Here is a 230,686-nt window from a genome sequence, read left to right on the forward strand (position 1 = left end):
GATGTTGAGCCTCATGTCACGGATCACCGCACGGGCGAGGGCTCGCTGCTCGACGTCGTAGGAGTCGAGCAGGGCGTCGCTCGCCTGCCGGCGGTGCACGGCGGCGAGCTTCCAGGCCAGGTTGTGCGCGCCGAGCATGCCGACGTTCATCCCGTGGCCGCCGACGGGCGCCCACGCGTGCGCCGCGTCGCCGGCGAGCAGCACCCGCCCGCGTCGGAACTCGGCGGCGATGCGGTCGGAGAAGCGCGCCCGGCTCAGCCAGCCGGACTCCGTCGGGCCGAGTCGCAGCCCTGGGATGCCGGCGGTGTCCGCGACCAGGTCGCGCAGTTCACCCATCGTCGGCGGCTCCGTGCGCTCCGGCTCGGGGTCGTCCCGGATGCAGAAGACCCGATAACCCTGACCGGGGGTGGGGAAGGCGAGCACCGTGCACCGGGAGCCGAGGAAGATGTAGCCCTGGCCCGGCCGGTCGCGCAGCGGCCAGGACGGCACCACGTTGCCCTGGACCACCTGCATGTTCGCGCGGCGCCTTCCGTCGAAGGGGATGCGCAGCCGGGTCCGGACGGTGCTGCCGCTGCCGTCGCAGGCGACAACCCACGGCGACAGCGCCATCTCGGTGACGCCCGTGGGCAGCCGCAGCGTCGTGAGGACGCGGTCGTCCTGGTGGCGCACGTCGGTCACCTCGGTTCGCCATTCGACGTCGACGCCGAGCCCGGTCAACTCCTCGGTGAGCAGCCGTTCGATGTCGTGCTGCTCGATCGTCATCGCGTACGGGTAGTCGGAGTCGAACCGTCCGGTCGTGAAGCAGCCCAGATGCCGCCCGTCGCCGTAGAAGTTCGCGCTCCGCATCTCATAGGCGTGTCGCCGTATCGTCTCGCCGACGCCGAGGGCGCCGAGCGCCTCGCCGGCTCGGGGAAAGACCACGTCGGCCCGCGCCTCCCGATTGGGCCCCGCCGCCCGGTCCACGATCCGCACGCGCAGCAGCAGGCGTCGCAGGGCTATCGCCAGGGTCAGGCCCACCGGTCCCGCACCGACCACCAGCACGTCTGGTTTCTCCTCCATGCCACACCTCCTGTGTCTTCGGCGTTGCGGCCGGGTTCTCCAGCCCGGGAGAGTGCTCGGCCCCGCCGGCGCCTGGACTGTCGGCCAAGGAAGGCGCCGGTCACGAGGGGCCGAGCCCCGCGCGGAACGCGCGGCACAAGCACTGCGTTCAAGCCGGAATGACCTCGAGCACGTTCAACATCGAAGGGGGCCCGATGACACGGGCCAGCTTCAGGCCGGCCTCGGCGAGGAGCCAGGCGTGCTCGGCCTCGGTGCGTTCCCGCCCGCCGTAGACGAACAGCATCGTCAGGTCGAGGAACTTGCTGGGATGCGGCGCGTTCCCGGTGGGCACGATCCAGTCGACGAGCAGCAGCCGGCCGCGCGCGTCCATCGCCCGGCGGCAGTTGGCGAGGATGGCGCGGGCGTCGTCGTCGGACCAGTTGTGCAGGATTCCCTTCATCAGGTACAGATCCGCGCCGGCCGGAACCGAGTCGAGGAAGTCGCCGGGCAGGAAGCCGCAGCGGTCGGCGAGCCCGGTCGCGGCCAACTGTCGCTCGACGTCGTCGGCGAGGTACGGCTGGTCGTAGACCACGCCGGTCAGCTCCGGATTGGCGCGCAGGACCGCGCTGAGGAAGGCGCCGTTCCCACCGCCGACATCGACGATCTGGCGCGCCCGGGAGAAGTCGTAGTAGTGGGCGAGCGTCTCGCCCGTCACGCGACTCTGCTCGGCCATCGCGGCATTGAACAGCGCGCGGTGCTCGGGGTGGCTGCGCAGGTGCTCGAACAGCGGCTCGCCGAAGATTTTCGCGGTGGTGGCCGTGCCCGTCCGGATGCTGTCCGCGGCGTTCGCGTAGACGGTGTTGAGCAACCCCTGGAAGATCACCCAGGATCGCAGCGACTGCGGATGGTCCGTCCGCAGCCGCTCACCCACCGGGGTCAGTCCGAACCATCCGGGCTCGACCTCGACGAACACTCCGACACTGGCGAGCGCGCGAAGCAGGCGGTACAGCGCGTCGGGATGGGCCGGGACCGCGGCGGCGAGATCGGCCGCCCCTCGGGGCTCGCCGGCGAGCAGGTCGGCGACCCCGAGCTCGGCGGCGAGCTGCACGGCGCGAGCCGCCCCGAACCCCTCAGCCAGCTGGATGAGCCGGAAGGCGTGGTCCTCGCGCCGGTCGGTGTCATGCATCGGTACTCCCTCCACAGGTGCCGAGGACGAGGCGCTGGGGGCCGTGGAAGACCATGTCCTCGGCGAATTGAACCGGTTCGTCGGTGAGATGAAGCCCGGGCAGGCACTCGAGGAGCACGGAGATCGCGATCTCCGCCTCCGCTCGTGCCAGCGCGGACCCCAGGCAGCGGTGGACACCGCCGCCGAATCCACAGTGGCGATTCGAGCGCCCGCGCGGCCGCAGCTCGTCGGGGTCCGGGAAGACCAACGGATCGCGGTTGGCCGAACCCAGCACCAGCACGACGGTGTCGCCCTCCCGGATGGCGTGCCCGCGAAGCACGTCGTCCCGGTACGCCCAGCGCGTCACCATCTGAACCGGGCAGTCGTAGCGGACGAGCTCGTCCACAGTGGACGTCAGGAGCTCCGGATCGGCGCGCAACTCGTCGAGCACGGCGGGGTTTCGCAGCAGTGCCAGCATCGCCTTGCCGATCAGGTTCGTCGTCGTCTCGTGCCCGGCGGTGAGCAGGTGCACGCACGTCGCGGTGATCTCGTCCTCCGTCACGGACCCGCACTCGCCGGCCTTGACCAGCGCCGTGATCAGGTCGTCTTCGGGATCGTGCCGCCTGCGCCGCGCCTCCCAGCTGAAGAAGTCGGTGAGCTCGGTCGCCGCGGTCTCCGCCCGCCGGTAGTCGCGGGCGCGCCCGGAACTGGCCTTCTGCAACGCCACGGCCCGTTCCCGGAGCCAGTCCCGGCTGCCCTGGTGGACGCCCAGCAGCTCCGAGATCACCAGGATCGGCAGCGGTGCGGCGAAATCGTCCACCAGGTCGAGAGTGGACCGCTGTCCGGTGTCCGAGATCAGGTCACGCGCGATCTCCGCCACGAGGGGCCGCAGCCGGGCCACCACGCGGGCCGAGAAACTGCCGGCGAGAAGCGACCGCAGCTGGCCGTGCCGCGGTGGATCCATGAACACCAGCCAGTTGCCGACCAGCCGCCACAGGGACTCGCACTCCGGCGGGATGCTGGCGAGCAGCGGGGCGGCGTCGTGTCCGTAGTGCGGGTGCGCCAGCACCCGGGTGACGTCGTCGTAGCGGAAGACGTACCACCTCGCCCGCCCGTCGGAGCTCGAGCGACCCCGGTGGACCGGGTCGTTCTCCCGGTACAGGCGGTAGATCGGGTACGGGTCGGCGATGTCCTCGGGCGGCCAGTCCAGGGGATCGAAGGGGCGCGGAACTTGCTGCGTCATGGCACTCACTCGCCCTTCGTGGTGTGTGGACCGAAGAAGTCGGCCAGGAAGCCCAGCGCCTCGGTCACGTCGACGGGGACCGCGGAACACGTGCGGGCGCCCGCGGCGAGGTGGCTGAAGCGCAGCGCGAAGCCGCGTCGCGCCACATCCGGCCGGGACACGTACCCGGGCACGGACTCCAGTTCGAACGACGGCCCCGCGGTCCGTCCCCGCCGCCCGGACGGCATTGCGGTCAGCAGTTCGCCCAGCGGCCGCATCACGCAGGTCATGACGTCGATCGACCGGTTCATCAACGCGGAACGGCGCAGGCTGGCGTCCGGGGACTCGCCGAAGTGCTGGACCATCAACTGGAGCGCCATGAAGTAGCCCCGGTTGAACAGCCGCATGACCTGCGCGGCGACGGGGTCGGTGACCAGCTCCTTCGCCGCGTCCCCCGCGAGCAGTGTCGGGTTGCGCAGTGCGGGGTAGGCCGGGGTCCACGGCGCCGACCGCCCGGGTGGACCCGCCAGCTGCTCGGCCGTGAGGCACTCGTACATCCGCCGGAAGGTGTCGAAGTGCGACTCCTCCCCGGTGCCGGAGCCGGTCGCGGGGAGCACGTTTCCCTCGCCCTGCTCGGTGACGACGTCGAGCGCGAACAGCGCGCTGGCGAGGTCGTCGACCTCGAGCTGGTAGTCGGGATGGACGTCGTTGACCGACCTGCGCAGGAAGAGGTGGTGTTCGCCGCCGCCCCGGCCCCGGCCCGTCAGGAACAGGTCCGGCACCCGGCGCAGGCCTTCCCGGATGTCGGCGTAGAGCTCGCTCGCCGAGCCGTAGCGTTCGTCCACATCGGACTCGGCCGACGCCGGCCCGCACCGACCGACCTCCTCGACGAGGCGAGCCGGCTGCTCGATGGCGATGAACCTCGCGACGCTGCCGACGCCGAGCGGCTCCAGCGACAGGTCCAGCGGGATCGGCAGCTGGTGGTTGATCGCGCCGAAGTCGATCAGCGGCACGTGGAACGGTTCCCCGATGGCCGTGAGGATGTTGTTGAGGGCGAGGAAGTGGATCATCTCCTCACGGGCCACCGTGAGCAGGCTGCCCCGCATGCCGCCGTCGCGGGTCTGGCCGCCGTCGCCGCAGGCGAGCGCCAGCTGCCGGGGCGACCACCGGCCGTGGCGCACGTGCTCCGTGCCGGCCGCGTGGGTGGGCACCGAGAACGCCGCGTAGAGGTACTGCGCCATCACGGCGAGCTCGATGGTGACGGCGTCGCGCAGCGCGTGGACGAGCTCACCGCGGCTGGTGATCGCCTTCCGCGCCGGCCCGGCCGCCGCGACGAACGCGGGCACGCTCTCGACCGCGCGGCAGGCGCGGAGGAACCGCAGCAGCAGCCGGGCCTTGGGCGCGGACAGGTCGTGCGTCGGCGGCATGTGGTACGTCTTCGTCCTGGTGCCGGGATCACACATCTGCCAGATCAGGTCGGCATACGTGCGCACCGCGAACCGGTCGGCGAGGCTGAACACCTCGGAGCGCATGAACGAGCCCGTCAGCTCGTAGAACGCGAACACCTCCCGGTACACCAGGTCGAACGTCACGTCTTCCTGGGCGATGTCGTCGAGACGCCGGTCGTCGGGGAGCACCCGCACGGCCAGCGAACCCGCACCGGCCCAGTAGCCGAGCAGATCGTCGTTGTCGTAGCAGGTGCGGGCGGATCCCGGCCGGGTGGTGTCGCACGGCGACTCCTCCGCGTGGGCGCAGAGCTGCACCCGCGCCGCCCCGGCCCGAGCGCCTCGGATCGTCAGCCAGCCGCGGCCCTCGTCGTCGGTGCTGACGACGCAGCTGCCGGCGAAGTCTCCCGGTTCGTCCGCTCGTCCGGGACGCAGGCGCACGATCTCGACGTCCCCGGGCAGCGCGTCTCCCGACGTGGCGAGGGGATCCCGGGGGAGTGCCCGGGGATTGAAGAACTGCCGCACGTGGATCGCCTCGACGGCGTGCGGGACGCCATGGACCAGGGACCGGATCTGCACCTCGACATCGCCGCCGCCGTCGCCGGGATGGTCGAGGATGAGGCCGGCGTCGTCGGCCTGTACGTTGGTCTCCCGTTCCAACAGCAGCACCGCACGGGTGCCCGACGGGTCCGTGCCCACCACGCACAGCGCCTGCTCGTCGACGGAGGCCGGCGCCTGAGCGGGGACCGTCAGCACGCCGCTGGTGAGCGCGCAGTCGATGAGGTAGGCCGTGGCCGGCACGTGGGCGACGAGCTGATGGCCGTCGACGGTGCGCAACTCCCAGTCGCCCAGGTCGAGCAGTGCACCGAGCCGGCGGATCGGACCCGGGCCGCCCTCGTCGGCCCGGACGGTCGCCGGCACCGCGTTGATCATGTTCAGCGTGACGTGGTCCGGCGTCACGTCGACGGTCATGTTGCCCAGTTCCGCCCGTCGCGGGACGAGCAGGCGTCCCGCCGGATACGTCCGCGGCTCCGCCGTCCGCCACGGCGCGATCGTTCCGCGCAGCGCCCAGCGGCCGGGCGAGTCCGGCGCCTGCGGCGCGGACATGTCGCTGACCGCGAACTGGACCACCAGCCCGTCGGCCGCGCCGGACGCCACGGCGGCACGCAGGAGGGTGACCACCGGTGAGACCGACGCCTCGTCCAGCCACAGCAGCCCGTCGCCGGACTCGACCACGAACTGGTAGAGGGTGGACAGCTTGAGCTCCTGCGCCAGGCAGTGGTCGCCGACGTCGAGGATGTGGTCGAAGTTGTGCCATCGCGGCGGATGGATCCCGCGCACCTCGCCGGTGAGCATGTAGCCGACGTCGTGGGAACGCCCCGCGCGGCCGAAGCAGAACTGGCCGACCATCAGGCTGGTGGTCCAGTTCGAGGACGGGTCGACGTCGAACACGCGGGCTCGGTTGACGGTCGTGGCCAGATAGGGGTTGTAGTGGCCCCACATGTCGACGCTGCGTCCCACCACCGGGTCCGTGACGTCGACGTCGGCCGGCGCGACCTCGCAGCTGACGATCCGGGCGTCGATGGAGAAGTGGCCGTTGCCACCGAAGTTCCACCCCTTTGCCGCGCTGAACACGCCGTCGTCGCGGAGGCGGCCGGCCGCGTCGAAGTGCGGTCCGAGGCGTTGCAGGTAGTCGTGGTACTCCAGAGCCGGGCGGTGTACCGGAAACGGTCCGTACTCGGTGAGCGCCTCGTTGGTGGCCAGGTCGACCAGGCCGTTGCGGAGCCCGGTGAGCAGCCCCGCCGTCGCCGTGCCCGCGAAGTGCAGGCGCGGCGTGTCGAAAACGCTCATTCGTTCACCACCTTCAGACGCGGAACGCCCATGGGCACGAGACGCCGGGGCTGGTGGAAGTGGATCTCGTACACCGCCCTGACCGCCGATTCGATCGCCCCCTCGATCCACGCCGTGGTCGACGAACAGTGCTCGCCGGCGAAGAACAGGCGGTGTTCGGGACGGCTGGCCCGTCGTCGTTCCCGCTCGCAGGCGTGGGTGTCCTTCCCCCACCGGACGCAGGCGGCCCCCTCGCTCCACCAGTACCGTCCCCAGGCCAGGCTCACGGCGTCCAGAACCATGCCCGGGCGCAGCAGTTCGGGGTGCATCTTGCCCAGTTCCTGGAGGACGACCGCGTGCCGGACGCCGGCGGGCAGGCGGCCGAGCGCGTCGGCGTCGGCGCCGATCGTGTAGCTGGCCAGCAGCGCCGCGCCGCCCGCCGGATCCCCTTCCGCGGGGCAGTAGTAGGTCTGCCTCAGGCTGCCGCCGCAGAACGACGCGCCGCCGGCGATCCCGTCGCTCTCCCAGAAGGGCTCGCGGCAGTGAAAAGCGATCTTCGTGGCCGACCAGTACTTCGCGTCGTGGATCACGGCCATCTTGTCCTCGCTGAGCCCGGTCAGCCGCAGCCTGGCCAGCACGGAGAACGGGATGGTGCACAACACGTAGTCGCAGCGCCGGCCGGCGATGTGGTTGCCGTCCCTGACGGCGACCGTGACGTGGTCGTCGCACGAGTCGATGCCGACCACCTCCTGGCCGCAGCTGATGGGCCCGCGGATCCGCGCCGCCAGCCGTCGGACGATCTGGTCCATTCCCCCGTTGAGGCGGACGAGGTCGGGACCGGTCTCGCTGAGAATGTCGTCCAGGAAACGATTGAGTCGCCCGTTGTGGCTCATCCGGACCTCAGGGTGGACCGCGAAGAAGGCGTGCACGTCGGCCTGGTCGTGGTCGTTGCCGCGCAGGAACGGGCTCAGGTCGAACTGATCTATGAGTTCCAGCAGTTCGAGCCGGAGGTCGCCGCGCAGGCTGTCGCGGAAGTCGGATGGGGCGATGGCGTCACCGATCGCCGTCAGCCACGCGCCGAAACGGATGGTGTCGTCGCTGTACCTGCCGTCGGGCAGGCTCCGTGAGAAGTCCGCGGTCAGCGTTTTCGCGGCATCGCGGACGCGCGTGTAACCGGCGCTGGTCGTGCAGTAGGAATCGGCATCCGAGAACAACGTGCTGAAGGTCCGCACCTTCTCGGCCAGGCCGAGCTTGGTGATGTACTGCATCGTGCGCCGGTGCTTGACGGGAATGCGCATGGCGCCGAGTTCGATGAGTGGCGCGTCCGGCCCCGAACGAAACCGGTGCGTGTAGATCCTGCCGCCGATCCGGTCGCTTCCCTCCAGGATCTCGACAAGATGACCGCGTTTCTCCAGCTCGTACGCGGCCACCAGGCCGGCTACCCCGGCCCCGATGATGATCACTCTCTTTGTTGTCCCGTCGACGGCACCCGTCATGCCGTGCTGCATGTTCGACACCGCGCCCTCCTCGAGGAAACCGCGCTGACAACCGACCATATGAATACCCGCCCGCGAGCACATGAAATGGGCGCGCGTCGACTGTGGGAGTGTTGAGACTGGTAGCCCTCGGCGATTGACGCTCGCTCGCGGTAAACGCCACCGCGCATGCACGCGAGTGGCCGTGATCACCCCCGTTCAAGCGTTACGTCGCTGAACCCTCTCAGTGTAAAACCCCCATCAGCTTCGCCACAATCTTCATGGTCGAATTGATGCTTTTTTGGCCACGGTTCGCCACTGTCGCGAATTGGTCGCGAGAATGAATTCAGTGTCCGGTCTGGCCGGCGATTGGGCCGTTCGTGTCGCAAGAATGATCATGTCGGGCCCGTCCCGCCATTCGGGTGACGGGCGATCGGTGACGGTGGCGCCGCGGATGCCGGCCGGTTGGGGCGAGCCGCGCATGCGGCGCGACGGCGGCAAAACCGTCAGCAGGAAAAACGACAATATCGGGTCACTTGGAAGGGTGAATTGCCTTCAGTGCGCCGGGCGGTGTCGCTAACCTCCATGGAGGTTGATCATTGCTCCAGCCCGGCACAAAGCTTGTTGTTTCAACGAGCTCGATCTCGTTCCGTCCAGACTCGGTCGTCGGACGGTGCGCATCAGGAAGGCCAATGTCCGAAAATCGAATCATCGCCAACGGATTAAGTCGGCGCTCATTACTGCGTACCGCGGTTTCGATGCCGCTGACCTCGCGCGTTCTCGCCGCTGGGGGCAGCTCCACCGCGGTTGTCGGCAGCACCCTGGATCCCAGGACCATCCCGAAGTACGTGACACGACTGGCGGCGCTGCCCGCGATGCCGATGTGGTCGTCGTACGGCGGCGTCGACTACTACGTGATCGGTGTTCGGCAGTTCTCCCAACAGGTTCTGCCGCCCACCCTGCCCAAGACCGTTGTCTGGGGCTACGGATCTCCGCGGAATCCGGCCACGTTCCACAGCCCTGCGTTCACCATCGAGGCGCGGGTGGGTCGCCCCGTCCAGGTGATGTGGGCGAACCAACTCGTCGACGCCAGCGGCCGATTCCTGCCGCACCTGTTCGCGGTCGATCCGACCCTGCACTGGGCCAACCCGCCCGGCGGCCTGCGGGGACGGGACTCCCGTCCGACGTTCGCCTCGACCCCCGGTCCCTACAGCGGCCCGGTGCCCGTCGTGACCCACGTGCATGGCGCGCACGCCACCGAGGAGAGCGACGGCTATCCCGAGGCCTGGTATCTCCCGCCCGCCTGGGACATTCCCGTCGGATACGCGAGGGTGGGGTCCTCGCACGACCGCCATCGCGCCATGGCCGCCGACCGGTTCGGCGCCGAGTGGTCGCCGGGCGCCGCCGTGTACCGGTACGCCAACGACCAGTCCGCGGGAACCCTGTGGTTCCACGACCACACGCTCGGCCTGTCGCGGGTGAACGTGCACGCCGGCCTGGCGGGGTTCTACCTGCTCAGGGGCGGCGCGCGCGACCTGCCCCCGGGCGTGCTCCCCGGCCCCGCGCCGGCTGCCGACGACCGTCCCGGAACCCGGTACCACGAGCTTTCCCTTGTGGTGCAGGACCGTTCCTTCAACCGGGACGGCTCGATCTTCTTCCCCGACAGCCGGTCGTTCGCCGGGGACGTCCCGCCGACCGGCCCGTTCATCCCGGCCAGCGACGTCCCGCCGATCTGGAACCCGGACACGTTCGGCAACACGATGGTCGTCAACGGCCGCACCTGGCCGGTGCTGTCCGTCGAACCGCGGCGCTACCGGTTCCGGTTGCTCAACGCGTGCAACGCGCGCACCCTGCTGCTCAAGGTCGTTGCCAACCCGCTGGCCCCACGGCCCGCGCCGGCGGCGCTGTCGTGCTGGCAGATCGGCGCGGACGGCGGATTCCTGCCCCGTCCGGTGCAGACCGACCAGCTGCTGTGCGCGCCGGCGGAACGCGTCGACGTCATCGTCGACTTCACCTCCCTGCCGGCCGGAACCGAACTCTTCCTCATCAACGAGGGGCCCGACGTGGCGTTCACCGGCGGCTCGCCGGGCAACGGCCTGACCCCGGCCGATCCGGCGACGACCGGGCAGGTGATGAAGTTCGTCGTCACCCGACAGTCCACACGGGACACCAGCGTGCCCCCGGCCCAGCTGTTCCTGCCCCCGCTGCCGCCGCTCGGCCCGTCCCGGCGCACGTGGCGGATCTCCTTGACCGCACGGCAATCCACCGCGAAGCCGGCGGTCGCGGTGTCATACCTGCTCGGCACGGTGGCCGCCGACGGCACGGCGAAACCGCTGACCTGGGCGGACGATGTCACGGAACGGCCCGCACTGCGGACCACCGAGACCTGGGAGTTGGCCAACTTCACCGGGGAGACGCACCCGATCCACCTGCATCAGGTGCAGTTCCGCGTCACCGACCGCCGGCCCCTCACGGGCGGGGGGCCCGGCCGCGCCCCGGAGGCCGGGGAGACCGGGGTCAAGGACACGGTGATCGCCTATCCGAACGAGATCACCAGAATCGACGCGCAGTTCGACATCCCGGGCCGCTACGTCATGCACTGCCACAACCTGGATCACGAGGACGGTGAGATGATGCGACCGATCCAACCGGGCGGGTGATCGATCGACGAACGGGCGGGGAGCCCTGACAGGACCACCGAGGTCAGCCGCCACACTCACCCCGCGGCCGCGGCACCTCCGCCGCGCCGAGCGCGGCCTGCGTGCGGCGCAGGAGCGGGCATTCGCAGGGCGGGACGGGGATGCCCAGTTCGCCGCGGATCTCGGTGGCCTCGTTCAGCAGCTCGGCCGCGCGTGTCCACGCCGACCGGTCGCAGGCGATCGCGGCCAGCGCCTCCAGCACGCTGGCCGTGCGCCACCGGTCGCCCAGTTCCCGGTGCACGGCGAGGCTGCGTTCGAGCAGCGGTTCGGCCTCGGCCGATCCGGTGGCGTGGTAGACGAGGCCGAGCAGGTTGAGTGCCCAGGCGATGCCCTCCCGGCACCCGATCAGCTCGGAGATCGCGCGGGCTTCGAGCAGCAGCCGACACGCCAGCTTGTTGTCGCCGCGGTAGTGCGCCACGGCGGCCAGGTGCCTGAGCGCGCTGGACGTCGACTCGGCGTCGCCCAGCTTCCGGGAGCGTTGCAGGCTCTCGTAGGCCCACCGCCTGGCCGAGTCGAGATCGCCCCGCAGCCATGCCGTGAAGGCATTCAGGTGCAGGGCGTGCGCGATGCCGAACTCGTCGTCGAGGTCCTGGAAGTTCCGCAGCGCCGACCGGTGGTAGTCGAGCGCGCGCGGGTAGTCGCCCTGTTCCCGGCAGATCGAGCCGAGCAGCGACCGGACGAACGCGAGGCCCCGCTGGTTGCCGCCGAGCTCGTACAGGATCAGGCTCTGCTCGGCCAGCAACACCGCGGGGTCGTAGTCGCACTGGAGGAGTGCGACGCCGGCCGCGCCGGCGAACGCCTTGGCGCGCAACGTCGCGGGCGCTCGTCCGCCGTGCTCCAGCGCGGCCGTCAGCCAGTCGCGGCAATCCCGGTGGTGGCCCCGCAGCCGGCAGTAGCGGATCAGCGCCCCGGTCAACCGCAGCGCCAGGGTCGGGTCGGGCTGGGCGAGGGTCCAGGTCACCGCGGCGCGAAAGTTCTCGTGCTCGGCGGCGAGTCGCTCCAGCCACGGCACCGCGCCCGCGCCGAACAGATGCCGCTCCGCCTGCTCGGCCAGCCTCAGGTGGTAGTCGGCGTGCAGACGCCGGGCCTGCGCGCGTTCCTCGGGCGTGAGCTGCTCGGCCGCGAAGTGCCGGATCGTGTCCAGCAGCCGGTACCGCGCGGTGTCGGTCTCCTTGGTGACCAACGACTTCTCGACCAGCCTGCCCAACAGGTCCACCGCGTTGTGGTGCGGCCACAGCGCCTCCACGGCGGGCAGTTCGAAACCTCCGGCGAACACCGCGAGATTCCGGAACAGGGCCTGCTCGTCCGGCGTGAGCAGGTCGTAACTCCACTTGATGGTCGCGTGCAGGGCTCGATGCTGCGGGCGGGCGCCGTGTCCGCCGGAGCACAACGCCAGGAACCGGTCGCGCAGGTGCTCGGCGATGCGGGACACCGGCAGCGCCGCCGTGCGGGCCGCCGCCAGTTCGATGGCCAGTGGCAGGCCGTCCAGACTCGCGCAGATCGTGGCCAGCGCCTGTGCCGTGGCGCGGTCCTTCTCGATGTGGGCGCCGGCCTCCTGGGCCCGGTCGACGAACAACTGGACCGCGTCGTAGGAGGCCAGGTCGTCGAAGGAATGCGTGGCGTCTGGGTCGGGCGTGGGCAGCGGTCGCAGGGTGTGGACCGATTCGCCGGGCACGTGCAGCGGCTCGCGGCTGGTCGCCAGCACACGCAGCGTGGGGCAGACGGACAGCAGAGCGCGGACGAGCTGCGCACAGGCCCTGACGAGGTGTTCGCAGTTGTCCAGGACCAACAGCGTCGTCCGGTCGCGGACGTGGTCGACCACGGTGTCGAGCACGTCGCGGCCGGCGTGCTCGGGCAGCCGGAAGGCATCGGCGACGGACTGCGGCACGAGGGCGGGACCGGTCAGCGAGGTCAGATCGACGAAGCCGAGCTCGTCGGTGTCGTATCCGGCGGCCACCGCGATGGCCAACCGCGTCTTGCCGCATCCGCCCGGACCGGTCAGCGTGACCAGGCGTCGTCGGTCCAACAGCCACTGCGTCCTCGAGATGTCCGCCGCCCGGTCGACGAGCCGGGTCAGCGGCACCGGCACCCGGTGCTGGGAGCGGCCGGCGGTCACCCGGCCGGCGGCCGGCCTGGTCGGCGCCGCCGACAGGTCGAGCGTCGGATCCGCGGCCAGCACGGCGCCTTCCAACTGGCGTAGCTGCCGGCTCGGCTCGATGCCGAGCTCGTCGACCAGGGTGGCGCGCGCACGGTGGAAGGCGGCGAGCGCGTCACCCTGCCGCCCGGATCGGTACAGGGCGAGGATCAGCAGCTCCCACAGGCGTTCCCGAAACGGGTGCTGGGTGACCAGCGACTCCAGTTCGCCGATGGCGGTGACGTGCTCGCCGAGCGCGAGCCGAGCACTGATCAGGTCCTCCGAGGCGGCGAACCGGATCTCGCCGAGCCGGACCGCGACGGCGCGGGCCCATTCGCCCGGCCGGCAGTCGATCAGCGGCTCGCCGCGCCACAGGGTGAGCGCCGCTCGGAGCAGACCCGACGACAGCTCGTTCTTCCCCATGGCCAACGCGTTGCGCCCCGCCGCGGCCAGGTCCTCGAACCGGATGGCGTCGACCGTGTTCGGGCTGGCCAGCAGCACATAACCCGGATCCCGGGTCGCGATGGCGTCGGCGACACCGGCCCGCCGCAGTTGCTGGCGGAGCCGGGCCATGTGGCTGTGCAGGGTCTTGACCGCGGTCGGCGGTGGAGCCTGCGGCCACAGGGCCTTGACGAGCGCGTCCTGGGGCATCGTGGTCCCGGGCTGCGTCGCGAGCCGGGCGATGAGCGTGCGCTGCCCTCTTCCGCGCAAGTCGACCCGACCGCCGGGCCCGGCCACCTCCACCGGTCCCAGGACGCCTATGTCCAACCCCTCGGGCATCGTCCATCCCGTCTTGGCCGCCGAACGCACTGGCTCGAGTGGAGCAACTTACCCGTGCGGCGCCGGGGAAACAGGCTGTCGACACGACGAGACCGCGACGATGACGTACTTCGGCCAGCGGTGCGCCGCTCCACGTCGGGTTGCGCCGCTCACAACCGCGATGCAACCCGATCACAGGTGGCGGGCGTTGTGGTCTGTGCTGTGACGGAATCCGTTGACACGAAGGCCGACCGCATCGAGGCCGACTCGCTCCTCGCGAGGGGTTGAGGAGGTTCCGCCGCAGGGACGGTGGGGCGGGAGTCCGGCCACGCCGGACGCGAGTCGCCGGCACGGTGACGGAAGGAAGAGTCAATGGCAACGCCAACGGAGCCCGGCCGGGAATTCTGGCGCGGCATGCTCCTCGCCGACGGCTCCACCACGATCCCACGCTGGACTCGCACGCCGGCGCCGGGTGTCGCCGAGCATGACTCGACGATCCCCGAGGACGTCCCGACCGCGCTGTGCCGCCTCGCGGACCAGATGGCGGTGCCCGCGAGTGCGGCGCAGCTGGCGGCCCATGCCAAGGTGCTCGCCGCGCTGTGCGGCAAGCGGGAGATCGTGACCGGCTACGTGGCGGCGCCGGGCGGCCCGCCGTTGCCCTGTCGACTGACAACCGAACCGGACACCTGGCGGGCGCTGCTGCGCGACGTCCGGCGCGTCGAGTCGGAGCTGCTGGCGCACAAGGACTTCGCGGTCGAGGAGTTCGCGCGCGAGCTGGGCGTGGCCGAGCAGCCGTTCGAGGTCGTGTTCGATCCGACCGGTGACGGCGATCTCACCGGCCGGACGGCACTGCGGGTGGGCGTCGTCCGCGAGGACGAGCGAGTCGTGCTGCGGCTGCGGTATCGGACCGACGTGCTCGACGCCGACTGCGCCGCCAGGATCGCCGGCTACCATCGCACCGCGCTCATGCTGCTCGCCGTCGATCCGGACGCCGAGCACGGACCGCAGAGTCTGCTGTCCGCCGAGGAGTTCCGCTTCCAACTGGACGAACTCGCCGGTCCGTGCCGGACACTGCCGAACCGCCGGGTCCATGAGCTGTTCGAGGGGCGGGTGCGGATGCATCCCGACGCCGTCGCCGTCGTGCACGGCGACCGGCGGCTGACGTATCGGGAGCTCAATGCCCGGGCCAACCGGCTGGCGCGAGCCCTGCTGGCACGCGGGCTACGACGCGAAGGCGCCGTCGCGGTGGTGACCGAGCGCAACCTGGACTGGGTGGCCGCCGTCATCGCGGTCTTCAAGGCCGGTGGCGTGTACGTGCCGATCGAGCCGCATCTGCCGGCCGACCGCGTCACGGCCATGCTCCGCCGCGCCGACTGCTGGCTCGTGCTGACCGAACTGGGCAGCACCTCCTCGCTCGACCACGACCTCGACACGCTGTCCCGAGTCGAACTGATCTACATCGACGCGGCCTGCGGACAGCCGTACGCCGAGGACGACCTCGACGTGCACGTCGGCCAGGAGCAGCTCGCCTACATCTACTTCACCTCCGGCTCCACCGGTGAGCCCAAGGGCGCGATGTGCGAGCACGCGGGCATGCTCAACCACCTCTACGCCAAGATCGACGATCTGGGGATCGCCGCGGACCAGGCGGTCGCCCAGACCGCGCCCCAGTGCGTCGACGACTCGCTCTGGCAGCTGCTGTCCGCGCTGCTGGTCGGCGGGCGGACCCTGCTGGTCGAGCAGGAGGCGATCCTCGACATCGAGCGGTTCGTGGACGCCATCGTCCGCGGTCGGGTCGCCGTGCTCCAGATCACGCCGTCCCACCTCGAGGTCGTGCTGGCCTCGCTGGAGCACACCCCTCGCCGGCTGCCGGACCTGAGGTTCGTGTCGGTCACCGGCGAGGAGCTGCGCACGGACCTCGCGCGGCGCTGGTTCGCCGCCCAACCCGGGATCGGGCTGGTCAACGCGTACGGGGCGACCGAGACCTCGGACGACACCCACCACGAGGTGATGACCGTGCCGCCGGCGGGGGACCGGGTCCCGCTCGGACGGTGCGTCAACAACATTCGCGCGTACGTGGTCGACGAGCATCTGATGCCGGTGCCGCTCGGCGCCCCCGGCGCGATCGTGTTCTCCGGGGTCTGCGTCGGCCGGGGCTACGTCAACGATCCGGAGCGCACCCGGTCGGCGTTTCTGGCCGATCCGCACCGGGAGGGCGAACGCCTCTACCGGGGCGGCGACTACGGCCGGTGGTCGCCCGAGGGGAAGCTGGAGTTTCTCGGTCGCCGTGACCACCAGGTCAAGATCTGTGGCCGCCGAGTCGAGATCGGCGAGATCGAGACGGTCCTGTCCCGGGTGCCCGGTGTCCGTGCCGGCGTGGTGGTCGTCGCCGGGCGCGCCGGCCTGAGCGACCGTCTGATCGCCTACTACGACGGCCCCGAACCGGTGGATGCCGACGTGGTGCGCGGCCGGCTGGCGGAGGCGCTGCCCAAGCACATGGTTCCCGCCGCCTTCCACTGGCTGCGGAGTCTGCCGCTGACCGCCGACGGCACGGTCGACCGAAGGACGTTGGCGACGCGCGCCGCGGAGCGCGCCGAAGAGCCGGATCGCGACCCGCCGAGCACACCGACCGAGCGGCGCCTGGCGGTCGCGTGGGCGAAGGCGCTCGGCATGCGAGCGGACCAGATCGACCGGCACGACCACTTCTTCGACCGGGGCGGCACGTCGCTGTCGGCGGTGCAGTTGGTGAACGGCCTCGACCGCGCGGTGTCCCTGGGTGACGTCACCCGCAACCCGGTGCTCGCCGACCTGGCCCAGGTGCTGGCTTCCCGATGACCACCAATCCCCGACCCCGGAAGGTGTGAGGCCGATGAGCACCAGTTCCCAGCCCGCCGAGCCAGTCGCGCGCGTCCAGCCCCGTTTCGCCGCCGACACGGCGGAGCGCGGGGCCCCGCCGACTCCTGGACCGTCGGCCGGGGAAGGCATCGGCTTGGACGGTGCCGAGCCGCCCCGCCGGAGGCGGGGACAGGAGCACGGCGATGGCCGACGCGGTGCGGGTGAGCAGCGGACAACCGGGATCCACGCCACCGCGATCGCCGAACCCGCCAGCACGCCGACGTTCGCCGTGATCTCCGGCGCACAGGTGCAGCGGGTGCTGGCGGGGCGCGAGGACCAGGTCGTCGAGGTGATCGACGACGCCTATCGGCTGCACTGCTTCGGCAGCGGCACGGAGAACCCGCGCTCCTGTTTCCTGCGCCTACCCGACCGGCCGTCCTGCCGGATCACCGCGCTGCCCGCGTCGATCGGCGGCCAGGTGGGGGTGGACGGCGTGAAGTGGATCTCCAGTTTCCCCGGCAACGTGGCGGCCGGCCTCCCGCGCGCGTCGGGTGTGCTGATCCTCAACGACCACGACACGGGCTATCCGTTCGCCTGCATGGAGGGCTCGATCATCAGCGCCACCAGGACGGCGGCGCTGGCGGCGCTGGCGGCCGACTGGCTCGGCTGTGCCCGGCCGCGTCCGACGCGGGTCGGGTTCTTCGGGGCGGGCCTGATCGCCCGCTACATCCACACCTATCTGGTCGGCACCGGCTGGTCGTTCGACGAGACCGGCGTGTACGACCTGGCACCGGACAGCGTCGCCGGCTTCCGCGGCTACCTCGAACGGTCCGGCGCCGCCGGACGGATCACCGCGTACCCCGACGCCGAGACTGTGATCCGCGCCAGCGACCTGGTGGTCTTCGCCACCAACGCCGGTCGGCCGCATGTCAGAGACCTGTCGTGGTTCGAGCACAACCCGTTGGTGCTGCACATGTCCCTGCGCGATCTCGCACCGGAGATCGTGCTCGCCTCGGTCAACATCGTCGACGACGTCGAACACTGCCTGACGGCCGACACCTCGATGTCACTGGCCGAGCGCCTGGCGGGCAATCGGGATTTCCTCCACGGCACGCTGGACGACGTGATGGACGGACGGGTGAGCCTGCCGGTGGACCGGCCGCTGGTGTTCTCGCCGTTCGGTCTCGGTGTGCTCGACGTGGTGCTGGGCAAGCACGTCTACGACGAGGTGGTCCGCTCCGGCGAGCTGCACGTCGTCGACGACTTCTTCCACGAGGTGCAGCGGTACGCGTCAGGCGATCGGGTGCTCCACCCCGGATGTCCGACGAGCTGACGGGCGTTCAGTGACCCGGCCGGCGCTCGTTGACCCAGGCGGCGACCTGCGCGCGGGAGGTGAAGCCCAGCTTGGTGAGGATGTGTGCGACGTGGCCCTCGGCGGTGCGCACGGCGATGAACAGGCGGCCGGCGATGTCCTTGTTGGACAGTCCGTCGGCGATGAGCTCGGCCACCTGGAACTCGCGTTTGGTCAACGGTGTCGCCGGCGCCGCGACCGGTGGCTCGGCGGCGGCCTCGATGCTCCGCATCGTGTCACCCAGCGCGTAGGCGATCGCCTCGTCCAGCGTGAGTTCGGCGCCCCGGCGGAAGCCGGCCTCGTACGCCGCGTCCCCGAGCGCGCTCCGGGCGAGCTCCGTGCAGGTGTCATGGTGGGCGTTGAAGTACTTCGAGCCGAAGAGGGAAAGACCGACCGACGACCAGATGGTGCGGGCGGCGCCCTGCAACACCGCCGCTCGGTCCGCCGCACCCGTCAACGCCTCCAGCAGCGCGAGCAGCTCGGTGGGGAGCACGATGCCCACGAGGTCGCGGAAGGTGTGGTTGATGCGCACGCACTCCCGCGCCTGACGGATCGCCTGGCTCAGGTCGCCCCCGGCGTACGCCGCGAAGGCCAACACGTACAGCGCGTAGGAGTAGGCCCACCGCTCGCCGTGCGCCAGGCAGACACGCTGTGTCCGCAGGCAGAGCTCGACCGCCTCGTCGAGGTCGCCGCGGAACGCCGAGGTCATGGCCAGCTCGATCCAGGCCATGATCACATTGCTGTTCAGCTCGCCGAGCGCGGCGTAGCGGCGGATCGCCTCCCCGAACAGAGCCTGGGCCCGGACGTGGTTGCCGGTCAGCAGTTCGATGCAGCCGAGCCGGTGCACCGCGTATGCCGCCGGCAGGTCGCTGCGAAGCACCTTCGCCACCGCCAGGCACGCGCGCAGCATCGGCGTGGCGGCGGCGAAGTCGCCCTGGAGGATGCACACGTAACCGTTGACCCACAGCGCCTTGGCCCGTGCGTGGCTCGGATTGGTGTCCAGGGCCAGGGCCCGGTCCAGCCAGCGGCGCCCCTCGGCCAGGAAGCCGCAGCCGACCCAGTAGAAGCACAGCGTGCCGGCCAGTCCCAGCCCGATCTGGGACTGGCCCGGTGCGGTGAGGCAGAACTCCAGCGCGGCACGGAGGTTGTCCCTTTCCGCGTGTGTGCGGCGGAACGTCTGCTCCTGGTCCTGGCCGAACCAGTCCCGCTCGCACGACCGCGCCACTCGCAGGAACCAGTCGCGGTGCCGGCGGCGCAACGTCGTGCGCTCCTCGTCCTCGGCCAGCCGGTCCGCGCCGAACTGCCGCAACGTCTCCAGCATCCGGTAGCGCACGCCGTCGGGTCCGTGCTGGTAGGTCAGCACCGACTTCTCGACCAGCCCCGCCGCCGCATCGGAGACCTCGTCGGGGAAGATGCCGTCGCCGGAACAGATCACTTCCGCCGCCCGCAGGTCGAAGCTCCCGGCGAAGACGGATGCCCTGGCCCACAGCAGTCGCTCCTGGCGGGTGCACAGGTCGTAGCTCCACTCGACGGTCGCGAGCAGTGCCCGGTGCCGGCACGACCCGCCCCAGCGCCGCGTGATCAGCAACTGGTAGCGGTCCTGCAAGCGGTCCAGGATCTGGCGAAGCCCCAGCGCGCGGACCCGCACCGCCGCCAGTTCGATCGCCAACGGGATCCCGTCGAGCCGGTGGCACAGCGTCGCGACCTGCGCCCAGTTGGCCGAGGTGAGCTCGAAGTCCGGCGTGGCGGCCGCCGCCCGGGTCGCGAACAGCGTCACGGCCGGGTAGCGGTTGTCCGGGTCCGGTCGCAACGGGCGTTCGGGGTTCGGGGTCGTCAGCGGTGGGATGGGCAGGACGTGTTCCCCGGCGGTCCGCAGCGGCTGCCGGCTGGTCACCAGCACGCGTAGTCCCGGCGCGGCGGCCAGCACTGCCTCGACGAGACGGGCGCATGCGTCCACCAGATGCTCGCAGCTGTCCAGCACCAGCAGCAGTCGGCGATGGCGCAGGTGGTCGGCGAGGACCGCGGACACTTCCCGCCCGGTGTTGTCGTGTGCCTTCAGCGTCTCCGCCACCGTGTGCGCCACCAGGCCGCGATCGTCGAGCCCGGCGAGCTGGACGAGCCACACCCCGTCGGTGAAGGACCGCCGCAGCTCGCGGGCGACGCGCAGGGCGACCCTGGTCTTGCCGACGCCGCCCATCCCGGTGAGCGTGACCAGCGGGTGCCGCGACAACAACCGCTTGACCTCGGCGATCTCCCGCTGGCGGCCGACGAAGCTGGTGACCTCGGCCGGCATGTTGCCCGTCCGCCGCCGTGTCGACGAGTCTGCTGGTTTTGTCACGCTGCCCACCAAGGGATCTGCTGGATGACCGGCCGCATCACCCGGGGTCGGCTTCCGCCGTCGCCGGTTTCAGCGGGTCGCCGGCCGCTGCGCGCTGCCTGGTTGTCTCCGGTGAATCATGGCCGAACGCTAGGGGGCAATCCGTGGCCCGTCAACGGGCGCACCTGGCCGGTTCGAGGTTTCGGCGGCCGAATCACGTCATTGGCGCGGCAGCGCCGACAACGCCGAGTGATGCTCGGTCGGGGCGGCGCTCGGCCGGGTTCCCGCGCCATGGCGGAATGTGGCCACGACCGCCCGCCGCGTCGAGGGAAGGCCTGCCACAGTCATTCGGTTGGTGACTCCCGGGAGTGACACGAAGATCCTTGTGGAGGGAGGGAAACCGCGGGCAGGGTGACTCGGGACTCGGGACTCGGGACTCGGGACTCAGGACCCGGGACCCGGGACTCGGGACTCGGGACGCGGAACTCGGGACTCGGGACTCGGGACTCGGGACTCGGGCCCGGCCGCGGCGCACGCCAGTTCATCCTTTGTGGACGTTCGGCCATCTCCGCGACGTGACCGTCCACACCGCCCCGTGACTGCTTCGGGCCGCCGACTCACTCCACCGACGAGGTGGCCACCGGTATGGCCTCTGGGAATGCGCTGCCGACCAGTGGAACCTGGGACGCGCGAAAGGAGGTGTTCGGCTGGCGGCGACACGAGGCATCTCGGGAACAGGAACGAGAATTCGGGCGGCACGGCTGTCCAATGAGTACGGGGCCAGGTGCATGGCCCCCTTTTGCGGGCCGGTCGCCGACAACAGACTGTGGGCGTGGATCTTTATCGTGGCGAGGTCGCGCGTCGAAACACGACCTCGGTTTGCCGGGCAGAGCAACGGATTCGTCTTCTGGGCAGGGTGGCCGCGTGAGCGACATCGCTGTCGTCGGTTTAGCGTGCAGATTTCCGGGCGCAGCCGATGTGGGGCAGTACTGGCGGATGATTCTCAGGGCGGAGCGGCAGTTCGACGCGATTCCGACTGACCGCTGGCGACACGAGACCTTCCACGATCCACGCGATCGCCGCTCCCCGCACACGGCCTACACCGACCAGGTCGCCTTCCTCGACGATGTCGAGCGGTTCGCGACCACGCACTACAAAATCCCGCCCCGGCGGGCCATCGCGATGGACCCGCAGCACCGGCTGTTCATCGATCTCGCGCGGGAGTCGTTGCAGGACGCCGGATGGGAGCGCCGCCCGTTCGACCGCGCGCACACCGGCGTGTTCGTCGGCCTGAACCAGTCCGACTACCAGGATCTGGCGTCGACCCGACTGCGCGCGATGCTGCTCGCCGACGGCTCGCTGCACCGCGGGCAGGACGACGAGGCACTGCTCGCTGCCGTCCAGGACGCGGCGCAGGGGGCGCTCGCACCACTTCAGGCGTACTCGCTGCCCGGCACGATGCCGAACATGGCCGCATGCGCGGTCAGCTCGGTTTTCGACCTCGGCGGTCCCGCATTCGCGGTCGACTCGGCGTGCTCGTCGGCAATGGTCGCGCTGCACGAGGCCGTGCACCATCTGCGGGCCGGCACCTGCACGGTCGCCCTGGTCGGTGGCGTCTTCCTCAATCTCACCCCCGACGCCCTGGTCGGCCTGTGCCGCGTCGGCGCGGTGTCGGCGAACGGGGTGTGCCGTCCCTTCGACGAGCGCGCCGACGGATTGGTGCTCGGCGAGGGCGGTGCCGTGGCGGTGCTGCGGCCGTTGGCGGACGCCGTGCGCGACGGCGACCGGGTCTACGCGGTGATCAAGGGGATCGGCACGTCGAACGACGGCGCGTCCGACGGTCCCGTGACACCCCGGGTCGAGGGACAGCTGACGGCGTTCCGGGCCGCCTACCGCGACGCGGGCGTCAGCGCGAGCACGGTCGAGTTCGTCGAGGCACACGGCACGGGCACCCCCGTGGGCGACCGGGTGGAGCTCGAGGCGCTGCGCGCGCTGCGGACGGAGGAATGCGACCACGGCGCCGCGGAGTGCAAGGTGTCCTCGGTCAAGGCGCTGATCGGGCACACGATGGCCGCGGCCGGCGCCGCCGGGCTGGTCAAGGCCGTGCTGGCGCTGCACAACACCACGATCCCGCCGCAGCCGGAGACGATTCCCGACGCCGCGCTGCTGGACGACGCGAGGCTCACGATCGCCGAGCGGGCGCTGCCCTGGCGCAGCCGACCGCAACACCCGCGACGGGCCGCGGTCAGCGCGTTCGGTTTCGGCGGCACCAACGTCCATGTCGTGCTCGAGGAGGCGCCGCGGCGGCACGCCGCACGCGCCGACCGGCCGGTGCCGTTCCTGCTCACCGCCGACTCACTGGACCTGCTCGCCGAGCATGTGACGGCGGTGCGCGAACAGATCGTGGCCGATCCCGGACTGACGCCGTCCTCCGTCGCGTACACCCTGGCGACTCGCGCGCCGCTGCCGGCCCGCGTGGCATTCGTCGCGACCGGCCGCAGCGAGTTGATCGATCTGCTCGGCGCCGCCGCGGCGGCGCTGCGCGCGGGCCAGATCGGCGATCTCGGCCGGGGCATTCATGCCGCGTCGGCGCCGCTCGCCGAGCAGGAACGCCAGGTGGCGTTCCTCTACCCGGGGCAGGGCGTGCAGCGCGTCGGCATGCTCAGCGACCTCTACCACGGCTTCCACAGCTTCCGCGGCGAGATCGAACGGTTGGACGACCGCGTCCGCGCCTCGACCGGGACGTCGTTCGCGTCCCTGCTGTGGGGCTGGGAATCCGCCCCCGAGATCGCGGAGACGGCTCTCACCGACACCCGTCGCTGCCAGCCGGCCCTCGGCGCGCTGGGCATCGCGACGACCGCGCTGCTCGCCGAGTTCGGCATCCGCCCCGACATCACGGTGGGCCACAGCGTCGGCGAGTTCCCGGCCGCGGTCGCCGCCGGGCTGCTCGACCCGGTCGACGCCATCGACTTCCTGGTGCACCGGGGCGAGGCGATCGCCCAGGGCGGCAGCCTGGGGGCGGGCGGGATGGTCGCCGTGCAGAGCAGCGAGGAACGGTTCGACGAGCTGACCGCCGGGATCGAGGGCGTGTGGCCCGGCTGCTTCAACCATCCGGAGCAGGTCGTCGGCAGCGGCTCGGGGGACGCGGTCGCGATGCTCACCGAGCGCTGCGCCCGCGCCGGGGTGACGGCGGTGCCGCTGCGTGTCTCGCACGCGTTCCACTCGCCGCTGGTGGCCGACGCCGACGAGCTGGTCGCCGAGCGAATCGCCGAGCTGCCGCTGCGCTCCGGCCGGGTGCTCGTCTCCACGGTCAGCGGCCGGGTCTGCACCGACCCTGACGAGTTGCGCGGCTGGTGGCAGCGATCCGCCTCGTCGCCGGTGCGGTTCGCCGCGGCCAGCCAGGCCGTGGCCGACAGCGGCGCCCGCGTCTTCATCCAGGTCTTCGGCGGGAACGGGCTGCTCGCCATGGCCCGGCGGTCGATCGCCGACGCCACCGGCTGCCACTTCGTCGCGCTGGAGGCGGAACCGGATGACGGCCGCGTCTTCCTGTCCGGGCTCGTCCGGCTGGCCGTGCTCGGGCTGCCGGTGGATCTGCTGCCGGTGTTCGGCGACGGCGACCGCCACCTGGCCACGCTGCCGCCCTCGCCGCTGGCCGCCCAGCCGCACACGATCCGGACCGCGTCGCGTCATCGGCCGCCGCGCGGGCGCGCCCACCCGGTCGCCGCGCCGGGCGACACCCGTTCCACCGTCGTCTACCCACCGGAGGACCACCCCGTGAACGACCTGGTCAGCCTGCTCAACGAGGTGCTCGCCGTGCTCCGCACCCTCACCAGGGTCGAGCAGGCGAACGCCTTGGCGCCCGTACCGGAGTCACCACCCGTCCGGGACCAGGTGCTCGCCGCGATCGCCGAGATCAGCGTGTACCCGCCGGAGCACCTGCGGGGCGAGCAGTCGCTCGGCCGTGATCTCGGGTTCGACTCGATCATGCTCGCCGACCTCGGCGCCGTCATCCGCAAGCTGTGGCCCGAGCTGCCGCTGGACGGCAAGCGGCTGTCGGCCGACGTCACCGTGGACGATCTCGTGCGGCTGGTCGACGAGGAGCGCGACCATCGCGAGCCCGAACCGCCGCGGGTCATCGACGTGCCTGCCGCGCCGGTCGAGGAGGCGCCCGAGCCGCCGCTGGAGCACGTCGACCCGGCCGCGTTCCCCGAGATCGTCGAGTCCGCGCAGCGGGTCGCGCTCGTGGACCGCCTGGGCCTGCGCAACCCGTACTTCGTGACGCACGAGGGGATCAACGCCAGCCGCACCCGCGTCGGCGGCACCGACCTGCTCTGCTTCTCCAGCTACAACTACCTCGGGCTGTCCGGGCATCCGACCATCGCCGCCGCGGCGAAGGACGCGATCGACCGCTACGGAACGTCGGTCTCGGCGGCTCGGATGCTGTCCGGTGACCGCCCGCCGCACGAGGAGCTGGACGGCGCGCTCGCCGACCTGCTGGGCACCGAGGCCGCGCTCACGCTGGTGAGCGGCCACGCCACGAACGTCACGGTGATCGGGCACCTGCTCGGGCCCGACGACCTCGTCGTGCACGACGCGCTGGCGCACGACAGCGTGCTCCAGGGCTGCCGGCTGTCCGGCGCCACGCGTCGGCCCTTCCCCCACGGCGACCTGGCCGCACTGGACGAGTTACTCGGCCACGTGCGCCGGAAGTTCCGACGGGTGCTCATCGTCGTCGAGGGCATCTACAGCATGGACGGCGACATCGCCGACCTGCCGGAGCTCATCCAGATCAAGAAGCGGCACGCCGCGATGCTGATGGTCGACGAGGCGCACAGCATCGGCGTGCTGGGCGCCGGCGGCGGGGGAATCGGCGAACACTTCGGCGTGGACCGCACCGGCGTCGACATCTGGATGGGCACGCTGTCCAAGGCGTTCGCGAGCTGCGGCGGATACGTGGCCGGCAGCCGCGCGCTCATCGACCACTTCCGTTACACACTGCCGGGGTTCGTGTACAGCGTGGGCATGACGCCGGCCAACGCGGCCGCCGCGCTCGCCGCGATCCGACAGCTGCGGGCCGAGCCGGACCGGCTGACCGCGCTGCGGCAGCGCTCGACGCTGTTCGCCATGCTCGCGTCGGATGCCGGCATCAACATCGGAGCCAGCAGGGACACCCCGGTGATCCCGTGCATCGTCGGCGCCTCCATGCGCAGCCTCGTGCTGGCCAACGCGTTGTACGACCGCGGCGTCAGCGTGTGCCCGATCGTCCACCCGGCCGTCGAGGAGCAGCAGGCCCGGCTGAGGTTCTTCGTGACGGCCGAGCACACCTCCGAGGAGATCGCCTACACCGTCGGCGTGCTGGCCGACGAGCTCGCACGGCTCGGCTGAGCGAGCGGCCCTCGCCTTGTCCCGACAACGTTCGTGCGCCCGCCGACGCACGGACGTTGTCCCATATCGGGCTCGTTCGCCGCGCCGCCCGAGCGAGCCCTGTTCCGGCCCCGTTCTTCCACACGACAGGTGAATGATGTGACCAACCGCACGAACAAGACCATCCCCCGGCCCGCGGCGACGTCCGTGGGCGGGAGCAGGCTGCTGCGCCTGATTCTCCACCAGCCGAGGGCGGTTGTCGCCGCGGCGGTCCTGTTCACCGTGATCGCCGGTGTGCTCGCCGTGGGCGCCGTCGAGCACCTCAAGGTGGGCGGGTACGACGTCGGGCACTCCGAGTCGATCCGCGGCCGGGAGCTGCTGGCCGAGAAGTTCCCCAACAGCAACCCGAACCTGGTCGTGCTGGTGGACAAGCCCGGCGGCCGCGTCGACGATCCCGACGTGTCGGCGGCCGGCAAGTCGCTGACCCGGCGGTTCGCGCTGGCCGCCGGGGTGATCCTCGTCGGGTCCTATTGGGACACACCCGCGGCCGAGCTGCGCGCCGAGGACGGCCGCGCCGGCCTGATCCTGTTGCGGGTGCTCGGAAACGACGACCAGATGGCCAAGCGGGTCGAGCAACTGCACGACTCACTGGGCGTCACCGGTGGCGTCCGGGTGCGCTTCGGCGGCCTGTTGCAGGCGAACAACGATATGGACGCGCAGGCCAAGGCCGACCTCGCCACGTCGGAGACCGTGGTGATCCCGCTGACGCTCGGTCTGCTGCTGCTCGTGTTCGGCACCGTCGTCGCGGCCGGTGTTCCGCTGCTGATCGGCATCTTCGCCATCGTCGGCACGCTGGCCGTGCTGCGCGTGCTGAGCATGCTCACCGACGTCTCGGTGTTCTCGGTCAACCTGGCCACCGCGCTCGGCCTCGGCCTCGCGGTCGACTACAGCCTGCTGTTCGTCTCGCGCTACCGCGACGAGCGCCGCCGGCGGCCCGACATCGCGGCCGCGCTCGCCGCGACCATGCGCAGCGCCGGCCGGACGATCCTGTTCAGCGCCGCGACGGTGGCCGTCGCGCTGTCCTGTCTGCTGGTGTTCGACCAGTACCTGTTGCGCTCGTTCGCCTACGCCGGCGTCGCGGTGGTCTGCGTGACGGTGCTCGGCGCCACTGTCGTCGTGCCGGCGCTGCTGGTGCTGCTCGGCGACCGCATCGAGAAGTGGCCGCTGCCCGGGCGCCGAATCCGCACCGGTCACGCGGTGGGCCGGTGGGGCCGCCTGGCCGCGGTCGTCATGCGCTATCCCGTCTCGACCGCCATGCCGGTGATCATGTTCCTTCTGGTGCTCGGCGCGCCGTTGCTGCACGTCCGGTTCGGTCTCGCCGACGAGCGGGTGCTGCCGGCGCAGGCGGAGAGCAGGCAGGTCGCCGACCAGTTGCGCGAGCAGTTCCCGGCGACCAGCGACGGTTCGCTGTCCGTCGTGGCGCGGCGGTGGGAGTCGAGCCGCGAGGCGAACGACGACCTGGCCGACTACGCGCAGCGGCTGTCCGGGTTGCCGGGGGTGCGCCGGGTGGACAGCGCCGCCGGTTCCTACGCCCACGGCGCGCCGATCGCGCCCATGGGTGCGGCCGGCACGCGGTTCCAGTACGCCGGCGCGACGTGGTTGTCGGTGCTCACCGACGCCGAGCCGTACTCGGCCCGTGGCGCCGACCTGGCCCGCGCGGTCCGGGCAGTGCCGGTGCCCGCCGGACGCAAGGTGCTGGTGACCGGGCAGTCCGCACAGCTCGTCGACGTCACGGCGGCGGTCGCCGACCGAGTACCACTCGCGTTCGCGCTGATCGCGCTGTCCTCGCTGTTCCTGCTCTTCCTGCTCACCGGCAGCATCGTGCTGCCCTTGCAGGCGCTGGTGCTGAACCTGCTGACGCTCGTCTCCATGTTCGGCGCGATGGTGTGGGTGTTTCAGGACGGCCACCTCCAGACGCTGCTCGGGTTCACCCCGAGCACGCAGTCCGTGGTGTTCCCGATCCTGGTCTTCTGCATCACCTTCGGCCTCTCGATGGACTACGAGGTGTTCGTGCTGGCCAGGATCACCGAGCAGCACAACGCCGGGATGGCACTGGGGGCCGCCGTGATCCAGGGGGTGTCGCACAGCGCGCGGGTGATCAGCGCGGCCGCGGCGGTGTTGTGCGTGTCGTTCCTCGGCCTGCTGACCTCGAAGGTGTCGTTCATCCAGTTCATGGGGCTGGGCGCCGGCCTGGCCGTCCTGCTGGACGCGTACCTCGTGCGGCCGGTCCTGGTGCCGGCCTTCATCGGGCTGACGGGCAGGTGGACCTGGTGGGCGCCGGCGCCGCTGCGCGCACTGCACCGCAGGTACGGGCTGAGCGAGAGTGGCCGACCGTAAACCGGCCGGCGAACGAGAGGGCCTACCGAGACATCAGTCTCGGTAGGCCCCTTGTCGTGACGGCTGTCGGCCGGCGGTCCGGCCGGGTCACCGCGTCGCGGTGGAGAAGGCTGTCAGATTCCGGTGGAGGCGAACAGCGACACCGGGCTGGGCAGACCAGGGGTCCGCGGCGCGATGTGGAAGTCGACAGCGTTGTTGTTGGTGTTGGTGAACCGAACGAGCGCCAGCGGCTGGTCGTTGGTCAGCGGCGAGGCCGGCGCCCCCATCACGAACGGCGAGGACGCGATGGTGGCCACCGAGTCGATCGTGACGTTGGACGGGGACAGCAGAGCCACGCCGACCCGGTCGGTGAGCGGGACGGTGCTGGTGAAGAACTGGTCGACCACGGGGCCGCTGTAGCCCTGCGGGTTGGCGATCACGTACACCCGGCCCGGCTGGAGAATGGTGCCCTGCGGGATCGAGGCCACCTCGAAGATCTGGGACGGGCTGGGCGCGACCGCGATCTTGAAGCCGCTCAGGTCCTGCGGGACCTGGCTGAGGTTCTTGATCTGGATGTACTGGTCGGCCGCGCCGTTCGGGCCGCGGGTGGCGAGCTGGTCGATCACGAAGGTGAAGGACTTCTGCACGCTGGGCACGGTCTGCGGCGCCGCGGACGCGGCAGCGGCGCCGGTGATCAGCGAGAGCGCAGCGATGCCCGCTGCGACGAGGGCCGAGAGAGAACGCCTCATGATTGTGATGTCTCCTTCAGACAAATAGTGGTGAAGCGCTTGGTTTTGTCAGGAGGGTTGCCCAATCCGGTGGGTCGCGGAGAACATCGCGAATTCCCTCCCGAAGGATCTGCTGACACGGGGCCTGCAGACCGTTTTCTGTGCGCTCTTCCTTTGGCGCGTCTGCAAGCCGGCGGACCCTATCGCAAAGCTTGCCGGTGGTGGCGCGCCTCGGTAAGAGGCCAACTATTTGGCCCCCGGCGTGCGGAATGTGTCGCGGTCGTATCCGCGGTTTACCGTGACATCGTACGAGGTCTGGCGCGGTATTGCTCCCGGTTCGGCGCTCCCGTCGACCATGGGAAGCACGTCCGCAACCGATTTCACCGTCCGAAATCTCCTCGAGAACGTCGCCGCGCATTCGAGACGCTCCAGCGGAACCTCGAGGACCACGGTGAGCCAGCGCAGCCAGTGCCGGGTGGGGATGCGCTTGCCGCGTTCCCACCTGGACACCTCGGAGCGGGTCACGGTGTCCTGGCCCGACACGTCGGCCAGGGACATGGCGAGGCCGGTCTGACTCAGGCCGCGCTCCGTCCTGGCGCGCTTGATCAGGTCGGAAATCAACTCAGGTATTGGCCGATCCTCCACTTCCGGTCTCCTGTCGCGATGATCCGATGATGTGCTCGCGGTGCGAGGCCGGGGATCGTGCTCGTGACTTCTTCCATGTGCCGCCGACACGCGGCATGTGCGAAGTGTGGTATTTCGCACGAGGATGCGCCGTCCTGAGCATTCGTCATTCGCGGACAAACGGCCTCGGCGAACGCTGTGCCAGGGTAGCGTGCGGGATGCCGATTCTCGCCTGCCGGCCGTGTGATGGGAGTAGCTAGCCCGGTTGCTCATGATCCCTAGACTGATCGAGCGATCATGGGAATGTGCCCGCGGTCGGCGCGCGGGACGCCAGACTACGACGCTTGCGAACGATTGCCAAGAACCCGGCCGACCGAAGAGCCCCCTTCGGAAATGGCCGTGAGCGTCAGGTCCTGGCCGCCGGCTGCCGCCATACGCGCTCCGACGGCGTGTACCGCACCGCCGACGCCGGGGTCGGCGGCAGCTTCTCCAGTCCGAGCAGCCAGGCGATGCCGTGCTCGACCCGCGGCGCGGCGTAGCCGTCCCCGAACGGATTGGCGGCGGCGCCGCCGCGCTCGGCGGGCTCGTCGAGGATGCGCGCGGCCAGGTCCACGATCACCTGCGGATCGGAGCCCACCAGCCGGGAGTCGCCGGTCTCCAGCGCTTCCATCCGCTCGGTCAGGTCCCGCAGCACCAGCACCGGCACCCCGAACGTGGGCGCTTCCTCCTGCACGCCACCGGAATCCGACAGCACCAGTCGAGCGGTCGCGAGCAGCTGGCAGAACTCGTCGTAGGGCAGCGGCGCGGTGAAGTGCACTCGTTCGACACCGAACAACCCGGTCATGAGTTGCTTGCGCGCGGCGTCGTTGGGGTGGATCGGCAACACGATCTCCACGTCCTGGTAGCGCTCCAGCAGCGTGCGCAGCGCGTTCATGATCCGCGTCAGCGGCGCGCCCAGGGACTCGATGCGGTGCACGGTCACCAGCGCCAGCCGGGTCTGCCCGCTGCGCGCCCGCCATTCCACGGCCGCGAGACGGGGATCGTGGTAGCTGACGGGCCGGCCGGCGACCCGCGTCAGCGCGTCCACGACGGTGTTGCCGACCACCAGCACGCCGGGACCGCCGATACCCTCCGCCTGCAGGTTGGCGGCGGCGCCGGCGGTCGGGGCCAGGTGCAGCGAACTGAGGCGGGCGATCAGGCGCCGGTTGGCCTCTTCCGGGAACGGCGCGCGCAGGTCGTGGGTCCGCAGGCCGGCTTCCAGATGGACGACGCGAATCCCGCGCCAGAATGCGGCGAGCGCGCCGGCCAGCGCGGTCGTGCTGTCGCCCTGGACCACGACCGCCGCGGGCCGGCGACGGGCGAAGTGCTCGTCCAGCAGCCGGGTGAGCGAGCCGAGCAGTTCGGGCCGGCTGCCCCGTGGTTCGACCGGCAGCCGAATGTCCGGCCGCATCGCGAACACTTCCAGCGCCTGGTCGAAAACGAGCTCCTGCTCGCCGCTGGCCACCATCAGGCAGCCCATTCGGCTCCGAGCGCGGATCGCCTCGACGACCGGCGCGAGCTTGACGGCCTCCGCCCGGGTGCCACCGATGAGGTGCACCTCGGGAAGGCAGAGGCCACGGGGCAACAGCGCCGTGCCTGGCGCCCAGCCGTTGGCGGATCCGTGGCTTCGGCTGGACTGGTCCATATGTACTGCCCCCACTGGGTGATCAACGTCGGTCTGAGCCGAATCGGCTTGTCTGTGGACGACTGCGGTCGTGGCGAACGTGCTTCATGCGCCGTCGGTGCACCGCACCGGCGCCTTCGGGGTGGGCCAGGTCGAGCCGCCCGGCGGGGGCGCCCGCCGGGCGGCTCGCGGTGCGCGCGCCTGCCGACCGGTCGGACCGCCCGGGCCAGTCCCGCACCGCCATCACGATGTCGGGGAGCACGCCCAGCACGGCGAGCACCAGCTCGAGCGCGCACATGCAGTGCGCGCTGCAGGCGCATGTCACGGTGCGCCACCATTGGCGGCGCACCAGCGCATCGCCCCGATCACGCTGATCCACGGGGGTAGCGGACGCCCCAGGATGGGACTGGTGGACCAGCGGACCTCGCCGCCGGGCAGCCGCGACGGCGGCAGCGGGACGAACTCGTCGTGCGGCCAGAGGCGGACCTCGGCGCGTCCGATGTCCGCCACCGTCTGCCGGGACAGGTTCTGCGCCGGACCGGTGAGGAACACCCAGTCCGGGAGTTGCTCCGGATCGTCCCTCGGCAGCAGCAGCACGGGGCCCGCGAGCAGGCGGGCGCACAGCAGGCGCTGGGTCTGGAGGCCGAGTTCGCCGCGGACGGCGATGGCGTCCACACCCGCGCTCACGGCGAGCACGAGTTCGCCCGTGTCCGGGGACACGCACACCGGCCAGTCGTAGAGCTGCTGGTATGCCTGCGCCCGTGCCGCCATCTGTTCGGGGGGGCGGTCCGCGGGCACGGCGACGTTCAACATGATCGATCATCACCTTACGTTCTGCCACCGGAATCACGGTGGACGGATGGAGGCGCGGTGGGGCCGAGTGGGGAGGGGCGTACGGTTTCCGGCCCCACCGCGGTGAACCGTGCGACGAGTCGGCGGCCTGCCAGCCACGGGGCGGGCCCTGCGCCGCACGGCGTCTCGAGGGCGCCGGCCGGGTCGGTCCGGCGCCGGTGGGGTGCGGTGAGGACGGGTACGGGGACAACCCGTCCCCACCGCAGCTGAGGGCCGGGTGACGGTGGGCGCCGCGGCGGAGGATTGCCGCACCGCCACCCGGCGGGGTTGGCACCGGGCGGGCGCGACAACGTGTTCCCGGTGCCAGTGCCAGGAGCCGACAGCGCGGACGGTGCGGAGGGCGTGACCGGTAATCCGCGCCGTCGTCCGGTAGCCTCCTCGAGCATCCCGTCCCGCCGTCCGTCGGCTCCTGAAATGATGCCCAGTGAATGAAGACGGTTCACGTTCGGTCATCTCCTGGGCGGTACGTTCTGACTGGCTAGAGCCTGCCGTGTACGTACAGCGCTGTACATCGGCCATCGAGGTTTTCCGGGCGTTGCGCCGAACGGCCTCTCCGCAAGAGAACACTTTCGGCGGACCCCCAAGAGTTCCATCCAGCTTGTGTACTGGCCCCGCTTCAGCCCCATACTCCTGATAAGCGGGAGTCTGTGGGGGTCGTGTCGACAATCTAAGGAGTGTCGATGGCCCTTGACTACAGTCCGACGGTCCGCCGCAGGCGCCTGGCGGCCGAGTTGCAACGACTACGAGAGATTTCAGGGATGAAGCTCGAGGATGTCGCCGCGTACCTCGACTGCCGGCATCCGAAGGTTTCTCGCATCGAGAAGGGACGGGGCGCGGTCAGCGTCGGCGACGTGCGTCTTATGCTTGATTTGTACGGCGTCACCGGGGTCGAGGCCGCCCGCCTGATCCAGCTTGCGAGGGATTCCGGGAAGAAGGGCTGGTGGCATAGTTATAGTGATGTGCTCCCCGACTGGTTGGCCACCTACGTCGGGTTGGAGGCCGAGGCGGCGGAGTGCCGCACATACGAAGGCGAGGTGGTCAACGGACTACTGCAAACACACGACTACGCGACCGCTGTCACACTGGCCACAGTGGACGCGTCGTCTGTCGACGAGGTCGACAGACGAGTGGAGCTTCGGCTGAAGCGGCAACGCCGGCTGCATGACGAGCGGCCGCTTGAGCTGCACGTCGTGCACAGCGAGGCCGCTCTGCGGCGCCCCGTGGGCGGGCGGGCGGTGATGCGCGAGCAGCTGCGACACCTCGTCCAGCTCGCCGAGCTGCCCAACGTCACGGTGCGGGTGCTGCCGATTTCCGCCGGAGCGCATCCGGCCATGCTCGGTCCCTTTATGATGCTCCGGTTTCCGGAGCCGAGCGACCGGGACGTCGTTTATCTCGAGACCCAGGTCGGAAGTCTCTACCTGGAGAAGTTCGATGAGATCGCCGACTACTCGCGAGTGTTCGACCATCTGTGCCGCAAGGCGGTCGACCCGCGGGAAACGATCCGACTCATCCACCGAATCACTGAGGAGCTGTAGTTGCACAACGTTGAACTGGCGGACCTGGTCTGGCGCAAGAGCAGTCGAAGTGTCGGGCAGGGCGCGTGCGTTGAGATGGCGGTACGTGTGGACCGCACCCTGGTGCGCGACTCCAAGAATCCGAGTGGGCCAGTCCTCGCGTTCCCCCAAGGATCGGTGGCGATGTTTCTTCGTGAGCTGAAGCAAGTCTGCCCCGAACGCGAGTGACGGTATGCGGCCACGTCGGTAGTTCGCCGCCAGCCGTATGGTCGACGTCCATCCGAGTGACGTGGCCCCGGTCACGTCCTCGTCGACCTAGTGTGAATTGTGCACGCTGAAAACATTCGTCGCGAGATGGAGTTATTGGTTCCGACACGACTGCGTTACCCCGCCACGATGACCGTGCTGTTGTGCGTCATCATCGTGGCCGGGCTCGGTGCGTCGTTCCATCAGAAGAGTTCGCCCGCCGGCGTGGACCGGTTCGTCGCCCACTGGGTGCACCGGCTCGCCGGACATCACGCCACTCTGATGGAACAGGTGATCAGAATCGGCGATCCGCTGCCCGTCGCCGCCCTCGTCGTCGGCCTGGCGCTGGGGAGCGCCGCGCTGGGGCGTTGGCGGACGGTGCTGTTCGCCGTCGCCGGTCCGACCGCGGCGGTGTTCATCACCGAATTCCTGCTCAAGCCGACGGTCGGGCGGACCCGTTACGGCCAGCTGGCGTTCCCGAGCGGCCACACCACGGGAACGGCCGCCGAGGTCACGGTCGTCCTCGTGCTGTTTCTCGGCAGTGCGTGGCTGACCTCGCCCATGGTCAAGGCGATGCTGACCCTGCTCGGGTTCGGCGTGTCCTTGGCGGTCTCCGTCGCGCTCGTGGGTCGGAACTGGCACTACGCCACGGACACGCTGGGCGGGATCTGTGTCGCCGTGGCGTCGGTCCTCGTCGTCGCGCTCGTGATCGACGAGCTGGGGGGCGGACCCTACGGTCCGCCGGTGCGCGGCGGTCGCGGACTGGACCCCGCAACGGCCGTCCGGCCGTTGCGGGGTCTTGCGCCGCACGAGCGTCACGAGTCCGGTCGGAACGAGAGCGCCCGCGCGGGGTCCGCCGGGACCGGTGAGCCGCCTCGCCGGTGACCGGATGACGCGTCCTCGGGCGGCGGCGGGCGGGCTGCGTTACTTTCTCCGCGCCCGGAGCCGGATGCCGGCCGCGCCGGTTCTCCCTTTTCGGGCTCGGAGTTCCCAGGGCCAGTCGGATGGCCCCTCCCCGTCATGGGGGGTCGTTGTTACGGTGTTGATCGTGATCTCTTGATAGATGCAGACGCGGCGGCGGCGGGCGCGCCGATTATGTCGTTGTCCTTTTCCTGTGCGCGGCCGCGGAGATTCACCAGGGAGTTGATTCCGTTAATGCTCATACTGCCGCGAACTCCACTCGTCGCCGCCGCCTCGCCGTTCCGGCGCGTCGGCGAGCGTGGCAGAAGTTCACGTCGAGCCGGGGTCGAATGCGCGGACGACCCGCCGGAAACGATGAACCGCCGCGGCGCCACGTGGTCGGCTGCGCGCGCCTGAGGACCATGGCGGTGGTCGCCGCTCGATTTCCGCGGTTGCGGTCTCCGCGATTCGCGCGGGCGCCGCCGCTGTCCCGCCGCCCCGCCGCAAACGCAAGAATCTTACGCTGCCGAGGGATAATGCGATTTCCCAAACTGACGCCCGGGACACCGTGGTTCGTCGTTCTGCCGGATGTGCCCACGCGAGCCGAGGCCGTTCTCGCACTGCTTCACCACGCGACCCGCTCGGTGGCCTATCCGTCGGGAAGACCGTGGCTGGTGGGCAGCTGGCCGGACGACCAGATCATGCTCCACGTGGCGGGCCGCTCGCGGGTCGCGCTGATCGGGCACACCGCGGTCTCGGCGGACAACCTGGCCCGGCTGGCGGAACGGACGGGGGACGTGTCCGCGCTCGACACCGCGCTGGCGGACATGGCGGGCAGCTGTCACGTGATCGCGGACCTGGGCGGCCGGCAGCGGGTCCAGGGCACGGCTTCGGGTGTTCGGCGGGTGTTCCACGCCGAGCTGGACGGCCACGTGGTCGCGGCCGACCGCGCCGATGTGCTCGGCTGGCTCATCGGCGCCGAGCTGAACCGGCGCGCGGTCGCGTTGTCGCTGCTCGATCCGATGTGCCCGCACCCGCTGGACGACGTGCCCATGTGGCAGGGCGTCACGGCGCTGCCCGCCGACCGCTTCCTGCTCGTCGAGGCCAGCGGACGCGCCAGCGCCATCCGGTGGTGGCGACCGCCGGACCCGGTGCTGCCGTTGCGTGAGGGCGCCCGGCGCCTGGCGACGGCGTTGTCGGACGCCGTGCGGTGCAGGCTGCCGGGAACGGAGACGGCCAGCTGCGATCTCTCCGGCGGGCTGGACTCCATGGCGGTGACGTTTCTGGCCGCGCGAGGGCAGAGCAAGCTCATCGCCTACACCGCGTGCGCCCTCGACCCGGCGGACGACGACCTGCTCTGGGCCGACCGGGCGATCGTCGAACTGCCGGGCGTGGTGCACGACGTGTTGCCGCGCGACCAACTTCCCCTCCCCTACGACGGCATCGCCGGCGCCGACGACACGTTGGACGAGCCCTCCGCCGGCGTGATCGACAGGGCGAAGCTGCTGACCGGTTACCGGCGGATGGCCGCGCACGGATCGCAGGTGCACCTGACCGGTCACGGTGGCGACGAGGTGCTCGTGGGCGCGCCCAGCCACCTGCACACGATGCTGCGCACCCATCCGCTGCGCGCGGTGGACATGTTCCGTGGATTCCGCGCCCGGACACGCTGGCCCCTGCTGCCGAGCATGGTCACCGCGCTGCGCGCGCAGCCGTACTCCTCCTGGCTGAGCTCCTCGGGCGTCCGGCTGGCCGGCGGCAATTCCCGACTGCGCCTGATCGACCTGGAGTGGGACGTCCCGCCGACGCTGCCGCCGTGGGTGACACCGGACGCCCACGCGCTGATCCGGGAGAGCTTCGCCGCCATCGCGGGCACGGCCGCTCCGCTGGCGAGCACCCGCGGGCGACACACCGACCTGTCGGCGATCCGCGGCCGCGCCAGGCTCGTCCGGTCGCTCGGCCAGCTGGTCGCTCCGAGCGGGACGGCCGTGGCCGCTCCGTTCCTCGACGACCGGGTGATCGAGGCGTGTCAGTCGGTGCGGCCGCACGAACGGGCCAACCCCTGGCGGCACAAGCCGCTGATCAGGGAGGCGATGCGGGGCATCGTCCCGGCGCGGTTGCAGGCCAGGAACGGCAAGGTGGACCGCTCGGCGGACGAGGAGGCCGGGATCCGTGCCAACCGCGGCCACCTGCTCGTGCTGTGCGAGGGCTCGCACCTGGCCGACCTCGGGTTCGTCGACACCGGCCAACTGCGGGCGGCGTTGCGGTATTCGACCTCGCCGGACCGGCTGCACGAGCCGCTGCAGCAGACCGTGGCGTGCGAACTGTGGCTGCGGGCGTCCATGGGGGCCGACGCCCCGCCCGCCGTTCACCCGTGATCGACGTGCGCGGCCCGGGATCGGCCCGTTCGCGCGGCGTGGCCGATTCGCGTCGCCGACCGGAGGACGCCTGGGCGATCGGGGCGCTCAGGCCCTACAGATGGTCTGAGCCGGCGGGTGCCGGGCATCGGTCGGGGATGCCCGGCACCCGCCGGCGAGGGCGGTGCGCGGATGGACCCCGAAGTCGTTGACGCCTTTCGATCGAAGTAGGGAAAGCGGTGTGCGCAACCAGGGACGTGCGACCGGACCGGCGCCTGCCGGCGGCGCAGCCCGGCACGGCGTGGTTCGTCGTGCTGCCCGACACCGAACGCGCCACCGCGGCCACGGCCGCGGTTCCGACCGCCGCCACGCGGATCGACCATTGCTCGGGACGGCCGTGGCTGGTGGGTCGGTGGCCGGACGGCGATTTCCTGCTCGCCGAGGCCGGCCCGACGCGGCTGGCCGTCGTGGGGCACTGTCCGGTCGGCGTCGCCGCGCTGGCGCAGTTGGCCTCGCGGATCCGCGACGTCGCCGACGTCGACGCGGTCGCGGCCTCGCTCCCCGGCAGTTTTCACCTCATCGCGACGGTGGGCGGGCGATTGCGTGTCCAGGGCAGCGTTTCCGGCCTGCGGCGGGTGTTCCACGCCCTGGTCGACGGTGTCACGGTGGCGACGGACCGGGGCGACCTGCTCGCCCGGATGACCGGCGCCGCGGTGGCCCGGAGGCGTCTGGCCGCGCGGTTGCTCGTGCCGACCGCGCCGTACCCGTTGGCGGATGAGCCGCTGTGGCAAGGAATCCTCGCGGTTCCGGGGGACAGCTACCTGTGCGTGTCGGACACCGGCGCCGGCCAGGTGGTGCGCTGGTGGGAGCCGCCGGAACCGAACCTGGGGCTGAAATCGGGGGCGAGCGCGCTGCGGCTGGCCCTGGAGACCGCGGTGTGGGGCCGCGCCTACACGGAGCCGACGCTGAGTTGCGATCTCGCCGGCGGCATCGACTCGGCCGCGATCTGCTATCTGGCCGCCAGCAGCGGCCGGCAGCTCACCGTTCTGATCGCCGCCGGCGACGAGGGTTCGCCCGGCGTGGAGCGCGCGGCGCGGGGGCTCCCGCACGTTCGGCGGTTGGCGGTGTCGCCCTGGGAGGTGCGGCCGCCGTACGCGGATGTGTCCATGCCCGGACCCGCCGGGGACGAACCGCTCACCGGCATCGAGAACCGGGCGAACATGCTTGGCACGGCCCGCCGACTGGCGGAGGCGGGCTGCCGGGCGCACCTGGCCGACAGCGGCGCGTCCGAAGTGCTGCAGGACGGTTGGGCCCACCTCTGCGACCTCGCGCTGACCCGACCGCTCCTCGCGTTGTCCCGTGCCCGCGGCTATCGGGAGGCGCAGCGCTGGTCGCGGAGGTCGATGGCGCAGATCTGGACCGACCGACGCGACTACGGCAGTTGGCTCGTCGACATGGCGGGTGCGCTCACGGCGGGCCTGTCGGCGGGCGACAACGCGCCGACGGGCTGGGGATCCCCCTTCCGGCTTCCCGTGTGGGCGACCGCCGATGCCGCGGACGCGGTGCGTGAGCTGATCGGGGAAGTGGCGGCGGACGTGCGTCCACTGGCCCGGACCCGCGGCCAGCACGACGCGCTGTGGGCGGTCCGGCAGGTGGCCTACCGCGTGCGCGGCATCGCCGGCCTGGTCGCGTCGGCCGGCGTCGCGATCGCGGCTCCGTTCCTCGACGATCGAGTGGTGGAGGCGTGCCTGGCCGTCCGTCCGCACGAGCGGACGGGCCCAGGGCGCGACCGGGCGCTGCTGGTCGAGGCGATGCGAGGCGTCGTCCCGCAGGCGACGCTGCGCCGCCCGCTCGAGCCGGCGCTGTCGGCCCCGGAGCCCGTCGAACCCGACCGGCGCCGCGCCGACCTACTCGCGCTGTGCGAGGACTCCGCGCTGGCGCGGTTGGGGCTCGTCGACGCCGATCGGCTGCGGTCGGCGTGCGACGGGATGCCGGAGTCGGACCTGGAGCGCGTCGCGCTGTCCCGAACGTTGGGCTGTGAACGGTGGCTGCGCGATCTGGCCGAGGCGGATCCGGACAGCGCGGCGAATGCCATCGAACCATCGGAAGCGAAGGAATGACCACATCGTGTTGCACCTGAACCTGCTCGCCCCAACGGACCGGCACCGTGCTGACCGCGGCGACGACGACGAGCGGGAACCGCAGCCGGAGCGCGAGCCGGACGGCGTGGGCGCCCCGACGCCCTCGGCGCGAACCGCCGACCTGGACGAATTCGACGTATTGCTGTCGGCAAACGGCATGGGCAAGGTGGCCTGCCCACGAATTCGCCCGCCGCGGGGCTCACGACGGATCGGCTCCATTCCCGGGCTGAGCTGCGAGAAACGCAACTCGGATCGCATGAGAAATGACGAGCTCTGCTCACTTGGCTACAGAGAGTAGTAAAAGTGGCCGCCGCTGTCCGTCGGGCCGGCCTCGCCGCTCGCCGTTCCGCGAGATTTGGCGCGTGACTACCTGCCGTCACCTTGGGATGTGCAACTTGCGGCACTCGGGTGACGGGGTCCGCGCGACCGGTTGAACGGCGCCGGGCCGCTCGGCGCGACCGGCCGGCCATTGTTATCGGACGGGTGAAGAATACCGTTCTTTGTAGGACGGATAACGAGTTGCGGCCATAATCGACCAGCGGTAGTGAGCTTGATCGTCTTTGGTTGCCCGATCTGGCCATCGTCAACGGTTCCGGCTCGATGTCGAACGCCAGGCGCGTATGACATCGAGGCCGTGCTCGTGCGCGTGGTGATGGTTGTGGATCGCTGCTTTGCCGGCTTGTCCGGTGGTGCCGATCCGATTAGTGAAAGAGGTGCAGAACGGCATGCGACGTGTTCTGGTCCTTGGCGCCGCCGGATTCCTCGGCCGCCATGTCTCTCGGAGGCTCGCCCACGACCGGGACCTCACCGTGATCACCTTGGGCCGGTCGCCGCTGGCCGCGTCGCCCTGGCACATCTCGCTCGACCTCGGCGTGTGCGGTCCGGACGCGATCGGCTCGATGCTCCAGGCGGTGATGCCGGACGTCGTGGTCAACTGCGCCGGTGTCACCAACGGCGATCCGGCGGCGATGGTCGCCGGCAATGTCACGGCCACGTCCTCGCTCGTGGAGGCGTTGCTGGACAGCGACATGCCGATTCGCCTGGTGCACCTGGGCTGCTCGGCCGAGTACGGCATCGCCGACGTGGGAAGGCCGATCAACGAGGACGCGCCGGTCCGCCCGGAAGGGGCCTACGGCGTCACCAAGCTCGCCGCCACCCGACTGGTCATGACGGCGCGGACCGCGGGTCTCGAGGCGACCGTGCTCAGGGTGTTCAGCGCCATCGGGCCGGGGATGTCGGTGGACAGCGTCGTGGGACCGGTCGTGACGGAGATCGGACGGGCGGCCGGGACGGACGGCGATGTCGTGCTCGGACCGCTGGACGTCGTTCGGGACTTCGTCGACGCCCGCGATGTCGCGGGCGCGGTCGAGGCGGCGGTCACGGCGGCCTCGCTGGACTGGCCGGTGGTGAACGTCGGCAGCGGGTGCGGCGTCCCGCTGCGCACGCTCGCCGACACCATGACGCGCATAGTCGGACTCCGAGGCGAGATAAGGGAAAGCGAGGACACACCCGGGCCGGCGCCGGAGATTCCCTGGCAACAGGCGGATGTCACCATCGCGGCGCGGTCGTTGGGCTGGCGCCCCCGTATCGGGCTGGCGACCTCGCTGGCCGATTTATGGTGCTCCACCATGTGATCCGCCACGGGTGACCACTGCCGCCCCACCGGCGACGGGGTCCTCACCCGTCGCCGGTCAGCCGTTGCGCGCGGGCCACCGACTCGATCCTGCGGCGCAGCAGATCCAGCCGCGTGCTCGAACCGAACTCGAGGTGCGACATCATCGCCGCGTCGTCGATCGGGGTGTCCGGCCGCGTCGTGAAGTCCTGAATCCACCGCAGGCGCGTCGCCACCCCGCCGATGCCGATGCAGCACCACCGGACCGACAGCTGCTCGACCGGACCCGGCCCGATTCGCCGGGCGTGCACCGTCCGGCGCGCGGGGCGGCTCAGCTGCTCGAGAATCCAGCTGAGCACCCTGCCGCGGGCGTCGGGCGGTGCGGTGAGCCGGAACCGGGACGCGGCGCCGTCGCGGCGCAGCAGCCGCACCGACGCGTACTCGCCGAACAGGTCCGGCCAGTGCTCGATGTCGTTGGCGAGCCGCCAGGTGAGGTCCACCGGCGCGCCGATGAGGACCTCGTTCTCGATGTGCGCCGCCACCGGTCACACCGCGCCGTTCTGGGCTTCGCGCAGACGGGTCAGGAGCTGGCGCGGGGTCGGGCAGTCCTGCGCCGCCGTCCCGCCCAGGTCGACCCGCCGGCGGTGCTCGAGCTCGCGGACGACCGCGAGCATGCCGACGGAGTCCACCCCGATGTCCGCGAACGTCGTCAGCCGGTGGCTCAACCGGTGGACGTTCACCGTGACGCCGACGTGTTTGAGGATGATCGACGCGAGTTCCTGGTAGGTCAGCTCGGGGATCGAGGACATGGTTCGAATGCCTTAGCAGGTGGTTGCGGGCGCCGCGGGCGGACGCGAATCGGTGGTCGCCGGGCGTCGTCAGTGATCCGGGCGGTGCAAGACGAGTGCGGAGTTCATGCCGCCGTACCCCCGGGCGAGCACGAGCGCGGTGCGCAGCTCGGCTCGGCGCGGGGCGCCGACGACGAAGTCGAGGTCGTCGATCGGCTCGGCGAGCGCCGGGATCGGCGGGATGATCCCGTGATCGAGGCTGAGGACGGCGGCCGCGACGTCGAGCGCGGAGGCGCTGGCGTACGCCCGGCCGAACCCGGCCTTGGGCGCGGTCACCGGGACCTTCGTGCCGAACAGCGACTTGATCACGGTGGCCTCGGCGCGGTCGGCCGTGGGGATGGCGGTCGCGTCGGCGAAGACGACGTCGATGTCCTCCGGCTGGCAGCGGGCCGCCGTGAGGGCCTTGCGGCACGCCATCTCCAGCCCCTCGCCCGACGGGTCGAAGGCGGCGACCGCGCTGAAGGTCGCGCCGTGCCCGGCGATCACGGCCCTGGGCCGACTGCCCCGCTCGGCGGCGTCGGCCGCCGACTCCACCACGAACATCGCGGCTCCCTCGGCCGGCGCGTATCCGCATGCGCCGTGAGAGAACGGGAGATAGGCGGCGTCGGGATCGGCCGACTCGGTGAGCATTCGCGCGAAGTACTGCGGCGCCAGCGCGTAGGGGCACAGTGGCGCCTCGGCCGCGCCCGCGATCATGATCCGGGCGCCGCGTCGGAGGGCGCGTCGGGCGTGCGCCAGCGCGTCGATACCGCCGGCCTCGTCGGTGACGATGACCCCGCACGGCCCCTTCATGGTGTCGCGGACCGACACCTGCCCGGTCGTCGCCGCGTGCAACGGCGCGATCGACTGGTACGGGCTGAGGTGGTGCGGGCCGTCGCGCCACAGCCTGCCGAGCCCACGCTGCCCGGACTCGGCGCCGCCGACACAGCTGCTGGTGATCACGCCGGCGGCGAAGGGATTGAGCGCGGGCGGCGAGAACAACGCGTCGGCCATGGCGAGGTCGGCGGCGGCGAGACCGAACTGGGTGGCCCGGTCGGCCTGCACCACGTAATGGCGCTCGATCAGCTCGTCGGCGTCGAAGCCGACCTCGCCGGCGACGGTGACCGGGGTGCCCTCGGGATCGAACCGGGTGATCGGCGCCAACAGGTTCCGGCCCGCCGAGGTGGCCTGCCAGAACTCCGTCGCGCCGATGCCGCCCGGCGCTATCGGGCCGACCCCGGTGATCACGGCCGTGACGGTCACGGACCTTCCTCGCTGACGCTCGGAGCACGAAGGTCCGCGACCAAGGTCGCAGTGCTGGATGGTTCCCTCGCAAGCTCGGTCACGGACCTTCCTCACTGACGCTCGGAGCACGAAGGTCCGCGACCGAGGTCGCAGTGCTGGATGGTTCCCTCGCAAGCTCGGTCACGGACCTTCCTCACTGACGCTCGGAGCACGAAGGTCCGCGACCGAGGTCGCAGTGCTGGATGGTTCCCTCGCAGGCTCGGTCACGGCCGACTCGTTTCCCCGCGGCCCGAATCGGGGCGGCGCAAGGCCATCACGGACTGGAACCCGCCGAACCCGCTGGCCAGCGACAGCGCGACGCCGACGCGGTGCTCGCGGGCGATGTCGGGAACGTAGTCCAGATCGCACTCGGGATCGGCCACGGTGAGGTTGGCCGTCGGCGGCACCACGCCACGGTCGACGGCCAGTGCGGCCGCGACCAGCTCGATCGCCCCGCTGGCGCCGAGCGCGTGCCCGACCATCGACTTGATCGAGCTCATGGGCGCCGAGTACGCCCACTGCCCGAGAGCCAGCTTGACCGCGTTGGTCTCGTGCCGGTCGTTCTGGCGGGTTCCGGTGCCGTTCGCGCTGATGTAGTCGATCTCCGTGGGGCCCAGGCGCGCCTGGTTGAGCACCTGGGTGATGGCCACCGCGAGCACCCGGCCGTCGGTGGTCAACCCGGTCATGTGGTGCGCGCTGCTCAGCGTGGCGTAGCCGGCGACCTCGCACAGCACGGTCGCGCCTCGCCGGATCGCGTGCCGGAGCTCCTCGAGTACCAGGACGGCGGCTCCCTCACCGAGCACGAAGCCGTCGCGTTCCCGGTCGAACGGCCGGCAGGAGTGCTCGGGATCGTCGTTGCGTGACGACGTCACCCCGATCGCGTCGAAGCGCCCCACGGTCGCGGGGGATATCGGCGCCTCGGCGCCGCCGGTCACCACGACGTCGGCATCGCCGTCCAGGATGAGCTGGGCGGCGTAGCCGATCGCGTCGATCCCGGCCGTGCAGCCGCTCGACACGGTGTGCACCGGGCCGCGGGCGCCGCAGAGCCGGGCGATCTCCGCGCCGAGCATGCTGGGCGTCCACGCCAGACGCAGATGCGGCGAGCCGTACTGGTGGTCCAGTTCCCATTTCGAGCCACCGTCGCTCATCACCACGTAGTTCTGCTCCAGCAAGGCCGCCGAACCCAGCGCGGTGCCCATCACCACGCCGACCCGCCACTCGTCCTCCTCGACCACGTTGAGCCCCGAACCGTGCAGCGCCTCGGTGGTGGCGGTGGCGGCGAACTGGAGGTAGCGGTCCAGCCAGCCGGTGTTCATGCCGTGCGCGGCCTGGTGCAGGTCGCACTCCGCCGCGATGCGTGACCGGAACCCGGTGGCGTCGAACAGGGTGATCGGCCGGGTCATCGGCCGCCCGGAGGTCAGCAGTTCCCAGAACGCGGGAATTCCGACGCCGCCGGGAGCGGTCACCCCCATGCCGGTGATCACTACTCGCCTTGTCACGCCGCATCACCTCGTGCGGTGTCCGTAGCGCGCAGGGTCAACTCGTCGTCCTGACTCATGTCGGCGTCCGGCCGAGCGTTCCAGTGCCTGGACCGGCCGGACGAGTTCTGCTGAGGAAGCGACCGCATCCCGGCCGTGATGGAGCAAGTCTGCATCGGGGCGCCGGCCGACACAGGTGGCCATCTGGGTGGCCCCCGGCCCCGCCGCCGATCATGAGCGATGCTCGCCACCGCGGCTCCCGTCACTGGCCGGGGGAGTCGTGCGGCATCGGCTTCTGGTCGTCGTGCTCGTCCGGTGGTGGGACCAGCCCACGGAAGGAGGCCTGGAGGCCGGCCTGGAAACGGGTGCGAACCCCCAATCGCTCCAGCAGACCGCCGATCCGGCGCTGAAAGGTCCGGTAGGACAGCCCCAGCTGGCGGGCGATGATCCGGTCCGGCAGGCCGGCGGTCAGCAGGGCGACGAGGCGGGCGTCCTCCTGCGGCAGCCCATGGTCCTCGTCGGCGGCCCGGCCGCCGACCGGGGGGAGCGGCAGGGCGGTGCGCCAGAGCGTCTCGAACAGCGCGTCCAGCGCCTCCAGCAGCGCGGACGGGTGCACGACCAGGACCGACTCGATCGCGTGCGGGTCGGACCGCAGCGGCAGCAGCGCGAGCCGCCGATCGGCCAGGATCAGCTTGATGGGCGCCTCCGCCAGCACCCTGGCCTGCTCCCCCTGGGCGATCGCGGGTTCGATCTCGGTCTGGATGTCGCGAGTGGACAGTCCGACCGGATCGTAGAGACCACGGTAGGGAACCCCGCGGCGCAGCATCTCCGCCTCGACGGGAGCCAGCATCTCCGGGGCGATCACGTAGGGCTGCTTGTCGATGAAGCGGACCTCGGTGCTCGTGCTGCGCAGGATCTGCTCGACGCGCTGGGCGACCGCGTGTCGGCCGGAGATCACCTCGATCAGGTCGGCCGGGTTGCGGCCGGCGGCCGCTCGGCGGTACCGCGCGGCCAGTTGCTCCATGAACAACCGGGTGCGCTTGATCCTCTCCTGCTGCTCCAGCAGCAGCACCTCGAGCGCGACGTCGGGGGGAGTCGCGGCGAACACCTGTGAGCCCCCCTCGGTGCGCATGATCAGCCCATTGGCCTCCAACGTGTTCAGCGCGTCGTGGACGCGTGTTCGGTCCAGGGTGGTAGTGCCGCTCACCTCTTCAACCGTCAGCGGTGGGTTGTCGACAAGTGCTTCGTACACCGCCTCGGCGGTGGCATCGAGGCCAACAATCTCGAGCATGCATTGATCCTCGGGGTACGTGTGGCCTGACAGGGCGGTCGTCGGAGGCGTAAAGACGCATCTGTCGTCCTTGCGCCACGGCCTGCTATTCCCAACCGTTGGGTCGTCCGACACAGTGGGGCGCGCACCCCGGTTGGGACGGGTGGCAAGGACACCGTCCAGGCGGGAGTCGACCCGTCCCGTCGACTCCCGCTGGTGGGGTGGTGGCTTCCGGACAGGGCTCGCCCGGTCAGCTCGCGGGTGTCTTCGTCAAGGGGCTGTAAACCATGTCGACCCAAGGCAGGTGGATGTTCAGCATGTTAGCCGTGATCCGGTCGAGGTGCCGCTGGGCGTGCGGACTCGAGTGCTCGGTCGGAGGCTCGGTCCGCAGCTGTTGTTCGAAGTAGGAACCCTTGACGCCCGTCGACGCCGTGATGGCGTACAGCACACAGTCCGCGGCCGCCGCCACGGGCCCGGCCGGCCAGCCGAACGCCCGGCGGTGCAGCTTCGTGTCCGCGGTTCCGGGATCGACGGACACGGCGCTGCACGAGCTGTCGGCCAGGATGTCGGCCAGGCCGGCGGTGTGCAGCGTGAGGGCCAGCTTGGACTGGGCGTAGGCCGTCACCGGGTGGTAGCGGTGCTCCAGCGACATGTCGTGCCAGCGCAGCTTGACGTTGCGTTGCGGACTGCACACCACGTTGACGATTCGGCTGTGCGCGGGGGTGGTGAGCAGCGGGAACAGGCCGGCGGTGAGCATCACCGGGGCGAGATAGTTCACCTGGAGCGTCATCTCGTGCCCGTCGGCGGACAGTGTTCTCGGGTAGATGCCGGCCGTGGCCGCGTTGTTGACGAGGATGTCGAGCCGGTCCAGGCTGCCGCACACTCGATTGATCATGTAGCGGACCTCGGCGAGGCTGGCGAGGTCGGCCTTGAGCGGGATGATCGTCGTCCCCGGGTTGGCGGGCGCGAGCGACGCCGCCAGTTCCATCAGGCTGGTCGGGTACCGACCATGTATCAGGAGGGTGTCGACCAGGCCCGCCAGTCGGTGCGCCACGGCGCAGCCGATGCCGTCGGTGGCGCCCGTGACCAGGGCCGCCGCCCATTTCTTGTTCATGTGTGGATGCCACCTCGGCCTTCCTGCTGGCACCTCCTCGAAGGCGATGTCGCTGATTGAATGATGTGGGCTTCGAGTGTTTTTTTGCTGCTCATGTATCCAACTTCGCCTGTCGTGTTTCGCATGCGCGGGGTTCGCCGCCGCTCGGTGTTTCGCGGGGAGCGGGGTCACCCCCACCGCGACCGATAGAAAGACGGTGCAGCGCCGGTTGGGCTGTGGTCCTTGGCGCGGCGGATCCCGGCTGAAGGGTGATCCGGTCCCGGTGAACGCCAGGCTGCGAGTAGGGGCCAGATGGCGTCATTTGATTGCTCCGTCTGGTCGATCAAATCGCGCCTCGTTCATGTTGACGGCACTGAGGGTGTGTGGCAACGGCCGCGAGGGTGATTGGTCAACTGCTGTTCGGGTCAATAGCCGCGCGAAATCGGCTGGCTTACACGAAGATCCTTCATGTTAATCGTGAGAATTATTCATGTAGGCGTGCAATTATCTCGGCCCGCGATGCATGTGCGGTGCTCCGGGCGTTTCCTTGGGTTTGTCGTCCAGCGGCGGCCGTGTCGGGGTTTACGGCGAGCGGGTGTCCCCCGTGTGGCCGTGAGCGCCGGTTCACCCGCATGGCAGGCGTGTGAAACGAATTTTATCTGCGAGAGTTGCACCCGTTGTGCTTCGTGGGGGAACGAAGGGCGCGGTTGGCCGCGAGGGTATGTCCCCGCCCGCCGAGGTCGGTTGCGGCACGCGTTCTTGTGGAACTGCTCGCGCGGTGGCGCCCGAGTCCTTGTCGGGGCATTCGCCGTTGAAGAGAAGGTTTTTGGATGGATATGCGCTACGAGGCTTTCTGCCTTGAGGATCCGCAGTTCTACGAAACCCCGGCGAACTGGGGGGGTGATCACGACTCGTTCGACGTGCCGGCGCGTTCGTGTCCGCCCGGATGGGAGCGTTCTCAGTTCGGTGTCTGGTCCCTCCTGCGCCCCGCCGAGCACAGCGGGCCCGAGCAGGGATGGAAGGTGCACGTCTCGGCCGTGCCCAAGAACGCGGCACGAGTGCTGGCGACGGTGGCGGACTACTGCCTGCCGCGTGGCGTGCCGTTCAAGTTCATCACCAGCGAGAAGGCCCTGGTGGCGCGGAACTCGAAGTACGCGCCGCGCGAGTCGAGCGGGAAGTTCGTCACCATCTACCCGGTCGACGACAAGGAGTTGGCCCGGATCCTCGTCGATCTCTCCCTGGCGCTCGTCGGGGAACGCGGACCGTACATCCTGTCCGACCTGCGTTACGACGAGGGGCCGCTGTACGTGCGCTACGGAGCCTTCGTCGAGCTCTGGACGTCCGACGAGTCGGGACGGCCGGTGCCGGCGCTGCGCAGGCCCGACGGAGTGCTGGTCCCCGACCGGCGCGAGCCGGTGTTCCAACCCCCGGACTGGGTGTCGCTGCCCGCGATCCTGTTACCCCAGCTCGAAGTGCGCAAGGGAGCGGCCACGGTCGACTACCCGTACCGCGTGGACCAGGCGCTGCACTTCTCCAACGCCGGCGGCGTCTATCTGGCCCGTCCGGCCGACGGCGGCGATGTGGTCGTGCTGAAGGAGGCGCGGCCACTGGCCGCCATGGAGTGGGACGGCACGGACGCGGTGCACCGGCTCTACCACGAGGGGCGGATGCTCGATCGCCTCGCCGGCATCGCCGGTGTGCCGGAGCTGCGTGACCAGCTGGCGATGTGGGAGCACGACTTCCTGGTGATGCAGCACATGCGCGGGCGGAGCCTGGCCCAGTGGCAGGCCGACGAGTACCCGTGCCATCAACGTGAGGCGTCGTCGCACGAGCTGCGCTCGTACACCCGCAGGGCGCTGAACGTGGTGGCCGACGTCGAGAAGCTGCTGTCCGACATCCATGACCGGGGCGTCGTCTTCGCCGATCTGCATCCGGGCAACATTCTGGTCGATGTCGACGACTCCGTCTCGCTGGTGGACTTCGAGCTCGCCTTCGACGTCGGCCTCCGGCGGCGGCGGCCGGCGTTCGGAGCGCCCGGGTTCGGCGCCCCGGCCGACCGCATGGGGTTCGCGGTCGACGACTACGCGCTCGCGGCGTTGCGACTGTGGATGTTCCTGCCGATGACCACCCTGACCGCACTGGCGCCGGCGAAGCTGCGCGCCCATGCCGAGTTCGTCCGGCGACGGTTTCCGCTGCCCGCGGGCTATGTCGAGGACGTGCTCGCCGAACTCGACCCGGGCCAGGCCGCGCTGTTGCCCTCGGGACCGGTCGCGGACGCGTGCGGACCGGACGAACCCGACTGCATGGTGGCCGATGCCGTGCACGGCGGCGGCGCGCTGCCCGAATTCTGCTGGGCGGCGCTGCGCGACTCCGTTGTCGAGGCGATCAGCGCGAGCGCGACGCCGGAGCGACAGGACCGGCTGTTCCCCGGTGACATCGAGCAGTTCTCGCTCGGCGGCACGTGCTTCGCGTACGGCGCGGCCGGGGTTCTGCACACGATTGCGGTCAGCGGCGGCGGCCGTCATCCCGGGTACGAGCAGTGGTTGCTGGACGCGGTGCGCCGCGAACCCGTGCGGCGTCCCGGCTTCTACGACGGGGCGCACGGCGTCGCCTACGTGCTCGACTTCCTCGGCCACCGGACGGAGGCGGCGGCTCTGGTGGAGGCGGCGGCGCCGCTGGTCCGCGCCAGCCGGGACCACCGGCTCGGCGGCGGCCTCGCCGGCATCGGCCTCAACCTGCTGCACCTGGGCCGGACCTGGCGGGACGCGGCGCTGGTCACGGACGCGATGGCCATCGGCGAGCGGCTGGCGGAGCAGCTGGCCGAGACGAGGCCCCGCTCGAACGCCGCCGTCGGGCTGCTGCGCGGCTGGACCGGACCGGCGTTGTTCTTCCTGCGCCTGTACGAGCACACGCTGGACCGGCCCTGGCTGCGACTCGCGGAACTGGCGCTGTGCCGTGACCTCGGCAACTGCGGATACGGATCCGACGGATCGTCGCCCGCGTCGGCGGGCCGGCGCCTGTCGTCGAGCCTCGCCGCCGGCTCGGCCGGGTTCGCGCTCGTCGGCGACATGATCGTCGGCTACCTGCCCGAGGCGGCGTGCGCGCCGGACCTGCCAGTGCTGGAACGGTCGTGCCAGGCCGAGTTCGTGTCCGAGGCCGGATTGTTCTCGGGACGTGCCGGCATGCTCGGCGCGTTGGCGGTTCTGCTGCGCCGTGGCGCGGACGCCGACACCGAGCGGGCCATGCACCGCCATCGGACCCTGCTGGTCTCCCTGCACGCCACCCACTATCTGGGCGCGCTGGCCTTTCCGGGCAGCCATTCGCTGCGCCTGTCGATGGACTTCGCGACGGGCAGCGCGGGAGTGCTGCGCGCGATGACCCTGGCCGGCGGCGGCGAAGGCACGCTGCTGCCCTTCCTCTAGGCGCCCCTGTCGCTCGTCGCAGGCGCCGAACGGCTCGGCGCGGACCGCGCCGGCCCCACTGACCTCCAGCGCGTGACGCTGGCGGATTTCCCATTCAACGAAGGAGAAAACCACATGGAGAACGTGCTCGCGCTTCAGGGGATCAAGTCGGCCCCGGGTTGCTGCGGCGACCCCTGCGACAACGGGTGCGGCCATGGGTGCGACCACATCTGGATCTCGGTGATCCTGGGCGGCGGGGTGTGCCTGTAGCCGAAGGCCTCACCCGAAAGCTGACGCAGTAGGAGTGGAGCGGCGCGCACCGACCGCGTCGCTCCCACCCCATTGATCACCTTCTCCTGGAGGACGACGATGTTGTGCCGACCGCTGCGCGGTCCGCTCGGTTCCCTTGCCCTGTCCGCCCGTGGTGTGCCGCTGATCGTTCGTGTCGGTGACGCGCTCCCGGCCATCGCCGCGGCGGTGTCGCCCGCGATGCTCGTCGGCGGCCTGCACGCCGCGCTCATCGGTCGTGGCGCCGCGTTCGCGATCGTCTCGACGCTGGCCGCGGCCGTGCTGTCGCTGGCCGCGGACGCCGTTCGGGACTTCACGCGGGCACTCCGCGACGGTGGCGGCCTGCCGGGGCGGGGCGACCGCCCGTTTCGCGAGTTGCTCGAACTGGGGGTCGCCGAGCAACGGCGGCTCATGCCGACCGATCCGGTGACCTCGGCGTCGATGGGGCGGACGGGCACCGCGCTGCTGCTGATCGAACTCCTGCTGGCCGTCGCCGCGTCGACGGGCGCCGTGGTCAGGTTGGCTTCCCGCGGCGGGTATCTCGCCCTCATCCTGACCGTGAGCGCGCCGCTGTCGGCGTTGACCGCCGCGACGTTCGTGTCCAGCCCGGGCTATCACGCGAACTCGGTGGTGGTGGCGGGACAACTGGCATCGTGGTTGCTCGACGGCCTGCGCGGGCTGCGGGTCGCCGGCCCGCCGCACCAGGCCTAGCGCCGACGGCGCTCACCCATAACGCTCGACCATCTTCTTGCGGATCCGGTAGAGCGCGGAGTGCGTGCCCTGCGGGGTCGTGCCGAGTTCTTCGGCGATCTCCTTCCGGGTGAATCCGCTCGTCAACATCAGGACCAGTTTCCGGTCCTTCGGAGAGAATGCCTCCAGGCGGGCGGCGAGCCACTGGGCCTCCGCGTTGTCGCACACGACGTCCACAAGATCGTCGGCGCTGTGGGGAATGAGCCGCGGGTGACTCGCCATCTTCTTGACGATCGCATTGTGACGGGCCTCGTCGACGCATAGGCGGGTCACCAGTCTGGTGAGGAACTGGGGAACACGGTCCATGTCCAGTCGATCGAACTCGGCGCCTCGGATGATCGCCTCCTGCACGATGTCTTCGGGTTCGGTGGGTGCGGTGCATCGTCGAGCCGCCACTCGGACCAGTTGTTGTCGTATTCGGACGCATTCCACCCAGTATGCGGAGGACGGAACCTTGTGGGTGGGCGTGATTGTGTCCGCAGGCGCCCTGGGTGCTCCTGGCGCGTCCTCTCCGAGCGGTCGGCTGAGCGTGGGAGTCGTCACGCGAATTAGGCTGCCCGGTTCGCGCTCCACTAACCAGGGGGCCGCCACCCGATTCGAGATAACGTTCGCAGGCTGAATCGATCCTACATGGGTAAATATCGGATCGTCATGGTGAGATCGGCCATTTGTCACTGGAATGGTGTAGTGGTTGGTGTTGGGGCGTCGCCGCGCCCGCTGCGATTATTCATCCGTTCGGCGGCTGGCGGTCCCGGTGGTTCGGAGTGGAAGTAGTCGCGCTGTGATAGATGGCCGACGCATTCTTCGACATTTGGCGCGGAAACGCCAAAATGGCCGGGTGTGGGCCGCTCGGCGGCCAGATTCGTGGCCGACCGCGATCCCTGACCGACCGTTCAGGTGAAGATGTGTGAGAGGCGCTGCCCTCAGGCGAAGAGATGGTGCTCCGGTGCTTCTGGCGTGGATGCCGTGGTGATGATGAACAGGGTTGGGGAGTTACGGCATGGTGTGTCTGTGTCGACTATTGATCGTATCAATCGTGCTCGTGAGTGGAGTCGTGGCGGGGCCGCCGGCGGTTGCGGGTCCGCTCCCGGTCGGACAGAGCTATACGGAGTCCGTGCAGTTGACGGCGGCCACGAGCGTCGGTGGCAAGGAGCGGAGACAGGCGCGCCTGCTCCGGTGTGATCCCGTCGGAGGGGATCATCCGCACGCCCAGGCGGCGTGCCGCGACATAGCGGTGGCGGCGGGAGACTTCGACCGACTTCCCGGCGATCCCGTGAAGGGGGTGTGCGGGGCCGGACTCGACCTGTACGACCCGGTGACCGTCACTGCCGCCGGGGAGTGGGACGGGACGATCGTGGAGTACCGCAAGACGTTCACGAGTGAGTGCAAGCTGCGCCTGGCCACCGGTCTCGTCTTCGATCTGTAATCCCCTCGCGGGTCGGGGACGAGAAACCCCGGGCAGGTGACGGGGTTGCGGACGGGTGGTGCCTGGCAGGGGTGGCACCACCCGTCACGCTTGTCGCTAGGCCCGCCGTTCTCCTTCCATACGTGTCATTCGACCGGCTTGTCGGTGAGCGCGTAGGCGCGCAGAACGGTCTGGTTCATCCGGTTGCCCGCCAGGTCCGACGCCTCCAACCGGAGCGACACGAACCCGGTCGTGCCGAGGGCGCCCATCGTCGGATCGGTGACGTGCACCTGGTAGCGGCCCCCGACACCGCCGCTCACCGCCGCCTGCTGCCAGCTGCCGCCGTCGTTGGTCGAGTACCACAGTCGCAACTGGGTGACCTGGGCCGGCGGCAGGGCCGCCGGGTGGTAGCCGACGGTGACCTCGAAGGTGTGCGGCCGGCCGGCGGGAGCCTGGTTGAGCAGGTCCAGGCCGAGGTCGTAGTTGACCTGGAGCAGCGGTTGGTAGGCACAGGCCGACCAGTCCTGGAGGCAGCGGTAGCCGGGGGCCAGCGGACCGGCCGGCTGTCGCGGCTGGAAGGTCCACGACGTGGTGGTCTGGGTGGCCCTGCTCTGGATCGCCGCGCTCGGCCACCCGAACACCGGCTTCGAGGGCAGATCGTCCACGGTCTGGAGGCGGTAGCTCGCGTTCGTGCTCGGCAGCGCGAACTCGGGTGCGGCGATGGGCAGGCCACCGATGGCCGAGATCTCCTTGTCGTCCTGGAACAGATGCGCCACCGGCACGTACTGCCCGCTCTGCCAGGGGTCGACCGTGTGTCCCGGTGTCGAGTCCATCCACTGCAGCGCCGGCACGAACCGCCTCGTGTCGCTGAGGCAGAACGCGCACAGCACCGGCGCCGTGCCGTTGGCCGCGGACGCGCTCTGTTGCGCGGCTCCGCCATGGATCGGCGCCTGGAACCAGTTCTCCATCGGCCGGAGGCCGGAGCCGCGGAACACGTCGTTCGAGTACAGGCTGAACATCGTGGACCGGTCCGGATTCCCCGCGGCGTCGGGGGCGAACTCCGACACGGCCCGCTTCCAGTACACGTGGTCGTCCGTCGGCCCGATGTACTCGACCAGCGCGGTCGGGCCGCGGAGCAGCGTTCCGGTCAGTGCCATGCCGGACGGGCTGTCGGTGGGGAAGGCGAACCACTGCTTCTTGAACACCAGGTCCGGCCGGTCGCCGTGGTACCGGGTCGGCACCTGGACCATGCCCGCGTGATCGACCTTGCGAACCTGGTCCGCGGAGATGCCGTTGCGGTTGCGGAAGAACAGGTTGTCCATGTAGTCGGGCTTCGCCTTGGCCCGCAGTGACAGCGTGCCGCTTCCGCTCCTGGCGAGGTCGGCCAGCTGCCGGCCTTCCTTTCCGCTGAGCGCCAGCACGGGGAGCCCGACACCGCTCAGGCCGGTGATCGGTAACGCGTCGGCGGCATCGACGTACGGAACGAGGGCGAGAGCACCGCGCTGGCTCGCCGCGCTCGCCGCCTGCTGCACCGCCTGCGACAGGTAACCGGTCGGGTTCGCCGTGCCCGCTGGCACGGTCAGGCCCACCACGGCGAGCCTGTCCTTGACGGCGGCCGCGTCGAAGCCCGCCGCGTCCAGGGATCCGACCAACGCCGGCGAGGCGGTCGCCTCCTTGGGGAGTTTGCCCGTGACAGCGGCCGGGTCGTAGAGCGGATGCAGGGCCAGCCGGCTCGGCGTGCGCATCTCCAGGTCCACCACCGACTGGCTGAGGGTCAACCGATCCGTGGCCGAGATCGATCCGCGCCGCGCCGGGGCGGTGGGCGTCACGTAGGTCTGCCATCCCGCCGCCGGAGCGAGGAAGGCGCTGGACGTGGGCAGGGGGTCGTCGGGCAGGTCACGCTGCACCGAGACGAACTGCTCCCGCAGATCCGTCGGCTGCCCCGTCGAGGCGCCGATGGGCACGGCCTTGCGCGCGTCGAGCGAGATCGTCGTCGGACCGTCCACAGTGGTCTCCGAGGCCACCAGGAGGTTCGCCCGCCGGACGGCCGTGTCCTGCTCCATCGTGACCGTCGACGTCGAGTACCTGCCCGCGGGCACATCCATGGTGCCGGTGCCGTTCGTCAGCGGCATCATGAACATCGGCGGGATGAACGGATCGTTGGCGTTGGGGTGGGCCCAGTCGTAGTCGTCGCGCGTGATGGTCAGCGCTCCGCTGGCCGGCGTCGCCGCCGCGCCGTGAGAGTCGGTCACGGTGGCCGTCAGCGGGAACGTCCGGGACTCGGAATAGAAGCTGACGCCGCTGCGGATCGGGATGCCGTCGCGGGTCGTCGCGGTGATCGCGCCGCCGTAGGGGCCGGTGGGGCCGGCCGCGGTGTCCACGGCCAGGTTGACGGTGGCCTGGCCGTTGGCCGGTATGGAGACGGATGTCTTGTTCAGCCGGGCGGAGCCGGCGGGCGCGTGGTCGCCGTCCCATTCGTTCATGGACACGGCCACGGACAGGTCGACGGGCTTGTCGGTGAGATTGGTGTAGGTCACCGTGCGCGTCGTCTTTCCGTCCGCATTGGACAGTCGGCCGAGGGATACCGCGGGCGGGCCGAGCGCCGCGCTGCCCAACGCGTTGGGGACGTCGACGCAGCCGGTGCCCTGCTGGTACCACGGCGCGCCGGTGTCCTTCGCGCTGGAGGTGATCAGTGCCTTCAGCTCGGCGGCATGCCAGTTCGGATGGGACTGCGCGAACAGCGCCGCCGTGCCGGCCACGTGCGGGGTGGCCATGGACGTGCCGGACATCTTGGTGTACTGGTCGTCGACCGGAGAGCCCAGCGAGGTGTTGCGCGCCCGGGCGGCGATGATGCCGACGCCCGGCGCGGTCACCTCCGGCTTGACCGCCGCGTCCTGCAGGCGAGGCCCGGCACTGGAGAAGCTCGCCATGTGGTACGTCGAGTCGACGGCGCCGACCGCCAGCGCCGAGGCCGCCGCCGCCGGCGTTTCCACCTGCATGGCCGCGCCGTCGTTGCCGGCGGCGACCACGAACAGCACTCCGGTCTGCGCGGTGAGACTGTCCAGCAAGGTGCTGAGCGGGTCGGTGCCGTCGGTCACGCCGGCGCCGAGGCTCATGTTGACGATGCGCGCGCCGGCCTGGACCGCCCACTGCATGCCGGCCATCACACTGGATTCCGTGCCGTAGCCGGAGCTGTCGAGCACCTTGCCGTTGAGCAGCTGCACCCCGTCGGCCACGCCGCGGTACCGGCCGCCGGAGGCCGCTCCCGAGCCGGCGAGGATGGACGCGACGTGCGTGCCGTGGCCGAAACCGTCGCCGGTGTCGGGATCCGAGGTGAAGTTGGCGGCGTCGACCACCCGGCCGGCCAGGTCGGGATGGCTGGCGTCGATGCCGGTGTCGAGCACGGCGACCTTCACGCCGGCGCCGTCGAGTCCGGCCGCCCACGCGGTGGGCGCGCCGATCTGCTGCGTGCCCTGCTGCTGGTTGTCCGAGCTGGCTCGGACCCGGCGGTCCAGCGACACCTTGCTGATGTGGTCGGTGCTGATGTGGCTGGCCGGCGTGTGCGGGCTGAACCGCGAGTCCCCCTGCGCGCCGACGAGTGCCTGCCAGAAGCCGGTGAGACCACCCCGGTCGACCCGCACCGCCGCCGCTTCCGCGCTGGGCAGCGACAGCTCCTTGTCCGCCGAGGGAAGGGCATGCACCCGGTGGGAGAGGGTGTCGCCGGAGGGATGGTCGCCGTACCCGAGGATCATCGGCAGCGCCTTGGCCGAGGAATCGTCGAGTCCCTCGGCGACGAGTTCCTTGACGTCGAACAGCTCGCGGTCGAGCAGCCCAGAGGCCACGTACGGGGACGCGTCGGACGGGATCACGTAGTAGCCGTCGTGTCCGGAGCCGATGGAGAACACCGGAGCCGGCCCGGGCCTGGTCGCCGGCTCGACCGTGGCCGAGGGCGCGGCGTTGGCGGGTGCGGTGTAGGTCACCACGTCGCCGGTCACCAGGGTGACCCGGTAGGACGGCGCCGGCCGGGCGCCGGTTCCTTCGGCGCCGCGTGACGCGACGGGGGCGGCCGACGCGGTCGCCGGGACGACCGTTGTCAGCAGGGAGGCGGTCAGCGCGCCGAGGGCGATCACCAGAGTGGCGCGCCAGCCGGACTGTGGCCGGCGGCCGCGGTGTTGTTCAGCCGTCATGATCCCTCGTCTCTACAGGATGAAACGGTGGCCTCATCGGTTGGTTGTTGAGTGGTAAGCGAGATCGTGACGGGGACATGACCATCCTCGGAATGACGTTTGATGGCGTGATTGCGTCAGGGACCATTACCCGCCACCGATTCGTTGCCGTGCCGATGAACTCGGCCGGACTGCTGTTGTCGAGTGCCACTCGTCATAACCTCGTTCGCTGACTGCTGAATATCGAGTGAATCTGGTGTGTACGAACGAGTGTGAGTGTGGCGTGCGCCTCCTGGGCGGGCTACGGGAGAACTACCTACTCGCCGGGTGCGGCGCCGTGAGCGCCGGCGCGAAGACGAGGGGTTGTCAGGGTTGATCGGTACCGGCGATCCAGGCCGTGATCTCAGCCCTCGTGGTGAAGCCGAACTTGGTGAGGATGCTCTCGACGTGTGCCTCGGCCGTGCGTCGCGCGATGAGCAGGGTGGCCGCGATGTCCTTGTTCCGCATGCCCTGCGCGACCAGTTCGGCGACCTGTTGTTCCCGTTGGGTGAGCGAGCGTGCTCCGTGCGGCCGCGTCCACTCGGCGGGCGGCCGGTCGGCCGCCGGCATGCCCAGGCCGTAGCCGATCGCCTGATCGAAGCCGAGTTGGGCGCCCTGGTGGTAGACGGTCGCGAACTGGTGGTCACCCAGACTCTGTCGTGATCCGTGCTCGCATCGGTGGTCGAACGCCGCGTAGTGCTGCGACTGCACCACCGCCAGTTCGGCCGGCAGCCAACGCGAGGAGCTGGCGCCGAGCAGCCGGGCCGCCTTCGTGTGCTGGTTCTGCCCGATCGCCGTCCAGGCCAACAGCTTCAGCGTCAGCGCGACGGCCAGTCGATCGGTGCCCGGGCGGAGCAGTCGCAGCGCGCTCTGGGCCAGGGCGGTGGCGCGCCGCAACTCGTCACGCCGCCAGGCGGCGAACGCCGCGACCCACAGCGCATGCGGCATGGCCCGGCCGGCCTGCCTGGCGATGCACAGCGCGAGACCTTCCTCGGCCCGACCGGTCGCGGTGGCGTCGCCGAGCAGCGCCGCGTCGATGGCCACCTGCGACAGGGCGGCGTGCGCCCCGGCGTGGTCGCCGGTGTCGCGGAATCCCGCGAGCGCCTTCTCGGCGAAGATCATGGCGCCGGCCAGGTCGCCCCGATGGGTGGTCAGCATCGACAGACCCAGCTGTGTGTACGCCTGCGAACGCCGATCGTTCAGTCGCCGGGCCAGATCCTCCGCCTCCGCGAGCGACGGCCCGGCCTGGTCCAGGTCGCCCATCAGCGTCGTGAGAATGGCCCGTGCGGACAGGGCGTTGGCGCGCTCGGCGGTGGGGGAGGGGTCGGCCGCGATCGCCCGGTCGAGCCAGTGCCGGCCCTCGTGCAGTTCGCCGGTGACAAGCCAGAAGTGCAGCAGCGTCGAGGTGATCCGCAGCGCCAGCGCGGGCTTGCCGCGTTCGGTCAGGCAGTAGGCGATCGCGGTCCGGAGGTTGTCGCGCTCCTTGCGTAGCCGCTCGCTCCACAGCGCCTGGCGTGAGCTGAACCAGTCGGTGCCGGCAACGGTCACCAGGCTCAGGTAGTGGTCGCGGTGACGGATCCTCGGATCCGGCCGCCGCGTGGACCTGGACCGGTGCTCCAGACCGTACTGGCGCATCGGGGCGAGCAGCTGGTAGCGGACCCCCTCGTCCGCGGTGCCGTCCTGGCGGCGGTGCACGATTCCCTTGTCCAGCAGGCTCGTCACGATGCCGGCCACCTCCTCGGCGCGGACGTCGTCGCCCCCGCAGACCGCCTCGGCGGCGGCGAGGTCGTAGCTGCTGGGGAAGACCGCCAACCGCTTCCACACCTGGCGTTCCGCCGGCGTGCACAGGTCGAAGTGCCAGTCGATCACCGGCTGCGGCCGCAACCGGTGCGGGGCCGCCAGTTCGACCGCCTTGGTGCGCTCGCGGAAGTGCGCGTCGAGCAGATCGACCAACCGGCGCAACGGCATCGCGCGCAACTGCGCGGCCGCGAGCTCGACGGCCAGCGGAATTCCGTCCACCCGCCGGCAGATCCAGGCGACATCGGCCCAGTTGCTCTCGTCGACGACGAATCCGGGCTGGGCGGCGGCCGCCCGCGCCGCGAAGAGGCGGACCGCGCCGTAGTGGTTGAGCCCCGTGGCGGGCGGAAGTCGATCCAGGTGCGGCACCGTCAAGGGGGGCACCGGGAAGACGCGCTCGCCGCCCATCTGCAACGCGTTCCGGCTCGTCACGAGTACGTGCAGCCGCGGCGAGGCTGCGAGCAATGCTCGGATCAGCGTCGTGCACGCGGCCGCAAGGCCGTCGCAGTGGTCCAGCACCAGCAACATCCTCTTGTCCGCGAGGAAGGCGGACAGCGTGTGCACGACGGGTGACCCGCTCCGGTGGTCCACGTCGAGGTCGACCGCGACGGTCTCGGCGAGCAGTTCGGCGTTGTCACATCCGGCGAGCTCGACCAGCCAGACGCCGTCGGAGAACGCCGGTCGCACGTCCATCGCCAGGCGCAGCGCCAGCCGGGACTTGCCGATGCCCGAAACGCCCGTCATCGTGACCAGACGACTGGTCGACAGCAACTTGCGGGCGGCGGCGAGCTCCCGACGACGGCTCACGAAGTTCGTCGCGCTGCCAGGCAGCCGGCCCTGCCACTGCGGTGGCATCGGTTCCCCTCCCCAGGAAGATGGTTGGTCGTCGGCGGGCTCCGGGCCGCGTCGGGCGTGCGGTCCCGCTCAGGGCAACACCCACTGGTGATCGCCGCGGGGAGAGTCCAGCCACAGCCACTGGAGCTCGGTGGTCACCGTGAGCCCGAAGCGCTCGCGCGACGGTCGACCGAGGGCGCACCACTCGCGGTAGAAGCGTTCGACGTGGTCCCACAGGAGGCGGGGACCGTGTTGTTCGACGGTGTGGCTCCTGGTGTTGTGACGCGCCCAGGAGCCGTCGGGGTGGAACAGCCAGGTCTGCGGCTCACGGGACGGCGGCCGAAGGTCCAACCGCGCCACCCCGGGCATCAGCAGCCCGGCGAACATGACCAGGGACGCCGCCTGGTTGGGCAGAGCCAGCGCCAGTTCCGGCTCGGTCGGGCGGACCGTGCCGTGTTCGTGGATGGCGCGCCGGAAGCGTTGGCCGGGGTCGATCGGCCGGTACGACCGGGTCGGGGCGAAGCCACCCTGGTACGGCAGGAAGAAGCCCCGGGCCGAGTGCTCGTCGTCGACGGTGAGGCGGACGAGCGCGTTGACGCCGAGTTCCCGGTAGATCTGCGCGAGGATCACGCCGGCCGGCCGGACCTGCGTGAGCCAGGCGGGCGGTATCGAGGGCACGCCGCAGGTGGCGATCAGACGGTCGTAGGGGTCGTTGCCCGCGACCCCGCCGACGTGGTCGGAGATGCCCAGGGCCGGGTAGTAGCCACAGCTGTCCAGCTGGGCGCGTGCCCGGTCGACCAGCACCGGGTCGATGTCGATCGACGTCACCAGTGGCGAGCCGAGCCGGTGGCAGAGCACGGCCGTCGTGTAGCCGCTGCCGGTCCCGATCTCCAACACCTGGTGCCCGCAGCGCAGATCGAGCTGCTCGAGCATCATCGCGGCCAGACTCGGCGACGTGCTCGTGCTGGTGGGCAAGCCCTTGAGCGACCGGCAGCCGTGCGGCAGCTCCCACGCGCAGATCCGACCGTCGAGCTGGATGGGCCAGGCGCCGTCGCTGTACACCATGTCCAGCCATGCGGGATGCCGGAAGTCGACCGTGTCGTAGGACGCTCCGTCCAGCGCCGGCCGGAAGAAGTGGCGGAGAAAGGCCTCGCGCGGCACCTGATCGAACGCCGCGTGCAGCTGCGGGTCCCGCAGCAGTCCTCGTTGGCTGAGGTCGTACGCGAACCGCTTGCGTGGGTCGGCCACGTTGGAGACGGTCATGTCACTGAAGTTCCTCGGCTGGATGAAATGCTTTGCGTGTCGATTGCCGGCGCCATGGCGGAATCTCACGGTTGCCGCAGCGGATTCACACTGCTGGCCCCACCGTGATGTTTCATCGACCTGTGCGGCCTGGTGGTTGTCACCAGCTGAGGCCAGAATGGACCTGGCCGGAGAAGGTGTGCAACTCCATGCCGTCGCCGTACGGTCAGCATCACCCGCTCAGCCGCTTGTCGCTTTCCGCTGAGCGGCCCAGCGTTGGCGGCACTCGTTCGGTGCAGCGGATGAGATTCACCTACGGGAGGCCGACGGTTTCGTTGCCGTGGGCGACGTTCACGCACTTCCAGCTGGACCGGGCGATTGGCCTGTGGCAAGGGGAATCGTGCGGCGGGCCTGGACGGAGCCGGTCGAGAACACAACGCGCGCGGCTGTCCCCAGCATAGCGCCGATCGCGGCCATGAGAACTTCGGTCATGATGAGAACCAGTAGCTTGTGACGCTTCGGCATGACATCTCCGTGTTGTCTGCTATGGTCCGGGCACACTGGTATCGGCTCGCGTTTCCCTGCCTCTGTGCGTGTCCCTGTGCGCCATCGTCGGCCATGCGTACATGTGTCCATGCGCTATACATGCGCGATGCGATCGCGCAATCCGTTGGAGTCACCTCCTTCTCCGGTCCCGCAGCGACGCTAGCGGACCGGCAGCAGAAAAGAACCGAGTCGGCAAGGCGTGTAGTGGTCCTTGCCGCATACTGGCCAGGCCGACCGAAGAAACCGATGTGTCCTCAGGTTCGCGGCTGCGTCGAGGTCTTCGCCGTGGTGGGCCTCACCTCACGGGGTGAACCGCAGGCGCTGCGTGAGCACGTCCTCCGCGATCTCCGACAGCGGCCGGTCGCTGGCGAAGGCACGGGCACGCAGTCTGAGGAACGCCTCGGTCAGGCCGGATTCCAGCTGTATCGACACCACGCCGATGGCTCGGTGTATCTCTCCCCATCGCGCGCCGACGCCGCACGCGAACTCCTCGGCGTCGTCGGGGTCGGCCTCGACCAGGTCGGCCAACAGCGACACCGCCACCTCGGCGAACAACAGCGCGTCGGAGATCTCGTCGCGGGACAGCCTGCCCTCGACCACGCGGTGGATCTCCAGGACTCCGACCGAGATCGCGTGCTGGACCAACGGGAACGCGAACACCGCGGCCGCCCCGGCCTCGACCGCGGCCGGGGTGAACAGCGGCCAGCGGCGCTGGCTGGGGATGTCCGTCAGCTCGGGCGCCAGGATCGGACTGAGCCCGTCGAGGGCCTGGACTCCCGGCCCCTCGCCGACCGTGACCTGCGTGTCCATTATCCGCTCGCTGACCACGTCGGTGGCGTAGATCGGCTCGCCCGACCCCAGATCCCCGATCAGGTACAGCCCGACCCCGCCGGCGCGCACCATCGTCGCGCACGCCTGACAGACGTGTCGGACCGCGACCGGCATGTCCTCGGCACGAGCCAGCGCCCGGACGGCCGCCAGCACCCGAGCGAGGCGGTCGTCGTCCCTCGCTGTCATCGTGTTCGGGTCCATCATCGGACAGTCCACACCTTCCGTCATTCCATGCCCGGCAGCCGGTCGGCCACGCGGGCGCGATGAACGCCCTGTGCGTGCCTGATTGCGTCACTGGGCGTGTCTGGCGACCATCCCGCGGACTGGAGCGTGCCCGACATGACCGAGCGACAACACGGGAGAACTACCTGTTGTCGCCGCACGGGCGGATCCCACTACGGTGCGTGGTCGAGACCGCCGATGATCCGGTGAGCGGTGGCCGACGTCGATTACGCGTCGCGCCAAGGGAAAGCCGGAGGGGAGGAGGGAACAGAGCGCGTGGGACAGCGCCCTGGGGCCTGCGTCGACGTCGTCCCCGACAGCCGGGGCACAGGCCCTAGTCCGGGAGGACCAGCGCCTGGTGTTCGAGGTACCAGGAAATGACCTGAATGCGCGAGGCGAACCCGAGTTTGGCCAGGATGTGCTCGACGTGGTCCTCGGCCGTGCGCTGGCTGATGATGAGCGCGCCCGCGATGTCCTCGTTGCTCGCCCCCCGGGCGATGAGCTTGGCCACCTGCCGCTCGCGCAGGGTCAGCGGTGTCGGACCCGCGGCGCGCGGCGTCGCCGCCGCGCCTTGCTGCGTCTCCAGGGCGTAGGCCACCATCTCGTCGAACGTGAGCCTGCCGCCCTCGCGGAAGGCTCCCGCGTATCTCTTCCCGCCGAGCGCTCGACGGGCGTCCCGCTCGCAGTCCCGGTGGTTGTCGAAGAAGGGCTTCAGCGGCGCCACCGGGGTTCCCATCGACCGCCAGAGTGCCTCGGCGGCGCCGAGCAGCGTCGCCGCCCTGCCCTCCCGATGTTCCGTGGCCGCGATGCAGGCCAGTGCTTCCAGGCAGAACGCCGTGCCCTGGACGTCGTTCAGCCCGCGCTTGAGCCGCAGGCTCTGGTGTTGCAGTTCGGTCGCCCGCCGCAGGTCGCCCTGCTGCCATGCGGACAGTCCGAACGCCCACCGCGCGTGTGACCGGTGGCGGCGTTCCCCGGTGGGTTCGGTGATCGCCATGACCTGCTGGTGGCACGTCCGCGCGCGCCGCGCGTCGCCGGCGACGGCGACGGCCACCAGGAGTGCCTGGAGGATGTCGAGTCGCTGGTTGAGGTCCGGGGACTCGGCCGCGAGTGCCTGCTCATAGGCCACGATCGCGGCCGGCACGTCGCCGCCCCACAGCGCGAGATGGCCGGTGGCGTAGCCGAGCCGGCCGAGGCTGTCGGCGTCGCCCAGCTGTTCCGCGAGCGCCTTGCCTTCGACCAGCAGCGACCTACCGGTGTCGAAGTCGCCCTGAACGACGGCCAACTGGCTGTCGAGCAGCAGTGCCCGGGCGCGATACACGCTCGGTTCCCTCGCCTGGGCCAGGGCCCGGTCGAGCCAGCGCCTGCCCTCGCTGAACCGGCCGGGGGACCACCAGTAGAAGCGCCAGGGGCTCACGGCCATCCGTAACGCGGACTCCGCCTCACCCGGTTCGGTGAGGCAGAACCGCAACGCGGACCGGATATTGGAGTGCACCAGGTCCAACCGGGCGAGCCAGTACTCCTGCAACGGGCTGATCCACTCCCGTTCGGCCTGCAGCAGCAGTTGCTCGTAGAAGTCGCGATGCCGCCGGCACAGCCGAGTCTCCTCGCCGCGGTCGCGCAGTTTCATCAGCCCGAATTCCCGGAGTGTGTCGAGCAGCCGGTAGCGCAGCTCCGACCCGTGTTTGTCGGTCACCAGGACCGACTTGTCGACCAGTCCGGTGATCAGTTCGAGCATGTCCTGCCGGAGCAGACCCTCTCCGGCGCAGACCGCTTCCACCGCCTCCAGGTTGAAGCTGCCGGCGAAGACCGACAGGCGGGCCCACAGCAGCTGCTCGTCCGACGTGCAGAGCTCGAAGCTCCATTCGATGCAGCTGCGCAACGTCTGGTGCCGAGACGCTCTGTCCCAGGTGGCTGTGGCCAGCAACGCGCAGCGGTCGGCCAGCCGGTCCAGGATCTGCTGCGGCGAGAGCACCCGCAGCCGCACCGCGGCCAGTTCTATCGCCAGCGGAATCCCGTCGAGCTGGCGGCAGATGCCCACCACCGTGCGATAGTTGTCCTCGGTGAGACGGAACTCCGGAACCGTCGCGGTGGCGCGATCGAGGAACAACGCCACGGCCTCGTACCGGCCCACTTCCCGCTTTCCCGGCGGATCTCTCAGGTCCGGCACGGACAGTGGCGGCACCGGCCAGACGGCCTCGCCGGAGATGCCCAGCGGTTCGCGGGTGGTGGTCAGGACGCGCAGTTTCGGGCAGTCGCCGAGCAACGAGTACACCAGTTGCCCGCACGCGGTCAGCAGGTGATCGCAATTGTCCAATACCAGCAGAAGGCGCCGATCGGCCAGGTATTCGCCCAACGCGGCCTGAATGGGGCGCGGCGACTGGTCCCGCAAGCCGAACACACTCGCCACCGTCTGCGGCAACAGCGCGGCGTCGCGCAGCTCGGCCAGCTCGGCCAGCCATACGCCGTCCGGGAAGGCACGCCGCACACCGACGGCCGCCCGTAGGGCCAACCGGGATTTGCCCACTCCGCCGACCCCGGTCAGCGTGACCAGCCGCGAAGCGGACAACAACTGCTTGACCTGGGCAAGTTCGTGTCGGCGACCGACGAAACCGGACAAATCAGCAGGAATGTTCGTCGGGGGCGTGCCTTCTTGGCATCGGGCCATAATGAACCATACTGCCATAATCGGAGCGAGTCGGGCGAGGTATCGCTCGCCATGGGAAACCCTGTTCTGGCAAGGACTTCCGATCGATCCAGCACGTCCCGCGGGGTGATGGTGACAACGATGGCGGCGCGCATTCGCCTGGTTGCGTGTGGTGTGCGGGGCGCTCGCGGTGGCCGGACCGACGGCCTGTGGTGATCGCGGTGGTGATGGCGAGAAACCCTCGGATTCGGACTCCGGGCACAAAGCGTCGAACGGCTTGACGCCACCGGTTCGCGAGCGCGCCGGACGCGATGGGCATCCGTGTCGCTGGCGCACATGCGCCATCTGGCAACGGTTTTCGTGACCTACGTTCGTTTCGGCGGCAGGTGCGGCGCGCGTCCGGACGGCCTCCGGGGTCGTGTCCGCACAGGTGACGCGCCCGTGGCAGCGGGCGCCTGGCGGGAAGGGACGGAGATGGCCACCGAAGAGATCGGATCGGGTTGGGTCGTGTTCGCGAGCGTGCTGCTCGTCGTGACCGGCGCGGTCAACGTCGTCGAAGGACTCGTGGCGATGGGCCAGCGCAGCCGAGTGGTCGTCGTGGCGGACCGGTTCTACCTGGTGGACAACACGACCACGTGGGGACTGGTGCTGCTGGTCTTCGGCGCGGTCCTGGTCGCCGTCGGAGCCGGCCTGCTCACGCTGTCGGAGTGGGCGCGCCTGCCCGCGATCGTGATCGTCGGTCTGCACGCCGTCTCGCAGGTCTTCTGGATCGGCGCGTATCCGGTCTGGGCCGTGCTGATGATCGCACTCGACACGGTGCTGTTGTTCGGGTTGACCGCTCGCTGGCCGCAGTCGAGCCGCGGAACGCCGACGCACCACAACCACCCTCGAACCGGCGCGCCGGGTCGGTCCGCGGGCGAACCCGGGTGAACGCGGCGTGGCCTCGGGGGTTCGATCCTGATGAATCCCCGAGGCTGCCTGCTGATCGGGTCAGTTGGTGTTGGCGTAGTCGAGGGTGAACGTCACGCGATCGGTGTTGCTCCCCGACGCGAGCCACGACACCTGGAACGCCGGATCGGTGCCGTTGGCGTCGTAGTCGTTCTTGCCGAAGTACGGGTTCTTCCAGTGCACCTTGACCGGCTTGAAGTTGAGGGTCGGTTCCGCGCAGCCGGCGGTGATGTAGGAGGCGCTTCCCTCGGTTCCCCGGAGGAGCTGGTTCGACTCCGACCCCCATTCGCCGCGGCCTCGCTGGTTGATGGCCACTGGCGGCTCAGTGGTCCACGTGCCACTGTCCAGTCGCATGTCGGTGCGCACCAGTGCGCAGTCCACGTTGCTGGTCAGGGCGACCGTGGTGGAGCGCGCCGCCGCCGGCGCGGCGGGCGGTTGCTGTGCCTGCTGCGCGGCCGATGCCTGGCCGGGCAGCAGGGCCAGGCTCGTCATGGTGAGTGCCGCGGCGAGCACGGACCACGTGGCGGTGGCCAGCTTGCGGCGGCGTGCCGGATGCGTCGAGTTCATGGTGTGGTTCCTCCGTGGGCGACCTTCGACGGTCGCCCTGTGATCGGCGATTGTCGGTCCTGTGCCTTGATGTGAAACGGTGTGAAATCCGTCGTCGAGTCGTGCGATCCAATCACCCCCGCTGGCGTCATCGTGCGCTGCGAAATGAAACCGAATCGAGGAGCTGTGGTCGCCACGACCCGATTCGAATGGCATTCATGGCGATCGTGATTTCACACTGTCGCCTCGCGTCGGTGATCGCAAGAGGCCGCGGCGTGTTTTTTTGTCCACTTCCCGTCGATGGCGCGGTCCGTGTTGTTTGATTGGCGCGGCAATAGGATTTCGAACGTCGCTCGATCCTGGCCCCTTTTGTTGACGAGGATCGATCGGTAACCTGGTGGCGGGGGATGTGTGAGGAATTGAAACGCCTGCCGCCGCGAGCCGGCGCTCGTCTCAGGCGTGGCGGAGAATACGGGCCCGCTCGGCGATCACGGGGCTGAGGAGTCGGATTCGCCGGAGTCGGCGGCGTCCGCCGGGCGGATATCGCCGCGGGCCGTGGCGCTCCGGCTGTGCGGGCGAATCGCGGCCGACTCGCGTGTGCTGATCGAGAAGAGCTGGGAGTCGCTGCCGGACAGGGCGACCGTGTGTGCGGCCTTCCTGGGAATTTCCACGATCTCCGAGACGGCGCCGTGTGTGAGAATTGCGAGACGGTCGCAGTTCGGGGCTGCGCCTGGGAGTCGCCGGAGGAGAGCGTTGACCGCAGTGCGGATGCTGTTCATTTCCTGGTGCCGGGTCGGGGTGCTCCGCTTTTTGTAATCGCGAGGTGCTGAGTGTGGTCGTCGCGTGATACCTGCGGCTTCTGGTCGAACAACCTTGTGGCTCCTTGTCGACAAATCACTGTCGGCGTATTTGCGATGATCAGTTTGCTGGCACGTTTTTACCGACGGAAGGGGCCATCCGGCTGGCCCCCGCGCGTCGTGGCGCCGCGGATGGAGCGGCGAGGCCAGCTCTCGTCGACCTGTCATTCGTCGAGGTGTGCCGCCATGCGTCGCGACGGGCGGGTGACTGTCACCCGTCAGGGTGGGTGTCAGGATCCGGGCTTGGCGAGGATCGCGAGGTGCATCGGACCTGTATCGGCCTCCGGGCTCGGTTGGTTGTTGTCGGCGTGAGAGCGACTGTTCCGATTGCCTCGGCGAGTTCGCGTCAATTCGCGAGGTGTTGCCGGGACTGTGGCCGTGGCTTTGTCCTGCCATTTCGGGTCACGGTGCGCTTCGGTGAACAATCCTGTTCATGTCGACGAGGGTTTGTGGTGCCCGCGGTCACGCACCGCGGTGGTCGAGTCCGTTGTTGTGGACGCGTGTTTGTCGACCCGCCCAATCGGTGTCAACGGCGCGTGGGGCCGGTTTGTGCTGGCCGAGCCGGCATCGGGTGATCTTGGTCTACGCCCCCGGGGCCAGCCAGTTGGCCTCTCACTGGCCGTGATCTTCTTCGTTACAGTCTAATCCGTTCGCTCAGTGGTCAAACGAAAGGTGTGACGCGCCCTTGTCTTGATCGCCTCGCATTCCTCTGTCGGCGCCGTGTCGCCTTCATGTGTATGAGATGGATGCTCGGGTCGGCAGTCGATCCGCGGTGTTGTCGGGCGAGAGGGTGCACCCGGTAGGGCGCCTTCAATTTTGATGGACCGGTTTCTGGGTGGACGGTGGTTGTTCGTTCGCGAGTGTCCGTCCCCGTGGATATTCGGAATGAACGTTGTGGTGACCGTTGAATTCGTGAGAGAGAGGAGTGATTCTCAATGGTAACGGAAAAGGTTCAGTACGCCCTCGGTGACCTGTCGATGGACGTCTTCACCCTGACCGACCGTGGCCTGACCGTCGAGTCGCTGACGGCCGGTCACGGTATGGCCGAGAACGAGGCGTCCAGCTCGTCGCACTGTTCGGGTAGCTGCAGCTGCGGTGGCGGTAGCTGCAGTTGCGGCGACGGCGGCTGGGACGGCGGCTGGGGCTGGGGCGGCGGCCACGGCGGCGGCCACGGCCACTGGTGACGACTAGTCACTAGGACCGCTCACTAGACCCGCGGGTGTCGACGACAGGCGCGTCGTCGACACCCGCGGCTTCCCCGGGAATCGGGGTCACAAGGAGATGGAGGAACACAGCCGTGGTGCTGGCCGCGGGGGCGTTGAACGGAAAGGTCCAGGCACTGAGCCGATACCGGCTGGAGACTCCGCTCGTCGCCCGTGTCACGGGACTGCCGGCGTCGGTGCTCCACGAACTGCGTCTCGAGGAGTCATGGGAGCTGGTCGAGAAGATCATCGACCTCGACCGGGGGCTGGCCGCCGCGGCGGAAGTGCTCGAGCAGGCGCTGTTCGACGCCATCGGGACCCTGTCGGAGTCCCCCGTCAAGCCGCGGGTCGTGGCGTTGCGCCGGGCGATCCACCAGGTGCGGGCGCCACGCAAGGGTGAGTGGAACGAGCAGGTGACGCAGGCGCTGCCGGCCGAGCTCGTCATGGACCTCGAACGCTGGCTGGCCCTGCTGGGGGATCGGGACCGGTGCCGCGCGAGGCTGCCGCAGGCACTTGCCGACGACGTCGAACGCAAACAGGAGCCGCTGCGCCGCGCCTGCGCGCACCCGTTGTTCCAGAACGCGGTGCGCCGGGCCAGCCCGGCGTTGTTCGCGGAGATGCACAAGTGGCTCGCCGACGACGGACGGAGGCTGCGGCGACGCACCCTGGTGGGGGTGGCGCGCTACCTGTCCAGGGCGGCGGCCAAGACCAGTCCCTACAGCACGTTCACCACGAGCCTGCTCGGCGAGTGGACGGACCGGGGGCCCGCGATCGCCGTCATCGGAGACCTGGCGGTGCGCGGGGTGCTCGAACTCGACCGCGGGGTGCTGGGAAGGCTGGTCCGCGAGTTGGTCGGGCGACCGGCCCTCGGAGGCGGCCTGCCCGTGCGTCTCAACCCGAGCGCGCTGGTCACCGACGACTCCGTGACCCTCATCGGGCCCCGCCCGGACGAGTCGATCATGAGAGTGCCGATGTCGCGCGCGCTCGCCGAGTGCCTGCGGATCGCCCGCCAGGAGGGCGACCGCCGGACGGTGGCCGAGCTGGTGGCGCTGCTGGCCGCGCAGACCGGCGCCGATCCGGCTCAGCTGCGCCCGTTCCTCGACCGGCTGGTGGAGATCGGCGTGCTCGAACGCCGGCTCCCGGTCCTCGACCAGTCCGAGCGGCCGTTGGCGGAACTGCTCGCCTGGCTGCGGTCGGCGGGCGCCGAGGACACCGTCGGCCCTGAGGTCGTCGACCTGATCGATCAGCTGCGGGCCGAGCTGGGCCGTCCGTTCACAGCGGACGTTCGGCCCCCCGCCCGGGACGTGCCCGCCGAGCTGGTGAGCGCCGTCGCGGAGCGCCTCGACCTGCCGGCTCCGACGATCGAGCGGATGCGCAAGGCCGCCTCTCACGAGACGTCTATGTTCCCGCACGCCCGGCTGGAGTGCGCCCTGCCGCGGTGGCGGCCCGCGTTGGACGATCTGGATGTCGTGCGGCGCTGGCTGGCGCTGCACGACTGGCTGCTGCCGACCCGGCTGTCCATCGCCAGCTATGTCGGCCGCCGGTTCGGTCCGGGCGCCAGCGTGCCGTTCCTCGTTCTGCACCAGGCGCTCCAGCAAGACCTCCGCCGTCCGAAGGACGAGTGTGAGCCGTGGCTGGCCACGCTGCGTCCGCTGGTTCGGATCAGCGCGCCGCCACCGCCCTCGTACCTGGAACGGTCCGGTGTGCCCCGGATCGAGGAACTGCACCGGCTGCGGGCGCGGTCCTTCGACTTCGTCCTGTCGGCGACGGACGACACGGGCGTGGCCCGGGTCTCCCCGCGGGGCCTGGCCGGGCTGGTCGACAGTTGGCCGTCGTGGGTCACCGAGCCCGGCTCGGTCGCCTGCTACGTGCAGCCATACCTGACCGGCGACGACCTGAGGCTCGCGATCAACATGGTGGGCAGCGGCTACGGACGTGGCCGCAGTCGATGGCTGCGCCTGGCCGCGCAGGCGAGCGGGGCGCAGCCGGCCCGACAGCCGTCGTGGACGCGGGGCACGGATTCCGTGGTCGTCGAGATGTCCGGCGTCTTCGACTACTCGGTCAACCTCCGGGCGCCGCTCGCCCCGTACGAGATCGACTACCCGTTCACCACGAGCGGTCGGCCGGCCGGAGAACGGATCCCGCTGTCCGACCTGACCGTGGTGCACGACGCCGAGACCGACCTGATTCGGCTGCGCTCCAACCGGCTCGGCGTCCATGTGCTGCCGGCCCACCTGGGCATGCTCGGGGACACGCTGCTGCCCCCGGCCGCCCGCCTGCTGTTGTCGGCGTTCGGACCTTCGCACCTGGTGCACTCCGCCTTCGCGACCGTCTATCCGCTCGGTGACGACAGGGCGGGAGTCGCCCGCCGCCTGCCCCGGGTCGAGGTCGGCCGGGTCACCCTCCAACGGGCCCGCTGGTTCGTCCCGCTGGCCGAGGTGCCGGTGCGAGCCGCTGGCGAGGACGACGCGGGTTACCTGCTCCGCATGGTCGGCTGGCTGCGCGCGTCCGGCATCCCGCAGCGCTGCTACGTGCGCGTGATGGATCCCGACTCGGAGTGGCGCAAGCAGTTCTTCTCCAAGGCACGCAAGCCGATGTTCGTGGACTTCGCGAACTTCTTCCTCGGCGCGGCCTTCGAGCACATGCTGAAGGACCGCAGCGGGTTGGTGATCTTCGAGGAGGCGTTGCCGCCGCCCGAAGGCGGGTGCGGGCTCGATCCCGCCGACCCGCGCGTGACGGAGTTCATCATCGAGTTGTCCGCGAGTGAGGTGTGAGTGAGCGGGCATGACTGGGTCAGCGCCCACGTGTTCTACCACGGAGATCTGGACGTTCTGGTCGCCGAGCTGATCTCCCCGCTGACCAGGGAACTGGTGCGGCGGAGGCTGGGGCGGCAGTTCTTCTTCCTGCGTTACTGGGACGGCGGTCCGCACATCCGCCTGCGTGTCCGCCCCGCGCGGGGCCGGTCCGGCGACGAGGTGCGGGAACTCGTCGAGCGACGCTGCGACGAGTACCTGCGACGGCGCCCGTCGCCGGACCGGCTCGACGAGAAGGAGTACGCGCGTTCCGCCGCCCACATGGCGCAGTGGGAGGCGACGACGCCGTTGCCCCGCATGTACCCGAACAACTCGGTGGTGTTCATCCCGTACATGCGCGAGGGCCACCGGTTCGGCGACGGGAAGTCGATCCTCGCCATCGAACGGCATTTCGGCGAGTCGAGCCAGATCGCGCTGGAGATGCTGGCCGCGCGGCCGTCTCCCGACCAGCGAGCGACGCTCGCGTTCTGCCTGATCCTGCTGACGTGGTTCCTGTGCGTGCCGGCGCCGGCCGAGCTGCGGGCGTTTCTGGGTCTGTCCTCCTCCGGGATGACGACGCTGCCGCCGGGATGGGACGCGCAGGCCGTGGGCGAGATGGAGGAGCGCTACCGCCGGCAGCACGAGCGGCTGCACGCGATCGCCGAGCGGATGCGGGCCGCCACCACCGTGCTGCACCTGTTGCCGCACAAGGGCGCGAACACACTGTGGGCACGGTCGGTGACGCGGGCCCGGGATGTGGTCGCGGAGGAGATCGCGCACGGCCGGTTCGCGCCGCGGCGGCCGAGCCGGGCCGCGGCCGTCGACCCCCAGGTCTCGGTGCTGCGGGTGCTCGATCAGTGCGCGCACCTGATGTGCAACCGGATCGGCCTCTCGCTCGGCGGCGAGAGCGCGCTGCGATACCTGGCCGGCCGGACCATCCACGACTTGAACAAGGAGAGGTGAGCCGTGCGGTGGCGCAGCGTGCACGTCTACCACTATGACGACGACAAGACCGACCTCGTCCTGGACGCGGTGCGGCCGGTGTTTCGGGAGCTGCCCGCCGGCGTGCGGGCCTACTACGTGCCGCACTGGCTGAAGGGGCCGCACCTGCGGCTCAATTTCGAGGCCGACCAACGGTTGTACGACGACGTCGTGCTCCCGGCGGTGTTCGAGGTGGTGGGCGGCTATCTCCGTGACCGACCGTCCACCGCGGTCGTCGACCCGCAGCAGTTGCACGCCCAGCACAAGCGACTGGCAGAACTGGAACAGGAGCGTGGCGAACTGTCGCCGCTGCGGCCGGACAACTCCATTCACGAGGCGGACTACGACCAGCGGCTGCACGTGCTCGGCACCACGGCCGCGGCCGACCTGCTGGCCGACTTCTATGTCGACACCACGCCGCTCGCCTTCGACATGACCGAGGCCGTGCGCAACGGCCGGCAACTGCTGCGACTGGGCTTCGACCTGATGGTGGCCAGCGCGCACGCCCTGTCCGGGATCGGCTTCGCCCGGGGGTTCGTGTCGTTCCGTTCGCACTCCGAGGCGTTCCTGTCGTGGATGCCCGAGGGCGAGGGCCTGCGCCCCGCCTGGCAGCGGCACTACGAGCAGCACGCGGACGCGCTGACCGGCAGGGTCCAGGCGGTGCTCGCCACCATCGACACCGCCGGGCCGTGTGTGCCGTTCGTCCGGCCATGGGTGGACGTGATGATGCCGTACTGGCAGCGTGGGGCGGAGCTCATCGAGGCCGACCAGCTGAGGATGTTGGCCGGCCCACGCCCGGACAGCGCGGAGTACGCCGAGCGAATGCGCCGCAGCCCACTGCACCGGGCCCGCAAGGACGTGGTGGTGGACCCGGTCTGGTTCGCCAAATTCCGACTGATGCTCAACTACACCTACCTGCACCTGACGAGGCTGGGGCTGGCGCCCGCCGAGCGCTTCCTGCTGTGCCATCTGGCGGCCAACGCGGCCGAGGACCTCTTCGGGCGGTCGGCCGCCGAGGTCACCCTCCCGGCGCCGGGCGACGGGCCCGATCCACGTGAGCTCGTTCTGCGTGGTGCGAGGTGATCGACGGTCCGACGCACATGACGGTGTCCGAGACCGTGCGGCTGCTCCCCGGGGTGCACTGCGCCGTGGGCGAGGGCGGCGAGGTGTTCCTGGTCGCGCGCCCGCGCAGCGGGTCGCTGGGGCGGCTGACCGCGGAACAGCTCGCCATTCTGCGCCGGCTGGCGACCGCCTGCACCGTGGACGACCTGCTGGACGACGGGCTCACCATGCCGCTGCTGGAACGGTTGCGGTCGGGGGGATGGCTCACGACCACGCTCTGGGGCAACGACAACTCGCCGCTGTACACGTTGCGGCCACGCCGCCGACGGCACGGCGCCGCGCAGAATCCGGTGCCGGACCGTGTCCTGTTGTCCCGCTTCGCCGTGCTGCGCCGCGACGGCGCGGACATGCTCCTCGAGTCGGCCGCGGCCACGTGCGACGTGCACGTCCATGATCCCCGGGTGCTGGCGTTCGTGGCCGGATCGCTGACCCCGATGCCCGGGGCCGATGCCCCCGACCAGCTCTCCCCGGAGGTCGGTCGAAGGCTGGTCGTGGACCTGTGGCGCGAGGGTTTCCTCACGCACCAGCCGGACGCCGAGACCGAGCAGTTGCGACTGGCTCAGTGGAGCGCGCACGAACTGTTGTTCCACCACCACAGCAGCAAGATTCACGGCACCGGCGGCACCTACTGGGCGAGGGGCCGGTTCGCCCCGCTGGCCGGACGCCACCGGCCCTTCGACGGGCCGGCCGTCCCCCTGCCCCAACCGGACCTGGCCCGGCTGCGCGCGACCGACCCGACGCTCACGGCGGCGATCGAGGACCGCCGCTCGGTGCGGGAAGGCGACGAGGACAACCCGCTCACGCTCGACCAACTCGGCGAGTTCCTCTATCGCTGCGCGAGGGTGCGCGGCGTCGGCGAGTACGGCGGTCTGGAGATCTCCGATCGGCCCTACCCGGCCGGCGGCGGCGTGCACGAACTCGAGATCTACCCGGTGGTGCGATCGGTGACCGGGCTGCACGCCGGGCTCTACCACTACGACGCCCACACCCATCGGCTCATCCGCGGGTCGGCGCAGCCGTCCCCGCTGCGCGCGCTGCTGAAGTGGGCCGGCCTGCCACAGGTGCTGTTCGTGGTCACCGCCCGGTTCGGCCGGTTGATGTGGAAGTACGAGGGCACGGGCTACGCCCTGATGCTCAAGCACGTCGGTGTGCTGTACCAGAACATGTACCTCGTCGCGACCGCGATGGGGCTGGCTCCCTGCGCGATCGCGGTGGGCGGCGCCGACTACTTCGCCGAGGCGACCGGTCTGGACCCGATGGCCGAATCGAGTGTCGGCGCGTTCACGCTGGGCAGCCGGCGGCCGCCGTCGTCCACCGACGCCGACGGGGAAGGCAGGTCCTGATGAAACCCCAACTCGCGCGGGACGCGTACTTCGCGCCGGTCCCCGACGGGGTGTACTGGCTCACCAACAAGGGACCGGTCACGCTGACCGGCAAGACCATCGCCGCGTGGATCGACCGGCTGGCCCCGTTCCTCGACGGGCAGCGGTCCCTGGACGAACTCGTCGCGCACCTGCCGGAGGGCCGGGGCGCCTTCGTCAGCGATGTCGTGCGCGCCCTGCACGAGCGCGGGCTCGTGAAGGACGCCGCGGTGCGCGGCCTGCCGCCGGACCAGGTGCTCGCGCCGCACGCGGCCGAGGTGCACTTCATCGACGACTTCGTCGACACCGCCGTCGTGCGGTTCGTCCGGCACCGCAACTGTCCGACGGTGTTGATCGGCGCCGGTCGGAGCCTGGTCGCCTGCGCGGCCGCCGGGCCGCGGTCGGGCATGGACAACGTCACGGTGGTGGTGACGGACGACTGCGCGACCGATCTCGACGAACTCTCGGGCGTGCTCGGGGGCTCCCGCCGCCGCGGGGTCGACCGGCTGCTGGTCGGCGAGCCCGAGCCGGACCGGTTCGAGCGGATGGTCGCCGGCGCCACCGTGGTCGTGCACGTCTCGGACCGCGTCTCCCCGGCCAGGGCCCGGCATCTGACGCGAATCTGCCACCAGAGCGGGACCCTGCTCGTGCAGGTGGTCATGACCGGCGCCGAGGCGTGGATCGGCCCGCTGCCGTCGACGGGCCGCGTCGGCTGGGACGACGCGCGGTTGCGACTGTCGCTGCCGGAGCGGGAGCACGGCGCCGAGCCGCCGACGCCGGACGCCGCCGCGGTGCTGGCCGACCATGTGGTCCACCGCGTGTTTCGGGAGGTGACCGGGCTCGCCGACACCGACGATGTCCGCCCCCGGCTGGCTCGATTCGACCTGACGACCCTGCGCACGACGTACCACCGGGTGCTGCCGCATCCGTTCGCGGGTTCGGCACGGCCGCAGACGGCCGACGAGTTCCGACACACCGTCAACCGGTTGAGCCGTGGACCCCGGCTGGACGAGGAGTCGTTCTCGCGCCGCGCCGCCGAACTCGTCGACGACCGTCTCGGGCCGTTCCGCGCGATCGGTGAGCGGGACTTCGCCCAGCTTCCGCTGCACGTGTCCGAGGTGACCGTCGCGGACCCGGTCAGCCTGCTGGGCGAGGACCGCGAGCCGGTCCCGGTGATCGCCGCCGGCCCGGACTTCGCCGCCGCTCGCTACCGCGCGGCGGTGCGGGCGTTCGCCGTGCACGGGTCGCTGTTCGTCGATCCGCGCCGACTGCTGGCCGCGGCCGGCTCCGACGAGCCGACCGGCCGGGACGACCCCGCCGAGGACCTCGTCGCCCTGACCGCCGGCGACCCGGCCGGCCAGGTGTGGGGATCGCGGCTGACCGACGGCGAACCGTGCGAGGTGCCCGCCGTGGCCGCGTTTCCCGCGCTGCGTTCCCGGTCGGACCGCACCGCCGCGTCCGCCGGGGCCACCGCGGGGTATGACTGGGCCGAGGCCGTGACCGCAGGTGTCGCCGGGCGCTGCCTCGACCTGACCGTCGCCGAACTCGCCGACGCCGACCGGCAGCCACTGTCCGCTGTGGACATCGGATACACGTTCCTCGACGAGATCGGCCAGCGCTACCGTCGGCTGCTGGCGGTGTTCGACACGCCCGTGTGGGTCTACGACGCCACCGGATCGCTCGGCGTGCCCACGTTCGCGTTCTGCCTCGGCGCCGAGACCGTGGCCTACACCAGCGCACCCCGGGTGATCGACGCGCTGCGCGACGGCCTCGAGCAGGTCCTGCTGGCCTGCCAGGCACGCATGCACTCCCAGCACGCCTACGCGCCGCCGCCGGTGCCCCAGCTGCCGCCACGGCTGCGCGGTGACGAGCCCGCCCGACAGCGACAGGACACCGGGCTGCGCAACATGGTCGAGGCGCTGTGCAGCAACGGCTGGATCCCGGTCGCGGTGCCACTCGACCACGATCCCGAGATGAGTCAGGTCATGCCCTACGCCGTACAGGTGGTGCTGCGATGAGTCCTCGGACCCGCATCGGTCTCAGCGGTTCCGGCGCGTTGCACACCGGGATCAGGAGGCTCCTGGCCGACGAGGCCAGGCTCGTGCCGGTCATCGTGGATGACCCGGCCGACGGACTCGACCGGTGCCGGGCACTCGTGCTGGCCAGCGACGCCTGGGACACCCGGGCCCACACCGACGCGCAGGCCGCCTGTGCCGCGGCGGGAGTTCCCTGGCTGCCCGTGTTCACCAGACTCGGGCACGCGGTGATCGGGCCCGTGACGCGTCCCCGCGTGGCGGGCTGCGCGACCTGCGCCGACCTGCGCGGCGCCCGGGCGCGACTGCGAGGGGCGGAGGTCGACGCGGTGTGGGAACGCAACGCCGACGCCTTCGTGAGTCGCCCGTCCTCGTGGCTCACCGCTCTCGGCTCCCATGCCGTCGCCGCGCTGGCGGTCGAGGAGGTGCGGCGGCTGGTCGACGGCTCCGCCCCACCGCGGACCGACAGGGCGGTGCTGCATCTGCACCTGGACGACATCACCGTCACCACGCACAGGTTGCTGCCCGATCCACTGTGCCCGGCGTGCGGTTCCCTGCCCGACGACACGGCGGAGCGGGCCGAGATCACCCTGTGGCCGCGACCGAAGCCGGCGCCGGACACCTACCGGGTGCGGTCGGTCGCCGCCGAGCGCGACGAGCTGATCGGCACGTACGTCGACGCCGAGACGGGTCTGATCCGCACGGTGGACGTGGGTGACGAGGCCGGGGTCGCGGTCGCGGTGGCGGGGATGGGCCTGCGCGGCGGCGGGAACGGGGTGGAGTGGAGTTGGGGGCGCAGCGACAGCTACCGGACCAGCGAGCTGACCGCCGTCCTCGAATCGCTCGAGCGCTGGGGCGGAATGCAGCCCGGCGGGAAGCGGACCACGGTGCGCGCCCGGTTCCCGGACGTCCGCGCGGAAGCCGTCGACCCGCGTTCGCTCGGGCTGTACCCGCCGGAGCGCTACGGGCCGTCGTTCCCGTTCGTCCGGTTCGACGACGACCTGGAGCTGGACTGGGTGTGGGGCTATTCCTTTGCCCGACGCCGTCCCGTGCTGGTGCCCGAGAGCTGTGCGTACTACGGGTTGCACCGGACCAAGCCGCGCGAGCCCAAGATCGCGTTCGAGACCTCCAACGGGTGCGCGTTGGGGGGCTGCCTCGAGGAGGCCATCCTCCACGGGATCCTGGAGGTCGCCGAACGCGACGCCTTCCTGATGACCTGGTATGCCCGGATGGGGGTGCCCCGGATCGACCTGGACTCGGCCCGTGACCGACGGATCCCGTTGCTGCGCCAGCGGATCGAGGACGAGACCGGGTGGCGGATCCTCGCCTTCGACACCACCGTCGAGCAGCGGATCCCGTGCGTGTGGCTGCTGGCGGTGAACGCGCCGGGCAGCGGCGACGAGGCCAAGACAGTGTCCACCGGTGGGGCGCACCTGGAGCCGGAACACGCGCTGCGCAACGCCCTGTTCGAGCTGGGGCCGGTCATGAGCGGCCTCAACCGGACGTACCTCGACAACGCCGATCGCGCGCGGCGGATGGCCGAGGACTCGTCGCTGGTCCACCGGATGACCGACCACTCGCTGCTGTACGCCAGCCCGGCGGTGTTCGACCGCTTCGACTTCCTGATGGCCTCGACGGGCCGGCGCACGGTCGCGGAGATGGCCGGCGCCCGTCCGCCGGCCCGCAACGTCGACCTGACCAGCGACCTGATCGACATGGTGGGGCGCTACCTCGACACCGGGCTGGACGTCGTCGTCGTGGACCAGACGACGCCGGAACACCGGATCGGCGGGTTCAGCTGCGTCAAGGTGATCATCCCGGGCACCCTGCCGATGACCTTCGGGCACGAGTTCCGCCGGGTGCACGGCCTGCCCCGGCTGCACCGTGTCCCGCACGCGCTCGGCTACCGGGACGCGCCGCTGCCGCCCGAGAAGGTCAACCCGTATCCGCACCCGTTCCCGTAGCGCCTGCCGTTCGGATCTGCGGAGGGAGCTCTGACCCTCCCTCCGCACACCCGAGCATCGCTTTCACACAGTGCAGCCGCGCGGTGACGGTCGATTGACCGGGTCGGGAACGTGTGGTGTGCTCGACCGCGGCCCGCTGGCGGGACGGTATGCACTGGTAAGAGGCTCTGGGGGGCAGGGTGCGAGTGGTGTTCAGCCGCGTGCGCGAGCGCGAGGACTTGCAGTTCTTCGCCGCGTTGCGTGAGGCGCACCGCCCGCTGGCGACCGCGTGGTGGGCGCTCGTGGTGCTGCGTGGCGTGATGCCGGCGTTGTTCTCGGTCGCGATCGGCGGCCTCGTCGCCTCGGTCGGGCACGAGGGGCTGGGCATCGCGCTGGCGGCGGTGGGCGTGGTGTTCGTGATCAGCCAGGTGCTGGCCCCGCTGCACGGCCAGGTCGGCACGAGCCTGGGCAGCCACGTGTCGTCGTGGCTGAACGACCGGCTGATGGACGCGACGGTGGCGCCGCCGGGAACGGCGCACCTGGAGTCAGCGGAACTCTCCGACGACCTGACCGCGGCGCGGGACTTCGAGCTGGGGCTGACCGGGCCGCCGATGTCGCTGGCGATGGGGTTCATCGCCGAGGGCCTCATCGAGCTGGTGGCGGGCCTCGGCCAGGTGCTGCTGCTGTTCGGCTACCACTGGTGGGCGGCGGTCCTGGTCGGCGCGGCCTGGGCGTCGACGCACTGGCTGCTGCGCAAGAGCACCGTGTGGGACCGCGCCACGGGCGAGGTGCAGGAGGCGCAGCGCCACGCGGAGTACTCGTACCGACTGGCGATGGACGCGCCGGCGGCCAAGGAGTTGCGTGTCTTCGGCCTTTCCGAGTGGACGGTCGCGCGCTTCACACGCAGCCGCCGGCTGCTGGTGGACCGCCGATTCGAGTCGACCAGGCTGCGCCGGGGTCCGTTGGCGGCCGCGATCGGCCTGCTCGTCGTGGTCAACGGCCTGGTCTTCTGGCGGCTGGCGGCGGACGCGGCGGCCGGCGCGGTGGGACTGGCCCAGGTGGTGGTCTTCGTCCAGGCCGCGATCGGCGCCGGCGCGCTGGCGTTCGGCGGCCTGAACTGGGCGCTGCCGCACGCGGCCGGCGCGGTCGCGGCGATGCGCAAGGTGCACGACCGCATGGCCGAGGTCGGCGCGCTGCCCGCCGGCGACCGCCCGGCCACCGGCATGCCGGCGGGGAAGCTGCGGTTCCGCAACGTCGGGTTCCGCTACTCCCCGGACGGAAAGCCGGTGTTGGACGGGCTGGACCTGACGGTGCCGGCCGGATCGTCGCTGGCGGTCGTCGGCGTGAACGGCGCCGGCAAGACCACGTTGGTCAAGCTGCTGTGCCGGCTCTACGACCCCACCGAGGGCGCGATCGAGGTCGACGGCGTGGACCTGCGCGAGCTGGACGTGGCCGGCTGGCGGGAGCGGATCACCGCGGTCTTCCAGGACTACGTCCGCTACGAGTGGCCGCTGCGGGACAACGTCGCGCCCGGGGGCGGTTCCGACGAGGACGTGGTCGCCGCGCTGGAACTGGCCGGCGCGGGGCACTTCGCGGGCCTGGACACCATCCTCGCCACGGGATACGACGGCGGGACGGACCTGTCCGGCGGGCAGTGGCAGCGGGTGGCGCTGGCCCGCGCGCTGCACGCGGTCGGGGCCGGCGCCGGCGTCGTGGTGCTGGACGAGCCGACGGCGCAGCTGGACGTCCGCGGCGAGGCCGAGATCTTCGAACGGATCCTCGCCGCCACTCGCGAGTGCACGACGATCCTCATCTCCCACCGGTTCTCCACCGTCCGGCACGTGGACCGCATCTGCGTGCTGGAGGACGGCAAGGTGGTCGAGCTCGGCTCGCACGACGAGCTGATGGCGCTGGGCGGCCGCTACCGGACGATGTTTGACCTTCAGGCGTCCCGCTTCGAGGAGGAGCCCGATGGCCTCGCCCTCAACTGAACTGCCCTCGTCGCTGCGGTCGCTGTGGCGGTCGCTGGTGCTCGGCTACCGGGCGGAACCGCTGCTGCTGGTCGTCGGCTTCGTGACGACGGTTGCCGCCGCGTTGCCGGACGCGCTGTTCGCGCTCGGGCTCAAGCTGCTGGTCCAGGCCATGGCGGACCGCGCGGGCGACACCATCGTGCTGGCCGCCCTGCTGCTGGCGGCACTGAGCACCGCCACCTGGCTGCTGAGCGTGGCCAGCGACCGCACCGACCTGCGGCTGGCCGAACGCACGGCGGTGCACATCGAGTCGTACGTGGCCAGGTTGCAGTCCTCGGTGCCGACCATCGAGCACCACGAGCGGGCCGAGTACGTCGACCGGCTGGCGCTGCTGCGCGACCACGCCAGCGCCCTGAGCCAGATCTACCGGTCGGTCTTCCGGACTGCGGGTTCGGTGGTGCGGCTGGTGGTGGTCATCGGCCTGCTGATGTCCGTGCAGCCGATACTGGGCCTGCTCGTGCTGTTCGCGCTGCCCACCGTGCTGGTCTCCAACCGGCGGGGCGCGGTGGAGAAGAGGGTCGAGGAGCAGGGCGCCCAGGGGCGCCGGCTGGCGCGGCATCTGTTCGTGCTGGGCGCGACCGCCGCACCGGGCAAGGAGATCCGCGTCGGTGGACTGGGGGAGCGGCTGCGCGGCGGCCGGCGCGCGGCATGGGACCAGGGATACCTGCCGCTGGCGCGGGCGCGGTGGATCAGCTTCTGGTGGCTCGCGGCGGCATGGGCGATCTTCGCCGCGGCGTTCGTCGGCGCGGTGGCTGTGGTGGCGACCGGCGACGGTGCGACGGCCGGAAGCGTCGCGCTGGTGCTGACGGCGGGCACGCGGCTGTCCGCCTACGTCGGTCAGACCGTCAACGAGGTGCACTTCCTCCGCACGATCTGGCTCGACGCCTCTCGACGGATGGTGTGGCTGGAGGACTTCGCCGCCGCGCACTCGCTCGCGGCCGATCTGCCGGTGCCGACGGCGCTCACCGACGGCATCGAGTTCAAGGACGTCACGTTCCGCTATCCCGGCGCGGAACGCGCGGTGTTGCGGAACATTGATCTGCGCCTGCCGGCGGGCAAGGTGGTCGCCGTGGTCGGGGAGAACGGCGCGGGCAAGTCCACATTGGTCAAACTGCTGTGCCGCTTCTACGACCCGTCGTCCGGACGGATCACCGTGGACGGCGCCGATCTGACCCGGATCCCCGCGGACGGCTGGCGAGACCGGTTCGCCGGCGCGTTCCAGGACTTCATGCGGTTCGAGTACCCGGTCCAACACGCCGTGGGGATCGGCGACCGGGACCGCATGGACGACCGGGCAGCGGTCGAGGTCGCCGCGGGCCGTGCCGGCGCGGTGGACATCGTCGATGGCTTTCCCGACGGCTATGACACCCAACTCGGGGTGACATGGCGGGACGGCGTGGAGGTGTCGTTCGGACAGTGGCAGCGGCTGGCGCTGGCCCGCGGGTTCATGCGGGACGCGCCGCTGCTGCTGGCACTCGACGAGCCGACGGCGGCGATCGACGCCGAGACCGAGCATGCCCTGTTCGAGCGGTACGCCGACGCGGCCCGCGCCGAAGCCGGCTCGGGTCGGATCACGGTGTTGGTGTCCCACCGCTTCTCCACGGTTCGGATGGCTGACCTCATCGTCGTGCTCGACGGCGCGCACGTGGCCGAACAGGGAACGCATGACGAGTTGATGGCGCGCGGCGGCAAGTACGCGGAGCTCTACGGCATTCAGGCCGCCGCCTACCAGTAGACGGGGCGAACGCGGTCAGCCGTCGGCCGGCGCGACGAGGGCGGTCAGCAGGCGGGGGAGCACCTGCGTGAGGTAGCGATTGTCGGCGGTGTCGGGGAGTTCGTCGAGGATCGCCTGTTCGAGCATGGTCTCGTACAGCCTGACGATGGTGATGACGGCGCTGTGCGGCTCGACGGTCAGCCGCAGGCCCAGTCGGCCGAGGAGGTCGAGGAGGATCTGGGCGAGGGCGTCGTGAAAGCGGCGCTCGGCGGCGGCGGTCGGGGCGCGCAGGTCGGACTGGCGCAGGGCCTGGGCGCGGAACTCAAGGTTGAGCAGGTACCAGGTCTCGTCCGCGGTGAGCGACTCCATGAACAGGACGCCGGCGTCCTGGAGCACGCGGGTGACGGCATCCGGGGACGTCGGATCGACCGCGGCGGTGGCCTCGGCGACGGCGGCGCGCAGCCGGGTGGTGCGCTCCTGCGTCTGCACCTCGTAGACGGCGAGGAACAGCTCCTCCTTGCTGGCGAAGTTGGAGTAGAAGGCGCCGCGGGTGAAGCCGGCGCGGTCGCAGATGAGTTCGACCGGCGCGTCGCGGATGCCCATCTCGGTGAAGACGTCGTATGCCGCCTCGACGACCCGCCGCCGGGTCTCCGCGCGCCGCCGGGTCATGCCCTTCGGGCTGCCGAGATCCGCCCCGCTGGTCGTCATGCGGTCACCTTACTTACCCGGAGGAGTGACGGGATGCACTTCGCATCGGATACATCGTGTATTACGATACATGGTGCATCCAACGTGGTCAGGAGGCCTCGTGTCGTCGTTCCTCTACCGGCTCGGCCGTGCCGCGGCCCGAGCGCGCGTGCTCGTCCTCGCGCTGTGGGTCGCGGTCCTGGCCCTGACCGGCGGCGCCGCGCTGGTGTTCAACCACGGCACCGACGACACGTTCGCCATTCCCGGCTCGGAATCGCAGGACGCGCTGGATCACCTCGGACGGGTCTTCCCCGAGGTCAGCGGCACGTCGGCGCAGCTGGTGCTCGTCGTTCCCTCGGGTGCGGCGGCCGACACCCCGCGGATCCGGACCGCGGTGGCGCAGGCCGTGACGAAGATCGGGAAGCTCGACCAGGTCGCCACGGTGGTGAACCCGTTCGACGCGAGCGTCCACGGCGCGGTGTCGGGTGACGGCCGGGCCGCGCTGATCGCGGTGCCGTTGAAGGTGCAGCTCGCCGCCGTCGATCCGGCCACCAGGACCAGGCTCGCCGCGATCGCCGAGGACCTGGGGACGGAAGCCGGAGCGAAGGTGTACACCGGCGGCGACGCGTTCTCCGACCGGGTGCCGAAGCTCAGTCCCACCGAGGGCATCGGCCTGGTCATCGCGCTGCTGGTGCTGGTGCTGATGTTCCGCTCCCTGATCGCGGCGGTCATGCCGCTGGTCACCGCGGTCCTCGGGGTCGGCGTCGCGGTCGGGCTGATCTACCTCGCCACCCTGATCGCGCCGATCTCCTCGACCGCGCCGATGCTGGCGGTGATGATCGGGCTCGCGGTCGGCATCGACTACGCCCTGTTCCTGCTCTCGCGGCATCGTGACCAGCTCGCCGACGGCCTCGACGTCGAGGAGTCGATCGCCCGCGCCACCGCCACCGCCGGATCGGCGGTCATCTTCGCCGGCCTCACCGTCGTCATCGCCCTGCTCGGGCTGTCGGTGGCCGGCATCCCGTTCCTGACCACCATGGGCATCGCCGCCGCGGTCGCGGTCGCCCTCGCCGTCGGCATCGCCGTCACGCTCGTCCCGGCGCTGATGTCCTTCGCGGGCAAGCGATTGACGCCACGGGTCCGGAAGCCGCGGCGCAAACCCCGTCGCCGTCCTCAGATCGCCCGTTGGTGGGTCCGCACCGCAACCAAGGCGCCGCTGGTCACCGTGCTCGTCGTCGTCGCCGGGCTGGCGATCTGCGCGATCCCCGCCACGAGCCTGCGGCTGGCGTTGCCGGACAACGGAACCGAGGCGCAGGGCAGCCCCGCACGTGACACGTACGAGGTCGTCGGCGAACACTTCGGTCCCGGCTACAACGGCCCGTTGATCGTCACCGCGGACATCATCACCAGCACCGATCCCGTCGGACTGGTGAACAAGATCGCCGACGAGATCCGACGGCTCCCCGGCGTCGCCTCGGTGCCGCTGGCCACCCCGAACCCCAAGGGCGACACCGGAATCATCCAGGTCGTCCCCACGACCGCACCGGACTCCGCGCAGACCGACGACCTGGTGTCGCGGCTGCGGGGGCAGGAGCAGCACTTCCTCGACGTCCACGGCACGCGGACGGCGGTCACCGGCATCACCGCCGTCGGCATCGACGTCTCCGCCAAGCTCGGCAATGCCCTGCTGCCGTTCGGGATCCTGGTCGTCGGGCTCTCGCTGATCCTGCTGGCGATGGTGTTCCGGTCGATCTGGGTGCCGATCAAGGCCACGGCCGGCTACCTGCTCTCCGTCGCCGCGGCCTTCGGCGCGACGTCCTTCGTGTTCGTGCAGGGCCACCTGGCGGGCGTCCTCAACGTGACGCACACCGGCAGCGTGATCAGCTTCCTGCCGATCATCCTCATGGGTGTCCTGTTCGGACTCGCCATGGACTACGAGGTGTTCCTGGTGTCCCGCATGCGGGAGGACTTCGTCCAGCACGGCGATCCGCGCCGCGCGATCGAGTCCGGCTTCGTCTCCGCCTCCCGCGTGGTGGTCGCCGCCGCGGTGATCATGTTCGCGGTCTTCGCCGCGTTCGTCCCCGACGGCAGCGCCACCATCAAACCCATCGCCTTCAGCCTGGCGATCGGCGTCTTCGTCGACGCGTTCATCGTGCGGATGACCCTGGTGCCCGCGGTGCTGGCGTTGCTGGGCCGCCGCGCCTGGGGCCTGCCTCCGAAACTGGACCGGATGCTGCCGGTGTTCGACGCCGAGGGAGACGCCCTCGCGCACGAACTGCGGCTCGCCGAGTGGCCCGCCCCGGGTAGCGCCGAGGCCGTCAGCGCCGCCGCGCTCCGGCTGGAGGACGACCGGGGCCGCCCGGCCTACACCGACATCGACCTGCACCTGCCGGCCGGGGAGGTCCTCGTGCTGCACGGTGTCGGCGCCTGCGGCAAGACCGCCCTGCTGTACACCCTCGCCGGGCGCGTCACCAAGTTCACCGGCGACCTCAAGGTGCTCGGACGCGTTCTGCCCCAACACACTCATGCCCTGCGCCGAGATGTCGCGGTCGTTCCGTGCCGCGACACAACGGATCCGGCCCGGCAGATCGCCGATGCCCTCGCCGGCGACGCCGCGCTCGTCGTCGTCGACGACATCGATCTGGTGCTCCGTACCGACGTTCGCGATCAGGTGCGTGCGTTGCTCGCCGAGCGCCGCAGCTGTTCCGCCGGGACCGCGACGTTCGTGGTGACCTGTCAGGACCCCGAGCGTATCCGGGACCTCATGCCCGCCCGGGCCACCCATCTGCACGTCCTCACCGCCGCTCAGCCCGTCGAGGTCTCCTGATGCTCAAGCCGTTCGCCAACTCCGCCCGCGCCCTGGCCTCCGGACCGCTCACCTGGCGCACCTGGACCGGCCTGATCGCCGTCCCGATCATCGTGATGGGCCTGCTGACCTGGGCGTTCTGGACACCGGAAACCAACCACGGCACCGCCAGGGCCGCCGTGGTCAACAACGACGAACCCGTGCACGTCAACGGCCAGACCATCCCGCTCGGCCGCCAGCTCGCCGGCGACCTCACCCACAGCGGCGACTCCGCCTACACCTGGGTGCTCACCGACGCCGCCGACGCCGCGTCCGGCCTCGCGGACGGCAGCTACGCCGCGACGGTGACCATCCCGGCGGACTTCTCCGCCCGCGCCACCTCGGCCGCCACCGGCAATCCCCTCGACGCCCGGCAGGCACAGGTGCAGGTGCGGACGTCCGACGCCGCCGGCGTCACCGATCCGGGCCTCGCGGACCACGTCGCCCAAGCAGCCCAGCGGACCCTGAATCGGCAGATCGTCCAGACGTACCTGGACAACGTGTACGTCGGCTTCACGACCATCCACCGGCAGGTCGGCCAAGCCGCGGACGGCGCGGCCCGGCTCGCCGACGGCACCGCTCAACTGGCCGGCGCCGCGGGCCAGCTGGCTACCGGCGCCGACCAGCTCGCCGACGGAACCGCCCAGCTCGCCGACGGCTCCGGCCAGCTGTCGGCGGGGCTCACCCAGGCCCAGCGCGACACCGCGCAACTGCCGGCGCTCACCCGTCAGCTCGCCGCCGGCGCCGACGAGGTCGCCGACGGCAACGAACAGCTCGCCGCCACCGTCGTGCCGCTGGCCGACCGCATCATCGCCGCGATCGACTCCGTTCCCTCGGCCGGCAGCGCCGCCAAGCAGTTCCAGCAGCTCGCCGACGACTGCACCGGCACCGCCGCCTTCTGCGGCGAGCTCCGGCAGACCGCGGACCGGTTCACCACCGACGCGGGGAAGATCGACGGTGTCAAGGCTGCGGTCCGCGCCAACGCCGTCAAGGTGCGTGACTCGGTCCAGGCGCTGGCCACCGGCGCCCGCCAGGTCGCCGACGGCAACACCCAGCTGGCCGCCAAGTCCGCGGAGCTGGCCGCCGGGATCGCGTCCGCCGCCGCCGGTGCCCGCCGGCTCGACAGCGGGGTGCGCGAGGCGAACTCGGGCTCCCACCGGCTGGCCGGCGGCGCCGGGCAGCTGAGGGACGGCGTCACCAAGGTCGACGCCGGTGCGCACGAGCTCGCGGATCAGCTGAACAAGGGCCGTGACCAGGTGCCGGCCTACACGGACGCCGAACGTGCGCACCTCAAGACCGTCGCGGCCGATCCCAGCACCGCCACGACCGATGGCACTCCGGTCGGCACCTTGGCCCTCACTCTGTTCGCGGCCTTGGCCTTGTGGGCACTGGCGCTGGCCACGTACATGGTGACGCGAGCCGTCCCGCATGCGGTACTCACCGCGCGGGAACCCACCTGGCGCATCATCCTGCGCGCCGCCATCCCGGGGGCGACCGCGGCCGGCCTCGCGGCGCTCGCCATCACCGCGGTCGCCGTCCCCGTCCTGAGGCTCGGATTCGTCGGCAGTATTGGGTTCCTGCTGATCGCGCTGCTGGCCGCCGCCGCGTTCGTCGCCCTCAACCAGGCGGCCACGGCGATCTTCGGCCGCGCCGGGCGGCTCGCGTCCCTGGCCGTCCTCGTGCTCGTCGGAGCGACCGGCATCGTCTCCACGCTGCCGAGCCCCCTCTACGCCCTCGCCGACTACCTGCCCACGCAAGGCGCGGTGCTCGCGCTGCGTGCCGCCGCCACCGACGGCACCGGCCTCACCGCCGGCGTCGTCCACCTTGCCGCCTGGCTCCTCGTCGGCGCCCTCGTCTCGATCCTGGTCACCGACCGCCGCCGCTACCTGTCGGCCAGGAACGTGCGGCTGACTCCGTTCTACGGAAGGGAAAACCTCGCATGAGCCGCGCCCAGCGCATCGACACCCACCAGCACCTCGTGCCGCCCCGTTACGCGGAATGGATGCACGAGAAGGGAATCCGGCCCGGCGGCGTGGACTTGCCCACGTGGTCGCCGTCGGCCGCGCTGAAGTTCATGGACGGCCACGGGATCGGCACCGGCATCCTGTCGCTGTCCACACCGGGGGTCTACTTCGGCGACGTCGCCGAGGCGCGCCGCTGGGCCCGTGACGTCAACGAGTACACCGCCTCCGTGGTCGCGGACCGCCCGGACCGCTTCGGGTTCTTCGCCACCCTGACCCTGCCCGACGTCGATGGCGCGCTCGCCGAAGCCGAGTACGCGCTCGACGCCCTGCACGCCGACGGAATCGTGCTGCTGGCCAACAACGACGGCCGCTACCTCGGTGATCCCGGTTTCGAGCCGCTGCTGAAGTTCTTGCACGACAGGCAGGTCGCGGTGTTCATCCATCCCGGCGAGCTGCCAGGCCCGGAGGTGCCCGGCATTCCCACGTTCACCGCGGACTTCCTGCTCGACACCACCCGCACGGCGATCAGCCTCATCCTGTCGGGGGCGATGGCGAAGTATCCGGGCATCAAGTTCATCCTCGCGCACGCCGGCGGGTTCGTGCCCTACATCTCCTACCGCATCCTGCTCACGATGATGAGCACCAAGAACAAGGCGCAGCAGGCGTGGACGCTGCTCGACCAGAAGCACCAGGTGCCCAAGCAGCTCGCCGTGCTGCGCCAGTTCTACTACGACATCGCGCTGTCGGCGTCGCCCGCGGCGCTGCCGAGCCTGCTCGAGGTGGCCGACCCGGACCACATCACCTACGGCAGCGACTTCCCGTTCGCGCCCGCGCCGGCGGTGGGCTTCATGAACAAGACGTACGAGAAGTACCCGCTGGGCGACGAGCTGCGCGCCGCGATCGACCGCGGCAACTCCGAGAACCTCTTTCCCCGCCTCAAGAGCTGAGCCGCGCCGCCAGGTCGAACAGCGCCAGGGCGTGCAGCTCGAACAGGCGGACCAGGTCCACCCCGTCGCCGCCGATCTCCTTCGCGACGAACAGCCCGTCGGCGCCGGCCAGGGCGTACGTGGTCAGCAGCTGGACGGCGGCGGGGTCCAGGCCGGGCATGAATTCGGCGAACATGTCCGCGACGCGCCGGTGGGCGAATTCGCGCACCTGGAGGAACATCGTTCGAGCGCTGGGTTCCTCGGGGCGGCGCTCGAGGGTGAGCATGAGACCCAGGCGCAGGAAGTCGGGTGCCTCGAGCAGCGCCGTCGCGACCTGCTGGGCCAGCATGGTCACCCGCGCCATCGGCGTGCCGGCCGAGTCGTCGGGCAGGGTCAACGCGGCCAGCCAGCGTCCGAAGCTGCGCTCGATGACCGCGGCGATGAGGTCGTCCTTGTCCTTGAAGTGCCAGTAGATCGAGCTCGCCGGCAGCCCGCATCTCTTGCTCACCAGCGCGATGCTCGTGCCCTCGTAGCCGCGTTCGCCGGCCACCTCGACGGTGGCGTCGAGGATCCGGCGGCGGGACTCCTCGCCGTTCGCGCGCCGGCGTCGCGTGTTGCGGTCGTCGTCCACGTCCACCTCCGCTTGCTGTAGCGAACATTACAGGAAGGGTTGACCGCTCGGCGGGCGAGGCTTACCGTAGCGATCGTTACAACTGTAGTGATCGCTACAGGAAAGCGGACTCACCGTGGAGGCCCCGTGTTGCCGAACGGCTCACCCTCGTCCACCGTCACCGCGGAAACGGTGCTGCGCAGTGAGAGCACGGTCCGTGTGGGCGCCCGCGACATCTTCCTCACCGAGATCGTCCCCGCAGCTGGTCCGCGAAACCCGACGCCCGTGGTCCTGCTGCACGGCGGCGGCCCCGGCGCGACCGGCGCGTCCAACTACGCGCGCAACAGCGATGTGCTCGCTGAGGCCGGCCACCGGGTGCTGGTCCCGGACATGCCCGGATACGGGCGGTCGTCGAAGGAACTGGACCAGACTGACCCGTTCGGCGACCTCGCGATCTTCGTACGCGGCCTGCTCGACGCGCTGGACGTGGAGAAGGCGCACGTGGTGGGCAATTCCTACGGCGGGGCGGCGGCGCTGCGGTTGGCGCTCGACCGGCCGGACCGGGTGGACAAGCTCGTGCTGATGGGCCCCGGTGGCATCGGCACCACCCGCCGGCCTCCCACCAAGGGGCTGAACGCCCTGCTGGGTTACTACGGCGGCGACGGGCCGTCCCGGGCGAAGCTGGCGTCGTTCATCCGCAATCACCTGGTGTTCGACGCCTCCGGCGTGCCGGACGAACTCGTCGAGCTGCGCTACCAGGCCAGCATCGACCCCGAGGTGGTGTCGAACCCGCCGCTGCGCCGTCCGTCCGGGCGTGGGGCGCTGCGCACGCTGTGGCGTATGGACTTCACTCGCGACCGCGGCCGGCTCTCGCGCTGCCAGGTGCCGACGCTGGTCGTCTGGGGCACCCACGACAAGGTCAACCGCCCGTCCGGCGGACCGTGGCTGGCGCGTACCATGCGACGCTGCGACCTGCATCTGTTCGCCCGCACCGGACACTGGGCCCAGTACGAGCAGGCCCGCCGGTTCAACCGGCTGCTGCTCGACTGGCTCGACGGGGACGCGGCGTGACCCGCCCGGACGTGTACGGCGCCGCGCGACTGGGCTACGTCGTCGTCGAGTCGCGGCGGCTGACCGACTGGAACCGCTTCGGGGCCGACGCGATCGGCCTGCACGTCGACGAACTCACCCGCGACGCGCTGCGTTTCCGTCTCGACGACCGGGAATGCCGGTTCCTCATCGAACGCGGGCCGGCCGAGGACGTCACCGCCGCCGGTTGGGAGATCGACGACCACGAGACCTTCGACGTCATCCTCGGCCGCGTCACCGCGGCGGGCCTGCCCATCACCGAGGGCACTGCGGAGGAAGCTGGTCTGCGCGGTGTCGAACGGCTGTGGCGCTTCCCCGGCCCCAAAGGCATCGTCACCGAGATCTTCACCCGCGCCCGCACCACGACCGTCCCGTTGCGGATGCGCAACGCCGCCTTCGTGACCGGCCGCTCCGGCATGGGACACCTGGCCATCACCACCACCCGCCCCGAGCGGCTGCACACGTACTGGAACAACCTGTTGGACCTGCGGCTGTCGGACCGGATCGTCGAACGCATCGGCCCCGCCAAGCTGAACATCCGGTTCCTGCGCAGCGGCGAGCGCCACCATTCCATCGCGCTGGCCGGACTGCCGATCGATCCGGTCCGCACCTCGGTGCAGCACGTCAACATCGAGGTCGCAACCCTTGAGGACCTGCTCGCCGGCTTCCACCGGGTCACCGAGCTGGGCTTCGCCATGGCCTGGTCGGTCGGCCAACACACCAACGACCGCGAGCTGTCCTACTACAGCGTCACCCCTTCCGGGTTCGAACTCGAGGTCGGCTGGAACCCCGTCGTCGTCACCCCGGAACTGGAGGCGACCTGGGAGCCCACCACGTACCAAGGGATTTCGATCTGGGGGCACACCGTGGTCGGCAACGACGTCGTCACCCTCATGTCGCGCTTCCAGGCCGCGGTCCGGTCATTGCGCGGGCAGGAGGACACCGTTCCCGCCCTGTCCAGCACCCCGCTGGGTGCTCGCCGCTGAGGAGGCACAGCGAAGTGTCCGAGATTTCCCACTACGACGTGGCCGTCATCGGGTACGGGCCGACCGGGGTCACCGCCGCCAACCTGCTCGGCGCGCAGGGCTTGAGGGTGGTCGTCGTCGAACGGGACGCCGCCGTCTACGCCCGGGCCCGCGCCATCTCCACCGACGAGGAGGTCCTGCGCATCTGGCAGCAGGTCGGCCTCGCGGAGGAGTTGCAACGGGACATGGTGGCCGACCTGCCGATCGACTTCGTCGACCGCCTCGGCCGGCCGTTCCTGTCCGCTTCGTTCGACCCCGCCGGCCACGGCTACCCGCCCCAGCTGTTCATCTATCAACCGGTTCTGGAAGACACGCTGCGCAAGGGCGTCGCGCGGTTCCCGAACGTAGACCTGTTGCTGGAACACGAATGCCTGCGCTTGCGGCAAGACGCGGACGGCGTCGAACTGCTGTTGGCCGACGGCGAGCAGCTCAAGCGCGTGCGCGCCTCGTGGGTTGTCGCAGCGGACGGCGGTTCCAGTCCCACTCGCGGCCAACTCGGCATCGGCTTCGACGGCCGTACGTACGAGACCCGCTGGGTCGTGATCGACACCGAAGTCAACCGCGAGTGGCCCGACCACGACCGGCTGCGCTTCCACTGTGACCCGCGCCGGCCGGCGGTGGACTGCCCGACGCCCCTTGGCCATCACCGTTGGGAATTTCCCGTCCTGCCCGGTGAGGACGAGCAGGAACTCGTCAGCGATGCGGCCGTGTGGCGCCTGCTGGGCCGCCAGGGCATCACCCGTGACCACGTGACCGTGTTGCGGGCCGTGGTCTACAGCCACCACGTCCGCGCCGCAGCCCGCTGGCGCGTCGGCCGTGTCTTCCTCGCCGGCGACGCCGCCCACGCCATGCCGCCGTGGATCGGTCAGGGCATGGCCGCCGGTGTTCGGGATGCGGCCAACCTGTGCTGGAAACTCGCCGCCGTCGTCCGGGGCGAATTGCCGGCAGCCGTGCTGGATTCGTACGAGGTCGAGCGCAAACCCCATGTTCGTGAGGTGACCCGCCGTGCCGTCCTGGTGGGGCGGATCATCACCGAACGCCGTCCCGTCGCCTGCCGGATCCGCGACACACTGTTCCGAGCCGTGGCACCGCTGTCCCCGGTTCTCCGTGTCCTGGTCAAGCTGTGCTGGCTCCCGTTAGCCCGCTATCCGCAAGGATTCCTCGGCTCCGGCACGTCGGCGGTCGGTCACAAGGTTCCCCAGCCCTGGGTGCTCGACAGCGACAGCTCCCGACGCCGACTCGACGACGTCCTCGCCGGCAGCTGGACCGTCCTGCGCACTGCCACCGCGCTCCCCGCCCCGGAGTGGACCGCCTCCGGAGCCGTTCCCCTCACCGTTCTGCCGCCGGGCACACCACCGGAACCCGGTGGCGTGGTCGACATCAACGGCACCCTCCTCGCCTGGATGCGTTCGCATCGGACTCACGTCTTAGCCCTCCGGCCTGACGGCTTCGCCTACGCCGCCGCCAACGCCACCACCGCATTCGCCTCGCCGCCCATCGGACTCCGTCCGTCGGCAACCGTCCGAGGTTGATCACCCACCGGCGTCTCGTGCGCTATTCCCAGTCAGCCAAGAAGAAGTACTCGACCTGCCGGTCCGCCCGGTCGTCCGAAAGGCCGACGGCCTCGGTGAGGGACAACACGTTGTGCACGCGCCGGACGAAGGCGTGCAGCCTGCCCGGCGTGAGCCCGGCGACCACAATGGCCACCGGTGGCTCGGCTTTCGCGGTCAGCAGATCCCAGAGCCGGTCCCCGAACGCCGCCCAACCGCCCACCCCGAGTTCGCTGAACCCCAGCTTCCTGGTCAGCTCGACCAGCAGCGCGGACTCGACGTCCTCGGGGTTCGGTGAGACCTCGGCCTCGACGACCCGAAAACCCCGACCGGTCATGCTCTCGACAAGCGTCGCGATGTTCTCCCCGCGCACGAAGTACGGGCGCGACGGCAGCCACGGAGGAGCGACGGCGATGTTCGGGTATCGGTACTACGTGCTCGTGTCCGACGGCTTCTCGCGGGAGTCGCCGTATGCGCTCATCCGCGTGCGCCGGGGGCAGCCGGGGTCGAGAGCTTCACGCCGGGAGCCGGGTTTCCCCGGCAGCACTGAAAGCTCAGCCGGACTGGCGGTTGTAGTACTTGTTGACGGCGTCGATCCGCGACACCGCGCCGAGCTTGCCGAAGACGTTGTAGAGGTGGCGCTTGACGGTCGCCTCGGAGATGTTGAGGCGCGCGGCGATCTGGGAGTTGCTCATGGCCTGGGCGGTGAGCTCGATGACCTCGCGCTCGCGGCCGGACAGCGTGTCGGGCACGGGATTGTCCTTGCTCATCAAGGATTCCCGGGACACCGAGAGGATCACCTGGTCGGGGTGGCGGGCGGCGCCGCGGACGGCGGTGAGCAGCTCCAGACGGGTGACGCTCTTGAGCAGGTAGCCGCAGACGCCGAGGCCGACGAGGCGGTTCACCAGTGCGGGCTCGTCGTGCATGCTCAGAATGATGATCTTGGTCTCGGGGGAAACCTGGCGGATCCGCGCCGCGGTCTCGGTGACGTGGGAGCCGGGCATCTCGACGTCCAGCAGCACGACGTCGGGGCGCACGCGGCGGACGACCTCCACGCCGGAGTCGCCGTCGGCGGCCTCGCCGACGATGCGGAAGTCCTCCTCGAACTGGAGGATCTGCTTCACACCGTCGCGGAACAGCGCGTGGTCGTCGATGAGCGCGACCCTGGTCGGCGCCTCAGGCATCGCCGTCCGCCATGTTCCGCAGCGGGATCAGCAGCTCGACCCGGGTGCCCCGCCCCAGCTGGCTCATGATGACGATCTCTCCCTCCAGCAGCGCGGCCCGCTCCCGCATCGAGGACAGGCCGGCATTGCGCGTCCCTTGCCCGCTGGCCAGATCGACGCCGACGCCGTCGTCCTCGATGAACGCGTACAGCTCGTTCGGCGTGATGTTGACCTGGGTCAGCAGCTTGCTCGCCCGCGAGTGCCGGATGGCGTTGCGGATCGCCTCCCGGATGATCAGGAACGCCTCGCCCCTGATCTCGGGGGACAGGTTGGACTCGTCCCCGTTCACCCGCAGCGAGTAGTCCATCCTCGCGGGTTTCGCACTGTCGATGTAGGTCCGCAGCGAGCTCTCCAGCCCGCCCTCGGGCTCCCAGGTGCGCAGGTCCGACACCAGCCGGCGGACATCCCCGAGGGTGTGCCGCAGGGTCAGCTCGGCCCGCTCGATCCACGCGTCGGCCTGGACCGGCTCGGTCGCCCGCAGCGCGGTGGCCAGTTCGATCTGCCGGTGCGCCGCCGCCACATTGCCGCCGACCCGGTCGTGCACCTCGCGGCTGATCCGCTTGCGCTCCCGCAGATGCGCCTGCTCGATGCTCTCCAGCAGAAACCCCATGTACGAGCTGGAGGCCATCCGAATGCGCTGGGAGACCAGCTTGTTGGTGGCCAGCGCCAGGGCGAGCAGGCCGTCGGTCGATTCGTCGATGCCGGCCACGGTGGTGGTGATGGCCTCGAACAGGGCCATCGCGGCGCGCAGCGACTCGCTCGGATGAATGTTGTTGGAGGCCCGGGACAGGCCGATGTCCTTGGACAGCCGAAGGCCGAGGGTGGTCTCGCCGCGCAGCGACCGGGCGATGTCGGAAATGATCCCCCGGGCCTGGCGGAAGCATTCCTCCTGGGTCCTCGGGTCCTGCAGGAGACGGCTTCCCATGGCGCGCAGTTCGGCTTCGTAACGGACGACAATCGCGCCGCATTCCCGGTCAAGAATGTCGGCAACCACGCTGGACGACGTCGCCTCCATCGCGGGCTCCCCCCACTGCTGTCCCCGTGTTACGCCGCCCCCTCCCCGTTGCGAACAGCGTCAACGACCAACTGTAACAGAGCGGGTTGTATCGGTGAGATTCAGTGATAACGAATGTGTTTCCATCATGTTAATTAGACGGACATAGCGGACAAGGTTGCGGCGTATTGCGTAACCATGAATGCTCGGTACGGGGCGCGCGGGTTGGACCCTTGCATCCCTTGCCGGCCCTTGAGTGCAAGGAACGCGACACAAAGGGAACCGGCCAGCATTACCAGTGCCGGGAAACGCAGTGTGGGGATCCACGCCCAGGCGGCGACGGTAAACGATGTAGACACGCAGAGTGCGCATCCGGCGACCACAGCGCGAGCGATCCGCTCGCCGACGAGCAGCACCAGTGTCCGCCGGCCGGCCGCCGCGTCGCCCCGGGTGTCGGAGAAGTCCTTGGCCACCGAGCCGACGCCGCCCATCCACGCGGACATCACGGCGGCGAGAAGCAGCAGGTCGGGATCGGTGAGGTCGCCGCCGCCGAGCAGGTGGCCGGCCAGGAACGTGAGCGCGCCTCCCAGTGCGGCGACGACCGCGGCGCCGAGGCAGTGCCGCTTGAACGCGATGCCGGGCGCGGAGTAGGCGTGCCCGAGCGCCAGCATGGCCAGTACGAGCAGGGTGAACAGGGGTCCGATGAGCAGACCGGTGAGCACCGCGGCGGCAGCGAATCCCCGGCACCACCGCAGCGCCGTGACCCTCGGCAGGTCGCCGCGGGCGATCGGCCGGTCCTTGTGCGACGCCTGGTCCTCGACGATGTCCGCGGCCCCGTTGAACAAATACACGTACATCACCGCGCAGCCCCACGACAGGGCTCCGAGCAGCAGCGTTTCCGGTCTGACGCCGTGCAGCCAGGGCGCCGCCAGGGCCGCGCCGGCCAGCAGTCGGACAAAGAACACGACCTGCACGACGGGGCGGGCCTCGAGCAGGCAGTCGCGCAGGGTCTGGGCCGCGGTCGCGAGCGGGAGCCGGGTGCGGGTGTGGGCGGTCGGGTCGACGAACACGTGTGTCTCCTTCATCACCGTACGTACACGAAGGTTCACCGAGAATGCGATGTGTGCCTGATTTGCTGCGGTCGGTAACGTGGTGCTCCGCGGTTGTTGTCGGTGCCATAGATCTATCCGCGGCGGGCGTGACCAAACAGCGCCCTCGGACGTAGCACCGCTACAACCTTCGACTCATACCCTGTCAATCCTTGCATTAATTGCGAACAACTCTTTGATCGCTTAATTGGCAGTGCTATGTCAGCTTGATGCCATCGGAAAACCCTTTGTTTTGCACCTGTGGGTGCGCAGACTTCGGTAGGGAAAACCCGTCGAGGAACACATTCTGCGCAACCGTAGGGAGATGCTCGTGCTCGCATCGGGTCTCAAGCCGATTTCCATGCTCGACGTCCCCGCCGACACGCGGCGAGGCGGCGAGATCCGCACGCTTTTGTCGCCCCGCACCGTCGGCTCGACGTCGGGGTTCATGGGGGTGGCGACCGTCGCGCCCGGCGACTACATCGCCTCCCACCTGCACCCCTATTCGGAGGAATTCGTGTTCCTCGTCCGCGGCCGGCTGCGCGCCGACCTCGGCGACGAGTCGGTGCAGCTGACCGCCGGGCAGGGCCTGCTGGTGCCCAAGCACACCCCGCACCGCCTGGTGAACACCGGCGACGAGGAGGCCTTCCTCGTCTTCCACCTGGGCCCGCTCGCGCCGCGGCCGGAGATCGGCCACGTCGACCTCGAGGAGCACGGCGACTACGACCCGAAGGCGGACCGGTCATGACCGGCAGACGGGTCGCGGTCACGGGCGTCGGCGTCGTCGCGCCCGGCGGTATCGGCGCCAAGGAGTTCTGGTCGCTGCTGGTGGACGGTCGGACCGCCACCCGGCGGATCACCCGGTTCGACCCGGCCACGTTCCGCTCGCAGATCGCCGCCGAGTGCGACTTCGACGCCCTCCAGATGGGCCTGACCGCCCGCGAGCTGCGGCGGATGGACCTGTACGTGCAGTACGCGCTGGTCGCCGCGCGGGAGGCCGTGGAGAACTGCGGCCTGGACTGGGACGCCATCGACCTCAACCGGGTCGGCACGTCCATGGGCACCGCCGTCGGCGGCACCGTGCTGCTGGAGGACGAGTACCTGCCGGCGTCCGACAACGCCACCCAGTGGTCGGCGGACCTGCGGTTCCTGCACCCGTTCATGTACGACGCGCTGGTCCCGAGCAGCCTGGCCGCGGAGCTCGCGGCCTCGTTCGGCGCGGGCGGCCCGGCGTCGGTGGTGTCCACCGGCTGCACCTCGGGCCTGGACGCCATCGGCAACGCCTACGCGCTGATCGCCGACGGCGCCGCCGACGTGATGATCGCCGGCGCCGCCGAGTCGCCGATCTCGCCGATCTCGGTGGCCTGCTTCGACGCCATCAAGGCGACGTCGCCGAACAACGCCGAGCCGACGACCGCGTCGCGGCCGTTCGACCGCCGGCGCGACGGCTTCGTGCTCGGCGAGGGCGCGGCCACGCTGATCCTGGAGGAGTACGAGTCGGCCCGCCGGCGCGGGGCGCACATCTACTGCGAGATCTCGGGTTTCGCCAGCACCGGCAACGCGCACCACATGACCGGGCTGACCGCCGAGGGCATCGAGATGTCCGAGGCGATCGACCGCGCGATGGGCCAGGCCCGGCTCAACGCCGGCGACGTCGACTACATCAACGCGCACGGCTCCGGCACCAAGCAGAACGACCGGCACGAGACGGCGGCGTTCAAGCGCAGCCTCGGCGAGGCCGCGTACCGGATTCCGGTCAGCTCCATCAAGTCCATGGTCGGCCACTCGCTCGGCGCCATCGGCTCCATCGAGACGGCGGCGTGCGTGCTGGCCTTCGCGAACGACGCGGTGCCGCCCACGGCCAACCTGCACGAGCCGGATCCCCTGTGCGACCTGGACTACGTGCCGCTGGAGGCCCGCCCGGCGCACCTGGACCACGTGCTGACGGTGGGCAGCGGCTTCGGCGGTTTCCAGTCGGCGCTGCTGATGAGCAGGGAGTTGGTGGACCGATGACGGCACTGAAGATGGTGATCTCCGGCATCGGCGCGGTCACCCCGATCGGCGCCAGCACGGCGACGTACTGGGACGCGGTCCGCAAGGGCGTGTCGGGGCTGGGCTGGATCAGCCGGTTCGACCTGACCGACTACCCGTGCCGGGTCGGCGGCGAGGTGCACGACATCGACATCGCCGAGTACGTGCTGCCGCGGATCGCCGCGCAGACCGACCGCTGGACCCAGCTGGGTCTGGTCGCGGCCGGCCAGGCCCTGGACGACTCGGGGCACGCCTCGCCCGGCGACAACCCGTACGACACGGCCGTGATCACGGCCAGCAGCTCCGGCGGCAACGAGTTCGGCCAACGCGAGATCCACAAGCTGTGGTCGGACGGCCCGCACGCGGTCGGCGCCTACCAGTCCATCGCCTGGTTCTACGCGGCGACGACCGGCCAGGTGGCGATCAAACACGGCGCCAAGGGGCCGTGCGGCGTGCTGGCCACCGAGTCCGCCGGCGGCCTGGACGCCATCGGCCTGAGTCGGCGGGTGCTGCGGCGCGGCGAGGCCAAGGCCGTCGTCACCGGCGCGACCGAGGCGCCGATCAGCCCGTACGCGCTGGCATGCCAGCTGCGCGGCGGACGCCTGTCCCTGATCGACGACCCGATGGCCGCGTACCAGCCGTTCTCCGCGACGGCGGCCGGCCACGTGGTCGGCGAGGGCGGCGCGATGCTGCTCGTGGAGGACCTGAACCGCGCGCTCGACCGTGGCGCGGAACGGATCTACGCGGAGGTCGCCGGCTACGCGGCCACGCACGACGGCCGGCACACCACGCAGCGGGCCAGCGGCGTGGGGCTGGCGCGGGCGGCGCAGCTGGCCCTGACCGACGCCGGCATCGAACCCCACGACGTGGACGCCGTCTTCGCCGACGGGGCCGCCACTCCGGACCTGGACCAGGCCGAGATCGCCGCGCTGCGCACGGTTTTCGGCGCCCGGCCGGTGCCGGTGTGCCTGCCCAAGACGCTGGTCGGCCGGATGTACGCCGGGTCCGCGGCGCTGGACGTGGCGACCGCCGCGCTGGCGCTGTTCCACGGCGAGCTGCCGCCGTCGCCGGTGATCGAGAAGGCGCCGTGGGCGGTGGACCTGGACCTGGTGCACGAGCTGCGCGCCGCGGACCTGCGGCACGTCCTGGTGCTGGCCCGGGGATACGGCGGCTTCAACGCCGCGGTCGTGCTCCGCAAGGCCGAGAAAACCCAGTAGAGACAAGGAGAAACACCATGAGCATCGCGCCGAGCAAGTCGAGTCTGAGCAGCGAGGAGCTGGTCGCCACGCTGGCCGAGCTGATGACGCAGGGCGGCTTCCCCACCACCTCCCGCGAGCTGAGCGAGAACCTGGACTCGCTGTACGACAAGTGGGAGCTGGACTCGCTCGGTCACCTGGACCTGGTCGTCGCGCTGGGCAACCGGTTCGGCGTCACGATCACCGACGCCGACGCCGAGGAGCTCAAGACGCCGGCCGCCACCGTGCACTTCCTGACCACCGTGCTGCGGGTCGGCGGCTGAGATGGGCGCCAACCCGCTGGCCGGCCACGTCATCCCCGGCGTCAACGGGACCGCGGTGGACTTCGACGCCCACCGCGGGGCCCCGCTGGTGGTGATCCTGGGCAACAGGCACACCCAGAAGACCGGTCACGAGATCATCGAATCGCTGCGCTCGCACCCGCAGACCATGTCGGTGCGCGTCGTGCAGGTGGCCTGCCTGCGCGACGTCCCCAAGCCGTTGCAGGCGATGGCGACCCGGCACATCACCGCCGGCTACCGCGGCCAGCTGTCCGACCTGGCCGCCCGGCGGGCCGCGCTGGGCGCGCCGGCCGTGGACGAGTCGACGCTGCTGAACATCGCGCTGGACTGGACCGGCGAGGTCACCGGCAGCTTCGGCTTCAGCGCCGCCGACCGCACGCCGGTGGTCCTGGTGTTCGACCACGAGCTGGCGCTGCTCGCCCGCGTCACCGAACCCGGCGCGTTCGCGGCCGTGAGAGCCGCGCTGGCCACCACATCCGTCGAAGGGACCGTGTAGGACATGGCTGCCCGTACCGAGAACTCCGTTCACGTCAACGCACCGTTCGAACTGGTCTGGGACATCACCAACGACGTCCCCGGCTGGCCGCGGCTGTTCAGCGAGTACGCCGAGGCCGAGGTGCTCGAGCAGAAGGCGGACTACGTCAAGTTCCGGCTGACCATGCACCCCGACGAGCAGGGCCGGGTGTGGAGCTGGGTGTCCGAGCGGGAGCTGGACCGCGCGGCGCGCACCGTGGTGGCGCGCCGGGTGGAGACGGGTCCCTTCGAGTACATGAACATCCGCTGGACCTACGAGCCGTCCGCGGACGGCGGCACCGTGATGCGCTGGGTGCAGGAGTTCCAGATGAAGCCGGGCGCGCCCGTGGACGACGCCGGCATGCGGGACCGGATCAACAGCAACAGCACGATCCAGCTGGCGCTGATCAAGAGCACCATCGAGGGCGCGGCGGCGGCCAAGAGCCTGCGCGGCTACGTGCTGCCGGGCGTCGGCGACACCGAGGTGGATCTGTCCACAAGGGTCGGTCGGCCGCTGGTGGTGATCGTGGGCAACCGGATCACCCAGAAGGCCGGGCACGACCTGGTGGACGCGCTGCGCACCGACCCGGTCACCGCGGAGGTGCCGATCATCCAGGTGGCGCACCTCCAGGGCGTGCCGCGCAGCCTGCACAAGGTGGCCGAGCGGGACATCGCCGGCGGCCGGGCCAAGCAGGTCGAGCGGGCGGTGCGGCTGCGCACCGAGGCCGGGCTGGTCGCCACCGGCGAGGACGAGGCCATCGGCCTCGCCCTGGACTGGCAGGGCATCCTCGGCGGCCACTACGGCTTCGGCGCGCGGGACAAGGCGCCGCTGACCATCGTCACCGACCCGTACCTCTGCGTGCTGACCGTGATCCGGACCGACGACGCCCTGCCCGGCATCCGCGCGGCCCTGGACGCCATCGCCGTCAAGGAGGCCGTGTCGTGACCGCCATCCTGGAGCCGACGCGGGTCGTGGGCGTGCTGCCCGCCGCCCAGCCGTTCGACCTCCGCACGTCCATCCGCTTCCTCAAGGGCTTCGGCGCCTGCCGCGGCGACCAGGTGATGACGGTGGACAGCCTGACCAAGGCCATCGCCGTCGACGGCCAGGCCATCGCGTTCAAGGTCGCATCTCGCAAGGGCGGCGTGGACTACGTGCTGCACTCCGACGAGCCGATCTCGCCGGCGACAAGAGAAGTGGTGTGCCACAAGATCGACGGCTACCTGAGCCTGTCCGACGACCTGGCCGAGTTCTACGCGCTGGCCGAGACCGACCACCCGGCCTACGCCCGGCTGGTGCGCAACCTCTGGGGCCTGCACCAGGTCCGCTTCCTCACGGTGGCGGAGATCGGCGTGTGGGCGGTGCTCTCGCAGCGCACCCCGAAGAACATCTCCACCTCGCTCAAGCGCCGCATCACCCAGATGTTCGGGCGCAAGGTCACCTTCGAGGGCGCCGAGTACCAGGCGTTCCCGGAGCTCACGGACCTCGTGCACCTGACCGCCGCCGACTGGGTCGGCATCGTCAAGAACGGCCGCAAGGCTGAGTACCTGGCGTCCCTTGTGGACGGTCTGCTGGACATCGGCGAGGACTACCTGGCCACCGCCCCGTACGACGAGGCGACCAAGGCGCTGCGCCGGATCAAGGGCATCGGCGAGTTCTCCGCCGCCGCGATCCTGTTGCGGGGCCTGGGCCGGATGGACTTCGTGCCGCTGGACATGCCCAACTTCGCGGAGGCCACCGCCAAGATCTACGGCGAGGGCTACGACAACCAGAAGCTGCGCGACCGCTACGGCAAGCACCTGGGCTACTGGGCGTACTACCTGCACACCGCCCTTGGCGCGCTCAAGGAAGAGGCCCTCGCATGAGCCGGCTTCCCGTGAGCCTGACCCAGGACTTCGAGCTGATGCCGGACGAGGCCCGCGCGCAGGTGCTGTTCATCAGCAAGACCCGGCTGACGCTGAAGGGTTTCCTCACCGGCGGGCCGCTGGTGTGGAAGATGATGCGCCGGCTCAAGAAGACGCCGGGCTTCGTGTTCCACAAGGGACTGTTCAAGTTCCCCCTGACCACCGGCGCGATCGCATTCTTCGAGAACTACGAGTCGCTCCAGGAGTTCGCCCGCTCGCCGGAGCACCTGGCTCTGGTCAAGTGGGGCACGGTGCCGGGCCGGGTGCGCAGCGGCTTCATCCGGATCATGCGCACCGCGCCGACCGGCAGCGGGTTCGGCGACTGGATCAAGCCCGAGGAGCAGCAGTCGCTGGACCGCCGGCGGCTGATCCCGATCGTGGCCCGCGAAACCGACTGGGACGACCAGTTGAGCATCACTAGTGGGAGGACGGCATGACCCGCACGGCACTGGTCACCGGCGCGAGCCGGGGCATCGGCAAGGCCGTGGTGCAGCGGCTGCTGGCCGACGGCGTCCGCGTGTGCGGCCTCTACCGCACCGAAGGCGAGGCGGCCCAGCTGCTGGCCAAGGAGCTGGAGTCCGCGTCCCCCAAGGGGATCGCGTTGCAGTGCGACATCTCCGACGAGCAGCAGGTGCACGCGGCGGTCGCCCGCTGCGCCGAGGAGTTCGGCGGCGTGGACGTGCTGGTCAACAACGCCGGCGTGACCACGTTCTCGTTGCTGGACAACCTGGAGCGGGCGCACTGGGACAGCATGTTCGCCACCAACGTCACCGGGCCGTACCTGGTGACGCGGGCCGTCCTGCCGCTGATGGGCCCCGGCGCGAGCATCGTCACGATCACCTCCGGGCTGGGCATCACCGGCGCGCCCGGCAAGACGCACTACGCGGCGAGCAAGGCCGCGCTGATCGGCTTCACCAAGGCGCTCAGCCGCGAGGTGGGCCGGCGCAACATCCGCGTCAACGCCATCGCGCCCGGGATCATCGAGACCGAGATGTCCGCCGTGGGCCTCAATCCCGAACTGCGCGCCCGCTACGAGGGCCAGTGCGCGCTCGGCCGCATCGGGCAGTCGCCCGAGCTGGCCGAGGTCGTGGCCTTCCTCGCCGACCACCGTTCCTCCTACGTCAACGGCCAGACCCTGATGGTCGACGGCGGAATGTGAGAGATGTCGTGACTGGAATCGATCTGACCGGGAAGACCGCGCTGGTCACCGGCGGCACCCGGGGCATCGGCCGGGCCACCGCGCTGACGCTGGCCCGCCACGGCGCCACCGTCACCGCGGTGGGCGCCCGCCCCAGCGAGGCCGCCGACCAGTTGGCCGCCGACCTGAAGGCGTTGTCCAGCGAGCACTCCGTCGCGTTCGCCGACGTGTCCGACGAGTCCGAGGTGTCGGCGCTGGCCGAGAGCGTCGGGGCGCTGGACATCGTGGTGAACAACGCCGGCGTGGTCAGCAGCGCTTCGCTGCTGGGCATGGACCTCGACGAGTGGCACCGGGTGGTGGACACCAACCTCACCGGCATGTTCCTGGTCGTCCGCGCGGTGCTGCCCCGGTTGCGGGACAACGCGTCCATCGTCAACGTGACGTCCGCGGTGGCCTGGGTCGGTATGCCCGACCGGGCCCACTACACCGCGGCCAAGGCCGGCGTGCACGGCCTGACCCGCTCCATGTGCAAGGAACTGGGCCCGCGCCGGGTCCGGGTGAACAGCATCGCGCCGGGCATCGTGCAGACCGACCAGGTCGCCGGGCTCACCCCGGAGCAGCGCACCCGCTACGCCAACCTGGCCGCGCTGGGCCGGCTCGGCGAGCCGCAGGACATCGCCGACTCCGTGCTGTTCCTGGCCAGCGACCTGTCCGGGTTCGTCAACGGGGCGCTGCTCTACGTGGACGGGGGCATCTGAGCATGGCCGTCCGGATGACCCTGACCATGCAGGTCGGCACGGCCGACGCCGCCGAGTTCATCACCCGCTTCCAGCCGGCCGCCGACTACGCGGCCGGCGTGCCGGGCTGCCTCGGGCAGGCGATCACCGCCCGGGACCTGGCCGGCGACGTCACCGAGTTCGTGATCACCAGCGACTGGACGGACCGGGAGTCCTTCCACCGCTTCGAGACCAGCGAGGAACAGGACCGCGTCACCGCGCCGCTGGCCGCCCTGCGGCGCAGCGCGCGGATGGAGCTAGCCGAGATTGGAGCACAGCAGTGACCGCACGAGTGATGGTGCTGGCCCGCATCCGCAAGGGTGACGAGCAGCAGTTCGAGGCCGCCTACGCCGAGGTGACCGCCAAGGTCGCCGGCACTCCCGGGCACATCCGCGACGAGCTGCTGCGCCCGACCGCGAACGACGACCGCTACATCCTGCTGTCCGAGTGGGAGAACACGGCCGCCTTCCTGGCCTGGGAGGACGCCCCGATCCACAAGCAGACCACCACCCCGCTGCGGCCGTACTGGGCCGGCGCGGTCGAGCGCAACATCCACGAAGTGGCCTACTCGCTGAAGGGGAACTGACATGACGCAGGTTCAGGAGACGAACTCGGTCAACGAGGGACTCGTCGCCGACCCGCCGGACACCGCGCTGCTGCCGGAGTCCGCGCAGATCCTGTTGATGGCCACCAGCAAGTGGGTGTCGCAGTCGCTGTACGTCGCGGCCAAGCTCGGCATCGCCGACGTGCTGGCCGACGGTCCCCGCACGCCGGCCGAGTTGGCCGAGGCCACCGGCACGCACGCCAGGTCGCTGCACCGGATCCTGCGGGCCATCGCCAGCGTCGGTGTGTTCGCCGAGGACACCGACGGCCGCTTCGGCCAGACTCCGCTGTCGGAGTTCCTGCGGGCGGACGTGCCGGGTTCGCTGCGGCAGGCCGTGATCTTCTTCGGCGAGGACTTCACCTGGCGTCCGTACGGCCGGATCCTCGACACGGTGCGCACCGGCGCGCCGGTGTTCAACAAGCTCAACGACGTGCCGGACATGTTCGCGTACATGGCGAAGAACCCGGAGAGCCAGGAGATCTTCGACGGCGCGATGCTGGCGCTGTCCGGCGACTCGATCAGCGACATCACCGAGCGGTACGACTTCGCGGCCGCCGGCAAGGTCGTCGACATCGGCGGCGGCCAGGGCTTCCTGGTATCGGAGATCCTGCGCGCCAACCCCGACACCACGGCGATCCTGTTCGACCAGCAGTCCGTTGTGGACGGCGCGGTGACCGGCGAGTTCGGCGACCGGGTCGAGCTGGTGGCCGGCAGCTTCTTCGAGACGGTGCCGGGCGGCGGCGACACGTACATCCTCAAGAGCGTGCTGCACGACTGGAACGACGACCAGTGCGCGGACATCCTGGGCCGCGTGCGCAAGGCCATCGGCGACCGCGCCGACGCCCGGCTGCTGATCATCGAGGCCGTGGTGCCGCCGCTGAACGCCTGGGGCTTCGCGAAGTTCATGGACGTGGAGATGATGGTCAACGTCGGCGGCGTGGAGCGCACCGAGGCGGAGTGGCGGGACCTGTTCGCCCGCGCCGGTTTCGTGCTCTCCGACATCGTCGACATCAACCCGCCCAACTCGATCCTGGTGGGGCGCCCGGCATGACGCCGGCGGCCGCCCGGGTCCTGGACTGGTTCGCCTGGTACGGCGCCGCCCTGCTCGGACTGCCGGACCCGTACTTCTGGGACGACTCCGAAAGCGAAGGGAACACAGATGTCACAGCAGTGGGCACTGACCTGGAACGTCAAGCGTGGGACCGAGGCCGAGGTGATCCGGCTGTTCGAGCGCAGTGGTCGGCCTGACCACACCGTGCGCAACGCCAGCGGCGAAGTCGTCGGTCTGCTCAGGAGAACCTCGGTCTTCATGCGGCAGAACACCGTCGTGCGGGTGATCGAGTTCGACGGCGAGTTCATCGACGTCGCCAAGCACATGGGGCAGCAGCAGGAGGTTCGGGACCTGGAGCGGGCGCTGGACCAGTACCTGGAGGTGGAGCGGGACATGTCCACCCCGGAGAAGACGGCCGCGTTCTTCGCCTCGGCCAGCATGCGCTGCATCCTCAGCCGGCGACACGACGAGGAGTTGGCCGATGTCTGACCGGGTTGCGCTGGTCGTCGGCGGCTACGGCGGCATCGGGCGGGCGGTCTGCGACCAGTTGGGCGCCGAGGGCGTCACTATCGCGATCGCCGGCCGCACGCCGAGCAGCGCCGAGCTGGCCTGCAAGGAACTGCGCGAGGAGGGTGTGCGGGCCTTCCCGTACACCGTGGACCTGGCCGACAAGTCCACTGTGGACAAGCTCGTCGCCGACGTGACCGAGGACCTGGGCGACATCGACGTGCTGGTCAACCTGGCCGCGATCGACGCGCACGGGCCGGCGCTGGACGTCTCGGTGCATGAGTGGGACCGGGTGCTCGGCATCAACCTGTCCGGCAGCTTCTGGCTGGCGCAGGCGGTCGGCCGGGAGATGGTCGACGCCGGCCGGCCGGGCCGGATCGTGCTGCTTTCCTCCACCCGCAGCGAGTTCGGCGGCCGGCGCGGGTTCTCCGCGTACGGGGCGTCCAAGGCAGGCGTGAACCTGCTCGTCAAGCAGCTCAGCACGGAGTGGGCGGCGCATGGCATCACGGTCAACGCGGTCGCCCCCGGCTTCGTGCCGACCGGGCTGACCGCCGGGGTGGACAACCAGTTCACCGCGATGATGATCCGCCGCATCCCGGCCTGCCGCTTCGCCCGCCCCGACGAGGTGGCCGCCGCCGTGACGTTCTTCGCGTCGCCGCAGGCCAGCTTCGTCACCGGCCAGGTGTTGTACGTCGACGGCGGCGTGACAGCCAGCTCCTGAGGAGGAAATCCGCTATGACTTCGACGATCGCCGTCCTGGGCACCGGCGCGATGGGCGCCGGCATGGCCGAGCGGCTGTTGGACGAGGGCCACCGGCTGCGGGTCTGGAACCGCAGCACGGAGAAGTTGTCGCCGCTGGTGGAGCGCGGCGCCGTCGCGGCCGGCACGCCGGCCGAGGCGGCCCGCGGCGCCGATGCGGTGCTGGTCAGCCTGGCGCACGCGGACGCCGTGACCATAGTCCTTTTCGGACCGGACGGCGCCGCGGAAGCCCTGCCGGCGGGGGCGCTGGTGTTGGACACCAGCACGACGTCGGCCGAGTCGGCACAGGAGATCGGTGACCGGGCCGAGAGGGCGGGCCTGCGGTTCGTCGAGGCCCGTGTGTTGGGCAACCCGCACCACGCCCGTTCCGGCCAGCTGCGGGTGCTCGTCGGCGGGCCGCAGGCGTACGTCGACGCCGCGCGGCCGTTGCTGGAGAGCATCGGCAAGGACGTGAACGTGCTGGGGGAGTGGGGATCCGGCGCGCAGATGAAGATCGCGCTGAACCTGTTCCTCGGCGTCCAACTGGCCGGCCTGGCCGAGGCGGTGGACATCGGCGCGGCCGCCGGCCTCGACCGGGCCACCGTGCTCAACGTGCTGGGCGGCAGCGGGTACAGCTCGCCGGTGGTGGCCTTTCGCTGCATGCTGGTCAATGCCGGCCGGCTGGAGCCGGCCGCCTTCCGCCTGGACCTGATGGACAAGGACCTGCGGCTGGCCACCGACCTGGCCACGGCCAACGGCGTCGACGCGCCGGTGACCGCCGCCTCCGGCGAGCTGTTCCGGCAGGGCGTGGCGGATGGCCTCGGGCACCTGGACGCGGTCGCCGTGGTGCGGACGAGCGTGCCGGCGGTGTCATCGTGATCATCGACGTGCACGGCCACGTGACCGCGCCGGAGCTGCTGGCCAAGTACCCGATGCCGCCCAGCCTGGGCGACATCGACGGCATGATCGAGCGCAAGCTCGCGGCCGGCATCGGACTGACGGTGGTCGGCAGCCCGGTCGGCTTCGGCACCATGACAAGAATTCCCGGCCTGGACAACTACGCCCAGCCCGCGGACAAGCTGGCGGCCTTCCACGACTGGATGGGCGAGACGGTTCGGGCGCACGCCGGGCACCTGCTCGCGTACGCCTACGTCAACCCGTTCGGCACGGACGCCGAACTCGCTGCCGCCGCGGAACTGGTGCGCCGTCCCGAGTTCGTCGGCTTCATCGTGAACACGTCGGTGCGTGGGCGGTTCCTGGACGACCCGGGCGCGGATGGCTTCTTCGCGCTGGCCGCGGAGGCGGACGTGCCGATCATGCTGCACCCGCCGGCCGAGCCGGTCGGCTCGCCGGCGCTGACCCACTTCGGGCTGGTGGAGCAGCTGGGCCGGTTCACCGACGTGCACCTGAGCCTGGCCACGCTGATCATGGGCGGGCGGTTCGAGCACGACCCGAACCTGCGGGTGATCGCGGCCACCGGCGGCGGGGCGCTGGCCCTGCTGGCCGACCGGCTGGACCTCGCGCACTCGCCGCGGCACTGGGCGGCGGCCGGCAAGCCCGCGCTGCCCCGCAAGCCCAGCAGCTACTTCTCGCAGATCTGGGTGGACACGGCGTCGCACAGCACGCATGCGCTGCGCGCCAACGTGTCCGTGTTCGGCGCGGACCACGTGCTGTTCGGCACCGACACCCCGCCGCTGCCCCACGAGGTGGCCGACCTGGTGCGCACGGTCACCGATCTCGATCTGTCCACGCAGGACACCAACGACATCCTGACCGGCAACGCCGTCCGCCTGCTCGGCCTGACCGAGGACCGGCTGCGCGCGGTCGCCTGACGCAAACCCCCAACGGAAACGAGCCGTGCGATGACCTCCACGATCCCCGCAACCGCGGGCCCGACTCCTTCCGAGCCGACTTCTGCCGGGCCGCCGCCGGCGGCGAAGCCGGCCAAGCTGCGGCTGACGACGCTGCCCGGCCTGCGGGCGTTCGCGTCGCTGACCGTGTTCATGGACCACTCCCTGCTGCCGCTGCCGGGCGTGAACCCGTTCGCGGACGTGGCCTTCGGCGACACCTTCGAGGCCGTGTTCCGGGTCGCCGCGTTCGGCTGCGTCTCGTTCTTCTTCGTGCTCAGCGGCTTCCTGCTGACCTGGCTGGCCAAGCCCACCGACAGCTACCGCGGCTTCCTGCGCCGCCGGCTGGTCCGCATCTACCCGGGCCACCTGGTCACCATGCTGATCTGCCTGCTGGGCACCGGTGCGACGCTGTGGCAGCTGCTGCCGAACATCTTCCTGGTGCAGTCCTGGATCCCGCGCTACGACATCTGGGCCGCGCTCAACGGCTCCACCTGGTCGCTGGCCTGCGAGATCCCGTTCTACCTGCTGTTCCCGGTGATCCTCAAGGGTGTCAACAGGATCGCGCCGAGCAGGCTGTGGTGGTGGGTCGGCGGCATCGTGGGCGCCGTGCTGGCCATCACCACGATCTCCAACTTCCTGGTGCCCGGCACGCCCCAGTTCCCGTTCGCCTCGCCGATCGGCATGACCCAGTTCTGGATGGTCTACACCGCCCCGCCCACCCGGATGCTGGACTTCGTGCTCGGCATGATCATGTGCCGGATCCTCAAGACCGGCCGCTGGATCAACCTCGGCCTGCTGCCGGCGATCGGCATCTACCTGGGCGCCGCCGCGGTCGGCCTGCTGCTGCCGTTCACCTACGAGCTGGCGTTCGTGGAGATCCTGCCGGCCGCGCTGCTGGTCACCGCGGCCGCGGCGACCGACGTGCACAACCGGCGCTCCCTGTTGCGCGGCAAGATCTGGGCCAAGCTCGGCGACATGTCGTACTCCTTCTACCTGGTGCACGGCATCGTGGTCTTCGGCGGCGGCACCGTGCTGCGCAGCGGAAAGCTGTTCAGCATCCCGGCGTCCTTCGGCATCATCGCCATCGATCTGCTGGTCAGCCTGGGCTTGGCCTGGCTGCTCTACACGTTCGTGGAACGCCCGATCCGCGCCCGCTGGTCCGTCGCCCGTCCCCCCATGAAGCAGCTCATCCCCACCTGATCGGAGGCCGTCATGACCACCACGCTCATCGTCGCCCGGATGACGCCGGACGCGGCCGGGCAGGTCGCCGACATCTTCACCGAGTCGGACCGCACCGACCTGCCGGGGCTGGTCGGCGTCACCCGCCGCCAGCTGTTCCGCTACCAGGGCCTGTACTTCCACCTGTTCGAGACCGACGAGCACGGCCCGCAGCGGGTCGAGGACGTGCGTGGTCACGAGCTGTTCGTCGACGTCAACGACAAGCTGTCGCACCACATCAAGCCGTACGACCCGCAGACCTGGCGCTCCCCGCGCGACGCCATGGCCGAGCAGTTCTACCACTGGTCGGTGAGACCGTGAGCGACGAGGAGATCTCGGCTCTGGTCCGAGCGTTCTGCGCCCTGGTGGAACAGGGAACCGTGCCGGCCGAGCCGGCGCGGCCCGAGGCGGGGCCGGGGTGCTGGCGGCAGGCGGCCAGCGCCTGGTGGTGAGCGCCGATGGCAGGAAACTGCCAGGCAAAAGGGTGCCAGTTCCAGCGCCTTCCCGGTGATCACCGGGCTGGGCAGACTTGATCGTGCCGGGAAGGAAAGGAATACGACAGTGTCCCGAGTACGCACAGCCGGCATGCTGGCGGTGGCCACGGCGGTCGTCGCACTCGGCGTGTCAACGGCATTCCTGGGCGGGACCGCGAAAGCGCCCGCCGCTCCGGTCGGCAACAGCATCGTCGGCCAGACTTCGCCGTTGGCCGGCAAGCTCATCGTGAATGCGGACGCGCCGGCGGTCGGCACGACCAGCGTCCGCTACACGGGTTCCACCGCGGAATGCGACTTCCTGCACAAGAAATACCCGGATGGCGTACCGGAGACCGACTGCGTCAACATCGCCACCTTCACGTCGACCAAGACGTCCCGGTCCGTGCGGCTGTGTTCCGCGTACAGCTGCGACGCCTGGCACGCCGGTTTCGACTTCGGCCTGCGCTACGACGGCGCAACCGTGTGGGCCACCGGGGGAACCTGCGATTACGGCGGTTTGGCGTACGACGCGTTGAAGGACTGGTCCTCGCACACCGGCGACGGCACCAAGAGCGTCGCCGTGGCCGCCGATTTCTACGTGATCATCAACGGCATTCCGATCACGGTGGAATGGCACATCCGCACGGTCGACAACGCCGACGGCAGTTGGCACATCGACGTCTACCACACTTGAGGAGGGCTGAGTCGTGTTCCGCAGAATCGTCGCCCTGCCCGGGGGCCGCCGGGCCAAGTGGGTCGTGCTGGTCGCCTGGATCGCGCTGCTCGTGCCGGCGTTCTCGCTGGCCGGCATGCTCGGTTCGGTGCAGAAGAACGACATCTCGGCGTGGCTGCCGAGTTCGTCGGAGTCGGCGAAGTTCCTCGCCGCCGCCAACAAGTTCGAGGCCGGCGACACCATGCCGACGATCGTCGTCTACGCGCGGCCCAGCGGCCTAACCCCGGCCGACCTGAAGAAGGTCAACGCGGACGCCGTGCTGTTCCAGCAGGTTCCCGATGTGACCGGCAAGGTGCAGCTGCCTCTGGTGTCCGACGACCTCAAGGCCGTCGCGACCATCGTGCCGGTGCGGGTCGGCGAGTCCGGCTGGACCGGCATCGCCAAGGTCGTCGACAAGCTGAACGCCATCGCCGGCACGGACGCCGGCGGTCTGGTCAGCCATGTCACCGGTCCCGGCGGCTACGCCTCGGACTCCGGCAAGGCTTTCGGCGACGCCGACCTGCTGATGATCATTGCGGTGATCGTGGTCGTCGCCATCCTGCTGTTCACGTACCGAAGCCCGACGCTGTGGCTGTTGCCGGTGATCACCGCGGTGGTGGCCGTGTTCACGTCGGAGGCGGTGATCGCGGTGCTGGCCCGCTACGCCGGCATCGTCGTGAACTCGCAGAGCAGCTTCATCCTGAGCGTGCTGGTGTTCGGCGCCGCCACGGACTACGCGCTGCTGCTCGTCGCCCGCTACCGGGAGGAGCTGCGGCTGCACGTGGACCGGCACGAGGCGATGGCGCAGGCGCTGCGCCGCTCCGGCCCGGCGATCATCGCCAGCGCGGCGACGGTCGCGATCAGCCTGCTGGTGCTGCTGCTGGCCACCCTCAACTCCACCAGCGGCCTGGGCCCGGTGTGCGCCGTCGGCATCGTCGTCGCCCTGCTGGCGATGATGACGCTGATGCCGGCGCTGCTGGTGATCTGCGGCCGCTGGATCTTCTGGCCTGTCCGGCCCACGTTCGGCTCGCTGCCGCCGGCCCGTGAGGGCGTGTGGTCGCGCGTCGGCAAGGTGGTGGCCCGCAAGCCCCGGCTGACCTGGATCGGCACGGCGATCGTGCTCGGGTCGTTCGCGCTGGGCATGATCGGCATGCACGCCGAGGGCATCCCGCAGGACGACCAGTTCACCAAGACCACCGAGGCCGTCGCCGGCGAACAGCTTCAGACGCAGCACTTCCCGGCCGGCGCGGGTAACCCGATCTGTGTCGTGGTGAACTCGTCCACTTCGGACAATGTGCGACTGACGCTGTCGCTGCTGCCCACCATCGCCACGGTCGTGCAGCTGGATGCCAAGGATGGCAAGTCGTTCATCATGGCGACCCCGCGCGCGGCGACCGACAGCCCGGAGTCGCTGGCGACCGCGCAGCAGGTGCGCGACGTCGTGCACGCCATCTTGGGCGCGGAGGCGGAGGTCGGCGGCGGTTCGGCGATCACGCTGGACATGCAGGACGGCGCCGCGCGGGACTCGTGGGTGGTGATTCCCGCGATCCTGCTGGTGGTGCTGGCGATCCTGGTGCTGTTGCTGCGGTCGCTGGTGGCGCCGCTGGTGCTGGTGGGCACGGTGGTGCTGTCCTTCGCCGCCACCATGGGCATCAGCACGGTGGTGTTCGACCACGTGTTCCACTTCGGCGGCATGGACGCCGCGTTCCCGTTGCAGGCGTTCACGTTCCTCGTGGCGCTCGGCGTGGACTACAACATCTTCCTGGTCACCAGGGTGCGGGAGGAATCCCGCCGCTTGGGCACCAGGCGGGGCGCGCTGACCGGCCTGACGGCGACCGGCGGCGTGATCACCTCGGCCGGCCTGGTGCTGGCCGGCACGTTCGCCGCCATGGCGTCGCTGCCGATGGTGTTCGCCGCGGAACTCGGCTTCACCGTCGCGGTCGGCGTGCTGATCGACACCTTCGTGGTCCGCTCGGTGCTGGTCACCGCGCTGACCCTGGACCTGGGGGAGGCCATGTGGTGGCCGCGCCGGGTCGTTCCCGCGAAACCCGTGCCGGAACTAGGACGGGAACTGGCCTACATCGGAGCTAGCGTCAACGCCGCTCCACTCGAAGCGCAGGAAAGGTAGAGACGGATGACCATCGCCCCCACCGCTGTGGTTCCCACAGCGCCCGCCGCGGCCGACAGCCGCCGGTGGCTCGCCCTCGCGGTGGTGATGACCGCCGCCTTCATGGACCTGGTCGACGTCACCATCGTCAACATCGCCGTGCCCAGCATCCAACGCGACACCGGAGCCTCGTTCAGCGCGGTCCAGTGGATCACCGGCGGCTACGCGCTGGCGTTCGCGCTCGGCCTGATCACCGGCGGACGACTCGGCGACATCTTCGGCCGCAAGCGCCTGTTCCTGCTCGGCATCGGCGGCTTCACCGTCGCCTCCGCGCTGTGCGGACTCGCGGTCAGCCCCGACATGCTGGTGGCCTCGCGCATTCTCCAGGGCGCGGCCGGCGCGATGATGGTGCCGCAGGTGCTGTCGATCATCCACGTCACGTTCCCGGCCGAGGAGCGCGGCAAGGTGTTCGGCATGTACGGGGCCATGGTCGGCCTCGGCGCGGTCGCCGGCCCGCTGCTGGGCGCGCTGCTGACCCAGTGGAACCTGTTCGGCCTCGAGTGGCGGCCGATCTTCCTGGTGAACCTGCCGATCGGCGTCGCCGGCCTGCTGCTGGGCGCCAGGTTCATCACCGAGTCCCGCAGCCCCAACGCCTTGCGCATCGACGTCGTCGGCACCGTGCTGGCCACCGTCGGCCTGCTGCTGGTGCTCTTCCCGCTGACCCAGGGCGAGCAGCTCGGGTGGCCACTGTGGACGTTCGCGTCGATGGTCGCCGGCGTGGTCGTGTTCATCGGCTTCATCGCCTTCGAGCGGGCCAAGATGCGCCGCAGCGGCTCGCCGCTGGTGGAGCTCTCGCTGTTCCGGATCAAGAGCTTCGCCGCCGGCATCGGCGTGCAGCTGGTCTTCGGCGCCACCACCGGCATCTTCTTCCTGATCTGGACGCTGTACATGCAGACCGGCCTCGGCTGGGACACCCTCCAGGCCGGCCTGACCGCCGTGCCGTTCTCGATCGCCGTCGGCGGCGCGGCCGGCGTGTCGGTCGCGGTGCTGGTGCCCAAGTTCGGCCGCAAGGTGCTCCAGGCCGGGGCGCTGGTGATGACCGTCGGCGTGCTGGTCTACATGCTGCTGGTCAACGGCATCGGCACCGGGATCACCACCTGGGAGATGATCCCGGCGCTGCTGGTGATGGGCTTCGGCATGGGCCTGATCATCTCGCCCATCACCGACGCGATCCTGTCGGACGTGCCGGCCGAGCACTCCGGCTCCGCGTCCGGCCTGATCAGCACCGTGCAGCAGATCGGCTGGGCCTTCGGCCTGGGCCTGGTGTCGGTGGCCTTCTTCGGCGCCGTCGGCAACGTCGCCCCGACCAGCCCGACCCGGGCCGCGGCGTACAGCACCGCGTTCAGCCACGGCCTCTGGTGGGTTGCCGCCGGCCTGGTCCTCGCCTTCGCCCTGATGTTCGCCCTGCCCAAGAAGGTCAAGCCGGCGGCCGAACCCGTCGCCTGACCCTCGCCATGACGCAGGTCCCGGGCTCCCCCACCCGGGACCTGCGTTTTTGCGCGAGTCGCGCTCACAGACAGACCGAATGCGCGAAACCGGCAGATGCTTGTCTGCCGGTTTCGCGCATTCGGTCTGGTGCTGGGTTGTGCCTAGGCGAGCAGCCCTGCGTCGCGGACCATCAGGCCGGCCTGGAAGCGGGTGCGGGCGCCGAGTTCCACCATCAGCGCCGCCACGTGCCGCCGGTACGTCCGCAGCGACATGCCCAGCCGCCGGGCGGACACCTCGTCGGTGCAGCCGCTGGCCAGCATCTGCGCCACGGCGCTGCGCAGCTGCGACGACGCCAGCTCGCCCCGCCCGCCGTCACTGTCCATATCGGACGTGGCGGTGCCCCACAGGTGCTCGAACATCTCGTGCACCCTGGTCACCACCATCGGGTTGCGCACCAGCACCGCACCGGCCGCCGGCTCGTCGCCGGGGCAGGCCGACACCAGAACCGCGCGGCGGTCGAAGATCGCCATCCGGAACCACAGCTGCGGCAGGGCACGCACCTCGCCGCCGGCCCCGGTCAGCTTGTTCACGTAGGACTGAACCGTCAGCTTGGACAACGCGCTGTGCTGCACCAGGGTCCGTACGCCGATGCCCCGCCGCGCCATCTCCAGCTCGCCCGGCAGCACATCGCCGACGGCGGTGGTGCTCAGGTGCGTGGCGGCGAACTCCGAGGAGCACTCCTGGATCAGCCGGTAGCACGCGGCCGGCACGGACTCGCCCGGCGGCAGGAACGTGAAGTCCTCGCTCAGCGGCGCGTTCCCGCGCGCCTCGCGGTACACGGTTCCCAGGCCCTGCAACGTCTTCCTGGTCTCCTCGATGAACCGCTGCTTCGCGTACAGCTCGGCGAGCACCGGGGTCAGCAGCTCCGCCTCGGCCCATTCCGGCGACGTGGGGCGGAAATGCCCGCCCGCGCCGACCGGCTGGATCAGCCGGGCCGCGTGCAGCCGGGCCAGCGCGTCGGCGGCGCGGTCCTGCGGGATGTCGGCCTCGCGGGCGACGAGCTCGCTGTCCAGCGTGTCGTAGCGCAGCGTCAGCCGGTACAGGTTCAGGGTCTCCTCGTCGATGGCGTGCGCGGACTGCATCGCGGTCACGGTTCCTCCTCCGACGTCACAAATATCCCCGATATCTCGAGGGTAGGGACGCGAGGACGAGCGCAGCCAGCGCGCCTGCACAGTTTGGGTGCAAAGCGTCATGCCGCTACGACTGAAGTTGTACGTCCTCCGGCTCGCCCGCGGCCCTGATCACGCGTCGGCCCAGGCCCCGCAGGTACTCCGCCAGCTCCGGCGGCTCGTGCACCTCGAAGTCGCAGCCCAGCATCGCCAGCCGGAACCCGATCCACTCCAACGAGTCGGCGCGGGTGCGCAGCCGACAGCTGTGCTCGTCGACGACTTCCAGGTCGGCCTTCGCGCCGCCCATCCGCCGGCGGATTTCGTCGAGGGGCGCGTGCAGCGTCGCCACCGCGCGGTACGTCGGGGCTCGCTCGAACAGTTTGCTCGCCACGTACGCCGCCGCGTCCTTGGCCGGCAGCTCGCGCGGCGTGAACCTGGCGCCGGTGAGTTGCGAGTCCCGCATCCGGTCCACGCGGAAGATCCGCCAGTCCGACCGCTCGTTGTCCCACGCGACCAGGTACCACTTCCGCTTGGTCGACACGAGCCGCTGCGGCTCGACCAGCCGGCTGGTGCCGCTGCCGTCGGCCGCCTGATAGCGGAACCGCAGCCGCTCATGGTTGGACACGGCCATCGCGATGGCCGCCAGCTCGTCCGGGTCGACGGTCGGCCCGCCGCTGCCCAGCAGCGGCTCGGTGGCCGCGTTCAGCGCCCCCACCCGGTGCCGCAGCCGGGAGGGCAGCACGTGGAGCAGCTTGGCCAGGGCCCGTACGGAGGCCTCCTCGATGCCGTCCACCGCGTGCCCGGCGGCCGTGCGCAGGCCGACGGCGATGGCCACCGCCTCCTCGTCGTCCAGCAGCAGCGGCGGCATCGCCTGGCCCGCGACCAGGCGATATCCGCCGATCGCGCCCATCGTGGCCTCGACGGGATAGCCCAGGTCGCGCAGCCGGTCGATGTCGCGCCGGATGGTGCGGGCGCTCACCCCGAGCCGCTCGGCCAGCTCGCTGCCCGGCCACTCGCGTGGCGTCTGGAGCAGCGACAGCAGGGTGAGCAGTCGGGCCGGCGTGTCCGTCATGCCGACAAATATGCCACCGATGTGGGACATGTTCTGACCTATATGGGTCCTACCGTCGGGCCAGACGACAACCGAGGGAGCCCGCGATGACCGCCAGCACGATCACCCCGACCAGCGTCTCCGGCGTGCTGCCGGCGGCCCAGCCGTTCGATCTGCGCACGTCGATCCGCTTTCTCCAGGGCTTCGGCGCCTGCCGCGGCGACCAGATCATGACCGAGGACACGCTGACCAAGGCCATCGCCATCGGCGGCCAGGCCGTCGTGTTCCGGGTGACGCCGACCGAGGGCGGCGTCGACTACGACCTGCACTCCGACCGTCCCATCTCCGCCGGGCTGCGGGCCGCGGTGCTGGACAAGATCGACGGCTACCTGAGCCTGTCCGACGACCTGTCCGAGTTCTACGCCCAGGCCGCCGGCGACCACCCCGACTACGCGCGGCTGGTCAAGGCGCTGTGGGGGCTGCACCAGGTCCGGTTCCTGACGGTGGCCGAGATCGGCGTCTGGGCGGTGCTGTCCCAGCGCACCCCGAAGAACGTCTCGACCTCGCTCAAGCGCCGCATCACCCAGATGTTCGGCCGCAAGATCAGCTACGACGGGCTGGAGTTCCAGGCGTTCCCGGAGCTCACCGACCTGCGGCCGCTGGACGTGAGCGACTGGATCTCGATCGTCAAGAACGCGCGCAAGGCGGAGTACCTGGCCAGCCTCGTCGAGGGACTGCTGGACATCGGCGAGGACTACCTGCGCACCGCGTCCTACACCCAGGCCACCAAGGCGCTGCGCGGCATCAAGGGCGTCGGCGAGTTCTCGGCCGCCGCGATCCTGCTGCGCGGGCTCGGGCGGATGGACTTCGTGCCGCTGGACATGCCGGCGTTCGCCGACGCGACCGCGAAGGTGTACGGGGAGGGCTACGACAACCAGAAGCTGCGCAGCCGCTACGGTGACAACCTCGGTTACTGGGCGTACTACCTGCACACCGGCTTGGGGGCGCTGAAGAACGAGGCGCTGGGGCCCGTGGCCTGCGGCGCCGGTCGCTGACACTTTCCTGTCATCGCCCCGATGTGGACACGGTGGGTGACCGTGTCGACGATGTAGGTAACCGAAATTCGTGAGGAGCCGTTGGATGTCGGACTTCGTTTTCCCCGCGACGAGTTCGGCTCGAGCCGCCCCGTTCGCCCTGAGCTCGCGCGACGTCGAGCTCACGCACGCGGAGTTGGCCAAGGCGGTCGAGGCCGTGGCCGACGGTGAGCAGACGATGGTGGACGGCGTGGTGACGCCGTACCACCTCGTGCTCGCCTGGTCGCGGCTTTCCGGTGCCCCGCAACGGCTTTCCCCCGCCGGCGGGACAGTGCTGGTGGCCGCGCTGCCGGCCGAGGACCTGGACGAGCTGGCCGCCGGGGCGCTCGCCGTCGTCCAGGCCGGCGGGTGGGTGCACTGCGTCTCTTCGGCGCGCGCGGGCGACGTCCTGGACGAGCTCACCGCCGTCCACGCCACCGATCTCGTCGCCGCCGCGTCGTCGCTGCGCATGTTCCGCCGCGCCCTGGAGGCCGAGCTCGTGGCCGGGCCGCTGTCCGTGCTGGCGGTGTTCGAGGGCCTGCAACGCAGCGAAAGCCACACGAGGCGGGAGCGCCGCACCCTGTTGCCAGCGCTGTATTCGCGTCTCGGCGGGCGCCTGCTCACCATCCGCTGCGTCGGCGAGCCCCTCGACCCGGAGACCACCACCTTCTACACCCGCGCCGGCCTGCTCGTCCGCCACGCTTTCAGTGATAATGTTTGAACAGGAAAGTGAATTGCTTCCCACTGTGTTCGGCCGACTCCGCTCGGACGTTTTTCACAATTGACGACATCAGGGTCTGGGCCGATCGGATGATTGCCCCGGTATCGGGAACGGAACTAGCTTCGGGTGATTTCTGCCGACCCGGCGGGAAATCGTGCGCACCTCCGGACTAAGGAGTCCGCATGCACCCGACAAGATCCACCCTGTCCCTGCTCGCGACGGTCGCGCTGGCCGCGGCGGGACTGGGCGTCGTCGCGGTCCCCGAGGCCGCCGCCACGCCGTTCGGCTACGCCAGCCTGAAGCCGATCCAGCAGCATCACGTGTCCGGCCTGCTCGCGACCGTCCTCAACGGCGAGGACCCGGCCAACCGGGCCCAGGCCCTGGCGCCCCGTGACGTCCACCGGGCGGCGGCCGCGCCCTGCACGAACAGCTTCGGCGACGACGTGAAGGTCAACCAGAACTGCCTGAACATCTCCGACACCGATCTGCAGGGCCGAGGCCAGGCGCAGAACGAGACGTGGATGGCGGCGGACCCGAACAATCCGGCGCATCTGCTCGCCAGCTACAACGACTACCGCCGCGGCGACGGAACCTGCGGCGTGACGTACTCGCTGGACGGCGGCCGTTCCTGGGCCGATTCCACCGTGCCCGACGGCTTCACCCGCGGCGCCGCATTCGGCGGCGCTCCGCGCCAGTACTGGCAGGCCGGCGGCGACACCTCCACGGCGTGGGACACCAAGGGCAACGCCTACCTGTCGTGCCAGGTGTTCAACCGGGGCGCGGGCACCTCGGCCAATCCGGACCAGTCCAGCGCGTTCTACGTCTTCCGGTCCACCGCCACCTTCGGCGCATCGTTCGACTTCACCGGGCGTCCCGTGGCCGAACGCGACGACACCGCCGGGGCCGGGAACTTCCTGCTGGACAAGCAATTGATCACCGTGGACAACCACGCCGGCAGCCCGTTCGCCGACCGCGTCTACGTCACGTGGACCACGTTCGCGGACGACGGCACCGGCTACATCTACGAGTCGCACTCCGCCGACTACGGCCAGTCGTTCTCCGCGCCGGTGCTGGTCAGCACCACGAGCGCCTTGTGTGACAACACCTTGGGCCTGCCGACGCCGGGCGGCACCTGCAACCAGAACCAGGACTCGCAGCCGTTCACCGGCCCCGACGGCGCGCTCTACGTGGCGTTCAACAACTTCAACAACGCGGTGAGCGGCAACGAGAACCGCAGCCAGGTGCTGCTGGCCAAGTCCACCGACGGCGGCGCGAGCTTCTCCGCGCCCACCCGGGTCGGTTACTTCTACGAGTTGCCCGACTGCGCCGCCTACCAGAACGGCCAGGACCCCGGCCGCGCCTGCGTGCCGGAGAAGGGCCCGTCGGCCAACTCGATCTTCCGCGCCAGCAACTACCCGATCGGCGCGGTCGACCCCACCCACGGCAACCGGGTCGTGGTGACCTACGGCTCGTACATCAACCGGAACTCCAACGAGACCACCGGGTGCACGCCCGCCGGCCTGTCGCCCAGCACCGGCGGCAACCTCTACACCGGCGTGAAGACCGGCACCTGCAACAACGACATCGTGCTGTCCACGTCCACGAACTCCGGCGCCAGTTTCACCGGCGGCAGCACCGATCCGCGTGCCCTCGCGGTGGTCAGCACCGGCGCCGGGCAGGCCCGCACCGACCAGTTCTGGCAGGCGGCCGACTTCTCGCCCAACGGGACCCTGGCCGTCAGCTACTACGACCGGCAGTACGGCTCGGACGAGAACCTCGGCTTCTCGGACATCACCGCCTCCACCAGCACGGACCTGAGCACCTTCCGGCACGTGCGGGCGACGTCGACCAGCATGCCGCCGCCGACCCAGTTCAGCGGCACGTTCATCGGTGACTACGCCGGCATCGCCGTCACCGGCCGGACCGTCTACCCGATCTGGTCGGACACCCGTGCGGCCGACCAGTTCCTCTGCCCCGGCACGGGAACCCCGACCACCCCGCCGGCGGTGTGCGAGGGCGGGGCGAGCAACGCCTCCGTCGCCAACGACGAGGACGCCTACACCACAGGAATCTCGCTCCGTTAGCAATCGTTGGTAGGGGCCGAAGCCGGCCCCTACCAACGGACGCTACTGACGGCAGGCCTCGGCGAGCAGTTCGTACGAGCGGATCCGGCTCGCGTGGTCGTGGACGATGGTCACGGCCATCAGCTCGTCGGCCCCGGTGGCCCGGAACAGCTCGGCCACCCGGTCCCGCACCCGCGACGGCGAACCCCACACCTGGCGGTCCAGCCGGTCGGTGGCCCACTCCCGCTGGGCCGGCGTGTACGGGAAGTCGGCGGCCTGCGCCGGCGTCGGGAACAGGGCGTCCAGGTTGCCGGCGCGCATCTGGATATGGCCGACGAGGAACGGCGCGGCCAACGCCCGCGCGGCCTCGTCGGTGTCGGCGGCGATCACCAGCGCGGCGATCAGGACGTACGGGCGCTCGGCGTGCGGACCGGGCCGGAACGACTCGTGATAGGCGGCGACGGATTCGACGGTGGCGGCCGGGTTGATGTGGTGCGCGTAGGCGTACGGCAGGCCGAGCTCGCCGGCGAGCCGGGCGCTGTCGGGGCTGGAGCCCAGCAGGATCATGGGCGGCCGGTTCTCGGCGGCGGCGCCGGCATGAGCCGGGGCCCCGTCGGCGAAGTAGCCGGCCAGCTCGGTGAGCTGCCCACGGAAGTCGGTCTCGACCCGACGCAGCAGCTGGGCGGTCGCGGCGCCGACGCTGCCGGGGGCCCGGCCGACGCCGAGGTCGATCCGGCCGGGATGCAGGGCCTCCAGGGTGCCGAACTGCTCGGCGACGACCAGCGGCGCGTGGTTCGGCAGCATCACGCCGCCGGAACCGACCCGGATGGTGGACGTCGCCGCTGCGACCGCGCCGACCAGCACGGCCGTCGCCGATGTGGCGAGGCTGGGGACGTTGTGGTGCTCGGCGATCCAGAACCGGCCGTACCCGAGCTCCTCCAGCCGCTCGGCCAGCGCGATCGTGTTGCGCAGTGACCGGGTCGCGGTCGTGTCGGCCCACACCGGGGCGACGTCCAACGCGGCCAACGGAACCTTCACGCGATCCTCCCCCTGCACCGATGCCGTCCCCGCCAGCCTGCCTCATTTTCGGTCGGCAGGTGGCGGGGACGGCGATTTCGGTGGTGAGGAGGCCTCAGGGCTTCTCGGCGTGGAAGTCGACCGTGACGGTGTTGGTGTCAAGGCCGGGCCAGTCGACGACGGCGGTGTAGCTGCCGGTCTCGGGCATGGTCGTGACGGCCATCAGCGCGGTCGCGCAGGTGCCGGTCGCGACGACGGTGCCGCTGGGGCCGTACACCGTGGTGCGGGCGGTGCCGCTGGCGAGTTGGCAGGTGGCGGAGACCCGGTCACCCTGGTAGGCGTAGAAGCCGAACCGGGCGTTCTGGGCGGTCTGCGTGGTGGTGACCGACAGCGGGTGGTCGAAGAAGCGGACCACCGTGAACGGGTCCCGCACCTTGAAGATCCGCAGGTCGAACGAGTCGGTGGCGCCGTCGCGGGGATCGATCTCGAAGGTGTGCGGCCCCGAGGTCCACTTCCACTCGCTGTCCATGACGATGCGGCCCTCGGCCGACGGCGCGTGCCGGCACACCCGCGACTCGGCCGGCACGTACTGGGTCGGCGGCGCGAACAGCAGCGTCGGGGTCCACTGTGGAGTGTCGCCGCGCTGCTCGCACGTGATCAGCGCGTGCTCGTTCGCCCCCAACGTGAAGGTGGCCTTGGCGTTCTGGCCCGGGCCGGTGGTGGTGAGAGTGAAAGGCGTGCCGTCGGTGGGCGCCGCGACGGTCACCGTCGGCAGGGTCCTGCTCAGGGTCACCGTGGCGCCGAGGTCGGTCATCCAGCTGTTGTCAAGGAGCACCGAGTACGTGCCGTCGGCCGGCAGCGTGGGGGTGTAGTTGAACAGATCACCGTGCTGGCACCAACCCCACGTCTGCGGCGAGGCCTCGTTGGGCACGATGGCGCCGCGGGCGTCCACCAGGGCTCCGGTCACGCCGCGGCCGGCCACCGGGGACTCGCACGTGACCCGGACCCGGTCGCCGGCTTTGCCGTCGAAGGTGAGGAGAGCATCCTGGCCCTTGGCCGTGGGAGCGAACGTGACCGGGCTGCCGTCCAGTGCGACGTGGGTGTGCACGTCGTCGAAGGCGCGGTAGGACAGCCTCACCGTGAACGGCTGGCCGTTGTTCGGGGCCAGCACGAGCTTGTAGGGGCCGTCGTGCTCGATGGCCTGCTCGTCCATGGCGGGCTCGGGCATGACCCGCCGGGAGCAGCCGGTCCAGCTGTCGGCGAGGACTCGCTGGTTCTTCTTGTCGTACAGCCACGTCCTGAGCACGCTGGAGTCGCTGGTGGTGTCGCAGAACAGGATCACGTGCTGGCCGCCGGCGGCGTCGAAGTGCACGTTGACGGTCTGCGTCGGATCCGTGGTGGTGACCTCCGTCGTGGTGCCGTCGTTGGTCAGCGTCACGTCGATGGCGGTGGCCGCCGCGGCAGCCGGGGCTGCGATCACCGATGCGGTCAGGACGAGGGCGCCGAGCAGGGCGCGCATGTGGAGCATGCGGCGCACCGTATCGACCGATGATCACCAAAGCGCCCAAATAAGACCAATGTTCGCAAAGTGCGCCCCTAGGTGCGATTCGGGCGGCACAAGGGCTAAGCGACGTCCCGCCTACCGGCGCATCAACCGACCGGTTGATGCCGGTCCGGCTGCCCGGTTGAGCCGGGTGACCGTGGCGTCGCAGCAGACTTGGGGCATGTTCAAGTCACGACAGCCCGCCCCGGACGAGGCGTGGGAAGGCGTAGTCCTCGACAAGTCGCGCGGCATGGCCGACGGCTCCAACCTGTACCGCTACCTCACGGTGCGACTGTCCACCGGCGAGACGAGGAAGATCCGGGCCGACCGCGGCCTGTGGGACTCCGTCGCCGAGGGGGACGGGATCGTCAAACGGGCCGGCGCCGACCCGGTCAAGAAGTAAGGCCCACCAGGTCGTCAACGACCGCCGCGGCAGAGGGGAGCGCGGCGATCTCGTCGGCCACGCGCCGGGCGACGTCCCAGGCGGCGGGGTCGTCGAGCAGCGCTCGGGCGGCCGCCTCGACGGCGTCCGCGGTGATCTCCTCGCCGACCAGGGACTTCGCGGCGCCGAGGTCGGACAGTACGGCGGCGTTGACGAACTGGTCGGCGCCCTGCGGCAGGACGAGCTGGGGGAGCCCGGCGGCGAGCGTGCCCAGCACGGTGCCGGTGCCGCCGTGGTGCACGACGAACGCCGCGTGGCGGAGCACCTCCGCCTGCGGCACGAATCGTGCGACGTGCACCCGGTCCGGCAGCGGGCCGAGCACGGCCGGATCGCCGGGGCCGAGCGCCACGAGGACGTCCACCGGGAGCCGCGAGAGTCCCTCGATGGCCGCCCGCAGCACGGAAGTCGCACCGAACGCCACCGTGCCGAGCGTGAGGTACACGAGCCGCCGCGAGGCGGTCACGACCGCCGGCAGCAGCACATCCAGGTCGAAAGGCGTGGGACGCATGCGAAGGACCGTCGGCAGGGCGGCGACCACGGGGTCGCGCACGGCATCCGGCCAGAGGTCGATGACGGTGTCGCCCATCATCGCGTCGGCGGGAGCCGGACCGTCCTCCCACAGCCACGCCATCCGTGCCGCCGCCGCGGCCAGGATCTGCGGCGGCATCGAGCGGCCGATCACGTGTGAGACGACGGGAACGGACGCCTCCCTCGCCGCTTTCGCCGCGCCGACGTCGCTCTGCTCGTAGACGACCAGGTCCGGCTTCAGACCCGGCAGCAGTCGCCGCAGGTCGTCGTGGGTGGCGTGCGGCAGGATGTCGCCGAACATCGTCACGCCGAGCGTCGCGAAGTCGGCGTCCTGGCCGTGCCGCCGCACGGCTTCGGCTTCGGCCTCGCCGACCGCGATGCCCACTCGGTGGGCGGCGAAACCGAGACCCCGCACCGTGTCCAGCATCGCCTCGCCGGTGCCGAAGACCACCTCGTGCCCGACGTCGCGGGCCGCCGAGGCCAGCGGCAGCAGCGGAAGGAGGTGGCCGTACGCGGGGCGGCACGAGAACACGATTCGCACCCGCCCGAGCGTAACCGTCAACCGCTCGGCTCGTGGGCGGCTTTGCCGAACGGAGGAAAGAGGGGGAGCCCGCGCGGTGGCGGCCGACGCGGGCTCCCATCGCCGCGCACCCATCGCGGCGAGTCCGGCATCACCCCGTGACGGCTGGGGAGGCGGCGTCGGCGGCGAGCCGCCGGGGTGTGCCGGAGCCATCGGCGGGAACGGACCACACGGCGTTGTCCAAGCCGTAGAGGACCGTGTGGTCGTCCTGCCAGAGCGCCTGGTCGTCCACGCTGCGCGTCTCGGCCAGCGCGGTCTCCTTCATCGTGGCCAGGTCGAGGACGGACAGGCGCCAGACGCCGTCGCCGACCTTCTTCTTGAACGCCACCCGCGTGCCGTCCGGGGACAGCGACGGGCATTCGACGTTCTCGCGCACCACCTTCCCGCGATAGTGCGAGTAGTCGCCCTCGACCAGGTACGTCTTTCCGCCGGTGCCGAGGGTCGTGTAGAAGCGGTTGCCGTCGGCGGCGAAGGTGATGCCCCAGAAGTTGACGTCCGCGGCGGTGTACCGGCTGCCGTCCTTGTAGACCGCCAGCTCCTCGATCGTCTTGACCAGCGTGCCGGTCTCGACCTCGTAGATACCGGCGCGGGTGGAGAATCCCGTTGCGGCATAAGAGTCTCCGGTGACGAACAGCGTCCAGTGGACGAGCTTGCCGTCGGGGGACACCCGCGCGCGGCTGGGTGTCCCGCCGAGGGACTCGGTGTGCCGGACGTTGAGGTGGTCGTCGAGCACGATCACGTCGGTCACGGCCGGCAGCGTGCCCGGCTCGACCGCCAGGCACACCGCGGTCTGCTTGGCCACGGCGAACCGGTCGCACCGCAGGCCGCTGACTTTCGGCTTCGCACCGGGATTGTCGAGCGGCACGGAGGCGATGCGGCCGGTGGACACGTCGCGGTACAACAACTGCCCGGGTGCGAGGGTGAGCTGCGCCGGCGGCAGGGCCGCCGCGGTGTCGGGCCGGGAGCTGACGACGTAGATGACGGCCGCGGCGATCAGGACAAGCGTGCCGGCGAAGGCGAGGATGATCTTCTTCACGGGCGCACCGGCCTCACCAGCGCGGCGGCCAGGGCAACGGCCGCCAGGCATCCGGCGGCGACGAGCACCGCCGGCCGCAGGTCCCACAACGTCCACGCAAGTCCGAAGAGGACGGACGAAAACATGCGCGCTCCCGCCTGTCCGGTCTGCACGACCGCCAACCCGGTGGCCCGAAGTGCCTTGGGCACGAGCGGTCCGGCGGCGGCCATCAGCACGCCGTCGGTGGCCGCGTAGAACACGCCGTGCAGGCCGAGTGCGACCACACCGAGCCAGAACCCCGCCTGCGGACCGCAGATCAGCACGAGGGCCAGGCACAGCGCGGCATGCCCGCCGAGGAACACCGGCCACCGACCGACCCGGTCGGCGACCTTGCCGAGCGGCACGGCCAACAGCAGGTACACGCCGGCGGTGCCCAGCGGCAGCAACGGGAAGTACGTCGCCGCGACGTCCCAACGCCGTTGCAGCAGCAGGTAGATGAACGAGTCGCCGACGGTCACCAGCCCCAGCAGTGCCGCCCAGACTGTCACCCGCCGGAAGTCCTTGCTACGCAAAAGACCTAGGGCGGCCCGGAGCGATACGGCGGCGCGATCCACCGAGCCCGGACGGTCGCGGACGAACAGGGCCAGCAGCAGCACCGCGATCGCCGCGACGCAGAAGCTGGTGAAGAACACCGAGGTGTAGCTGCCGAGGCTCAGCGCGAGCACCGCCATCGCCACCAGCGGTCCGAGGAAGGCGCCGACGGTGTCCAGCGCGCGGTGCACGCCGAACGACCGGCCGAGCGTGCCGGGCTCGCTGCTCAGCGAGATCAGCGCATCCCGTGGGGCGGTGCGGATTCCTTTGCCGGTGCGGTCGGCGGCGAGCACGACGCCGATGGCCGCGACCGACGAGCCGGCCGCGATCAGGCCGAGTTTGCACACCGCGGACAAGCCGTACCCGAGCCCCGCGACCGCCTTGAGTCGCCGCCACCGATCGGCGAGATGCCCGCCGAGCACCCGCACGACCGCGGTCGCGCCGGCGTAGAGCCCGTCCAACAGCCCGAACTGCAAGGGATTCAGGCCGAGGCCGAGCACCAGGTAGAGCGGCAGCACGGCGGTGACCATCTCCGAGGAGACGTCGGTGACCAGGCTGACCACGCCGAGCGCCACCACGTTGGCGGCCACCCGCCGCAGCGCCGGTTTCCGTTCCGTGCCCGCCGCGAGATCCGAGGTACGGCTTGCCGCGATGTACATGCCGCCCCCTACTTGTGGCAGGTGTAGGTCGGGCTGCTGTCCAGCGTCTTGCCGTCGACGCCGATCAGCTGCGTCTGGAACGTGGTGTCCGTCATGGACAGCTTCAGGACGCCGTACGTGCTCAGCAGCTTGGCCGTCGTCGCATGCTTGGAGTGCAGCGGGTAGAGGTCGGCGCCGCCGGAGCCGCCGACGATCTCGACGGGGCCGTTGGCATCCGCCTTGCCGTTGGCGTCCTGCGGGTTGAACCGCTCGTAGTCGTGGTCATGGCCGTTGAGCACCAGGTCGACCTTGTTGCTCACCATGAGGTTCCACAGCTCGATGCTGTCCTTGTTGTCGCCGTGGTCGCCGGAGCTCCACCGCGGGTGGTGGTAGTACGCGGCCACACAGCCCTTGGTGTTGTTCTGGAGGTCCTGCTTCAGCCACGCCAACTGGTCCGCCCCGCTGTCGTCCGGCGCGAAGTCGTCGTGCGTCATGTAGTCGTCGGAGTTCAGCGCGATGAAGTGCCAGTTGCCCATGTCCCAGCTGTAGTACCGCTTGCCGTTGGGCGCGGCGACCGAGCCGAAGTACGTGTCGTAGCCGTTGTACTTCGGGCTGTCGTAGGTGTCGTGGTTGCCGGGCGCCGGGTGCGTGATGCTCTTGAACTGGCCCCAGGTCTTGGCGTAGTACTTGGTGTAGTCCGACAGGTGGGCGTCGTCGTACTGGTTGTCGCCCATGGTGATCACCGCGGCCGGGTTCATCTGCTGCACCAGCTTGGCGGTCTTGGGGTGCACGCAGTTCGAGTCGCTGGCGGTGCACTGCTCGGCGATGTCGCCGGCCGCGGCGAGGATGAACGCGCCGCTGCCGCCGGTCTTGGTCTGCACGGTGATCGGGGCGCTGGCCGGCGACAGGTTGCCGGCAGTGTCCCGGGTGCGGACGGTGTAGCTGTAGCTGGTGTTGGCCGCCAGCCCCATGTCGGTGTACGTGGGCGAGGCGCTGCTGCCGACCACCGTGCCGTTGCGCAGGATGTCGTAGCCGGCGACGGCCACGTTGTCGCTGGCCGCGTTCCAGGTCAGGGTGATGCTGGTGGCGCTGGTGTCGCCGGCGGCGAGACCGGTCGGAGTGGTCGGAGGTGTGGTGTCGCCGGCGGAGTCGTTGAGGCCGTAGACCTGCATCTCGTAGAAGGAGTAGCCGTAGCTGGTGCCGCGGGTCAGGCCGACGAAGCGCACGTACCGGCCGTGGCCGGACAGCCCGGTGAGGTCGTCGGTCTTGCCGTCGCCGTCGTCGACCGAGGTGACGGTGGTGAAGTTGACGCCGTCGTCGGAGGCCTCGATGCGGTACTTCTTGGCGTAGGCGGCTTCCCAGGTGAGGACGACTCGATGGAATGTGGCTTCCTGGCCGAGGTCGATCCGCAGCCACTGCGGGTCGGCGCCCTCGACGCTGGCCCACCGGGTGGAGCCGTTGCCGTCGACGGCCCTGGAGCCGGCGTACGTGGCGCTTTCGACCGTGGAGGTGACGACGGGTTTTCCTTGGGAGAGAAGGACATCATCGTGCGGAGCGGCCATGGCGAAGCCGGCCGGAAGCAGGATGACGGCGGCGACCAACGGACTGAACCGGACGAGTGGTCGTAGGCGGGTGGACGGCACGTCGCGCTCCTTGAGGTGCCTAGGCGGTGGCTGGCGGCGGTGGGGCGGCGCGGGGTGAACATCGGGTTAACGGTAAAGAAAGTTTCCTAACTAACGACGCACTGTAGGAGATCGGGACGGCGCCTGACAAGACTCCGGACCGGCTTGAATCGGTCAAGAGGTCCGATCTCTGCGTGACTCGCGTTCACAAAGGACTCGACCGTGGCCGGCATTGCAGACCGCGCAACGAAAGGGAGCGGCGCTCAGGACTTGAGCCAGGTCACGACGGCGAGCACGCGGCGGTGGTCGTCATCGGACGGCGGAAAATTCAGCTTGGAAAATATCGAGGAGATGTGCTTTTCCACCGCGCCCGCGGTGATCACCAGCCGCTTGCTGATCGCGCTGTTGGTGCGGCCCTCGGCCATCAGGCCCAGCACCTCGCGCTCCCGCGGCGTCAACTCGTCCAGCGGATCCCGCCGCCGGCGCGCGAACAGCCCGGCGACCACCTCGGGATCGAGCACCGTGCCGCCCTCGGTGACCCGGCGCAGCGCGTCGGACAGGTCCTCCAGCTTGGAGATCCGGTCCTTCAGCAGATAGCCGACGCCGCCGGCCGTCTCCGACAAGAGGTCGGAGGCGTAGGACTCCTCGACGTACTGGGACAGCACCAGCACCGCCGTCCCCGGCACCCGCCGCCGGGCCTCGATCGCCGCGCGCAGGCCCTCGTTGCTGAACGACGGCGGCATCCGCACGTCGGTGACCGCCACATCGGGCCGGTGCTCCACGACCGCACGCACCAACTGCTCGCCGTCCCCGACGGCCTCGACCACGGTCGCGCCGGCCTCGTCCAGGAGCCGGACCAAGCCCTCACGCAACAACAGCGAATCCTCGGCAAGCACCACGCGCACGCACGGATGCTACTGGTCGACCGGGATCTCCGCGGTCAGAACCGTCGGCCCGCCGGCCGGGCTGTGCACGTCCAGCTGACCGTCGACCGCGGCGAGCCGGTCGACCAGCCCGGCCAGCCCGTGGCCCTTGCCCAGGTGCGCGCCGCCGACGCCGTCGTCGGTGACACGCAGCCAGAGCGTGTCGGTCTCCAGAGTCACCCGCACCGCGCACTTGCCGGCCCGGGAGTGCTTGGCGACGTTGGTCAGCGCCTCGCTGACCACGAAGTAGGCGGCGTTCTCCACCGCCTCGGGCAGCCGCACGTCCTCCGGCAGCTCACACTCCACCACCGTGTCCACGGGGCAGCGCGCGGCCGCCGCAGCCAGCGCGGGGCCGAGTCCCCGGTCGGTCAGGATGGGCGGCGCGATGCCCCGGGACACCGCCCGTAGCTCGGACAGCGCCTCGCGGCTCTGCGTCAGCGCCTCGTCGACCAGGCCGCGCGCCGCCTCCGGGTTGTCGTCCAGACGCCGACGCACCGCCTCCAGGTCCATGGTCAACCGCACCAGCCGCTGCTGCGGACCGTCGTGGATGTCCCGCTCCACCCGCCGCAGCGTCTGGGCCTCGGCCTGCACGGCGGCGCTGCGGCTGGCGGTCAGCTGCTCGGTCCGGGCCCGCAGCGCCGCCTTCTCGTCGCTGAGCAGCGCCCGGGCCAGCGACACCTGGACCTGCACCAGGCGTCGCAACACCGGTCGCACGGTGGCGAGGAACACCAGCCCGAGCAGGAAGTTCGTGACGGCGGTGCCCACATACCCGTGCCAGCCCAGGAGATCGTTGACACTGCCCGCCGAGGGGCCCGAGACCCACCCGTACAGCGGATACAGCGGGCCGAACACCGCGAGCACGGTCCACATCAGGGACACGATCCAGGTGAACATGGTCAGCGGTAGCGACACGACCCCGTACAGCACGTCCCGCCAGGCCTGCGGATCCCTCAGCACGGCCACGCTCCGCGCGAAGGTGCTGCCGGTCGGCTGCAGGTACGACGTGGGCGGCAGGTCGGCCCCGGTCACCGCGCGTGCCCGGCGTCGCGCCAACTCCGCGAACCACTGCGCGGCGCCGAGCACCGCCGCCAGCAGCGGAATGCCGATCCAGATCACCAACGTCCCGGCGCCCAGCGACACGCCGACGGCGAGCACGGCGAAGCTCGCCAGGGCGATGGGCAACCCGGTGATCAGGTAGACGAAGTCGCGGCGGGCCTGGATCAGCATGCCGCCAAGCATCGCCGCCCGCCGGGCCCCGGTGCCACCGGGGCACCCCGATGGGTGGGGGTGGGGCTAGCCCCACCCCCGACGGGCCAGGTCGCCGGATCGTGTGCCGCCCCCGTCGTTCCTACCATTTTCCAGGTGAATACGACGAACACAGCGCTGGCGCTGGAGTCGGTGCGCAAGGTGTACGGGTCGGGCGACGGCGCGGTCACCGCGCTGGACGGGGTGACGGTCACCCTGCGGCGGGCCAGCTTCACCGCCGTGATGGGGCCGTCCGGCTCCGGCAAGAGCACCTTCCTGCACTGCGCGGCCGGCCTGGACAAGCCGACCTCGGGGCGGGTGCTGCTCGGCGGCACCGACCTCACCGGCCTGCGCGAGACGGCGCTGACCGGTCTGCGCCGCGACCGGATCGGCTTCGTCTTCCAGGCCTACAACCTGTTGCCGTCGCTGACCGTGCGGCAGAACATCACGCTGCCGGCGCGGCTGGCCGGCCGGCAGTTGGATCCCCGCTGGCTGCGGGAGATCGTGGAACGGGTGGGCATCGCCGACCGGCTCGACCACCGGCCGTCCGAGCTGTCCGGCGGCCAGCAGCAGCGGGTGGCCATCGCTCGCGCGCTGGTCGGCAAGCCCGAGGTGCTGCTGGCCGACGAGCCGACCGGCGCGTTGGACACGCGGACCGGCCGGCAGGTGCTCGACCTGCTGCGCGGTGTGGTGGACACGTTGGGGCAGACGGTGTTGATGGTGACGCACGACCCGGTGGCCGCCTCCGCGGCGCACAGCGTGCTGTTCCTGGCCGACGGCAAGCTCGCCGGCGAGCTGGTCCGGCCCACGCCGGAGCGGGTCGCCGAGCGGATGACCCACCTCGGGGAGTGGTGATCACCGTGCTGGACCTGGCCTGGCAGACGATCAAGGCGCGCAAGGGCGGTTTCGTCGGCGCGTTCATCGCGATCCTGTGCGGCACCGCGCTGGTGGCGGGCTGCGGCATTCTGATGGAGTCCGGGCTGCGGGCGGGCGTGCCGGCGCAGCGCTACGCCGGGGCCGCCGTGGTGGTCGGCGGCGACCAGTCCGTGCACGCACCCGGCGGGGACGCGCTGGAGTTCCAGCCGGTCAGCGAGCAGCCGTCGATCTCGGCGGATCTCGTCGGCAAGATCGCCGCCGTGCCCGGTGTGCGGGCGGCGGTGCCGGACGTGAGCTTCCCCGCGCAGGTCGTCGGGGTGTCGGGGGCTTCCCTCGGCCACAACTGGGATTCCACTGCGCTGGCACCGTATGCGCTGCGGGCGGGTCGAGCGCCGGCGGGCCCGGACGAGGTGGCACTGGACGCCGATCTGGCCCGGCGTGCCGGCGTCTCGGTCGGCCAGCGGGTGCAGGTGATGACCCGGTCCGTGCCGGTGTCCTATGTGGTCAGTGGCATCGTCGCCTTACCGGAGACGCCGAGGCAGGCGGCGATGTTCTTCACCGCCGCGCGGGCGGCCGAGCTCGCAGGGCGGCCCGGCCGGGTCACCGCGATCGGCGTTCTTTCGTCCCCCGACAACACATCCGACACTTTGGCCGACCGCGTGAACGCGGTGCTGGCCGGCGACCACGTCTCCGTGGCCACGGGCGTGGAGCGCAGCGCGGTCGAGTTCACCGACGTCGGCCAGACTCGGACCTTGCTGTTCCTGCTGGCCGGCTCCTTCGGCGGTTACGCGCTGATGGTGGCGATCTTCGTGGTGGCCAGCACTTTGGCGCTGGCCGTCGAGCAGCGCCGCCGCGAGTTCGCGCTGCTGCGGGCGATCGCCGCCACGCCGCGGCAGATCCGCAAGCTGATCGGCGTCGAGACGACGGTGGTCGCCACGCTCGCCGGGGTGCTCGGCAGCGGGCTCGGAATCGCGGTGGCGTACGGAATGCGCGACGCCTTCGCGAGCATCGGCTTCGTGCCGGCGGACTTCGAGCTCGCCGTTGGGCCGATCCCGCTGGTGGCGGCGTTTCTGACCGGACTCGGCGCGGCCCGGCTGGCGGCGTGGACCGCCTCGCGGCGTCCCTCCTCGATCAACCCCGTCGAGGCGCTGGGGGAGGCGGCGGTGCAGCCGCGCCGGCTCGGCCGGGCACGGACGATCATCGGCTGGGTGCTCGTCGTCATCGGCACGGGTGCGGCCACGGTGCCGTTGTTCGTGCACGGACAGGCGGCGACGGCGATCTCGGCGTCGTCGGTGCTGGTCAACCTGACCGGCCTAGCGTTGCTGGGGCCCATGGTCGTGGCGAAGGCGGTCGGCCTGGTGGCCTCGATCCTGGGCCGGATCTCCCGCGTCGGCGGGTATCTCGCTGCCGCCAACACCAGCGCGAACACCCGACGTCTGGCCGCCGCGGTGACCCCGCTGATGCTGGCGGTGAGCTTCGCGGTGGTCATCTTCTACAGCGAGGTCATCAGCACCAGCGCCGCCCAACAGCAGACCGCGCAGACGACCACCGCCGACTACACGATCACCGGCGCCGGCGGTGTCTCGCCCGATGTCGCCGTCGCCGCGCGAGGCGTAACCGGGGTGACCGCCGCGACCTCGGTCGTCCGCACCGAGATCATGGTGGCCTACCGTGAGGACAAGAGCTTCCGGATCGAGCGGACGCCGGCCGAGGGCCTCGACCAGGCGAAGGGCGTGCTGGATCTGGGCGTCACCGCGGGCCGGATCGAGGACCTCGCCGGCGACACGGTCGCGTTGAGCCAGGCCGAAGCCGGTTACCTCGGCAAGAATCTCGGCGACACCGTCGACTTCACCTACGGCGACGGTACTCCGGCGCACGCCCGCCTGGTCGCCACCTTCACCCACGACCTCGCCTTCGGCGACTACGTGCTGCCGGCCGCGGCGGTTCGCGCGCACACAACGTCCATGATGGACAGTGCTGTGCTGGTCCGCGGACCGCGGGCCGGCGAGGCGTTGAAGACCTTGGCGCAGCGGTATCCGGGCCTGACCGTCATCGGCGGCACCGTGACCTCGGCACCCCTGGACGGCAATCAGCAGTTCATGCTGAACCTGGTGGCCGTCGGCGTGATCCTGGGCTATGTCGCCATCTCGGTGGCCAACACGCTGGTGATGTCCACCGCGCAGCGCGGCCGGGAGTTCGCGCTGCTGCGGCTGATCGGCAGCACCCGCCGGCAGGTCGCGCGGATGATGCGGGCCGAGGCGCTGCTGACGGTGGGCATCGCGATCGTGCTGGGCTCGCTCATTCCCGTGCTGCCACTGGCTTTGCTCGGCGTCGGGCTCATCGGCAACCCGATCATGCCCACCCCGCTGACCGTCTACTTCGGAATCGTCGCCGGCGCGGCGGCGCTGGGCATCGTGTCGCTCGCCGTGTCGACGAGGATCGGCCTGCGCGCCCGCCCGATCGACGCGATCGGGCTGCGCGAGTAGCGGCTCAGCCGATGATCTGCTCGGTGGCCCAGTCGGTCCAGTCCCGGGTGAGCTCCGACAGGCGCCGGCCGAACTCCAGCACGAGCCGCCCGTAGAGCAGCAGGTCGGTCTCGCCGTCGCCCCAGTCGATGGTGTCGTGGAGGATGCCCAGCGCGATGACGTCCTCCTCGGCGCGTGCCCGCACCCAGCCCAGGTAGTCCCGGACCTGGCCGCGGGTGACGCCGCCGAGGAGGAACACGCGCAGCAGGAGCTCGCTGCGCGGATGCGCCTCGGGCGTGGTCGCCAGCAGCCAGCGTCGCAGCTCGGCCAATCCGGTCGCGGTCGGCGCGTACTCCTTGCGGCCGCGGGGACCCCGCGCCGTGACGGTGACCAGGCCGGCGTCGGCGAGCCTGGCCGGCTCGGTGTAGATCTGGCTCCTCGTCGCCGGCCAGACCGTCCCCAGCGACGCGGTGAAGATCTGGATCAGGTCGTAGCCGCTGGCCGGGCCCTCGCGCAGCAGGCCGATCGGCGCGTGCCGCAGGCTCATCCGGCACCCCTTCCCTCGCTGACGGGTTCGGCCCCGATGTCCGAGTTTGACCATCCAACCCTATACCTTTCTATCTTGACTGGTTCGACATTGACCGTCTACTTTTGGACCGTCTAATGACGGACTGTCGCGCGGAGCCCGCGCGTGGCTTCCCCGAAAGGAACAGTGGATGTCCGAGACTGCTGCGCGCCCGCAGGCGCCCGCCGAGGCCGGCGCCCCGGAACGGTTGATCTACTTCTCGGACGCCGTGATCGCCATCGCCCTCACGCTGCTGGCGCTGGAGCTGCCGACGCCGACCGGCGACGTGCACGGCAACGCCGGCGTGCTCCAGTTCCTGGGCGCGCACTCCGCCGAGTACATCGCGTTCCTGATCAGCTTCGCCGCGGTGGCCATGCACTGGCTGATCCACCAGCGGCTGTTTCGGTACGTGAGCGGCCTCCAGGGCCAGGTGATCCGGTGGAACCTGCTGTGGCTGCTGATGATCGTGCTGATGCCGTTCACCACCAAGCTGCTGACCAGCGAGGCCGACGCCTTCCAGGTGCAGTTCGTCGTCTACGCCGTCGACCAGGCGCTGGCGGGCTTGTTCCTGGTGCTGGCCTTCGGCGGCGTGCGCCGCGGCGGCCTGCTCAAGCCCGCTACCCCGGCCGACGTGGTCACCGAGCAGACGGACTTCATGATCGCGGTGATCGTGATGTTCCTGGTGTCGATTCCGGTCGCCTTCGTGACGAACCTCGCCGAGCTGTGCTGGCTGCTGCTGCCGGTGATCCGCAAGGTCGTGCAGCTCGTCCGGCGGCGGGGCGCCTGAGCTACTCCGGCACCCCCTGGGGCTGACCCCGGCCCCTCGCGCGGATGCCGGGGCGGCGGTTGACTGGGGGTTCGAGCCAGCACCGGAAGGGATGTCCGCCGATGTGTCGCTTGTTCGGGATGACGGCCGCGCCGCAGCGGGTGCACGCCACGTTCTGGCTGCTCGAAGCCCCCGACAGCCTGGCCCGGCAGAGCCGCCGCGAACCCGACGGCACGGGCCTGGGCACCTTCGCCGAGGACGGCACGCCGGTGGTGGAGAAGCAGCCGCTGGCCGCATACCGGGACGAGGAGTTCGCCCGCGAGGCCAAGCAGCGGGAGTCGACCACGTTCCTCGCCCACATCCGGTACGCCTCCACGGGCGGCCTGGACCCGCGCAACACCCACCCGTTCGAGCAGGGCGGCCGGCTGTTCGCGCACAACGGCGTCATCCAGGACCTGCCGGCGCTGGAGGCCGAGCTCGGCGACCACCGGGACCTGGTGGCCGGCGACACCGACTCGGAGCGGTTCTTCGCGCTGATCACCAAGCACATCGACGACAACGGCGGCGACGTCGGCGCGGCGATCGCCACCGCGGCCCAGTGGGTGGCCGACAACCTGCCGGTCTACGCGATCAACCTCGTGCTGACCACGCCGACCGGGCTGTGGGCGCTGCGCTACCCCGACACGCACTACCTGTTCGTGCTCCGGCGCGCCGCCGGCGGTCCGCACGGCGGCCGGCACCTGGAGCACGCGAGCGCCGCTGGCCGGATCCGGGCCCGTTCCGGCGACCTGTCCGGCTGTCCGGCGGTCGTCGTGGCCAGCGAGCGGATGGACGAGGACCCGGGCTGGCAGCCGCTGCGGCCCGGCGAGCTGCTGCACGTGGACGGCGATCTCGTGAGCACGAGGCGCGTCGTGCTGGAGCGGCCGCCGCAGAACCTGCTGACGTTGCACCAGCTCGGCAAGCACGCCGCCGCCTCCCAGTCCGGCACGTGACGCAGGTCATTCGCAACGCCGGCGGACCGGCCGGGAACACACCGGGCATGACCACGACGAAGCTGACCATGGCCCTGTCCGCCGCAGCCGCGATCGGCTTGCTCGCCGCCGGCAGCGGCATCGCCCTCGCCGCGGACCCCGGCACCGGCACCACGATCGCCGCCACCGGTGACGCGAAGACCGCTCAGGAGTGCGTCCAGGCCGACGGCCACGTGCCGGACCCGACCACCTGGCGGCCGGCCGCGAGGATCACTGTGGACGCTCGCCACGGCTTCTTGGTGATCCGCAACGACAAGCTGGCCGCGATCTGCACCGTCGAAGACGGCCACGGCACCGGCATCATGGGCGGCGTCGAGACCCGGCACGTCTACGGCAAGCTCACCGCCGCACGGCCGTTCGACTACCTCAGCTCGATGAACTACCTCGCCGACAAGACCCACCCGGCGGAGTCCATCCACTTCGGAATCACCACCGCCGACGTGAAGTCCGTGTCCCTGGTGGGCCCCGACAAGTCCGTACGGGACGCCGACGTCAAGGACGGCACCTTCGTCGTGCGCACGCCGTTCGGCGAGGACAGCGACCAGGCCACCACCAACCACGTCCGAGTGACGCTCACCAACGGCCAGGTCATCACCGGGCCGTTCCGCGGCTAAACTCCGAGCCCGGCCGTGCCGCGCGCACCGGGCACGGCCGGGACGCCCCGGCGGCGATGCAACGCGCGCCGGGCGACCGGGAACACCCCTGGTGTGATGACGGTTGGAGAGCGGTTGCGGCGACCGGGGACGGACGCCGGGGACGACCACCCGGCGTTTTCGCTGTGCGACGACCAGGCCCTGTGGCAGGAGGCGGCGCACGGCGACCGCGCCGCGTTCGGCGAGCTGTTCCGCCGGCACGCCGAGGCCGTCTGGAACTACGCGTACCGGCTGACCGGGTCGTGGTCGGTGGCCGAGGACCTCACGTCCGCCACCTTCCTGGCCGCCTGGCGTCGGCTGGGCGACATGACGCTGGTCAACTCCAGCGCGCGGCCGTGGCTGTACACCGTGGCCAGCAACCTGGCCCGCCACGAGTACCGCCGGCAGGGCCGGTTCTCCCGCGTGCTGACCCGCCTGCCCCTCAACGACACCACCCGCGATCACGCGGACGACGTGGTCGACCAGATCGACGCCCAGGGCAAGCTGCGGACTGTGCTCGACGCCGTCACCAAGCTGCCCAAGGCCGAGCGCCAGGCGGTCGAGCTGTGCCTGCTCGGCGAGCTGTCCACGGCCGACGCCGCCGAGGCGCTCGGCATCGCCGAGGTCAGCGTGCGGGCGCGGATCTCCCGGGCCCGCAGCCGACTGCGCGGCGTGTTGAGTGACACCATCGACGTGCCAGCTCTGGAGGAGGGGTGATGGACGAGCTGCCGGAGCGCCAACGAATGCCCGAGGCCCTGCGGGACCGGATGTGGGCCGAGCTGGAGCCGCAGCTGGAGGCCGAGGCCCCGGCCAGCCGGTTCCGGTCGATGCGCGCGCCGCTGGCGGTGGCCGCGTCGGTGGTCGTGCTCGCCCTCGCCGCGGTGTTCGTGATCCCACAGCTGCGCGGCTCGCAGGTCGGCACGGCGTCCGGCGGCGACGCGCAGATCGCCCTGCAGTGCGCCCACGCCGACGGCGGCCTGCCCGATCCGACGAGCTGGCGGCCCGCGGCGCGGATCGACGTCGACGCCACGGACAGCTTCCTGGTCATCCGCAACACCGTGTCCGCCGCGGTCTGTGCCATCGAGACCGGCCAGCGCGTGGGCGTCATGGGCGGCCCCACCACGCGCGCGGACTACAGCAAGCTCACCGCCGCGCATCCGTACCTGTACTTCGACTCCATGAACTACCCGGCGGCCGCCAACCATCCGCAGGAGTCGATCCACTTCGGCATCGTGGCCAGCAACGTGAAGTCCCTGGAGCTGCTGGGGCCGGACAACTCCGTGCGGCAGGCCATCGTGCAGGACGGCGTCTTCATCGTCCGGACCAGCATCCCCGAGGACAGCAACCAGCCCAACACCAACTCCGTGCGCGTCACGCTGAACACCGGGCAGGTCCTGGTGGGCCCGCTGCGGTCCTGACCGCTACGCCGTGGCCGGCCCGGCCTGCTGCGGCACGAGGTGGGTCAGCTTGACCCGGTTGCGGCCGGCGGCCTTGACCGCGTACAGGGCGGCGTCGGCGGCGCGGATCGCCTCGTCGATGGTGTCGCTGCTGTCGTGGGGGATGAGCGCCGCGCCGATGGAGATCGACAGGTTGCCGATGACCACCGGGTCGTCGTCCTCGTCCAGCGCCACGGTCAGCGAGCGGATGCGTTCCCGGATGCGCTCGGCGATGGCCCGGGTCCGCTCCTCGTCGACGTCGATGAGCAGCGCGATGAACTCCTCGCCGCCCCACCGCCCGACGATGTCGTAGTCCCGGACCTCGGTCTGCAACGCCTTGGCGACGGCCTCCAGCGCCCGGTCGCCGCCGATGTGCCCGTACGTGTCGTTGACCTGCTTGAAGTGGTCCAGGTCGGCGATCAGCACCGCCAGCGTGGCGTCGTGCACCTTGGCCCGCTCCAGCGCCCGGCGCGCCTCCTGGTACCACCAGTCCAGGGTGTAGAAGCCGGTCTTGGCGTCCGTGCGGGCGGCGGTCCGGAACTGGTGCAGCAGCAGGCCGCGGTGCACGGTGACGACGCCGACGACCACCGCCAGCAGCAGCGGCGGGCTCGTCACGGCCAGCGCGGCGGCCAGCAGCCCGAACGCGTAGGCCCCGACCTCCTGAGACTGCTCGTGGAAGTTCTCCAACACCTTGGAGAGCCGCGTGTTCGGCGCGGAGATCAGGATCGCGGTGACGACCAGGCCGTAGTTGAGCAGCCAGCGCAGGCAGAACGCGGCCGCGATCACCGCCAGGTCGGCGAAGCCGGCCCAGGTCGGCCGGGGCAGGCCGGGGTAGCTCGGCAGGCCCAGCGCCAGCACGGCGATGGCCGCCTGCGTGCCCAGCAGGACCGTCGCGCACGAGAAGACCCAGCGGAACAGGTTCAGCGGGCGCTGCCGGGGCCAGATGCGCAGCCACGCGATCGTGTAGGTCACGACGACCAGCGCGGAGGCCAGCAGCGGCGGCAGGATCAGCGCGCCCGCGACCGACCAGACGGCCTTCGTGTCCAGGTACGGGCCGGCGCCCGCCCCGCGCTCGCGCTGCCGCTCGGTCGGCCGGACGCCCTCGATGTGCAGCCACGCGCCGGCGGTGAGCATGCCGGCGTAGATCAGGTCCGAGGTGCGGACCGGCATCAGGAACGCGGTGCCCGTCGCGGCGGCGATCGCGACCGCCTCGACCATGAGCACGAACGCGACGACGTGGCGTGGGGCCTGCCACAACGGCCAGGACCGCACCCAGTGCCAAGGCGCAGCGATCAGGGTCCGCACCGTGCCTCACCTTGCCGGAAACGACGGGGCCGCCGGGGCACGGCCGAGATGTCCACCGTAACCAAACTGGCACCATATGTGGCCGGAATGGCGGGCGAAGATGGTGCCGCGGGCCGAAAACCGCCCGCTTGGCCGAACTCGTTAAGCCCTCTGAAGGAGGTGGATGACCGTGCGCGACAACAACTGGCGTGACAACAACTGGCGCTGACCGGTTCTCCCAGGTCAGGCGGGGTATTCGAGATCGGAGAGGCGGTGTGCGGCGTGCGTGACAACAACTGGCGTGACAACAACTGGCGCTGACCGACAATTCTCGAAAAGCAGTTCGAAAAATAAGGAGGTGGCCGGCAATGCGTGACAACAACTGGGCGGCATGAGATCACGCGGCTTCCGCGGGACGCCGCCCGACCACCCGGGACCACGCCACCGCGGCGGCCAAACCGGTGATCGTGCCGAGTCCACCGGCGAGCCCTATCACCCATTCGGTCGGCATCAGCTGGGCGAGCAGTCCGGCGACCGCGATGCCGACGCCCTGCGCTGCCCGCAGGCAGGCGACGGCCAGCCCGACGGCCTGGCCGCGGGCGCTCGCCGGCACGGCGGTGGTGAAGGCCGCGTTGGTGATCGCGTCATGGGCCGTCGCCATGCCGCTGAGCGCCCACAGGCCCACCGTGACGGCCAGGCCCGGCGCCAGCGCCGTCGGGATGAGCAGTGCGCTGCTGGCGATCGCGAGCGGGCCCAGGCACCGCAGCTTGCGGTCCGGGCTGAGCCTGTTCAGCAGCAGGACGCCGATCACCGTGCCCACCGGGTTGGCCGCGAGGAGCCAGCCCACCCCGCCCGTGCCGGCGCCGATCCTTGAGGCGTACGCGACCGCCAGGCCCTCGGGGATCACGTAGAAGCCGCAGAGGCAGGCGATCGCGAGCAGCACGCGGGCCTCGCGGTGGGCGGCGATCGCCGCAATGCCGCCGCGCAGCGACGACCACCACGCCCTGCGTCGCTCGGGTCGTTGCGCGGGCGGTCGATGCCTCGACACTCCGGCGGCGATCAGGCCCGCCGACAGCACGAACGTGCCGGCGTCTACCAGCAGCGCCCCCTGCGCGCCGATCGCCGTCACCACCGCCGCGCCGCCGCCGAAACCGAGCACCAGCGCCAGTTGGTACGTCCCGCTGAACACGCCGGCCCCGACGGTGAAGCGGTCCCCGTCAAGGATCTCCGGCAAGGCCGCGCTGCGCGCCGCCGTGAACGGTCCGGCCAGCAGTTGCACCACGAACAGCGCGCCGATCTGAACGCCCAGCGGCATTCCCGGTAACGCGAGGAGGCCGACGAGGAGGGCGCGCGCCAGGTCGGCGGTGACCATCACCAGGCGCCGCGAGTAGCGGTCGGCCACGCCGGCGAGGATCGAACCACCGAGCAGATCGGGCAGGAATGTCACCGCGTAGGCCAGCGCCGACAGGGCCGGCGAGTGCGTGCGGTCGAACACCAGCACGCTGACCGCCACCCGGGCCAGCTGATCACCGGCGACCGAGGCGACGTGCGCCAGCCACAGCGCGCGGAACTCGCCGACCGCGAACACATCGCGGTAGCGGGCCGCCGCCACGTGCCCCATCGCGCCTCCCCAGTTCCGCCACCGTGAGCGCGCAGGGCGACACGCGGCGTATTCCTGGCGATCGATGGTAGCCGCGTCGACCGCGTCGAACGGCCGTCTTGAGGATCGCCGCTAGTCGACGTACCGGTGGGTCACGTCGCGGCCCGTCGGCAACACCGCGCCGAGGTCGATGGGCAGGCGGGCGGGAAGCACCTCGGTGCCCGTGCCGAAGGTGCTCGGCATCGTCGGCCTGGCGAGGACTGCATGCCTGCGGAAGCGGCGCTTCAATGTGTTCTCGCTAGCGACGACCTCGGCGTGTGTGGCGGTGAGGACCTGTACGGCGCGTGCGCCCGCCCGCAGATGGGCGCGTACGCGGCTGTCCCCACCGCGCCCGAACTTGTGCCAGCGACGGTAGCGAACCAGGTACAGGAGATGCGGTTCGTCCCTGCGGGCGTGATGCGTACGCGAGTCCGGCTCCGGCGGGCAGGCGCGGCACTCGGCGCGGCCCTTGCCGAGTTTCGCCACCGTGCCGCAGACATCGTGCCGGCCCCAGGTGCCGTGCGAGCTCGGGAGTAGTCGGGTTCCGGCCCACGGCAAGCCGCACACATCGCCGGCGAGCACAGTCCATCCCGGCCGCCGATAGACCTCTAGAGTTGTCTCGAGCACGGTGGCTGCGAGGAACTCCGCGACTCCCGGCAGCGGTACGGGCGCACCGGCGGCCAGACCAAGGAATTGGCGTACCAGGCCGGCATGCGCGGCAAGGGCGTCGTAGGTCTGTGCCATCACGGGCAGATGCGGTGAGCTGCGCTGATCGAGGCAGACATGGCAGCGGGTGCGCCAACCCGGGCGGCAGGCCCGCTCGGTGCCGCAGTCGGTGCAGCGGAGGATTCGAATGCGTGCGCCCGCGGGCTGATCCGCGATCACTTCCATCTGCTCCGCGGTCAGATCCGCGCAGGGCCAGCAGTGCGCGGACCACGCCACGTCCGGTCCGCGTTCGCCGCCACCCGGTGGGCCATCGACCTCGTCATGGCAGTTCGCGCACCATTTGTCCGCCGGCGTTGCCGACCTCACGGGCGGTGATCCGGCTCGGGCGGGATGCGCTCGAAGACCTCGCGGAGCTTGTCGGGGATGGCGGTCTTCGCGAGTTCTCCCGGCGCGAAGGCCACATACCGGGCCGACGCCAACACCACGTCATGTCCGCCCACGCGACCCTGGTAGCTGATGACCAGCGACGTGGTGCCGATGTGCCGCCTGCGGACGGCGATCTCCAGCAGGTCGTCGAACCGGGCCGGGGACCGGTAGCGGATGGTGATCTCGGCCATCACGAGGTCGACGCCGCTGCGGGCGAGGAAGTCGAAGGATCCGGCCACTGTGCGGAACGCCTCGACGAAGGCGGCCTCGAAGAACACGCCGTACCGCGACGCGTGCACGATGCCCTGCATGTCGGTGTCCGCCGGACGAATGCGGACGCCGTGCACCAACTCATTCTCCGACAACGATTTCCCCCTCTGCGAGCGTGATCACGAGTATGGCGGACGGATTCGCCACCGAACGGGGAATGACGCAGAATCCCTGCCGTGACCGAAGAGGACGCGGGCGACGGCAAGCGGGTCGGGTGGGTCGAGCTGTACTTCGACCTGGTTTTCGTGTTCGCCGTGGGACAGGTGGCGCACGGCATGGCGGTGGAGCCGCACTGGTCCCGCGTCGGCGCGGCGCTCGGCCTGTTCCTGACGCTGTGGTGGACGTGGATCGGGTTCGCCGTGTTCTACAACCGCAGCGGCGACGACAGCCGCTCCGCCGATCGGCTGTTCGTGCTCGTCGGCACCATCCCGTGCGCGATCGCCGCTACCCGGGCCCACTCCGTCTTCGACGGGCACCCGGCGATCTTCGCGGCGGCGCTGGCCGCCGTGCGGCTCATCCTGGCCACAGCGCATCTGTGGGGGAAGTCGGATCAGCGGCGGGTCGGTTGGGGTTATGCGGCGTCGACGGTGCTGTTCGCCGTGTCGGCAGTGCTGCCGTTGCCGTGGGTGTTCGTGCTGTGGGGTTTCGCCCTGTTCCAGGAGGCCGGCTTCCTGCTGCTCGGTGACGGTCGTCCCCGCAAGCGCGAGCGCCCGTCGCGGGCGGCCCGGTGGCGTGTGCTGCTGACGCCGCCGACCGATCCGAACCGGGCGGTCGACTCCGCGCACCTGTCCGAGCGCTTCGGGCTGTTCATGATCCTGTTGCTGGGGGAGTTGGTGATCACCACCGGCACGGCGGCGCTGGACCGGCCGTCCGACGACGTCGGCTACTGGCTGACCCTGGTCGGCGGGCTGGTGCTGGCCGGGGCGCTGTGGTGGGTGTACTTCACCTCGGCCGCCGAGATCTACGAGCGGATGCTCTCGTTCTCCCGCGGCAATCCCCTCCTCGCGTATTCCCTTTACGCCACAGGGCATCTCGTCCCGGCGTTCGCGCTGCTGCTGGTCGCGGCCGGCGTGAACCTGTCGCTCCAGGAGCCCACGCCGCACACGGCGGCGTGGTTCGTCACCGCGGGCCTGACCGTGTACCTGCTCGGCACGAGGGCGGTCGCCGGCGGAACGCGGCGCTGGTACGTGGGCCTGGGGCGGATCGCGATGCTGGCCGGCACGGTGTGCCTGGCGTTCCTGGGGCTGGTCCTGCCCGCGCCGGCGGTGGTCGTGGTGATCGCCGTGTGGGCCGTGGGCATCGCCGCAGTCGCCGGGTCGATCCGGCACCGGGCACTCGACGGCCTCGGCGACGACCCGGCGGAGTTCCTCCGGCGGCTGCCGGAGGAAAGGGCTTCCTAGCGGCGCTGCCAGAACCCGCCGCCGTGCGGGGAGACCTTCACCGTGCCGTGCCAGTCGGCGGCGAGGATCTCCCGCATCGCGGCCCGGCGGCGCTCGCTGTCCATCCGGTCGATGAACAGGACGCCGTCGAGGTGGTCGGTCTCGTGCTGGAGGCAGCGCGCCAGGAAGCCGTCGCCGACGATTTGCAAAGCGTCACCGTGCATGGTGTAGCCCTTGGCGACGACGTTCATCCGGCGCTTGGTGTCGAAGTACAGGCCGGGCATGGACAGGCAGCCCTCCGGTCCGTCCTGTTCCTGTTCGTCCGGGAACTGCAGCGTCGGATTGACCAGGTGGCCCCGCGTCCCCATCACGTCGAACACGAACACGCGGCGGCCGATTCCCAGCTGTGGCGCGGCAAGTCCGGAGCCCTGCTGGTCGTCGAGCGTGTCGTGCAGGTCCTTGACGAGGCGCCGCAGCTCCGCGTCGAAGTCGGTGATCGGGGCGGCGGGCTCGGTCAGCACGGGGTCGCCGAACAGGCGCACGGGCAGCACGGTCATGGCGTCGAGGCTAGGGTCGTTGACGGTCACTTTGCAAACAACTACTGTTTGCAAAGTGGACAACCATCCCGTGCGCGAGGCGCTGCTGGAGCTGCTGCGCACCCGTGCCGAGCTGACCTCCGCCGACGCCGCCCGCGAACTCGGCGGCAACACCGGGCTCTACTCGTTCCACCTGCGCAAACTCGCCGAGCAGGGCCTCGTCGAGGACGTGCCCGGCAGCACCGGTCGGGCCCGTCCGTGGCGGCTGAGCACCGGCGCGCCGGTTCCCGCGGAGCTGGGGGAGCTGAACCGCCGGCTGGAGGACGAGAGTTACCAGCGCTGGCAGGAAAACCGTGCGCACGCGCCCGCGGCCTGGCGTCAGGACGAGGCGTTCAGCGAGGTCGTCTACCTCACCCCGGACGAGATGGCCGCGATGGGCGACGCCATCCGCTCGATGATCACCCTGTTCCGCCACCGCGAGACCCTGCCGGCCGCCCGGCCCTCGGACGCCGCCCCGGTCGCCGTCGTCGCCCGCCTCTTCCCGATGCTCGACCCCTCCTGATTTCCCGACTCCGATGCAGGGAAGGACGCCTTACCCTCGTTCAGCGCGGGTAAGGCGTCCTTCCCTGCACTGGTCTCCGCCGGATACGAGGCGAGCTGTCGGCGGCTGCTGGACGGTGGCTACGAGTCGATGTACGTGGTCGCGGCCCTGGCCACCGCGGTCCTGGCCGAGGTCGACGGGCACGCCGCCGAGTCCGCGCGGCGGCTGGGAGCGGTGGACGGCTGGCTGCACAAGGCCGGGGTGATCCTCGATCCCGACGACGCCGAGGAGCGGGAGGCGCTCCGCGACCGCCTGGTCGGGCAGCTCGGCGCCGACGCTTTCGCGGTCGCGGGCAACGCCGGCGCCGAGCTGGACCTTCCCGAGCTACTCAGCAACTGAAGTCGCTCAGCAGTTGAACACCCGCAGCCAGGTCGCGTCGGCGCCGGGCTCGTCGTTGGTGTTGGCCTGCGTCGCCACCCATTCGCCGCCGTTGTGCAGGACGACGGCGCCCTTGTTGTAGCCGGTGTTCGGCTGCCACTGCCCCGCCTTGCAGACGCCGTCCAGCGTGACGGTGTCGTTCGGCGTGGTGACGGGCGGTGGCGCCGTCGTCTTCGGCGGCGCGGCCGGGGACTTCACGGGCGCCCGTGACGTCGTGGTTGTCGTTGCCGCGGTGGTGGTGCTGGTCGGCGCGGACGTCGTGGTGCTGGTGGTCGTCGTGGTGGTGGCGGATGCGCTCGTGGTCGTGAACGGCGCGGGTTCGGCGACCGGATCGGGCGATCTGGTCAGCGCCCAGAGCAGCATGAGCGAGCAGCACGCCGCCAACACGGCGGCGGTGACGATCACGATTCGGGTCTGCCGGCGGGTCATCCGCACGGTCCGGTCGGCGGTACGATGTAGCTCAACTGGGTGACCTCCACGGCGGCGCACCCTACTCCTTCCGGCGGCCGACCCTGCCGGGGGATGGTCTAGACCGCGTCGGCGATCGCCTTGTCGAGCAGGCCCAGCCCCAGCTCGATCTCGTCCTCGGACGCGGTCAGCGGCGGCGCGATCCGGCACACGCCGCCCATGCCCGGCAGCTGCACGATGTTCATGTGCAGGCCCAGTTCCAGGCAGCGGCCGGTCACGCGGCGACCCACCTCGTCCGACACCAGCTCCACACCCACCAGCAGCCCGCGGCCCCGAACATCGCCGACCACGTCGTGCCGGTCCCTGATCTCCTCCAGTCCCCGCCGCAGCAGATCGCCCAGCTGCCGCGCGCGTTCGTCGAGGCGGTCCCGGGCCAGCACGTCCAGCACGACGTTGCCGACCGCGGCCGGCAGCGGATCGGAGACGTGCGTGGTGAAGAACAGGTAACCGCGGTCGTGCGCCTCCTGCTCGATCTCGGCGCTGGTCACCACGGCCGCCAGCGGCAGGCCCGCGCCGAGCGTCTTGGACAACGTCAGGATGTCCGGCACGATGCCGTCGCGCTCGAAGGCGTACCAGGTTCCCGTGCGGCACAAGCCGGTCTGCGCCTCGTCGAGGATCAGCAGCATGCCGCGCTCCCGGCACTTCTCTTGCAGGGCCGCGAAATAGCCCGCCGGCGGCTCGATCACGCCGCCCGAGCTGAGGATCGGCTCCACGATGCACGCCGCCAGGCTGCCCACGGACTGTGCGTCGATCATCTCGAACCCGAGGTCGAGCTGACGCCGCCAGTCCAGGTTGCCGTCGGCGTCGGCGAGGTCGGGGCGGTAGCTGTTCGGCGCGGGCAGCGCGAAGTTGCCCGGCGCCGCGGGGCCGTATCCCTTGCGGCCGGCGCTGTACGTCGCGCCGGCGGCCGCCTGCGTCATGCCGTGCCAGGAGCGGGCGAAGGAGACGATCTCGTGCCGGCCGGTGACCAGCTTGGCCATCCGGATCGCCGCCTCGTTCGACTCGGCGCCGGTGGTCAGCAGCAGCACCTTCTCCAGCGGCGCCGGCAGCGTCTGCGCCAGGCGACGGGCCAGGTCGACCACCGGGCGGCTGAGCATGCCGCTGAACAGGTGGTCCAGCCGGGCGGCCTGGGCCCGCACCGCGGCGACGATCTCCGGGTGCGAATGCCCGAGGATCGCGCTCATCTGGCCCGAGGTGAAGTCCAGGATGCGGCGGCCGTCCTCGGTGAAGACGAAGCTGCCCTCGGCGCGGTCGATGATTTCGCGGGTGAAGTCGGCGGCGCCCGCGTAGCGCACTAGATGCCGTTCGACGTCCGTCCAGAAGGCCATGCCGTCGACGGTAGGACCGGCCCGAGCGACACGTCCATCTCACAATTCCGGTCTGCCTGTTCGGGTGCCCCGAACAACAATGGCGGCATGCTGAACCCGTGGCGCCTGCGCCTGCTGAGCCGGCTGGACACGCTGGGGACCATTCGCGCCGTCGCGCAGGACTCCAACCTGAGCGCGTCGAGCGTGTCGCAGCAGCTGGCCGTGCTGGAGGCCGAGACCCGCACCCAGCTGCTGGAACGCACCGGTCGCCGGGTTCGCCTGACGCCCGCCGGGCAGCTGCTGGCCCGGCGGGCGCGGGCCATCCTCGACCACATGGACACCGTCGAGGCCGAGCTGCGGGGCCTCGACGGCGAACCCGCCGGCCTGGTACGGCTCGGGGCGTTCCAGAGCGCCATCCACACCCTCGCCGTGCCCGCCGTGACCCGGCTCGATCACCCGCGGCTGGAGGTCGAGCTCCTGGAGCTGGAGCCGCACGCCAGCATCCCCGCCCTGCGCCGCGGCGACGCCGACATCATCGTCACCACCACCGACTTCGTCGAACTGCCGCTGGGGCCCGACCTCGACATCGTGCCGCTGGCCACCGACCCCGTCGTGCTCGTCGCCTCGCCCGACCGGCACATCCCGGGCGGCCCCGCCGTCCTCTCCTCGTACGCGGGCGAGCCCTGGGCACTGGACATTCCCCAGTCGTACATGGCGAATCTGACCCTGCGCCTGTGTCGCGAGTCCGGCTTCGAACCGCGGGTCGTGTGCCGGTTCAGCAACTACCTCATGACGCTGCAACACGTCGAGGCCGGGCTGTCCATCACCCTGCTGCCGGGGCTTGCGGTGGATCCCCGGTACCGGCTGGTGACCCGGGAACTCGCCACCCCTGTCACCCGGACGATTGCCGCCGTCGTGCGGCGTGGCTCACCGCCACGGGCAGCCGTCAACGCCGTGTTGAATTCTCTGCGGCAGATCAGGCTATGAGAGGCTTCCTCACGTGGATATTCCCGCTCGTCGGTGGCTGATCGTCGCCGGCGTGAGTGTCGTCGTGGCCGTGCTGGTCTACGTTTTCGCGGTGTTGACGGCCACCGGCCAGTCGCTGGAGAACGCCGCGCTGCGCGGGGCCGATCAGTACGGCGACACGGCACGGAACGCAGCCGACACCAACCTCGGGCAGATCACCGTTTACTCGCTGGCTTGTGCGGTGATTGCCGTTGCGGTGATCGGATTGTTGCGGCGGCGGTGGGAGCTTGCGGTGGCGGCGGTAGGGGTGATCGTCGCCGGACAAGTCGTGACGCAGGGGTTGAAACGGTACGTGCTGCCGCGCCCGGGATTGGTGCCTTTGGTCGGGCACTATGCGGAGAACAGTCTGCCCAGTGGTCATACGACGATCGCCATGACGGTGTTGTTCGCGGCGCTGATCGTCGCGCCGTATCGGTGGCGTGGTGTGGCGCTGTTCTTGTTTCTGGGCTGGGCGGCGAGTATCGGGTCGTACACCGTGACGGCGAAGTGGCACCGGCTGTCCGACACATTGGCGGCCGACGCCATTTCGCTGGCGCTGGCGTGCATCGCGTCGTGGTGGCTGGCCCGGTGCGGATTGGTCCACCGATACGAGGGCAGGCGGCGGATCCCGCGCGTCCTGATCGTCGTGTTCACCGCGCTGGCCGGGCTGACCGCGCTGGCACTGGGCCTGTTGCTGCTGATCGTCCCGCTGTCGCGATACGGCCTGGACGACGTGCTGCGCAACGAGACCTGGGACGTCTACCTGGTGGCGCAGTCGCTGGCGTCGGCCGGCTCGATCGCCGCGGCGCTGGTGTTCCTGGCGACCTGGCGGCGAAAGAGGACCTAGCGCACGAACACGAGGCGGTCGCGCATGGCCTCGGCGGCCAGGGCGGCGACGAGGCCACGGGCGATGAGGTCGTCGACGGAGGTGAAGCCGCCGACGAGCTCCCGGTCCGACACGATGCGAACGGCCTGGTCCGGGGTGAAGCCGCCGAGCGAGCTGAGCACGTCCTCGGGCACGGAGTTGACGTCGACGAGGCCGCCGTCGTCGTAGCGGCGGGGGAGGTCCGGGCGGCCGATGCGGAGCTCGCGGGCAAGGCCGGGGTCGGTGGCGAGCAGGCGGCGGGCCTCGGCGCGGCGGGAGCGGTTGGCGACGGCCTCGCGGACGGCGGGGTCCTTGCGGCGGCGTAGTTGCGGGCGTACGAGCAGGCCGTGGCCGGTGCCGCCCAGCCAGGGCACGAGCATCAGCAAGGTGACGGCGGTGGGGTGGTCCTTGACCGCGAAGGCAGCGACGACGGTGCCGGCGTAGCCGCCGGTGGACGCCCACAGCGGCCAGCCACGGAGCTTGGTGGCGGTGGCCAGGAAGGCGGCCCACGTCAGGAAACCGACGCTGAGCAAGGGAACCGCGACGAGCCACCAACCGGTCAGAGCCGGGACGGCCTTCGAGGGAGCCGGAGCCGACAGCAGCAGGGACGGGTCGGCGGCGAGCATGCGGTCGTGCAGGTTCCGCAGTTCGTCGCCGGGCTCGATGCCCAACTCCTCGGACAGCTGCCGGCGGGTGTCGCGGAACGCGGCCAGCGCCTCGGCCTGCCGGCCGGAACGGTACAGGGCCAGCATCAGCAGCGCCCGCAAGCGTTCGCGGTACGGGAACTGGACGGTGAGCTGACGGAGTTCGCCGACGGCGGCGGCGTGGCGGCCGAGCCCCAGTTCGAGGTCGATGCGGTCCTCGAGGGCGTTGGCGCGGGTCTCGTCCAGGCGCGCACGTTCGACGTCGAACACGGGACCGTCGAGGCCGGCCAGCGCGGGACCGTGCCACAGCGACAATGCCTCCCGCAGGGCATCGACCGCCTGCGCCGCAGGCAGCGACCGGGCGTGCTCGACCCGGGCCTGGAAATCGGTGGCGTCCAGGGAAGACGCGTGCAGGGTGTAGCCGGCGTCGGTGAGCGTCACCAGCTGACCCGCTGTGCGAGGCGTGCGCTCGGGTTCGAGGACCTTGCGCAGCCCGGCGACATGCTTCTGCACCACGTTGGGGCCGTTGACGGGCGGGTCGTCGGGCCACACGGCGTCGATGATCGCGGCGGTCGACGTCGGCCGCCCGGCGTGCAGCAGCAACACCGCCAGCACGGCCCGCTGCTTGCCCGGCCCCAGATCGAGCTCCCGGCCGCCCCGCAGTGCCCGCACCGGCCCGAGCACCTCGAAGCGCAGCTCGGTCACGTCTTTCCTCCCCCGTCCGACGCTGGCAGCAAGGTAGCAGTCGCACGGCAGTGCCACGGCAGTTCGCCGGCAGTCGCGCCGGCCAACCTGGTTCCGGGGGAAACAACCAGGCACGGAGAGGTACGAACGACAATGCGCAAAGCGATCGCTGTGGTGGCGCTGGTGCTGGCCGGAGCGACGGCGTGCGGGTCGCTGGACGACCACGCCGCCGCGCCCAGCCAGGCGGCGAACACGGTGGCCAAGTTCGGCCAGCCGATCAAGGTGACGGGCTCGCAGGGGGCGACCGCGGAGGCCACGGTCCTGACGGTCACCGCGCAGGCCAAGGGGCAGGGGGACATCGCGGAGGCGCCGGCCAACGGCCAGTACTCGGTGATCGACGTGCAGATCAAGGGCACCGGCGGCTCGTTCCCGACCAACCCGCTCTACCTGCACTACCAGGCCGCCGACGGCAAGACCTACGACCAGAACGCCGGCAACGCCATGACCGCCGGCTTCAGCCCGGAGCTGCCGGTCGGCAGCGTGCCGAGCGGGCAGTCGGCGCGGGGCGTGGTGGCCATCGACACGCCGGCGGGGCAGCCGAAGTCGATCCAGCTCACCAACGAGCTCGGCGACGTCATCGCCACCTGGCAGCCGTAGATCCGGGCAGCCGTGATCAGCGTGACCGACGCGGCTTGGCCCAGCCGAAGGTGAGCTCGACGGCCCGCTTCCAGTTGGCGTACTCGTCCTCGCGGTCCGCGGCGTTCCACTGTGGAGTCCAGCGGGCGGCGAGATGCCAGTTGCGGCGCAGGCCCTCCAGGTCCGGCCAGTAGCCGACGGCCAGCCCGGCGGCATAGGCGGCGCCGAGCGACACGGTCTCGGCGACCATCGGCCGCAGCACGGGCACGTCGAGCACGTCGGCGATGGTCTGCATGAGCAGGTGGTCGGCGGTCATGCCGCCGTCCACCTTCAGCGCCGTCGACGCCACGCCGAGCTCGGCGGTCATCGCGTCGACGACCTCCCGGGTCTGCCACGCGGTGGCCTCCAGCACGGCACGGGCCAGGTGCCCCTTGGAGATGTACGAGGTGAGGCCGACGATGATGCCCCGGGCCTCGCTGTGCCAGTGCGGCGCGAACAGCCCCGAGAACGCCGGCACGATGTAGCAGCCGCCGTTGTCGGTGACGGTCCGGGCCAGCGTCTCGATCTCCGGGGCGCTCTGGATCAACCCGAGCTTGTCCCGGAACCACTGCACGAGCGAGCCGGTGACGGCGATCGAGCCCTCCAGGGCGTAGGTCGCCGGCTCGCCCCCGATCTGGTACCCGATGGTGGTGAGCAGGCCGTGCTCGGACTTCACGAGCTGCTCGCCGGTGTTCATCAGGAGGAAGCTGCCGGTGCCGTAGGTGCACTTGGTCTCGCCCTTGGCGAAGCAGGTCTGCCCGAACAGCGCCGCGTGCTGGTCGCCGAGCGCGGCGGCGATGGTGATGCCCGGCACGACACGCGAGGTGCGGCCGTGGATCTCGGTCGACGGCCGGATCTCCGGCAGCAGCCGGGCCGGAATGTCGAAAAAGGACAGCAGCTCGTCGTCCCACTGCTGGGTGGTGATGTTCATCAGCATGGTGCGACTGGCATTGGTGACGTCGGTGACGTGCAGACCGCCGCTGACGCCGCCGGTCAGGTTCCAGATCAGCCAGGTGTCCATGGTGCCGAACAGCACGTCGCCGCGCTCGGCGCGGTCCCGCAGGCCGGGCGTGTTGTCCAGCAGCCACCTGAGCTTGGGCGCGGAGAAGTAGGTGGCCAAGGGGAGACCGCAGCGGTCGCGCACCGCGTCGCTGCCGGGCCGCGCGCCCAGCTCGCCGACCAGGTCCTCGGTCCGGATGTCCTCCCAGACGATCGCCCGCCCGACCGGCACGCCGGTGTGCCGGTCCCACACCACGGCGGTCTCGCGCTGGTTGGTGATGCCCAGGGCCACGACCTGGTCGGCCGACACCCCGGCGTCGCGCAGTGCGTGCGGCATGATCCGGTCGACGTTGCGCCAGATCTCCACCGCGTCCTGCTCGACCCAGCCCGGCCGCGGGTGGTACTGGCGGTGCTCGCGCTGCGCCACCGACACCAGCCGGGCGCTCTGGTCGAACAGGATGCACCGGGTCGAGGTGGTGCCCTGGTCGATCGCCATCACGTAACGTTGCGCCATAGCTCCGCTTCTCAGTCGCTCAGGGCACGGGAGATGGCCTCGGCCGCGCTGGCCACCTGACTGACCAGGGCCGGCTTCGCACGGCTGGCCGAGTCGCAGATCCGGTCCACCGACCCGGAAATCCCGATCGCGCCGACGACCAGGCCGCCGGGGGCGCGGATCGGCGCGGCGATGCTGGCCTCGCCCGGCAGGTACTCCTCGGCGTCGTTGGCCCAGCCGGCCGCGCGCACCTGGGTGAGGACGCGTTCCAGCGACTGCGGCGTGACGATCGTGCGGCGGGTCAGCGAGGTGAGCTCGCGTCGCCTCGTCGCGGCCGACAGGTCGGCGTCGTAGGCCAGCAGCACCTTGCCGAACGCGGTGGCGTGCAACGGAAGCATCGCCCCGATGCCCAGCGTCTGCATCGTGTCGTCGGGGCGGAAGACGTGGTGCACCACCAGCACCGCGCCGTCGTGGTGCACGCCGATGCGCACCTCCTGGCCGCTGCGGGCGGCCAGCGCGTCGGCCCAGTTGAGCGATCGCGAGCGCAACTCGTTCGCGTCGAGGTAGCTTGTCCCCAGGTGCAGCAGGGCCGCGCCGAGCCGGTAGCGGCCGGTCTCCTCGTCCTGCTCGACGAAGGCGACCCGCTGCAGGGTGCGCAGGATGCCGTGCGCGGTGCCCTTGGGCAGGCCCAGCGACGCGGCGACCTCGGCCAGGCCGTACTCGCCGGAGCCGCGGGCCAGCAGCCGCAGCATGGCGGCGGCTCGCTCGATGGACTGGATGGGCCCGGGCACGGTGCCGACGCTAACCAAACGACGGCCTTGTCGGCAATGTCGAACGCTCCTCGACCGAGGTCGCCCCGTCGGGGGACCGTGAGCGGCCGTTGTCGCCGGAGCGTAATCGGTCGACCACGCGGTGACCGGCGTCACCGTTCGACATTGTCGACCGCACCCCGTTGAGCGCGCCGTTTTCGCTGCCTACGTTCCCCTCACTCACTGGGGGTGGGTAGCCGTTCAACGACGAATGGAGGGGACGTGGCTCTGGGAGCGGTGTTCCTCAGCGAGGTGCTCGGCACCGGCATGCTGATTCTGCTCGGCGCCGGTGTGGTGGCGAACGTGTTGCTGACCAAGTCGAAGGGCTTCGACGGTGGTTGGCTGCTGATCAACTTCGGGTGGGGCCTGGCGGTGATGGCCGGCGTGTACGTGGCGTACAAGTCCGGCGCGCACCTCAACCCGGCCGTGACGATCGGCATTCTCAGCAGCGGGGCGAGCAACTACGCCCCGGGCGTGGCGGTGAGTTTCGGTTCGACCCTGGTGTACCTGGCCGGCGAGATGCTCGGCGCCTTCCTCGGCGCCTGCGCGTGCTGGCTGGCGTACAAGAAGCACTTCGACGAAGACCCGGACGAAGGCAAGAAGCTGGCGGTGTTCTCCACCGGCCCGGCGATCCGCAGCTACGGCTGGAACCTGCTGACCGAGGTCATCGGCACCTTCGTGCTGGTCTTCGTGATCCTGGCGTTCGGCAAGACGCCCTCGGGCCTGGGCCCGCTGGCCGTGTCCATGCTGGTGATCGGCATCGGCGCCTCCCTCGGCGGCCCCACCGGCTACGCCATCAACCCGGCCCGCGACCTCGGCCCGCGCATCGCGCACGCCATCCTTCCGTTGCGGTACAAGGGCAAGGACGCCTCCTCCGAGCCGAAGAACTCCGACTGGAGTTACGCCTGGGTGCCGGTCGTCGGCCCCCTGCTCGGCGGCGTCATCGCCGGTGTCGCTTCCCACATCGTGTTCTGATCGGAGAGAATCGTCATGCCACAGTACGTTCTTGCCATCGACCAGGGCACGACCAGCACCCGGGCGATCGTCTTCGACCACGCCGGCGCGATCGTCTCGGTGGGGCAGAAGGAACACGAGCAGATCTTCCCGCGCGCCGGCTGGGTCGAGCACAACCCGAACGAGATCACCGCGAACACCCGCTACGTGATCGGCCAGGCGCTGGCCAAGGCCGACCTGAACATCGGCGACCTGGCCGCGGTCGGCATCACCAACCAGCGCGAGACCGCCGTCGTGTGGGACCGCCACACCGGCGAGCCGGTGTGCAACGCCATCGTCTGGCAGGACACCCGCACCCAGGCCATCGTCGACCAGCTCGGCGCGCTGGGCGGCGGGGCCGAGCGGTACAAGGCGAAGGTCGGCCTGCCGCTGGCCACCTACTTCTCCGGCCCCAAGGTGCGGTGGATCCTCGACAACGTCGAGGGCGCGCGGGCCAAGGCGGAGAACGGCGACCTGCTGTTCGGCAACACCGACACGTGGACCCTGTGGAACCTCACCGGCGGCCCGAACGGCGGCGTGCACGTCACCGACGTGACCAACGCGTCCCGGACCATGCTGATGGACCTGGACACCCTGTCCTGGGACGCCGACATCGCCGCGGAGATGGGCATTCCGCTGTCCATGCTGCCGGAGATCCGTTCCTCCTCGGAGAACTACGGCTCCGGCGCGGGCGGGGTGCTGGGCGGCGTGCCGATCACCGGCATCCTCGGCGACCAGCAGGCGGCCACCTTCGGCCAGGCCTGCTTCGACGTCGGCACGGCCAAGAACACCTACGGCACCGGCAACTTCATGCTGCTCAACACGGGCACGGAGAAGGTGGCCAGCGAGAACGGCCTGCTGACCACGGTCTGCTACAAGATCGGCTCGCAGGACGCCGTCTACGCCCTCGAAGGTTCCATCGCCGTCACCGGCTCGCTCGTCCAGTGGCTGCGGGACAACCTCGGCATCATCGGCTCCGCCGCGGAGATCGAGGGGCTGGCCCGCAGCGTCGAGGACAACGGCGGCGCGTACTTCGTGCCGGCGTTCTCGGGCCTGTTCGCGCCGTACTGGCGGTCCGACGCGCGGGGCGCACTGGTCGGCCTGACCCGGTTCGTGAACAAGGGACACCTGGCCCGCGCAGTGCTGGAGGCGACCGCCTTCCAGACGCGCGAGGTGCTCGACGCCATGAACGCCGACTCCGGCGTGGCCCTGACCGAGCTCAAGGTCGACGGCGGCATGGTGCAGAACGAGCTGCTCATGGAGTTCCAGGCCGACCTGCTCAACGTGCCGGTCGTGCGGCCGAAGGTCGCCGAGACCACCGCGCTCGGCGCGGCCTACGCGGCCGGCCTGGCCGTCGGCTACTGGAAGGGCGAGGACGACCTGCGCGCCAACTGGGCCGAGGACAAGCGCTGGGAGCCGAAGTCGGACGCCACCGAGCGCGAACGCATCTACCGCAACTGGAAGAAGGCGGTGACCAAGTCGTTCGACTGGGTCGACGCCGACGTCCGCTGATCAACTGACAGGAGTGTTCCCGATGTCCGCAAGGCTCGACGCCGACCACCGGGCGACGGCGCTGCGCACCCTCGCCGAGACCGAGTTCGATGTGCTGGTGATAGGCGGCGGGGTGGTCGGCGTCGGGGCGGCGCTGGACGCCGCCTCGCGGGGCCTGTCCGTAGCGCTGGTCGAGGCGCGGGACTGGGCATCGGGAACCTCCAGTCGCTCCAGCAAGCTCATCCACGGTGGGCTGCGCTACCTGGAGCAGTTCGACTTCGCCCTGGTACGCGAGGCCCTGCGCGAACGCGGGCTGCTTCTGAAGAGGCTCGCCCCGCACCTGGTGCGGCCGGTGTCGTTCCTGTACCCGTTGCAGCACAAGGGGTGGGAGCGCCCGTACGTCGGCGCCGGCCTGATGCTGTACGACACCATCGGCGGCGCGACGTCGGTGCCGATGCACAAGCACCTGTCCCGGGGCAAGGCCCTGGCGATGTCGCCGAGCCTGCGGGACGACGCGTTGACCGGCGCGGTGCGGTACTACGACGCGCAGGTGGACGACGCCCGATTCACGATGATGGTCGCCCGGACCGCGGCCCAGCACGGGGCGACGGTGGTGAACCGCGCCGAGGTCACCGAGTTGCTGCGTGAGGGTGGCCGTGTCGTCGGCGGTGTCGTCCGGGATGCCTTGACCGGCAACGAGATCCGCGTGCGGGCCCGCCGGGTGATCGGCGCGACCGGGGTGTGGACGCCCGACAACCCCGCGTTCAAGATCCAGATGTCCAAGGGTGTGCACCTGGTCGTGCCGCGGGACCGGCTCGACCTGGACACGGGTCTGATCATGCGCACCGAGAAGAGCGTGCTGTTCGTGATCCCGTGGGACCAGCACTGGATCATCGGCACCACCGACACGCCCTACTCCGACGCCCCGGACCGGCCGACCGTCACCGACGCGGACGTCGATTACCTGCTGGAGCACGTGAACTCCGTGCTGCGCGAGCCGCTGACCCGTGACGACATCGTCGGCACGTACGCCGGCCTTCGGCCGCTGCTGGCCGGCAAGAAGGGCGGCGAGACCGCCAAACTCTCCCGTGAGCACGCCGTCGCCGCGCCCGAGCCGGGTTATTTCGTGGTGGCCGGCGGGAAGTACACCACCTACCGGGTCATGGCCGCCGATGTCGTCAACGAGGCGGTGAAGGGCCTGGGCGGGGTGGCCCCGTCGCTCACCAAGCGCCTGCCCATCCACGGCGCCGTAGGCTTCCACGCGCTGTGGGACGACCGGATCACGTTGGCGGCGCAGCACAAGCTGTCGGTGTCCACTGTGGAACGCCTGCTGCGCCGGCACGGCTCGGCCATCGGCGAGCTGTTCGACCTGATCGCCGAGGATCCGACGCTGGCCACGCCCGTCGGCGACGGCTACCTCGCCGCCGAGATCGTGCACGCCGTCACCCACGAGGGCGCGTTGAGCGTCGACGACGTCCTCAGTCGACGGACCCGGATCGCCTTCGAGTACCCGGACCGGGGCTCGGCCGTCGTGGAGTGGGTCGCCGACCTGATCGGCGCGCGCCTCGGCTGGGATTCCGACATGCGGCGCGACTCGATCGCCAGTTATCTCGCCGAAGGTGCCATGCTGGCCTCGTGATCGGTCTTCGCTGCGCGCGGCTGTTCGACGGGGACGTTCTGCACCACGGTCCGACGACCGTGGCTGTCGACGGCGGCCGGATCGTGCCGGCCGCCGGTGATTTTCCGGTCGTGGACCTGGGCGATGTCACGCTCATGCCCGGCCTGGTCGACTCCCACGTCCACCTCGCCTTCGAGCCCGGCAGCGACATCCCCGCCGACATGGCCTCCGCGTCGCGGGAGGTGCTGCTGGAGCGCATGCGTCGGCATGCGCTCCAGGCGCTGCGCGCTGGCGTCACGACGCTGCGTGACCTCGGGGACCGCGACTACCTTGCCCTCGAGCTGCGGGATGCGCTTGGCGCAGATGGCCCCGAGATCCTCGCCGCCGGGCCGCCTATCACCTCGCCCGGCGGGCATTGCTGGTTCCTGGGCGGGGAGACGCCGCCCGACCGGCTGGCTCATGCCGTCGCCGACCGCGTGGCCCGCGGCGTCGACGTGATCAAGGTGATGGCCACCGGTGGTGGGATCACGCCCGGCAGCGCCCCGCACGAATCCCAGTACGGGCTCCCGGAGCTGCGTGTTGTCGTCGGGGCCGCCCACGCCGCCGGCCTTCGCGTCACCGCCCACGCCCATGGCGGCGCCGGCATTCGCGACGCCGTCGCCGCCGGTGTCGACGGCATCGAGCACTGCACCTTCCTCACCGACGGCGGCGCCGACCCCGACTGGTCCACCGTGGAGGCGATCGTCGTTGCCGGCGTGTATGTCGGCGTGACCGCCGCCCGCATGTCCAGCGGCTACGTCCTGCCGCCCCACATCGCCGCCGCCCGCGCCAACTTCGCCCGTATGCAGGCGCTCGGTGCTCGCCTCGTCTTCTGCTCCGATGCCGGCATCATCGCCGACAAGCCGCACCACTGCCTCCCGTACGCCCTGCCCGACATCCAGGACCTCGCCCAGGTGTCGGCTGCCGCCGTGCTCACCTCCGTCACCCGCCTCGCCGCCGAGTCGTGTGGCCTCGGCCGTCGCAAGGGCCGCATCGCCCCCGGCTACGACGCCGACCTCCTTGCCGTGCACGGAGATCCCACCCAGGACCTCACCGCCATGACCGACGTCGCCGCCGTCTACCGCGCCGGCAACCTCGTCACGTGACCAGGAACTTGGCCAGGGCCTCGGCCTCCCCGGCGACGGCGGAGCGTTCGGCGCGGGTGAAGCGCCGCAACGGGCTGTAGGCGACGGCGTTGTCCCGCACGGTCCACGTTGCCGCGACACGGCCGTCGACGAGGACGACGCGTTCGCCGGCGACGGAGAGGTTGCGGTGGGCGTCGTCGACGATGCGCGTGCGGTCGTCGTAGCCGAGCAGGGCGTTGTCGAAGGCGGGCAGGAACCGCACCGGCGCGGGCATGTCGGGGGAGGGGCGCGGGGCGTCGGGGAGGTCGAGCAGTTCGCGGCCCCGCTCGTCACGGAAGGTGATCAGGCTGGGGCGCAAGGCCTTCACTGCGGCCGGCAGGCCGGCGAGGCCGGACCAGGCGCGGATGTCGGCGGTGGCGGCGGGCCCGAAGGCGGCGAGATACCGCAGCACCAGGTCCCGTCCATCGCTCGGTGGATCCGGCTCGCGGCCGAGCCAGGAGGAGAGCAGGACGTTGCGAACGCCGCCTTTGGTGCGCCAGAGGCCACGAGGGGGCGCCTGGACCACCGGCACGAGGCCGGCGATGAGCAACTCGCCGAGCGGCCGCGCCGGCACCTCGGGCCGGGCGACGGCCTGCACGAGCTCGGCCATGGTGCGGGGCTGGCCGTCGGACATCACGGCGCGGCCGGCGGCGGCCAACGAGTCCAGGTCGACGCCGTCGAGTTCGCGCCGATACGTGCCGAGAACCCGTTGTCGCAGCATGGAATCGTGCCGGGACCGCCAGGCGAGGACGTCCTCGGCGGTGAGCAGGTGGACGGTGCGGCGCATGAGGTGCGTCCGCACGACCCGCCGCTCCAGCAGCAGCTCCGACAGTGCCGACGGATCGAAGTCGCGGACGCGGGACCACAGGCCCACGAAGGGTTCCTGCGGTTCCTGCGCCTGCATCCCGCACAGGTGCCCGACCGTGCCGAGCACGGAGGTGTCGGCGCGGTCGAGCAGCAGTTGCCGGGCCAGCGTGGCGCGGTTGAGGGCCCGAGCGTCGAGCACGGTCATCGGGTGGAGGTCTGCCCGTCGATCGACTCGCGAATGATGTCGGCGTGGCCGGCGTGCTGCGTGGTCTCCGCGATCACGTGGATCAGCACCTGGCGCACGCTCCGCGTCGCCCCCTCCTTGTTCCACGGCGCGGGCGGCAGCGAGTACGTCTTGTCGAGGTCGGCGAGGTCCGCGACGATCTTGTCGCTTTCCGTGGCCACCTCCTCGTAGTGGGCGAGCACCCCGGCCAGCGTCTCGCCGGGCAGCAGCCGGAACTCGTTCTGGTGGTCGATCATCCACTGTGGATATTCACGGGCGGTGCCGGCCATGATGTCGCCCCAGGTGACGCCCTCGGGCAGGTCGAAGGACATCGCGGTCGGGCCGTCGAGGATGAAGCGCAGCCACGACGCCTCCGTGCTGGCCACGTGCTTGACGATGCCGGCCAGGCACAGCTTGCTGGCGGTGGGGGTGGCGGCCGCCTGCTCGTCCGTGAGTCCCTGCACGGTCGTGACCAGGGCGGATCGGGCGGCGGCGAGCTCGGTGAGCAGGTCGGTGGTCTCTGACATGCGGCCACTCTGGCACAGGTAGCGGACAGGATCTGTCCTCTACTCTGACGGCGTGCCCAAGACTTCGGGACGCCTGCTGGCGCTGCTCTCGCTGCTTCAGGCCCGCCGCGACTGGCCGGCGGAGCTGCTGGCCGAACGCCTGGCCGTCAGCACGCGCACCATCCGCCGCGACGTCGACCGGCTGCGCGAGCTCGGCTACCCCATCCAGACCTTGAAGGGCCCCGACGGCGGCTACCGCCTCGGCGCCGGCGCCGAGCTGCCGCCGCTGCTCTTCGACGACGAGCAGGCCGTCGCCATCGCCGTGGCGCTCCAGACCGCCATCACCTTCGGGGGCATCGGCGAGGCCGCCGCGCGGGCGTTGACCACCATCCGGCAGGTCATGCCCGCTCGCCTGCGCCATCGCATCGACGCCCTCCGGGTCACCGCCATCGCCGGCGGCGAGCCGCAGGTCGACGTCCACGTCATCACCACCTTGAGCGCCGTCGTGCACGCCCGTGAGGTGCTGCGCTTCGACTACCAGGACCAGCCGCGACGGGCCGAGCCGCACCACCTCGTCACGTGGGGCGGGCGCTGGTACCTCGTCGCCTGGGACCTCGACCGCGAGGACTGGCGCACGTTCCGCGTCGACCGCCTGACACCGCGCGTCCCCACCGGCCCCCGCTTCACCCCTCGCGACCTGCCCGACGACACCCTCGCCGACTTCATCGCCGGCCGGTTCCGCGGCACCGACGCCGCCGGCAACTGGCCCTGCCGCGGCGAGGTCATCCTCGACCTGCCCGCTTCCCACGTGTCCAGCTACACCCCCAACGGCATCGTCGAGGAGCTCGGCCCCCACCGCTGCCGCCTGCTGCTCGGCTCCTGGTCGTGGATCGGCCTCGCCGCCACCCTCGGCCGCTTCGACGCCGACATCGAGGTGGTCGGCCCGCCCGAACTCCGCGCCGCCTTCGCCCGCCTCGCCAGTCGGTACGCCCGGGTTCGGGCATGATCTGGGCGTGGATGAGATCTCGACGGCCGGGGAGGCGGCGCGCGACGAGCTGATCGTGAGCTTCGGGCGGCTGCTGGGGGTGGCCGGGCGGCTGGGGCACATCCTGGGGCGGGCGATCGAGCAGGAGTTCGGCATCAGCCACCTGATGTACGAGGTGCTGTTGATCCTGGGGCGCGCCGGCGAGCCGGGGCTGTCGATGGGGGCGATCGCCCGCGAGCAGGTGCTGACGACGGGCGGCGTGACCCGGCTGATCGACCGGATGGAGGCGGCGGGGCTGGTGGCGCGGGCCGAGGACCCCGGCGACCGCCGGGGCCGGCTGGTCCGGTTGACGCCGCGTGGGGACGACGTGGCGGTGCGCGCGTCCCGGCTGCACCTCGCCAACATCGAGCGGTACTTCCTGGAGCCGCTGCCGGTGGCGCACCGCCAGCGCTTCCTCGATGACCTGCGGATTCTCAGCCACGCGGCCCGCGACGCGCTGCCGCCGCTGCACTGATCGACGCTGTGACCCAGTGCACATTCTCGTAGGGAAATATCTGATGCGTCAGATTCTGTTGTGTCAGGTAAATCTACGGAGGCAGCGATGAGCACACTGGACTACACCGTCCTGGACCTCGACTTCCCGGTCGGCAGCAGGAACAAGACGGCCACGCTGATCACCGGCGAGCACGACGCGCTGCTGGTCGACGCCGGCTTCACCCGCGCCGACGGGCACCGCCTGGTGGCCGCGGTCCTGGACGCCGGCAAGCGCCTGACGACCGTCTTCATCAGCCACGGTGACCCGGACTTCTACTTCGGCGCGGAGGTCCTGGCCGACGCGTTCCCCGAGGCCACGTTCGTCGCGACGCCGTCGGTGATCGAGCACATCCGGCACAGCTACGAGGGCAAGCTCAAGGCCTGGGCGCATCTCGGTGCGAACCTGCCGACGCGGCTGATCGACATCGCGTCGCTGACCGGTGACATCACCTTGGAGGGCAAGGCCTTCCAGCTGCGGGGCGGCCCGGACCGGCACTACCTGTGGCAGCCGGAGGACCGTGTGATCGTCGGCGGAGTCCTGCTGTTCCAACGGGAACACGTGTGGGTTGCTGACACCCCGAAGCCCGAGCAGCGCGCCGCCTGGGTACGGCTGCTGGACGAGATGGCGGCGCTCGACGCGACGCTGGTGGTGCCCGGGCATCGGCTGCCCGAGGCGCCCGCCGACACCACCGCGATCACCGCCACCCGTGAGTACCTGACGACCTTCGAGCGCGAGTTGGCCAACGCGGCCGACGGCCCGGCGCTCACCGAGATCCTGACGACCCGTTACCCCGACCACGGCATGCTGATCGCCGCGCAGATCGGCGCCAAGGTCGCCAAGGGCGAAATGAGCTGGGGATGAGCGACTTCGACCGGCCCGCCGACGTGGTTCGGCGGCAGTACCTGGCCTCCGCCGCCGGTGATCTGGCGGCACTGCGGGACACCCTCGCACCCGACGTCGAATGGACCGAAATGGCCGGTTTTCCGCTGGCCGGCACGTATCGCACGCCCGAGGGCGTCACGTCGAACGTGATGGAGAAGCTCGTCGCCGACTGGGACGACTGGACCGCGCACGACGACAACTACGTCGTCGACGGCGAGAACGTGGTGGTGCTGGCCCGGTACACGGCCACGAACAAGGCCACCGGCAAGCACGTCCACGTCCGGGTCGCACACCACTTCGTGGTGCGCGGCGGCAAGATCGTGCGCTTCGAGCAGTTCGTCGACACCGCCAAGGTGCTCGCGGCGATGTCCTGACCGACTGCAACATGCAGCGCGCAACAGGCGGTCTTGGGGCGTTTTACCAACGGGGACGGGTAATCCCCACGGAACGGGTGTGCGGGACGGACGGTCGCTGCTAGCATCCGCCCGTGTGCAGATGAACGTGCTAATGCACGTGCATCTGCACACGAAGGGGACTGGGGCCGAGCACGACCAGGCTGTGCAGCTCGACCTGGGGTCAGCTGCGGCAGCCGCAGTGGCTACTGCGCAGACGCGCCGCCACTGTCCGTCCGAACACCAAGTTTGGAGTTGGCACATGGCAAGAGTTCGCCCACGCACCTCCCGAGATGCCCGCTCCCGAGGCCGTCACCGCCGAATCGCCGGCGGCCGACCCCGCTCCGCGCCGCAGTTCAGCGCCTCGCCACGCCGCCGCCCGCATGTGGCCGCGCCGTATCGGGTGCTGCCCCGGCCGAGGTCCTGTGACTGCTGGATCCGGCTCGCCCGTGACGTCGTCACGGAGCCCCGGCCGACGCTGCACGCCGCGGTCCTCATCGCGGTCACGCTCGCCGGCCTGTCCGCCGCCGGGCTCGCGCTCGGACCGGTCGCCGCGCCTTTCCTGCTGTGCGGCGGGGTTCTGCTGCGGGCCCGCCGTCGACGCTGACGATCGGCCGCTGTGGGCGGTCCTGCCCGCCCACAGCAGGTCCGGGGCGATTGTCGGGGGTGGTGGCTACGGTGGTCCGGTGCGAGTTGCGACCTGGAACGTGAACTCGGTGAAGCAGCGGATGCCGAGGCTGCTGCCGTGGCTGGACGAGCGCCGGCCGGACGTGGTCTGCCTCCAGGAGCTGAAGCTGTCCGAGGAGGCGTTCACGGCCCTCCTCGGCGAGGAGCTGGCGGGGCGCGGCTACGAGGCGGCCGTGATGGGGGAGCCCCGGTGGAACGGGGTGGCCGTGCTGTCCAAGGTCGGCCTGGACGACGTGGTGCAGGGTGTGGCCGGCGCGCCGGGGTTCCCGCACCAGGAGGCGCGGGCGGTCGCGGCCACGTGCGGTGGCGTTCGCGTGCACTCGCTGTACGTGCCGAACGGGCGTGAGCCGGATTCCGACCACTACCGGTACAAGCTGGCCTGGCTGGCGGCGCTGCGCGAGGTGCTGGCGGCCGGCCCGGCGGACGCGGTGGTGTGCGGCGACATCAACATCGCCCCGACGGACGCGGACGTGTTCGACCCGGCGGCCTACGTGGGGCAGACGCACGTGACCGAGCCGGAGCGGGCGGCCCTGAAACAGCTGCTGGACCTGGGCCTGCACGACGTGGTGCGCGAGCGGTGGCCGACGGAGCGGGTGTTCAGCTACTGGGACTACCGGGCCGGCATGTTCCACCAGGACCTGGGCATGCGCATCGACCTCGTGCTGGCCTCGGGCCCGGTGGCCGGGCGGGTGCGGGCGGCCTGGGTGGACCGGCACGCGCGCAAGGGATCGGGGCCCAGCGACCACGCGCCGGTCATCGTGGACCTCGACGAGGCCCCGGACGGCGACATCGGCCCGGTGGTGCCGCCGCCGTCGGCCCGCGGAACGGGCCGGAAGGCGAGGCTGCCACAGGCAAAAGACTGATCCACATCTCACACTGGGGCCGAATGGCCGATCCAGCGTCGTATCGTGGACGCCGAGCTGCCAACTGGGGGTATGCGGAGGTGAACGGATGCGGCAGCGGCCTTACATCGCGTACGAGCCGCCGAGCCAGCCGCTGCCGGCCAGGTTCCAGGTAGGGGGCCTGCTCGGCCGCGGGGTCGGCACGGAGGTGTACGACGCCTTCGACGAGGAGCTCGACTGCGAGGTCGCGGTCAAGCTGTTCCCGGCCGACCTGGACGCGACGGCCTGCCGGCGGATCGCGGACGAGGCGCAGGCGCTGGACCGGCTCAACCACCGCCGCCTGGTCTCGGTGTACGACGGCGGCATCCACCTGGGCCGCCCGTACCTGGTGATGCAGCTGATCCGCGGCACCAGCCTGAGCAAGCGGTTGCGCCAGGGCCCGCTGCTGATGGCCGAGTCCGTGGTGATCGTCGCGCTGCTCGCGGATGCGTTGTCGCACGTGCACGCCCAGGGCGTGGTGCACCGGGACGTCAAGCCGTCGAACATCCTGCTCGACGAGGGGGGCCTGCCGCACCTGAGCGACTTCGGCATCGCGCTGCTGGCCGGGCAGACCCGGGTGACCGCCGTGGACGAGGTCATCGGCACGCCCGCCTACCTGGCGCCCGAGCAGATCCTCGGCGGCGCCCTCGGACCGTCCGTGGACATCTACGCGCTGGGCCTGGTGCTGCTGGAGTGCATCACCGGCTACCGCGAGTTCGACGGTCCGAACAAGCTGGAGGCCGCGCTGGCCCGGCTCAGCCGCGACCCGGAGGTCCCGGACGAGCTGCCGGGCCCGCTGGCCGGGCTGCTGCGGGCGATGACCGCCCGCGAACCCGGCCGCCGGCCGACCGCGCTGCACTGCTTCAACACCCTGTCCGGCCTGGTCGCCAATGCGGTCGAGGAGGCGGAGACGGTGTCGCTGTCTATGCCCTGGCGACCATCTTGATCTCCAGCAGCTGCGCCGGGAAGGCCAGCCGGCTACAGGCGACGATGGTGCTGGCGACCTGCGGGATCTCGACGCCATAGGCGGCCTTGCGGACCGGCCCGGCGACGGCGAACGCCGCCTCCATGTCCAGCACGTAGATCACCTCCTCGACGACGTCGGCCAGCGACGCGCCGAAGCGGGCCAGCAGCGCCGCCGCGTTGACGTAGGTCTGGCGCATCTGCTCGCCCATGTTGCCGAAGTCGGTGATGCGGCCCTGCTCGTCCACCGGCGCCGGCGCGACCAGGTCCGGGCCGTCGTTGGACAGCTGCCCGGAGATGTAGATGGTGTCGCCACAGCGGACGGCCTGCACGTATCCGTAGGATTCCTCCCACGGGACACCGAAACTCTCTGTTTTCATGGCTGCGACCGTAGGTGTCGCGCCTCGGCGGCGACGAGCGGAAACTGTGCCGTAGAGGGCAAGGATCGTGCCAGGAGGTGGGTGGATGGCGCGCAGGGTCGCGCTGCTCGTGCTGCCGCGGGTGATCGCGCTCGACTACAGCATCGCCATCAACATCCTCGGCGAGCAGCGGGGTTATGAGCTGTTCACGGGCGGTGAGGCCGGGCACGCCGGGCCGGAGGACGGCGTCGTCATCGTGCCGTCGCATCCGCTGTCCGCCGTGGAAGAAGCCGATGTCGTGGTGGTGCCCGGCTTCGGCGACCCGCACATCCCGCCGCCGGAGCCGTTCCTCGACGCCATCGCCCGCAGCGCCGAGCGCGGGGCGACCGTGGTCGGCGTCTGCACCGGCACCTTTGCCTTGGCCGCCAGTGGGATCACCGCCGACCGGCAGGTCACCACGCACTGGCGGTACACCGCGCACCTCCAGGAGTTGTTCCCGCGCACCAAGGTCGTCGAGAACGTGCTGCACATCCAGGACGGCAACCTGCTCACCTCCGCCGGCGCCGGGGCCGCCATCGACCTGTGCCTGCACCTCATCCGCACCGACTTCGGCGTGGACGCCGAACTCGCCGCCGGCCGGGACATCGTCGCCGGTCCGGCTCGTCCCGGGCCGCAGCCCCAGTACCTGGACGTGCTCACCCCGCCCGACGCCGACCTGTCCGACACCCGGGGCTGGGCGCTGCAACGTATCGCCGAGCCCCTCACCGTCGACCAGCTCGCCCGGCACAGCGCCATGTCACGGCGCACGTTCATCCGGCGGTTCCGTGAGGAGACGGGGCTGCCGCCCATGCGATGGCTTACGCTGCAACGGATCCTCGTGGCGCGACGGCTGCTGGAGACCTCCGACTGGTCCGTCGACCGGATCGCCGACGCCGCCGGCATGGGCACCGCCGCGAACTTCCGGGTGATCTTCCGCCGCGAGACCGGATCGCTGCCCAGCGACTACCGGCGGGCCCACCGGCGATGATGGCCGATTCCCGCCAGCCCGGGCCGTCCCCGCGCGCCATGCTTGTCCCATGAGCGAAACCGTGAAGACCATTGTGGACAGTCCGGTCGGGCCGCTGACCCTCGTCGGCCAGGACGGTGTGCTCACCGGCCTGTACATGGACAAGCAGCGCCACCGTCCGGCCGAGGAGACCTTCGGTCCCGTCGACGCCGAGCCCTTCCGCGACGTCATCGAGCAGCTCGCCGCCTACTTCGCCGGCGACCTGGAGACCTTCGACCTGCCGCTCGGCCTGCGCGGCACGCCCTTCCAGCGCACCGTCTGGGCCGCCCTGCGCGAGATCCCTTACGGCGAGACCGTCTCGTACGGCGAGCTCGCCAACCACATCGGCCGCCCCAGCGCCGCCCGCGCCGTCGGATTGGCCAACGGCAAGAACCCCATCGGCATCATCGTGCCCTGCCACCGTGTCGTCGGCTCCGGCGGTGACCTCACCGGCTACGGCGGCGGCATCGAGCGCAAGCAGCACCTGCTCGAGTTCGAGCGGGCCGGCGTTCGCTCCGGGCACATGCTCGCCCTCGAGCCGGCGAGCGTCTGATCCGCGCCGTAAGCGGCGGTCAGGGGGAGGCGAGGCCGTGGCGGTAGGCGTAGCGGATGGCCTCGGGGCGGGTACGGACGTCGATCTTGGCGAAGAGGTTGTTGATGTGGGTCTTGACGGTGGTCTCGCCGATGAACAGGGCGCCGGCGATGTCGGCGTTGCCGAGGCCCTGGGCGATGAGGGTGAGCACCTCGGCCTCGCGGGCGGTGAGGCCGGCGGGCGGCGGGCTTGGCGCGGGGGAGGAAAGGGCGGCGACTATGCGTTGGGAGACGGTGGCGTCGAAGGTGGACTGACCGGCGGCGACGGCACGCAGCGCGGCGGTGATCTCGGCGCGGCCGGCGTCCTTGGTGAGGTAGCCGCGGGCGCCGGCCTGGAGGGCGGCGGCGATGGACTCGTCGTCGGCGTAGGTGGTGAGCACGACGACGGCGACGTCGGGATGGTGGGCGGCGATCCGGCGGGTGGCCTCGACGCCGTCCATGACGGGCATCCGCAGGTCCATGAGCACGACATCGGCGGCGCGAGTCGCGAGCAGGTCCAGCGCCGCCGAACCGTCACCGGCGTCGCCGACCACCTCGACGTCGTCGACGAGGTCGAGCAGCGCGACGAGCCCCTCGCGCATGACGAGTTGGTCGTCGACGACGACGATCCGGATCATTCCGGCACCTCGGCGGTCACCAGCCAGCCCCCTCCTGATCGGCCCGCGCTCAGCGTGCCACCGACGAGTGCGATCCGCTCCCGCATCCCGACGAGACCGTGCCCAGGATCGGCGGTTTCCCCGGACGACGCGTTGTACACCCGAAGTCGGGTCACCGAGCCGAAGTCCAGCATCACCGACACGGGCGAACCCGGTGCGTGCTTGGCGGCGTTCGTCAGCGACTCCCGAGCGATCCTCAGCAGCGACACGGCGGTGCCGGCGGAGAGCGTCCGAACGGAACCGGTGACGGAGAGGTCGATCTCCAGCCCACGGTCCCGCCGGCCGTCGGCCACGAGCTGCTCCAACGCCTCCACCAGTGGCGGCGCGTCGAAACGCAGCGCGGCGACGGCCCGGCGGGCCTCGTCGAGGCCGTCGTGGGCCAGCCGCCGGGCTCGCTGCACGCGGAGCAGGCCGCCCGCCAGGTCGCCACGCTCGGCGAGCAGGCCCTCGGCCACCTCCAACTGCACGCCGAGCGCCCCGAGCGAGTGGGCGAGCACGTCGTGCAACTCACGGGCGATGCGCGCCCGCTCGTCCAGCGCGGCGACCTCGGCCTGGAGCCGCGCCTGCAACTGGTGCTGACGGGCGGCCAGGCCGCTCATGGCGACGATCAGCAGCGCGGCGGTGTCGCCGAGCGCGGAGACGCTGCCCTGCCCCCATGCCAGGGCACCGCCTCCGCAGATCACCAAGCTGCCGGCCAGCACCGCCATCAGCGGCGCGGACGGCAACAACGTCAGCGAGCACGTGGTCGCCAGCGCCACGCATGTGAGCAGCACCGGCGTGCCGTCGGGCGCGGGACCGATCAGCACGACGCACAGCAGGAGGCACGCCAGCAGCGGGTACAGCGCCATCCGCGGCGCCCGGCGGTCGAGCACCACGAACGCGAGCCAACAGGCGAGGCTCACTCCGTAGAGCGACCACATCCACGCCGGCGTCGGTTTCTGCACGGTCGCGAGCGTGATCACGAAGACGCCGGTCCCGATGACGCCGACGAGCAGCCGACCGGGCACGATCCGGTCGAACAGGCGGGACAGGTGCACGACCATCAGGCTGCCACGTCAGCGGCCCGTCCGCCGCCAGATCAGCGCCAGCACGAACAGCAGCACGACGAGCCCGAGCACACCGGCGCCGATCAGCAGGAACCGCATCAGCAGGTACTGCACCACGGCCCCCATCAGCGGCGCTCCTTGATCACGCGCTCGGCGACCATGTTCGCGAGCCCGCCTCGGCGCCGGGCTCCCTCGCGGATCATCGGCTCGACCACCTGCCGCGCGCGGTCGAGCTTGCCGAGCCGCCGCAGCACGAGCGCCACCGCGAACAGGCCGAGCACCACCAGCACCACGACGCCGCCGATGAGCGCGCCGCGGAGCAGGAAGTACTCCATGACGTCTTGCAGTGTGTTGTCCATGGCGCGGACGCTACGGAGCGACCGGGGTGGATCAGCACCTCCCGGCGGTGGAGATCCGGGTGGAGCCGCCCTCCACCGTCAGGGCCGCAATAGCACCCGGATCGGGTTGCCGTCATGCTCCCGGAGTCGGCGAATGCCCTCGTCGAACTCGTCCAACGGTAGCACTGCGCTGACCGACGCCGACAAGTCGAGGCGTCCTCGGGACACCAGCTCGACCAACTCGTCGAGATGCCGCATCTTGTAGCCGAGATGACCGGTGACGGTGTGCCGGCGGGCGAGGAATGCGCCCTCGCGGCCGAGTTCGATCGGCTCGCCGCTGATGCCGACGAGCAGTAGCCGCCCGCGCGTCGCCAGCACGCCGTTGGCCTGCGCCACCGTCGACGTGCGGCCGACGCAGTCGAAGGCGGCGCGCAGGCCGCGGCCGTCGGTGATCTCCATGATCCGCGCGGGCGTGTCCTCGGCCAACGGATCGAGCACGAAGTCCGCGCCGAGCGAAAGGGCCCTTTCGCGCACTCCCGTCACCGGATCGAGTCCGATGACCGGCGACGCGCCGGCGATCCGGGCCAGCTGGACGAGGTGGCTGCCGATGCCGCCCATGCCCCACACGCCGACGGATTCCGCCATCCGCAGGCCGGCGGTCTCCAGCGCCCCGTATGGGGTGGAGACGGCATCGGCCAGCACCGCGGCCTGCTCCATCGGCACGCCGTCGGGCACCGCGATCAGCGACACCCCCGGCGTGACAACGTATTCCGCCCACGCGCCGTCGTACGCGAACGCCATCACCTCCAGCGCCTCGCAGTCGTCGATGTTGCCGCCGAACGCGCACGACCGGCACTTTCCGCAGGCCCGGCCGGCGGCGATCACCACCCGGTCGCCGACCTGCCAGTGCCGCACCGCGCCGCCGACCGCCGCGATCGTGCCGGACGCCTCGTGACCGGGCGTGATGACTGGTAGCTGCGCCGGAATGTGGCCGTCGAACTGGCTCAGGTCGGAGTGGCAGATGCCGCACGCGGCGACCTTCACCACCACCTCGGTCGGCCCCGGTCGCGGCACCGGCACGGTCTCCAGACGCAACTCACGGGTGTCGGCGTGGAACCGGACGGCGCGCATGGTCTCCGGCAGCTCGGTCGTCAACGGCGGAATCCCTTCCAGTGGCAAGAACGCTGCCGCCGACGCTAGGGGACGCCTGCATGTCTGGCCATGTGGATGGCCCCGCCTGAACGGATTCAGTGCCCGTCCTCACGGACAGAGCCGAATGGCGTTGGGCACGAGCAAGGTCTGTCCCACCGCGAGCTCGGTGTTGTCGTAGCCGAGGTTGTTGAGTTTTTGCAGTGTGTGGACGGTGGTGAGGTAGCAGCGGGCGAGTTTGTCGAGGGTGTCGCCGGGGCGCACGACGACGGCTCCGATGGAGGTCGCGTCGAAACGGGGCACCAACGGGGTGGTGCTGAGTGTGGTACTGAGTTCGGTGCCCGGGTCGAACTGGAAGTACGTGCTGGTGGGGAGATCGACGGTCGGCAGCGAGGTGGTCTCCGGCAGTACAGTGGTGATGGCGCGGGGCGGAGCCGGTGGGGCGTTGTCGGCGATCACGGTGATGGCGACGAAGGCGACGACCACGACGGCACAGAGGGCGTAGACGCGGTTGCGGGCCGCGCGATCGTGGTCTGATTCGAACGGCGCGGTCACCAGGGTGAGGGCGGGTTCGGCGTCGAATGGCCGCGGGCGCTGAGGATCGACGCGTAGCGACGCCAGGTACAGACGGAGCCTGTCGACGTCCGAGTCGACGGCCTCGAAGACCAGGGCGTTGAGCTCGGCGAACGGCAGTACGCGCACGCCATCGTCGCGCAGCTCGCTGACGACGAGTTCGCTGGGGCCGGTCCACGACAGCCGCCAGTGCGCGCTGCCGGCCTCGACCAGGTAGTGCCCGGCCAGCGCGTGCAACGCCTCGCACAGCCGGGCCATCGCGCGGAGCGGATCCTCCTTGTCGAAGCGCGTGGCGAGCTGCGTGGCCTCACCGGCTTCGAGCAACTCCAGCACGGTCGCGAGGGTGGCATCGGGTCCGGCGGCGTGGAGCAACGTCCGCGCGGCGGCAGTCGGCGCGCCGACGCGGGCGGCCTTCGCCCGCCACTGCTTGGCCGGCAGCGCCTCGACGTCCTGCCCGGGCAGCAGGTGCTCGATCAGCTTCCGGCCGGGATAACGCCAGGTTGACGGCTCAGGCTCGCGCAGCCAGGCCGGCACGTCGGATTCCATCGCGGCCAGGCGGGTCAGCCGGTCGGCCATGCTGGGGTGGCTGGCGAACCGGTCGTGCGGCTGGGGTTCGGGATCGGCGGCCTTGAGCTCGTCCAGGGCCCGGCGGCGGTGCTCGTCGGACAGCATGGCGGCGAACATCGCCAGCGGGTCCTCCGGCGCATAGCCGGCGCCGGCGGTTGCCAGCAGGTACTTCTGGGTGAAGACGTGCCAGAAGGCGTCGATCGCGGCGAGGGATCTCAGCGTCCGGGCGACCGATTCGGGACCGGCGATCCGCGCGGCGACGGCATCGGCCTCGAACTCCTGCTGCCGCCGAACGGCGAAGGAGACTCGCGCGTACAGGTGGGCGTAAGCGCGGAAGACCGAGGCGAAGAGCCTGGTCACGTTCCCCAGTATGTGGCGCGGCGCGCTGGCGAGGTTGTTGTGAAGTCTTTCCAACGCCAGGAAACCGCGGTACACGATGGTGCTGCCACGGGTGTGCCAGCCGAGGTAGTGCCCGAACTCGTGCCCGAGCAACGCCCGAAGCTCGTTCGCGGACAGCTCGGCCAGCAAGGGAAGTCCGAGGTGCAGTCGGCGGCGACCGGGCAGCAGACCCAGCAGGCGAGCGTCTTCGCTGACCGATCCGTTGACTTCGCCGGTCAGGCGTACCTCGTGTGGCGGCCGGATACCGGCCTCGGCCGCCACCTCCCGGACGAAGGCCCACAGTTCCGGGGCTTGCTCCTCGTCGACCGGCACAGATGGGGTGTCCGCGTCGATGCCGCCGACCGCGAACATGCTGCTGAGCACGACCACCACCGCGACGATCAAGCCGGCGAGCCCGAACAATATCGAGGTGATGTACCCGTGCGTCTCGCCGTTCATGTAGGACTGCAGGACGTCCGCGCACAGGATCGCCAGGCCGCCGCATATGGCCACGCCCACCAGGGCGATGACGTACACCCCGGACAGCATCAGGATCGCCAGCACCGCGCGCAGTGTGGTCATCCGCGCCGCCACCAACGCTGCGGCGGGTGCACGAGATCCACGGCGGCCCGCACGCGGTCGCGGGTCATCACGTCGGCGGCGAAGGCGGCCGCCAGCCACTGTTCGACGTGCCGCAACGCCTTGACCTCCACGTGCGCCGGCGCGCTGGCCCAGGATGGATCACGCAGGGTCGGCACGGGAATCCCCAGCTTCACCGACAGCGCGGCGCGGGCCTTGTGCAGGTGCGCGGCGACGGTGCCGCGCTGGATGCCGAGAACGTCCGCGACGTCCTGCTGTCGCATGCCGTCCAGGCAGCAGTGCACGAGCACCGCCCGCTGCGTCGGCGGCAGCCCGGCGATGGCGGCCAGCACCTCCTTGGCCGCGATGGCGTCGTCCGGTGTCTCGTGCGGGACCCTCGGCAACTCCAACGCCGCCACCTCTTCCTGCCTGCGACGCTGCCGGAACAGCCGGAACGCCTTGCGTGTCATGGTGACGTGCAGATACGCCTCGGGCGCGTCGTAGCCGACCACCCGGGCCCAGTTGCGGGCGACCTCGGCGAACGCCTGGGCCGCCACATCCTCCGCGTCGGCCCGGTGGCCGCACAGCAGCACGGCCCGGGCCAGCAGCCGCGGGTACGAGGCCCGGAAGAACTCGTCGAAGGTCATTCGCCGCCCTCCCCACGAGCGATCACCAGCCAGCCCCCGCGGTCCCGGCGCGCCACCGTCGACCCCGGCCCGGCGGCCCGCGACAACCGGCCCAGCAGACGGGCCCGTTCCCGCTCGGCACGCAAGGTCAACCTCCAGCGTGCCACCTCGCCGGCCACTCTCGCCGCCGTCAAAAGGGCAGTCAGCAGCAAGGGATCGTGCATGTTTTCCTCCCCGTGTCGGTGTTCTCGTCAGGGGAGAGGCGCGCCGCGGCCGAGGTGTTTACCGGCCATCGCCAACTGTACTGACTGGTACAGTTAGTGGCATGGGTGAGCGGACTGCGCCGTCGGGGACCAGGGCGGACGGCAAGCGCCGGGCCATCGTGCGGGCGGCGCTGGCCGAGTTCCTGGACGCGGGCTTCGACGTCAGCGTGGACCGCATCGCCGCCGCTGCCGGCGTGTCCAAGGTGACCGTGTACAACCACTTCGACAGCAAGGAGAACCTGTTCCGGGCGGTGGTCTCCGGCCAGCTCCAGGGCGCGCTGGCCGAGGTGGAGCGGCAGGTGGAGGCCCGCCTCGGCGACTCCGACGACGTTCGCGCCGAGCTGGTGCGGGCCTGCCGGTCCTGGGTGGCGGCGCTGACCACGCCGGACATGCTGGCGCTGCGCACCCTGGTCGCCGTCGAGTCCCGGCGGTTCCCGGAGCTCGGCGAGGCGTGGCTGGAGCACGGCCCGAACGTCGTGTTCGCCAAGGCGCTGACCAGGCTGAACGACCGCGGCGTGCTCCACGTGGCGGACGTCGACCTGGCGGTGCTCCAGCTCGCCGGCCTCGTGCTGTCGCCGCACCTCGTCCACGGCCGCACCCCGGGCAAGAGACTGACGGACCGGCTCATCGTGACCGGGGTGGACATGTTCCTCGGCCACTACGTCCGTAGCTGAACTGGTCCGTACAGTTCATTTCGATTCGCGGTACAGTCGACGGAGCCGCTGTCGAGGGCATGGGGGGACGGTTGTGACTGAGGCTCGCATCGAGACTGTGGTGGACACGCTGTTCGGCCGGGAGCTGCCCGACCCGTACCGGTGGATGGAGGACGGCCCCGAGCTGCGGGAGTGGCTGCTCGCACAGGGCAAGGCGGCCGAGGAGCATTTCGCCGCGCTGCCGCTGCGGGCGGAGCTCAAGGCCCGGCTGGACGAGCTCACCGCCGACGCCGTCGAGATCACCGGCTTCGCGCTGGCCGGCGACCGGGTGTTCTGCCTGCGGCAGACCGGGACCGTGCCGGTGCTGGTCGTGCGCGAGGGCGACGAGGAGCGGGTGCTGCTCGACCCGGCCACGTTCGACGGGGAGCTGCACAGCGCCCTGGACTGGTACACGCCGAGCCCGGACGGGGCACTGATCGTCTGCGGTGTCTCGCAGGGCGGCTCCGAGCAGAGCCAGGTGTACCTGCTCGACGTGGCCACCGGCGAGCTCACCGAAACCCCGCTGCGGCACTCGCGGTTCGGCGGCGTCGCCTGGCTCCCGGACGGCTCGGGCTTCTTCTGCCACCGCTACCCGGATCCCGACCCGGACCTGCCGCCGGCCCGCCGCCGCGAGTACAGCGCCACCTGGTTCGTGCCGGTCGGCGGCGGAGAGCCGACGGTGATGCTGCGGTGCGGGCACAACCCGTCGCTGCCGATGGCGCCGACCGACCGGCCGTACCTGCTGCTGCCCAAGGACTGCGAGCTGATGTTCACCCTGATCGCGCACCGCGCGTTCGGTGACTCCATCAGCGAGGAAATGACCGACTTCACGCTGTACGCCGCACCGAGGTCCGGCCTCGACAGCCCCACGACGTGCGAGTGGCGCAAGATCGCCGATCCGTCCGACGGCATCACCGCGTACGCGATCCACGGCGACACGCTCTATGTCGTCACGCACAAGGACGCGCCGCGCTCGGAGGTGCAGGCCTGGTCGCTGACCGACGGGACCCGCACGGTCCTGGTCCCGGGCAGCGAGCGGGCCGTGCGGGGCATCCGGGTCATCGGCGACCACCTGCTCGTGCGGGACGTCGACGCCGGCACCGCCGCGCTGCGCCGTGTGCCGCTGGCCGGCGGCGAGATCGAGGACGTGCCCCTGCCGCCCGGCGGCTACATCGCCCAGTGGACCGCACATTCCGACGGCCGCTCGGCGCTGGTGGTGTTCAGCTCCTTTACGCAGCCGCCGACCGCCTACCGCTACGACGGGGAGCTCCGCGACACCGGCTGGATCCCGCCGTCACGGGTGGACTTCAGCGACATCGAAGTCACGCACCTGCGGGCGCCCGCCCGGGACGGTGTGTCGATCCCGCTGACCGTGGTGCACCGCAAGGGAACCCCGCTCGACGGCGAGAATCCGACCATCCTCACCGGCTACGGCTCGTACGGGTTCGTGCTGCGGCGGCAGTTCAATCCCCGGCTGCTGCCGTGGCTGGAACGCGGCGGCGTGTTCGCGATGGCCGGCCTGCGCGGCGGCGGTGACCACGGCCACGAGTGGCACATGGCCGGCAACCTGGCCAACAAGGAGAACACCATCACCGACTTCATCGACTGCGCCGAGCACCTCGTCGCCGTCGGCTACACCCGGCCCGAGCGGCTGGCCGGCGACGGCGGCAGTGCCGGCGGCATCCCCACCGGCGGCGCGATCGTGCGCCGGCCGGAGCTGTGGGCGGCGATGGTCATGGAGGTGGCGGTGTCCAACATGACGCGGATGGAGTTCACCGAGAACGGCCCGATCAACGCGCCCGAGTTCGGCTCCGTCGCCACCGAACAGGGCCTGCTGGATCTGCTGATCGTCGACAGCTACCTGCGGGTGGAGGACGGCGTGGCCTACCCGGCCGTGCTGCTCACGTGCGGTCTGAACGACCACCGGGTGCCGGCGTGGCAGCCGGCCAAGATGGGTGCCCGCCTCCAGGCGGCCACCTCGTCCGGCAATCCGGTGCTGATCCGGGTGGACACCGATGCGGGGCACGGCTTCGGGTCCACCCGGGAGCAGCGCAACGCGCTCACCGCCGACATGCACGCGTTCGTCGGCGCGCGGACCGGCTTAGTGGGCCGCTAGGAAGGCGTGCTGCGCGGCGACCTCGCGCTGGGCAACCGTGAGCGGGAACGCCGTGAAACCGTGCGGCGCCTCCGCCACGATCTCCACCTCGGCCGGGTTGCCGGCGGCCCGCCACCGTGCGGACATGAACAGGGTGTCGTCGAGCAGCGGATCCCTGGTGCCGACGACGAACCGTGCCGCCGGAAGGTCGCGCAGGTCGGCGTACAGCGGGGAGATGTCCGGGGCGTGCAGCTGCTCCTCGGACATGCCCGGAAAGGACTGCGCCCGGAACCACCGCTCCGACAACGTGCCCGTCACCAGATGCTGTTCGCCGAACGCCCGGGCGCTCGGCGTCAATGCCGCGTCGTACACGCCGTACGCCAGGTAGGCGGCGCGGAATGCCTTGTGCTGCCCGGAATCCCGCAGCGCCAGCAGCACCTGCACGGCCAGCTCGGCGCCGGCGGACTCGCCGCCGATCAGCAGCCGGTCGGTGCCGAACTCCGTCGTCGCCGTGAGCCAGCGCGCGGCGTCCACACAGTCGTGCACGGCGGCGGGGTGCGGATTCTCCGGCGCCAGCCGGTAGTCGACCGACACCACCGCGAGCGAGGTCGCCACCGCGAGATCCCACAGCCGGCCGTCCTGGTTGCGGGCCGACCCGAGCACCCGCCCGCCGGGGTGCAGGTGCAGGTACACGCCGCTCACCGTAGGCGGGGTGAACACCCGGACGACGACGTCCCCGTGCCGGCCGGGCACCGCTCGGTCCACGCCCTCCGGCAGCAGCGTCGGCGGCGGGAACACCCCGAACCCGCCGCGGGCCGCGGCAAGGTCCGTCGCCTCGTAGATCGGCGGCACGTCGGCGAGCCGCTCCGCCAGCTTCTCGTTGAAGGCGACGGTCTCCTCGACGACGTCCTGGCCGGTGGTGACGATCGACATGTGATCGAGTATCGCAGCCCGTGTGGACGGACGCGGCCGCATCTGCTTAAGGTGCGCAGACCGCTGCTGAAGAGGGGGAAACACCATGTCCAAGGTCGACTTCTACTTCGACCCCGCCTGCCCGTTCGCGTGGATCACCTCCCGCTGGATCCTCGAGGTGGAGCAGCTCCGGGACATCGACCTGCGCTTCCAGGTGATGAGCCTGTCGGTGCTCAACGAGCACCGCGAGATCGAGCCCTGGTACCGCGAGTTCTGCGACCGCGCCTGGGGCCCGGTGCGGGTCTGCATCGCCGCCGCCCAGCTGCGTGGCGACGAGGTGCTGCGCGACCTGTACACGGCGCTGGGCACCCGCATCCACAACGGCGGCAACAAGGACTACGACGCCGTGATCGCCGAGGCACTGGCCGAGCTGGGCCTGCCCGCCGAGCTGGCCGCCGCCGCGCACAGCACCGACTACGACGAGGAGCTGCGCAAGAGCCACCACCGCGGCATGGACCCGGTCGGCGACGAGGTCGGCACGCCCACCATCCACATCGACGAGGTGGCCTTCTTCGGGCCGGTGCTGACGTCCATCCCGCGCGGCGAACGCGCCGCCGAGCTGTTCGACGCCGCCCGGGTGCTGGCCGGATTCCCGCACTTCTTCGAGCTCAAGCGCAGCCGCGACGCCGAGTTCGACTTCAGCTGACCTGGGTAAACTACCGTCACGTGAGCGAGCCCACCCGGCAGCGGACGCTGTGGCAGCGCGGCATCGCCGCGCCGGTGCGAGCGTTCCTGCGGACCGAGTCGGCGAGCGCCGGCGTGCTCGTCGCGGCGATCGTGGCCGCGCTGGTCTGGTCCAACGTGGACACCGGCTCGTACGAGACGGTGTGGCGGCTGCCGCTGTCGGTGCGGCTCGGCGGCCTCGAGGTCGTCGAGGACCTGCGGGGCTGGGTGAACAGCGGACTGATGACGCTGTTCTTCCTGGTCGTGGGCCTGGAGGCCCGCCGCGAGTTCGACCTGGGCGACTTCCGGGACCGGCGGCGGTTCCTGCTGCCGTTCAGCGCCGGCCTGGTCGGGCTGGCGCTGCCGGCGGTGATCTACACCGTGGTCAACCTCGGCGGGCCCGGCGCGCACGGCTGGGGCGTGGCGATGTCCACCGACACCGCGCTGGCGTTGGGCCTGCTCACACTGCTCGGCCGGGGCGTGCCGGACCGGGTGCGGGTGTTCCTGCTCACGGTGTTCGTCGTCGACGACCTGGTGTCGCTGCTGGTGATCGCCATCGCGTACAGCTCGCAGATCCGGGTCGTGCCGCTGGTGATCGCCATCGCGGTGTTCGTGGTGCTGGTCGCGCTGCGGATCGTCGGCGTGCGCAGCGGGTTCGCACTGGGCGGGCTGGGAGTCGTGTCGTGGCTGGCGTTGCTGGAAAGCGGCGTCGACCCCGTGGTCGTGGGGCTCGGCGTCGGCCTCGCGACGTCCGCGTACACGCCGGCCCGGGACGACCTGGAGCGCGCCACCGGCCTGTTCCGCCTGTTCCGCGAGCAGCCGACCGCTGAGCTGGCGCGCGAGGCCACCCTCGGGCTGAACCGAAGCCTATCGCCGAACTCCCGGCTGCAGAACATGTTCCACCCGTGGACCAGCTACGTGATCGTGCCGCTGTTCGGCCTCGCCAACGCCGGCGTCGCCATCGACGGCGGCTTCCTGGTGCGGGCGTACACGTCGCCGGTGACGCTCGGCATCATCCTCGGCTACGTCGCCGGCAAGCCCATCGCCGTGTTCGGCACCTCGTGGCTGATCACGCGGGGCAGCCGCGGCCGGATCCGGCCGCCCGTCGGCTGGCTCGCCGTCGCCGGCAGCGGCACCATCGCCGGCATCGGCTTCACCGTGTCGCTGCTCATCGCCACCCTTGCCCTGCGCGGGCCGGAACTCGACCAGGCCAAGGTCGGTGTGCTGTCCGCCGTGCTGCTGTCGTCGTTCGTCACCGGGGCCGTGTTCCGGGTCGTGCGTTTCCTGACGCCCAAGCAGAAGGCCCTCGCCCTGCTCGGCACCTCCTCGCAGCTCATCGATCTCGTCGACGAGGTCGATCCGTCCCGCGACCACATCCGCGGTCCCGCCGACGCGTCCGTCACCGTCGTCGAGTACGGCGACTTCGAGTGCCCCTACTGCGGTCTGGCTGAACCGGTCGTCCGCGACCTCCTCGCCGACACCGATCTCCGTTACGTGTGGCGGCATCTGCCGCTGACCGATGTGCACCCCCATGCCCAGCTCGCCGCCGAGGCCGCCGAGGCCGCCGCCGCGCAGGGGGCTTTCTGGCCCATGCACGACCTTCTCATGCAGCGCCAGGACAACCTCCGCGTCGCCGAGCTCCTCTCGTACGCCGAGGAGCTCGGCCTGGACCGCGACCGCTTCCATGACGACATCAAGCGCCACCAGTTCGAGGCCCGCATCGCCCAGGACGTCCAGTCCGCCGACCTCAGCGGCGTCTCCGGCACGCCCACGTTCTTCATCAACGGCCAGCGGCACTACGGCTCCTTCGACCTCGCCACCCTGACCGCCGCCGTGAAGACCGCCCGGGCCCGCGCGGTGATCGAGAGTCACCGCGGCGTCTCCTAACCGGAAACCGGTTGCTCCGGGTGCCTAGCCTCGAAGCATGGAGCGGTGCTGTGTGACGACGTCGATCCCGTACGTGAACGGGTCGCCGCACATCGGGCACGCGCTGGAACTGGTGCAGGCGGACGTGTTGGCCCGGCACCGGAGGCAGCGCGGCGACGGTGTGTGGTCGCAGACGGGGACGGACGACAACGCGCTGAAGAACGTGCGCAGCGCGGAGGCGGAAGGGATCCCGGTCGCGGACTACGTGGCGCGGATGGCGGACCGCTTCGTGGCACTGAACTCGGTGCTGGACCTGTCGTTCGACGACTTCGTGCGGACGAGCGTGGATCCGCGCCACCGGCCGACGGTGGAGCGGGTCTGGGCGGCGTGCGCGGCCAGCGGCGACTTCTACCGGAAGTCCTACACGGGCCTGTACTGCGTGGGCTGCGAGGCGTTCGTCGACGGCGACTGCGCCGAGCACGACGAGAAGCCGGAGCTGGTCGAGGAGGACAACTGGTTCTTCCGGCTCAGCCGCTACGGGGACCGGCTGGCCGAGTTGATCGCCGGCGACGTGATCCGCATCGAGCCGGCGACGCGGAAGCGGGAGGTGCTCGCGTTCATCGCCGGCGGGCTGGCGGATTTCAGCGTCAGCAGAAGCGTCGCCCGGGCCCGCGGCTGGGGGATCCCGGTGCCGGGGGACCCGGATCAGGTGATCTACGTCTGGTTCGACGCGCTCGTCAACTACCTCACCGGCGCGGGCGATCGCTGGCCGGCGGCCGCCGAGCGGATCCACGTGATCGGCAAGGGAATCATCCGGTTCCACGCGGTCTACTGGCCGGCGATGCTGCTGTCCGCGGGCCTGCCGCTGCCGACCAGGATCCTGGTGCACTCCTACCTCACGGCCGGCGGCCGCAAGATCGGAAAGTCGCTGGGCAACGCGGCGGATCCGGTGGACATCGCCGGCCGCTACGGCACCGACGCGCTGCGCTGGTGGCTGTTGTCGGACGTGGCCCGCACCGGCGACACCGACTACTCGGACGCGCGGCTGGTGGCCCGGCTCAACGAGGACCTCGCCAACAACATCGGCAACCTGGTCAACCGCACGGTGTCCATGGTGGCGAAGTACAACAACGGCGCAATTCCCTTTGCTGACAAGGACAATCCGGTTGCGGCGGAGCTGCGCGCCGCGCGGGCGGCGGCCGCGGAGACCATCGACGAGGCGTTGGCGGCGTTCGACTTCCGGCCCGCGGTTGGGGCCGTGCTGCACATCGGCGACGCGGGAAACCGTTACGTGCAGGCGACAAAGCCCTGGCAGCTGGACCCGGCCGAGCGGGACTCGGTGCTGGCCGAGTTGGTGGCGACCTGCCGTGACATCGCCGCGCACCTCGCGCCGTTCCTGCCGGTGGCGGCCCGGCGCATCGCCGACCAGTGCCATGGAGTGGTTTCCCGGCCCAGTCCGGTGTTTCCGCGAATTGTCGGACCCTCGCCCTAGCATCGCGGGCATGGACATCGACTACGCCTCGCCCGGAGTGTTCACCACCGTGTCGCCGGAGCAGGTCCCGCTGACCCTGGACCTGCCCGACGACCCGGTGGGCATCTGCGCGGCGGTCCAGCCGCTGTTCATCCAGCCCGCCGACGCCCCGGCCGCCGGCGTGCCGGAGGAAAGGCTGGTGGAGCGCGACATCCGGGCCGCCAGCGGCTTGATCGACGGCCTGACCGCCGTTGATCCGGCCCCGCTGCACGTGCCGAGGCCGCCGGACAGGCGCGTGGTCGGCACCTGCAGGCACTGGGCCACGCTCGCCACCGCGCTGCTCCGGCAGCGTGGCATCCCGGCGCGGGCCAGGTGCGGCTTCGGCACGTACTTCGTGGCAGGCAAGAACGTCGACCACTGGGTGATCGAGTACCGCGACGGCGACCGATGGGTGCGGGTCGAGGTCGAGCACCTCGACCGTCCGTACGTGCCGTCGTCGCGTGACCTGCGGCCCGGCGCCTTCCTGACCGGCGGCGAGGCCTGGCAGTGGTACCGGACGGGCGAGGTGGACGGCGACCTGTTCGGCGTCCACGGCGTCGAACACGCCTGGGGCGTAGGGGAAATCCGGGGCAACCTGATCCGGGACCTGGCCTCGTTGTGCAAGGTCGAGACCCTGCCCTGGGACGAGTGGGGACGGATGGACGACTCCTACAAGGGCCGCACCGGCGAGGACTTCGACCGGCTCATGGACCGGGTCGCCGACGCCTGCGCCGCCGACGACCCCGCCGCCGTCTACCGCACCGAAGACCTCGCCGTCCCCGAGGAGGTGATGCGCTAACCCCCGCGAGTCCCGCTCTCCGTCACACCGAATCACGCCCTGGGGCACACCCCGATGCAGGGAAGGACGCCTTGCCTGCATTCACCGCAGGTAAGGCGTCCTTCCCTGCATCAACGCTGCACCCGGTAGGTCAGGTGGGTGACGCCCTCGCCCTGCACGATCGTCGGGTCGGACAGCCGCACGGGGCTCTTGGCCAGCTCGCCGAAGAACGGGATGCCCTTGCCGAGCACGACCGGCACGAGGTCGACCTGGACGGCGTCGAGCAGCCCGGCGTCCAGGCACTGCCGCACGATGGTGGGGCTGGCCACGGCGACGTTCCGGTCGCCGGCGGCGGCCTTGGCCTGCGCGACGGCGCTCTCGATGCCGTCGGTGACGAAGGTGAACGGCGCGTCGGGGTGCGGCCAGTCGGTGGGCTCGGTGTGAGTCACGATGAACACCGGCACCCCCATCGGGTGCGTGCCGCCCCAGCCGCCGGTCAGGTCGAACAGCCGCCGGCCGCCGATCAGCGCGCCGATGGTGGCCTGGCCGTGCCGGATCACCCCGGCGCTGGCCTCGGAGACGCGGAAGGTGGCCCACTCGACGGCGGTCGGCACGGTCACGTCGCCGCTGCCGTACCAGCCGAAGACGTGCTCGATGCCGTCGTTGGCGTCGGCGATGAAGCCGTCGAGCGACATGGACATGTTGGCGATGACCTCGGACATCTCGTGCTCCCTGGTTCGTGGTCGTTGTTGCTGGTCAAAGCCTCGCCTCTGGGGGTGGCCGATAGATCTGCCAGGTGGCCGAGATGGCCGATCGGGGTGGCCGATGCCGCCGTGCCTGGCAGGATGACCAGGCATGTCCGTGACCTACCTGACCGCCGACCTCGATCCACTGGGCGCGGCCGGGCCGAACGATCCGGCACAGGCGTCGCGAAGACGGCTGGAGCTCCTGCTGGACGCCACGAAGGCCGCCTTCGCCGCGCCCGAGGACGCCGTCGACCGGGCGGAAGAGCTGCGGCGGGAGTTCGCGGACGACCCACAGGCCGGGCGCCTGCGCATCGCCCTGCACACCGGCGAGGACGGCGACCCGGCGGCCCGCCGCGCGCGGCACCTGTGCGAGATCGCCAACGGCGGCCAGACCCTGCTCTCCGCGGCCACCGCCGCCGAGCTGCCAATGGGCCTTGTCGACCTGGGCGTGCACCGACTGCGGGACCTGATGTCACCGATCCGCCTGTACGCGCTCGGCGACGACCGGCCGCCGCGCTCGCTGGACCAGGTGCCGAACAACCTGCCGGTGCAGTTCACGACCTTCGTCGGGCGCCACGCGGAGCTGTCCGCGCTGCGCACCCTGCTGCTCGGCGAACGGCTGATCACGCTGGCCGGCCCGGGCGGCAGCGGCAAGACCCGGTTGGCCGCGCAGCTGGCGGCCAACCACTCCGAGTACTGGCCGCAGGGCGCCTGGTGGGTGGACCTGGCCGAGATCACCGAGCCGGCGCTGGTCGCCGACGCGGTGGCGGACGCCGTCGGCGCGCTGGTCGGCTCCGGGCGGCTCGCGCCGCAGCTGCGGTCCAGCCGGCTGCTGCTGTGCCTGGACAACTGCGAGCAGGTGCTGGACGGCGTCGCCGACCTGGCGGCGGAGCTGCTGCGCGGCTGCCCCGAGGTGACGGTGCTGGCGACCAGCCGCGAGCTTCTGGGCATCCCGGGCGAGGTCGTCTGGCGGGTTCCGCCGATCGCTGCCGACGAGGCGCTGGCGCTGTTCGTGGAGCGGGCGCGCCTGGTCGTGCCGGGTTTCGAGCCGGACGACGCGGGCCGGAAGGCCGTGGCCTCGATGTGCGAGCGCCTCGACGGCATGCCGCTGGCCCTGGAGCTGGCCGCGGCCTGGCTGCGCACGCTCACCCCGCAGCAGATCGAGGCTGGCCTCGATGACCGGTTTGCGCTGCTCACGAGGGGTCCGCGCGGCGTCGCCGGCCGGCAGCAAACGCTTGCGGCCTCGGTCGAGTGGAGCCACGACCTGCTCGACGACACCGAGCGAACGGTGTTCCGCCGCCTCGCCGTGTTCCACGGCGGCTTCACCCTCGACGCTGCTCGCGCCGTCTGCGATTGCGACGTGCTGGCGACGCTGGCCGGACTGGTCGACAAATCGCTCGTCGTCGCCGAGGACGGTCGCTACCGCCTGCTGGAGACGATCCGCGAGTACGCTGCCGCGCGCCTGCGCGAGGCCGGCGAGGACGAGGCGACGCGGGATCGCCACCTCGACCACTTCCTCGCCTACGTCGAGGCGGATTCCTCGCCGGAAAAGGATTCCTGGCGGATCCGGATGCAGGCCGAGCACGGCAACCTGCGCGCCGCGCTCGATCGGGGCCTCGCCGCCGACGACCCGACCAAGGGCCGGCGGCTCGCGGCCGGCCTGCCGTGGCTGTGGCACCTGCACGGCCCCGGCCACGAAGGCATCGAGTTCCTGCGTCGGGCCGTGGACCGTGCCCCCGACGACACGTCGCCGCTGCAATCCCGGCTACTCACCGGCATCGCCCTGGTCGAGGACGTCGCCGGCCCCGCCGACCTCGGTTTCGACGCCGTGGAACGGGCCCTGAAGTTCGCCGCCGACGAGCGCGACCGCGGCCTGCCCCTCGTGTTGCAGGCGGTCCGCCGGATGTTCGCCGACCTGGACGGCGCGCACCGGCAGAGCGAGGCGGCCCTGCGCTCGGCGGAGGCCTCCGGCGACGAGTTCGTCCGCGACGCATCCCTTGCCCTGCAAGGGATGCTGTTGCACCTGCGGGACGACCACGAGCGGGCGGTGCCGCTGCTCGCGAGCTCCGCCGCCGAGTTGCTGCGGCGCGGCGACCGGGGCGTGGCGGCGACCGCGCTCGGCTTCCGCGCGGTCAGCGCCTTGGTGACCGGCGAGCTCGATCTGGCCCGTGAGGTCGCCGAGGAGGCCGTCAAGGTCGCCGAGCCGCTCGGCGACTACAACCGGGTCGGCACCACCCGCAGCGTGCTGGCGATCGTGCACGGCTTCACCGGCGACACCGACGCCGGCCTGGAGCTGATGGAGCCCATGCTCGACCTGGTGCGCAGTGCCGAGGTTCCGGTGGTCGTGCCGGGCCTGACCACCGCGCTGGGCAGCCTCTACCTGGCTCGCCGCGAGTATGACGAGGCCGAGCGCTGGCTGCGCGAGGCCGTGCTGCCGACCGAGCATCTCGCCTGCATCGCCGTCCAGTCGCTGCCGCAGCTGGCCGCCGCGCTCAGCGGACTCGACCGTCGTGCCGAAGCCGCCGCGCTGCTCGACCGTGCCGTCGCCATGGCCACCGAGCTGCGTATGCCTCGCGTCCTCGCCGACGCGTACGAGCAGCAAGGCCGCCTGCGCGACGACCTCGACCTGCACCACCAGGCCCTCTCCCTGCGCGTCGAGCACGGCCTGCGCACCGGCTGCGTCGACAGTCTCGACGCCATCGGCGCACTCACCGGCGCCGAGCACGTCCTCGCCGCCGCCACCGCCGCGCGGGAGCGGATGGGGTACCCAAGGCGGGATCCCGTGCCGCCACACGCCACGAATGACGCCCTGATGTCACTCGACGAGGCCGTCGAGTACGTCCGCCGCACCCGCGGGGCCCGCCAGCGCCCGTCCTCCGGCTGGCACAGCCTCACCCCGACCGAGCTCAGCGTCGCCAAACTCGTCGTCGCCGGCCTCAACAACCCCGAGATCGGGGCGAAGCTGTTCATGAGCCGCGGCACGGTCAAGACGCACCTGTCGCACGTCTTCACCAAGCTGGGCATAGGAAACCGGACCGAACTGGCCACGATCGTCGCGGGCAGGCTGGGCGACGAGGGCGCTTGAGCGGCCGGCCGAGCCGAGCACCCGCGACGGAGCCCGCCCTTGGCGACGTCGGCGAGGACAGTGCCGGCGGCGAGGACGGGGCCGGCTGCGAGGGCGGGCTGTCGGCGAGGACGGGGCCGGCTGCGAGGGCGGGCTGTCGGCGAGGACGGGGCCGGCTGCGAGGGCGGGCTGTCGGCGAGGACAGGGTCGTCGGTGAGGACGGGGCCGGCGGCGAGGACGGAGCCTGAGCGGCAGCCACCGCCCGGCCGCCGACACCACGCGGTCCCGTGTGGACCGTGCGTCGCCTCCCGGCGATCGAGTATCACCCTCCGTCACCGGACTAGGCTTCCCGACCGGCCCGACACCGCGTCGGCGCGGAACACCCGTTCCGAGTGTTGCCACTGAGGGGACCGATGACCGAGAAGTCGCCCGAACGCCTGGTGTTCTTCACCGACGCCGTGGTCGCGATCGCGCTGACCCTGCTGGTGCTGCCGCTGACCGAGGTGGTGCCGGAGGTCGTCGCGGCGCACGGCGACCCGATCGAGGTGATCACCGGCCACCTGTCCCAGATCGGCAGCTTCCTGCTCAGCTTCGTGGTGATCGGCCGGCAGTGGATCGCTCACCACCGGCTGTTCGAGCTGGTCAGCGGCTACAACACCGCGCTGTTCCTGACGAACATGGTGTGGCTGCTCTCGGTCGTCGTGATGCCGTTCGCCACGCAGATGGTCGGCGGCTTCGCCACCAACGAGTTCACCTCGCTGTTTTACATCGGCACGATCCTGGTGAACAGCGGCTGCCTGTCCGTGATGACGCTGCTGGTGCGGTCCGACCCGGCGTTGCTCAGGGAGGGCGCGAACTTCACGGACCGCTGGCTGTTCAACACGATCGGCACCACCGTCGCAGTGGCCGGCGCCGCTGTCCTGGTGCTCATCGTGCCCAGCGTCAATTACTACTCACTGCTGCTCCTGATGGTGCCGCCGGTGGTGGCCCGCCTGGTGCACCCGGACGCGCCGAAGCCCACCCAACTGTCCGAATAGGACTCAATCGCGGGCCCGTCCGGTGGTGGCCCGCGCCAGCAGCGTCGCCTCCATGGTGACCGGGTCCGGGTCCGCGCCGGGCTCGTCGTGTTGCGCCGACAGGAGTTCCGCGACGGCCGCCGAGCCGAGATCGGCCAGCGGCGCGGCCATCGTGGTCAGCGCGGGAGTGGAAAAGCCGCCAACCTTGGTGCCGCCCCAGCCGGTCACGCTGGTCTGCTCGGGAATGCGCACGCCCAGTTGCAGCAGGCGCGCCACCACCCCCATCGCCATCTGGTCGTTGAAGCACAACACGGCGGTGGGTAAGGGTTTGCGGACGAGGTCGTCCGCGACGGCGCTGCCGCTCTCGTACGACGCCGGTCCCATCGGCTCGACCGTCAGGTCGATGCCGGCGGCCGAGGCCGCGTCGCGCAGCGCGGCCAGCCGGTCGTGCGCCACCCACGAGTTCTCCGGGCCCGGGTAGTAGGTCGCCGCGGTGTGCCCGAGGTTGGCCAGGTACTGGGTGAGCAGCCCCATCGCGTGCGGCGCGTCCACGAGCACGCTGCGGTGCCCCGGCACCTGCCGGTTGACGAACACGATCGGCTTCAGTTCGCTGACCGACGCGATCTGCTCGTCGGACAGCAGCGAGGAGAACACGATCAGCCCGTCCACGTCCTTGGCCAGGGCGTGCAGCAGCTTCTCCTCGTCGGCTGCGCTGTCGTCGCTGTCGGCCAGCAGCGCGGCCAGGCCGTGCTCGCGGGCCCCGTGCTGGGCGGCCTTGATCATCTCCGGGAACAGCGGGTTGGCCAGGTTGGGCACCACCAGCCCGATGTTGGCGGTGCGGCCGGTGGTCAGCGAGGCCGCGTTGCGGTTGGGGGAGTAGTTCAGCCGCTCGGCCGCGACGTGCACCTTGCGCCGCGTCTCGTCGCGGAACAGCTCCGGCCGGGTGAAGACCCGGGACACCGTGGAGACCGAGACGCCCGCCGCCCGCGCGACATCGCGAATCGTTGCTCGCGGCAATGTGTTCCTCTCGCCCTGTGGCCACCCCCTCAGATCCAGTCTAGGACAGCGGGCGACGCCGTGCCCGGATCCTTGACAAGGCCGCGACCCCGGCACATTCTGAACCGTCCGTTCGGTCGGTTAACAGTGGAGTCGACGATGGCGGCAGGATGGGGCGCGGCGCCGGCCGCGGAGGAGCTGACGGCGGCCGAGCGGCTCAGCCTCGACGAGCTGCGCGCGCTCCAGCTGAGCCGTCTACAGTGGACACTGCGGCACGCGTACCAGAACGTGCCGTTCTACCGCAAGAAGTTCGACGAGGCCGGCGTCCGGCCGGAGGACTGCCGCGAGCTGTCCGACCTCGCCGGCTTTCCGGTCACCACCAAGCACGATCTGCGCGACAACTACCCGTTCGGCATGTTCGCCGTGCCGCAGGAGCAGGTCCGGCGCATCCACGCGTCCAGCGGCACCACCGGCAAGCCGACCGTCGTCGGCTACACCGCCGAGGACATCGACACCTGGGCGACGGTGATGGCGCGGTCCATCTTCGCCGCCGGCGGCCGCCCCGGGCACAAGGTGCACGTGGCGTACGGCTACGGACTGTTCACCGGCGGGTTGGGCGCGCACTACGGCGTGGAAAAGCTGGGCTGCACGGCCATTCCCGCCTCCGGCGGATTGACCGCGCGCCAGGTGCAGATCATCACCGACTTCCGGCCCGAGATCATCATGGTCACCCCGACGTACATGCTCACGCTGCTCGACGAGTTCGAGCGGCAGGGCATCGACCCGGCGACCAGCTCGCTGCGGGTCGGCATCTTCGGCGCCGAGCCGTGGACCGAGAAGATGCGCGCCGAGATCGAGCAGCGCGCCGGCCTGCACGCCGTCGACATCTACGGGCTGTCCGAGGTGATGGGGCCCGGCGTGGCGCAGGAATGCGTGGAGACCAAGGACGGGCTGCACGTCTGGGAGGACCACTTCCTGCCCGAGGTGATCGATCCCGTGTTCGGCAACGTGCTGCCCGACGGCGAGACCGGCGAGGTGTTGTTCACCTCGCTCACCAAGCAGGCGCTGCCGATCATCCGGTACCGCACCCGGGACCTCACCGCCCTGCGGCCCGGCACCGCGCGGCCCGCGTTCCGGCGGATGGACAAGGTCACCGGCCGCAGCGATGACATGATCATCCTGCGCGGCGTGAACGTGTTTCCCACCCAGATCGAGGAGATCGTCCTCGGCACCGCCGGTCTGTCCCCGCACTTCCAGCTGCGGCTGAGCCGTCGGGAGCGGATGGATCACCTGACGGTTGTCGTCGAGGCCCGCCGCGACGCGGCCGCCGACCAACGCGCGGCCGCCGTGGCGGAGATCGTCGGCCGGGTCAAGGACGGTGTCGGTGTGACGGTGGCCGTCGAGGTGGTGGATCCCGAGACGCTGGAGCGGTCGGTCGGCAAGCTCAAGCGAGTGATCGACGAACGCCCGAAGGACTGAGCGCCGACGGGAAGCCGCCGGCGGCGTGAAGATCGTCCTGCGCTGAGCAGCCCCCGAATCAATCCAACCAGAGGTGGCCGACAAGATCCGGTGGGCGAGGTGTCGGCGCGCCTGCGTCGACCGGACTTGTCACCCCAAGTCGCTAGGATTGATTCGGGGGCTGCTCATTTCGGCCTACGCCGCATCGGTCAGCGGCCGGTCCGGCCGTCGATGAGCTCGCGCAGGATGTCGGCGTGGCCGGCGTGCCGGGCGGTCTCCTGGAGCAGGTGGGCGAGCACCCACCGCAGGTTGACGGCCTCGTCGGTGAGCAGGCACAGGTCGTCGAGGTCCGCGGCGATGACGATCTCGTCGACAGTGGTCCAGGACTGCCGGTACGCGGCGACGGCCTCGGCGAGGTCGGCGTAGGCGGCGCTCACGGGGAGAGGCCGGCCGGCGAAGCGGTGGGAAACCCACAGCAGCTCGGCCCACGCGAGGTGCTCGACGAGCCAGAGCAAGGTGGTCTCGGACGGCACGAGCCGCCGCTGTTCGTCGCCGGCGGACAGGTCGGTGACCTTCCGCACGAGGCTGTCCCGCTGATACTGCAACAGCGCGAGCAGCGTCTCCCGCTCGCCGAGGGCGAAACGCGGTGGCTTGAGGTCGGCCATGTCGGAATACTACGGCCGTGGATCGCGACTTCGTGCTGACCGAGTTCGACCGCCAGATCCGCCGCGCCGGCGGCGAGGTGCTGATCGAGGACGACTGGGTGGGCGTGGTCGCGACCGACCTCGACGAGCACACGGCGGATGCGGCTATCGCGGAGCACGTGGCGAGGTTCGCGGGGCTGGGCCGGCCGTGGGAGTGGAAGCACTACTCGTACGACAGGCCGGCGGACCTCCCGGACCGGTTGCGCAGGGCCGGGTTCACGGCGGAGCCGACGGAAACGCTGCTGGTGGCGGTGATCGACGAGCTGCCGACGGAGGTGGTGCTGCCGCCGGGTGCCGAAATCGTCCCGGTGACCGACAGCGCCACCGCCGAGATGTTCGTGCGGGTCCACGATGAGGTGTTCGGCGGCGACTACGCGGCGGTCGGTCGGAAGCTGTTGGCGGACACCGAGAACCAGCTGGGCTTTGTCGTCGTGGCGGACGGCGGACCGGTCTCGGCGGCACGGATCGAGTTCAACCACGGCACCGAGTTCGCCGGCCTGTGGGGCGGTGGAACGCTGGCGAGCTGGCGAGGCCGCGGGCTGTTCAAGGCGCTGGTGGCCCATCGCGCGAAGCTGGCCAAGGCCAAGGGATTCCGCTACCTCCAGGTCGATGCGTCCGACGACAGCAGCCCGATCCTGCAGCGCCTGGGCTTCGCCCAGCTCGCCACGACGACGCCGTTCGTCCACCCGTGATCTCAGCGGCGACATCCCGCCACAGCTGCCGAACCGTGGCCTCACGCCACGCATCGAACGGGATGCCGTAGCCGAGGTCGCACCACAGGTCGGCGTTGCACTGTTCATGCGCGTCAAAGGGTTCCAGGAACACGGCTGGCGTCGCCGATCACAGGGAGTCCAGCGGCGTGCCCTCGATCACGACTGCAGCTCCGTCAGCGCCTTGCGCAGGTGCAGCGAGGTGATCTTCACCAGCGCCTCCCGGTCCGGCCCCGAGTAGCCGCGCGGGTCACCCTCGACCAGCATGATCAGATACAGATACGTGCGGTAGAGCGCGAGCCGCCGCCGCGCGCTGTCGTCGAACACGATGCCGCCGTATCCGTCGAGGAACGCGGGGTCGTCCTCGATGCTGGCGAACAGCGCCAGCGACACCATCTCCGCCAGCGGATCGCCCCAGAACGCACGCTCGCCGTCGACGATGCCGGTGATCCGCCCTTCGTGCAGCAGGATGTTGCCCGGCCACAGATCGAAGTGCACCAGCGCCGGCGTCGCCACGTCGTCCAGCGCATACGCGTTCGCCCCGATCAGCTGCCGGATCTGCGTGACCGAGCGGGGAAGCGGCGTGTCCCAGTGGATCGCGTCGTCCAGCACCGCGTCCAGCATGGCGAGGAACGCCGGCCGCCAGCTCGCGTGCATCTTCCCTTGCGGGTAGCCGAATTCCGTGCCGGTGACCCGGTGCAGCGCGGCGACGAGGAAGCCCAGATCGCGGCGCAGCCGGTCGTGGTCGTGGCCGAGCGACTCCCGTAGCCCGTACCAGTTCGCACCGGGTAACTCGGTCATCAGCAGGAAATCGCTGTCGATCACCGACCGGGAGAAGTCGGCGTTGACCACGGCCGGCACCGGCAGCACGCCGGAAGCGGTGCGGTAGAACAGGGTCTCGGTGCGCATCAGGTCGCGTTCGTAGGACAGGCCCGGCATCGACGGATCCGGCGCGACCTTCAGCACCAGGCCCTCGCCGTCGGTGAGCCGGACGCGGTACGCCGTGTTGTAGCTGGCCTCGCTCAGCTGCGACCAGCTCGCCAGCCGGTTCGGCTCGATCCCGGACGCCGCGAGCACGCCCGCCAGCTGCTCGTCGTCCACGTGCCGCTGGTAGCTGTTGATGCTGGTCACGATGCCTCCCTGGCCTGCCGATGGATGGCGGCCATCAGCGCTGCGGTCCGTGGCGGAGGAAAGTTCGACCCCGCCACCGGACACGATTGCACGCTCTCGTGCCGGCTGAAGGTCGTAATGGCGAACGGGCGGGAACGCCTCGACGGTTTTCGTGCCGTCCGAGCGCTGGACGGCGGCAGCGCGTTGCCGGCGGGGTGGGAGATCCGGGCTTACTACTTTAAGTAGTCAAACTGTCACTTATAGCAGAGCTTGCCAGGGTAGGTTGATAAACCTACTGTTACTAGTCGTGGCTGAGCTCAAGGAGCTGTCGCCGGAAGTGGTCCGGGCCGGCGCCGACCTGCGGGTCGTCGTCGGACGGATCGCTCGCCGGCTGCGGCAGGCCCACGAGGTGGGCGACGTGACCCTGTCCGACGTGTCCGTGCTGGCCCGGCTGGACCGGGACGGCCCCAACACCCCCAGCGCGCTGGCCGAGCTGGAGCGGATCCGGCCGCAGGCAATGGGTGTCACACTGTCCGCTCTGGAGGGTCGCGGCCTGGTGACCCGTCAGGCCGACGGCAAGGACGGCCGCAAGCTGCTGACGTCGATCACCGACGCGGGCCGGACCATGTTGTCGGAGCGGCGATCCGCGAGCGTGCAGCGGCTCACCCGCGCGCTGGCCGAGGAGTTCACCGCGGCGGAGCGGCGCAAGCTGCTGGCCGTGCTGCCGTTACTGGACCGGCTGGCGGAGCGGCTGTGACCGCCACCAGGGAAGCGCCCGCAGTGGGCGGCCGCTACAAGTGGGTCGCCCTGTCCAACACCACCCTCGGCGTGTTCATCGCCACCGTCGACGGCTCGATCGTGATCATCTCACTGCCGGCGATCTTCCGTGGCATCGGCCTGGATCCGTTGGCGCCGGGCAACATCAGCTATCTGCTGTGGATGATCCTGGGCTACCTGCTGGTGTCCGCGGTGCTGGTGGTGGCGCTGGGCCGGCTCGGCGACATGTTCGGCCGCGTCCGCATGTACAACGCCGGCTTCGCCGTCTTCGCCGCCGCCTCCATCGCACTGTCGCTCGATCCGTTCACGGGCGGCCCCGGCGCGCTGTGGCTGATCGGCTGGCGCGTCGTGCAGGCGTTCGGCGGCGCGATGCTGACCGGCAACTCGGCGGCGATCATCACCGACGCGTTCCCGGCCAACCAGCGCGGAACCGCCTTGGGCATCAACCAGATCACCGCGTTGGCCGGTCAGTTCATCGGGCTGCTGGCCGGTGGCCTGCTGGCCGTGATCGACTGGCACGCCGTGTTCTGGGTGAGTGTCCCGATCGGCATTGTCGGCACGATCTGGTCCTACCGCAGCCTCCGGGAGATCGGCACGCCGCGACCGGCCCGGGTGGACTGGATCGGCACCGTCACGTTCACCGCCGGCACGGGCGCGATCCTCGCCGCAATCACGTACGGAATCCAGCCCTACGGCGGACATCCGACCGGGTGGACGAGCCCGATCGTCCTAGGTGGACCGGCGGTCGGTATTGCGCTGCTGGTGGTGTTCTGCCTCGCGGAGACGCGCATCGCGCAGCCGATGTTCCGGCTCGGCCTGTTCAAGGTCCGCGCCTTCGCCGCCGGCAACATCGCCGCGCTGCTCACCGCGATCGCCCGTGGTGGCATGCAGTTCATGCTGATCATCTGGTTGCAGGGCATCTGGCTTCCCCTGCACGGCTACGACTTCGAGTCCACGCCGCTGTGGGCCGGCATCTACATGCTGCCGCTCACGTGTGGATTCCTGGTGGCGGGCCCGGTTTCCGGCTTCCTGTCCGACCGCTTCGGGGCCCGGCTGTTCGCCACCGGCGGCCTGGTGCTCGTGGTGATCGCGTTCCTCGGCCTGCTCGCGCTGCCGGTCGACTTCTCGTATCCGCTGTTCGCGTTCCTGCTGTTCCTCAGCGGCGCCGGGCAGGGCATGTTCTCCGCGCCCAACACGTCCGCGATCATGGGCTCGGTGCCGGCGACCGACCGCGGCGTCGCCTCCGGCATGCGCTCCACGTTCCAGAACTCCGGCACCTCGCTGTCCATCGGCGTCTTCTTCTCGCTGATGATCGTCGGCCTGGCCGGCACGCTGCCGACCACGCTCAACGCCGGCCTCCAGGCCCAGGGCGTGCCGGCGGCCACCGCGCAGTCGGTCGCGTCGCTGCCTCCGGTGAGCACGCTTTTCGCCGCATTCCTGGGCAACAGTCCGATCGAGCACCTGCTCGGGCCCAGCGGCGTGCTGAAGGCGCTGCCGCCCGACCACGCCGCCGCCCTGACCGGCACGACGTTCTTCCCGGAGCTGGTGTCCGGCCCGTTCCACCAGGGCCTGGTCACGGTCTTCACGGCGGCTGCGATCATGGCCGCCGTCGCCGCGCTGGCCTCGTCGCTGCGGGGCCGAACGACCCGCTAGACCATGGCTTGCGGCGGGACGGAGCAACCCGTCCCGCCGTTCGGCGCAATCGACCGTTCACACTCTTGACTGGTATAGACCAATCCGATTGAGTGGGACGGCCCACGGAGGATGAGCGCCGGTGCAGCCGCCACTCCCGCCGCGCCCAGGAATTCCCCCGGGGGTCAACGCACCCCTGCGCGTCGAGGAGTGATCGGTTTGTCGTTACGACGATTCCTGGCGGGACTGGCCACCTTCGCCGTGGCCGCGACCGTCGCGGTCGTGGCCCCTGCCACCGCGAACGCGGCGACCTGCGCCGCCGCCTACAGCGCAACACAGGTCTACACCGGCGGCATGACCGCCTCGTACAACGGAGACAACTGGCAGGCCAAGTGGTGGACCCAGGGGGAGGCGCCGAGCACCGGCGGCTCCGGCGTCTGGGCCGACCAGGGCGCCTGTAGCGGCGGCACCGGCGGGGGAGGCGGTGGCGGCGGAACCACCTGCAACTACCCCGACTGGGTCGCCGGCACCAGCTACGCCACCGGCGCGATCGTGCGCTACCCGGCGAACGGCCAGTACTACCAGGCCACGCACGACAATCCCGGCTACGACCCCACCATCAGCACCTGGTACTGGTCGCCGTTCTCCTGCACCGGCGGGGGTGGCGGCGGTGGCGGTGGCGGGAACTCCGGCTTCGTGGTGAGCGAGGCCCAGTTCAACCAGATGTTCCCCAACCGGAACTCGTTCTACACCTACGCCGGCCTGACCGCCGCGATCGCCAAGTTCCCGGGCTTCGCGACCACCGGCAGCGCCACCACGCAGAAGCAGGAGGCCGCGGCCTTCCTGGCCAACGTCTCGCACGAGACCGGCGGCCTGGTCTACATCACGGAGATCGACAAGTCGGGCAACTACTGCGACACCTCGCAGTCCTACGGCTGCCCGGCCGGCACCTACGCGTACTACGGCCGCGGCCCGCTCCAGCTGAGCTGGAACTTCAACTACTACGCCGCGGGCAACTACCTGGGCCTGAACCTGCTGGGCAACCCGTACCTGGTCGAGCAGGACGCCTCGGTGGCCTGGCAGACCGGCCTCTGGTACTGGTTCACCGGGACCGGCGCCGGCAGCGTCACCTCGCACAACGCGATGGTGAACGGCAACGGGTTCGGCGCCACCATCCGCGCCATCAACGGCGGGCTGGAGTGCAACGGCAACAACACCGCCGAGATGCAGGACCGGGTCAACCTGTACCAGCAGTACAGCTCGCTGCTGGGCGTCTCCCCGGGTGGCAACCTCACCTGCTGAGACGGACAAAGGGAACGGGGCTTTCCTCGGGTGAGGAAAGCCCCGTTTCGCGTTCAGACCGCGGCGGGCTCGGGTTCGGGCTCCGGCGCGGCCGGTGTGCGCCGGCGGGTGAGGATCAGCCGGATCAGGCCCAGCACGACGGTGGCGACCGTCACACCGACCTGCGTCATGAAGTTGTCCACCAGCGGCGTGCCCACGGTCAGCGCCTGGCTCGTCAGGCTGCCGCCCAGCCCGTGGCCGTCGACCAGCAGCACCACCGGCGAGGCGGCGAACAGCATGATCAACGGCGGCTGCACCATCGGGCCGAACAGGTTGCGCCGCCGGACGAACAGCACGGACAGCACACATCCGGCGGCGAACGCGGCCTGGAACGGCACGCCGAGGCCGTGGTCGAAGGTGAGGTCCGCGTAAGCCCCGCCCGCGGTGGTCGCCAGCGGCAGCAGGATGGCGGCCCACCAGGGCAGACCCCATGGCCGGCTTTCGGCGGTCGTCTCGTCGTCCATGCTCCCTCTTCACATCGTCCCCGTCAGGGTAGAGACGCCCCGGGCGCGCCGCCGGTTGCGTCCAAGCACACATGCAACCCCATCGGACGGTCCGGCGTCTGCCCGACGGGGGAGCATCACGACGCGGGGAGGAAAGGGTGAGGACGGGAAGATCCGCAGTGGTCACCGGCAGAACGATCGTGGCGCTGGCCTCGATCGCGGTGATCGGCCTGTCCGGCTACGCCTGGGGGCTGGTCAACCAGGCGCAGTCGCACCTGACCACCGACAACGTCATCGTGCACCACGCGCCGCCGGCGGCCGAGGCGACCGTGCAGCACCAGGACGGGCAGGACATGAACTTCCTGCTGGTGGGCATCGACAGCCGCACCGACGTGCACGGCAACCCGCTGCCGCCGGACGTGCTGGCCTCGCTGCACGCCGGCCCGGACGACGGCTACCTGGACACCGACACGCTGATCGTGGTGCACGTGCCGGGCAACGGGGGTAAAGCCTCGGCCATCTCCATCCCACGGGATTCCTATGTGGACATCGCCGGCGGATACGGCAAGCACAAAATCAACTCCGCTTACCAGATCGGCATGAACAACCACGGCGGCTCGCGCACCGAGGGCCGCAGGACGCTGATCCAGACCGTGGAGAACTTCACCGGCGTCAGCATCGACCACTATGCCGAGATCAACCTGTACGGCTTCGACCTGATCAGCCAGGCACTCGGCGGCGTGCCGGTGTGCCTCAACCACGCGGTCGACGACAGCGAGTACTCCGGCGCGGTGTTCCCCGCCGGCCCGCAGACGCTGTCCGGCGTGCAGGCGTTGCAGTTCGTGCGCCAGCGGCACGGACTGGAGAACGGCGACATCGACCGCGAGCGCCGGCAGCAGGCCTTCCTGGCCTCGGCCGTGCACCAGCTGCTATCGGTCGGCACGCTGACCAGCCCCAGCAAGCTCAACGGGATCATCACCGCCGTGCAGAACTCCGTGGTGCTGGACCAGGACTGGGACCTCCTCCAGTTCGCCCAGCAGGTGCAGGGCATCTCCGGCGGCGACATCACCTTCGACACCATCCCGATCGTCAACATCACCTACTGGACGCCGGCCGACGGCGACGCCGTCGAGGTGGATCCCAGCCAGGTCAAGGAGTTCGTCGCGGCGAAGTTCGGCGACGCGGTTACGCCCGGCACGTCCGCGACGACGTCGGCGACCACCCCGCAGACCGGCAAGCAGGCCGACACCGGCACGCGGAAGTCGCCGATCGTCGCGGACACCACCGGCAGCACGTCCGAGCCGTCGATCACGGCCGGCGGCGTGACCTGCGTGAACTGAGGTCCGCGAACACGTCGAGCAGGCCGGCGTCGTCGACCGACTGCGGGTCCACGACGTCGGCCGTCGCCGCGCCCTGGAGCAGCCGCTTCACCGGGACCTCCAGCTTCTTGCCGGTCCTGGTGTGCGGCACGCCCGGCACCGCGATGATCTCGTCCGGCACGTGCCGCGGCGAGGCGTCCTGCCGGATCGCCGCCGCGATCCGGGTCTTCAGGTCGTCGGTGAGCTCGACGCCGTCGGCCAGCACCACGAACAGCGGCATCCAGTAGCCGCCGTCGTCCTGCTCCGCGCCGATCACCAGCGACTCCACGATCTCCGGCAGCTTCTCCACCACCGCGTAGATGTCGGCGCTGCCCATCCGGACCCCGTTGCGGTTCAACGTGGAATCGGATCGGCCGTGCACGACCACGGTGCCGTGCGACGTCATGGTGATCCAGTCGCCGTGACGCCACACGCCGGGGTAGACCGCGAAGTAGGCGTCGTGGTAGCGGTGGCCGTCCGGATCGTCCCAGAAGGACAGTGGCATGGACGGCATCGGCTGTGTGACAACGAGTTCGCCGACCTCGTCGACGAGCGCGCGGCCGTGGGCGTCCCACGCCGCCAGGGCGACGCCGAGGCAGGGAGCGGACATCTCGCCGGTCCAGATCGGCACCGTCGGCACCGCGCCGGCGAATGCCGTCACCACATCGGTGCCGCCGCTGGTGGACGCGAGCGCCACGTGCGAGCCCAGTTCCGTTGCCACCCACCGGTAAGCGGCCGGCGGCACGACGGATCCGGTGGCCCCCAACGTGCGCAGCTTCGGCAGCGACGGATGGACGCCGGCCTTCTCCGACGCCTGGAGGTACGCCGGGCTGGTGCCGAGGACCGTGACGTCCAGGCGGGCGGCCAACTCCCACAGCGCGCCGGGCGTCGGATACCCGGGATTGCCGTCGTGGCAGACGATCGTCGCCCCTACGAGCAGGCCCGCCACCTGGTAGTTCCACATCATCCAGCTCGGCGACGTGTACCAGAAGAAGGTGTCCGAGGGGCCGAGATCCAGGTGCAGCGACAGGGCTTTCACGTGTTCGATCACCACGCCGCCGTGGCCGTGCACGATGCCCTTGGGCTTTCCGGTGGTGCCGGAGGAGAACAGCACCCACAGCGGGTGGTCGAACGGCACGGCCGCCGGCTCCAGCGGGAAGTCGCCGTCGGCCGACCACGGTGTGACGCCGTCGAGCTCAAGCCCCAGGCGCGACACCGCGATCGTCGCCTCCAGCGACGGAATCTCCCGCCGCAGCAAGGAGATCGCCTCGCGGCGGTCCTGCTCGCGACCGTTGTACCGGTACCCGTCGGCCGTGAACAGCACCTTCGGCGCCAGCTGCCCGAGCCGGGCCACCGCGGCCGGCGCGGAGTAGTCCTGCCCGCACGACGACCAGATCGCGCCGAGGCTCGCCGTCGCCAGGAACGCCACCACCGCCTCGGCGATGTTCGGCAGGTAGCCGACCACGCGGTCGCCCTCGGCGACTCCCAGCTCGCGCAGCGTGTTCGCGACGGACGCGACCTGCCGTCGCAGCTCCGCCCAGGTGATCTGCCGCCCCGGCTGGCCCGGCTCCGGCTCGTCGATGATCGCCACGCCGTCGCGGACATGCCGGAAGACCTGGTCGACGTAGTTCAGGCGCGCCCCGGTGAACCACCGCGCTCCGGGCATCGCCGCCGACGCGAGCACCTGCTCGTACGGACTGCCGAGGATGTCGAAGTACTCCCACAGGGAGCCCCAGAACTGCGCCGGCTCCGCCACCGACCACGCGTGCAGCGCCGCGTAGTCGGTCAGGTCCAGGCCGCGATGCGTGCTCAGCCAGTGCCGGTAGCGCTCGACGTTGCTGGCGTCGGCGACTGCCTGGCTCGGGATCCAGACGGGCCCTGTCATAGTGGGCATGAGCGTACTTGGACAGGGGCCGGCGATGAGCAATCTGTGCACGAATCCATCCCTGGTGGACGACGGCGCGTCCGGCGGCGACGTGCGGCTGCTGCCGGCGCGGGCGGTGCCGCTCGGCGGCGTCCGGGCGATCAGGGTGGACCGCCTGCTGCCGCACCGCTCGCTGCCCACGGTCGGCGCCTGGTGCTTCCTCGACCGGTTCGGCCCGCAGCACGACGACATGACCGTGCTGCCGCACCCGCACACCGGCCTCCAGACGGTCACCTGGCCGTTCGCCGGCGAGGTCCGGCACCGCGACAGCCTCGGCAGCGACGTCGTGATCAAGCCCGGCCAGCTCAACCTGATGACCGCCGGCCGCGGCATCTCGCACTCCGAGTTCTCCCTCGGCGACCGGCCGCTGCTGGACGGCCTGCAACTGTGGCTGGCCCTGCCGGCCGCCTCGGACGGCGTCGCGCCGGCCTTCGAACAGCACGCCGACCTGCCGGTGTTCTCCGACCACAGCCTGCGGGCCACCGTGTTCATCGGCTCCATCGGCGGCGTCACGTCCCCGGCGACGACGTACAGCCCGCTCGTCGGGGCCGATTTCTCCGTCGCGCCCGGCGACACCGCGACCGTGCCGCTGCGTACGGACTTCGAACACGCGCTGGTGGTCATCGAGGGATCGCTGACCGCGCTCGGCCAGGAGCTGCCGTCCGGGCCGATGCTGTACCTGGGCACGAACCGTGACCACGTCACCGTGACGAGTGACAGCGGCGCGCGGGCGATCCTGCTCGGCGGCGCGCCCTACACCGACGACCTGGTGATGTGGTGGAACTTCGTCGGCCGCAGCCACGACGACATCGCCACGGCCCGCGAGCAGTGGCAGCACGGCGACCGGTTCGGCCTGGTCGACGGCCATGACGGGGCCCGCATCCCGGCCCCGCCGCTGCCGGGCGTGCGGCTCACGCCCCGCCGCCGGAGCTGATTCGCGGAAAAATCTTCCGGTGAAGTGTCCAGGGGCGGTCATGGCCGTTCGTCCCTAGGGTGACGGTCGGCGAAGGAAGCCGGCCCGCACCACTCGGGAGCAGCCATGACCAACTATCTCGCCCTGATCTACACCGAGGACATGGACTGGAGCGACCCCCAGACCACGATGAGCGACGGCTACGTCGAGTTCAACAAGGCCGCCGCCGCGGTCCTGCGCGGCGGCAACGCGCTGCACTCGACGTCCACGGCGACCACCGTCCGGGTGGTCGGCGGTCAGGGCGGCGACGTGCTCACCAGCGACGGCCCGTACGCGGAGACCAAGGAGGCGCTGACCGGCTACTACCTGCTGGAGTGCGCCGACCTGGAGGAGGCCGTGAAGATCGCCGCGCAGATCCCGGCCGCCTGGAGCGGCGGCACGGTCGAGATCCGGCCGATCGTCGAGTTCTCGTGACCGACGCCGGTGACGCGGTCGCGCGGCTGGTGCGGGACGAACGCGCCCGCGTGCTGGCCACGCTGATCCGCGTCACCGGCAGCGTCGACCTGGCCGAGGACGCCACCCAGGACGCGGTGGTCCGCGCGCTGGAGACGTGGCCGCGCGACGGCGTGCCCGACAATCCGCGGGCGTGGCTGCTGGTCACGGCCAAGCGGCAGGCCATCGACCACATCCGCCGCGAGGGTCGGCGCGCCGACAAGGAGACCGCGGCGATGGGCCTGTTCGATCCCGCCGACGAGCCGGCCGAGGTCGTCCGCGACGACTTGCTGCGGCTGGTGTTCACCTGCTGCCACCCGTTCCTGTCGCTGGACGCGCAGGTCGCGCTGGCGCTGCGCACGCTGGCCGGGATGTCCACCGCGGAGGTGGCGCGGGGGCTGCTGGTGCCCGAGGCGACCATGGCCAAGCGGCTGACCCGGGCCAAGCAGAAAATCACCCGCGCCGGCATCCCGTACCGGGTGCCGGCGGCCGAGGAACTGCCGGACCGCCTCGACGGGGTGGCCGGCACGGTGTACCTGATCTTCAACGAGGGCTACGGCGGCCGGACCGAGCTGGCGGCGGAGGCGGTGCGGCTGGGGCGGGTGCTCGCCGAGCTGATGCCCGACGAGCCGACCGTGCTGGGCCTGCTGGCGTTGATGCTGTTGCAGGAATCCCGCCGCGCCGCGCGTACGGACGCCGACAGCACGCCGGTGCTGCTGGCGGACCAGGACCGCTCGCTGTGGGATTTTGCGGCGATCAAGGAGGGGGTCGAGCTGGTCGGCGCCGCCCTGCGGCGCAGTGCCGATACCCCCAACCGGTATGCCGTGCAGGCGGCGGTCGCGGCCTGCCACGCGTTGGCGCCGTCGTACGACGAGACCAACTGGGATGCCGTCGTGTCGTGGTACGACGTGCTCCTCACCGTGCAGGACACGCCGGTGGTTCACCTCAATCGAGCCGTCGCCGTCGGCGAGCGCGACGGGGCGGCGGCGGGATTGGCTCTGGTGGACGGGATCGACGGCCTCGACGAGTACCCGTGGTGGCATGCCAGCCGCGCAGAGCTGCTGAATCGCCTGGGGGACAAGGACTCCGCGCGCACCGCCTACGAGCGGGCGCTTGCTGCCGGCATGACCGAGCCAACCGCCGGTCACCTTCGCCGCCGGCTGGGCGACCTCGGCTAGGCCGTCAGTCGTGCGGTCAGCGAAAGCCACCAGCCGGAGGTGGCCACCGCCTGGAGCGCGTCCGGTGACAGCGGTGGGTGGGGTCGAGACGGGTGGTCCGCGTCGGGGCCGGGCGCGTTCCATTCCGTCAGCGAGATGAAGTCGCCCGCCGGCGTGGCGAACTCCACCGTCCACTGCTCGATCCCGTTCTGCGCCAACGGTTGCACGTGGTCCTGGTCGACCGAGACAACCGCGCCGCCCCGCAGGTTGCGCCTTGTGCAACGGTCGTACGGCTTCAGCCAGTTCGGCGGGCACGCCGTGGCCTGATCCGCTTGGCCGGCGGCCAGCCGACGCACCGAGACCCGCATCTCCACCGCGCCATCGCCGTCGTCGTAACGGATCAGGTCCGGGGCCGCCGCCACGGCGACGCGTGCCGTGCTGCCGGTGGGCAGCGATGCCTGCAACGTGGCGGCCATTTCCTCCGCCGAAACCGGTTCGCCGCCCAGGACGGCGCAGCCGGCGAGCAGCGTGAGCGTGCTGCACAGCAGAGCGACACGATGCCCCATGAACCGATTGCTCTCGTTTCCTCCAGCGCTGTCGTTGCGCGTCAAGTAGAAGCAGGCGAACCCCGGTCCCGTACAGCCGAATAGCGACACCGGAAGGGGAAGTCGTGCCGAATTGCCGGCGCGCGCGGATCTTCCGGACCTCGTGGCCAGTTCTGCGATATCCGGTTGACGGCGTCCGAGGGCCCGTGTCATCCTCGACGCATCATGCTGATGATCTGACACCACCCAGAGCCCGCGACCGAGGCGCCACCGCCCGGCGGGCACGTCCGCATCCCCTTTCCTCCTCGCGGTAGGTGTCGCATGTCAAACATTCCCTTTCGCACGTCCGCGCAACTCACCCTGCGCGGTGTCGGCAAACGGTTCGCGCACAGGCGGGTGCTCGACGCCGTGTCGGCCACCATCCGGCCCGGCGAGCGGGTCGGCGTGGTCGGGGAGAACGGCTCCGGCAAGTCCACCCTGCTGCGGCTGATCTCCGGGCAGGAGCTGCCCGACGACGGCGAGATCATCGTGCGGGCGCCCGGCGGCGTGGGGCACCTCGGGCAGGTGCTCGACCTGCCGGCGACCGCGACCGTGCAGGACGCGATCGACGCCGCCCTGGCCGAGATCCGTGACCTGGAAAGAAGAATCACCGAGGTCGGGCCGGACGACGTCGACGCCTTCGCGGAATTGCTCGCCGCGCTGGAACTTCGTGACGGCTACCGGGCCGACGCGAAGGTCGACACCGCGATGTCCGTGCTGCGCATCGGACATCTCGATCGCAGCCGACGGCTCGGCAGCCTGTCCGGCGGCCAGCAGGCCCGGCTCGCGCTGGCCTGCGTGCTGTCGGCCGAGCCGGAGCTGCTGCTGCTCGACGAGCCCACCAACCACCTCGACGCGCAGGCGTTGGCGTGGCTGGAGGAACGGCTGCTCGCGCACCGGGGCACGCTGGTCGTGGTCACCCACGACCGGCTGCTGCTGGACCGGATCGCCACCGCCATCATCGAGGTGGACGGCGACCGGCGCACGATCACCCGCTACGGCAACGGATACGCCGGTTTCCTCGCCGAGAAGTGGGCCGCGCGCAAGCGGTGGGAGCAGCAGTACCTGGACTGGGTCGACGAGATCGAGCACTGGACGAGGTTCGGCGCCACCACGGCGTACGAGGTCGCCCCGGGCCGGCCGATCAAGGACCACAACAAGTGCAAGTACAACGGCGACGGGCAGCGGGTGCAGGCCAGCATCGCCACCCGCGTGCGCAGCGCCGCCGAGCGGCTCGACCGGTTGTGGGCCGATCCCGTGCCGAGGCCGCCCGATCCGCTCCGCCTCGACGCCCCGCTGTCCGGCGGCGACGTGGACGGCGTGGTGCTCGCCGCCACCGATGTTTCCTTGCAGGGAAGGGTTTTCGTCGATGAATTGATCATCTCCGCCGGCTCGCGGCTGCTCGTCTCCGGGCCCAACGGGGCCGGCAAGTCCAGCCTGCTGTCGGTGCTCGCCGGGCAGCTGCGGCCGGACACCGGCACGATTGTCCGCAATGGACGGATCGGCTACCTCGCGCAGGAGAACGTCGTTCGCACGCCGGAGCGGACCGTGCTGGCCAGCTTCGCGCGGGGTCGGGCCGGCACGTTCGACGAGCACGCCGAACGCTTGCTGTCGCTGGGTTTGTTCGCCGAGGCCGACCTCCAGACGCCGGTCGGCGCGCTGTCCGTGGGGCAGCAGCGGCGGCTGGCCCTGGCCCGGCTGCTCGTGACCGAGGTGGACGTTCTGCTGCTGGACGAGCCGACGAACCATCTGTCGCTGGCGTTGGTCGAGGAGCTGGAGGTCGCCTTGGAGCACTACGCCGGGGCGGTGGTCGTGGTCTCGCACGACCGGTTGTTCCGCAGCCGGTGGACCGGCGCCGAGCTCACCCTCGACGCCGGCCGCCCGGTGCCGGCGTCAGTCGGCTAGCGCCACCAGTTCCTCGAGTCCCGGACCGTTGTAGGTGATCGCGCCGATGGCCGCCATCGGCGCGGTCGCCCGGCTCCACTCGTGCAGCCGGTCGCCGTCGAGCCCGCACGCCGCTGCCACCCGTTCGCATCTCGCCGCGACGCCGTCGTGCCCGGCGCCGTCCAGCACGTAGTCGACGGCGTCGAAGCACGGATCGCCGATGCACGCCTTCGGGTCGATCGCGACCAGTCCGCGCTCCGGGCCGCCGTCCAGGGCGTTGCCGAGGTGTAGATCCCCGTGCAACAGAACGGGTTTGTCCTGCGTAGCCAACAACTTCTCGCAGCGCTGGATCGCCCGTTGCCAGGCGGCTTCGCTGATCCGCGCGCCGATCGCCGGCTCGGACAACCTTGTGCCGATGCGAGCGAAGGCTTCGTCCATCCGACCCCGCAGCGTCCGCGGCCAGCCCTGCGGAGGCGCAACGGCGTGCAGTGCGGCCAGCAGTTCTCCCCACTGCTGCGGCAATGTCTCCTGTGGCAGGTCCTCGGCCATCGTGCCCGGCCGGACCTCCTCCAACACCGTCGCCCCCGCCTCCGCGTCGGCCGCCAACACCGCCGGCACCCGCCCCGTCGGCGCGAACACCCTCAGCATCTCCACCTGATCGGACACCAGAGCCAGGTCCAGGCTGAGCTTCAGCACCGCCGGCGTCCCGTCGCGCCATTCGCAGCGCAACACCACCGACGAGGCGCCGCTCTCGAACAACGCACCCAGCCGCAGGCCCCACCGCGCCGCCAGCCTCGCCGCGAGGTTGGGGATCTCCGCCACCCACGTTTCGGCCTCGGCCCCGTACCGACTCGCCAGCCGCGTGGCCACCTCTTCCATGTTCACGCCGCCAGCTTGCCCCGAACCGGCGACACGCGCATCAGCTTTGATCACGCCCCGTGCTGGTCGACGTCCAGGTGCAGGAAGGTGAAGACGCCTCGGCGGGATTCCTCGGTCCAGTTGTCGCCGACGACCTCGGTCGCCACCTGCCGCCAGAATCGCGCCGCGGCTGGGTTCTCCTCCCGAAAGGCGATCGCCCACCGCCCCCGGCGCGACCGCAGCAGGTCGGTGGTGACCCTCATCCCGACACCCTTGCGGCGCAAGGCGCGGACGATGAAGAAGGCGTGGAGGAAGGTGCTCCCGCCCTCGAACGGCCGGAGCAGGCAGAAGCCGGCGAGTTGCTCGCCGGCGTGGACGAGGTAGGCGTGGTGCTCGGGTTCCGTGAAGAAGTCCGACAGCCGCGGAAAGTCGTACAGACCATCCGGGCCGGGCAACGCTTCGGTGTACTGCGACGCTTCGTGCCGGTCCAACTGAGCCAGCCGCTCGATCACCGGGCGCGTGCTGGCGTCGACCAATTGGAGGGTGACGTTCTGCATGGTGTGACCGTGCCAGCCCGAAGCCGCCGCTGTCCACGCGTGGGTGTGCCGCCGGCCGGCGGCACACCCACGCGTGGACTCACATGGTGACCAGCAGCGCGGCGCTGCCGGCCGGCACGGTCACGGTCGCCTTGTGACCGCTGACCCGCACCATCTTCGGCATCGGGTGGAACGAGCCGTGCGCGTCCACGCCCGAGCCGGCGAGGGTGATCGCCGTCGAGTCCAGTGACGGCGCGGTCAGCACGAACTCGGTGCCCATCAGCGCGCCGGAGCGCAGGTTCACCGTGAACGTCTGGGCGGCGGTGCCCTTGTTGTCGACGATCACGTTGTTGCCGATGCCCCACGCCGTCACGTCTCCGGCGCCGGTGACGGTCGCGGTGTGCAGCGCGCCGGCGCCGGCCAGGGCCCACAGCAGCTCGCCGTAGAACACCCCTTGCACGCCAACCGGAACGAGGCCGTTGTACGCGATCGGCGAGTAGTTCAGCGGCCACTGCGTGGAGGTGCCGCCGTGGAAGTTCACGCCGTCACCGTTGTGCGCGGCGATGCCGTACATGAAGTCCAGCGACCACAGCGAAGCCGCCTGCACGTTGCTCACGCCCGCGGTGCCGCCGTGGTAGAAGGAGTTGGCCTCGCTCATCCGCCACTGCGGAATCTGGTTGGCCGCCTTGGCGGTCTGCAGCGCGGTCTCGTCCTTGTCCTCGTAGCCCTTGCCGTTGGACGCGAGCATGGCGGCGATCGTGCCGGTGGCGCCGTCGCCGATGTAGCTGTGCATGGACAGGATCTGCAGCCCGTTCGACTTCTCCTTGGCGGTGAACGGGGGTAGCCACGCGTTCTGGCCGTTGGTGACGCCCGGGCCCTCGAACACGGCGTTCGGCGCCACGGCTCGGATCGCCGACTCGTAGGACTCGTACGACGCCTCGTAGGTGGCCTCGGTGCGGTAGAAGTTCGGCTCGTTGCCGATCTCGAACGCCTGGAGGCTGCTGCCCAGCGCCTTGGCCGCGAATGCCGCCTCGTTGGCGGCGCTGGCCGCGGTGCCGGTTTTCAGGTTGAGGCCGTAGATCACCTTCCAGCCGGTGGCCCGGGCGAACGCGGCCAGCTTCGTCACGTCCGCGGGCGCCACCTCGGTGGCGGAGCCGCCGGCCCCGTTCGGGTTCCACGGCGTCATGTCGACCAGGTTGCCGCCGATGCGCAGCACGCTCGGGCCCAGCAGCCGGAACAGCCGCACGAGGTCGGTGTCCGCGGCGTCGAACATGCCGGCGCCGACGCGGTCCTTCTCGTAGCTGAAACCGGCGAAGCCCTGGCCGACGTGGCCGGCCGTGGCCTGGCCGACGGTGATCGAGGGCGCGGCCGCGGCGGCCTGGGCGGTGGCCGCCTGGGACACGGCAACCGGGCCGGCCAGGCAGGTCACGGCCAGCGCCAGCGAACCCAGCAGTGCTGGGAACCGGGTCATGGGTACACCTCCGGTAGCGTCACTCTGGCGGAGGCAGGCGCCATCCTTCCAATCCGGCGGCGACCCGGTCAACGCCTCGCGCCGTGACCGGTTCCATGCAGCTCAAGGCTTGACCCGAACGCCCACTCAGCGTGCCGTCATCAGGGCGATGGTGAAGCCCGGGACGGTGCTGACGCTGGTCGTGGTGAAGCCCGCCCGCAGCGCGGCGGCCTTGGCCGGCGCGGCCGGCGGCACGAGCAGCGCGGGGCTGCCGGCCAGCGGATCCTTGCGCTCACCGACGCCGACGACCCACACCCGGCGCACCCCGGCCAGCCGCGCGGCGTAGTCGGTGTGCTCGGTGGCCGAGAGGTTGTCGGCCTGCACGGCGGTGCGGTCCAGCAGCACGTCACGGGGCCGGTCGCCGCGCAGGTAGTAGTCCACGCCGGTGTCGGTGAACCAGAAGTTCTGCCGATCCGCGTAGACGATCGCGTCCCCGGGCTGGTACCCGGCGCGTAGCACGTCGGCCAGCTGGCGGTAGCTCGCGTACTGGCCCGGCCGCTCCGTGAACAGGCCGTTGTACGGGTAGAACGCCGCGTCGTGGGCGTCGGGGGAGCGGACCGCTGCCTGATCGGGGAGGGTGATCGCGGCGACGGCGAGCAGCGCCACCACGGACACCGCCGGCCAGCGCAGCGACGCGAGCCGGAAGCCGGCGGCGAGGACGAGAACGGGCAGCAGGAACAGCAGGTAACGTGACCAGAACACGGAAATCGGCCCCTGCGACACCACCCAGGTGGCGATCAGCGGCGCCGCGACCAGCCCCAGCGCCAGCCACACGCTGCGCCGCTTCGCGGCCGCCGTGACGAGGGCGAGCAGCGCCAGCGGGACCACGATCCAGGCGGCGGCCGTCGACCGGAACATCTCCGGCCAGATCGCGCTGCCCGGCGGCATCGGGAACGAGAGACCAAGCAGCGCAAGGAGATCCGGCTTCGGTATCAGGTGCACGATCGGCCCCACCCCCGCGAGTCGCGCTCACAGACACACCGAATGTGGATTTCAGGCAGAAACGAGCCTCAAGGCTCACTTCTGCCTGAAACCGTATTTCGGTATGACGGTGCTTGTGCCGCGCGTTCCGCGCGGGGTGAGGTCGCTGAAGATCCGGTCTCTTCCTGGTCTCAGCTCGATCGATGGACAGACTCGATCGAGCTGAGCCCGCGGTCCTTCAGACCGGCGCGACCTCGCGCGCGACTCGCGGGGGATCAGCTCAGGAGCCGAGGGTCCAGTGCTGGTCGATGTGCAGGTGGCAGTCCCACAGCACCAGCAGGGTGCCGTTGGCGGTGCTCCCGTTGTTGGCCAGGCCGACGCACCTGCCCGACGGCGGGTTGGTCAGCGCGTAGATGCCGTCGGACAGCGTGGTCCACGCCCACTGCTGGTCGGGGTGGCCATGGCAGTCTCACAGCACGAGCCAGGTGCCGTTGGCGGTGCTGCCGTTGTTGGCCAGCCCGACACACTTGCCGTTCGGGAAGCCGGAAGCGGTGCTGCGCAGCAGCGGGTTGGTGCCGTACCAGTACTGATCGACGTGGTAATGACAGTCCCAGAGCACGAGCGCCGTGCCGTTGTCGGTGCTGCCGTTGTTGGCGAGGCCGACGCACTTGGGGGAGCTGCTGGCGGCGCTGTGGATGGTGAACCCGTTGGTGGCCGGGGCGTTCGGTGAGGCGTACGCCGGGGTGACGGCCGCGACGGCGAGGGCGAGCGCCCCCAACAACACCTGTGTGGCACGGGAAATCTTGCGCATCGACAATGCCCTTTCACGGTTTCGCCTTCCTCGCAAGGAAACCGTGACGGCGTCACCGCGTCGTCACCGAGCCGGGACGCTTCCCGTACGGGCACCCGCCACCCGAATGGTGGCTGGCGCCAACAACAAGCCGATCACCAGCGCCCCACCGTGGATGTTGGCCAGCGCCGACAGGAACAGGGCGGTGACCACCACCGCGATGGCTGTCGGCCGAACGGCCCACGCCCGGGTCTGCGCGACCATCATTGCCGCGACTCCGATGAAGGTCAGTGGGAACCACACGCTGCCGATCAGGGCCCCGCACCACAGCAGGACGGCGGCCGCGCCCCACGCGGGCAGCCGCGAGTCGCGCCGCCACAGGGCGAGGGCAGCCGCGCCGGTGAGGCCGCAGACGGCGATCGAGTTGCCGCCGCCGACCGGCTGCCACAGGTAGCCGACGAACTCGCTGACGATGCCGACGCCGAAGTAGTGCAGCAGCCACCCGGGCCGGGTCAGCACCTGCTCGGCGACGGTGCCGACGAGCACCAGGAACAGCAGGTTGGACGCGGTGCCGGCGATTCCGCCGTCCTGCACGAAGAGCGAGGTCACGGTGCGCCACCACTCGCCGTGCAGCCCGGCCGGCGTCCGCTCGAACCGTTCCAGCACACCGGGAACGGTGAGTTGCACGATGTTGGCCGCGGCGGTCACGGTGGTCACGGCGGCGGTCAGGACGGGGAAGCGCATGCACAGATCATGAGCCATGGACCGGCCCGCCACCTGGTCCGGCGATCACGGCGCGGCCATGACAAATGACACGGTCAGAGCATGCCGGTCTGCCGGGAGATGCCGCTGGCGGCGGTCCGCACGGCGTAGGCGAGCCGGTCGACGTCCACGGACGAGTGCGCGACGATCGACACGGCTGCCACGACACCGCCGTCAGGGCGCGTGACCGGCGACGCGACCGAGCATGCCCCGAGCGTCATCTCCTCGCGGGAGAACGCCACCTGCTCGTCCCTCACGGTTGCCAGCGTCCGGGACAGCCGCCCGGGCTCGATGATCGTGTACCGGGTGAACCGCCGAAGTCCCTTCTCCGCCAACGAGGCCAGCAGCTCGGTGCCGGCCGCGGCGAGCAGCACCTTGCCGACCCCGGTGGCGTGCAAGGGAAGCCGGCCGCCGATGCGGGTGCGGGTCGGCACCGACCGGACGCTGTTGATGTTCTCCACGCACAGCGCGGTCCGCCCATCCAGCACCGCTAGCTGGATGTTCTCGTGGGTGGCGTGGTACAGGTCCTGCATGTACGGCAGCGCGAGTTCGCGCAGGTTGCGGTAGCTCGGCGCCAGCGTGCCCAGCTTCCACAGCCGCAGCCCGACCCGATACCGACCGTCGGGCAATCGTTCCAGCCAGCCACCGGCTGTCAGTTCGGCCAGCAGCCGGTGTGCGGTGGGCAGCGGCAGTTCGGTGCGCGCGGCGATCTCGGTGAGGGACTGCGTCGGCGTGGTCGCGTCGAACGTGTCGAGGACGCTGAGCAGCCTGCGCACCACGCTGCGCCGAGGCCCGTCCGTCATCGTCGACGTTCCTTTCACGGGGTGGAAGTCAGGTGTCGACCGTACTCGGCGGCGGCTGGCAGCGTCGAGCAATGGACGAACAGGAGATAGCCGCGGTGGTTCAGCGCTGGGCCATCCACCGAGACGCCGGCGACTGGGAGCGTTTCCGGGAGCTCTGGCACCCCAACGGGTGGATGAGCGCCACCTGGTTCGACGGCCCGTTCGAGGAGTTCATCCGGGCCAGCCAACGGGCTTTCGCCGCCGGCGTGCGGATCCTGCACTTCCTGGGCGGCACCGCCGTCGAGGTCGGCGGCGGGCACGCCATCGCGCAGACCAAGATGACCATCACCCAACGCGGCCCGGTCCACGGGGTCGAGGTCGACGTGGTGTGCACCGGCAGGTTCTACGATTTCTTCGCGCGCCACGAAGGCGAATGGCGCATCGCGCACCGCCAACCGATCTACGAGCGCGACCGCATGGACCCGGTCGATCCGGCCGCGACCCTGAGCCTGGACGCCGACAGGCTCGCCGGATTCCCCGAGGGCTACCGGCACCTGGCGTATCTCCAGGAGGCCAACGGCAGCACGGTCCGTCAGGGGCTGCCCGGCCTCAACGACGAGGCCGTGCGACGGCTCTACCGCGAGGGTCGGGCCTGGCTCCTGGAGGCGGCCTAGCGACGAGCGGTCGAGAGGCACACCGGATTCGCGCGCCGATCCCTTCCGTGACCCTCCGCCCCTCCGTGACCGCTCTTTGAAGCGCCGTGAACTTTGTGCTACAAAGTTCACGGCAGTCGCGAGAGGGGGTGGGCGAGGTGGATCGGGAAGGCGAGCTGTCGCCGGCGGAGTCGCTGGCGCTGATCGAGGGGCAGCGTGCGGAACTCCGCCGACGACGGGGCATCAGGCCGGAGCTGATACTCCTTGCCTGGGGCCTGGCGTACCTGCTGGGCTTCGGCGGCTTCTACCTTGCGCTGCAAGGGGTTGTGCCGGAGGTGCTGGCCGGCCTGGTGCTGGGGGCGCTCGGCGCGGTCGCCCTCGTGCTGCCGATCGTGGAGGGGGTGCGGGCCGCGAGGGGGGTGCGCGGCCCGTCTCGCACGGTCGGCGTCATGTACGGCTCGGCCTGGGGATTGGCCTTCTGTGCCAACGCGATCGTGCAGACCTCGCTGCAACGGCAGCTGGCGGCCTCGCCGGAGATCGTCAGCCTGATGTGGTCGTCGAGCTCGCTGGCGGTCGCCGGCCTGATGTATCTCGCCGGCGCGATGCTGTGGCGGGACGTGCCGCAGTATCTGCTCGGGGCTTGGATGTTGGTGTCGGCGGCGCTGAGCGTGCTCGCCGGCGTGCCGGGCAACTTCCTGGTGCTGGCGTTCGCCGGTGGCGGCGGCATGCTGGCGCTGTCCGGCTACTACGTGATCCGCAGCCGGCGATGACCCAGCCGTGGCCGGAGCTCGACCCGGTGATTCACGCCCAGGCGCGGCTGCGCGTGATGGTGGCGCTGTCCACGCTCGGGCCGAAGGACCAGTTGACTTTCCCGCGGTTGCAACAACTTCTGGACATGACCGCGGGCAACCTGTCCACGCACCTGCGCAAGTTGGAGGAAGCCGGGTACGTGGAGATCACCAAGACGCACGAGCGCCGCACGCCGGTGACCTACGTGGCGCTCACGCCACTCGGCCGGCGCGCGTTCGAGGCGTACACCGAGGGGCTGCGAGCCCTGTTGGGACCGAGGGGGGAACCGCCGTGATCATCGAGATCGACGACGTCAGAAAGCGTTACGGGGAAAGGAATGCCGTCGACGGCGTGACGCTGTCGATCGAGGCGGGGGAGTTCTTCGGCGTGCTCGGCCCGAACGGGGCCGGCAAGTCGACGCTGGTGGAGATCGTCGAGGGCCTGCGCCCGGCCGACTCGGGCACGGTCACCGTGCTCGGCCGCACGCCGTGGCCGCGAGACCTGGACCTGCTGGCCAGAATGGGCATTCAGACCCAGTCCTCCGCGTTCTTCACCCGGCACACCGCCATCGAGCACCTGCGGCGGGTCGCCGCGCTACACCGGGTGCCGCGCGAACGTGCCGACGAAGTTCTGCAACTGGTGGGCCTCCAGGACGTCGCCGAAACTCGGGTGGAGAAGCTCTCCGGCGGCCAGCGGCAGCGGCTGGCGATCGCCTCGGCGCTGACCCACGACCCGGAGCTGCTGTTCCTGGACGAGCCCACAGCCGCGCTGGATCCGTTGGCGCGAAAGCAGTTCTGGGGTCTGCTCAAGACGCTGTCGCCCGCCGGGCGCACGATCGTCTACACAACCCACCACCTTGACGAGGCCGAGGCGCTCTGCGACCGGGTCGCGATCATCCAGAGCGGACGGATCGTGGCGGTGGACACCCCGGCCGGCCTGCGGCAGCGGACCGGCTCGGCGAACCTGGAAGACGCTTACCTGAAGTTGGTGGCGGCATGAACGCCTCGGCCGGCGCGTACCTGTTGTCCATGGTGCGCAACAAGATCGCGCTGTTCTTCACGTTCGCATTTCCATTGCTGTTCATCGTCCTGTTCGGGCTGTTGTTCGGCGGCCCCGGTCACATGGACCAGCTCGCGGCGGGCGTCCTGGACTGGGGCGTCGGCAACGCGGCGATGTTCGGCGTCGCCTACACCATCGTGCAGTGGCGGCGGGATGACCTGCTGCGGCTGGTCCGCACCACGCCGACGCCGGTGACCTCCCTGCTGTCCGGCTGGTTCGCGGTGGTGCTGGGAATCGCCGTCGCGCAGGCAGCGCTGTTCCTGGGCGTGTCGCTGTTGCCGGTTTTCGGCCTTACCGTGCCGTTTCCGGGCGTCGCCCTGCTGCCGGTGGTGCTGCTCTTCGGCTGCCTGGCGTTCTTCGCGATGGGCGTGGTGGTCGGCAGGGTGGCGTCGAACCCGGACGCCGTCGGGGCCATCGCCAACTGCGTGATGATCCCGATGGCGTTCCTGTCCGGCTCGTTCTATCCGCTGGAGCTGGCGCCGCACTGGATGACGGTGGTGTCGCGGTTCCTGCCGCTTCGCTATCTGAACGACGCCACACGAACCGTCCTAACCGGACAGTACGACCTGGTGGCGCCGTTGTCGGCCCTGCTGGGGTTCGCGGTCCTTTTCGGCGCGATCGGACTGCGCACCTTCAAGTGGGCCGACAACGGCTAGCGGCTCACTCCCCGCGGCTGCGGCGCTCGTACGAGATCGAGTACGCCGAGTTCCGCAGCCGCGGCAGCGGGTCGTCGGACAGGTCGATGCCGGGCGTGAGGTTGGTCGGGTCGAAGATCTGCGCCGCCCAGTGGTCCTGGTCGTCGACCTCGCCGGTGATGGCGAGCGTGCCGACGACGATCTCCGGCCGGTCGGCCGGCCACACCTGGGTGGCGTCGTTCGTCGGGTCGCTCGGGTCGGCCAGCGTGACGTGCAGGGTGAACGTCACCGGGCCGGCCCCCAGCCGCTCGACGAACTCGTCGATGAGGAACTGGAGCTCGGAGTGGGCCACGGCGTCCGCGTCGAGGTTCTGCTCGCCCAGGTCGGGCGCCCAGCGGTAGCGCACGGCCTGCCGGTCGCCGTCGCCGTTCACCCAGGTGAACGCGTGCAGCGCCTGGTAACCGGTGGTGCCGAAGCTGGCCGGCACGCCCATCGCGCCCAGCGCCTGGAACGCCGGCACCGAGCTCGGGTGCTGGGCCAGGAAGCCCTGGAGGTTCGCCTGGTCGCCCGTGCCGGCGTCCTTGTCCGCGGCAAGCGCTTTCACCAACGCCAGGAACTCGTCCGGGGTCGCCACCAGGAACCGAGGAAGGTTCACGCCGATCAGGTCGGTCGACGTGCCGTCGGGCAGCTGGAACTTGGTGGCCATGCCGCGGCCGCCGGGCACGGTGTCCGGCATGGCCGGATTGCCGCTGCCGTTGGAGAAGCGGACCGTGGCCGACACCGGCTCGCCCTGGAGATGAGCGGCGGTCGTGTACTTCGCGGCCTCGCCGGTCGGTGTGAAGGTGGCGGTGAAGCAGGCGCCGCGGGCGTGCGCGCGACGGTAGCCGGGATGGCGGCCGTCGAGATGCTCCATCGTGTCCACCACCTGGACGGGCAACGGGGTTTCAGCGGTCATCAGCGCGCGGTCCAATCGCTGGGTCGGTGCGGGGAGTCGACAGTAGGTCTAAGCCCACCACGAGTTCGGAGTCCAGGCATCCTGACCTGGGCTTCCCCACCCGGCAGTGTTTGGGACACGTTCGAACTCACCGGAGGTGTGCGTGTCCACAACGCTGGCCAGGCCCGATATCGACCCCGAGCCGAAGGGCACGGTGGAGCAGGTGCTGCTGGCCGTGTTCGTGGTGGTGCCGTTCCTCGCGCTGCTCGCCGCGGTGCCGCTGGCCTGGGGCTGGGGCCTCGGCTGGCACGACGTGGTGATCACCCTGGTGTTCTACTTCGTGTCCGGATTCGGCGTCACCGTCGGATTCCACCGGCTGTTCACGCACGGCTCGTTCCGCGCCGAGCCGGCCCTGCGGGTGGCGCTGGCCGTGGCCGGCAGCCTGGCGCTGGAGATGGGCGTGATCGACTGGGTCGCCACGCACCGCCGGCACCACAAGTACGCCGACCGCGCCGGCGACCCGCACTCGCCGTGGCGCTTCGGCTCGGACTGGAAGGCCCTGACCAAGGGCCTGGCCTACGCCCACGTCGGCTGGCTGTTCGACCGCGAGCGAACCTCGGCCGAGCGGTTCTGCCCCGACCTGCTGGCCGACCCGGCGATCCGTGCGGTCCACCGGCGGTTCGAGCTGCTGGTGGCGGCGTCGCTGCTGGCCCCGGCGCTGGTCGGCGGCCTGTGGAGCATGTCGTGGCAGGGCGCGCTGACGGCGTTCTTCTGGGGCTCGCTGGTCCGGATCGCGCTGCTGCACCACGTCACGTGGTCGATCAACTCGATCTGCCACACGTTCGGCGACGAGGAGTTCGAGGTGCGGGACAAGTCCCGCAACGTGGGCTGGCTGGCCGTGCTGAGCATGGGGGAGTCCTGGCACAACCTGCACCACAGCGACCCCACCTGCGCCCGCCACGGCGCCCTGCCCGGCCAGGTCGACCCGAGCGCGCGGGTGATCTGGATCTTCGAACGGCTCGGCTGGGCCCACGACGTGCGGTGGCCCGACCCGGCACGACTTGCGGCAAAGCGGCTGCCGGCCGCCCGAGGCTGAGGAGAATGACCGTTGTGGGTCCACAGATCAGCTTGGTCACGCGCATGACCACGCGTCTTCGCCTGGTGCCGGTCGCGCTCGGGCTGGCCGTCGCGAGCCAGCTGGGCATCGCCGTGCTGGTCTTCGTGGTGGTCGCCGCCGCGCTGATCCCGCTCTGGATCGGCGTGCCGGCGGTGATCGCCGCCGTCGCGCTGAGCCGCCGCTTCGCCGACCTGCACCGGTCGGTCGCGGGCAGCCTGCTCGGCCGCGAGGTGCCCCGCCCGTACCGGCCGATCCGGCCGGACGACAACTGGGTCACGAGGTTCCGCGTCGCCGCGAGCGACCCGGCGACCTGGCGGGACCTGAGCTGGCTGCTGGCCAACGCCGTCGTCGGCCTGTTCTGCAACGTGCTGGTGGTGTCGCTGCCGCTCGGCGGCCTGTTCTACCTGACGATTCCGCTGTGGTGGTGGCGCCTGCCGGCCGACTTCAACCTGGACATCGTCGGCCTCTGGGCCGTGAACAGCGCGCCGTCGGCCCTGGGCGCCGCGGTCTTCGGCGTCGCGCAGCTGATCTTCTGGGTGTGGCTGACGCCGCGGCTGATGTGGCTCAACGCCACGGTGATCGCCGGCCTGCTCGGGCCGACCGAGACGGCGGTGGAGAACACCCAGCTGACCACGCGGGTGGCGCAGCTGTCCGAATCGCGGGCGGTGTCCGTGGACACGCACTCCGCCGAGCTGCGCCGTATCGAGCGGGACCTGCACGACGGCGCCCAGGCCCGACTGGTGGCGCTGGGCATGAGCCTGGGCATGGCGGAGGAGACGGTGGACGACAACCCCGAGGCGGCCAAGCAGTTGCTGGCGGAGGCCCGGCAGTCCACCAACAGCGCGCTGGCCGAGCTGCGCGGACTGGTCCGCGGCATCCTGCCGCCGGTGCTCGCCGACCGGGGCCTGGAGGGCGCGCTGCAGGCGTTGGCGCTGGCCAACCCGCTGCCGGTGCAGGTGGCCATCGACCTGCCGGGGCGGCCGCCGGAGCCGGTGGAGTCGGCGGTGTACTTCGCGATCGCCGAGGCCCTGACCAACACCGCCAAGCACGGCGCCGCCGACAACGTCTGGCTGCGGCTGTCCTATTCGGACGGAAAGCTGATCGCCGTCGTCGGCGACGACGGGCGTGGCGGCGCCAGCGTCGAGCCGGGTGGCGGCCTGCACGGGCTGGAGCGCCGGCTGGCCGCGTTCGACGGCGTGCTGTTGGTGACCAGCCCGCTAGGCGGCCCCACCGTGGTCTACCTGGAGGTCCCCTGCACGCTCGCGACGTGACAGGAGGATGTGCGTCAGGATCAGGCCGATCGAGGCGATGATCACGTTCTGGAGCGCGGGGGTCAGGCCGTTCCACTTGGAGGACTGCCACATCTGGAAGTACTCGCCGCCGATGGCGATGAAGCCGCCGCCGAACAGCATCGCCTCCATCAGCCAGCCCAGCGAGGACAGCCGCGCGGCCGACTCGCTGCCGCGGATCCAGCCGACGACCGCCGCGATCAGCGCGACCGCCGACAGGCCCTCCCAGATGATGATCAGCACGTACGCCGCGGTGACCAGGCCCGGGCTGGTGATGGCCCGCCACATCATGTGCGGCGACTTGAACGTGGTGTCCATCGCGAACACGTGCTGCACGAACGCGTAGTTCGTGTCGTAGTCGGTGATATTGCCGATGGTGATCAGCGCGAGCTGCAGCGCGCTGATCGCGGTGAGCACCCCGACGACCACACGCAGGCCGCCCAGACCGGAGAGAAGACGCATGGCGGGGACTCTACGTGGGCCCTTCATCACTCTGGGCAGGTTTGGCGGGGACAGTCCAGTACGTTCACGGACATGCCACTGCTGTCCGTGCTGACCGCGGCCCACAGCGGGCGCGCCGAGCTGCTCGCCCGGGCGGGGCGCAGCGTCGCCGCGCAACGGCTGCCCGACGGGTGGGAGCTGGAGTGGGTCGTCCAGGAGGACGGCTCGTCACCGGCGCTGGCGGCGGTCGTCGAGCAGTTCCCGTTCGGCCGGCACGTGGCGCACGGCGAGCAGTTGGGCATCGCCCCCACCCGCAACCTGGCGCTCGCTCGGGTCAGCGGCGAGCTCGTGCACGTGCTGGATTCCGACGACGAGCTGCTGCCCGAGGCCGTGGCCGTCGCGGTGGCGGCGTTCGAGTCGCATCCGGCCGTGCACTGGGTGGCCGCGCAGGCCGACGACCTGCTGCCGGACGACACCCGCCGGTCCTTCGAGCTGCGCTACCCGGCCGGCTACGTGCCCGCCGGCAAGATCAACGACTTCACCGCCGAGCACGGGGAGCCGCCGATCCACTGCGCCGGCGTCACCATGCGCACCCGGACCGTCCGCGCCCTCGGCGGCTGGGCCGCCAACCCCCGGTCCGAGGACAGCGCCCTGTTCGTGGCGCTGGCCGAGCTCACCCCCGGCTACATCACGCCGGAAGTGACGTGGCTACACCGTCTGCACGACGCCCAGACCACCGGCGACCACCAGTGGCGCACCCTCCGCGAGGAGTCCGCCACCATGGTCCGCCAGCGCCTCACCGCCCTCCGCGAACTCCGCCTCACCCTGCACCACTAACCCCCGCGAGTCGCGCTCTCAGGCACACCGAATGTAGATCTCAGGCATGTGCCCGAAACTCACATTCGGTGTGTCCCAGAGCGCGACTCGCGGGGGGTCACGTGCAGGGTGGGGCGTAGGGGAGTTGGGGGAGGTGCAGGTTCCAGACGGACTCGGTGAGCACGTTGCGGGTGGTGTCGCAGATGCGGCTCACCGCGTGGTCCACGTTCAGGTCCATGGTCCGCACCGCGGTGTCCGGTGACGTCGTGTACACGATGTAGTCCGTGCCCGGCAGGTACGCCGCGACGTCGTTGCTCAGGTTGCGCTGCACCACCGACAGCCCCAGCGCGACCGGCTTGGCCGGGTCGGACACGTCCCACTGCCGCACGCCCTGGTCCGGGTTGCCGGTGATCAGGTGCTTGCCGTCGGCGCTGAACTGCACCGACATCATGCCCTTGGCGTACCCGGTGAGCGTGCCGAGCTGCCGCGGCCGCAGATGGTCGCTGATGTCCCACAGCAGCACGTAGTCGTCGCTGCCGGCGGTGGCCAGGGTCTGCCCGTCCGGGGACAGCGCCAGCGCGCCGACCGCGTCGTGGTGCCCGGTCAGCGGCTGGCCGATCGGCTTCGGCGCGGCCCGATCGGACACGTCCCACAGTCGCACGGTGTCGGTGGCGCTGGCGGTGATCAGCGTCTTGCCGTCCGGGGTGAACACGCCGTCGTAGATGTAGTCGCTGCGCCCCTCGCCGTGCCGGATCGACGGCTCGCCGAGCGGGCGCGGGCGGGCCGGGTCGCTGATGTCGTAGAGCTGGGCGCTGTGGTCGTCACGGTCGGTCGCCATGTACCGGCTGTCCGGGCTGATCGCCAGCATCGACGAGTACCGGGTGTCCAGCGCGATCGGGTCGCCGAACGGCCTCGGGTGCACCGGGTCCGCGACGTCGAACAGCTGGAGCTGCTTGTTGCCGCTGGCCACCACCAGCACTCGGCCGTTCGGCGTGAACTCCACCCGGCCGACGGTGTGCTGGCCGGTGATCAGGCCGAGCGGCCGCAGCCGGCTCGGGTCCGAGGTGTCCCACAGCCGCACCGTGCCGTCGGAGGCGCCGGTCGCCACCACCATGCCGTCCGACCGGGCCGCCGGCGGCGGCATCGTGCCTGCCTGCCCGATGCCCAGCGACGCCGGCATCGTCCACAGCCGCACCTCGGTGTCGCCGCCGCCGGTGACCAGCGTCTTGCCGTCCGGGCTGAAGCCCACCGCGTAGAGGTCGTTGCTGCCGGTCAGCGGCTGCCCGAGCAACCCCGGCTGCTCGGGGTTGGCCAGGTTCCACAGCCGGGCCGAGCCGTCGGTGCCGGCCGAGCCGAGCATCCGGCCGTCCGGGGAGAACGCCACCGACCACTGCGGGCTCAGGCCGCTCAGCGGCAGCCCGATCTCCGACGCCGCCGCCGGATCGCGCACGTCCCACAGCCGGATCGAGCCGTCCTGGCTGCCGCTGGCCAGCATCGCGCCGTCGCCGGGGCTGAACGCCACCGAGTGCACGGTGTCCTTGTAGCCGGTGAGCGGCGCCCCGACCGGCCTGGGCTGCCGAGGGTTGGCGACGTCGTAGAGCAGGATGCCGCGGTCGTCGCCGCCGGCCGCGAGGTACCGGTTGTCGGGGCTGAACGCCACCGACCGCACCGGGCCGGTGTGCCCGGTCAACGCGGCGATCGGCGTCGGATGCGCGACGTCCTGGATGTCCCACAGCTGCACCTTCTGGTGCTCGCACGCGGCGGCCAGCGTCTTGCCGTCGGGGCTGAACGCGATCAGGTAGATGGTGCCGGTGTCCTGGTCGAGCGGCGTGCCGATGAGCCTCGGGTGCGCCGGGTCGGCGATGTCGTACAGCCGGACCAGGTGGTCGTCGCCGGCGGCGGCCAGCGTCTTGCCGTCCGGGCTGAACACCGCCGAGCTGACCCAGCTGCGGAAGCCCTTGATCGGCTGGCCGATCGGCTTCGGCCGCTGCCGGTCGTGCACGTCCCACAGCCGGACCGTGTTGTCGTAGCTGGCCGTCGCCAGCAGCTGCCCGTTCGGGCTGAACGTCGTCAGGTACACCGCGCCGGTGTGGCCCTCCAACACCGTGGCCAGCGGCGCGGACGCCGCCGACAGCACCCGTGACGACGCGGCCGGATCGTCCGGGCGCATCTGGTGCGCCACCAGCGCGAGTTGCGCCGCCAGCGACGGGTCGGTGGTCAGGGCGTTGTCCGACGCCGACAGCACGCCGGTGTACAGCGCGTCGTCGCGCTGGTTGAACGCCAGCGTCGCGGCGACCACGGCGATCACCACCAGCACCGAGACCAGCGCCACGCCGGACCGGCGCAGCCAGAGCGCCCGTCGGCGGTGCCGGATCGAGCCGTCCAGGAACGCCTTCGCCACAACCGTCAGCGCGCCCGGGTCCGCGGTGGTGGCCCACTGCTGCGCCGCCTCCAGCCGACCGCCCCGGTACAGCAGCGACGCGTCCCGGTGCTCGGCCTCCCAGCTCTCGGCGTCCTCCTCCAGCCGCTGACGTAGCAAGTTTCCGGCGCGGTCCCGGTCGATCCAGCCACGCAGCCGCGGCCACGCCTGGAGCAGCGCCTCGTGCGTGATCTCCACGACGCCGGCGTCCAGCGTGATCAGGCGGGCCCGGGCCAGCACCTCCAGCGCCTCCGCCGCTGCCGGCGGGTTCGTCGCCTGCTCCAGCAGCTCCTGCCGGCTCGACCGGCGGCGTGTGTCCTGCGTGTCCTCGCCCACCCGCACCAGCCGCAGCAGCACCGGCCGGGCCGCCGTCTGACCTGCCGGGTCGAGATCGGCCCAGGCCCGCTCGGCCGTGCCCGCCACCGCGCCCTGGATGCCGCCCGCCGCCTTGTACCCAGCCAGCGTCATCCGGCCCGCCTGCCGGCGCTGCCAGGTCGCCAGCAGCGCGTGCGACAGCAGCGGCAGCGCGCCGGCGTCGTAGCTGCCCTGGCCGTTGCGGGACGTGTTCACGCCCAGGTCCGTCAGCATCAGGTCGACCAGGCCGGCCTCCAGCTGCAGGCCGACCGCGCGGGCCGGGCGCGCCACCGCCTCCCGCAGCTCGGCCACCGTCATCGCGCCCAGCACCATCTGCCGGTCCTGCAACGCCTCGGCCAGCTCCCGATAGTCCAGGCAGCGGCCGTAGAAGTCGGCCCGCACGCCCAGCACCACCAGCGCCTGGCCGTCGCCGGTGCACGCCGCGTGCAGCGCCGACACGAACAGCCCGCGCCGCGGCTCGTCGTCGGAGAGCGTGAACGTCTCCTCGAACTGGTCCACCATCAGCACCGGACGCGCACCCGGACCGGCGACCCGCTCGCCGTACGTCGCGAGCGCCTCGCGGACCTGCGCGGTGAACTTGCCCTCGTCGAAGTCGGTCAGGCCGGTGTCGATCGCCTCCGCCAGCTCCGGCACCAGGCGCACCAGCTCCTTGAGCGGGTCCACGGTCGGTGTCAGCACCACCGTCGGCCACGAGCCCGGACCCAGCGCGCCCTCCTGCACCGCCGGCCCCAGCCCCGCCCGCATCAGCGACGACTTGCCCGCGCCCGACGCCCCGACCAGCATCACGATGCCGCCCGTCCGGACCGCCGCCGCCAGCCGTGACACCAGCGCCGCCGTGCTGCGCTCACGGCCGTAGAACCAGCCCGCGTCCTCCTGCCGGAACACCGCCAACCCACGATACGGGCAGGCACCGACATCCTCGGCCGGCTGCTCCTCGCCGTCGCCGTCCGGCGTCACCGGGCTCGCCAGCGCCTGCTCCCACAGCCGGCGCCAGTCCGCCAGGTCGTACAGGCCCTCCACCACGGGCGCCGCCCGCAGCTTGCGCGCCTCGCCGACCAACACGTCCAGCACCGCCGCCAGCGCCGCGAACCGCGCCGGCACGTTCCGGCCGCGCCGCCAGTCGCTCACCCGCTGTGCCGGCACCCGCACCGGACGGCCGCGCTCGTCCACCTTCCGGGCCCGCGCCACCGACTCCGTGACCCGCTTCAGCGGCGGCTCACCCGCCTCCGCGTAGAGCAGCGCGAACCGCTCCGCGAACTGGCCGCGAGGCCCCAGCGCCGGTCCCGAACTGCTCATCTGCACGGCCTGCCCGTAGTCGTCTCTGCCGGTGGTCCCGTCCGGACCGGAAAACCCCAGTCCCCGCCTGATCAGGCATTTTACGGACCGGAGGGAACCGGTCCGGCACACCCCCGGGCCTGCGCTGACATGCTTTCCGCGGTGCGTCGCCGGATCGACACCGTTGGGGAAGGCGGGTCGGTCCGGGGATGAAGGTTCCAGCAGTGGCGACCCCCGTTCGTCACTGAGGAGCAGAGGGGTCTCCTCAGTGTCGGGGCAGTCGCCGGGCCGGCGCCCGCACCTGGGGGGAGACGACGACCCACCGGCCGCGCAGCCGGTACGAGCCGGTGGGTCCGAAGGGCTGGTCGGCCGCCGGCCCCGCTACGGCGCGCCGACGGACCCGCGGCGCGGCGGGTCCGCCCCGGTCGTCCGCACCGGAGCGCACCCGCCGCGCTGTGTTCGTCGGCGCCGCCTTCGGCGTCGCGGCTCGGCCCCTTTGGGGCCGATGCCTCGCGCTTGCTGGATTTCGAGCACCGTGTCGGCTCACGCGAGGGTTGCGTCGGGTGACGGCACTCGAAGTCCACCAACCGCGCGAAGCATCGGCGGGGCCTCGCGACCGGCCACCACCAGACCCGCCACGGGTCCCCTCCCCCTGATCGGACCCGTGGCTTCTTTCTTGCCGCGCGTTCCGCGCGGGGCTCGGCCGCCCACGAGGCCGGTGCCTTCCCTTGCGGTTTTCGATCGATGAACAGACTCGATCGAAAACCGCCGCGGTCCAGGCATCGGCGGCGGCCTCGCGCGCACCAGCGAACCTTCACTGCTGCCTGATCCGCTCCAGCAGGGCCGCCAGCTGCTGCCGGGGCCCCTGGAGCTCCTCGGGCAGCGCGGCCAGTGCCTCCGTCAGCACCTGCTCCGCCTCGGCCAGCCGGTCCAGGTCCACCAGCAGCCGCCCGCGCAGCGCCTCGGCCATCGCGGCCTCGGTGAACGCCCCCAGCTGGCGGAACCGCTCGGCGACGGGCGCGACCCGCACCAGCGCCTCCCCGAACCGTTCGGTGTTGGCGAGCACCCGAGCCCCGTCGTAGCCGAGCATCGCCTGCTCCCACACCAGCGGCGGCTCACCCGCGCCCAGCCCGGCGGCCAGCGCGTCGGCGGCGCCGAGGGCGTCCACGGCCCGTTCGTGCGAACCGCCCCACAGCCACGACGTCGCGCACCGACGCCGGCAGGACAGCTCCTCCAGCGCCATCTCCGCCTGGTGATACGCGTCGGCGGCCGCGGCCAACCGCTGCGCGGCCTCCTCGTCCCGGTCCAGGGAGTCCAGCACCTCGGCGGAAGCGGCGAGCATCTGCCCGGTCCCGGCCTCGTTGCCGCCGGCCCGGCAGTGCTCGGCGACCTGGTCCAACAGCTCCAGCGCCTGGTCGCCGCGCCCGAGCTGCCGGTACGCCTTCGACAGCAGGAACCGGGCCCGTGCGACCTCGTCGTCATCGCCGACGCGGACCAGCACCGACAGCGCGTCCTCCACGGAGTCCGCCAGCTCACCGGCCCGGTCCAGGCCGAGGCACGCGGCGGCCAGGTCGACCTGCGCGTACGCGACGCCGATCCGCTCCTCGGCCGCCGTCAGGGCGGCGATGGCGTCGACCAGCGCCTCGTAGGCGTCCTTCGCGCGGTCCAACTCCAGCGCCATCCGGCCCCGCTGGTGTGCGGCGCGGCCCCGCAGGCCGGGGTCGGTCGCGGTCAGCGCCTCGCCGATCGCCTGGTACGCCCCGGCGAGGTCGCCGGCCTGGGCGCGAGCGTTGGCGGCGTACAGCACGGCCCGGCACAGCGCGTTGCACGGCCCCACCGCCCGCCACAGGTCGACCGCCCGGTCGAAGTCCTCGACGGCACCGCTGACCTTGGCCCGTTCGAACGCGACGAAGGCGACGGTGTCGGGCTCGGCGTCCTGCGTGTCCACGCCGGCCAGCAGCGCGGCGGCCTCCTCGTGCCGGTGCATCCCCTGGAGGGCGCTGAGCAGCCGCAGCCGGGCGGCGATCCGCTGGTCGGGGTTGCCGGTCCGGTCGATCTCCGCGCACGCCTCGGCCAGTGGCCCCTCGTCGCCGCGTCCGGTGAGGCAGTGCAGCACGGTGATCCGCCCGAGCGCGGCCAGCCGCCGCGGCTCGTCGCCGGCCTCGCCGTACAGGTCGGCGGCCCGCTGCCAGGTCTGCTCGGCCAGCTCCTGATCCTGGCCGGACTGGAGCGCGCCGAGCGCGTAGAGCCGCCGGGCCAACAGCGCCCCGCCCGCGTCGGGAAACGTCTCGTCGAAATGGGCCCAGGTGGCGAACGCCTCCGCGATGTCCAGCCGCGCCCACTGCCTCTCGGCCAGCTCGACCAGTTCCTCGGCGGACGCCGGCAGCTCGACCTTCGGCGGCGCGGGCACCGGCCGCGCGGCGGCCTTGCGGGCGGGCCCGGACAGCGGCAGGTGCTCCACGATCGGCTCGGCGGCGAGAACCTCGCCGATCAGGCGGCCGATCTCGCCGGTGCCGTTGCGGGCGTCGAACCGCGCGGACAGCGCCCTCGCCCGCTCCGTCAGCTCGTCCCGGAGCTCGGTCACGCCGATTTCGTCAGACCCCCGGCGTACGGTCAGTCCAGCGTGACCCGCGTCGGCGACCCGATCCAGCGCCCCCGCAGCCGCGGCGCTGAACCACATCTCCGCCAGCGGCGTCGGCGGCTCGTCCAGCCAGGGCAGATGGCGCTCGACCAGCTCCAGCGCCCGCGCGTGATTGCCGGTGCGGGTGCAGAAGGTGACATGGTCGGCCACTTCGTGCAGATCGGCGCGGTTGGCCTGGATCGCGCGGTACGCCGTGCGGTGCGCGTCGGCGGCCTCGGCCAGCCGGCCCGTGCGCAGGTACGGGATCAGCAGGCCGGTGAGGATGCCCTGCGGCTGCTCCACGCAGGTCAGCTCGCCGGCCAGCACCGGCAGCGCCAGCGCGACCGCGTCCTCGTGGCGCTCCTGCCAGGCCAGGTACGCCACCTTCGAGCTGGGCTCGCAGCCCACGCAGTCGGCCATCGCGCCGCGCGGCGTGGCGCACCACAGCCGGTACTGTTCGGCCGCGGTCTCCCGGTCGCCGATGTGCTGCGCGACCGACGACCGGTACTGGTGCACCGGGTTCATCGAGTGCCCGGCCAACCGGTAGCGGCGCTCCATGTCGTTGAGCACGCCGTAGGTCCGGTCCAGCGGCACCTCGGGGAACTTGGTCAGCGAGTTGACCATCCACTTGAAGTACCAGAACAGGTGGTGGTCCTGGCTCGGGTCGCCCTCGCCGCGGTCGTAGGCGGCCAGGCACCAGGAGAAGGTGACGAACGCCTTGGCCGGCTCGCCGCCGTACTGGTACGCGGTCGTGGCCAGCAGCCGGGTCACGTACTTGAGCCGGTCGATGCCCGAGGCGTCCACGTGCCGCAGCAGCTCCTCGACCGCCGCCACCTGCCCGCGCCCGTACGGCATGCGGCCGACCTGGTCGAGACGGTCGGCCAGCTCGTCCTCGGAAAAGCTCACAGATTCCCCTCATCGAGCTGGCTGGGGGCGGGCACGGCCTGGTCGAGCAGGCCGAGGAAGGACCGGTTGAGCAGCGCGGCGTCGGCCGGCCGGATCGGGTGGTAGCCCAGCAGCAGCGCCTGCCCGTACAGCGCCTCCACCGACAGTCCGACCAGGTCCGGGTCGGTCAGCCCGCACACCCGCCGCACCAGCGGGTTGCGGTGGTTGAGCACCAGCTGCGGCCGGTCGTCGGCGGGCTTGTCGAACGCCGACAGCACGCCGGCCCACAGCTCGTCCACCCGCTGCTTGGTGGCGCGCAGCTCCGCCTGGAACGCGGCCGACCGGTCCACCAGGAACAACACCGGCAGCGACGCCGGCTCGTAGGAGCGCAGCACCACCTCGCAGCCCAGCCGGTCCATCGCCCGCTGCGCGGCGGCCAGGAACGGCCGCAGCGCCAGCTCGGCGGCCGGCGGCACGGCGTCGAACCGGGTCGCCAGGTCGGTCGGATCCAGGCGGGCCACGGTCAGCCCCGGCTCGATCGCCGGCAGCCGCTCGATGATTTCCGCGTCGTACGTGTAGCCGCCGTTGACCAGCGCGATGTCCTGGGCCGCGGCCACGCCGGCAAGCTGCCGGAAGTCGTCGGCGGTGGCGCAGTAGCGGACCTCGCCGTGCTGGGCCCGGAAGTCGGCCAGCGTCATCCGGCCGACGTTGGTCTCCATCGGCCACCACTGCTCGACCAGCCGCAGCATGTCGTCGTCGTGCAGGGCCAGCGCCTTCACGCCCAGGTGGTGCACGCCGAGGAACTTGTGCAGCCGGGCCTGGTCGGCGCGGGCCAGCCCGACCAGCCAGCCCCGCAGCTGATCGCCCAGCGCCTGGCGGGTGGTGTCCAGGAGGCTGTCGGCGTACAGGGCCTCGCGGCTCGCGGTCGGCCGCAGCTCGCCGGCGTCCACCACGCAGCGCGCGAAGAACGCCCAGTCCGGCAGCAGGCCCTGCGCGCTCTCGGTGAGCAGCATGCCCTTCAGGTACACGCGGTGCCCGGCGTGCTCGGCCGGGTTCGCCGGGAACGGCAGCACGTAGGCGACGCCGGTGAGGCCGGCCTCCGGCACCGCCAGGTCGATCACGTCGAACGGGGTGAAGCCCAGCACCTCCTGGGCGTAGCCGACCAGGTCGGCCCGGCGGACGCCCGGCTCCCGGTCGTCCTGCCGCCACGGCGCGCCGTCGCCGCTGACCGGCTTGCCGTCGACGACGACCGGCCACGGCAGCATCGAGCCGTACAGGCGGGCCAGCTCGGCCACCGTCGGCGGCTCGAACCACTGCTCCGAGCCGGGGCGGGCGGCCAGCTCCACCGTCGTGCCGACCTCGTCGCGCTGGGCCGGCTTGATGTCGTACGTGCCGTCGGAACGCCCCGTCCACAGCACCGCCGGCGCGCCCTCGGCGCGGGTGGTCACCCGCACCTCGTCGGCCACCAGGAACGCCGAGAGAAGGCCGATGCCGAACTGGCCGAGGAACTCGTGGCGGGCGAAGCCCAGCTCGTCGCGCTTGGAGCTGCGGCCGATGGTCGCCAGCAGCTCGTGCACCTGCGCCTCGGTCAGCCCGATTCCCGTGTCGGTCACGGTCACCGCGCCCGCGGCCGTCGCGATGCGGATGTCCGCCGGCGCGCCCGGCTCCCCGACCCGCCGCGCCGTCACCGCGTCCACCGCGTTCTGCATCAGTTCACGCAGGTAGACCCGGGGACTGGCGTACAGGTGGTGGCTGAGCAGGTCGACGACACCGCGCAGGTCGACCTGGAACGTGCGGTTCACGGCGCTGACTTCCCCCTGGCGTGGGTGCTGACCGGGTCAACTATGCCTGTTCCGGGCGGCAAGGGTAGATGGTTGTGGACGGACGTGCGGTCAAGTTTCGCGTACCGGGTACGCGGAATCCGGCAAACCCCGCCCTTTTCGGCGACGTGTTCGCAGCGTGACCGATCGTGTGATCTCCGTGGCCGATACCGGCTTTCCTTGCCGCGTAAGGTCGAAACCGGAACAACTGTCGTCGAGGGGGGACACCTTGCACGAGATCACGTCCGTCGAGGAGCTGACCGCGCTGGTCGGCGAGCCGATTCGCCGGGTCGCCGAGAAGGTCCGGCCCGCGCTGCACGAGTTGGACCGGCAGTGGCTGGCCGCCTCGCCGTTCTGCCTGATCGGCACCAGCGACGCCGAGGGCAACTGCGACGTGTCGCCGAAGGGCGACCCGCCCGGCTTCACGCTGGTGCTGGACGACCGCACCATCGCCGTGCCCGACCGCCCCGGCAACAAGCGGGTCGACGGGTGGCACAACGTCATCGCCAACCCGCACGTCGGCCTGCTCTACGTGGTGCCCGGCCGGGACGACACGCTGCGCATCAACGGCCGCGCCCGGCTGCTGTCCGACGCCCCGTTCTTCGACGACATGATCGTCAAGGGCAATCGGCCGCGGATCGTCATGCTGGTGGAGATCGACGAGGTGTTCGGCCACTGCGCCAAGGCGTTCATGCGCTCCTCGCTGTGGAAGCCCGAGACCTGGGACCCCGACGCCATCGCCTCGCGTGCCGTCATCGCCAAGGCCACCGACGCCGCCGAGGTCCCCCTGGCCGAACTCGAGGAGTACTACAGCCCGGCCGTCTACAGCACCCGCCTCTACTGACGCTCGGAAGGGGCATTTCTGGCGTTCAACGCCAGGAATGCCCCCTTCACTGCGTCAGGCGCCGCGCTCGGCCGGCGACAGGCGGCGCAGCCGGGCGTCGGCGAAGTGCGGCAGCACCTTGTCGATGTCCGACGGGTTGAGGTCGGTGCCCGGCGGCACCAGCTCGTCGATGCGGTCCAGCACGTCGTCGGACAGCCGCACGTCCGCCGCCGCCACCAGGTCGTCCAGCTGCTCGACCGTGCGCGGGCCGATGATCATCGAGCTCACCGCCGGGTGGCTGAGCACGAAGCCCAGCGCCAGGTGGGTCAGCGACAGGCCCGCCTCGGCCGCCAGCTTCAGCAGCTCCTCCACCACGTCCAGCTTGCGCTGGTTGCCCGGCAGCGATTCGTCGAACTTGTGCGACACGATCTGCCGGAAGGCGTTCAGCTCGATGCCGGTCTCCCGGCGGTAGCGGCCGGTCAGCCAGCCGCTGGCCAGCGGGCTCCAGGTCAGCACGCCCATGCCGTAGCGCTGCGCCGTCGGCAGCACCGCCTTCTCGATGCCCCGCACGAAGATCGAGTACGGCGGCTGCTCGGTGTGGAACGGCACGTGCCCGCGCCGCTCCGCCGTCCAGCGGGCCTCCACGATCTGCTCGGCGCCGAAGTCCGAGCAGCCGATCGCCAGCACCTTGCCCTCGCGCACCAGGTCCGACAGCACCGACAGCGTCTCGTCGATGTCCGTGCGCGGGTCCGGCCGATGCACCTGGTACAGGTCGATCCGGTCCGTGCCCAGCCGGCGCAGGCTGTCCTCCACCGCACGCCGGATCCACCGGCGGGACGACCCGCCCATGTTCGGGTCCTGGCCCATCGGGAAGAACACCTTCGTGCCCAGCACGACCTCGTCGCGCCGGTCCCGCACGGCCTTGCCGACGATCTCCTCCGACTCGCCGTCGGAGTACATGTCGGCGGTGTCGACGAAGTTGATCCCCGCGTCCAGCGCCGCGTGCACCAGCCGTGCCGCGTCCGCGTGATCGGCGTTGCCCCACGCGCCCAGCATCATCGTGCCAAGGCAGTACCGGCTGACGGAGATTCCGGTCCGCCCCAATGTAGTCCTACGCATGTCCCCCACTTTCTCGGTCCTACCGCAATGTACCCAGCTCGCGGGCGATGTTGCGGCGGGCGCTGGATTCCCAGCGGTCGCGGCCGGTCGAGGTGAGGAAGATTCGTTCCCGGTCCAGGAAGAACTGCAGGACCTCCGAACGCCGGATGAGCCAGACGTCGTCCGGGACGGCGGAGTACTCGTGTCGCACCGCCGAGGCATAGACGTCTTAATCCTCG

At 70.8% G+C, this 230,686-nt stretch carries 197 protein-coding genes and 1 pseudogene (2 of these 198 only partly in view); 112 read left to right on the forward strand and 86 right to left on the reverse strand.

Annotated elements, in window-relative coordinates:
- From BCF44_RS35725 to BCF44_RS35745, 5 genes are all read right to left on the reverse strand, one after another.
- A protein-coding gene (locus tag BCF44_RS35725) for an FAD-dependent monooxygenase (protein ID WP_116178894.1) crosses the window boundary here: on the reverse strand, positions 1 to 1,059 show its 5' portion. The gene continues 543 nt to the left of window position 1, outside the view; 1,059 of the gene's 1,602 nt are visible here — the first part of the coding sequence; its start codon is at positions 1,057 to 1,059; the stop codon falls past the left edge of the window.
- Positions 1,060 to 1,207: 148 nt separating this feature from the next.
- Positions 1,208 to 2,224: a methyltransferase gene (locus BCF44_RS35730; protein WP_246015960.1), complete on the reverse strand. Its 1,017-nt coding sequence runs from the start codon at positions 2,222 to 2,224 to the stop codon at positions 1,208 to 1,210.
- Positions 2,217 to 3,446, reverse strand: coding sequence for a cytochrome P450 (locus tag BCF44_RS35735; RefSeq protein ID WP_116178895.1), 1,230 nt, complete (start codon positions 3,444 to 3,446; stop codon positions 2,217 to 2,219). Before BCF44_RS35735 ends, BCF44_RS35730 begins: the two co-directional genes overlap by 8 nt.
- Before the next feature lie 5 nt (positions 3,447 to 3,451).
- Positions 3,452 to 6,721 carry a ferritin-like domain-containing protein gene (locus BCF44_RS35740; RefSeq protein ID WP_116178896.1) on the reverse strand — a complete coding sequence of 1,090 codons (3,270 nt, stop codon included), beginning with the start codon at positions 6,719 to 6,721 and terminating at the stop codon, positions 3,452 to 3,454.
- Positions 6,718 to 8,208, reverse strand: coding sequence for a flavin monoamine oxidase family protein (locus tag BCF44_RS35745; protein WP_116179134.1), 1,491 nt, complete (start codon positions 8,206 to 8,208; stop codon positions 6,718 to 6,720). Before BCF44_RS35745 ends, BCF44_RS35740 begins: the two co-directional genes overlap by 4 nt.
- Positions 8,209 to 8,933: 725 nt before the next feature.
- Between BCF44_RS35745 and BCF44_RS35750 the strand changes: the two genes are divergently transcribed.
- Positions 8,934 to 10,835, forward strand: coding sequence for a multicopper oxidase family protein (locus BCF44_RS35750; protein WP_116178897.1), 1,902 nt, complete (start codon positions 8,934 to 8,936; stop codon positions 10,833 to 10,835).
- Positions 10,836 to 10,878: 43 nt separating this feature from the next.
- Here the strand turns inward: BCF44_RS35750 and BCF44_RS35755 are convergent, their stop codons facing one another.
- Complete coding sequence (locus tag BCF44_RS35755; protein ID WP_116178898.1) at positions 10,879 to 13,788, reverse strand: AfsR/SARP family transcriptional regulator; 2,910 nt, start codon at positions 13,786 to 13,788, stop codon at positions 10,879 to 10,881.
- A 351-nt stretch (positions 13,789 to 14,139) separates the two neighbouring features.
- Between BCF44_RS35755 and BCF44_RS35760 the strand changes: the two genes are divergently transcribed.
- Together BCF44_RS35760 and sbnB are read left to right on the forward strand one after the other, a co-directional pair.
- A complete protein-coding gene (locus BCF44_RS35760) occupies positions 14,140 to 16,602 on the forward strand; it encodes a non-ribosomal peptide synthetase (RefSeq protein ID WP_116178899.1) in 2,463 nt (820 codons plus the stop codon).
- Between the two features lie 256 nt (positions 16,603 to 16,858).
- Positions 16,859 to 17,935 carry a 2,3-diaminopropionate biosynthesis protein SbnB gene (gene sbnB / locus BCF44_RS35765; protein ID WP_246016018.1) on the forward strand — a complete coding sequence of 359 codons (1,077 nt, stop codon included), beginning with the start codon at positions 16,859 to 16,861 and terminating at the stop codon, positions 17,933 to 17,935.
- 7 nt (positions 17,936 to 17,942) lie between these two features.
- On the opposite strand, the gene BCF44_RS35770 is transcribed toward sbnB, so the two are convergent.
- Entirely contained in the window at positions 17,943 to 20,291 is a 2,349-nt protein-coding gene (locus BCF44_RS35770; protein ID WP_147328755.1) for an ATP-binding protein, read from the reverse strand.
- 903 nt (positions 20,292 to 21,194) lie between these two features.
- Between BCF44_RS35770 and BCF44_RS35775 the strand changes: the two genes are divergently transcribed.
- Together BCF44_RS35775 and BCF44_RS35780 are read left to right on the forward strand one after the other, a co-directional pair.
- Entirely contained in the window at positions 21,195 to 25,655 is a 4,461-nt protein-coding gene (locus BCF44_RS35775) for a type I polyketide synthase (protein ID WP_211353367.1), read from the forward strand.
- A gap of 138 nt (positions 25,656 to 25,793) precedes the next feature.
- On the forward strand, positions 25,794 to 28,031 hold the full coding sequence (locus BCF44_RS35780) for an MMPL family transporter (RefSeq protein WP_170217930.1): 2,238 nt from the start codon (positions 25,794 to 25,796) through the stop codon (positions 28,029 to 28,031).
- Positions 28,032 to 28,144: 113 nt separating this feature from the next.
- Here the strand turns inward: BCF44_RS35780 and BCF44_RS35785 are convergent, their stop codons facing one another.
- From BCF44_RS35785 to BCF44_RS35805, 5 genes are all read right to left on the reverse strand, one after another.
- The gene (locus BCF44_RS35785; RefSeq protein WP_116178904.1) at positions 28,145 to 28,759 is read right to left on the reverse strand and encodes a lamin tail domain-containing protein; all 615 of its coding nucleotides are present in this window, start codon (positions 28,757 to 28,759) and stop codon (positions 28,145 to 28,147) included.
- A 225-nt stretch (positions 28,760 to 28,984) separates the two neighbouring features.
- The gene (locus BCF44_RS57980) at positions 28,985 to 29,383 is read right to left on the reverse strand and encodes a helix-turn-helix transcriptional regulator (protein ID WP_246015962.1); all 399 of its coding nucleotides are present in this window, start codon (positions 29,381 to 29,383) and stop codon (positions 28,985 to 28,987) included.
- 385 nt (positions 29,384 to 29,768) lie between these two features.
- A complete protein-coding gene (gene wecB, locus BCF44_RS35795) occupies positions 29,769 to 30,959 on the reverse strand; it encodes a non-hydrolyzing UDP-N-acetylglucosamine 2-epimerase (RefSeq protein WP_246015964.1) in 1,191 nt (396 codons plus the stop codon).
- Positions 30,960 to 31,068: 109 nt separating this feature from the next.
- The gene (locus BCF44_RS35800; protein WP_116178907.1) at positions 31,069 to 31,323 is read right to left on the reverse strand and encodes a hypothetical protein; all 255 of its coding nucleotides are present in this window, start codon (positions 31,321 to 31,323) and stop codon (positions 31,069 to 31,071) included.
- Between the two features lie 23 nt (positions 31,324 to 31,346).
- A complete protein-coding gene (locus tag BCF44_RS35805) occupies positions 31,347 to 31,838 on the reverse strand; it encodes a hypothetical protein (protein WP_116178908.1) in 492 nt (163 codons plus the stop codon).
- A 719-nt stretch (positions 31,839 to 32,557) separates the two neighbouring features.
- Between BCF44_RS35805 and BCF44_RS35810 the strand changes: the two genes are divergently transcribed.
- The 7 genes from BCF44_RS35810 to BCF44_RS35835 all read left to right on the forward strand — a co-directional run bounded on the left by BCF44_RS35810 (position 32,558) and on the right by BCF44_RS35835 (position 40,669).
- On the forward strand, positions 32,558 to 33,412 hold the full coding sequence (locus BCF44_RS35810; protein ID WP_116179135.1) for a helix-turn-helix domain-containing protein: 855 nt from the start codon (positions 32,558 to 32,560) through the stop codon (positions 33,410 to 33,412).
- Positions 33,413 to 33,619, forward strand: coding sequence for a DUF397 domain-containing protein (locus tag BCF44_RS35815; protein WP_116178909.1), 207 nt, complete (start codon positions 33,413 to 33,415; stop codon positions 33,617 to 33,619).
- Positions 33,620 to 33,787: 168 nt separating this feature from the next.
- Positions 33,788 to 34,522, forward strand: coding sequence for a phosphatase PAP2 family protein (locus tag BCF44_RS35820; protein ID WP_116178910.1), 735 nt, complete (start codon positions 33,788 to 33,790; stop codon positions 34,520 to 34,522).
- A 689-nt stretch (positions 34,523 to 35,211) separates the two neighbouring features.
- Entirely contained in the window at positions 35,212 to 36,915 is a 1,704-nt protein-coding gene (locus BCF44_RS35825) for an asparagine synthase-related protein (RefSeq protein WP_246015965.1), read from the forward strand.
- A 218-nt stretch (positions 36,916 to 37,133) separates the two neighbouring features.
- Positions 37,134 to 39,014 carry an asparagine synthase-related protein gene (locus tag BCF44_RS35830; protein ID WP_147328756.1) on the forward strand — a complete coding sequence of 627 codons (1,881 nt, stop codon included), beginning with the start codon at positions 37,134 to 37,136 and terminating at the stop codon, positions 39,012 to 39,014.
- 7 nt (positions 39,015 to 39,021) lie between these two features.
- The gene (locus tag BCF44_RS54865) at positions 39,022 to 39,333 is read left to right on the forward strand and encodes a hypothetical protein (protein WP_147328757.1); all 312 of its coding nucleotides are present in this window, start codon (positions 39,022 to 39,024) and stop codon (positions 39,331 to 39,333) included.
- 427 nt (positions 39,334 to 39,760) lie between these two features.
- Positions 39,761 to 40,669, forward strand: a complete 909-nt coding sequence (locus BCF44_RS35835; RefSeq protein ID WP_147328758.1) for an NAD-dependent epimerase/dehydratase family protein — start codon at positions 39,761 to 39,763, stop codon at positions 40,667 to 40,669.
- A 43-nt stretch (positions 40,670 to 40,712) separates the two neighbouring features.
- Here BCF44_RS35835 and BCF44_RS35840 read toward each other — a convergent pair whose 3' ends face one another.
- From BCF44_RS35840 to BCF44_RS35865, 6 genes are all read right to left on the reverse strand, one after another.
- Positions 40,713 to 41,189 (reverse strand): SRPBCC family protein, encoded by a 477-nt coding sequence (locus tag BCF44_RS35840; protein ID WP_116178914.1) that lies wholly within the window; start codon positions 41,187 to 41,189, stop codon positions 40,713 to 40,715.
- A 3-nt stretch (positions 41,190 to 41,192) separates the two neighbouring features.
- Positions 41,193 to 41,456, reverse strand: coding sequence for an acyl carrier protein (locus tag BCF44_RS35845; protein ID WP_116178915.1), 264 nt, complete (start codon positions 41,454 to 41,456; stop codon positions 41,193 to 41,195).
- A gap of 69 nt (positions 41,457 to 41,525) precedes the next feature.
- Positions 41,526 to 42,737, reverse strand: a complete 1,212-nt coding sequence (locus BCF44_RS35850; RefSeq protein WP_116178916.1) for a beta-ketoacyl synthase N-terminal-like domain-containing protein — start codon at positions 42,735 to 42,737, stop codon at positions 41,526 to 41,528.
- Positions 42,738 to 42,982: 245 nt separating this feature from the next.
- Entirely contained in the window at positions 42,983 to 44,257 is a 1,275-nt protein-coding gene (locus BCF44_RS35855; protein ID WP_116178917.1) for a beta-ketoacyl-[acyl-carrier-protein] synthase family protein, read from the reverse strand.
- A gap of 241 nt (positions 44,258 to 44,498) precedes the next feature.
- Positions 44,499 to 45,527, reverse strand: a complete 1,029-nt coding sequence (locus BCF44_RS35860; RefSeq protein WP_116178918.1) for a helix-turn-helix domain-containing protein — start codon at positions 45,525 to 45,527, stop codon at positions 44,499 to 44,501.
- Between the two features lie 229 nt (positions 45,528 to 45,756).
- Positions 45,757 to 46,620, reverse strand: coding sequence for an SDR family NAD(P)-dependent oxidoreductase (locus BCF44_RS35865; protein WP_116178919.1), 864 nt, complete (start codon positions 46,618 to 46,620; stop codon positions 45,757 to 45,759).
- Between the two features lie 809 nt (positions 46,621 to 47,429).
- Here BCF44_RS35865 and lanKC point away from each other — a divergent pair.
- The 3 genes from lanKC to BCF44_RS35875 all read left to right on the forward strand — a co-directional run bounded on the left by lanKC (position 47,430) and on the right by BCF44_RS35875 (position 50,999).
- Positions 47,430 to 50,021: a class III lanthionine synthetase LanKC gene (lanKC, locus tag BCF44_RS35870; RefSeq protein ID WP_116178920.1), complete on the forward strand. Its 2,592-nt coding sequence runs from the start codon at positions 47,430 to 47,432 to the stop codon at positions 50,019 to 50,021.
- A 72-nt stretch (positions 50,022 to 50,093) separates the two neighbouring features.
- On the forward strand, positions 50,094 to 50,270 hold the full coding sequence (locus BCF44_RS55925) for a hypothetical protein (protein ID WP_170217931.1): 177 nt from the start codon (positions 50,094 to 50,096) through the stop codon (positions 50,268 to 50,270).
- A 99-nt stretch (positions 50,271 to 50,369) separates the two neighbouring features.
- Positions 50,370 to 50,999 (forward strand): hypothetical protein, encoded by a 630-nt coding sequence (locus tag BCF44_RS35875; RefSeq protein WP_116178921.1) that lies wholly within the window; start codon positions 50,370 to 50,372, stop codon positions 50,997 to 50,999.
- Positions 51,000 to 51,011: 12 nt separating this feature from the next.
- Here BCF44_RS35875 and BCF44_RS35880 read toward each other — a convergent pair whose 3' ends face one another.
- The gene (locus BCF44_RS35880; RefSeq protein WP_342775684.1) at positions 51,012 to 51,713 is read right to left on the reverse strand and encodes a sigma-70 family RNA polymerase sigma factor; all 702 of its coding nucleotides are present in this window, start codon (positions 51,711 to 51,713) and stop codon (positions 51,012 to 51,014) included.
- 439 nt (positions 51,714 to 52,152) lie between these two features.
- On the opposite strand from BCF44_RS35880, the gene BCF44_RS35885 reads away from it, so the two are divergent.
- Positions 52,153 to 52,464 (forward strand): SSI family serine proteinase inhibitor, encoded by a 312-nt coding sequence (locus BCF44_RS35885; RefSeq protein WP_170217933.1) that lies wholly within the window; start codon positions 52,153 to 52,155, stop codon positions 52,462 to 52,464.
- A gap of 125 nt (positions 52,465 to 52,589) precedes the next feature.
- Here BCF44_RS35885 and BCF44_RS35890 read toward each other — a convergent pair whose 3' ends face one another.
- The 5 genes from BCF44_RS35890 to BCF44_RS35910 form a co-directional block, all read right to left on the reverse strand.
- On the reverse strand, positions 52,590 to 56,630 hold the full coding sequence (locus BCF44_RS35890) for a S8 family peptidase (RefSeq protein WP_116178924.1): 4,041 nt from the start codon (positions 56,628 to 56,630) through the stop codon (positions 52,590 to 52,592).
- A gap of 345 nt (positions 56,631 to 56,975) precedes the next feature.
- Entirely contained in the window at positions 56,976 to 59,300 is a 2,325-nt protein-coding gene (locus BCF44_RS35895) for an ATP-binding protein (RefSeq protein WP_116178925.1), read from the reverse strand.
- Between the two features lie 69 nt (positions 59,301 to 59,369).
- Complete coding sequence (locus tag BCF44_RS35900; RefSeq protein ID WP_116178926.1) at positions 59,370 to 60,542, reverse strand: rRNA adenine N-6-methyltransferase family protein; 1,173 nt, start codon at positions 60,540 to 60,542, stop codon at positions 59,370 to 59,372.
- 825 nt (positions 60,543 to 61,367) lie between these two features.
- Positions 61,368 to 62,084: an ANTAR domain-containing protein gene (locus BCF44_RS35905; RefSeq protein WP_147328759.1), complete on the reverse strand. Its 717-nt coding sequence runs from the start codon at positions 62,082 to 62,084 to the stop codon at positions 61,368 to 61,370.
- Positions 62,085 to 62,454: 370 nt separating this feature from the next.
- Positions 62,455 to 64,686 carry an ATP-binding protein gene (locus tag BCF44_RS35910; protein ID WP_170217934.1) on the reverse strand — a complete coding sequence of 744 codons (2,232 nt, stop codon included), beginning with the start codon at positions 64,684 to 64,686 and terminating at the stop codon, positions 62,455 to 62,457.
- Between the two features lie 552 nt (positions 64,687 to 65,238).
- Here BCF44_RS35910 and BCF44_RS55930 point away from each other — a divergent pair.
- On the forward strand, positions 65,239 to 65,694 hold the full coding sequence (locus tag BCF44_RS55930; protein ID WP_116178929.1) for a DUF7144 family membrane protein: 456 nt from the start codon (positions 65,239 to 65,241) through the stop codon (positions 65,692 to 65,694).
- 60 nt (positions 65,695 to 65,754) lie between these two features.
- Here the strand turns inward: BCF44_RS55930 and BCF44_RS35920 are convergent, their stop codons facing one another.
- On the reverse strand, positions 65,755 to 66,279 hold the full coding sequence (locus BCF44_RS35920; protein WP_116178930.1) for a hypothetical protein: 525 nt from the start codon (positions 66,277 to 66,279) through the stop codon (positions 65,755 to 65,757).
- A gap of 1,771 nt (positions 66,280 to 68,050) precedes the next feature.
- Here BCF44_RS35920 and BCF44_RS35930 point away from each other — a divergent pair.
- From BCF44_RS35930 to BCF44_RS35970, 9 genes are all read left to right on the forward strand, one after another.
- Positions 68,051 to 68,299, forward strand: coding sequence for a thiomuracin/GE37468 family thiazolyl RiPP peptide (locus BCF44_RS35930; RefSeq protein WP_116178932.1), 249 nt, complete (start codon positions 68,051 to 68,053; stop codon positions 68,297 to 68,299).
- Positions 68,300 to 68,412: 113 nt separating this feature from the next.
- Positions 68,413 to 71,091, forward strand: a complete 2,679-nt coding sequence (locus BCF44_RS35935; protein WP_116178933.1) for a lantibiotic dehydratase — start codon at positions 68,413 to 68,415, stop codon at positions 71,089 to 71,091.
- Positions 71,092 to 72,072, forward strand: coding sequence for a lantibiotic dehydratase C-terminal domain-containing protein (locus tag BCF44_RS35940; RefSeq protein ID WP_116178934.1), 981 nt, complete (start codon positions 71,092 to 71,094; stop codon positions 72,070 to 72,072). It abuts the gene before it with no gap.
- A gap of 3 nt (positions 72,073 to 72,075) precedes the next feature.
- Positions 72,076 to 73,173 carry a thiopeptide maturation pyridine synthase gene (locus BCF44_RS35945; protein WP_116178935.1) on the forward strand — a complete coding sequence of 366 codons (1,098 nt, stop codon included), beginning with the start codon at positions 72,076 to 72,078 and terminating at the stop codon, positions 73,171 to 73,173.
- Positions 73,170 to 74,555, forward strand: coding sequence for a SagB/ThcOx family dehydrogenase (locus BCF44_RS35950; protein WP_116178936.1), 1,386 nt, complete (start codon positions 73,170 to 73,172; stop codon positions 74,553 to 74,555). Before BCF44_RS35945 ends, BCF44_RS35950 begins: the two co-directional genes overlap by 4 nt.
- Positions 74,555 to 76,591: a YcaO-like family protein gene (locus BCF44_RS35955; protein ID WP_116178937.1), complete on the forward strand. Its 2,037-nt coding sequence runs from the start codon at positions 74,555 to 74,557 to the stop codon at positions 76,589 to 76,591. Before BCF44_RS35950 ends, BCF44_RS35955 begins: the two co-directional genes overlap by 1 nt.
- Positions 76,588 to 78,570: a TOMM precursor leader peptide-binding protein gene (locus tag BCF44_RS35960; protein ID WP_116178938.1), complete on the forward strand. Its 1,983-nt coding sequence runs from the start codon at positions 76,588 to 76,590 to the stop codon at positions 78,568 to 78,570. The genes BCF44_RS35955 and BCF44_RS35960 overlap by 4 nt, the downstream gene beginning before the upstream one ends.
- A 188-nt stretch (positions 78,571 to 78,758) precedes the next feature.
- On the forward strand, positions 78,759 to 80,540 hold the full coding sequence (locus BCF44_RS35965; protein WP_116179136.1) for an ABC transporter ATP-binding protein: 1,782 nt from the start codon (positions 78,759 to 78,761) through the stop codon (positions 80,538 to 80,540).
- Positions 80,521 to 82,314: an ABC transporter ATP-binding protein gene (locus BCF44_RS35970; protein WP_116178939.1), complete on the forward strand. Its 1,794-nt coding sequence runs from the start codon at positions 80,521 to 80,523 to the stop codon at positions 82,312 to 82,314. The genes BCF44_RS35965 and BCF44_RS35970 overlap by 20 nt, the downstream gene beginning before the upstream one ends.
- Before the next feature lie 15 nt (positions 82,315 to 82,329).
- On the opposite strand, the gene BCF44_RS35975 is transcribed toward BCF44_RS35970, so the two are convergent.
- Positions 82,330 to 83,001: a TetR/AcrR family transcriptional regulator gene (locus tag BCF44_RS35975; RefSeq protein WP_116178940.1), complete on the reverse strand. Its 672-nt coding sequence runs from the start codon at positions 82,999 to 83,001 to the stop codon at positions 82,330 to 82,332.
- 100 nt (positions 83,002 to 83,101) lie between these two features.
- Here BCF44_RS35975 and BCF44_RS35980 point away from each other — a divergent pair, with 100 nt between their 5' ends.
- From BCF44_RS35980 to BCF44_RS35990, 3 genes are read left to right on the forward strand one after another with little or no spacing between them, the layout of a single operon-like run.
- A complete protein-coding gene (locus BCF44_RS35980; RefSeq protein WP_116178941.1) occupies positions 83,102 to 85,807 on the forward strand; it encodes an MMPL family transporter in 2,706 nt (901 codons plus the stop codon).
- On the forward strand, positions 85,807 to 87,768 hold the full coding sequence (locus BCF44_RS35985) for a YhgE/Pip family protein (RefSeq protein ID WP_116178942.1): 1,962 nt from the start codon (positions 85,807 to 85,809) through the stop codon (positions 87,766 to 87,768). Before BCF44_RS35980 ends, BCF44_RS35985 begins: the two co-directional genes overlap by 1 nt.
- Positions 87,765 to 88,736, forward strand: coding sequence for an amidohydrolase family protein (locus BCF44_RS35990; protein WP_116178943.1), 972 nt, complete (start codon positions 87,765 to 87,767; stop codon positions 88,734 to 88,736). Before BCF44_RS35985 ends, BCF44_RS35990 begins: the two co-directional genes overlap by 4 nt.
- On the opposite strand, the gene BCF44_RS35995 is transcribed toward BCF44_RS35990, so the two are convergent.
- Positions 88,726 to 89,346 (reverse strand): TetR/AcrR family transcriptional regulator, encoded by a 621-nt coding sequence (locus BCF44_RS35995; protein ID WP_116179137.1) that lies wholly within the window; start codon positions 89,344 to 89,346, stop codon positions 88,726 to 88,728. The genes BCF44_RS35990 and BCF44_RS35995 overlap by 11 nt on opposite strands.
- 126 nt (positions 89,347 to 89,472) lie before the next feature.
- Between BCF44_RS35995 and BCF44_RS36000 the strand changes: the two genes are divergently transcribed.
- From BCF44_RS36000 to BCF44_RS36010, 3 genes are read left to right on the forward strand one after another with little or no spacing between them, the layout of a single operon-like run.
- Positions 89,473 to 90,396 (forward strand): alpha/beta fold hydrolase, encoded by a 924-nt coding sequence (locus tag BCF44_RS36000; RefSeq protein ID WP_246015968.1) that lies wholly within the window; start codon positions 89,473 to 89,475, stop codon positions 90,394 to 90,396.
- Positions 90,393 to 91,400, forward strand: a complete 1,008-nt coding sequence (locus BCF44_RS36005) for a VOC family protein (protein WP_116178944.1) — start codon at positions 90,393 to 90,395, stop codon at positions 91,398 to 91,400. Before BCF44_RS36000 ends, BCF44_RS36005 begins: the two co-directional genes overlap by 4 nt.
- A 14-nt stretch (positions 91,401 to 91,414) precedes the next feature.
- The gene (locus tag BCF44_RS36010) at positions 91,415 to 92,971 is read left to right on the forward strand and encodes a bifunctional 3-(3-hydroxy-phenyl)propionate/3-hydroxycinnamic acid hydroxylase (RefSeq protein WP_116178945.1); all 1,557 of its coding nucleotides are present in this window, start codon (positions 91,415 to 91,417) and stop codon (positions 92,969 to 92,971) included.
- Positions 92,972 to 92,993: 22 nt separating this feature from the next.
- Here BCF44_RS36010 and BCF44_RS36015 read toward each other — a convergent pair whose 3' ends face one another.
- From BCF44_RS36015 to BCF44_RS36030, 4 genes are all read right to left on the reverse strand, one after another.
- Entirely contained in the window at positions 92,994 to 93,326 is a 333-nt protein-coding gene (locus BCF44_RS36015; protein WP_116178946.1) for a hypothetical protein, read from the reverse strand.
- 217 nt (positions 93,327 to 93,543) lie between these two features.
- Entirely contained in the window at positions 93,544 to 94,173 is a 630-nt protein-coding gene (locus BCF44_RS36020; protein WP_116178947.1) for a response regulator, read from the reverse strand.
- Positions 94,166 to 95,227 (reverse strand): sensor histidine kinase, encoded by a 1,062-nt coding sequence (locus BCF44_RS36025; RefSeq protein WP_116178948.1) that lies wholly within the window; start codon positions 95,225 to 95,227, stop codon positions 94,166 to 94,168. Before BCF44_RS36025 ends, BCF44_RS36020 begins: the two co-directional genes overlap by 8 nt.
- 134 nt (positions 95,228 to 95,361) lie before the next feature.
- On the reverse strand, positions 95,362 to 96,276 hold the full coding sequence (locus BCF44_RS36030) for a UbiA family prenyltransferase (RefSeq protein ID WP_170217935.1): 915 nt from the start codon (positions 96,274 to 96,276) through the stop codon (positions 95,362 to 95,364).
- A 349-nt stretch (positions 96,277 to 96,625) separates the two neighbouring features.
- On the opposite strand from BCF44_RS36030, the gene BCF44_RS36035 reads away from it, so the two are divergent.
- The 23 genes from BCF44_RS36035 (at position 96,626) to BCF44_RS36140 (ending at position 114,957) form a co-directional block, all read left to right on the forward strand.
- Positions 96,626 to 97,042 (forward strand): cupin domain-containing protein, encoded by a 417-nt coding sequence (locus BCF44_RS36035; protein WP_246015969.1) that lies wholly within the window; start codon positions 96,626 to 96,628, stop codon positions 97,040 to 97,042.
- Positions 97,039 to 98,307, forward strand: coding sequence for a beta-ketoacyl-[acyl-carrier-protein] synthase family protein (locus BCF44_RS36040; RefSeq protein WP_116178951.1), 1,269 nt, complete (start codon positions 97,039 to 97,041; stop codon positions 98,305 to 98,307). Before BCF44_RS36035 ends, BCF44_RS36040 begins: the two co-directional genes overlap by 4 nt.
- Positions 98,304 to 99,542: a beta-ketoacyl synthase N-terminal-like domain-containing protein gene (locus BCF44_RS36045; protein ID WP_116178952.1), complete on the forward strand. Its 1,239-nt coding sequence runs from the start codon at positions 98,304 to 98,306 to the stop codon at positions 99,540 to 99,542. Before BCF44_RS36040 ends, BCF44_RS36045 begins: the two co-directional genes overlap by 4 nt.
- A 17-nt stretch (positions 99,543 to 99,559) precedes the next feature.
- A complete protein-coding gene (locus tag BCF44_RS36050) occupies positions 99,560 to 99,844 on the forward strand; it encodes an acyl carrier protein (protein WP_116178953.1) in 285 nt (94 codons plus the stop codon).
- Between the two features lies 1 nt (position 99,845).
- On the forward strand, positions 99,846 to 100,358 hold the full coding sequence (locus tag BCF44_RS36055) for a hypothetical protein (protein WP_116178954.1): 513 nt from the start codon (positions 99,846 to 99,848) through the stop codon (positions 100,356 to 100,358).
- Positions 100,359 to 100,361: 3 nt separating this feature from the next.
- A complete protein-coding gene (locus BCF44_RS59330) occupies positions 100,362 to 101,321 on the forward strand; it encodes an SRPBCC family protein (RefSeq protein WP_211353368.1) in 960 nt (319 codons plus the stop codon).
- Complete coding sequence (locus BCF44_RS36065) at positions 101,318 to 102,238, forward strand: DNA-3-methyladenine glycosylase family protein (protein WP_116178955.1); 921 nt, start codon at positions 101,318 to 101,320, stop codon at positions 102,236 to 102,238. The genes BCF44_RS59330 and BCF44_RS36065 overlap by 4 nt, the downstream gene beginning before the upstream one ends.
- The gene (locus BCF44_RS36070; protein ID WP_116178956.1) at positions 102,235 to 102,714 is read left to right on the forward strand and encodes a hypothetical protein; all 480 of its coding nucleotides are present in this window, start codon (positions 102,235 to 102,237) and stop codon (positions 102,712 to 102,714) included. The genes BCF44_RS36065 and BCF44_RS36070 overlap by 4 nt, the downstream gene beginning before the upstream one ends.
- Entirely contained in the window at positions 102,711 to 103,436 is a 726-nt protein-coding gene (locus tag BCF44_RS36075) for an SDR family NAD(P)-dependent oxidoreductase (RefSeq protein ID WP_116178957.1), read from the forward strand. Before BCF44_RS36070 ends, BCF44_RS36075 begins: the two co-directional genes overlap by 4 nt.
- Before the next feature lie 8 nt (positions 103,437 to 103,444).
- The gene (locus BCF44_RS36080) at positions 103,445 to 104,173 is read left to right on the forward strand and encodes an SDR family NAD(P)-dependent oxidoreductase (RefSeq protein ID WP_246015971.1); all 729 of its coding nucleotides are present in this window, start codon (positions 103,445 to 103,447) and stop codon (positions 104,171 to 104,173) included.
- Positions 104,174 to 104,175: 2 nt separating this feature from the next.
- Positions 104,176 to 104,475, forward strand: a complete 300-nt coding sequence (locus tag BCF44_RS36085; RefSeq protein WP_116178958.1) for an antibiotic biosynthesis monooxygenase family protein — start codon at positions 104,176 to 104,178, stop codon at positions 104,473 to 104,475.
- Positions 104,472 to 104,777 (forward strand): antibiotic biosynthesis monooxygenase family protein, encoded by a 306-nt coding sequence (locus tag BCF44_RS36090; RefSeq protein ID WP_147328761.1) that lies wholly within the window; start codon positions 104,472 to 104,474, stop codon positions 104,775 to 104,777. The genes BCF44_RS36085 and BCF44_RS36090 overlap by 4 nt, the downstream gene beginning before the upstream one ends.
- 1 nt (position 104,778) lies before the next feature.
- The gene (locus BCF44_RS36095; protein ID WP_116178960.1) at positions 104,779 to 105,846 is read left to right on the forward strand and encodes a methyltransferase; all 1,068 of its coding nucleotides are present in this window, start codon (positions 104,779 to 104,781) and stop codon (positions 105,844 to 105,846) included.
- Positions 105,847 to 105,954: 108 nt separating this feature from the next.
- Complete coding sequence (locus tag BCF44_RS36100; RefSeq protein WP_116178961.1) at positions 105,955 to 106,335, forward strand: SchA/CurD-like domain-containing protein; 381 nt, start codon at positions 105,955 to 105,957, stop codon at positions 106,333 to 106,335.
- Positions 106,328 to 107,074 (forward strand): SDR family NAD(P)-dependent oxidoreductase, encoded by a 747-nt coding sequence (locus BCF44_RS36105; RefSeq protein ID WP_116178962.1) that lies wholly within the window; start codon positions 106,328 to 106,330, stop codon positions 107,072 to 107,074. The genes BCF44_RS36100 and BCF44_RS36105 overlap by 8 nt, the downstream gene beginning before the upstream one ends.
- A 14-nt stretch (positions 107,075 to 107,088) precedes the next feature.
- Positions 107,089 to 107,970: an NAD(P)-dependent oxidoreductase gene (locus BCF44_RS36110; RefSeq protein WP_116178963.1), complete on the forward strand. Its 882-nt coding sequence runs from the start codon at positions 107,089 to 107,091 to the stop codon at positions 107,968 to 107,970.
- On the forward strand, positions 107,967 to 108,923 hold the full coding sequence (locus tag BCF44_RS36115; RefSeq protein ID WP_246015974.1) for an amidohydrolase family protein: 957 nt from the start codon (positions 107,967 to 107,969) through the stop codon (positions 108,921 to 108,923). The genes BCF44_RS36110 and BCF44_RS36115 overlap by 4 nt, the downstream gene beginning before the upstream one ends.
- A gap of 30 nt (positions 108,924 to 108,953) precedes the next feature.
- Positions 108,954 to 110,141, forward strand: a complete 1,188-nt coding sequence (locus BCF44_RS36120; protein ID WP_116178964.1) for an acyltransferase family protein — start codon at positions 108,954 to 108,956, stop codon at positions 110,139 to 110,141.
- 12 nt (positions 110,142 to 110,153) lie between these two features.
- Positions 110,154 to 110,480, forward strand: a complete 327-nt coding sequence (locus BCF44_RS36125; protein WP_116178965.1) for a TcmI family type II polyketide cyclase — start codon at positions 110,154 to 110,156, stop codon at positions 110,478 to 110,480.
- Positions 110,477 to 110,611, forward strand: coding sequence for a hypothetical protein (locus BCF44_RS58710; RefSeq protein WP_281283180.1), 135 nt, complete (start codon positions 110,477 to 110,479; stop codon positions 110,609 to 110,611). Before BCF44_RS36125 ends, BCF44_RS58710 begins: the two co-directional genes overlap by 4 nt.
- Before the next feature lie 109 nt (positions 110,612 to 110,720).
- Entirely contained in the window at positions 110,721 to 111,326 is a 606-nt protein-coding gene (locus BCF44_RS36130; RefSeq protein WP_147328762.1) for a hypothetical protein, read from the forward strand.
- Positions 111,327 to 111,339: 13 nt separating this feature from the next.
- Positions 111,340 to 113,472, forward strand: a complete 2,133-nt coding sequence (locus BCF44_RS36135; RefSeq protein ID WP_211353369.1) for an MMPL family transporter — start codon at positions 111,340 to 111,342, stop codon at positions 113,470 to 113,472.
- 6 nt (positions 113,473 to 113,478) lie between these two features.
- Complete coding sequence (locus tag BCF44_RS36140) at positions 113,479 to 114,957, forward strand: MFS transporter (protein WP_116178967.1); 1,479 nt, start codon at positions 113,479 to 113,481, stop codon at positions 114,955 to 114,957.
- Positions 114,958 to 115,100: 143 nt separating this feature from the next.
- Here the strand turns inward: BCF44_RS36140 and BCF44_RS36145 are convergent, their stop codons facing one another.
- The gene (locus BCF44_RS36145; RefSeq protein ID WP_116178968.1) at positions 115,101 to 116,090 is read right to left on the reverse strand and encodes a helix-turn-helix domain-containing protein; all 990 of its coding nucleotides are present in this window, start codon (positions 116,088 to 116,090) and stop codon (positions 115,101 to 115,103) included.
- A gap of 106 nt (positions 116,091 to 116,196) precedes the next feature.
- Positions 116,197 to 117,180 (reverse strand): helix-turn-helix transcriptional regulator, encoded by a 984-nt coding sequence (locus BCF44_RS36150; protein ID WP_116178969.1) that lies wholly within the window; start codon positions 117,178 to 117,180, stop codon positions 116,197 to 116,199.
- Between the two features lie 86 nt (positions 117,181 to 117,266).
- Between BCF44_RS36150 and BCF44_RS36155 the strand changes: the two genes are divergently transcribed.
- The 3 genes from BCF44_RS36155 to BCF44_RS36165 all read left to right on the forward strand — a co-directional run bounded on the left by BCF44_RS36155 (position 117,267) and on the right by BCF44_RS36165 (position 121,037).
- Positions 117,267 to 118,214 carry a DNA-3-methyladenine glycosylase family protein gene (locus tag BCF44_RS36155; protein WP_116178970.1) on the forward strand — a complete coding sequence of 316 codons (948 nt, stop codon included), beginning with the start codon at positions 117,267 to 117,269 and terminating at the stop codon, positions 118,212 to 118,214.
- A gap of 85 nt (positions 118,215 to 118,299) precedes the next feature.
- Entirely contained in the window at positions 118,300 to 118,953 is a 654-nt protein-coding gene (locus BCF44_RS36160) for a hypothetical protein (RefSeq protein ID WP_116178971.1), read from the forward strand.
- Between the two features lie 182 nt (positions 118,954 to 119,135).
- Entirely contained in the window at positions 119,136 to 121,037 is a 1,902-nt protein-coding gene (locus tag BCF44_RS36165) for a sialidase family protein (RefSeq protein ID WP_116178972.1), read from the forward strand.
- A gap of 42 nt (positions 121,038 to 121,079) precedes the next feature.
- Here BCF44_RS36165 and BCF44_RS36170 read toward each other — a convergent pair whose 3' ends face one another.
- Together BCF44_RS36170 and BCF44_RS36175 are read right to left on the reverse strand one after the other, a co-directional pair.
- Positions 121,080 to 122,054 carry an LLM class flavin-dependent oxidoreductase gene (locus tag BCF44_RS36170; protein WP_116178973.1) on the reverse strand — a complete coding sequence of 325 codons (975 nt, stop codon included), beginning with the start codon at positions 122,052 to 122,054 and terminating at the stop codon, positions 121,080 to 121,082.
- 94 nt (positions 122,055 to 122,148) lie between these two features.
- On the reverse strand, positions 122,149 to 123,561 hold the full coding sequence (locus BCF44_RS36175) for a hypothetical protein (protein ID WP_116178974.1): 1,413 nt from the start codon (positions 123,559 to 123,561) through the stop codon (positions 122,149 to 122,151).
- A 196-nt stretch (positions 123,562 to 123,757) separates the two neighbouring features.
- Here BCF44_RS36175 and BCF44_RS36180 point away from each other — a divergent pair, with 196 nt between their 5' ends.
- The gene (locus BCF44_RS36180) at positions 123,758 to 123,979 is read left to right on the forward strand and encodes a DUF7489 domain-containing protein (protein WP_116179142.1); all 222 of its coding nucleotides are present in this window, start codon (positions 123,758 to 123,760) and stop codon (positions 123,977 to 123,979) included.
- Here BCF44_RS36180 and BCF44_RS36185 read toward each other — a convergent pair.
- From BCF44_RS36185 to BCF44_RS36210, 6 genes are all read right to left on the reverse strand, one after another.
- Positions 123,969 to 125,087, reverse strand: coding sequence for a glycosyltransferase (locus tag BCF44_RS36185; RefSeq protein ID WP_116178975.1), 1,119 nt, complete (start codon positions 125,085 to 125,087; stop codon positions 123,969 to 123,971). The genes BCF44_RS36180 and BCF44_RS36185 overlap by 11 nt on opposite strands.
- Before the next feature lie 130 nt (positions 125,088 to 125,217).
- Positions 125,218 to 126,162, reverse strand: coding sequence for a TolB-like translocation protein (locus tag BCF44_RS36190; protein WP_116178976.1), 945 nt, complete (start codon positions 126,160 to 126,162; stop codon positions 125,218 to 125,220).
- Positions 126,159 to 127,391 carry an MFS transporter gene (locus BCF44_RS36195; RefSeq protein WP_116178977.1) on the reverse strand — a complete coding sequence of 411 codons (1,233 nt, stop codon included), beginning with the start codon at positions 127,389 to 127,391 and terminating at the stop codon, positions 126,159 to 126,161. The genes BCF44_RS36190 and BCF44_RS36195 overlap by 4 nt, the downstream gene beginning before the upstream one ends.
- 8 nt (positions 127,392 to 127,399) lie before the next feature.
- Positions 127,400 to 128,971: a discoidin domain-containing protein gene (locus BCF44_RS36200; protein WP_116179143.1), complete on the reverse strand. Its 1,572-nt coding sequence runs from the start codon at positions 128,969 to 128,971 to the stop codon at positions 127,400 to 127,402.
- A gap of 284 nt (positions 128,972 to 129,255) precedes the next feature.
- A complete protein-coding gene (locus BCF44_RS36205) occupies positions 129,256 to 129,897 on the reverse strand; it encodes a response regulator transcription factor (protein ID WP_116178978.1) in 642 nt (213 codons plus the stop codon).
- A 9-nt stretch (positions 129,898 to 129,906) separates the two neighbouring features.
- Positions 129,907 to 131,142, reverse strand: a complete 1,236-nt coding sequence (locus BCF44_RS36210) for a sensor histidine kinase (protein WP_170217936.1) — start codon at positions 131,140 to 131,142, stop codon at positions 129,907 to 129,909.
- Positions 131,143 to 131,277: 135 nt separating this feature from the next.
- On the opposite strand from BCF44_RS36210, the gene BCF44_RS36215 reads away from it, so the two are divergent.
- Both BCF44_RS36215 and BCF44_RS36220 read left to right on the forward strand, forming a co-directional pair.
- Complete coding sequence (locus BCF44_RS36215) at positions 131,278 to 132,015, forward strand: ABC transporter ATP-binding protein (protein WP_116178980.1); 738 nt, start codon at positions 131,278 to 131,280, stop codon at positions 132,013 to 132,015.
- Positions 132,012 to 134,522, forward strand: a complete 2,511-nt coding sequence (locus tag BCF44_RS36220) for an FtsX-like permease family protein (protein ID WP_342775686.1) — start codon at positions 132,012 to 132,014, stop codon at positions 134,520 to 134,522. The genes BCF44_RS36215 and BCF44_RS36220 overlap by 4 nt, the downstream gene beginning before the upstream one ends.
- Before the next feature lie 4 nt (positions 134,523 to 134,526).
- Here the strand turns inward: BCF44_RS36220 and BCF44_RS36225 are convergent, their stop codons facing one another.
- Positions 134,527 to 135,048, reverse strand: a complete 522-nt coding sequence (locus BCF44_RS36225) for a PadR family transcriptional regulator (RefSeq protein WP_116178981.1) — start codon at positions 135,046 to 135,048, stop codon at positions 134,527 to 134,529.
- 169 nt (positions 135,049 to 135,217) lie between these two features.
- On the opposite strand from BCF44_RS36225, the gene BCF44_RS36230 reads away from it, so the two are divergent.
- From BCF44_RS36230 to BCF44_RS36250, 5 genes are all read left to right on the forward strand, one after another.
- Entirely contained in the window at positions 135,218 to 135,853 is a 636-nt protein-coding gene (locus tag BCF44_RS36230) for a TMEM175 family protein (RefSeq protein ID WP_116178982.1), read from the forward strand.
- Positions 135,854 to 135,954: 101 nt separating this feature from the next.
- Positions 135,955 to 136,824, forward strand: coding sequence for a class II glutamine amidotransferase (locus tag BCF44_RS36235; protein ID WP_116178983.1), 870 nt, complete (start codon positions 135,955 to 135,957; stop codon positions 136,822 to 136,824).
- A 47-nt stretch (positions 136,825 to 136,871) separates the two neighbouring features.
- Positions 136,872 to 137,477, forward strand: coding sequence for a hypothetical protein (locus BCF44_RS36240; protein ID WP_147328763.1), 606 nt, complete (start codon positions 136,872 to 136,874; stop codon positions 137,475 to 137,477).
- A gap of 96 nt (positions 137,478 to 137,573) precedes the next feature.
- Positions 137,574 to 138,212, forward strand: coding sequence for an RNA polymerase sigma factor (locus BCF44_RS36245; protein ID WP_116178985.1), 639 nt, complete (start codon positions 137,574 to 137,576; stop codon positions 138,210 to 138,212).
- Positions 138,212 to 138,913, forward strand: a complete 702-nt coding sequence (locus BCF44_RS36250; protein ID WP_116178986.1) for a hypothetical protein — start codon at positions 138,212 to 138,214, stop codon at positions 138,911 to 138,913. The genes BCF44_RS36245 and BCF44_RS36250 overlap by 1 nt, the downstream gene beginning before the upstream one ends.
- A gap of 3 nt (positions 138,914 to 138,916) precedes the next feature.
- Here the strand turns inward: BCF44_RS36250 and BCF44_RS36255 are convergent, their stop codons facing one another.
- The 4 genes from BCF44_RS36255 to BCF44_RS36270 form a co-directional block, all read right to left on the reverse strand.
- Positions 138,917 to 140,236, reverse strand: coding sequence for a GGDEF domain-containing protein (locus tag BCF44_RS36255; RefSeq protein ID WP_246015977.1), 1,320 nt, complete (start codon positions 140,234 to 140,236; stop codon positions 138,917 to 138,919).
- 376 nt (positions 140,237 to 140,612) lie between these two features.
- Positions 140,613 to 141,836, reverse strand: coding sequence for an MFS transporter (locus BCF44_RS36260; protein WP_116178987.1), 1,224 nt, complete (start codon positions 141,834 to 141,836; stop codon positions 140,613 to 140,615).
- A 111-nt stretch (positions 141,837 to 141,947) separates the two neighbouring features.
- On the reverse strand, positions 141,948 to 142,745 hold the full coding sequence (locus tag BCF44_RS36265; protein WP_147328764.1) for a hypothetical protein: 798 nt from the start codon (positions 142,743 to 142,745) through the stop codon (positions 141,948 to 141,950).
- A 137-nt stretch (positions 142,746 to 142,882) separates the two neighbouring features.
- Positions 142,883 to 143,311 carry an acyl-CoA thioesterase gene (locus BCF44_RS36270; protein WP_147328765.1) on the reverse strand — a complete coding sequence of 143 codons (429 nt, stop codon included), beginning with the start codon at positions 143,309 to 143,311 and terminating at the stop codon, positions 142,883 to 142,885.
- A gap of 81 nt (positions 143,312 to 143,392) precedes the next feature.
- Between BCF44_RS36270 and BCF44_RS36275 the strand changes: the two genes are divergently transcribed.
- Positions 143,393 to 144,616: a low temperature requirement protein A gene (locus BCF44_RS36275; protein WP_116178990.1), complete on the forward strand. Its 1,224-nt coding sequence runs from the start codon at positions 143,393 to 143,395 to the stop codon at positions 144,614 to 144,616.
- Here the strand turns inward: BCF44_RS36275 and def are convergent.
- On the reverse strand, positions 144,613 to 145,152 hold the full coding sequence (gene def / locus BCF44_RS36280) for a peptide deformylase (protein WP_116178991.1): 540 nt from the start codon (positions 145,150 to 145,152) through the stop codon (positions 144,613 to 144,615). The genes BCF44_RS36275 and def overlap by 4 nt on opposite strands.
- 55 nt (positions 145,153 to 145,207) lie before the next feature.
- Between def and BCF44_RS36285 the strand changes: the two genes are divergently transcribed.
- Entirely contained in the window at positions 145,208 to 145,693 is a 486-nt protein-coding gene (locus BCF44_RS36285; protein WP_211353371.1) for a helix-turn-helix domain-containing protein, read from the forward strand.
- A gap of 129 nt (positions 145,694 to 145,822) precedes the next feature.
- Positions 145,823 to 146,071 carry a hypothetical protein gene (locus BCF44_RS36290; RefSeq protein WP_116178992.1) on the forward strand — a complete coding sequence of 83 codons (249 nt, stop codon included), beginning with the start codon at positions 145,823 to 145,825 and terminating at the stop codon, positions 146,069 to 146,071.
- Between the two features lie 6 nt (positions 146,072 to 146,077).
- Here the strand turns inward: BCF44_RS36290 and BCF44_RS36295 are convergent, their stop codons facing one another.
- Together BCF44_RS36295 and BCF44_RS36300 are read right to left on the reverse strand one after the other, a co-directional pair.
- Entirely contained in the window at positions 146,078 to 146,539 is a 462-nt protein-coding gene (locus tag BCF44_RS36295) for a carbohydrate-binding protein (protein WP_116178993.1), read from the reverse strand.
- Between the two features lie 98 nt (positions 146,540 to 146,637).
- The gene (locus BCF44_RS36300) at positions 146,638 to 147,906 is read right to left on the reverse strand and encodes an aspartate aminotransferase family protein (protein ID WP_116178994.1); all 1,269 of its coding nucleotides are present in this window, start codon (positions 147,904 to 147,906) and stop codon (positions 146,638 to 146,640) included.
- Positions 147,907 to 147,993: 87 nt separating this feature from the next.
- Between BCF44_RS36300 and BCF44_RS36305 the strand changes: the two genes are divergently transcribed.
- Together BCF44_RS36305 and BCF44_RS36310 are read left to right on the forward strand one after the other, a co-directional pair.
- Entirely contained in the window at positions 147,994 to 148,872 is an 879-nt protein-coding gene (locus BCF44_RS36305; protein ID WP_116178995.1) for a LysR family transcriptional regulator, read from the forward strand.
- A 52-nt stretch (positions 148,873 to 148,924) separates the two neighbouring features.
- Positions 148,925 to 149,737, forward strand: coding sequence for a phosphatase PAP2 family protein (locus BCF44_RS36310; RefSeq protein ID WP_246015979.1), 813 nt, complete (start codon positions 148,925 to 148,927; stop codon positions 149,735 to 149,737).
- Here BCF44_RS36310 and BCF44_RS55935 read toward each other — a convergent pair.
- Positions 149,734 to 151,104, reverse strand: coding sequence for an AfsR/SARP family transcriptional regulator (locus tag BCF44_RS55935; protein ID WP_170217937.1), 1,371 nt, complete (start codon positions 151,102 to 151,104; stop codon positions 149,734 to 149,736). The two genes, BCF44_RS36310 and BCF44_RS55935, sit on opposite strands and share 4 nt — an antisense overlap.
- Positions 151,105 to 151,236: 132 nt before the next feature.
- On the opposite strand from BCF44_RS55935, the gene BCF44_RS55940 reads away from it, so the two are divergent.
- On the forward strand, positions 151,237 to 151,740 hold the full coding sequence (locus BCF44_RS55940) for a hypothetical protein (RefSeq protein WP_170217938.1): 504 nt from the start codon (positions 151,237 to 151,239) through the stop codon (positions 151,738 to 151,740).
- A gap of 16 nt (positions 151,741 to 151,756) precedes the next feature.
- On the opposite strand, the gene glpK (BCF44_RS36320) is transcribed toward BCF44_RS55940, so the two are convergent.
- Positions 151,757 to 153,271: a glycerol kinase GlpK gene (glpK, locus tag BCF44_RS36320; RefSeq protein WP_116178997.1), complete on the reverse strand. Its 1,515-nt coding sequence runs from the start codon at positions 153,269 to 153,271 to the stop codon at positions 151,757 to 151,759.
- A gap of 11 nt (positions 153,272 to 153,282) precedes the next feature.
- Entirely contained in the window at positions 153,283 to 154,041 is a 759-nt protein-coding gene (locus BCF44_RS36325) for an IclR family transcriptional regulator (protein WP_116179148.1), read from the reverse strand.
- Positions 154,042 to 154,281: 240 nt separating this feature from the next.
- Here BCF44_RS36325 and BCF44_RS36330 point away from each other — a divergent pair, with 240 nt between their 5' ends.
- From BCF44_RS36330 to BCF44_RS36345, 4 genes are read left to right on the forward strand one after another with little or no spacing between them, the layout of a single operon-like run.
- On the forward strand, positions 154,282 to 155,034 hold the full coding sequence (locus BCF44_RS36330; protein WP_116178998.1) for an MIP/aquaporin family protein: 753 nt from the start codon (positions 154,282 to 154,284) through the stop codon (positions 155,032 to 155,034).
- A gap of 15 nt (positions 155,035 to 155,049) precedes the next feature.
- Positions 155,050 to 156,564: a glycerol kinase GlpK gene (glpK, locus tag BCF44_RS36335; protein WP_116178999.1), complete on the forward strand. Its 1,515-nt coding sequence runs from the start codon at positions 155,050 to 155,052 to the stop codon at positions 156,562 to 156,564.
- A 22-nt stretch (positions 156,565 to 156,586) separates the two neighbouring features.
- Positions 156,587 to 158,182, forward strand: a complete 1,596-nt coding sequence (locus BCF44_RS36340; protein WP_116179149.1) for a glycerol-3-phosphate dehydrogenase/oxidase — start codon at positions 156,587 to 156,589, stop codon at positions 158,180 to 158,182.
- Positions 158,179 to 159,306 (forward strand): amidohydrolase family protein, encoded by a 1,128-nt coding sequence (locus BCF44_RS36345; RefSeq protein WP_116179000.1) that lies wholly within the window; start codon positions 158,179 to 158,181, stop codon positions 159,304 to 159,306. Before BCF44_RS36340 ends, BCF44_RS36345 begins: the two co-directional genes overlap by 4 nt.
- Here BCF44_RS36345 and BCF44_RS36350 read toward each other — a convergent pair.
- Both BCF44_RS36350 and BCF44_RS36355 read right to left on the reverse strand, forming a co-directional pair.
- Positions 159,299 to 160,336, reverse strand: coding sequence for a winged helix DNA-binding domain-containing protein (locus BCF44_RS36350; RefSeq protein ID WP_116179001.1), 1,038 nt, complete (start codon positions 160,334 to 160,336; stop codon positions 159,299 to 159,301). The genes BCF44_RS36345 and BCF44_RS36350 overlap by 8 nt on opposite strands.
- A complete protein-coding gene (locus tag BCF44_RS36355) occupies positions 160,333 to 160,881 on the reverse strand; it encodes a DinB family protein (protein ID WP_116179002.1) in 549 nt (182 codons plus the stop codon). Before BCF44_RS36355 ends, BCF44_RS36350 begins: the two co-directional genes overlap by 4 nt.
- Before the next feature lie 52 nt (positions 160,882 to 160,933).
- On the opposite strand from BCF44_RS36355, the gene BCF44_RS36360 reads away from it, so the two are divergent.
- The 7 genes from BCF44_RS36360 (at position 160,934) to BCF44_RS36390 (ending at position 166,168) form a co-directional block, all read left to right on the forward strand.
- Entirely contained in the window at positions 160,934 to 161,866 is a 933-nt protein-coding gene (locus BCF44_RS36360; RefSeq protein ID WP_116179003.1) for a helix-turn-helix transcriptional regulator, read from the forward strand.
- Positions 161,867 to 161,873: 7 nt separating this feature from the next.
- Complete coding sequence (locus BCF44_RS36365; protein WP_211353373.1) at positions 161,874 to 162,359, forward strand: MarR family winged helix-turn-helix transcriptional regulator; 486 nt, start codon at positions 161,874 to 161,876, stop codon at positions 162,357 to 162,359.
- An 87-nt stretch (positions 162,360 to 162,446) separates the two neighbouring features.
- Positions 162,447 to 163,241, forward strand: a complete 795-nt coding sequence (locus BCF44_RS36370) for an MBL fold metallo-hydrolase (protein ID WP_116179005.1) — start codon at positions 162,447 to 162,449, stop codon at positions 163,239 to 163,241.
- Positions 163,238 to 163,636: a nuclear transport factor 2 family protein gene (locus BCF44_RS36375; RefSeq protein WP_116179006.1), complete on the forward strand. Its 399-nt coding sequence runs from the start codon at positions 163,238 to 163,240 to the stop codon at positions 163,634 to 163,636. The genes BCF44_RS36370 and BCF44_RS36375 overlap by 4 nt, the downstream gene beginning before the upstream one ends.
- A gap of 280 nt (positions 163,637 to 163,916) precedes the next feature.
- Positions 163,917 to 164,261, forward strand: coding sequence for a hypothetical protein (locus tag BCF44_RS54870; protein ID WP_147328766.1), 345 nt, complete (start codon positions 163,917 to 163,919; stop codon positions 164,259 to 164,261).
- Between the two features lie 79 nt (positions 164,262 to 164,340).
- Positions 164,341 to 165,204, forward strand: coding sequence for an exodeoxyribonuclease III (locus BCF44_RS36385; protein ID WP_116179008.1), 864 nt, complete (start codon positions 164,341 to 164,343; stop codon positions 165,202 to 165,204).
- Positions 165,205 to 165,292: 88 nt separating this feature from the next.
- The gene (locus BCF44_RS36390) at positions 165,293 to 166,168 is read left to right on the forward strand and encodes a serine/threonine-protein kinase (protein WP_116179009.1); all 876 of its coding nucleotides are present in this window, start codon (positions 165,293 to 165,295) and stop codon (positions 166,166 to 166,168) included.
- Here the strand turns inward: BCF44_RS36390 and BCF44_RS36395 are convergent.
- Positions 166,146 to 166,565 (reverse strand): RidA family protein, encoded by a 420-nt coding sequence (locus BCF44_RS36395; RefSeq protein WP_116179010.1) that lies wholly within the window; start codon positions 166,563 to 166,565, stop codon positions 166,146 to 166,148. The two genes, BCF44_RS36390 and BCF44_RS36395, sit on opposite strands and share 23 nt — an antisense overlap.
- Positions 166,566 to 166,650: 85 nt before the next feature.
- On the opposite strand from BCF44_RS36395, the gene BCF44_RS36400 reads away from it, so the two are divergent.
- Positions 166,651 to 167,571 carry a GlxA family transcriptional regulator gene (locus BCF44_RS36400; protein WP_116179011.1) on the forward strand — a complete coding sequence of 307 codons (921 nt, stop codon included), beginning with the start codon at positions 166,651 to 166,653 and terminating at the stop codon, positions 167,569 to 167,571.
- A 49-nt stretch (positions 167,572 to 167,620) separates the two neighbouring features.
- A complete protein-coding gene (locus BCF44_RS36405) occupies positions 167,621 to 168,142 on the forward strand; it encodes a methylated-DNA--[protein]-cysteine S-methyltransferase (protein WP_116179012.1) in 522 nt (173 codons plus the stop codon).
- Positions 168,143 to 168,161: 19 nt separating this feature from the next.
- Here the strand turns inward: BCF44_RS36405 and BCF44_RS36410 are convergent, their stop codons facing one another.
- From BCF44_RS36410 to BCF44_RS36440, 7 genes are all read right to left on the reverse strand, one after another.
- Positions 168,162 to 168,797 carry a response regulator transcription factor gene (locus BCF44_RS36410; protein WP_116179013.1) on the reverse strand — a complete coding sequence of 212 codons (636 nt, stop codon included), beginning with the start codon at positions 168,795 to 168,797 and terminating at the stop codon, positions 168,162 to 168,164.
- Complete coding sequence (locus BCF44_RS36415) at positions 168,794 to 169,873, reverse strand: sensor histidine kinase (RefSeq protein ID WP_246015981.1); 1,080 nt, start codon at positions 169,871 to 169,873, stop codon at positions 168,794 to 168,796. Before BCF44_RS36415 ends, BCF44_RS36410 begins: the two co-directional genes overlap by 4 nt.
- Before the next feature lie 134 nt (positions 169,874 to 170,007).
- Positions 170,008 to 170,241 carry a hypothetical protein gene (locus BCF44_RS36420; protein WP_116179014.1) on the reverse strand — a complete coding sequence of 78 codons (234 nt, stop codon included), beginning with the start codon at positions 170,239 to 170,241 and terminating at the stop codon, positions 170,008 to 170,010.
- 78 nt (positions 170,242 to 170,319) lie between these two features.
- Positions 170,320 to 171,375, reverse strand: a complete 1,056-nt coding sequence (locus BCF44_RS36425) for a zinc-binding dehydrogenase (RefSeq protein ID WP_246015984.1) — start codon at positions 171,373 to 171,375, stop codon at positions 170,320 to 170,322.
- 105 nt (positions 171,376 to 171,480) lie between these two features.
- The gene (locus BCF44_RS36430) at positions 171,481 to 173,469 is read right to left on the reverse strand and encodes a M48 family metalloprotease (RefSeq protein ID WP_147328767.1); all 1,989 of its coding nucleotides are present in this window, start codon (positions 173,467 to 173,469) and stop codon (positions 171,481 to 171,483) included.
- Positions 173,466 to 174,113, reverse strand: a complete 648-nt coding sequence (locus tag BCF44_RS36435) for an RNA polymerase sigma factor (protein WP_116179016.1) — start codon at positions 174,111 to 174,113, stop codon at positions 173,466 to 173,468. Before BCF44_RS36435 ends, BCF44_RS36430 begins: the two co-directional genes overlap by 4 nt.
- Positions 174,110 to 174,316: a hypothetical protein gene (locus BCF44_RS36440; RefSeq protein ID WP_116179017.1), complete on the reverse strand. Its 207-nt coding sequence runs from the start codon at positions 174,314 to 174,316 to the stop codon at positions 174,110 to 174,112. The genes BCF44_RS36435 and BCF44_RS36440 overlap by 4 nt, the downstream gene beginning before the upstream one ends.
- Positions 174,317 to 174,417: 101 nt before the next feature.
- Between BCF44_RS36440 and BCF44_RS36445 the strand changes: the two genes are divergently transcribed.
- On the forward strand, positions 174,418 to 175,029 hold the full coding sequence (locus tag BCF44_RS36445; RefSeq protein WP_116179018.1) for a TetR/AcrR family transcriptional regulator: 612 nt from the start codon (positions 174,418 to 174,420) through the stop codon (positions 175,027 to 175,029).
- Between the two features lie 73 nt (positions 175,030 to 175,102).
- Positions 175,103 to 177,163: a prolyl oligopeptidase family serine peptidase gene (locus BCF44_RS36450; RefSeq protein WP_116179019.1), complete on the forward strand. Its 2,061-nt coding sequence runs from the start codon at positions 175,103 to 175,105 to the stop codon at positions 177,161 to 177,163.
- Here BCF44_RS36450 and BCF44_RS36455 read toward each other — a convergent pair.
- A complete protein-coding gene (locus BCF44_RS36455; protein ID WP_116179020.1) occupies positions 177,149 to 178,075 on the reverse strand; it encodes an alpha/beta hydrolase fold domain-containing protein in 927 nt (308 codons plus the stop codon). The two genes, BCF44_RS36450 and BCF44_RS36455, sit on opposite strands and share 15 nt — an antisense overlap.
- Positions 178,076 to 178,160: 85 nt before the next feature.
- Here BCF44_RS36455 and BCF44_RS36460 point away from each other — a divergent pair, with 85 nt between their 5' ends.
- The 4 genes from BCF44_RS36460 to BCF44_RS36475 are packed head-to-tail and all read left to right on the forward strand — an operon-like array spanning position 178,161 to position 182,952.
- Positions 178,161 to 178,760 carry a mycothiol-dependent nitroreductase Rv2466c family protein gene (locus BCF44_RS36460; protein WP_116179021.1) on the forward strand — a complete coding sequence of 200 codons (600 nt, stop codon included), beginning with the start codon at positions 178,161 to 178,163 and terminating at the stop codon, positions 178,758 to 178,760.
- A 20-nt stretch (positions 178,761 to 178,780) separates the two neighbouring features.
- Positions 178,781 to 180,664 carry a Na+/H+ antiporter NhaA gene (locus BCF44_RS36465; protein WP_116179022.1) on the forward strand — a complete coding sequence of 628 codons (1,884 nt, stop codon included), beginning with the start codon at positions 178,781 to 178,783 and terminating at the stop codon, positions 180,662 to 180,664.
- A gap of 52 nt (positions 180,665 to 180,716) precedes the next feature.
- Positions 180,717 to 182,135 carry a methionine--tRNA ligase gene (locus BCF44_RS36470; protein ID WP_246015986.1) on the forward strand — a complete coding sequence of 473 codons (1,419 nt, stop codon included), beginning with the start codon at positions 180,717 to 180,719 and terminating at the stop codon, positions 182,133 to 182,135.
- Between the two features lie 10 nt (positions 182,136 to 182,145).
- The gene (locus tag BCF44_RS36475) at positions 182,146 to 182,952 is read left to right on the forward strand and encodes a transglutaminase-like domain-containing protein (RefSeq protein WP_170217939.1); all 807 of its coding nucleotides are present in this window, start codon (positions 182,146 to 182,148) and stop codon (positions 182,950 to 182,952) included.
- Between the two features lie 110 nt (positions 182,953 to 183,062).
- On the opposite strand, the gene BCF44_RS36480 is transcribed toward BCF44_RS36475, so the two are convergent.
- A complete protein-coding gene (locus BCF44_RS36480; protein ID WP_116179024.1) occupies positions 183,063 to 183,653 on the reverse strand; it encodes a dihydrofolate reductase family protein in 591 nt (196 codons plus the stop codon).
- A 133-nt stretch (positions 183,654 to 183,786) separates the two neighbouring features.
- Between BCF44_RS36480 and BCF44_RS36485 the strand changes: the two genes are divergently transcribed.
- Together BCF44_RS36485 and BCF44_RS36490 are read left to right on the forward strand one after the other, a co-directional pair.
- Positions 183,787 to 186,762 carry a helix-turn-helix transcriptional regulator gene (locus tag BCF44_RS36485; protein WP_116179025.1) on the forward strand — a complete coding sequence of 992 codons (2,976 nt, stop codon included), beginning with the start codon at positions 183,787 to 183,789 and terminating at the stop codon, positions 186,760 to 186,762.
- A gap of 392 nt (positions 186,763 to 187,154) precedes the next feature.
- Positions 187,155 to 187,778 carry a TMEM175 family protein gene (locus tag BCF44_RS36490; RefSeq protein WP_116179026.1) on the forward strand — a complete coding sequence of 208 codons (624 nt, stop codon included), beginning with the start codon at positions 187,155 to 187,157 and terminating at the stop codon, positions 187,776 to 187,778.
- A gap of 3 nt (positions 187,779 to 187,781) precedes the next feature.
- On the opposite strand, the gene BCF44_RS36495 is transcribed toward BCF44_RS36490, so the two are convergent.
- The gene (locus BCF44_RS36495; RefSeq protein WP_170217940.1) at positions 187,782 to 188,774 is read right to left on the reverse strand and encodes a LacI family DNA-binding transcriptional regulator; all 993 of its coding nucleotides are present in this window, start codon (positions 188,772 to 188,774) and stop codon (positions 187,782 to 187,784) included.
- Between the two features lie 138 nt (positions 188,775 to 188,912).
- On the opposite strand from BCF44_RS36495, the gene paaK reads away from it, so the two are divergent.
- The gene (gene paaK, locus BCF44_RS36500) at positions 188,913 to 190,232 is read left to right on the forward strand and encodes a phenylacetate--CoA ligase PaaK (RefSeq protein ID WP_116179028.1); all 1,320 of its coding nucleotides are present in this window, start codon (positions 188,913 to 188,915) and stop codon (positions 190,230 to 190,232) included.
- 188 nt (positions 190,233 to 190,420) lie between these two features.
- Here the strand turns inward: paaK and BCF44_RS36505 are convergent, their stop codons facing one another.
- Complete coding sequence (locus BCF44_RS36505) at positions 190,421 to 190,876, reverse strand: mycothiol transferase (protein ID WP_116179029.1); 456 nt, start codon at positions 190,874 to 190,876, stop codon at positions 190,421 to 190,423.
- 17 nt (positions 190,877 to 190,893) lie between these two features.
- Between BCF44_RS36505 and BCF44_RS36510 the strand changes: the two genes are divergently transcribed.
- Complete coding sequence (locus tag BCF44_RS36510; RefSeq protein ID WP_116179030.1) at positions 190,894 to 191,607, forward strand: GNAT family N-acetyltransferase; 714 nt, start codon at positions 190,894 to 190,896, stop codon at positions 191,605 to 191,607.
- A gap of 177 nt (positions 191,608 to 191,784) precedes the next feature.
- Here the strand turns inward: BCF44_RS36510 and BCF44_RS36515 are convergent, their stop codons facing one another.
- Complete coding sequence (locus BCF44_RS36515; protein ID WP_246015988.1) at positions 191,785 to 192,756, reverse strand: phosphotransferase family protein; 972 nt, start codon at positions 192,754 to 192,756, stop codon at positions 191,785 to 191,787.
- Between the two features lie 286 nt (positions 192,757 to 193,042).
- Here BCF44_RS36515 and BCF44_RS36520 point away from each other — a divergent pair, with 286 nt between their 5' ends.
- From BCF44_RS36520 to BCF44_RS36530, 3 genes are all read left to right on the forward strand, one after another.
- A complete protein-coding gene (locus BCF44_RS36520) occupies positions 193,043 to 193,492 on the forward strand; it encodes a MarR family winged helix-turn-helix transcriptional regulator (RefSeq protein ID WP_211353374.1) in 450 nt (149 codons plus the stop codon).
- The gene (locus BCF44_RS36525) at positions 193,489 to 195,165 is read left to right on the forward strand and encodes an MFS transporter (protein WP_246015990.1); all 1,677 of its coding nucleotides are present in this window, start codon (positions 193,489 to 193,491) and stop codon (positions 195,163 to 195,165) included. Before BCF44_RS36520 ends, BCF44_RS36525 begins: the two co-directional genes overlap by 4 nt.
- 198 nt (positions 195,166 to 195,363) lie before the next feature.
- Entirely contained in the window at positions 195,364 to 196,446 is a 1,083-nt protein-coding gene (locus BCF44_RS36530) for a glycoside hydrolase family 19 protein (RefSeq protein ID WP_116179155.1), read from the forward strand.
- A 53-nt stretch (positions 196,447 to 196,499) separates the two neighbouring features.
- Here BCF44_RS36530 and BCF44_RS36535 read toward each other — a convergent pair whose 3' ends face one another.
- A complete protein-coding gene (locus BCF44_RS36535; protein ID WP_116179032.1) occupies positions 196,500 to 196,949 on the reverse strand; it encodes a DUF6542 domain-containing protein in 450 nt (149 codons plus the stop codon).
- A 137-nt stretch (positions 196,950 to 197,086) separates the two neighbouring features.
- Between BCF44_RS36535 and BCF44_RS36540 the strand changes: the two genes are divergently transcribed.
- Positions 197,087 to 198,268, forward strand: coding sequence for an LCP family protein (locus tag BCF44_RS36540; protein ID WP_246015991.1), 1,182 nt, complete (start codon positions 197,087 to 197,089; stop codon positions 198,266 to 198,268).
- Here the strand turns inward: BCF44_RS36540 and BCF44_RS36545 are convergent.
- Positions 198,237 to 200,171 carry an acetoacetate--CoA ligase gene (locus tag BCF44_RS36545; protein ID WP_116179034.1) on the reverse strand — a complete coding sequence of 645 codons (1,935 nt, stop codon included), beginning with the start codon at positions 200,169 to 200,171 and terminating at the stop codon, positions 198,237 to 198,239. The two genes, BCF44_RS36540 and BCF44_RS36545, sit on opposite strands and share 32 nt — an antisense overlap.
- A gap of 7 nt (positions 200,172 to 200,178) precedes the next feature.
- Between BCF44_RS36545 and BCF44_RS36550 the strand changes: the two genes are divergently transcribed.
- From BCF44_RS36550 to BCF44_RS36560, 3 genes are all read left to right on the forward strand, one after another.
- Complete coding sequence (locus BCF44_RS36550) at positions 200,179 to 201,144, forward strand: pirin family protein (RefSeq protein ID WP_246015993.1); 966 nt, start codon at positions 200,179 to 200,181, stop codon at positions 201,142 to 201,144.
- A 105-nt stretch (positions 201,145 to 201,249) separates the two neighbouring features.
- Positions 201,250 to 201,597: a YciI family protein gene (locus BCF44_RS36555; protein WP_116179036.1), complete on the forward strand. Its 348-nt coding sequence runs from the start codon at positions 201,250 to 201,252 to the stop codon at positions 201,595 to 201,597.
- Positions 201,594 to 202,793 (forward strand): RNA polymerase sigma factor, encoded by a 1,200-nt coding sequence (locus tag BCF44_RS36560; RefSeq protein ID WP_116179037.1) that lies wholly within the window; start codon positions 201,594 to 201,596, stop codon positions 202,791 to 202,793. The genes BCF44_RS36555 and BCF44_RS36560 overlap by 4 nt, the downstream gene beginning before the upstream one ends.
- On the opposite strand, the gene BCF44_RS36565 is transcribed toward BCF44_RS36560, so the two are convergent.
- Positions 202,790 to 203,338, reverse strand: coding sequence for a hypothetical protein (locus BCF44_RS36565; protein WP_116179038.1), 549 nt, complete (start codon positions 203,336 to 203,338; stop codon positions 202,790 to 202,792). The two genes, BCF44_RS36560 and BCF44_RS36565, sit on opposite strands and share 4 nt — an antisense overlap.
- 300 nt (positions 203,339 to 203,638) lie before the next feature.
- Between BCF44_RS36565 and BCF44_RS36570 the strand changes: the two genes are divergently transcribed.
- On the forward strand, positions 203,639 to 205,261 hold the full coding sequence (locus BCF44_RS36570; protein WP_116179039.1) for an ABC-F family ATP-binding cassette domain-containing protein: 1,623 nt from the start codon (positions 203,639 to 203,641) through the stop codon (positions 205,259 to 205,261).
- Here BCF44_RS36570 and BCF44_RS36575 read toward each other — a convergent pair.
- From BCF44_RS36575 to BCF44_RS36610, 8 genes and pseudogenes are all read right to left on the reverse strand, one after another.
- Entirely contained in the window at positions 205,250 to 206,119 is an 870-nt protein-coding gene (locus BCF44_RS36575) for an aminoglycoside phosphotransferase family protein (RefSeq protein ID WP_116179040.1), read from the reverse strand. The two genes, BCF44_RS36570 and BCF44_RS36575, sit on opposite strands and share 12 nt — an antisense overlap.
- A gap of 50 nt (positions 206,120 to 206,169) precedes the next feature.
- Entirely contained in the window at positions 206,170 to 206,655 is a 486-nt protein-coding gene (locus tag BCF44_RS36580; RefSeq protein ID WP_116179041.1) for a GNAT family N-acetyltransferase, read from the reverse strand.
- 79 nt (positions 206,656 to 206,734) lie between these two features.
- On the reverse strand, positions 206,735 to 208,105 hold the full coding sequence (locus tag BCF44_RS36585) for a hypothetical protein (RefSeq protein ID WP_116179042.1): 1,371 nt from the start codon (positions 208,103 to 208,105) through the stop codon (positions 206,735 to 206,737).
- 126 nt (positions 208,106 to 208,231) lie between these two features.
- Complete coding sequence (locus tag BCF44_RS36590; RefSeq protein WP_147328768.1) at positions 208,232 to 209,086, reverse strand: hypothetical protein; 855 nt, start codon at positions 209,084 to 209,086, stop codon at positions 208,232 to 208,234.
- Positions 209,087 to 209,345: 259 nt separating this feature from the next.
- A pseudogene (locus BCF44_RS59335) lies at positions 209,346 to 209,504 on the reverse strand (RICIN domain-containing protein); the annotation flags it as partial.
- A 30-nt stretch (positions 209,505 to 209,534) separates the two neighbouring features.
- Positions 209,535 to 209,876, reverse strand: coding sequence for an RICIN domain-containing protein (locus tag BCF44_RS36600; protein WP_116179044.1), 342 nt, complete (start codon positions 209,874 to 209,876; stop codon positions 209,535 to 209,537).
- Between the two features lie 63 nt (positions 209,877 to 209,939).
- Entirely contained in the window at positions 209,940 to 210,599 is a 660-nt protein-coding gene (locus tag BCF44_RS36605) for a rhomboid family intramembrane serine protease (protein ID WP_170217941.1), read from the reverse strand.
- 74 nt (positions 210,600 to 210,673) lie between these two features.
- Positions 210,674 to 211,420 carry an IclR family transcriptional regulator gene (locus BCF44_RS36610; protein ID WP_116179046.1) on the reverse strand — a complete coding sequence of 249 codons (747 nt, stop codon included), beginning with the start codon at positions 211,418 to 211,420 and terminating at the stop codon, positions 210,674 to 210,676.
- A gap of 32 nt (positions 211,421 to 211,452) precedes the next feature.
- On the opposite strand from BCF44_RS36610, the gene BCF44_RS36615 reads away from it, so the two are divergent.
- The 5 genes from BCF44_RS36615 to BCF44_RS36635 all read left to right on the forward strand — a co-directional run bounded on the left by BCF44_RS36615 (position 211,453) and on the right by BCF44_RS36635 (position 214,556).
- Entirely contained in the window at positions 211,453 to 212,073 is a 621-nt protein-coding gene (locus tag BCF44_RS36615; protein WP_246015995.1) for a nuclear transport factor 2 family protein, read from the forward strand.
- 137 nt (positions 212,074 to 212,210) lie between these two features.
- Positions 212,211 to 212,822 (forward strand): hypothetical protein, encoded by a 612-nt coding sequence (locus BCF44_RS36620; protein WP_147328769.1) that lies wholly within the window; start codon positions 212,211 to 212,213, stop codon positions 212,820 to 212,822.
- Positions 212,819 to 213,136, forward strand: a complete 318-nt coding sequence (locus tag BCF44_RS36625) for a transcriptional regulator (protein ID WP_116179049.1) — start codon at positions 212,819 to 212,821, stop codon at positions 213,134 to 213,136. The genes BCF44_RS36620 and BCF44_RS36625 overlap by 4 nt, the downstream gene beginning before the upstream one ends.
- A complete protein-coding gene (locus BCF44_RS36630; protein WP_116179050.1) occupies positions 213,133 to 213,840 on the forward strand; it encodes an ABC transporter ATP-binding protein in 708 nt (235 codons plus the stop codon). Before BCF44_RS36625 ends, BCF44_RS36630 begins: the two co-directional genes overlap by 4 nt.
- A complete protein-coding gene (locus tag BCF44_RS36635; protein ID WP_116179051.1) occupies positions 213,837 to 214,556 on the forward strand; it encodes an ABC transporter permease in 720 nt (239 codons plus the stop codon). The genes BCF44_RS36630 and BCF44_RS36635 overlap by 4 nt, the downstream gene beginning before the upstream one ends.
- A 4-nt stretch (positions 214,557 to 214,560) precedes the next feature.
- Here BCF44_RS36635 and BCF44_RS36640 read toward each other — a convergent pair whose 3' ends face one another.
- Positions 214,561 to 215,490, reverse strand: coding sequence for a catalase family peroxidase (locus BCF44_RS36640; protein ID WP_147328770.1), 930 nt, complete (start codon positions 215,488 to 215,490; stop codon positions 214,561 to 214,563).
- Between the two features lie 142 nt (positions 215,491 to 215,632).
- Here BCF44_RS36640 and BCF44_RS36645 point away from each other — a divergent pair, with 142 nt between their 5' ends.
- Both BCF44_RS36645 and BCF44_RS36650 read left to right on the forward strand, forming a co-directional pair.
- A complete protein-coding gene (locus tag BCF44_RS36645; RefSeq protein ID WP_379801537.1) occupies positions 215,633 to 216,565 on the forward strand; it encodes an acyl-CoA desaturase in 933 nt (310 codons plus the stop codon).
- Between the two features lie 44 nt (positions 216,566 to 216,609).
- Positions 216,610 to 217,857 carry a sensor histidine kinase gene (locus BCF44_RS36650; RefSeq protein WP_170217943.1) on the forward strand — a complete coding sequence of 416 codons (1,248 nt, stop codon included), beginning with the start codon at positions 216,610 to 216,612 and terminating at the stop codon, positions 217,855 to 217,857.
- Here BCF44_RS36650 and BCF44_RS36655 read toward each other — a convergent pair.
- Entirely contained in the window at positions 217,804 to 218,337 is a 534-nt protein-coding gene (locus BCF44_RS36655) for a DUF2165 domain-containing protein (RefSeq protein ID WP_116179055.1), read from the reverse strand. The genes BCF44_RS36650 and BCF44_RS36655 overlap by 54 nt on opposite strands.
- Positions 218,338 to 218,409: 72 nt before the next feature.
- On the opposite strand from BCF44_RS36655, the gene BCF44_RS36660 reads away from it, so the two are divergent.
- Positions 218,410 to 219,153: a glycosyltransferase family 2 protein gene (locus tag BCF44_RS36660; protein WP_116179056.1), complete on the forward strand. Its 744-nt coding sequence runs from the start codon at positions 218,410 to 218,412 to the stop codon at positions 219,151 to 219,153.
- 97 nt (positions 219,154 to 219,250) lie between these two features.
- On the opposite strand, the gene BCF44_RS36665 is transcribed toward BCF44_RS36660, so the two are convergent.
- From BCF44_RS36665 to BCF44_RS36675, 3 genes are all read right to left on the reverse strand, one after another.
- Positions 219,251 to 223,222 carry an nSTAND1 domain-containing NTPase gene (locus BCF44_RS36665; RefSeq protein ID WP_116179057.1) on the reverse strand — a complete coding sequence of 1,324 codons (3,972 nt, stop codon included), beginning with the start codon at positions 223,220 to 223,222 and terminating at the stop codon, positions 219,251 to 219,253.
- Positions 223,223 to 224,015: 793 nt separating this feature from the next.
- Positions 224,016 to 226,727: a hypothetical protein gene (locus BCF44_RS36670; RefSeq protein ID WP_116179058.1), complete on the reverse strand. Its 2,712-nt coding sequence runs from the start codon at positions 226,725 to 226,727 to the stop codon at positions 224,016 to 224,018.
- Complete coding sequence (locus tag BCF44_RS36675; protein WP_116179059.1) at positions 226,724 to 228,508, reverse strand: HSP90 family protein; 1,785 nt, start codon at positions 228,506 to 228,508, stop codon at positions 226,724 to 226,726. Before BCF44_RS36675 ends, BCF44_RS36670 begins: the two co-directional genes overlap by 4 nt.
- 247 nt (positions 228,509 to 228,755) lie before the next feature.
- Between BCF44_RS36675 and BCF44_RS36680 the strand changes: the two genes are divergently transcribed.
- Positions 228,756 to 229,370, forward strand: coding sequence for a pyridoxamine 5'-phosphate oxidase family protein (locus BCF44_RS36680; RefSeq protein ID WP_116179060.1), 615 nt, complete (start codon positions 228,756 to 228,758; stop codon positions 229,368 to 229,370).
- Between the two features lie 54 nt (positions 229,371 to 229,424).
- Here BCF44_RS36680 and BCF44_RS36685 read toward each other — a convergent pair whose 3' ends face one another.
- The 3 genes in view from BCF44_RS36685 to BCF44_RS36690 are tightly spaced (at most 19 nt apart) and all read right to left on the reverse strand, a layout consistent with a single transcriptional unit that may run on beyond the window.
- Positions 229,425 to 230,468 (reverse strand): aldo/keto reductase, encoded by a 1,044-nt coding sequence (locus BCF44_RS36685; protein WP_116179061.1) that lies wholly within the window; start codon positions 230,466 to 230,468, stop codon positions 229,425 to 229,427.
- Positions 230,469 to 230,487: 19 nt separating this feature from the next.
- Entirely contained in the window at positions 230,488 to 230,658 is a 171-nt protein-coding gene (locus BCF44_RS57990) for a hypothetical protein (RefSeq protein ID WP_246015997.1), read from the reverse strand.
- Between the two features lie 18 nt (positions 230,659 to 230,676).
- A protein-coding gene (locus tag BCF44_RS36690; RefSeq protein ID WP_246015999.1) for an HD domain-containing protein crosses the window boundary here: on the reverse strand, positions 230,677 to 230,686 show its 3' portion. The gene runs 407 nt beyond the window's last position; the window shows 10 of its 417 coding nt (coding positions 408-417); its start codon lies beyond the right edge, outside the window; it ends in the stop codon at positions 230,677 to 230,679.

Origin of the sequence: Kutzneria buriramensis, assembly GCF_003387475.1 — a bacterium.
GTDB lineage: Bacteria > Actinomycetota > Actinomycetes > Mycobacteriales > Pseudonocardiaceae > Kutzneria > Kutzneria buriramensis.

Bases quoted from the DNA above. Each gene is read 5' to 3' on its own strand.
- BCF44_RS35730 (WP_246015960.1), bottom strand. From the start codon at position 2,224: ATGCATGACACCGACCGGCGCGAGGACCACGCCTTCCGGCTCATCCAG.
- BCF44_RS35735 (WP_116178895.1), bottom strand. From the start codon at position 3,446: ATGACGCAGCAAGTTCCGCGCCCCTTCGATCCCCTGGACTGGCCGCCC.
- BCF44_RS35740 (WP_116178896.1), bottom strand. From the start codon at position 6,721: ATGAGCGTTTTCGACACGCCGCGCCTGCACTTCGCGGGCACGGCGACG.
- BCF44_RS35745 (WP_116179134.1), bottom strand. From the start codon at position 8,208: ATGCAGCACGGCATGACGGGTGCCGTCGACGGGACAACAAAGAGAGTG.
- BCF44_RS35750 (WP_116178897.1), top strand. From the start codon at position 8,934: ATGCCGCTGACCTCGCGCGTTCTCGCCGCTGGGGGCAGCTCCACCGCG.
- BCF44_RS35755 (WP_116178898.1), bottom strand. From the start codon at position 13,788: ATGCCCGAGGGGTTGGACATAGGCGTCCTGGGACCGGTGGAGGTGGCC.
- BCF44_RS35760 (WP_116178899.1), top strand. From the start codon at position 14,140: ATGGCAACGCCAACGGAGCCCGGCCGGGAATTCTGGCGCGGCATGCTC.
- BCF44_RS35785 (WP_116178904.1), bottom strand. From the start codon at position 28,759: ATGAGGCGTTCTCTCTCGGCCCTCGTCGCAGCGGGCATCGCTGCGCTC.
- BCF44_RS35800 (WP_116178907.1), bottom strand. From the start codon at position 31,323: ATGTGCGCGCTCGAGCTGGTGCTCGCCGTGCTGGGCGTGCTCCCCGAC.
- BCF44_RS35805 (WP_116178908.1), bottom strand. From the start codon at position 31,838: ATGTTGAACGTCGCCGTGCCCGCGGACCGCCCCCCCGAACAGATGGCG.
- BCF44_RS35810 (WP_116179135.1), top strand. From the start codon at position 32,558: ATGGCCCTTGACTACAGTCCGACGGTCCGCCGCAGGCGCCTGGCGGCC.
- BCF44_RS35820 (WP_116178910.1), top strand. From the start codon at position 33,788: ATGACCGTGCTGTTGTGCGTCATCATCGTGGCCGGGCTCGGTGCGTCG.
- BCF44_RS35835 (WP_147328758.1), top strand. From the start codon at position 39,761: ATGCGACGTGTTCTGGTCCTTGGCGCCGCCGGATTCCTCGGCCGCCAT.
- BCF44_RS35845 (WP_116178915.1), bottom strand. From the start codon at position 41,456: ATGTCCTCGATCCCCGAGCTGACCTACCAGGAACTCGCGTCGATCATC.
- BCF44_RS35860 (WP_116178918.1), bottom strand. From the start codon at position 45,527: ATGCTCGAGATTGTTGGCCTCGATGCCACCGCCGAGGCGGTGTACGAA.
- BCF44_RS35865 (WP_116178919.1), bottom strand. From the start codon at position 46,620: ATGAACAAGAAATGGGCGGCGGCCCTGGTCACGGGCGCCACCGACGGC.
- lanKC (WP_116178920.1), top strand. From the start codon at position 47,430: ATGGATATGCGCTACGAGGCTTTCTGCCTTGAGGATCCGCAGTTCTAC.
- BCF44_RS35875 (WP_116178921.1), top strand. From the start codon at position 50,370: ATGTTGTGCCGACCGCTGCGCGGTCCGCTCGGTTCCCTTGCCCTGTCC.
- BCF44_RS35890 (WP_116178924.1), bottom strand. From the start codon at position 56,630: ATGACGGCTGAACAACACCGCGGCCGCCGGCCACAGTCCGGCTGGCGC.
- BCF44_RS35895 (WP_116178925.1), bottom strand. From the start codon at position 59,300: ATGCCACCGCAGTGGCAGGGCCGGCTGCCTGGCAGCGCGACGAACTTC.
- BCF44_RS35900 (WP_116178926.1), bottom strand. From the start codon at position 60,542: ATGACCGTCTCCAACGTGGCCGACCCACGCAAGCGGTTCGCGTACGAC.
- BCF44_RS35905 (WP_147328759.1), bottom strand. From the start codon at position 62,084: ATGACAGCGAGGGACGACGACCGCCTCGCTCGGGTGCTGGCGGCCGTC.
- BCF44_RS55930 (WP_116178929.1), top strand. From the start codon at position 65,239: ATGGCCACCGAAGAGATCGGATCGGGTTGGGTCGTGTTCGCGAGCGTG.
- BCF44_RS35920 (WP_116178930.1), bottom strand. From the start codon at position 66,279: ATGAACTCGACGCATCCGGCACGCCGCCGCAAGCTGGCCACCGCCACG.
- BCF44_RS35930 (WP_116178932.1), top strand. From the start codon at position 68,051: ATGGTAACGGAAAAGGTTCAGTACGCCCTCGGTGACCTGTCGATGGAC.
- BCF44_RS35955 (WP_116178937.1), top strand. From the start codon at position 74,555: ATGAAACCCCAACTCGCGCGGGACGCGTACTTCGCGCCGGTCCCCGAC.
- BCF44_RS35960 (WP_116178938.1), top strand. From the start codon at position 76,588: ATGAGTCCTCGGACCCGCATCGGTCTCAGCGGTTCCGGCGCGTTGCAC.
- BCF44_RS35970 (WP_116178939.1), top strand. From the start codon at position 80,521: ATGGCCTCGCCCTCAACTGAACTGCCCTCGTCGCTGCGGTCGCTGTGG.
- BCF44_RS35975 (WP_116178940.1), bottom strand. From the start codon at position 83,001: ATGACGACCAGCGGGGCGGATCTCGGCAGCCCGAAGGGCATGACCCGG.
- BCF44_RS35985 (WP_116178942.1), top strand. From the start codon at position 85,807: ATGCTCAAGCCGTTCGCCAACTCCGCCCGCGCCCTGGCCTCCGGACCG.
- BCF44_RS35990 (WP_116178943.1), top strand. From the start codon at position 87,765: ATGAGCCGCGCCCAGCGCATCGACACCCACCAGCACCTCGTGCCGCCC.
- BCF44_RS36015 (WP_116178946.1), bottom strand. From the start codon at position 93,326: ATGACCGGTCGGGGTTTTCGGGTCGTCGAGGCCGAGGTCTCACCGAAC.
- BCF44_RS36020 (WP_116178947.1), bottom strand. From the start codon at position 94,173: ATGCCTGAGGCGCCGACCAGGGTCGCGCTCATCGACGACCACGCGCTG.
- BCF44_RS36025 (WP_116178948.1), bottom strand. From the start codon at position 95,227: ATGGAGGCGACGTCGTCCAGCGTGGTTGCCGACATTCTTGACCGGGAA.
- BCF44_RS36040 (WP_116178951.1), top strand. From the start codon at position 97,039: ATGACCGGCAGACGGGTCGCGGTCACGGGCGTCGGCGTCGTCGCGCCC.
- BCF44_RS36045 (WP_116178952.1), top strand. From the start codon at position 98,304: ATGACGGCACTGAAGATGGTGATCTCCGGCATCGGCGCGGTCACCCCG.
- BCF44_RS36050 (WP_116178953.1), top strand. From the start codon at position 99,560: ATGAGCATCGCGCCGAGCAAGTCGAGTCTGAGCAGCGAGGAGCTGGTC.
- BCF44_RS36055 (WP_116178954.1), top strand. From the start codon at position 99,846: ATGGGCGCCAACCCGCTGGCCGGCCACGTCATCCCCGGCGTCAACGGG.
- BCF44_RS59330 (WP_211353368.1), top strand. From the start codon at position 100,362: ATGGCTGCCCGTACCGAGAACTCCGTTCACGTCAACGCACCGTTCGAA.
- BCF44_RS36070 (WP_116178956.1), top strand. From the start codon at position 102,235: ATGAGCCGGCTTCCCGTGAGCCTGACCCAGGACTTCGAGCTGATGCCG.
- BCF44_RS36075 (WP_116178957.1), top strand. From the start codon at position 102,711: ATGACCCGCACGGCACTGGTCACCGGCGCGAGCCGGGGCATCGGCAAG.
- BCF44_RS36085 (WP_116178958.1), top strand. From the start codon at position 104,176: ATGGCCGTCCGGATGACCCTGACCATGCAGGTCGGCACGGCCGACGCC.
- BCF44_RS36095 (WP_116178960.1), top strand. From the start codon at position 104,779: ATGACGCAGGTTCAGGAGACGAACTCGGTCAACGAGGGACTCGTCGCC.
- BCF44_RS36100 (WP_116178961.1), top strand. From the start codon at position 105,955: ATGTCACAGCAGTGGGCACTGACCTGGAACGTCAAGCGTGGGACCGAG.
- BCF44_RS36105 (WP_116178962.1), top strand. From the start codon at position 106,328: ATGTCTGACCGGGTTGCGCTGGTCGTCGGCGGCTACGGCGGCATCGGG.
- BCF44_RS36110 (WP_116178963.1), top strand. From the start codon at position 107,089: ATGACTTCGACGATCGCCGTCCTGGGCACCGGCGCGATGGGCGCCGGC.
- BCF44_RS36120 (WP_116178964.1), top strand. From the start codon at position 108,954: ATGACCTCCACGATCCCCGCAACCGCGGGCCCGACTCCTTCCGAGCCG.
- BCF44_RS36125 (WP_116178965.1), top strand. From the start codon at position 110,154: ATGACCACCACGCTCATCGTCGCCCGGATGACGCCGGACGCGGCCGGG.
- BCF44_RS36140 (WP_116178967.1), top strand. From the start codon at position 113,479: ATGACCATCGCCCCCACCGCTGTGGTTCCCACAGCGCCCGCCGCGGCC.
- BCF44_RS36150 (WP_116178969.1), bottom strand. From the start codon at position 117,180: ATGACGGACACGCCGGCCCGACTGCTCACCCTGCTGTCGCTGCTCCAG.
- BCF44_RS36155 (WP_116178970.1), top strand. From the start codon at position 117,267: ATGACCGCCAGCACGATCACCCCGACCAGCGTCTCCGGCGTGCTGCCG.
- BCF44_RS36160 (WP_116178971.1), top strand. From the start codon at position 118,300: ATGTCGGACTTCGTTTTCCCCGCGACGAGTTCGGCTCGAGCCGCCCCG.
- BCF44_RS36165 (WP_116178972.1), top strand. From the start codon at position 119,136: ATGCACCCGACAAGATCCACCCTGTCCCTGCTCGCGACGGTCGCGCTG.
- BCF44_RS36175 (WP_116178974.1), bottom strand. From the start codon at position 123,561: ATGCTCCACATGCGCGCCCTGCTCGGCGCCCTCGTCCTGACCGCATCG.
- BCF44_RS36180 (WP_116179142.1), top strand. From the start codon at position 123,758: ATGTTCAAGTCACGACAGCCCGCCCCGGACGAGGCGTGGGAAGGCGTA.
- BCF44_RS36195 (WP_116178977.1), bottom strand. From the start codon at position 127,391: ATGTACATCGCGGCAAGCCGTACCTCGGATCTCGCGGCGGGCACGGAA.
- BCF44_RS36210 (WP_170217936.1), bottom strand. From the start codon at position 131,142: ATGCTGATCCAGGCCCGCCGCGACTTCGTCTACCTGATCACCGGGTTG.
- BCF44_RS36225 (WP_116178981.1), bottom strand. From the start codon at position 135,048: ATGAGCCTGCGGCACGCGCCGATCGGCCTGCTGCGCGAGGGCCCGGCC.
- BCF44_RS36230 (WP_116178982.1), top strand. From the start codon at position 135,218: ATGTCCGAGACTGCTGCGCGCCCGCAGGCGCCCGCCGAGGCCGGCGCC.
- BCF44_RS36235 (WP_116178983.1), top strand. From the start codon at position 135,955: ATGTGTCGCTTGTTCGGGATGACGGCCGCGCCGCAGCGGGTGCACGCC.
- BCF44_RS36240 (WP_147328763.1), top strand. From the start codon at position 136,872: ATGACCACGACGAAGCTGACCATGGCCCTGTCCGCCGCAGCCGCGATC.
- BCF44_RS36245 (WP_116178985.1), top strand. From the start codon at position 137,574: ATGACGGTTGGAGAGCGGTTGCGGCGACCGGGGACGGACGCCGGGGAC.
- BCF44_RS36250 (WP_116178986.1), top strand. From the start codon at position 138,212: ATGGACGAGCTGCCGGAGCGCCAACGAATGCCCGAGGCCCTGCGGGAC.
- BCF44_RS36260 (WP_116178987.1), bottom strand. From the start codon at position 141,836: ATGGGGCACGTGGCGGCGGCCCGCTACCGCGATGTGTTCGCGGTCGGC.
- BCF44_RS36265 (WP_147328764.1), bottom strand. From the start codon at position 142,745: ATGGAAGTGATCGCGGATCAGCCCGCGGGCGCACGCATTCGAATCCTC.
- def (WP_116178991.1), bottom strand. From the start codon at position 145,152: ATGACCGTGCTGCCCGTGCGCCTGTTCGGCGACCCCGTGCTGACCGAG.
- BCF44_RS36290 (WP_116178992.1), top strand. From the start codon at position 145,823: ATGTACGTGGTCGCGGCCCTGGCCACCGCGGTCCTGGCCGAGGTCGAC.
- BCF44_RS36295 (WP_116178993.1), bottom strand. From the start codon at position 146,539: ATGACCCGCCGGCAGACCCGAATCGTGATCGTCACCGCCGCCGTGTTG.
- BCF44_RS36300 (WP_116178994.1), bottom strand. From the start codon at position 147,906: ATGGCCTTCTGGACGGACGTCGAACGGCATCTAGTGCGCTACGCGGGC.
- BCF44_RS36305 (WP_116178995.1), top strand. From the start codon at position 147,994: ATGCTGAACCCGTGGCGCCTGCGCCTGCTGAGCCGGCTGGACACGCTG.
- BCF44_RS55940 (WP_170217938.1), top strand. From the start codon at position 151,237: ATGCGCAAAGCGATCGCTGTGGTGGCGCTGGTGCTGGCCGGAGCGACG.
- glpK (WP_116178997.1), bottom strand. From the start codon at position 153,271: ATGGCGCAACGTTACGTGATGGCGATCGACCAGGGCACCACCTCGACC.
- glpK (WP_116178999.1), top strand. From the start codon at position 155,050: ATGCCACAGTACGTTCTTGCCATCGACCAGGGCACGACCAGCACCCGG.
- BCF44_RS36340 (WP_116179149.1), top strand. From the start codon at position 156,587: ATGTCCGCAAGGCTCGACGCCGACCACCGGGCGACGGCGCTGCGCACC.
- BCF44_RS36350 (WP_116179001.1), bottom strand. From the start codon at position 160,336: ATGACCGTGCTCGACGCTCGGGCCCTCAACCGCGCCACGCTGGCCCGG.
- BCF44_RS36355 (WP_116179002.1), bottom strand. From the start codon at position 160,881: ATGTCAGAGACCACCGACCTGCTCACCGAGCTCGCCGCCGCCCGATCC.
- BCF44_RS36370 (WP_116179005.1), top strand. From the start codon at position 162,447: ATGAGCACACTGGACTACACCGTCCTGGACCTCGACTTCCCGGTCGGC.
- BCF44_RS36375 (WP_116179006.1), top strand. From the start codon at position 163,238: ATGAGCGACTTCGACCGGCCCGCCGACGTGGTTCGGCGGCAGTACCTG.
- BCF44_RS54870 (WP_147328766.1), top strand. From the start codon at position 163,917: ATGGCAAGAGTTCGCCCACGCACCTCCCGAGATGCCCGCTCCCGAGGC.
- BCF44_RS36390 (WP_116179009.1), top strand. From the start codon at position 165,293: ATGCGGCAGCGGCCTTACATCGCGTACGAGCCGCCGAGCCAGCCGCTG.
- BCF44_RS36395 (WP_116179010.1), bottom strand. From the start codon at position 166,565: ATGAAAACAGAGAGTTTCGGTGTCCCGTGGGAGGAATCCTACGGATAC.
- BCF44_RS36400 (WP_116179011.1), top strand. From the start codon at position 166,651: ATGGCGCGCAGGGTCGCGCTGCTCGTGCTGCCGCGGGTGATCGCGCTC.
- BCF44_RS36405 (WP_116179012.1), top strand. From the start codon at position 167,621: ATGAGCGAAACCGTGAAGACCATTGTGGACAGTCCGGTCGGGCCGCTG.
- BCF44_RS36410 (WP_116179013.1), bottom strand. From the start codon at position 168,797: ATGATCCGGATCGTCGTCGTCGACGACCAACTCGTCATGCGCGAGGGG.
- BCF44_RS36420 (WP_116179014.1), bottom strand. From the start codon at position 170,241: ATGGACAACACACTGCAAGACGTCATGGAGTACTTCCTGCTCCGCGGC.
- BCF44_RS36430 (WP_147328767.1), bottom strand. From the start codon at position 173,469: ATGACCACACTGCGCGCGGTGCTGGCGATCCTGATGCTGTCCGGGGTG.
- BCF44_RS36435 (WP_116179016.1), bottom strand. From the start codon at position 174,113: ATGACCTTCGACGAGTTCTTCCGGGCCTCGTACCCGCGGCTGCTGGCC.
- BCF44_RS36440 (WP_116179017.1), bottom strand. From the start codon at position 174,316: ATGCACGATCCCTTGCTGCTGACTGCCCTTTTGACGGCGGCGAGAGTG.
- BCF44_RS36445 (WP_116179018.1), top strand. From the start codon at position 174,418: ATGGGTGAGCGGACTGCGCCGTCGGGGACCAGGGCGGACGGCAAGCGC.
- BCF44_RS36455 (WP_116179020.1), bottom strand. From the start codon at position 178,075: ATGTCGATCGTCACCACCGGCCAGGACGTCGTCGAGGAGACCGTCGCC.
- BCF44_RS36460 (WP_116179021.1), top strand. From the start codon at position 178,161: ATGTCCAAGGTCGACTTCTACTTCGACCCCGCCTGCCCGTTCGCGTGG.
- BCF44_RS36475 (WP_170217939.1), top strand. From the start codon at position 182,146: ATGGACATCGACTACGCCTCGCCCGGAGTGTTCACCACCGTGTCGCCG.
- BCF44_RS36480 (WP_116179024.1), bottom strand. From the start codon at position 183,653: ATGTCCGAGGTCATCGCCAACATGTCCATGTCGCTCGACGGCTTCATC.
- BCF44_RS36485 (WP_116179025.1), top strand. From the start codon at position 183,787: ATGTCCGTGACCTACCTGACCGCCGACCTCGATCCACTGGGCGCGGCC.
- BCF44_RS36490 (WP_116179026.1), top strand. From the start codon at position 187,155: ATGACCGAGAAGTCGCCCGAACGCCTGGTGTTCTTCACCGACGCCGTG.
- paaK (WP_116179028.1), top strand. From the start codon at position 188,913: ATGGCGGCAGGATGGGGCGCGGCGCCGGCCGCGGAGGAGCTGACGGCG.
- BCF44_RS36505 (WP_116179029.1), bottom strand. From the start codon at position 190,876: ATGGCCGACCTCAAGCCACCGCGTTTCGCCCTCGGCGAGCGGGAGACG.
- BCF44_RS36535 (WP_116179032.1), bottom strand. From the start codon at position 196,949: ATGGACGACGAGACGACCGCCGAAAGCCGGCCATGGGGTCTGCCCTGG.
- BCF44_RS36545 (WP_116179034.1), bottom strand. From the start codon at position 200,171: ATGACAGGGCCCGTCTGGATCCCGAGCCAGGCAGTCGCCGACGCCAGC.
- BCF44_RS36550 (WP_246015993.1), top strand. From the start codon at position 200,179: ATGAGCGTACTTGGACAGGGGCCGGCGATGAGCAATCTGTGCACGAAT.
- BCF44_RS36555 (WP_116179036.1), top strand. From the start codon at position 201,250: ATGACCAACTATCTCGCCCTGATCTACACCGAGGACATGGACTGGAGC.
- BCF44_RS36565 (WP_116179038.1), bottom strand. From the start codon at position 203,338: ATGGGGCATCGTGTCGCTCTGCTGTGCAGCACGCTCACGCTGCTCGCC.
- BCF44_RS36570 (WP_116179039.1), top strand. From the start codon at position 203,639: ATGTCAAACATTCCCTTTCGCACGTCCGCGCAACTCACCCTGCGCGGT.
- BCF44_RS36575 (WP_116179040.1), bottom strand. From the start codon at position 206,119: ATGGAAGAGGTGGCCACGCGGCTGGCGAGTCGGTACGGGGCCGAGGCC.
- BCF44_RS36580 (WP_116179041.1), bottom strand. From the start codon at position 206,655: ATGCAGAACGTCACCCTCCAATTGGTCGACGCCAGCACGCGCCCGGTG.
- BCF44_RS36585 (WP_116179042.1), bottom strand. From the start codon at position 208,105: ATGACCCGGTTCCCAGCACTGCTGGGTTCGCTGGCGCTGGCCGTGACC.
- BCF44_RS36600 (WP_116179044.1), bottom strand. From the start codon at position 209,876: ATGCGCAAGATTTCCCGTGCCACACAGGTGTTGTTGGGGGCGCTCGCC.
- BCF44_RS36605 (WP_170217941.1), bottom strand. From the start codon at position 210,599: ATGCGCTTCCCCGTCCTGACCGCCGCCGTGACCACCGTGACCGCCGCG.
- BCF44_RS36610 (WP_116179046.1), bottom strand. From the start codon at position 211,420: ATGACGGACGGGCCTCGGCGCAGCGTGGTGCGCAGGCTGCTCAGCGTC.
- BCF44_RS36625 (WP_116179049.1), top strand. From the start codon at position 212,819: ATGACCCAGCCGTGGCCGGAGCTCGACCCGGTGATTCACGCCCAGGCG.
- BCF44_RS36635 (WP_116179051.1), top strand. From the start codon at position 213,837: ATGAACGCCTCGGCCGGCGCGTACCTGTTGTCCATGGTGCGCAACAAG.
- BCF44_RS36640 (WP_147328770.1), bottom strand. From the start codon at position 215,490: ATGACCGCTGAAACCCCGTTGCCCGTCCAGGTGGTGGACACGATGGAG.
- BCF44_RS36650 (WP_170217943.1), top strand. From the start codon at position 216,610: ATGACCACGCGTCTTCGCCTGGTGCCGGTCGCGCTCGGGCTGGCCGTC.
- BCF44_RS36655 (WP_116179055.1), bottom strand. From the start codon at position 218,337: ATGCGTCTTCTCTCCGGTCTGGGCGGCCTGCGTGTGGTCGTCGGGGTG.
- BCF44_RS36660 (WP_116179056.1), top strand. From the start codon at position 218,410: ATGCCACTGCTGTCCGTGCTGACCGCGGCCCACAGCGGGCGCGCCGAG.
- BCF44_RS36665 (WP_116179057.1), bottom strand. From the start codon at position 223,222: ATGAGCAGTTCGGGACCGGCGCTGGGGCCTCGCGGCCAGTTCGCGGAG.
- BCF44_RS36685 (WP_116179061.1), bottom strand. From the start codon at position 230,468: ATGCGTAGGACTACATTGGGGCGGACCGGAATCTCCGTCAGCCGGTAC.